Source organism: Herbaspirillum sp. SJZ106 (assembly GCF_006715495.1).
Classification (GTDB): Bacteria; Pseudomonadota; Gammaproteobacteria; order Burkholderiales; family Burkholderiaceae_D; genus Herbaspirillum.
The window spans coordinates 280,596-511,281 of record NZ_VFNI01000003.1; the positions used below are offsets into that span (position 1 = coordinate 280,596).

208 protein-coding genes, 1 tRNA gene, 1 pseudogene and 1 riboswitch (2 of these 211 only partly in view) are annotated in these 230,686 nt (G+C 62.5%); of the genes and pseudogenes, 97 read left to right on the forward strand and 113 right to left on the reverse strand.

Annotation, left to right across the window (positions count from 1 at the left end):
* The 6 genes from FB598_RS11105 to FB598_RS11130 form a co-directional block, all read left to right on the forward strand.
* Positions 1–1,057: the 3' portion of a ribonuclease catalytic domain-containing protein gene (locus tag FB598_RS11105; protein WP_141914616.1), read on the forward strand. 1,010 nt of this gene lie to the left of the window's left edge; 1,057 of the gene's 2,067 nt are visible here — the last part of the coding sequence; its start codon lies off the left edge, out of view; the stop codon is at positions 1,055–1,057.
* A gap of 55 nt (positions 1,058–1,112) precedes the next feature.
* Entirely contained in the window at positions 1,113–1,994 is an 882-nt protein-coding gene (locus tag FB598_RS11110) for a TonB C-terminal domain-containing protein (RefSeq protein ID WP_141914615.1), read from the forward strand.
* Between the two features lie 40 nt (positions 1,995–2,034).
* Positions 2,035–2,850: a shikimate dehydrogenase gene (gene aroE / locus FB598_RS11115; RefSeq protein ID WP_141914614.1), complete on the forward strand. Its 816-nt coding sequence runs from the start codon at positions 2,035–2,037 to the stop codon at positions 2,848–2,850.
* A gap of 45 nt (positions 2,851–2,895) precedes the next feature.
* Positions 2,896–3,606, forward strand: a complete 711-nt coding sequence (gene mtgA, locus FB598_RS11120) for a monofunctional biosynthetic peptidoglycan transglycosylase (protein WP_141914613.1) — start codon at positions 2,896–2,898, stop codon at positions 3,604–3,606.
* Between the two features lie 191 nt (positions 3,607–3,797).
* Positions 3,798–4,763: a magnesium/cobalt transporter CorA gene (gene corA, locus FB598_RS11125; protein WP_141914612.1), complete on the forward strand. Its 966-nt coding sequence runs from the start codon at positions 3,798–3,800 to the stop codon at positions 4,761–4,763.
* A 130-nt stretch (positions 4,764–4,893) separates the two neighbouring features.
* Positions 4,894–5,253 (forward strand): hypothetical protein, encoded by a 360-nt coding sequence (locus FB598_RS11130; RefSeq protein WP_255515764.1) that lies wholly within the window; start codon positions 4,894–4,896, stop codon positions 5,251–5,253.
* 205 nt (positions 5,254–5,458) lie between these two features.
* On the opposite strand, the gene FB598_RS11135 is transcribed toward FB598_RS11130, so the two are convergent.
* The 3 genes from FB598_RS11135 to FB598_RS11145 form a co-directional block, all read right to left on the reverse strand.
* A complete protein-coding gene (locus tag FB598_RS11135; RefSeq protein ID WP_141914611.1) occupies positions 5,459–6,613 on the reverse strand; it encodes a branched-chain amino acid ABC transporter substrate-binding protein in 1,155 nt (384 codons plus the stop codon).
* A 117-nt stretch (positions 6,614–6,730) separates the two neighbouring features.
* The gene (locus FB598_RS11140; protein ID WP_141914610.1) at positions 6,731–7,864 is read right to left on the reverse strand and encodes an anhydro-N-acetylmuramic acid kinase; all 1,134 of its coding nucleotides are present in this window, start codon (positions 7,862–7,864) and stop codon (positions 6,731–6,733) included.
* 86 nt (positions 7,865–7,950) lie between these two features.
* Positions 7,951–9,342 (reverse strand): M23 family metallopeptidase, encoded by a 1,392-nt coding sequence (locus tag FB598_RS11145; RefSeq protein WP_141914609.1) that lies wholly within the window; start codon positions 9,340–9,342, stop codon positions 7,951–7,953.
* A 245-nt stretch (positions 9,343–9,587) separates the two neighbouring features.
* Between FB598_RS11145 and tyrS the strand changes: the two genes are divergently transcribed.
* The 10 genes from tyrS (at position 9,588) to ruvC (ending at position 19,256) form a co-directional block, all read left to right on the forward strand.
* Positions 9,588–10,847 (forward strand): tyrosine--tRNA ligase, encoded by a 1,260-nt coding sequence (gene tyrS / locus FB598_RS11150; RefSeq protein ID WP_141914608.1) that lies wholly within the window; start codon positions 9,588–9,590, stop codon positions 10,845–10,847.
* A gap of 1 nt (position 10,848) precedes the next feature.
* The gene (dtd, locus tag FB598_RS11155) at positions 10,849–11,310 is read left to right on the forward strand and encodes a D-aminoacyl-tRNA deacylase (protein ID WP_141914607.1); all 462 of its coding nucleotides are present in this window, start codon (positions 10,849–10,851) and stop codon (positions 11,308–11,310) included.
* 70 nt (positions 11,311–11,380) lie between these two features.
* A complete protein-coding gene (locus FB598_RS11160; RefSeq protein WP_141914606.1) occupies positions 11,381–12,022 on the forward strand; it encodes a YbhB/YbcL family Raf kinase inhibitor-like protein in 642 nt (213 codons plus the stop codon).
* Positions 12,023–12,059: 37 nt separating this feature from the next.
* On the forward strand, positions 12,060–12,704 hold the full coding sequence (locus tag FB598_RS11165) for a histidine phosphatase family protein (RefSeq protein WP_141914605.1): 645 nt from the start codon (positions 12,060–12,062) through the stop codon (positions 12,702–12,704).
* 664 nt (positions 12,705–13,368) lie between these two features.
* Positions 13,369–14,385 (forward strand): tRNA dihydrouridine synthase DusB, encoded by a 1,017-nt coding sequence (gene dusB / locus FB598_RS11170; RefSeq protein ID WP_141914604.1) that lies wholly within the window; start codon positions 13,369–13,371, stop codon positions 14,383–14,385.
* A gap of 181 nt (positions 14,386–14,566) precedes the next feature.
* Positions 14,567–14,800 (forward strand): Fis family transcriptional regulator, encoded by a 234-nt coding sequence (locus FB598_RS11175; protein WP_008117471.1) that lies wholly within the window; start codon positions 14,567–14,569, stop codon positions 14,798–14,800.
* A gap of 100 nt (positions 14,801–14,900) precedes the next feature.
* Complete coding sequence (purH, locus tag FB598_RS11180; protein WP_141914603.1) at positions 14,901–16,472, forward strand: bifunctional phosphoribosylaminoimidazolecarboxamide formyltransferase/IMP cyclohydrolase; 1,572 nt, start codon at positions 14,901–14,903, stop codon at positions 16,470–16,472.
* Between the two features lie 133 nt (positions 16,473–16,605).
* Positions 16,606–17,256, forward strand: coding sequence for a glutathione transferase (gene yfcF / locus FB598_RS11185; protein WP_141914602.1), 651 nt, complete (start codon positions 16,606–16,608; stop codon positions 17,254–17,256).
* Positions 17,257–17,398: 142 nt separating this feature from the next.
* A complete protein-coding gene (locus tag FB598_RS11190) occupies positions 17,399–18,613 on the forward strand; it encodes a branched-chain amino acid ABC transporter substrate-binding protein (RefSeq protein ID WP_183405838.1) in 1,215 nt (404 codons plus the stop codon).
* A 100-nt stretch (positions 18,614–18,713) separates the two neighbouring features.
* Positions 18,714–19,256: a crossover junction endodeoxyribonuclease RuvC gene (ruvC, locus tag FB598_RS11195; protein ID WP_141914600.1), complete on the forward strand. Its 543-nt coding sequence runs from the start codon at positions 18,714–18,716 to the stop codon at positions 19,254–19,256.
* Positions 19,257–19,372: 116 nt separating this feature from the next.
* Here ruvC and FB598_RS11200 read toward each other — a convergent pair whose 3' ends face one another.
* Positions 19,373–20,320 carry a DUF808 domain-containing protein gene (locus FB598_RS11200; protein WP_141914599.1) on the reverse strand — a complete coding sequence of 316 codons (948 nt, stop codon included), beginning with the start codon at positions 20,318–20,320 and terminating at the stop codon, positions 19,373–19,375.
* A gap of 130 nt (positions 20,321–20,450) precedes the next feature.
* Between FB598_RS11200 and ruvA the strand changes: the two genes are divergently transcribed.
* The 4 genes from ruvA to FB598_RS11220 all read left to right on the forward strand — a co-directional run bounded on the left by ruvA (position 20,451) and on the right by FB598_RS11220 (position 23,659).
* On the forward strand, positions 20,451–21,029 hold the full coding sequence (gene ruvA / locus FB598_RS11205) for a Holliday junction branch migration protein RuvA (RefSeq protein ID WP_141914598.1): 579 nt from the start codon (positions 20,451–20,453) through the stop codon (positions 21,027–21,029).
* 22 nt (positions 21,030–21,051) lie between these two features.
* Positions 21,052–22,107, forward strand: coding sequence for a Holliday junction branch migration DNA helicase RuvB (gene ruvB, locus FB598_RS11210; protein ID WP_141914597.1), 1,056 nt, complete (start codon positions 21,052–21,054; stop codon positions 22,105–22,107).
* Between the two features lie 205 nt (positions 22,108–22,312).
* On the forward strand, positions 22,313–23,155 hold the full coding sequence (locus FB598_RS11215; protein ID WP_183405837.1) for a 2-keto-4-pentenoate hydratase: 843 nt from the start codon (positions 22,313–22,315) through the stop codon (positions 23,153–23,155).
* 48 nt (positions 23,156–23,203) lie between these two features.
* Positions 23,204–23,659, forward strand: a complete 456-nt coding sequence (locus FB598_RS11220; RefSeq protein WP_141914595.1) for a YaiI/YqxD family protein — start codon at positions 23,204–23,206, stop codon at positions 23,657–23,659.
* Between the two features lie 97 nt (positions 23,660–23,756).
* Here the strand turns inward: FB598_RS11220 and FB598_RS11225 are convergent, their stop codons facing one another.
* The gene (locus FB598_RS11225) at positions 23,757–24,230 is read right to left on the reverse strand and encodes a DUF2147 domain-containing protein (protein ID WP_141914594.1); all 474 of its coding nucleotides are present in this window, start codon (positions 24,228–24,230) and stop codon (positions 23,757–23,759) included.
* Between the two features lie 280 nt (positions 24,231–24,510).
* Between FB598_RS11225 and FB598_RS11230 the strand changes: the two genes are divergently transcribed.
* Complete coding sequence (locus FB598_RS11230; protein WP_141914593.1) at positions 24,511–31,119, forward strand: DUF3320 domain-containing protein; 6,609 nt, start codon at positions 24,511–24,513, stop codon at positions 31,117–31,119.
* A gap of 206 nt (positions 31,120–31,325) precedes the next feature.
* Here the strand turns inward: FB598_RS11230 and FB598_RS11235 are convergent, their stop codons facing one another.
* Positions 31,326–34,136, reverse strand: a complete 2,811-nt coding sequence (locus tag FB598_RS11235; protein WP_141914592.1) for a valine--tRNA ligase — start codon at positions 34,134–34,136, stop codon at positions 31,326–31,328.
* A 179-nt stretch (positions 34,137–34,315) separates the two neighbouring features.
* Here FB598_RS11235 and FB598_RS11240 point away from each other — a divergent pair, with 179 nt between their 5' ends.
* From FB598_RS11240 to thiE, 6 genes are all read left to right on the forward strand, one after another.
* Positions 34,316–35,110, forward strand: a complete 795-nt coding sequence (locus tag FB598_RS11240) for a lytic transglycosylase domain-containing protein (RefSeq protein WP_221292407.1) — start codon at positions 34,316–34,318, stop codon at positions 35,108–35,110.
* A 120-nt stretch (positions 35,111–35,230) separates the two neighbouring features.
* A riboswitch (TPP riboswitch) is annotated at positions 35,231–35,324 on the forward strand.
* Between the two features lie 86 nt (positions 35,325–35,410).
* Positions 35,411–37,324 (forward strand): phosphomethylpyrimidine synthase ThiC, encoded by a 1,914-nt coding sequence (gene thiC / locus FB598_RS11245; RefSeq protein WP_141914590.1) that lies wholly within the window; start codon positions 35,411–35,413, stop codon positions 37,322–37,324.
* An 8-nt stretch (positions 37,325–37,332) separates the two neighbouring features.
* On the forward strand, positions 37,333–37,533 hold the full coding sequence (gene thiS, locus FB598_RS11250; protein ID WP_141914977.1) for a sulfur carrier protein ThiS: 201 nt from the start codon (positions 37,333–37,335) through the stop codon (positions 37,531–37,533).
* A 511-nt stretch (positions 37,534–38,044) separates the two neighbouring features.
* Complete coding sequence (locus FB598_RS11255) at positions 38,045–38,854, forward strand: thiazole synthase (RefSeq protein WP_141914589.1); 810 nt, start codon at positions 38,045–38,047, stop codon at positions 38,852–38,854.
* The gene (locus FB598_RS11260; protein WP_141914588.1) at positions 38,851–39,696 is read left to right on the forward strand and encodes a hydroxymethylpyrimidine/phosphomethylpyrimidine kinase; all 846 of its coding nucleotides are present in this window, start codon (positions 38,851–38,853) and stop codon (positions 39,694–39,696) included. Before FB598_RS11255 ends, FB598_RS11260 begins: the two co-directional genes overlap by 4 nt.
* 24 nt (positions 39,697–39,720) lie before the next feature.
* A complete protein-coding gene (thiE, locus tag FB598_RS11265; RefSeq protein ID WP_141914587.1) occupies positions 39,721–40,356 on the forward strand; it encodes a thiamine phosphate synthase in 636 nt (211 codons plus the stop codon).
* Positions 40,357–40,399: 43 nt separating this feature from the next.
* On the opposite strand, the gene FB598_RS11270 is transcribed toward thiE, so the two are convergent.
* The 4 genes from FB598_RS11270 to aroQ all read right to left on the reverse strand — a co-directional run bounded on the left by FB598_RS11270 (position 40,400) and on the right by aroQ (position 43,694).
* Positions 40,400–40,912 (reverse strand): DUF4822 domain-containing protein, encoded by a 513-nt coding sequence (locus tag FB598_RS11270; RefSeq protein ID WP_221292406.1) that lies wholly within the window; start codon positions 40,910–40,912, stop codon positions 40,400–40,402.
* A 94-nt stretch (positions 40,913–41,006) separates the two neighbouring features.
* Positions 41,007–41,501, reverse strand: a complete 495-nt coding sequence (locus tag FB598_RS11275) for a Dps family protein (RefSeq protein ID WP_141914586.1) — start codon at positions 41,499–41,501, stop codon at positions 41,007–41,009.
* Positions 41,502–41,743: 242 nt separating this feature from the next.
* Positions 41,744–42,964, reverse strand: a complete 1,221-nt coding sequence (locus FB598_RS11280) for an MFS transporter (RefSeq protein ID WP_141914585.1) — start codon at positions 42,962–42,964, stop codon at positions 41,744–41,746.
* A gap of 166 nt (positions 42,965–43,130) precedes the next feature.
* Entirely contained in the window at positions 43,131–43,694 is a 564-nt protein-coding gene (gene aroQ, locus FB598_RS11285) for a gamma subclass chorismate mutase AroQ (RefSeq protein WP_141914584.1), read from the reverse strand.
* Positions 43,695–43,822: 128 nt separating this feature from the next.
* Between aroQ and FB598_RS11290 the strand changes: the two genes are divergently transcribed.
* Positions 43,823–46,099: a UvrD-helicase domain-containing protein gene (locus tag FB598_RS11290; protein WP_141914583.1), complete on the forward strand. Its 2,277-nt coding sequence runs from the start codon at positions 43,823–43,825 to the stop codon at positions 46,097–46,099.
* 320 nt (positions 46,100–46,419) lie between these two features.
* Here the strand turns inward: FB598_RS11290 and FB598_RS11295 are convergent, their stop codons facing one another.
* From FB598_RS11295 to FB598_RS11305, 3 genes are all read right to left on the reverse strand, one after another.
* Positions 46,420–46,866, reverse strand: a complete 447-nt coding sequence (locus FB598_RS11295; RefSeq protein ID WP_141914582.1) for an acetyltransferase — start codon at positions 46,864–46,866, stop codon at positions 46,420–46,422.
* Positions 46,867–47,070: 204 nt separating this feature from the next.
* Positions 47,071–47,976, reverse strand: a complete 906-nt coding sequence (locus tag FB598_RS11300) for a carbohydrate kinase (protein ID WP_141914581.1) — start codon at positions 47,974–47,976, stop codon at positions 47,071–47,073.
* Positions 47,977–48,012: 36 nt separating this feature from the next.
* On the reverse strand, positions 48,013–48,978 hold the full coding sequence (locus FB598_RS11305) for a sugar-binding transcriptional regulator (protein ID WP_141914580.1): 966 nt from the start codon (positions 48,976–48,978) through the stop codon (positions 48,013–48,015).
* A 473-nt stretch (positions 48,979–49,451) separates the two neighbouring features.
* Here FB598_RS11305 and FB598_RS11310 point away from each other — a divergent pair, with 473 nt between their 5' ends.
* The 7 genes and pseudogenes from FB598_RS11310 (at position 49,452) to xylB (ending at position 57,558) form a co-directional block, all read left to right on the forward strand.
* Positions 49,452–50,660, forward strand: coding sequence for a sugar ABC transporter substrate-binding protein (locus tag FB598_RS11310; RefSeq protein WP_255464018.1), 1,209 nt, complete (start codon positions 49,452–49,454; stop codon positions 50,658–50,660).
* Positions 50,661–50,831: 171 nt separating this feature from the next.
* A complete protein-coding gene (locus FB598_RS11315) occupies positions 50,832–51,812 on the forward strand; it encodes a carbohydrate ABC transporter permease (RefSeq protein WP_141914578.1) in 981 nt (326 codons plus the stop codon).
* 29 nt (positions 51,813–51,841) lie between these two features.
* A pseudogene (locus FB598_RS11320) lies at positions 51,842–52,624 on the forward strand (carbohydrate ABC transporter permease); the annotation flags it as partial.
* A complete protein-coding gene (locus FB598_RS11325) occupies positions 52,624–53,340 on the forward strand; it encodes an HAD family phosphatase (protein WP_141914576.1) in 717 nt (238 codons plus the stop codon). The pseudogene FB598_RS11320 and the gene FB598_RS11325, both read left to right, overlap by 1 nt.
* Positions 53,341–53,440: 100 nt before the next feature.
* Positions 53,441–54,556, forward strand: coding sequence for an ABC transporter ATP-binding protein (locus tag FB598_RS11330; RefSeq protein WP_141914575.1), 1,116 nt, complete (start codon positions 53,441–53,443; stop codon positions 54,554–54,556).
* A gap of 29 nt (positions 54,557–54,585) precedes the next feature.
* Complete coding sequence (gene dalD, locus FB598_RS11335) at positions 54,586–56,025, forward strand: D-arabinitol 4-dehydrogenase (protein ID WP_141914574.1); 1,440 nt, start codon at positions 54,586–54,588, stop codon at positions 56,023–56,025.
* Between the two features lie 57 nt (positions 56,026–56,082).
* Entirely contained in the window at positions 56,083–57,558 is a 1,476-nt protein-coding gene (gene xylB, locus FB598_RS11340; protein WP_141914573.1) for a xylulokinase, read from the forward strand.
* A gap of 91 nt (positions 57,559–57,649) precedes the next feature.
* On the opposite strand, the gene FB598_RS11345 is transcribed toward xylB, so the two are convergent.
* The 5 genes from FB598_RS11345 to FB598_RS11365 all read right to left on the reverse strand — a co-directional run bounded on the left by FB598_RS11345 (position 57,650) and on the right by FB598_RS11365 (position 62,624).
* Positions 57,650–59,212 carry a PAS domain-containing methyl-accepting chemotaxis protein gene (locus tag FB598_RS11345; RefSeq protein WP_141914572.1) on the reverse strand — a complete coding sequence of 521 codons (1,563 nt, stop codon included), beginning with the start codon at positions 59,210–59,212 and terminating at the stop codon, positions 57,650–57,652.
* A gap of 103 nt (positions 59,213–59,315) precedes the next feature.
* Complete coding sequence (locus FB598_RS11350; RefSeq protein ID WP_141914571.1) at positions 59,316–60,119, reverse strand: BPSS1780 family membrane protein; 804 nt, start codon at positions 60,117–60,119, stop codon at positions 59,316–59,318.
* A 24-nt stretch (positions 60,120–60,143) separates the two neighbouring features.
* A complete protein-coding gene (locus tag FB598_RS11355; protein WP_141914570.1) occupies positions 60,144–61,106 on the reverse strand; it encodes a homoserine kinase in 963 nt (320 codons plus the stop codon).
* A 161-nt stretch (positions 61,107–61,267) separates the two neighbouring features.
* Positions 61,268–61,711 (reverse strand): hypothetical protein, encoded by a 444-nt coding sequence (locus FB598_RS11360; RefSeq protein ID WP_141914569.1) that lies wholly within the window; start codon positions 61,709–61,711, stop codon positions 61,268–61,270.
* 166 nt (positions 61,712–61,877) lie between these two features.
* The gene (locus tag FB598_RS11365; protein ID WP_141914568.1) at positions 61,878–62,624 is read right to left on the reverse strand and encodes a TIGR00730 family Rossman fold protein; all 747 of its coding nucleotides are present in this window, start codon (positions 62,622–62,624) and stop codon (positions 61,878–61,880) included.
* Here FB598_RS11365 and polA point away from each other — a divergent pair, their 5' ends adjacent.
* From polA to FB598_RS11445, 16 genes are all read left to right on the forward strand, one after another.
* Positions 62,625–65,393, forward strand: coding sequence for a DNA polymerase I (gene polA / locus FB598_RS11370; RefSeq protein ID WP_141914567.1), 2,769 nt, complete (start codon positions 62,625–62,627; stop codon positions 65,391–65,393). It begins immediately after the preceding gene.
* A 376-nt stretch (positions 65,394–65,769) separates the two neighbouring features.
* The gene (locus tag FB598_RS11375; protein WP_141914566.1) at positions 65,770–67,446 is read left to right on the forward strand and encodes a methyl-accepting chemotaxis protein; all 1,677 of its coding nucleotides are present in this window, start codon (positions 65,770–65,772) and stop codon (positions 67,444–67,446) included.
* A 254-nt stretch (positions 67,447–67,700) separates the two neighbouring features.
* The gene (locus tag FB598_RS11380; RefSeq protein ID WP_141914565.1) at positions 67,701–68,585 is read left to right on the forward strand and encodes a dienelactone hydrolase family protein; all 885 of its coding nucleotides are present in this window, start codon (positions 67,701–67,703) and stop codon (positions 68,583–68,585) included.
* Positions 68,586–69,001: 416 nt separating this feature from the next.
* Complete coding sequence (locus tag FB598_RS11385) at positions 69,002–70,027, forward strand: PDR/VanB family oxidoreductase (RefSeq protein WP_141914564.1); 1,026 nt, start codon at positions 69,002–69,004, stop codon at positions 70,025–70,027.
* 36 nt (positions 70,028–70,063) lie between these two features.
* Complete coding sequence (locus FB598_RS11390; protein ID WP_370455016.1) at positions 70,064–71,098, forward strand: ABC transporter substrate-binding protein; 1,035 nt, start codon at positions 70,064–70,066, stop codon at positions 71,096–71,098.
* A 56-nt stretch (positions 71,099–71,154) separates the two neighbouring features.
* Entirely contained in the window at positions 71,155–72,144 is a 990-nt protein-coding gene (locus FB598_RS11395; protein ID WP_141914563.1) for an isopenicillin N synthase family oxygenase, read from the forward strand.
* 97 nt (positions 72,145–72,241) lie between these two features.
* On the forward strand, positions 72,242–73,267 hold the full coding sequence (locus tag FB598_RS11400) for an aromatic ring-hydroxylating dioxygenase subunit alpha (RefSeq protein ID WP_141914562.1): 1,026 nt from the start codon (positions 72,242–72,244) through the stop codon (positions 73,265–73,267).
* A 17-nt stretch (positions 73,268–73,284) separates the two neighbouring features.
* Positions 73,285–74,142, forward strand: a complete 858-nt coding sequence (locus tag FB598_RS11405) for an ABC transporter ATP-binding protein (protein ID WP_141914969.1) — start codon at positions 73,285–73,287, stop codon at positions 74,140–74,142.
* Complete coding sequence (locus FB598_RS11410; RefSeq protein ID WP_183405836.1) at positions 74,126–74,929, forward strand: ABC transporter permease; 804 nt, start codon at positions 74,126–74,128, stop codon at positions 74,927–74,929. Before FB598_RS11405 ends, FB598_RS11410 begins: the two co-directional genes overlap by 17 nt.
* A gap of 164 nt (positions 74,930–75,093) precedes the next feature.
* Positions 75,094–76,512: an amidohydrolase family protein gene (locus tag FB598_RS11415; protein ID WP_141914561.1), complete on the forward strand. Its 1,419-nt coding sequence runs from the start codon at positions 75,094–75,096 to the stop codon at positions 76,510–76,512.
* A 78-nt stretch (positions 76,513–76,590) separates the two neighbouring features.
* Entirely contained in the window at positions 76,591–77,376 is a 786-nt protein-coding gene (locus tag FB598_RS11420; RefSeq protein ID WP_141914560.1) for a YqgE/AlgH family protein, read from the forward strand.
* A 16-nt stretch (positions 77,377–77,392) separates the two neighbouring features.
* Positions 77,393–77,779: a Holliday junction resolvase RuvX gene (ruvX, locus tag FB598_RS11425; RefSeq protein ID WP_050467300.1), complete on the forward strand. Its 387-nt coding sequence runs from the start codon at positions 77,393–77,395 to the stop codon at positions 77,777–77,779.
* Positions 77,776–78,297: a bifunctional pyr operon transcriptional regulator/uracil phosphoribosyltransferase PyrR gene (pyrR, locus tag FB598_RS11430; RefSeq protein WP_141914559.1), complete on the forward strand. Its 522-nt coding sequence runs from the start codon at positions 77,776–77,778 to the stop codon at positions 78,295–78,297. Before ruvX ends, pyrR begins: the two co-directional genes overlap by 4 nt.
* Complete coding sequence (locus FB598_RS11435; RefSeq protein ID WP_141914558.1) at positions 78,290–79,249, forward strand: aspartate carbamoyltransferase catalytic subunit; 960 nt, start codon at positions 78,290–78,292, stop codon at positions 79,247–79,249. Before pyrR ends, FB598_RS11435 begins: the two co-directional genes overlap by 8 nt.
* A 73-nt stretch (positions 79,250–79,322) precedes the next feature.
* Positions 79,323–80,609: a dihydroorotase gene (locus FB598_RS11440; protein ID WP_141914557.1), complete on the forward strand. Its 1,287-nt coding sequence runs from the start codon at positions 79,323–79,325 to the stop codon at positions 80,607–80,609.
* 41 nt (positions 80,610–80,650) lie between these two features.
* Positions 80,651–81,451, forward strand: coding sequence for a 1-acyl-sn-glycerol-3-phosphate acyltransferase (locus tag FB598_RS11445; RefSeq protein ID WP_141914556.1), 801 nt, complete (start codon positions 80,651–80,653; stop codon positions 81,449–81,451).
* On the opposite strand, the gene FB598_RS11450 is transcribed toward FB598_RS11445, so the two are convergent.
* A complete protein-coding gene (locus FB598_RS11450; protein WP_141914555.1) occupies positions 81,381–82,196 on the reverse strand; it encodes a symmetrical bis(5'-nucleosyl)-tetraphosphatase in 816 nt (271 codons plus the stop codon). The two genes, FB598_RS11445 and FB598_RS11450, sit on opposite strands and share 71 nt — an antisense overlap.
* 419 nt (positions 82,197–82,615) lie before the next feature.
* Between FB598_RS11450 and FB598_RS11455 the strand changes: the two genes are divergently transcribed.
* The 5 genes from FB598_RS11455 to waaA all read left to right on the forward strand — a co-directional run bounded on the left by FB598_RS11455 (position 82,616) and on the right by waaA (position 88,472).
* Positions 82,616–83,710 carry a glycosyltransferase family 4 protein gene (locus FB598_RS11455; protein ID WP_141914554.1) on the forward strand — a complete coding sequence of 365 codons (1,095 nt, stop codon included), beginning with the start codon at positions 82,616–82,618 and terminating at the stop codon, positions 83,708–83,710.
* A gap of 37 nt (positions 83,711–83,747) precedes the next feature.
* Complete coding sequence (locus FB598_RS11460) at positions 83,748–85,124, forward strand: phosphomannomutase/phosphoglucomutase (RefSeq protein WP_141914553.1); 1,377 nt, start codon at positions 83,748–83,750, stop codon at positions 85,122–85,124.
* A 46-nt stretch (positions 85,125–85,170) separates the two neighbouring features.
* Complete coding sequence (gene waaC / locus FB598_RS11465; RefSeq protein ID WP_141914552.1) at positions 85,171–86,151, forward strand: lipopolysaccharide heptosyltransferase I; 981 nt, start codon at positions 85,171–85,173, stop codon at positions 86,149–86,151.
* Positions 86,152–86,306: 155 nt separating this feature from the next.
* Positions 86,307–87,176, forward strand: coding sequence for a Kdo hydroxylase family protein (locus tag FB598_RS11470; RefSeq protein WP_141914551.1), 870 nt, complete (start codon positions 86,307–86,309; stop codon positions 87,174–87,176).
* A 3-nt stretch (positions 87,177–87,179) separates the two neighbouring features.
* Positions 87,180–88,472 (forward strand): lipid IV(A) 3-deoxy-D-manno-octulosonic acid transferase, encoded by a 1,293-nt coding sequence (waaA, locus tag FB598_RS11475; protein WP_141914550.1) that lies wholly within the window; start codon positions 87,180–87,182, stop codon positions 88,470–88,472.
* A gap of 78 nt (positions 88,473–88,550) precedes the next feature.
* Here waaA and FB598_RS11480 read toward each other — a convergent pair whose 3' ends face one another.
* From FB598_RS11480 to FB598_RS20730, 29 genes are all read right to left on the reverse strand, one after another.
* Positions 88,551–90,494: a nucleoside-diphosphate sugar epimerase/dehydratase gene (locus FB598_RS11480; RefSeq protein WP_141914549.1), complete on the reverse strand. Its 1,944-nt coding sequence runs from the start codon at positions 90,492–90,494 to the stop codon at positions 88,551–88,553.
* Positions 90,495–90,544: 50 nt separating this feature from the next.
* Complete coding sequence (locus FB598_RS11485) at positions 90,545–91,105, reverse strand: sugar transferase (protein ID WP_141914548.1); 561 nt, start codon at positions 91,103–91,105, stop codon at positions 90,545–90,547.
* A 270-nt stretch (positions 91,106–91,375) separates the two neighbouring features.
* The gene (locus FB598_RS11490; RefSeq protein WP_141914547.1) at positions 91,376–92,626 is read right to left on the reverse strand and encodes a glycosyltransferase family 4 protein; all 1,251 of its coding nucleotides are present in this window, start codon (positions 92,624–92,626) and stop codon (positions 91,376–91,378) included.
* A gap of 7 nt (positions 92,627–92,633) precedes the next feature.
* Positions 92,634–93,752, reverse strand: coding sequence for a non-hydrolyzing UDP-N-acetylglucosamine 2-epimerase (wecB, locus tag FB598_RS11495; protein ID WP_183405835.1), 1,119 nt, complete (start codon positions 93,750–93,752; stop codon positions 92,634–92,636).
* 44 nt (positions 93,753–93,796) lie between these two features.
* Entirely contained in the window at positions 93,797–94,924 is a 1,128-nt protein-coding gene (locus FB598_RS11500) for a capsular polysaccharide biosynthesis protein CapF (RefSeq protein ID WP_141914545.1), read from the reverse strand.
* Positions 94,925–94,927: 3 nt separating this feature from the next.
* Positions 94,928–95,977, reverse strand: coding sequence for a polysaccharide biosynthesis protein (locus FB598_RS11505; protein WP_141914544.1), 1,050 nt, complete (start codon positions 95,975–95,977; stop codon positions 94,928–94,930).
* A 1-nt stretch (position 95,978) separates the two neighbouring features.
* Entirely contained in the window at positions 95,979–96,974 is a 996-nt protein-coding gene (locus FB598_RS11510) for a glycosyltransferase (RefSeq protein WP_221292405.1), read from the reverse strand.
* Positions 96,953–97,756, reverse strand: coding sequence for a class I SAM-dependent methyltransferase (locus tag FB598_RS11515; RefSeq protein WP_141914543.1), 804 nt, complete (start codon positions 97,754–97,756; stop codon positions 96,953–96,955). Before FB598_RS11515 ends, FB598_RS11510 begins: the two co-directional genes overlap by 22 nt.
* Positions 97,753–98,889, reverse strand: coding sequence for a glycosyltransferase (locus FB598_RS11520; RefSeq protein ID WP_141914542.1), 1,137 nt, complete (start codon positions 98,887–98,889; stop codon positions 97,753–97,755). The genes FB598_RS11515 and FB598_RS11520 overlap by 4 nt, the downstream gene beginning before the upstream one ends.
* Before the next feature lie 3 nt (positions 98,890–98,892).
* Entirely contained in the window at positions 98,893–100,662 is a 1,770-nt protein-coding gene (locus FB598_RS11525; protein ID WP_141914541.1) for an ABC transporter ATP-binding protein, read from the reverse strand.
* Positions 100,617–101,558, reverse strand: coding sequence for an FkbM family methyltransferase (locus FB598_RS11530; protein ID WP_141914540.1), 942 nt, complete (start codon positions 101,556–101,558; stop codon positions 100,617–100,619). The genes FB598_RS11525 and FB598_RS11530 overlap by 46 nt, the downstream gene beginning before the upstream one ends.
* Positions 101,558–102,769, reverse strand: a complete 1,212-nt coding sequence (locus tag FB598_RS11535; RefSeq protein WP_141914539.1) for a hypothetical protein — start codon at positions 102,767–102,769, stop codon at positions 101,558–101,560. The genes FB598_RS11530 and FB598_RS11535 overlap by 1 nt, the downstream gene beginning before the upstream one ends.
* Positions 102,770–102,772: 3 nt before the next feature.
* Positions 102,773–104,203 carry a hypothetical protein gene (locus FB598_RS11540; protein WP_141914538.1) on the reverse strand — a complete coding sequence of 477 codons (1,431 nt, stop codon included), beginning with the start codon at positions 104,201–104,203 and terminating at the stop codon, positions 102,773–102,775.
* Entirely contained in the window at positions 104,204–105,838 is a 1,635-nt protein-coding gene (locus FB598_RS11545) for a hypothetical protein (RefSeq protein ID WP_141914537.1), read from the reverse strand.
* Positions 105,828–106,535 (reverse strand): FkbM family methyltransferase, encoded by a 708-nt coding sequence (locus FB598_RS11550; RefSeq protein WP_141914536.1) that lies wholly within the window; start codon positions 106,533–106,535, stop codon positions 105,828–105,830. The genes FB598_RS11545 and FB598_RS11550 overlap by 11 nt, the downstream gene beginning before the upstream one ends.
* Positions 106,536–106,537: 2 nt before the next feature.
* Positions 106,538–107,209: a PIG-L deacetylase family protein gene (locus FB598_RS11555; RefSeq protein ID WP_141914535.1), complete on the reverse strand. Its 672-nt coding sequence runs from the start codon at positions 107,207–107,209 to the stop codon at positions 106,538–106,540.
* Complete coding sequence (gene pseI, locus FB598_RS11560) at positions 107,202–108,248, reverse strand: pseudaminic acid synthase (protein WP_141914534.1); 1,047 nt, start codon at positions 108,246–108,248, stop codon at positions 107,202–107,204. The genes FB598_RS11555 and pseI overlap by 8 nt, the downstream gene beginning before the upstream one ends.
* Positions 108,249–108,259: 11 nt before the next feature.
* Positions 108,260–108,946 (reverse strand): methionyl-tRNA formyltransferase, encoded by a 687-nt coding sequence (locus FB598_RS11565; protein WP_141914533.1) that lies wholly within the window; start codon positions 108,944–108,946, stop codon positions 108,260–108,262.
* Positions 108,946–109,605, reverse strand: a complete 660-nt coding sequence (locus tag FB598_RS11570; RefSeq protein WP_221292404.1) for a formyltransferase family protein — start codon at positions 109,603–109,605, stop codon at positions 108,946–108,948. The genes FB598_RS11565 and FB598_RS11570 overlap by 1 nt, the downstream gene beginning before the upstream one ends.
* A 79-nt stretch (positions 109,606–109,684) precedes the next feature.
* A complete protein-coding gene (gene pseG, locus FB598_RS11575) occupies positions 109,685–110,782 on the reverse strand; it encodes a UDP-2,4-diacetamido-2,4,6-trideoxy-beta-L-altropyranose hydrolase (RefSeq protein WP_183405833.1) in 1,098 nt (365 codons plus the stop codon).
* Positions 110,779–111,477, reverse strand: coding sequence for a pseudaminic acid cytidylyltransferase (gene pseF / locus FB598_RS11580; RefSeq protein WP_141914531.1), 699 nt, complete (start codon positions 111,475–111,477; stop codon positions 110,779–110,781). The genes pseG and pseF overlap by 4 nt, the downstream gene beginning before the upstream one ends.
* On the reverse strand, positions 111,474–112,592 hold the full coding sequence (locus tag FB598_RS11585) for a DegT/DnrJ/EryC1/StrS aminotransferase family protein (RefSeq protein ID WP_221292402.1): 1,119 nt from the start codon (positions 112,590–112,592) through the stop codon (positions 111,474–111,476). The genes pseF and FB598_RS11585 overlap by 4 nt, the downstream gene beginning before the upstream one ends.
* Positions 112,585–112,953 (reverse strand): FdtA/QdtA family cupin domain-containing protein, encoded by a 369-nt coding sequence (locus tag FB598_RS11590; RefSeq protein WP_141914530.1) that lies wholly within the window; start codon positions 112,951–112,953, stop codon positions 112,585–112,587. The genes FB598_RS11585 and FB598_RS11590 overlap by 8 nt, the downstream gene beginning before the upstream one ends.
* A 139-nt stretch (positions 112,954–113,092) precedes the next feature.
* A complete protein-coding gene (gene pseC, locus FB598_RS11595; RefSeq protein ID WP_141914529.1) occupies positions 113,093–114,265 on the reverse strand; it encodes a UDP-4-amino-4,6-dideoxy-N-acetyl-beta-L-altrosamine transaminase in 1,173 nt (390 codons plus the stop codon).
* Positions 114,266–114,743: 478 nt separating this feature from the next.
* The gene (rfaH, locus tag FB598_RS11600) at positions 114,744–115,241 is read right to left on the reverse strand and encodes a transcription/translation regulatory transformer protein RfaH (RefSeq protein ID WP_141914528.1); all 498 of its coding nucleotides are present in this window, start codon (positions 115,239–115,241) and stop codon (positions 114,744–114,746) included.
* 177 nt (positions 115,242–115,418) lie between these two features.
* Entirely contained in the window at positions 115,419–116,870 is a 1,452-nt protein-coding gene (locus FB598_RS11605) for an efflux transporter outer membrane subunit (protein WP_141914527.1), read from the reverse strand.
* Positions 116,863–120,018, reverse strand: a complete 3,156-nt coding sequence (locus FB598_RS11610) for an efflux RND transporter permease subunit (protein WP_141914526.1) — start codon at positions 120,016–120,018, stop codon at positions 116,863–116,865. Before FB598_RS11610 ends, FB598_RS11605 begins: the two co-directional genes overlap by 8 nt.
* Positions 120,019–120,029: 11 nt before the next feature.
* Positions 120,030–121,202 (reverse strand): efflux RND transporter periplasmic adaptor subunit, encoded by a 1,173-nt coding sequence (locus FB598_RS11615; protein WP_141914525.1) that lies wholly within the window; start codon positions 121,200–121,202, stop codon positions 120,030–120,032.
* A 432-nt stretch (positions 121,203–121,634) separates the two neighbouring features.
* Complete coding sequence (locus FB598_RS20730; RefSeq protein WP_183405832.1) at positions 121,635–121,805, reverse strand: hypothetical protein; 171 nt, start codon at positions 121,803–121,805, stop codon at positions 121,635–121,637.
* Positions 121,806–121,878: 73 nt separating this feature from the next.
* Between FB598_RS20730 and FB598_RS11620 the strand changes: the two genes are divergently transcribed.
* Positions 121,879–122,520 (forward strand): TetR family transcriptional regulator, encoded by a 642-nt coding sequence (locus FB598_RS11620; protein ID WP_141914524.1) that lies wholly within the window; start codon positions 121,879–121,881, stop codon positions 122,518–122,520.
* 12 nt (positions 122,521–122,532) lie between these two features.
* Here FB598_RS11620 and FB598_RS11625 read toward each other — a convergent pair whose 3' ends face one another.
* The 7 genes from FB598_RS11625 to FB598_RS11650 form a co-directional block, all read right to left on the reverse strand.
* A complete protein-coding gene (locus tag FB598_RS11625; RefSeq protein ID WP_141914523.1) occupies positions 122,533–123,837 on the reverse strand; it encodes a TolC family outer membrane protein in 1,305 nt (434 codons plus the stop codon).
* 198 nt (positions 123,838–124,035) lie between these two features.
* Positions 124,036–124,359 (reverse strand): rhodanese-like domain-containing protein, encoded by a 324-nt coding sequence (locus FB598_RS11630; protein WP_141914522.1) that lies wholly within the window; start codon positions 124,357–124,359, stop codon positions 124,036–124,038.
* 8 nt (positions 124,360–124,367) lie between these two features.
* Entirely contained in the window at positions 124,368–125,033 is a 666-nt protein-coding gene (locus tag FB598_RS11635; RefSeq protein ID WP_141914521.1) for a protein-L-isoaspartate O-methyltransferase, read from the reverse strand.
* A 10-nt stretch (positions 125,034–125,043) separates the two neighbouring features.
* Complete coding sequence (locus FB598_RS20735) at positions 125,044–125,190, reverse strand: hypothetical protein (RefSeq protein ID WP_183405831.1); 147 nt, start codon at positions 125,188–125,190, stop codon at positions 125,044–125,046.
* Positions 125,180–128,377, reverse strand: coding sequence for an efflux RND transporter permease subunit (locus tag FB598_RS11640; protein WP_141914520.1), 3,198 nt, complete (start codon positions 128,375–128,377; stop codon positions 125,180–125,182). Before FB598_RS11640 ends, FB598_RS20735 begins: the two co-directional genes overlap by 11 nt.
* Before the next feature lie 3 nt (positions 128,378–128,380).
* Positions 128,381–129,577 carry an efflux RND transporter periplasmic adaptor subunit gene (locus FB598_RS11645; protein ID WP_141914519.1) on the reverse strand — a complete coding sequence of 399 codons (1,197 nt, stop codon included), beginning with the start codon at positions 129,575–129,577 and terminating at the stop codon, positions 128,381–128,383.
* Between the two features lie 64 nt (positions 129,578–129,641).
* Positions 129,642–130,271, reverse strand: coding sequence for a TetR/AcrR family transcriptional regulator (locus FB598_RS11650; protein WP_141914518.1), 630 nt, complete (start codon positions 130,269–130,271; stop codon positions 129,642–129,644).
* Between the two features lie 416 nt (positions 130,272–130,687).
* Here FB598_RS11650 and FB598_RS11655 point away from each other — a divergent pair, with 416 nt between their 5' ends.
* Positions 130,688–130,948 carry a YkgJ family cysteine cluster protein gene (locus tag FB598_RS11655; protein ID WP_141914517.1) on the forward strand — a complete coding sequence of 87 codons (261 nt, stop codon included), beginning with the start codon at positions 130,688–130,690 and terminating at the stop codon, positions 130,946–130,948.
* A gap of 13 nt (positions 130,949–130,961) precedes the next feature.
* Here FB598_RS11655 and arsC read toward each other — a convergent pair whose 3' ends face one another.
* Complete coding sequence (gene arsC / locus FB598_RS11660; protein ID WP_183405830.1) at positions 130,962–131,318, reverse strand: arsenate reductase (glutaredoxin); 357 nt, start codon at positions 131,316–131,318, stop codon at positions 130,962–130,964.
* A gap of 245 nt (positions 131,319–131,563) precedes the next feature.
* Between arsC and FB598_RS11665 the strand changes: the two genes are divergently transcribed.
* The 3 genes from FB598_RS11665 to recQ all read left to right on the forward strand — a co-directional run bounded on the left by FB598_RS11665 (position 131,564) and on the right by recQ (position 135,324).
* Positions 131,564–132,418, forward strand: coding sequence for an undecaprenyl-diphosphate phosphatase (locus FB598_RS11665; RefSeq protein ID WP_141914516.1), 855 nt, complete (start codon positions 131,564–131,566; stop codon positions 132,416–132,418).
* 119 nt (positions 132,419–132,537) lie between these two features.
* Positions 132,538–133,410, forward strand: coding sequence for an undecaprenyl-diphosphate phosphatase (locus FB598_RS11670; RefSeq protein ID WP_141914515.1), 873 nt, complete (start codon positions 132,538–132,540; stop codon positions 133,408–133,410).
* A 60-nt stretch (positions 133,411–133,470) separates the two neighbouring features.
* Positions 133,471–135,324 (forward strand): DNA helicase RecQ, encoded by a 1,854-nt coding sequence (gene recQ / locus FB598_RS11675; protein WP_141914514.1) that lies wholly within the window; start codon positions 133,471–133,473, stop codon positions 135,322–135,324.
* A gap of 148 nt (positions 135,325–135,472) precedes the next feature.
* Here the strand turns inward: recQ and trmB are convergent, their stop codons facing one another.
* The 5 genes from trmB to FB598_RS11705 form a co-directional block, all read right to left on the reverse strand.
* Positions 135,473–136,192: a tRNA (guanosine(46)-N7)-methyltransferase TrmB gene (gene trmB / locus FB598_RS11680; RefSeq protein ID WP_141914513.1), complete on the reverse strand. Its 720-nt coding sequence runs from the start codon at positions 136,190–136,192 to the stop codon at positions 135,473–135,475.
* Positions 136,193–136,265: 73 nt separating this feature from the next.
* Positions 136,266–136,339, reverse strand: a tRNA-Gly gene (locus FB598_RS11685).
* 221 nt (positions 136,340–136,560) lie between these two features.
* The gene (locus FB598_RS11690; protein ID WP_141914512.1) at positions 136,561–136,947 is read right to left on the reverse strand and encodes a hypothetical protein; all 387 of its coding nucleotides are present in this window, start codon (positions 136,945–136,947) and stop codon (positions 136,561–136,563) included.
* A 393-nt stretch (positions 136,948–137,340) separates the two neighbouring features.
* On the reverse strand, positions 137,341–137,745 hold the full coding sequence (gene arfB, locus FB598_RS11700) for an alternative ribosome rescue aminoacyl-tRNA hydrolase ArfB (protein ID WP_141914511.1): 405 nt from the start codon (positions 137,743–137,745) through the stop codon (positions 137,341–137,343).
* A gap of 151 nt (positions 137,746–137,896) precedes the next feature.
* Entirely contained in the window at positions 137,897–138,316 is a 420-nt protein-coding gene (locus FB598_RS11705; protein ID WP_141914510.1) for a YidB family protein, read from the reverse strand.
* A gap of 495 nt (positions 138,317–138,811) precedes the next feature.
* Here FB598_RS11705 and FB598_RS11710 point away from each other — a divergent pair, with 495 nt between their 5' ends.
* Positions 138,812–139,024: a cold-shock protein gene (locus FB598_RS11710; protein WP_141914509.1), complete on the forward strand. Its 213-nt coding sequence runs from the start codon at positions 138,812–138,814 to the stop codon at positions 139,022–139,024.
* A gap of 538 nt (positions 139,025–139,562) precedes the next feature.
* On the opposite strand, the gene FB598_RS11715 is transcribed toward FB598_RS11710, so the two are convergent.
* From FB598_RS11715 to FB598_RS11735, 6 genes are all read right to left on the reverse strand, one after another.
* On the reverse strand, positions 139,563–140,162 hold the full coding sequence (locus tag FB598_RS11715) for a uracil-DNA glycosylase family protein (RefSeq protein WP_141914508.1): 600 nt from the start codon (positions 140,160–140,162) through the stop codon (positions 139,563–139,565).
* A gap of 45 nt (positions 140,163–140,207) precedes the next feature.
* Positions 140,208–140,363 (reverse strand): hypothetical protein, encoded by a 156-nt coding sequence (locus tag FB598_RS20740; protein ID WP_183405829.1) that lies wholly within the window; start codon positions 140,361–140,363, stop codon positions 140,208–140,210.
* A 106-nt stretch (positions 140,364–140,469) separates the two neighbouring features.
* Complete coding sequence (locus FB598_RS11720) at positions 140,470–141,096, reverse strand: trimeric intracellular cation channel family protein (RefSeq protein WP_141914507.1); 627 nt, start codon at positions 141,094–141,096, stop codon at positions 140,470–140,472.
* A 130-nt stretch (positions 141,097–141,226) separates the two neighbouring features.
* Complete coding sequence (locus tag FB598_RS11725) at positions 141,227–144,202, reverse strand: autotransporter domain-containing protein (RefSeq protein ID WP_141914506.1); 2,976 nt, start codon at positions 144,200–144,202, stop codon at positions 141,227–141,229.
* 503 nt (positions 144,203–144,705) lie between these two features.
* On the reverse strand, positions 144,706–144,915 hold the full coding sequence (locus FB598_RS11730; protein ID WP_141914505.1) for a protamine P1 domain containing protein: 210 nt from the start codon (positions 144,913–144,915) through the stop codon (positions 144,706–144,708).
* Positions 144,916–145,095: 180 nt separating this feature from the next.
* Entirely contained in the window at positions 145,096–146,748 is a 1,653-nt protein-coding gene (locus FB598_RS11735; RefSeq protein WP_141914504.1) for a PAS domain-containing methyl-accepting chemotaxis protein, read from the reverse strand.
* A gap of 592 nt (positions 146,749–147,340) precedes the next feature.
* Between FB598_RS11735 and FB598_RS11740 the strand changes: the two genes are divergently transcribed.
* Together FB598_RS11740 and FB598_RS11745 are read left to right on the forward strand one after the other, a co-directional pair.
* Positions 147,341–147,766, forward strand: a complete 426-nt coding sequence (locus FB598_RS11740) for a nucleotide pyrophosphohydrolase (protein WP_141914503.1) — start codon at positions 147,341–147,343, stop codon at positions 147,764–147,766.
* Positions 147,767–147,827: 61 nt separating this feature from the next.
* Entirely contained in the window at positions 147,828–149,405 is a 1,578-nt protein-coding gene (locus tag FB598_RS11745; protein WP_141914502.1) for a methyltransferase regulatory domain-containing protein, read from the forward strand.
* A gap of 149 nt (positions 149,406–149,554) precedes the next feature.
* Here the strand turns inward: FB598_RS11745 and FB598_RS11750 are convergent, their stop codons facing one another.
* The 5 genes from FB598_RS11750 to FB598_RS11770 all read right to left on the reverse strand — a co-directional run bounded on the left by FB598_RS11750 (position 149,555) and on the right by FB598_RS11770 (position 153,158).
* Positions 149,555–150,058, reverse strand: a complete 504-nt coding sequence (locus FB598_RS11750) for a hypothetical protein (protein ID WP_141914501.1) — start codon at positions 150,056–150,058, stop codon at positions 149,555–149,557.
* A gap of 174 nt (positions 150,059–150,232) precedes the next feature.
* The gene (locus FB598_RS11755) at positions 150,233–150,679 is read right to left on the reverse strand and encodes a DUF2325 domain-containing protein (protein ID WP_255464004.1); all 447 of its coding nucleotides are present in this window, start codon (positions 150,677–150,679) and stop codon (positions 150,233–150,235) included.
* Between the two features lie 112 nt (positions 150,680–150,791).
* Positions 150,792–151,496, reverse strand: coding sequence for a YafY family protein (locus tag FB598_RS11760; RefSeq protein ID WP_141914500.1), 705 nt, complete (start codon positions 151,494–151,496; stop codon positions 150,792–150,794).
* A 133-nt stretch (positions 151,497–151,629) separates the two neighbouring features.
* On the reverse strand, positions 151,630–152,001 hold the full coding sequence (locus FB598_RS11765) for a VOC family protein (protein ID WP_141914499.1): 372 nt from the start codon (positions 151,999–152,001) through the stop codon (positions 151,630–151,632).
* 146 nt (positions 152,002–152,147) lie between these two features.
* Positions 152,148–153,158, reverse strand: coding sequence for a bile acid:sodium symporter family protein (locus FB598_RS11770; RefSeq protein WP_141914498.1), 1,011 nt, complete (start codon positions 153,156–153,158; stop codon positions 152,148–152,150).
* 139 nt (positions 153,159–153,297) lie between these two features.
* Here FB598_RS11770 and FB598_RS11775 point away from each other — a divergent pair, with 139 nt between their 5' ends.
* The gene (locus FB598_RS11775; protein ID WP_141914497.1) at positions 153,298–154,146 is read left to right on the forward strand and encodes a LysR family transcriptional regulator; all 849 of its coding nucleotides are present in this window, start codon (positions 153,298–153,300) and stop codon (positions 154,144–154,146) included.
* A 63-nt stretch (positions 154,147–154,209) separates the two neighbouring features.
* Here the strand turns inward: FB598_RS11775 and FB598_RS11780 are convergent, their stop codons facing one another.
* Both FB598_RS11780 and FB598_RS11785 read right to left on the reverse strand, forming a co-directional pair.
* Positions 154,210–154,605, reverse strand: a complete 396-nt coding sequence (locus FB598_RS11780) for a hypothetical protein (protein ID WP_141914496.1) — start codon at positions 154,603–154,605, stop codon at positions 154,210–154,212.
* A 13-nt stretch (positions 154,606–154,618) separates the two neighbouring features.
* Entirely contained in the window at positions 154,619–156,256 is a 1,638-nt protein-coding gene (locus tag FB598_RS11785; protein ID WP_141914495.1) for a DUF342 domain-containing protein, read from the reverse strand.
* Between the two features lie 312 nt (positions 156,257–156,568).
* Between FB598_RS11785 and FB598_RS11790 the strand changes: the two genes are divergently transcribed.
* Both FB598_RS11790 and mntP read left to right on the forward strand, forming a co-directional pair.
* Positions 156,569–157,498 (forward strand): cation diffusion facilitator family transporter, encoded by a 930-nt coding sequence (locus tag FB598_RS11790; protein ID WP_141914494.1) that lies wholly within the window; start codon positions 156,569–156,571, stop codon positions 157,496–157,498.
* On the forward strand, positions 157,495–158,061 hold the full coding sequence (gene mntP / locus FB598_RS11795) for a manganese efflux pump MntP (RefSeq protein WP_141914493.1): 567 nt from the start codon (positions 157,495–157,497) through the stop codon (positions 158,059–158,061). Before FB598_RS11790 ends, mntP begins: the two co-directional genes overlap by 4 nt.
* Positions 158,062–158,112: 51 nt before the next feature.
* Here mntP and FB598_RS11800 read toward each other — a convergent pair whose 3' ends face one another.
* A complete protein-coding gene (locus FB598_RS11800) occupies positions 158,113–158,625 on the reverse strand; it encodes a hypothetical protein (RefSeq protein ID WP_141914492.1) in 513 nt (170 codons plus the stop codon).
* A gap of 162 nt (positions 158,626–158,787) precedes the next feature.
* Between FB598_RS11800 and FB598_RS11805 the strand changes: the two genes are divergently transcribed.
* Positions 158,788–159,231: a hypothetical protein gene (locus tag FB598_RS11805; RefSeq protein ID WP_255464003.1), complete on the forward strand. Its 444-nt coding sequence runs from the start codon at positions 158,788–158,790 to the stop codon at positions 159,229–159,231.
* A gap of 188 nt (positions 159,232–159,419) precedes the next feature.
* Here FB598_RS11805 and infA read toward each other — a convergent pair whose 3' ends face one another.
* The 4 genes from infA to FB598_RS11825 all read right to left on the reverse strand — a co-directional run bounded on the left by infA (position 159,420) and on the right by FB598_RS11825 (position 162,124).
* Positions 159,420–159,680: a translation initiation factor IF-1 gene (gene infA / locus FB598_RS11810; protein ID WP_050470224.1), complete on the reverse strand. Its 261-nt coding sequence runs from the start codon at positions 159,678–159,680 to the stop codon at positions 159,420–159,422.
* 498 nt (positions 159,681–160,178) lie between these two features.
* Positions 160,179–160,388 carry a general stress protein gene (locus FB598_RS11815; RefSeq protein WP_141914491.1) on the reverse strand — a complete coding sequence of 70 codons (210 nt, stop codon included), beginning with the start codon at positions 160,386–160,388 and terminating at the stop codon, positions 160,179–160,181.
* A gap of 216 nt (positions 160,389–160,604) precedes the next feature.
* Positions 160,605–161,816 carry an L-dopachrome tautomerase-related protein gene (locus FB598_RS11820; protein WP_141914490.1) on the reverse strand — a complete coding sequence of 404 codons (1,212 nt, stop codon included), beginning with the start codon at positions 161,814–161,816 and terminating at the stop codon, positions 160,605–160,607.
* A gap of 14 nt (positions 161,817–161,830) precedes the next feature.
* Positions 161,831–162,124 (reverse strand): putative quinol monooxygenase, encoded by a 294-nt coding sequence (locus FB598_RS11825; RefSeq protein ID WP_141914489.1) that lies wholly within the window; start codon positions 162,122–162,124, stop codon positions 161,831–161,833.
* A 203-nt stretch (positions 162,125–162,327) separates the two neighbouring features.
* Here FB598_RS11825 and FB598_RS11830 point away from each other — a divergent pair, with 203 nt between their 5' ends.
* The gene (locus FB598_RS11830) at positions 162,328–163,275 is read left to right on the forward strand and encodes a LysR family transcriptional regulator (RefSeq protein WP_141914488.1); all 948 of its coding nucleotides are present in this window, start codon (positions 162,328–162,330) and stop codon (positions 163,273–163,275) included.
* A 77-nt stretch (positions 163,276–163,352) separates the two neighbouring features.
* Here the strand turns inward: FB598_RS11830 and FB598_RS11835 are convergent, their stop codons facing one another.
* The 5 genes from FB598_RS11835 to xylF form a co-directional block, all read right to left on the reverse strand.
* Entirely contained in the window at positions 163,353–164,234 is an 882-nt protein-coding gene (locus FB598_RS11835) for an amidohydrolase (protein WP_141914487.1), read from the reverse strand.
* 66 nt (positions 164,235–164,300) lie between these two features.
* Complete coding sequence (locus tag FB598_RS11840) at positions 164,301–165,110, reverse strand: SDR family NAD(P)-dependent oxidoreductase (RefSeq protein ID WP_304599180.1); 810 nt, start codon at positions 165,108–165,110, stop codon at positions 164,301–164,303.
* 82 nt (positions 165,111–165,192) lie between these two features.
* The gene (locus FB598_RS11845) at positions 165,193–166,332 is read right to left on the reverse strand and encodes a sugar ABC transporter permease (protein ID WP_141914486.1); all 1,140 of its coding nucleotides are present in this window, start codon (positions 166,330–166,332) and stop codon (positions 165,193–165,195) included.
* A gap of 22 nt (positions 166,333–166,354) precedes the next feature.
* The gene (gene xylG / locus FB598_RS11850) at positions 166,355–167,911 is read right to left on the reverse strand and encodes a D-xylose ABC transporter ATP-binding protein (protein WP_141914485.1); all 1,557 of its coding nucleotides are present in this window, start codon (positions 167,909–167,911) and stop codon (positions 166,355–166,357) included.
* Positions 167,912–168,142: 231 nt separating this feature from the next.
* Entirely contained in the window at positions 168,143–169,123 is a 981-nt protein-coding gene (gene xylF / locus FB598_RS11855) for a D-xylose ABC transporter substrate-binding protein (protein ID WP_370455017.1), read from the reverse strand.
* 436 nt (positions 169,124–169,559) lie between these two features.
* On the opposite strand from xylF, the gene FB598_RS11860 reads away from it, so the two are divergent.
* Both FB598_RS11860 and FB598_RS11865 read left to right on the forward strand, forming a co-directional pair.
* On the forward strand, positions 169,560–170,882 hold the full coding sequence (locus tag FB598_RS11860) for a DNA-binding transcriptional regulator (RefSeq protein ID WP_183405828.1): 1,323 nt from the start codon (positions 169,560–169,562) through the stop codon (positions 170,880–170,882).
* 75 nt (positions 170,883–170,957) lie between these two features.
* Complete coding sequence (locus tag FB598_RS11865) at positions 170,958–172,022, forward strand: aldose epimerase family protein (protein ID WP_141914482.1); 1,065 nt, start codon at positions 170,958–170,960, stop codon at positions 172,020–172,022.
* 89 nt (positions 172,023–172,111) lie between these two features.
* Here FB598_RS11865 and FB598_RS11870 read toward each other — a convergent pair whose 3' ends face one another.
* Positions 172,112–173,461: a serine hydrolase gene (locus FB598_RS11870; RefSeq protein WP_370455015.1), complete on the reverse strand. Its 1,350-nt coding sequence runs from the start codon at positions 173,459–173,461 to the stop codon at positions 172,112–172,114.
* Between the two features lie 291 nt (positions 173,462–173,752).
* Complete coding sequence (locus FB598_RS11875; protein WP_141914481.1) at positions 173,753–174,325, reverse strand: TetR/AcrR family transcriptional regulator; 573 nt, start codon at positions 174,323–174,325, stop codon at positions 173,753–173,755.
* A gap of 78 nt (positions 174,326–174,403) precedes the next feature.
* Between FB598_RS11875 and FB598_RS11880 the strand changes: the two genes are divergently transcribed.
* Positions 174,404–175,153 carry an SDR family NAD(P)-dependent oxidoreductase gene (locus FB598_RS11880; RefSeq protein ID WP_141914480.1) on the forward strand — a complete coding sequence of 250 codons (750 nt, stop codon included), beginning with the start codon at positions 174,404–174,406 and terminating at the stop codon, positions 175,151–175,153.
* Positions 175,154–175,568: 415 nt separating this feature from the next.
* Here FB598_RS11880 and FB598_RS11885 read toward each other — a convergent pair whose 3' ends face one another.
* Positions 175,569–176,771: an ammonium transporter gene (locus FB598_RS11885; protein ID WP_141914479.1), complete on the reverse strand. Its 1,203-nt coding sequence runs from the start codon at positions 176,769–176,771 to the stop codon at positions 175,569–175,571.
* A 328-nt stretch (positions 176,772–177,099) separates the two neighbouring features.
* On the opposite strand from FB598_RS11885, the gene FB598_RS11890 reads away from it, so the two are divergent.
* Positions 177,100–178,722, forward strand: a complete 1,623-nt coding sequence (locus FB598_RS11890; RefSeq protein WP_141914478.1) for an alkaline phosphatase — start codon at positions 177,100–177,102, stop codon at positions 178,720–178,722.
* Between the two features lie 41 nt (positions 178,723–178,763).
* Here the strand turns inward: FB598_RS11890 and FB598_RS11895 are convergent, their stop codons facing one another.
* The 16 genes from FB598_RS11895 to FB598_RS11970 all read right to left on the reverse strand — a co-directional run bounded on the left by FB598_RS11895 (position 178,764) and on the right by FB598_RS11970 (position 195,664).
* Positions 178,764–179,561: an IclR family transcriptional regulator gene (locus FB598_RS11895; protein ID WP_141914477.1), complete on the reverse strand. Its 798-nt coding sequence runs from the start codon at positions 179,559–179,561 to the stop codon at positions 178,764–178,766.
* Positions 179,562–179,729: 168 nt separating this feature from the next.
* Complete coding sequence (locus FB598_RS11900; protein ID WP_141914476.1) at positions 179,730–180,455, reverse strand: SDR family NAD(P)-dependent oxidoreductase; 726 nt, start codon at positions 180,453–180,455, stop codon at positions 179,730–179,732.
* 161 nt (positions 180,456–180,616) lie between these two features.
* On the reverse strand, positions 180,617–181,903 hold the full coding sequence (locus tag FB598_RS11905; protein ID WP_141914475.1) for an MFS transporter: 1,287 nt from the start codon (positions 181,901–181,903) through the stop codon (positions 180,617–180,619).
* 262 nt (positions 181,904–182,165) lie between these two features.
* The gene (locus tag FB598_RS11910) at positions 182,166–182,906 is read right to left on the reverse strand and encodes an SDR family NAD(P)-dependent oxidoreductase (RefSeq protein ID WP_141914474.1); all 741 of its coding nucleotides are present in this window, start codon (positions 182,904–182,906) and stop codon (positions 182,166–182,168) included.
* A 2-nt stretch (positions 182,907–182,908) separates the two neighbouring features.
* Entirely contained in the window at positions 182,909–183,439 is a 531-nt protein-coding gene (locus FB598_RS11915) for a 2,4'-dihydroxyacetophenone dioxygenase family protein (protein WP_255464002.1), read from the reverse strand.
* Between the two features lie 438 nt (positions 183,440–183,877).
* The gene (locus tag FB598_RS11920) at positions 183,878–184,777 is read right to left on the reverse strand and encodes a LysR family transcriptional regulator (protein ID WP_141914473.1); all 900 of its coding nucleotides are present in this window, start codon (positions 184,775–184,777) and stop codon (positions 183,878–183,880) included.
* Between the two features lie 62 nt (positions 184,778–184,839).
* Complete coding sequence (locus FB598_RS11925; RefSeq protein ID WP_141914472.1) at positions 184,840–185,673, reverse strand: dioxygenase; 834 nt, start codon at positions 185,671–185,673, stop codon at positions 184,840–184,842.
* 152 nt (positions 185,674–185,825) lie between these two features.
* Positions 185,826–186,239, reverse strand: a complete 414-nt coding sequence (locus tag FB598_RS11930) for a DoxX family protein (protein WP_141914471.1) — start codon at positions 186,237–186,239, stop codon at positions 185,826–185,828.
* A gap of 197 nt (positions 186,240–186,436) precedes the next feature.
* Positions 186,437–187,693 (reverse strand): class I SAM-dependent RNA methyltransferase, encoded by a 1,257-nt coding sequence (locus FB598_RS11935; RefSeq protein ID WP_141914470.1) that lies wholly within the window; start codon positions 187,691–187,693, stop codon positions 186,437–186,439.
* An 89-nt stretch (positions 187,694–187,782) separates the two neighbouring features.
* A complete protein-coding gene (locus FB598_RS11940) occupies positions 187,783–188,388 on the reverse strand; it encodes a 2-hydroxychromene-2-carboxylate isomerase (RefSeq protein ID WP_141914469.1) in 606 nt (201 codons plus the stop codon).
* Between the two features lie 74 nt (positions 188,389–188,462).
* The gene (locus tag FB598_RS11945) at positions 188,463–188,888 is read right to left on the reverse strand and encodes a CopD family protein (protein ID WP_141914468.1); all 426 of its coding nucleotides are present in this window, start codon (positions 188,886–188,888) and stop codon (positions 188,463–188,465) included.
* Between the two features lie 161 nt (positions 188,889–189,049).
* Positions 189,050–190,318, reverse strand: coding sequence for a glutamate-5-semialdehyde dehydrogenase (locus tag FB598_RS11950; protein WP_141914467.1), 1,269 nt, complete (start codon positions 190,316–190,318; stop codon positions 189,050–189,052).
* Positions 190,319–190,504: 186 nt separating this feature from the next.
* Positions 190,505–191,524 (reverse strand): DNA polymerase III subunit delta, encoded by a 1,020-nt coding sequence (gene holA, locus FB598_RS11955; protein ID WP_141914466.1) that lies wholly within the window; start codon positions 191,522–191,524, stop codon positions 190,505–190,507.
* Between the two features lie 24 nt (positions 191,525–191,548).
* A complete protein-coding gene (lptE, locus tag FB598_RS11960) occupies positions 191,549–192,094 on the reverse strand; it encodes an LPS assembly lipoprotein LptE (protein WP_141914465.1) in 546 nt (181 codons plus the stop codon).
* 16 nt (positions 192,095–192,110) lie between these two features.
* On the reverse strand, positions 192,111–194,759 hold the full coding sequence (gene leuS, locus FB598_RS11965; RefSeq protein WP_141914464.1) for a leucine--tRNA ligase: 2,649 nt from the start codon (positions 194,757–194,759) through the stop codon (positions 192,111–192,113).
* A gap of 233 nt (positions 194,760–194,992) precedes the next feature.
* Positions 194,993–195,664, reverse strand: coding sequence for a DUF1120 domain-containing protein (locus FB598_RS11970; protein WP_141914463.1), 672 nt, complete (start codon positions 195,662–195,664; stop codon positions 194,993–194,995).
* Positions 195,665–195,949: 285 nt separating this feature from the next.
* On the opposite strand from FB598_RS11970, the gene FB598_RS11975 reads away from it, so the two are divergent.
* From FB598_RS11975 to FB598_RS12000, 6 genes are all read left to right on the forward strand, one after another.
* Positions 195,950–197,014, forward strand: coding sequence for a LacI family DNA-binding transcriptional regulator (locus tag FB598_RS11975; protein ID WP_141914462.1), 1,065 nt, complete (start codon positions 195,950–195,952; stop codon positions 197,012–197,014).
* 66 nt (positions 197,015–197,080) lie between these two features.
* On the forward strand, positions 197,081–198,088 hold the full coding sequence (locus tag FB598_RS11980; protein ID WP_141914461.1) for an ABC transporter substrate-binding protein: 1,008 nt from the start codon (positions 197,081–197,083) through the stop codon (positions 198,086–198,088).
* A gap of 20 nt (positions 198,089–198,108) precedes the next feature.
* Positions 198,109–198,948, forward strand: a complete 840-nt coding sequence (locus tag FB598_RS11985; protein ID WP_141914460.1) for an ABC transporter permease — start codon at positions 198,109–198,111, stop codon at positions 198,946–198,948.
* 10 nt (positions 198,949–198,958) lie between these two features.
* Entirely contained in the window at positions 198,959–199,762 is an 804-nt protein-coding gene (locus FB598_RS11990; protein ID WP_141914459.1) for an ABC transporter permease, read from the forward strand.
* Complete coding sequence (locus tag FB598_RS11995) at positions 199,759–200,829, forward strand: ABC transporter ATP-binding protein (RefSeq protein ID WP_141914458.1); 1,071 nt, start codon at positions 199,759–199,761, stop codon at positions 200,827–200,829. Before FB598_RS11990 ends, FB598_RS11995 begins: the two co-directional genes overlap by 4 nt.
* Complete coding sequence (locus tag FB598_RS12000) at positions 200,826–201,653, forward strand: phosphodiesterase (protein WP_141914457.1); 828 nt, start codon at positions 200,826–200,828, stop codon at positions 201,651–201,653. The genes FB598_RS11995 and FB598_RS12000 overlap by 4 nt, the downstream gene beginning before the upstream one ends.
* Before the next feature lie 407 nt (positions 201,654–202,060).
* On the opposite strand, the gene FB598_RS12005 is transcribed toward FB598_RS12000, so the two are convergent.
* From FB598_RS12005 to FB598_RS12025, 5 genes are all read right to left on the reverse strand, one after another.
* A complete protein-coding gene (locus FB598_RS12005; protein WP_141914456.1) occupies positions 202,061–202,387 on the reverse strand; it encodes a barstar family protein in 327 nt (108 codons plus the stop codon).
* Between the two features lie 2 nt (positions 202,388–202,389).
* Complete coding sequence (locus FB598_RS12010) at positions 202,390–202,809, reverse strand: biopolymer transporter ExbD (RefSeq protein WP_141914455.1); 420 nt, start codon at positions 202,807–202,809, stop codon at positions 202,390–202,392.
* A gap of 18 nt (positions 202,810–202,827) precedes the next feature.
* A complete protein-coding gene (locus tag FB598_RS12015) occupies positions 202,828–203,523 on the reverse strand; it encodes a MotA/TolQ/ExbB proton channel family protein (RefSeq protein ID WP_141914454.1) in 696 nt (231 codons plus the stop codon).
* Between the two features lie 112 nt (positions 203,524–203,635).
* Positions 203,636–204,442 (reverse strand): 4-hydroxy-tetrahydrodipicolinate reductase, encoded by an 807-nt coding sequence (dapB, locus tag FB598_RS12020; protein WP_141914453.1) that lies wholly within the window; start codon positions 204,440–204,442, stop codon positions 203,636–203,638.
* Positions 204,443–204,458: 16 nt separating this feature from the next.
* Entirely contained in the window at positions 204,459–204,992 is a 534-nt protein-coding gene (locus FB598_RS12025) for an outer membrane protein assembly factor BamE (RefSeq protein WP_255464001.1), read from the reverse strand.
* A 93-nt stretch (positions 204,993–205,085) separates the two neighbouring features.
* On the opposite strand from FB598_RS12025, the gene fur reads away from it, so the two are divergent.
* Positions 205,086–205,511, forward strand: coding sequence for a ferric iron uptake transcriptional regulator (gene fur / locus FB598_RS12030; protein WP_050470498.1), 426 nt, complete (start codon positions 205,086–205,088; stop codon positions 205,509–205,511).
* Between the two features lie 152 nt (positions 205,512–205,663).
* Here the strand turns inward: fur and hrcA are convergent, their stop codons facing one another.
* Together hrcA and FB598_RS12040 are read right to left on the reverse strand one after the other, a co-directional pair.
* Entirely contained in the window at positions 205,664–206,689 is a 1,026-nt protein-coding gene (gene hrcA, locus FB598_RS12035) for a heat-inducible transcriptional repressor HrcA (RefSeq protein WP_141914451.1), read from the reverse strand.
* Between the two features lie 74 nt (positions 206,690–206,763).
* Positions 206,764–207,492 (reverse strand): HAD family hydrolase, encoded by a 729-nt coding sequence (locus FB598_RS12040; RefSeq protein ID WP_141914450.1) that lies wholly within the window; start codon positions 207,490–207,492, stop codon positions 206,764–206,766.
* A gap of 36 nt (positions 207,493–207,528) precedes the next feature.
* Here FB598_RS12040 and FB598_RS12045 point away from each other — a divergent pair, with 36 nt between their 5' ends.
* The 7 genes from FB598_RS12045 (at position 207,529) to can (ending at position 216,971) form a co-directional block, all read left to right on the forward strand.
* Positions 207,529–208,446 (forward strand): NAD kinase, encoded by a 918-nt coding sequence (locus FB598_RS12045; protein WP_141914449.1) that lies wholly within the window; start codon positions 207,529–207,531, stop codon positions 208,444–208,446.
* Positions 208,447–208,524: 78 nt separating this feature from the next.
* Positions 208,525–210,171 (forward strand): DNA repair protein RecN, encoded by a 1,647-nt coding sequence (recN, locus tag FB598_RS12050; RefSeq protein ID WP_141914942.1) that lies wholly within the window; start codon positions 208,525–208,527, stop codon positions 210,169–210,171.
* 14 nt (positions 210,172–210,185) lie between these two features.
* Positions 210,186–211,238: a ferrochelatase gene (gene hemH, locus FB598_RS12055; RefSeq protein WP_141914448.1), complete on the forward strand. Its 1,053-nt coding sequence runs from the start codon at positions 210,186–210,188 to the stop codon at positions 211,236–211,238.
* Between the two features lie 616 nt (positions 211,239–211,854).
* Positions 211,855–212,412, forward strand: a complete 558-nt coding sequence (grpE, locus tag FB598_RS12060; RefSeq protein ID WP_141914447.1) for a nucleotide exchange factor GrpE — start codon at positions 211,855–211,857, stop codon at positions 212,410–212,412.
* Between the two features lie 146 nt (positions 212,413–212,558).
* Complete coding sequence (gene dnaK, locus FB598_RS12065; RefSeq protein ID WP_141914446.1) at positions 212,559–214,493, forward strand: molecular chaperone DnaK; 1,935 nt, start codon at positions 212,559–212,561, stop codon at positions 214,491–214,493.
* A 285-nt stretch (positions 214,494–214,778) separates the two neighbouring features.
* On the forward strand, positions 214,779–215,909 hold the full coding sequence (gene dnaJ, locus FB598_RS12070; protein WP_141914445.1) for a molecular chaperone DnaJ: 1,131 nt from the start codon (positions 214,779–214,781) through the stop codon (positions 215,907–215,909).
* Positions 215,910–216,293: 384 nt separating this feature from the next.
* Positions 216,294–216,971, forward strand: coding sequence for a carbonate dehydratase (gene can / locus FB598_RS12075; RefSeq protein ID WP_141914444.1), 678 nt, complete (start codon positions 216,294–216,296; stop codon positions 216,969–216,971).
* Positions 216,972–217,069: 98 nt separating this feature from the next.
* On the opposite strand, the gene panB is transcribed toward can, so the two are convergent.
* Both panB and FB598_RS12085 read right to left on the reverse strand, forming a co-directional pair.
* Entirely contained in the window at positions 217,070–217,900 is an 831-nt protein-coding gene (panB, locus tag FB598_RS12080) for a 3-methyl-2-oxobutanoate hydroxymethyltransferase (protein ID WP_141914443.1), read from the reverse strand.
* 5 nt (positions 217,901–217,905) lie between these two features.
* Positions 217,906–218,547: a deoxynucleoside kinase gene (locus FB598_RS12085; protein ID WP_141914939.1), complete on the reverse strand. Its 642-nt coding sequence runs from the start codon at positions 218,545–218,547 to the stop codon at positions 217,906–217,908.
* A gap of 518 nt (positions 218,548–219,065) precedes the next feature.
* Between FB598_RS12085 and FB598_RS12095 the strand changes: the two genes are divergently transcribed.
* The 10 genes from FB598_RS12095 to FB598_RS12140 are packed head-to-tail and all read left to right on the forward strand — an operon-like array spanning position 219,066 to position 230,440.
* On the forward strand, positions 219,066–220,112 hold the full coding sequence (locus tag FB598_RS12095; RefSeq protein ID WP_370511659.1) for a chemotaxis protein: 1,047 nt from the start codon (positions 219,066–219,068) through the stop codon (positions 220,110–220,112).
* A 10-nt stretch (positions 220,113–220,122) separates the two neighbouring features.
* On the forward strand, positions 220,123–220,491 hold the full coding sequence (locus FB598_RS12100; RefSeq protein ID WP_141914440.1) for a response regulator: 369 nt from the start codon (positions 220,123–220,125) through the stop codon (positions 220,489–220,491).
* A 31-nt stretch (positions 220,492–220,522) separates the two neighbouring features.
* Positions 220,523–220,852: an STAS domain-containing protein gene (locus FB598_RS12105; RefSeq protein WP_141914439.1), complete on the forward strand. Its 330-nt coding sequence runs from the start codon at positions 220,523–220,525 to the stop codon at positions 220,850–220,852.
* Positions 220,849–223,077 (forward strand): chemotaxis protein CheA, encoded by a 2,229-nt coding sequence (locus tag FB598_RS12110; protein WP_141914438.1) that lies wholly within the window; start codon positions 220,849–220,851, stop codon positions 223,075–223,077. Before FB598_RS12105 ends, FB598_RS12110 begins: the two co-directional genes overlap by 4 nt.
* A 49-nt stretch (positions 223,078–223,126) precedes the next feature.
* Positions 223,127–224,890, forward strand: a complete 1,764-nt coding sequence (locus tag FB598_RS12115; RefSeq protein ID WP_221292400.1) for a methyl-accepting chemotaxis protein — start codon at positions 223,127–223,129, stop codon at positions 224,888–224,890.
* 48 nt (positions 224,891–224,938) lie between these two features.
* A complete protein-coding gene (locus tag FB598_RS12120) occupies positions 224,939–226,516 on the forward strand; it encodes a methyl-accepting chemotaxis protein (RefSeq protein WP_141914436.1) in 1,578 nt (525 codons plus the stop codon).
* A 27-nt stretch (positions 226,517–226,543) separates the two neighbouring features.
* Positions 226,544–227,134, forward strand: coding sequence for a chemotaxis protein CheW (locus tag FB598_RS12125; protein ID WP_141914435.1), 591 nt, complete (start codon positions 226,544–226,546; stop codon positions 227,132–227,134).
* 4 nt (positions 227,135–227,138) lie between these two features.
* The gene (locus FB598_RS12130) at positions 227,139–227,966 is read left to right on the forward strand and encodes a protein-glutamate O-methyltransferase CheR (protein ID WP_141914434.1); all 828 of its coding nucleotides are present in this window, start codon (positions 227,139–227,141) and stop codon (positions 227,964–227,966) included.
* 58 nt (positions 227,967–228,024) lie between these two features.
* Positions 228,025–229,185, forward strand: coding sequence for a chemotaxis response regulator protein-glutamate methylesterase (locus tag FB598_RS12135; protein ID WP_141914433.1), 1,161 nt, complete (start codon positions 228,025–228,027; stop codon positions 229,183–229,185).
* On the forward strand, positions 229,163–230,440 hold the full coding sequence (locus FB598_RS12140) for an EAL domain-containing protein (RefSeq protein ID WP_141914432.1): 1,278 nt from the start codon (positions 229,163–229,165) through the stop codon (positions 230,438–230,440). The genes FB598_RS12135 and FB598_RS12140 overlap by 23 nt, the downstream gene beginning before the upstream one ends.
* A 21-nt stretch (positions 230,441–230,461) precedes the next feature.
* On the opposite strand, the gene folK is transcribed toward FB598_RS12140, so the two are convergent.
* Positions 230,462–230,686, reverse strand: partial view of a 2-amino-4-hydroxy-6-hydroxymethyldihydropteridine diphosphokinase gene (gene folK, locus FB598_RS12145; RefSeq protein WP_255464000.1) — the end only. It continues 261 nt past the right edge of the window; 225 of the gene's 486 nt are visible here — the last part of the coding sequence; the start codon falls outside the window, past its right edge; its stop codon occupies positions 230,462–230,464.

A 230,686-nucleotide genomic window follows, 5' to 3' on the forward strand; every position in this document is an offset into this window, starting at 1 on the left:
CTGGGAAGTGCTGGCCACCGAGACCCGCGCCGAGCTGGTGCCGATCGCCGCCAACCTGCGCCACAACGATCTCGACGAACTGGTGACCGAAGAGGCGCTGGCCGAGGGCAGCGGCGACTATCCGCACAAGGACGAGATCGCGCTCTTGTGGCAATGGGTGCAGTTGCTGGAGCAGGGCCGCATGGCCAAGCGCGAAAGCTTCGGCCTGCGGCCCGAGCAGAACAACCGCGTCGACTTCAATTTCTACGTCGAGGACGGCGTGGTATCGATCGTGCGCCGCAAGCGCGGCGCGCCGCTGGACAAGATCGTGGCCGAGCTGATGATCTTCGCCAACAGCACCTGGGGCAAGCTGATGTCCGACCATGGCGTGCCGGGCATCTACCGCGCCCAGGGCGGCGGCGCCGGCGGCTGGGCGGCCAAGATGCAGGTGCGCATGGTGACCCACGCCGCGCCGCACCAGGGCCTGGGCGTGGACCAATACGCCTGGAGCACCTCGCCGCTGCGCCGCTATACCGACCTGGTCAACCAGTGGCAGATCCTGGCCTGTATCGAACACGGCGTGACTGCGCCGCTGGTGGCGCCCTTCAAGCCGCGCGACGCCGACCTGTTCGCCATCGTCTCGGGCTTTGACGCCGCTTATTCCGGCTACGCCGATTTCCAGTCGACCATGGAGCGTTACTGGTGCCTGCGCTGGCTGGCGCAGGAAAACGCGCGCACCGTCGACGCCGTGGTGCTCAAGGACGAGATCCTGCGCCTGACCGAGATCCCGCTGGTGCTGCGCATGCCGGGCCTGCCCGCGCTGGCGCGCGGGTTGCAGGTCAAGCTCGACCTACTGCGCTGGGACGAGGTCGACCTCACGGTCGAGGCGCGCCTGCTGGAGGTGCCGGCAGCAGCCGGCCAGGCGCTGGCCGACCTGGGCGATGAAGAGGACGACATACTCGACGGCTTGGACGGCGAGAGCGACGGGGAAGACGGAGCAGAAGGTGACGCCGGCGAGCAGGCCGCGGCGGATGCGGCGGACGACGCCGAAAACAAGCCCGCCGATGCCGCGCAATGAGCCGGTGCTGGCGTAGAATTGCTGCTTTGACCATTTCCGGCCATCCGTTCCTGCTGTGAACCTGTTTTTCCAACACCGTCTGCTGAGCCTGGCGCTCGGCATCTCGCTGCTGGTGCATGGCGCGCTGCTCGCCGTGCATTTCGTCGCGCCCGATGCCTTTCGCCTGAAGCCGTCCGACCCGGAACTGGAAGTGATCCTGGTCAACGCCAGGCATGACAAGAAGCCGCTCAACGCCGATGCGCTGGCGCAGGCCAACCTGGACGGCGGCGGCAACGTGGACCACGGGCGCGCCAAGTCGCCGCTGCCGGACATGAAGCGGCAGGAAAGCGGCGACAGCGTGAAGGCTGCCCAGCGCCGCGTCGCCGAACTGGAAGAGCAGCAGCGCAAGATGCTGGCGCAGATGAAGCCCGCGACGCCGCATGTGGCCAGCGCGGAAGAGCCCAAGCCCAGGGCAGAGCCGAAGCTCGACGCGCGCGACATGCTGGAGACGGTGCGCGCGATGGCGCGCATGGAAGCCGAGGTGGCCAGGAACATCGAGGAATACAACAAGCGCCCCAAGAAGACCCAGATCACGCCCAGCACGCGCGAGGTCGGCTATGCCCAGTACTACAAGACGCTGCAGGACAAGATCGAAAAGGTAGGCACGCTGAATTTCCCGACCAAGGATGGCAACAAGCTGTATGGCGAGCTGCTGGTGATCATCCCGGTATATCAGGACGGCACCATCTACGAGCGCGATGGCGGGGTAGTGGTCAAGACCAGTTCCGGCAATGCGGCGCTGGACCAGGCGGCGGTGGCCATCGTGCGGCGTTCGGCGCCGTTCGGCCGCTTCCCGGAAAACATGCGCACCACCGGCCGGGACGACGTCTGGGAAATCGTGACGCGTTTCCGTTTCACGCGCGACCAGGGATTGCAGGCGCAATTCGGCGCCGGCTGACCGGCAACAAGACAGGCAAACACGGAACAGGTGGATCAACATGGATGCATACGTCGTCATCGGCAACCCGATTGCCCATAGCAAGTCGCCCGAGATCCACGCGCAGTTCGCCGCCCAGACCGGACAGGCGCTGCAGTATGAGCGCTTGCTGGCGCCGTTGCATGGCTTCAAGGCCAGCGTGCAGGTGTTCCAGCGCAACGGCGGGCGCGGCGCCAACGTCACGGTGCCGTTCAAGCTGGAGGCGCACGCGCTGGCCGACAGCCTGTCGGAACGCGCGCGGTTGGCCGGCGCCGTCAACACGCTCAGGTTCGACGGCGATGCCATTTATGGCGACAACACCGACGGCGCCGGCCTGGTGACCGACATCACGGTCAATGCCGGCCAGTCGCTGGCGGGCCGTCGCATCCTCTTGCTGGGCGCCGGCGGCGCCGCGCGCGGCGCGCTGTTGCCGCTGCTGGAGCAGCGGCCGGCCGAGCTGGTGGTGGCCAACCGGACCCCGGCCAAGGCCGATGAGCTGGCCGCGCAGTTTGCCCAATACGGACCGGTCAGGAGCGCCGCCTATGCCGGCCTCGATGGCCCGTTCGACCTGATCGTCAACGCCACCTCGGCCAGCCTGGACGCCGACCTGCCGCCGCTGCCGGCGAGCGTGTACGGATCCGAGACGCTGGCCTACGACATGATGTACGGGCGCCAGCCCACGGTGTTCATGCACAGCGCACAGGAGCATGGCGCCGTCGCCCGCGACGGCCTGGGCATGCTGGTCGAGCAGGCTGCCGAAGCCTTCCTGCTGTGGCGCGGGGTGCGTCCCGACACGTCGGAGGTCTTCGCCAGCTTGCGCCGCCAGTTGGCCGAATAAATTCGAGGCAGCGACGCCAGCAGGCATTCCAACAAGAACAGGCACATGAAATCCGTACGCAAGCTGCTACTGTGGATCATCCTTTTACCCATCGCCTGCGTGCTGTTGCTGCAGGCGTATTTCTTCGTGCAGATATGGTGGTGGAGCACCGGCCATAACCCCGGCTCCACCAGTTTCATGCGCCAGCAGTTATCGATTTTGCGCGAGAAGAACCCCAATGCCCAGCTGCAATTCAAATGGGTGCCGTACAACCGCATATCCAACAACCTCAAGCGCGCCATCATCGCTTCCGAAGACTCCAATTTCTCGGAGCACGACGGCATCGACTGGGATGCCCTGCAAAAGGCCTACGAGAAAAACGAGAAGAAGGGCAAGGTGGTGGCCGGCGGCTCTACCATCACCCAGCAACTGGCCAAGAACCTGTTCCTCTCGGGCCAACGCAGTTACCTGCGCAAGGGCCAGGAATTCATCATCACCTACATGCTCGAATTCCTGATGGACAAGCAGCGAATTTTCGAGATTTACCTGAATGTGGTCGAGTGGGGCAATGGCGTATTCGGCGCCGAAGCCGCGGCCCAGCACTATTACCGCACCTCGGCCGCCGGGCTCGGCCCCGAGCAGGCCGCGCGCCTGGCGGTGATGCTGCCGCGCCCGCGCTTCTACGACAAGAACCGCGGCTCGGGCTACCTGGCCGCCCGCACCGCATTGATCCTGCGGCGCATGAACGCGGCTACCTTGCCCGCGGCCCATCCTTAGGCCTCATTGATGGCCTGCGCCGGGCCGGCCGGATGACAGGCGCATGACATCGTCACGCTGCCGTGTGCCGCGCTTGCCTGGCGCAATCGTTGAACGTACACTTGCGCACGTTCCGGGCGTCGCCGCTGGCGCGCCTTGCGGGGGCGGCGCATCTCGTAAATTTAATGTTAACTAGGCTCTGGTGAGACCCCATGATTAATGTATTCGTGTTGCAAAACGGACGACTCAACCAGGTCAACATCGACAGCCGTGCCGACCTGGAGCAGGTCGCGCCGGTCTGGGTCGACCTGACGGAGCCGAGCGACGAGGAGCGCGCCTGGATCAAAAGCATCTACGGGGTGACCTTGCCGGACGAAGACGAGTTCAGCGACATCGAAGCCTCGGCCCGCTATTTCGAGGCCGAAAATGGCGACCTGCACCTGCGCACCGACTTCCTGTTCGAAGGCGACGACGACGCTTCCTCCGCCATGACGGTGGCATTCATCCTGGCGCGCAACATCCTGTTTTCGGTGCATTCGGAAGACTTGCCGGTGTTTCGCCTGGTGCGCATGCGCGCGCGCTCCCGCCCCGGTTCCATCGGCGACTATCGGGATGTGCTGCTGGAACTGTACGAGACCGATGCCGAATACTCCGCCGATGCGCTCGAGGGCATCTACCAGAAGCTGGAAGCGGTCAGCGCCAGCGTGCTCAAGAAGAGCCTGTCCGACCAGGCCGCGGCCGATGTGCTCAACACCATCGCGCACGAAGAAGACTTGAACGGCCGCATCCGCCGCAACATGATGGATACCCGGCGCGCGGTCAGCTTCCTGATGCGCGGCCGGCTGCTCAGTTCCGAACAGTTCGAAGACGCGCGCCAGATCCTGCGCGACATCGAATCGCTGGACGGCCACACCGCCTTCCTGTTCGACAAGATCAACTTCCTGATGGACGCCACCGTCGGCTTCATCAACATCAACCAGAACAAGATCATCAAGATCTTCTCGGTGGCCTCGGTGGCGTTCCTGCCGCCCACGCTCATTGCCAGCATCTACGGCATGAACTTCAAGCTGATGCCGGAGCTGGACTGGGACGTGGGCTATCCGCTGGCGATCCTGATGATGATCGGCTCGGCCATCGCGCCGTTCTGGTACTTCCGCCGGCGCGGCTGGCTCAATTGAGCGCAGGCGCGCCGTCTGCCGATGGCGGCATTGCTGTTTTTCTGACGGCCATTTGCGCCGTTTTCCGATGCGATGCGCCATCCGGATGGTGCACACTCCTTCCATCGATTGGGACTGGCAGGAGGACTTCATGCGACACATGCGCCATCATTATTGCTCGCTGGCCATCGTCGGCTTGAGCTTTGCCGGCGTATTACCAGGCTGCTCGGGCCTGAACTCCAATAGCCCTCTGGCGCAGCCACGGCAGAACGATGAGCGTGTGGCTTCCTATTCCGGCGCCGGGGTGGTGGAATCCGTCGAAGTGATCCATCGGGAAGGTCGTGGCGTGGCCAGTGGCCTGCCGGGCAGCGATGCCGCCGCCCGGGACGTCTACAACATCCGCGTGCGCATGGAGGACGGCTCCCTGCAGACCTTCACGCAAAAAGATAATACAGAGTTTCGCGTAGGCGACCGCGCGCGCTTGGACAACGGCAGGATCTTGCGCTATTGATGGTCGGCGCAGCCTTGCCGCAATGTAATAAATCCCCGCTACGGGCAATGCCGTTCAGTTAAGCGCTGAACGGCATTTTTGTTTGTGGGATCCAGACTCCGTTCGCCCTGAGTAGCTGCGCAGCAGCGTATCGAAGGGCAGGCAAGAGCGCTAACCGGTGACACGCTGGCTTCGATACGGCCCTGGCGGGAGACATGGATTCCGATCACGGAAAGGTTTGCACGGCAGTCCAATGATCTTGTTCCACCCGGTACAGGCTGTAATTGGGCTCCCTCAGGCTGCCTTCAGCGTCGAACGATACCGGGCCGGACACGCCGGCGTAGTGCAGGCGGTGCAAGGCGGTGATGAGCTTTGCCGGATCCAGCGAATTGCTCTGGCGCACCGCCTCGGCCAGTACGCCCACGCAGTCATAGGTGAACAACGACTGCGGGATCAGGTTGGTCTTGAACTTGGCGGAATATGCCGCTTTCAGGGCTTTGAACCCGCGCAGTTTTTCCTCGGGCAGCCCATGTACGACGATCCACGTGTTGCTGCCATACTCGTCCGAGCTGCCAGGGAAGTTGTAATTGACCGCGCCGCCGGCCAGTAACAGCGTGAGGGCCGGATCCCGTTGTTGCAGCCGCTGCGCGAACGCCATGGCCTGCGGCACGATGGCGGCCAGGAAAATCATGTCGGCGCCGGCCTGCTGCGCCTGCGACAGCACGCCGTTGAAATCGGAGGTCTTCTGGTTGACCGAAGCGCGGGCGACCACCTGTAGCCCCTTCTCGCGCAGTTTCCTGGTGAAGCTGTTGGCCAGGGAATAGCCCAGTTCCGTGTCGTTGTCCACGACCATGATGCGTTTGGCGCCGATGGTCTGCGTGGCGACGCGGACCAGGTGGTCGGTCGTGATCTCGGTATGCCCCAGAAGCTGGAAGACGTTGGCGTATCCCTGCTGGGTAAATGCGCGGGCGGTAGCGGTTGGCGAGACCAGGGGTATCCCCGCCTTGTTGTAGATCCTGGCCCCGATCAGGCTGGCGTCGGTGGACAAGTGGCCTACCACGCCGATCACCTGTGCGTTGACCATGGTTTGGGCGCCCAGCGCGGCATGGTTGTTGTCGTTCTTGTCATCGACCTCGAACAGCTTGAAGACAATTTTCTTGCCGTCAACAACGATGTTGCGTTTGTTGGCGTCCTCTATGCCTTGCAGCGCGGCGTCGCGCAGGGCTTGTCCGCGCGGCGTGGACAAGGGCATTGCCAATCCGATCAGCGCGACCTGAGTATCGGCCTGGGCATGCGTCGCCGGCGCGATGGCTGCCGACATGCATGCGAACAACAGGATGGCTTTCCTCCAACGCAACTTGATGCTTACGTCCCATCTCATCTTTTCCCCCTCCCCCGAAAGAGCAGTGATGCCGGTTGATGTCGTCGTCGATTCTAGAACACACTCCGCCGATTGAGGAAATGGGTTCCGGTGGCAAACGTGGCGAGGCGTCGCGGGTCAGTGTGCCGGATACAGCGCGCCCAGTACGCGCAGCCCGCGCGCGCCGGTGACGGCCGGCAGGTTGCCCGGCAGGCGCAGGTCGAAGCGGCAGGCCAGCCAGGCGAAGGCCAGCGCCTCCACCTGATTGGGGGCGATGCCCAGCGCCGCCGTGGATTGCACGCTGGCGCGCTCTTGCAGCGCCTGCTGCAGCAGGCGCATCAGGAAGCCGTTCTCGGCGCCGCCGCCGCAGACGTACACCTTGCGCGCATCCGGCGCATAGGTGGCGATGGCGTCGGCGATGGTGCCGGCAGTGAGCATCGCCAGCGTGGCTTGCACGTCGGCCGGTGCCACCGCTGCGCCGGTTTTCAGCAGGGCAGCCTGCAGCCAGTCCAGGTGGAACAGGTCGCGGCCCGAACTCTTGGGCGGGGGCAGGAGGAAGAAATGCTCATCGCGCAAATGGCGCAGCAATCCGTCATGCACTTGTCCCGTTGCGCCCCAGTCGCCGTTGGCGTCGTAGCTTTGTCCCTTGTGCAGCTTGATCCAGGCATCCATCAGGGCGTTGCCGGGGCCGGTGTCGAAGCCGGAGGTGGCCTGGCCGGCGCCCGCCGGCAGGATGCTGATGTTGGCGATGCCGCCGATGTTGACCACCACGCGCGACTCCTGATCGTGACCGAACACGGCGCGGTGGAAGGCCGGCACCAGCGGCGCGCCCTGGCCGCCGGCGGCGACGTCGCGGCTGCGGAAGTCGGCCGCCACATCGATGCCGGACAGCTCGGCCAGCAGCGCCGGATTGTTGGTCTGGCGCGTGAAGCCCAGTTCCGGCCGGTGGCGTATGGTCTGGCCGTGCACGCCGACCATGCGGATATCGGCGGCGCCGTTGCCGGTTTGCCGCAGCAGTTGCGCCACGCAATCGGCGTAGTGCACGGCCAGCGCGTTGGCGGCCAGCGCCTCGCGCTCGATCTCGTTGGGCCCGGCCGCTTGCAGCGCCATGAGGTCGGCGCGCAGGTGCTCGGGGAAGGGTACGTAGGCCGCGGCCAGCGTGGCGGAGATGGTATCGCTGCCGGGAGCGAAGGCGGCCAGCACGCCGTCGACGCCGTCGAGGCTGGTGCCGGACATCAGGCCGATGTAGAGCGCAGGGGCGGAGGCTGGCATGGGCGGTAAGAACCTATTGGGTTCCAAGAAAAAGGGCGGTCGCTGATTCTACAGCGACCGCCCTTGCCGAGGGTAGACCGGCAGGCTTACTTCGCGGCCAGCTTCACGTCCGGCGCGCCGGGCACGCGCAGCATCGCCATGCGGTGCTGCATATCGGCGGCGACGGCGCGGAAGTTCTTCAACTGCTGGCCGGTCAGTGCCTGGTTGTTGGGCACGTCCACCGACAGCGGATTGCGCGGCTGGTTGTTGACGCGGAACTCGTAGTGCAGGTGCGGACCGGTGGCCCAGCCGGTCATGCCGACGTAACCGATCACATCGCTCTGGCTGACCTTCATGCCCTTCCTGAGGCCGGAGGCGAAGCGGCTCATGTGGCCATAGGCGGTGGAGTAGCCGCTCCAGTGCTTGATCACCACGATGTTGCCGTAGCCGTTCTGCTGGCCGACGAAATCGACCACGCCATCGGCCGCCGCATGGATGGGAGTGCCGGTGGGGGCGGCGAAATCGACGCCGGTGTGCTGCTTCCATTTGCCCAGGATCGGGTGCATGCGCATCGAGAAGCCCGAGGAGATGCGGGTGAAGGCCAGCGGCGACTTCAGGAAGGCTTTCTTGAGCGATTTGCCGTCGAAGGCGTAGTAACCGCCGCCGCCCTTGTTGCCGGGGTCGTTGAACCAGACCGCCTGGTAGCGGTTGCCGGCATTGTCGAACTCGCCGGCCAGCACGCGGCCGGTGCGCACCGGTTCGCCGTTCTGCCAGAAGGTTTCATAAATCACGTTGAAACGGTCGCCGCGGCGCAGGTCGGCGGCGAAGTTGATGTTGGTGGCGAACATGTCCACCAACTGCAGGGCCACGGCGTCGGGGATCTGGGCCGCATCGGTGGCGGCGAACAGGGACGAGAAGATGACCCCGGAACGCATTTCGACGCGGCGCTCCAGCGTGGCCGGCACGGCATCGGCCTTGAAGTATTCGCCTTCGCGCGAAATCACCAGGTTGCGCAAGGTATCGCTGCCGTCGTCGAGCATGGCGGAGAGCTTGACCAGGTCGCCGTTCTGGTCGGTCTGGGCTACCACGCGCTTGCCGGCGCGCAACTGCATGACCGAGCGCGCCAGGGTGTCGGACTTGATGAAGTTGGCGGCGTCCTGGTCGTCCACGCCCAGCCGGTTCAGCAGGGTGGCCAGCGTGTCGCCGGTGCGCACCTTCTCTTCATTGACGTAATACTGCGCGTTTTCTTCCAGCGCGCTGATCTGCTGTTGCAAATCAGGCAAGGCCAGTTCCTTGGTGATCGGGTTGACCGGCGCGTCCTTCAGGTCCGGCTCGGCCGGGGCGAAACCGGCGGCGCCGATGGTGAAGGCGGCCAGGAACAACGCGCTGGCGCCGATGATGCGGGCCTTGGGCGAGGAGCCGGAAATCTTATGGTGGCAGGACTGGAGGGCGGAGGTGCATCGGGACGTGACGCGCTTGAATTTATCTTGTGGGAACATGCAATACGTTAAAATCTGATGTTCTGTTCCGGATAACCGCGTCCAGCGGCTTGCGCGGCGTTACTGTCCCCCCGCCGCCTGAGCTGCCGTATTGTGCCGCGAAACATCCCGAACAGATGTGAATGCACTTTCTGCTGACTGAGCTCTGGGGCCGCGTCGAGGCGCTCAGCAGAAAAACGAAAACCGGATTATAGCAATACGATTTCGCAGCACTGTCCTACAAAGCCTATTTTTTAGTTATATCGATGAACGCAGACCAGTCTATCCCCGCCGCCCAAGCCGCTTCCAGCTCATCCTTGCCGCTCTCCGATCAAGTCCGCGAGGCGATGGCGATCGCCAGGCGCGGCGTGGACGAGTTGCTGATCGAAAGCGAATTCGCGCAGAAGCTGGCGCGTTCCGAGCAAACCGGCCAGCCGTTGCGCATCAAGCTGGGCCTTGATCCGACCGCGCCCGACCTGCACCTGGGCCACACGGTGGTGCTCAACAAGATGCGCCAGCTGCAGAACCTGGGCCACCAGGTGATCTTCCTGATCGGCGACTTCACCTCCATGATCGGCGACCCGTCCGGCCGCAATGCGACCCGCCCGCCGCTCACGCGCGAGCAGATCGAAGTCAACGCCAAGACCTATTTCGCCCAGGCCAGCCTGGTGCTGGACCCGGCTAAAACCGAGATCCGCTACAACTCCGAATGGTGCGACCCGCTGGGCAGCCGCGGCATGATCCAGCTGGCCTCGCGCTACACCGTGGCGCGCATGATGGAGCGCGACGACTTCACCAAGCGCTTCAAGGACGGCACGCCGATCTCGGTGCACGAGTTCCTCTACCCGCTGATGCAGGGCTACGACTCGGTGGCGCTCAAGTCCGACCTGGAGCTGGGCGGCACCGACCAGAAGTTCAACCTGCTGGTCGGCCGCGAGCTGCAGAAGGACTACGGCCAGGAGCCCCAGTGCATCCTGACCATGCCGCTGCTGGAAGGCCTGGATGGCGTGGAAAAGATGTCCAAGTCCAAGGGCAACTACATCGGCATCACCGAACCGGCCAACACCATGTTCGCCAAGGTGATGAGCATTTCCGACGTGATGATGTGGCGCTACTACGACCTGCTGTCGTTCCGCTCGATTGCGGAAATCGCGGCCTTCAAGGCCGAGGTCGAGGCCGGCAAGAACCCGCGCGACATCAAGGTTGCGCTGGCGCAAGAAATCGTGGCCCGTTTCCATTCGCAGCAGGCCGCCGTCGACGCGCTGGCCGACTTCGTCAACCGCTCCAAGGGCGGCATCCCGGACGACATCCCGGAAGTGTCCCTGACGGGCGCGCCGCTGGGCATCGGCCAGTTGCTCAAGCAAGCCAACCTGTGCGCCTCCACCTCGGAAGCCTTGCGCATGGTGGAGCAGGGCGGCGTGCGCATCGACGGCGCGGCGGTCAGCGACAAGGGCCTCAAGGTCGATGCCGGACAGTTCGTGGTGCAGGTCGGCAAGCGCAAGTTCGCGCGCGTCACGCTCGCTTGACATGATCGCCTTGCTGCAACGAGTCAGCCAGGCCGCTGTCGTAGTGGACGGGGAAACCATCGGCGCGATTGACGCCGGCCTGATGGTGCTGGTGTGCGCCGAGCGCAACGACACGGTGGCCGAAGCCGATGCGCTGTTGAGCAAGCTGCTGGCTTACCGGGTATTCGCCGATGAGGCCGGCAAGATGAACCGCAGTGTTGCCGACGTGCAAGGCGGCCTCTTGCTGGTGCCGCAGTTCACGCTGGCGGCCGACACCAACTCCGGCACGCGGCCGTCCTTCACGCCGGCCGCGGCGCCCGATGCCGGGCGACAATTGTTCTCGCATTTCGTCGGGCAGGCGCGCAGCCGGCATGGCGCCGACCGGGTCGGCACAGGCCGCTTCGGCGCCGACATGAAGGTGTCGCTGACCAATGACGGCCCGGTCACGTTCTGGTTGCAGATCAAGCCCAAGGTCAGGGATTGAAGCCGTCGTATCCATCCCCATCTCATCAAGGTATGGCGTTTGAACCCGGCTATTTTTTTCAGGAGGTCACATGAAATTCTGGAGCGATTCTTTCAAGGACGGCGCAACCATCCCCGGTGAATTCGCATTCGCCGTGGCCGATCCCAAGACCCATGTCGCGTTGTCTTCCAACCGCAATCCGCATTTGGCCTGGAGCGATCTGCCGGCCGGCACCAAGTCGCTGGCGCTGGTCATGCACGACCCCGACGTGCCGTCGCGCGGCGACGATGTCAACCAGGAAGGCAAGACCGTGCCGCTGGATCTGCCGCGGGTCGATTTCTACCATTGGATCCTGGTCGATATCCCTCCCGCCGTCACGCAGATCGCCGCCGGGCAGTTCAGCAACGGCGTGACCGCGCGCGGCAAGCCGGGGCCGGCGGTGCTGGGCGACACCATGCCCGGCGCCCGCCAGGGCATCAACGACTACACCGGCTGGTTCGCTGGCGATGGCGACATGCGCGGCGACTATTTCGGCTATGACGGCCCGTGCCCGCCGTGGAACGACGCGCTGGTGCACCGCTACATCTTCACGCTGTATGCGCTGGATGTGGCGCAACTGCCGCTGACCGGCAACCTGGAAGGGGCGGTGGTGCTCACCGCGCTGCGCGACCATGTGCTGGAACAGGCATCGATCCACGGCCTGTATTGGCTCAACCCATCCGCGGCCAGGTGAGCGCCGTTGCCCCAACAGACAAGGATGGCATTGCCGCATGACTGAGATATTGCTGATTCGCCACGGCGAAACCGACTGGAACGTCGACAAGCGCCTGCAAGGCCATATCGATATCCCCCTGAACGAAGCCGGCCGGCGCCAGGTATTGGCGTTGGGCGAAGTGTTGGCCGATGAGGGCATCGATGCCGTTTTCGCCAGCGACCTCCAGCGCGCGCGCGCCACGGCCCAGGCCGTGGCCGATGTGGCGGGGTTGCCGGTGGCCATCGACGCCGGCTTGCGCGAGCGCTGCTATGGCGCTTTCGAGGGGCTGCGCCATGCGGACATCGAAGAAAAATATCCGGAGGCCTACCGCGTCTGGAAGGCGCGCGAACCTGATGCCCGCTATCCGGCCGGCGAACGCGAGGCCGAGACCATGCGCGAGTTCTACCAGCGTTCGGTCAATGCCGTGCGGCGCATCGTTGCCGATGGCAAGTACCGCAAGGTCGCCATCGTCACCCATGGCGGCGTGCTCGAATGCCTTCACCACTGGGCCAGCGGCACCGGCTTCGCGCAGCCGCGCACCTTCGACATCTTCAACGCCAGCGTGAACCGCCTGCATTGGGACGGCGAACGCGCGCGCATCCGTTCCTGGGGCGAGATCGGCCACCTCAACCGCGAAACGCTGGACGAAGTCGACCGCTGAGTCCGGCGCCATCAAAAATACGGCGGCTTTGTCGCCATGCCGCTCACTGAAAGCTTTCCTCCGAAACGCGTCATCCCGGCGAAGGCCGGGATCCAGTGTCTTTTGTTGTGCTTCAAGGGCCGCTGAACGACGCTGGGTCCCGACTTTCGTCAGGGCGACGGATTTTGCTCGCTGTTTGCTTTCATTTGCCTGTTGAAAACTGCCGTTGCAGGAAATACGGGAATATCCGCAAACGATTTCCCTGGATGTAAATTGCCGTTTCGTCAATAGGTTGATGTTGCTTAATTATTGAACAGCTGCAAATCGCGCGCAGAGATGTAACGGTGCCCAAATCTAGTTGGGCATGGCCCGCAATCGCGCTAAAATAGCGCCCTTCCCCGTTTTTCCATAGAGCGGGTTCTGACCTATTTCCGCCCCCGCGCAGCCCCGGCAACGGGCCGAATGCAAGGCGCGACGACGCGTCGTGGTGGTGCCACGGCAAGGAGGCGCAACGCGGCAGGCGGCCCGTTGCCGGGACTGCCCGGAGGGTTCGAATGAGAAGGGCGAATTGCGGCGTTGCGGCGCTTGCACAGGGCACCACCCTGTGCGGTGCACCGCGCCTTGCACTCCGCCCTTCTCATTCGAACGCGGGGTGGAAATAGGTCAGAACCCGCTCTTCCAATTCGTGAACATTGGACCGTATTCCTTGCGAAACAACGTGTTCGTCGCTCCCATGGCGGGTGTGACCGACCGTCCTTTCCGCCAGCTGTGCAAGCAGCTGGGCGCGGGATATGCCGTGTCCGAGATGGCCGCCTCCGATCCGCGGCTGTGGCAAAGCGAGAAAACCTCGCGCCGCATCAACCACGATGGCGAGATGGAGCCCAAGGCGGTGCAGATCGCCGGCGCCGATCCCGCCATGCTGGCCGATTGCGCGAAGTACAACGTCGAGCGCGGCGCCCAGATCATCGATATCAACATGGGCTGCCCGGTCAAGAAGGTCTGCAACAGCTGGTGCGGTTCGGCCCTGTTGCAGGACGAAGAACTGGTGGCCCGTATCCTCGATGCGGTGGTGGGCGCGGTCGACGTGCCGGTGACGCTGAAGTTCCGCACCGGCTGGGATCGCGCCAACAAGAACGCGCTGAAGATCGCCGCGCGGGCCGAGCAAAGCGGCATCGCCATGCTGACGCTGCACGGCCGCACCCGCGCCGACGGCTACAGCGGCGCGGCGGAGTACGACACCATCGCGGCAGTCAAGGCGGCGGTGACGATTCCGGTGGTGGCCAACGGCGACATCACTTCGCCGGAAAAGGCGCGCGAAGTCCTGCGCGTCACCGGCGCCGACGCCGTCATGGTCGGCCGCGCCGCCCAGGGACGGCCGTGGATCTTCCGCGAGATCGCGCATTTCCTGGACACCGGCGACTACCTGCCGGCGCCGCTGGTGACCGAAGTCGAGCAATTGATGGACGAGCATTTGCAGGCGCATTACGCGTTCTACGGCGATTACCTCGGCGTGCGCACGGCGCGCAAGCATATCGGATGGTATGTGCGCGATTTGCCCGGCGGCGAGGATTTCCGGCGCGGCATGAACCGCATCGAGAATTGCGCCGAACAGCTCGAGGCGGTGCGCAATTTCTTCGCGGGGCAGGCGGCCTATGGCGAGCGGTTACAATACGGCTTGGCCGAAGAGCCGCTTGCCGCCTGATTTTCCGGGTGTCGAGGGAAGCGTTTTTCCTCGCGAAACAGTAAGAGAAACGAATCGGATGCGCAGGACGCGCAAATTGATCAACAGCACGGCATTGCTGCAAACAAACCAGTCCACGGGGAACGCAACGTCAGGTTGCGCGCGGCCGCGGCGGTGCCGATAAAAACAGAAGCACAAAACAATGAGCAAAGAAAGTATTGAGGATGTCGTCAAGAAGAGCCTGGAAAAATATTTCCGGGACCTGGGCGAACAACTGCCCACCAACGTCTACGACATGGTTCTGTCGACGGTCGAGAAGCCGGTCTTCGAGACCGTGATGGCGCGCGCCGAAGGTAACCAGTCGCAGGCCGCCGAAATCCTCGGCATCAACCGCAACACGCTGCGCAAGAAGTTGCAGCAGCACGGCCTGCTCTGAGCGCCGGCCGGTGTCGCGTGCGCCGGCCTGAGCCAACTGCTTCAACTTATTTCATCAACGGTTTTCAGGTTTCCATCTTCCTTTTCCAGTCTTGCCTACCATGATCAAACAAGCACTCATTTCCGTATCCGACAAGGCAGGCGTGCTCGAATTCGCGCGCGCGCTGTCCGCCATGGGCGTCAACCTCCTGTCCACCGGCGGCACCGCCAAGCTGCTGGCCGACAACGGCCTGAAGGTCACCGAAGTGGCCGACTACACCGGCTTCCCGGAAATGCTGGATGGCCGCGTCAAGACGCTGCATCCCAAGGTGCATGGCGGCATCCTGGCGCGCCGCGATTTCCCCGAGCATATGGCCGCGCTGGAACAGCACGCCATCTCGACCATCGACATGGTGGTGGTGAACCTGTATCCGTTCCAGCAGACCGTGGCCAAGGAAGAATGCTCGCTGGAAGACGCGATCGAGAACATCGACATCGGCGGCCCGGCCATGCTGCGTTCCTCGGCCAAGAACCACAAGGATGTGGTGGTGATCTGCGACCCGAGCGATTACGAAGGCGTGTTGGCCGACCTGAAGGCCGGCGGCGACCTCCCATACGAGAAACGTTTCGCGCTGGCCAAGAAGGTGTTCGCCCACACCGCGCAATACGACGGCGCCATCACCAACTACTTCACCTCGCTGGGCCAGGACAAGCAGCACGCCACCCGCAGCGCCTATCCGGACACCCTGAACCTGCACTTCGAAAAGGTGCAGGACATGCGCTACGGCGAGAACCCGCACCAGAGCGCGGCGTTCTACCGTGACATCAAGAAGGTCGACGGCGCGCTGGCCAACTACACCCAGCTGCAAGGCAAGGAACTGTCGTTCAACAACATCGCCGACGCCGACGCCGCCTGGGAATGTGTGAAGACCTTCGACGCCGCCGAAACGGCCGCCTGCGTCATCATCAAGCACGCCAACCCCTGCGGCGTGGCGGTCGGCGCCAACCCGCTGGAAGCCTACAGCAAGGCCCTGCAGACCGACCCGACTTCGGCCTTCGGCGGCATCATTGCCTTCAACCGCCCGCTGGACGGCGCGGCGGCCGAAGCGGTGGCCAAGCAGTTCGTCGAAGTGCTGATCGCGCCGGCGTTCTCGGACGAAGCCAAAAAGATCTTCGCCGCCAAGCAGAACGTGCGTCTGCTGGAAATCCCGCTGGGCAACGGCTTGAATGCCTACGACTTCAAGCGCGTCGGCGGCGGCCTGCTGGTGCAGTCGCCTGACGCCAAGAACGTGCTGCTGCCGGAAGTGAAGGTAGTCAGCAAGCTGCAGCCGACGCCGCAGCAACTGCAAGACCTGATGTTCGCCTGGCGCGTGGCCAAGTTCGTCAAGTCCAACGCCATCGTGTTCTGCGGCAACGGCATGACGCTCGGCGTGGGCGCCGGCCAGATGAGCCGCATCGATTCCGCGCGCATCGCCTCGATCAAGGCGGCCAACGCCGGCCTGACCCTGGCCGGTTCGGCCGTGGCCTCGGACGCCTTCTTCCCGTTCCGCGACGGCCTGGACGTGGTGGTCGATGCCGGCGCGACCTGCGTGATCCACCCGGGCGGCTCCATGCGCGACCAGGAAGTGATCGACGCCGCCAACGAGCGCGGCGTGGTGATGCTGCTGACCGGCACGCGCCACTTCCGCCACTGATCCGCTGGCAGTCATGTGATCGAAAACGCCCGGCATTGCCGGGCGTTTTGCTTTGTTTTGCCTTATTTTGCTTTAATGTGTCGATGGATCGAAAGCGCATGTGCGCAAGACCAGACCATCAAGGAGAAACCGCTTGAAGACGCCGCCATTGCAGTTGTACGTCGATGCCCAGTTCATCAGCCCTTACGCCATGTCGGCCTTCGTGACGCTGACCGAGAAGGGGTTGCCGTTCGAGTTGCTGACCATCGACCTGGCCGCGCGCCAGAACCAGGGCGCCGGTTACGCCAGCGTGTCGCTGACGCGGCGCGTGCCGACCTTGTCGGACGGCCAATTCCACCTGGCCGAATCGACCGCGATTGCCGAATACCTGGAAGAACGCTTTCCCGCGCCGGCACATCGGGCGGTGTATCCGGCCGATGTCCGCCAGCGGGCCAAGGCGCGCGAGGTGCAGGCCTGGCTGCGCAGCGACCTGATGCCGATACGCCAGGAGCGGCCGACCGAAGTGGTGTTCTATGGCGAGGGTTTCGCACCCTTGTCGGCGGCGGCCAAGGCGGCGGCCGACAAGCTTGCGGCCGCCGCGCAAACGCTGCTGGCCGGCAAGGACAACCTGTTCGGCGAATGGTGCATCGCCGACACCGACCTGGCGGTGATGCTCAACCGCCTGGCACTGCATGGCGACCCGTTGCCGCCGGCGTTGCAGCAGTACGCCAAGCGCCAATGGCAGCGTCCTTCGGTGCAGCAATGGGTGCGCCAGGCGCAGGCGCTGAAGGCGGCCACGCCGTGAAAATTCGTGAGAATGTGTGAGGATGCCCGAGCGTGCAATGCCGCAAATTGTCGGAAGGATGTTTGAGCGGCCTGAGGGGGGCGGACGCTGTTGTTTTGCGTATCGGCGATTGTGCCGTCATCGTGTCATATCGTTTTTTTCGATGGATAATGGCCTGCGATTTTTTATCCTTGGGAGGGGGGGGATGATGACTTGCTTATTTCGCTGCATGCGCGCCGGATTCCGGCGGGCGTTCCTGTTGTTGCTTGCCATTGGAGCCGGCATGTCTTGCGCTGCGGGACAGGCGCAGGAAGTCGCGGTTTCGATCGGCTTCCTGGCGCCGCAGAGCGGTTCCAATCAGGAACGCGGCATCAGCATGGTCAATGGCGCCCAGTTGGCAATCGACGAACTGAATCAGAAAAACATCAAGGTCAACAACGTCAAGGTCAATTTCCAGCTGCTTGTCCAGGATGACCGTTTCAACGCCAATACCGGCAGATTGGCTGCGCAATATTTGCTGAAGCGCAAAGTGCAGGCTGTGATCTGCCACAGTTCGACGGTATGCATCGCCACCGCCGATATTTTCCAGGCGGAGCATATTCCCCAGCTGTCGGTGGGCGCGACCAACCGCCAATTCACGCAGCTCGGATATGACAATGTGTTTCGCATGTTCGGTCACAGCGAGCAGGGCGGCATCCTGTTCGGGAAATACGCCTACCGCGATCTGAAGCTGCGCCGCATTGCCGTCATCGATGACAAAACGCCGTCCGGCGCCGCCATGGCAAGTCAGTTCAGCGATGGCTTCAAAACCGCCGGCGGCACGATTGCCGGCCATTATTCGGTGAGCGACAAGACGTCCGACTTCAACCAGGCGCTGATGGATATCAAGGAACGCAAAGCCGACGCGATTTTCTGGGGCGGCACGCATTTGCAGGCCGCCAACATGATCGTCAGCGCCAAGCGCCTGGGGTTGACCACCCGATTCCTGAATGCGATGAATGGGATGAACAACCAATATGTGCTGAGCCGGGTCAATGATGTCGGCAATATCCTGTCGCTGGAATCGGACCAGCCCAGGGACAGGATGGCCAGGTGGAAGTCTTTCGAAAAAGCCTACATCGAGAATTTCCAGGGATCCTATATCGATGTCAGCGCGTTGCGCGCTTACGATGCCGTCCAGGTACTGGGCGAGGCCATCAAGTCCGCTAATTCGCTCGATCCGCAGAAGCTGGCGGAGACCTTGCACAAGGAAAGGTTCAAGGGGCTGACGGGGCCCATTGAATTCGATCGCGAGGGGAATTTGAAGAACCCGGTATTTACCGTGTATGAGTCGCAGGGCGCCGAGTGGAAGGTAGTCGAGGTAGTGAAGGCCGATTAGGGCCGGCCAGGATCGATTATCATCAAGCCTGATCAAGGCTGCGCGCACGCGCGGTCATCAGGCGTTGTCTGCCCCGGCAGTCATCTCAAAGTTCGGGCTCATGAAAATTCTCGGTATCGACCCTGGTTTGCGCACCACCGGTTTCGGCGTGATCCGCAAGCAGGGCAACAAGCTGTCCTATATCGCCTCGGGCACCATCAAGACGCCCGACGGCGACCTGCCGCAACGGCTCAAGGTGATCCTGAACAGCGTTTCCGAAGTGGTGCGCGCTTATGCGCCCGACTGCGCGGCGATCGAAAAGGTGTTCGTCAACGTCAACCCGCAATCCACCTTGCTGCTGGGGCAGGCGCGCGGGGCGGCGATCTGCGCGCTGGTCGGCGCCGACCTGGCGGTGGCCGAATACACCGCGTTGCAGGTCAAGCAAGCCGTGGCCGGCCATGGCCGGGCGCAAAAGGCGCAGGTGCAGGAAATGGTGGCGCGGCTGCTGCAGTTGCCGGGCCTGCCCGGCACCGATGCCGCCGATGCGCTGGGCGTGGCGATCTGCCATGCGCACGGCGGCGATGTGCTGGCCAGCCTGGGGACGCTGGCGCCGGGATTGGCGAAGAAGGGCTTGCGCATGCGCGGCGGACGGCTGGTCGGATGAAGCCGTATTCCTGTCGCCGTCATCCCGGCGCAGGTCGGGATCCAGTGGCTTTCGTTGTGTATCGATGGTCGTTGAACGACGCTGGATCCTGACTTTCGTCAGGACGACGGCAATGGTTACTGTGCCGGTCTTTTCACCAGCGCAAGAACGCGCTTGACCGCTTCTACCGCAAGCAACACCACACCTCCCGCCACCACGCCGAACACGGCATCGAGTACCGACGGCGTCAGCGCCGCCAGTACGCTGCCGACGGCCGGCACGCCTGCGATGGCCGCGGCTGCCGCCGCGATGCCATGGTGCGCGAATGGCAAGCCGTGCGTGAGGATGCCGCCGCCCACCATGAACATGGCCACGGTGCCGATCACCGACAGGCTGCGCATCATGGCCGGCGCCGCCGCCAGGATGGCGCGCCCCAGTTTTTGCTTGATGCGGCCTATTGTGCCGGCGCCGGCCGTGCGCAGCAGGTAGAGTCCGCCATCGTCGAGTTTCACGATGGCCGCGACGATGCCGTACACCCCTACCGTCATGAGCAGCGCAATGCCGGCCAGCACCGTCACCTGTTGCTGCAGCGGCGCGCCGGCCACGGTGCCCAGGGTGATGGCGATGATTTCGGCCGAGAGGATGAAGTCGGTGCGCACGGCGCCCTTGATCTTGTCCTGTTCATAGGCCACGGGATCGATATCGGCGGGTATGCCGGCACCCTCGCGGTGTTGCTCGCCAGCTTCGTGCGGCAGGTATTTGTGCGCCAGCTTTTCGAAGCCCTCGAAGCACAGGAAGGCCCCGCCCAGCATCAGCAGCGGCGTCACCGCCCACGGGATGAAGGCGCTGATGGCCAGCGCCGCCGGCACCAGGATCGCCTTGTTCTTGAGCGAGCCCCGGGCCACCGCCCATACGACCGGCAGTTCGCGGTCGGCCTTTACCCCTGTCACCTGCTGGGCGTTCAGGGCGAGGTCGTCGCCCAGCACGCCGGCGGTTTTCTTGGCCGCGACCTTGGTCATCACGGAAACGTCGTCCAATACCGAGGCGATATCGTCGATCAGTGCGAAGAAGCTGCTGCCTGCCATGCTTGTCCTTTTTGTATGCGGTTCGGCGGGTGTCGGTGGATGCCGCCGGGTGAAGCAGGATACTGTTTATCCAAACAGTACTGTATCATTCTGGCTTATCGTTGATACCAACGCACAACACATCCATGCCATGATCGGTCGCCTTTCCGGAACCCTGTTCGAAAAAAATCCCCCGAATCTGCTGGTCGACTGCAATGGCGTCGGCTATGAGGTCGCGGTGCCGATGAGCACCTTCTACAACCTGCCCGGACTGGGCGACAAGGTGGTGTTGCTGACCCACCTCGCCATCCGCGAGGATGCGCACATCCTGTTCGGCTTCGGGACCGCCGAGGAACGCAACACCTTCAAGGAGCTGATCAAGATTTCCGGCGTCGGCGCGCGCACCGCGCTGGCGATCCTGTCGGGCATGTCGGTGGCCGACCTGGCGCAGGCGGTGACGCTGCAGGAAGCGGGGCGCCTGACCCGGGTGCCCGGCATCGGCAAGAAGACCGCCGAGCGCCTGCTGCTTGAGTTGAAGGGCAAGCTCGGCGCCGACCTCGGCGCGGCCGGCGGCGCCGCGCATGCCGATGCCTCGGCCGATATCCTCAACGCGCTCCTGGCGCTGGGCTATTCCGACAAGGAAGCGACGCTGGCGCTGAAGCAGGTACCCAAGGACGCCAGCGTGTCCGACGGCATCAAGCACGCGCTCAAGGCCTTGTCCAAGGCCTGATGGAGAGGGATAGGATTACCGCATGAGCATCCAGACCGACGATTTTTCCGAACAGCGCATCATCGCCGCCACCCCGGCCTCGGCCAACGAGGAGGCCATCGAGCGCGCCCTGCGCCCCAAGCAGCTCGACGAATACGTCGGCCAGGAAAAGGTGCGCAGCCAGCTGGAGATTTTCATCGCGGCCGCGCGCGGGCGCGGGGAGGCGCTCGACCACACCTTGCTGTTCGGCCCGCCGGGTTTGGGCAAGACCACCATGGCGCACATCATCGCGCGCGAGATGGGCGTGAACCTGCGCCAGACTTCCGGCCCGGTGCTGGAGCGCGCCGGCGACCTGGCGGCGCTCCTGACCAACCTCGAAGCCAACGATGTCCTGTTCATCGATGAGATCCACCGCCTGTCGCCGGTGGTGGAGGAAATCCTCTACCCGGCGCTGGAGGATTACCAGATCGACATCATGATCGGCGAAGGCCCGGCGGCGCGCTCGGTGCGCCTCGACCTGCAGCCGTTCACATTGGTCGGCGCCACCACCCGCGCCGGCATGCTGACCAACCCGCTGCGCGACCGCTTCGGCATCGTCGCCCGGCTGGAGTTCTATACCCCGCCCGAACTGGCGCGCATCGTCACGCGCAGCGCCGGACTGCTCAACGCGCCCATCGTCGAGGATGGCGCGCTGGAAATCGCCAAGCGCAGCCGCGGCACCCCGCGTATCGCCAACCGTCTGTTGCGCCGCGTGCGCGACTACGCCGAGGTCAAGGGCCGCGGCGAGATCACCCGCGCGATGGCCGACGCGGCGCTGGTGATGCTGGACGTCGATCCGGTCGGCTTCGACCTGATGGACCGCAAGCTGCTCGAAGCGGTGCTGTTCAAGTTCAGCGGCGGCCCGGTCGGGCTGGACAACCTGGCGGCCGCCATCGGCGAAGAGCGCGACACCATCGAGGATGTGCTGGAACCCTACCTGATCCAGCAAGGCTACCTGCAGCGCACCCCGCGCGGCCGCATCGCCACCCCGGCGGCCTACCAGCACTTCGGCGTCGCCGCGCCGCGCACCAGCCCCAACGGCGACCTGTGGGGCGGCTGAGCCGGCGGCAGGATGTTGCCGGCGCGCATCCAAAGCCGGCCATGGCGACGCATTGTTGCGCTGGCGCAAACAGCGTTTTACGTGCAATAGTGCAATCGTATGCAATTTTTGCCTGAATGCCTGCAAAGGCGAGTTTTTACTTGTGCAAAAACTAATCGTCATCGACAATGGATAGCTATTCACTATCTTTCGATGTGAGCCTGTCATGCTAATGTCGAGCCAAGCAAGCCGCTATGCGCATCAATTGCTCGATGCGCGGGCCAACTCGAAGCAAATTCCCCTGATCTCCAAGAACGAGCCGCTCTCGCTCGAGGACGCCTACGACATCGCCTACAGCATCCGCAACATCCGCGTGGCGCAAGGCGAGCAGCCGGTCGGGCGCAAGATCGGTTTTTCGGTGCGCAAGTCCTGGTCGCGCTATGGCGTCACCGACGACACCCGCACGCCGATCTGGGCCCCGGTGTTCGACACCACCGTGCGCTTCGCCGAAGACAACCACGGCACGCAATCGCTGGCCGGCGCGGTGCAGCCGCGCATCGAACCCGAGATCGTCTTCAAGCTGGGTAAGGCGCCGGCGCCCAACGCCACGCTGGACGAACTGGCCGACTGCCTGGAATGGATGGCGCACGGTTTCGAGATCGTCGTGTGCCCCTACGCCAACTGGGAATTCACGGTAGCCGATTCGATCGCCGCCTTCGGCCTGCACGGCACGCTGATCATCGGCGAGCCGCACGTGCTGTCCTCCGGCACGCGCCACCACCTGTCGCAGATCCTGGCTGGCGCCACCGTCTCGCTGTCGTGCAACACCGAGTCCTCCAGCGTGCTGCGCGCCGCCGGTTTCTGCAACGACGAGATGGACAGCCCGCTGCACGCCCTGTGGCACCTGCACCAGCTGCTGCAGAAGCAGTCGCAGTTCCGACAGCTGCAGGCCGGCGAGATCATCACCACCGGCACCTGGACCGATGCCCTGCCGATCGAACCGGGCCAGACCTGGGTCACCGCGTTTTCCGGCGTTACCCTGCCGGGGTTGACCGTCTCCTTCGTTTGAATACAGCGCCAAGGCCTCACACCGCCGCTTGCGCGGCAAGGTTTCTCCATGCAGATCTGGGTTGATGCCGACGCCTGTCCGGGCGTCATCAAGGACATGCTGTTCCGCGTGGCGGAGCGCACCGGCATCGTGGTGACCCTGGTCGCCAACCGGGGGCTGCGCACGTCGCCCTCGCGCTTCATCAAATCGGTGGTGGTGCCGGCCGGCTTCGACGTGGCCGACCGCGAGATCGTCAGGCTGGCGCAGGCCGGCGACCTGGTCGTCACCGCCGATATCCCGCTGGCGGCCGACGTCGTCGCCAAGGGCGGCGTCGCGCTCAATCCGCGCGGCGAGCTCTATACCGCCGACAACATCTGCCACCACCTGAGCATGCGCAATTTCATGGAAGAACTGCGCAGCAGCGGCATGGAAACCGGCGGCCCGGCCGCTTTCAGCCAAAGCGACGGCCGCGCGTTTGCACGCGAGCTTGACCGCTACGTGCAAAAATCCCAGGCGGGGCGTTAAGCAACGAACGCTCCCCCCTCCACACACACAAAGCAAAACGGCAACGAATCTTTCGTTGCCGTTTGCATTGGTATTGCCGTGGCAGACAGCGCGGCGCTTATTCCTCGCGCACCCAGGTCTGCGTGCGTCCCAGCATCGGCATGCCGATGTAGCCGCGCACGTTGAGCTTCTTGCCGTCTTCGACCACCGTCAGCTTGCTCTTGTAGAGCTTGCCGTTGGCCGGGTCGAGGATCTGGCCGCCGTTGTACTCGTCGCCATCTTTCTTCAGGCCGGAGAGGATGGTCATGCCGACGATGGGCTTGCCCTTCAGTTCGCCTTCGCACTTTTCGCAGACCGGGTTCTGGTCTTCTTCCGGCGCGCGGAACAGCTTCTCGATCTTGCCCGACAGTTCGCCATTGCTTTCGGTGATGCGGATCAGCGCCTTGGGCTTGCCGGTGGCGTCATCGATGTTCTTCCACAAGCCGACCGGGGAGCCGTCGGCAAAGGCGCAGGCCGATGCCAGCAGGCCGGCCAGCAGCACGCCGGCTGCGGCAAGACGGGGCAGGGCGGAAGGGGATGCCTTGGTATTCATGTTATCTCCAATTTTGATTAAAAGCACGGTTGTTCTAATTTTATCGACTCAGTGTAGTCAAGCCGGGCGCGCAGGGCAAGCGATAAAAACAAAGGATATTGTGTAGATGACTAAAGTCCAGATGCAGCTGAACGTAGTGGTCACTGCGAGAAATGTTGTAGCCTAGAGACTATGAGGGAAATAGAGCGTTTCGCTTAAGCTGGGGAGAAACGACGTTGTTTCCGAGGGGAGTCACTAGTGTGTGGCGAGTCAAAAATCATCTAAAAATCGGGGATCCACCATGCAGTTTGGGGAAATCGGGCCGGCGCAGCCGCCGGAAGAGGTAATGCGCGAAGTAAAAATCCAAGCAAGCGTATCTGGGCGGGTCAATCTTGCGGACTTTCAGAACGCTGTCCCAGTAATTCATGAGTTGGCGGTAATCAACGAAACTGAGAATTCGTATCGCGATTTGAAGCTTGTTGTCGCGTCAGAACCATCTTTCCTGAAGCCTAAGACTTGGCACCTTGACCACTTGGCTGCTGGCCAGACAATTCGTATCAACGACCTCGATATTGGCCTTGAGGGGGCGCTATTGGGGCGGCTGACCGAGTCTGAAAAGGCAATCCTGAAGTTAGATTTGGTCACAGCAGGAAGCGAGCCCCTGAGCATCGCTGCTTCTGAGCAAACAGTGGAGCTTTTGCCGCGGAATCAGTGGGGTGGGCTGTCGTCGCTACCGGACATGGTTGCCGCTTTCGTGCAACCTAACGAGCCGGCGGTTGAGCGCGTGCTCAAGCGGGCAGCAGAAGTCCTACGCAAAGCTGGGAAATCGGGTTCCCTCAATGGATATCAAGAAGGGGCCAAACGTGCATGGGAGCTTGTGTCCGCAATCTGGACGGCTATTGGCTCCATGGGTTTGGACTATGCACTGCCGCCAGCGAGCTTTGAGCGGGAAGGGCAGAAGGTACGTGGGCCTGGTCAGATTGAGGAATCTGGTCTCGGCACTTGCATGGATCTGACCCTCCTTCTATGCGCTGCGTTGGAACAGGCTGGCTTAAATCCACTCATCGTATTTCAGCGGGGACACGCGTTCCCTGGCGTCTGGCTGAAAAACGAGGAGTTCTCTTCCACCGTTATTGATGACATCACGGCGTTGCGTAAGAGAGTCAAACTGCGAGAGATGGTTCTGTTCGAGTCGACCCTCATCGTTCAGAGACCGCTGCCTGCCTTCAGCTTCACGGTAGTGAAAGGTGAAGAGCATATATCTGAAGCTGAAGAGGGCATTTTCGAACTGGCCATCGACATCCGGCGTGCCCGGTTGCAGCGAATCAAACCTCTTGCGAGCGAGAAGGCGATTGAGCGCGATACCTCAGACCAGAGGCATCCGCAAACGCAGGATGCACGCTGGGAAGAACCTCCAGAGCAGTTGGATAGCGTTGGTGCCGAGCCCGTCGTGGAAGACGAGCGTCCAGAGGACCGACTCTCTCGCTGGCAACGAAAGCTGCTCGACCTCTCTCTTCGTAACAATCTCCTGAGTTTCAAGGCTGGTAAAAAGTCTGTGAAGCTTGATGCTCCTGAGCCGGGATGGCTTGAGGATGTGCTGGCAGAAGGCCATGCCATCAAGCTCCTAAGCCGACCGGACTTGATGGATGGAGAAGATCCGCGCAATCGTGCAATTCATGAGGCTCGTGAGCGTGAACACGTACGGCGTCAGCATGCTCTGGACGCACTTCAGCGCAAAGAGGTCTTTGTCGGTCTGGCTCAAGATGAACTTGAGGGACGTCTGCTTGAGTTGTTCCGAAGCTCAAGGACGACAATGCAAGAAGGGGGCTCCAACACCTTGTTCTTGGCGCTCGGTTTCTTGTCTTGGACGAAAGACGCCAAGGACGACAAGAAATACCGTGCCCCGCTGATATTGCTACCTGTATCCCTGGAACGACGCAGCGCTCGTTCTGGTTTCAGTATTAAACTGCATGATGATGAGGCGCGCTTCAATCCAACGCTTATTCAGATGCTTCGACAGGACTATGAATTGGAGCTCGGCGTTCGCGATACAGGGCTCCCTCAGGATGATTCTGGACTTGATGTGGCTGGCATCTGGAAAACCGTCTCGTATGCCGTGAAGGACATTCCAGGGTGGGAAGTTGTTGACGACGTTGTCCTGGCATCGTTCTCCTTCGCAAAATATCTCATGTGGAGGGACTTGACCGAGCGCATTGAGCACCTGAAGAAGAACCCGGTGGTGCAGCATCTGTTGGATACACCGCGGGATTCCTATAAAAGTACGGTCGAATTCCCTGACGTTCGTCGGCTGGATAGTGAGTTACCAGTCAAAGAGACCTTCTGTCCGCTGCCAGCCGACTCATCGCAGTTGTCAGCAGTTGTCGCAGGAAGCAGGGGGAAAGATTTTGTTCTTATCGGTCCCCCTGGTACGGGGAAGAGCCAGACTATCTCGAATCTCATTGCGCAGTTCCTTGCCGAGCGCAAGCGTGTTCTATTTGTATCCGAGAAGATGGCTGCACTGGACGTCGTGTACCGGCGTTTAGCCGAGGTTGGCTTGGGTAATTTTTGCCTAGAGCTGCACTCCAATAAGGCGCGCAAGACTGACGTTCTGGAGCAGCTACGGACGTCTTGGGATGCTTCAGCGGCATTGAATCCGGAGGATTGGCATGCAGAAGCGGAGCGTCTGGAGGGCTTACGTGCCCAGCTCAATGGATATGTAGAACGTCTTCACACCAGGCACCCGAATGGTCTGAGCGTTTATGAAGCTATAGGCCGGGTTGTTGGTGGTCGAGACTTTCCGGTCCTCCGCTTGTCCTGGACTACGGCTGCTGCGCACGATGCCAGCGGTATTAGGGAACTGCGTCAAACTGCGGATCTGCTGGATGTGAATGCCAGGGCATTTGGTGGAGGTAATCTCCTGAGCAGCCCGCTGTCGTACGTCGTTCAAACGGAATGGTCGCCCCTTTGGGCCGAAGCGCTCGTCAATACAGCCAGGGACGTCCCTGATGTGGTAGCTCGCTTCGAAGCTGCCGCATCAACCCTTCGGAGCGCTATAGGCTTGCTGGAGTTGCCGTTGGATTCGCGCGTTCGTTCAGGGCTACATGCCCTGGCATCCGTACTTCCGCAAGCATCTGGGTACGACTGGCGCTTTGTCTTGCGCCCCGACGCCAAGGCTATTGCAGATAATCTGAGAAAGGCGGTTCCACTCGTTGAACGTTATCGCAAACTGCTCGGAGAGCTATCGGTGCCGACCAGTGCCCAGGTACTTGACGACCTGCGGGACGGCATCAGGCATCTTCAGCGTGACGTGGAGCTGCGCGCCAACTTGTCCCCGCCTTGGAGTGGGGCGTTAGTTGAGCGCCTCTACAGCGCCATCGAACTGCTGCGAACTAGGCAAGACGTAGTTAGCCAGCTGTCGCTGGCCTACAAGGATGGTATCTCCGGCAAGGTCGTTACCGAACTTCAGGACGCTTTGAAGGAGCTCAAGGCGTCTTCATGGCCAGTGAGCCTCCTTCGCAAGCGAAATTTGGTCAAGCAACTGAAGGGATTAGCGACCAGCGCCGGTGAGCCAGATATCGACGGAGACATTGAGCGTCTAGAGAGAATCGACCAGCTTACGCTAAAAATCAAGGAGTTCGATGACCTGTCGTTGCCGACGGCTGGCGCATGGGCAGGGCTGAAGACTGAGATTGATGTGGCACGTTCGATGCACGCATTCCAGCTTGCATTGGAGAGTTCGCGTGGGCGTAAGCCATGGGAAGATGTCGCCTTGGATCCGGTTGGGCGGGGGTTTTGCGGCGAAGGTGCGCGAGAAGACCTTCAACGCATGCGTGAGCTTCGTCAAATCGACCAGTCCGTAAGCTCTCTTGATAAGTTGGGGCAGGAAACAGCGCCGGTGTGGAAAGGCTTCGACACTGACGTGGTCATTGCAAAGGCTTATCTCGTTTTTCAGGCGGCGCTGGCTTCGGCACGTAGTGAGAATCGCTGGGCGGACGAAGGTTACTCTGTGATTGAGGCTGGGCGTGCTGGTACGTTGGCACGCAATGACCTAAACAGGATGCGTGAGCTGGTGACGCTGGCCGATGAAATCCAGGATTACAGTGATTTGGCAGGAAAAACAGATGGTTTGTGGAATGGCTTGCAAACGAAGATTCCCAACATTGAGCCGGCTCTGAAGTTCTTTGAGGCACTCACGACAGCTTTGGCAAGCCTTGCGAATACTCCTGAAATTCTTGCCCAAGTGAAGGGCCCAATTTCTCTTCTGCTCGGCGATAGTAACGTCCTCCTTGCGCCGGCGGGCGCTATTGCAGGTGCGAGTCGGAGCTATGACGGGGCCCTGAATGAGTTCGAGCGTGCAGTGAAGTTGTTTGCGGCTGCCAGTGGTATTCCTGCTAGCGATAACGGAAGCTTGCTGGCGCTACTCCCCAGCGAGGTAGGTGAGCGAGCTCATCAGGTTGCCAAAGAGGCTAACCGTCTCAAGAACTGGTGTGCGTGGCGTAAGGCCCGGACGCATGCACTGTCTCTCGGCCTCGGCCCACTGGTTGCCGGGATTGAGCAAGGAACAGTGGCTTTGGGGACGGTGCAGCAGGCCTTCGAGACGGATTATTGCCGTTGGTGGCTCAATGCCGTTGTCGATGGCGATGATGTCCTGCGCACTTTTGTCTCGGCCGAACATGAGAAGCGGATTCGAGATTTCCGAGAACTGGATCGTAAATTCATCGCGCTAACCCAGCAATGGGTGCGCGCACAGCTGTCTGCCGGCTTGCCTTCTCCGGCAAAGGTTTCGCAAGGTTCGGAGTGGGGTCTCTTGCGCTACGAGATGCAGAAGAAGACCAAGCACCTTCCGCTGCGTGACTTGATGTTCCGGGCATCGGAGGCGGTTCTACGTTTGACTCCTTGTCTTCTGATGAGCCCACTTTCGATTGCACAGTATCTCCCAGCTGAAACGGCAGATTTTGACGTGGTTGTCTTCGATGAGGCATCGCAGATTCCAGTATGGGATGCAATTGGCGCCATGGCACGTGGCCGCCAAGTCATTATGGTCGGCGACCCCAAGCAGCTTCCACCGACAAGCTTCTTTGATCGTGCTGAGTCTGATGTTGACGATTCTGACGTTGAAGTGGAACTCGAGAGCATTTTGGAAGAGTGCATCGGCGCAAACCTGCCAACCATGAAGCTCTCCTGGCACTATCGTAGCCGTCACGAAAGCTTGATTGCCTTCTCTAACTATCGCTACTACGACGGAGAGCTGGTCACGTTCCCGAGTCCCGTGACCAATGATAGGGCAGTGAGTTTCAATCTTGTCTCCAGCGGCCAGTACGAACGTGGAGCATCGCGGACCAATAAGCCAGAGGCCAAGGCGTTAGTGGCGGATCTGGTTGCACGTCTGAAGGAGCCTGATTTCAACGATGCAGGCTTGACTGTTGGTGTTGTAACCTTCAATTCGGAGCAGCAGCGACTCATCGAGGATTTGCTAGACGATGCGCGTCGCAAAGACTCCTCTATCGAACGGCACTTCGCTGATACAGCACTTGAGCCTGTGTTCGTGAAGAATCTGGAAAGCGTTCAGGGGGATGAGCGTGATGTTATGTATTTCTCTGTGACCTATGGGCCAGGTTTGGATGGTGTGATGCCCATGAACTTTGGACCTATGAACCAACAGGGCGGGGAGCGTCGTTTGAACGTGGCTATTACTCGGGCGAGGCAGGAGTTGCGTGTGTTTGGCAGCTTCCGCCCGGAGAAGATGGACCTCACTCGTACTCAAGCGCTGGGCGTTCGAGATTTGAAGCATTTCCTCGAGTTTGCTGAGAAGGGGGCGCGTGCTTTGGGCGAATTTGTTGCTGGCAGTATCGGTGACTTCGATAGTCCATTTGAGAAGGCCGTATGCAGTGCTCTTGCAGAACGAGGATGGGTTGTGCATCCACAGGTCGGCGTCTCTGCATTCCGTGTTGACCTGGGTGTGGTTGACCCAGATTCGCCAGGACGTTACTTGGCCGGAGTGGAGTGTGATGGTGCTACCTATCACCGTTCTGCAACCGCCCGCGACCGTGACAAGCTCCGCGAGCAAGTCCTTCGTGGGCTTGGTTGGGATATCGTCCGCATTTGGTCCACGGACTGGTGGGTCGATATGCCTGGGACTTTGGAAAAAATAGACGCTCAGCTTCGTCAGATTTTGGATGTCAAGCGTGAGACGGAAATGGTCGCTGCTGAGCAAGCTGCGGAAATGAAGGAGCAGGTCGTCGCTATGGCCAACGCCGCTGACGACGAGGAGATTTCATCTGGAGAAGCACCATCGCACGTGGCATCTGCGGTACCGGTTCCCGTGACTGCGCATTCAGTTGAAACCTCCGAGATGTACGCGCGTTCTGCGGCAGGTGAATTGATGCCTGAGCAAAACTACTTCGTCGAGGTGGATCTGGCGACGACCGACCATGTTGCTGATCCCGACCTTTTCTTTTCTGACAGCTACGATGAGCGGTTGCTCGGGATGATTGCCGAGGTTGTTGAGGCGGAGGGGCCCGTCCGAGATGAGGTTCTTGCACGTCGCATTGCTCGTGCCCACGGTTGGGTGCGCACGGGGGCTCGTATCGTTAGTCGTGTCGTAGACTTGACTTCGCAGCATTTCGAAACTGAGGCTGAGTCAGTCGGTTTGTTCATTTGGCCAAAACGGCTGAAGGACCGTTCGATGATTTCGTTCAGAAAACCGGTTGCGGGCAGTGCTCGGCAGGTTGACGAGGTATCTCTTGCAGAGCTGAACGTGTTGGCAGGCCGCTACTGCGCCGAAGGAGATGATGAGGAGACTGCTCTCATTGGCATGAGTCGCGATTTGGGGTTGCAGCGGCCTAGGGCTATGAGCCGGGAGCGATTGATGGAAGCTTGGCGTATGGCAGAAAGATCCCAAGTCAACTGAGGATTGGTGGTAGGGGGAAGAGGTTGTCTGGTACAGGCCTTTTCGATCGTTATGCCGCTGTTAGCCACAGTGAGTGTATGGGGTATTTTGTAAATAACCAAAGTCCAGATACTGTTTAAACACTTTAGTTATCTACGTAATATCCAAAACAAAAGCCGCCGTCCCTTGCGGAACGGCGGCTTGGCGATAGCCGGATGCGGCGAAACTTACTTCAGTTTCGCCAACTGCTCCTGCAGCTTCCCGACCGTGGCGGTGAAGGTGGCCAGGCGTTCCTTCTCCTGCGCCACCACCGCTTCCGGCGCGCGCGCCACGAAGCTTTCGTTGGACAGCTTGCCGTTGGCCTTGGCGATCTCGCCAGTCAGGCGGGCGATTTCCTTGCCCAGGCGCTCGCGCTCGGCGGCCACGTCGATTTCCACCTTCAGCATCAGCTTGACGTCGCCGACGATGGCCACCGGCGCCGGCGACTCCGGCAGCTGCGCTACCACCTGCGTTTCCGACAGGCGCACCAGGCCCTGCAGGTAAGGCAGGAAGGACTGCACCGCCGAAGCGTCGGCCGCTTCCACGATCAGCGGCACGCGCAGCGACGGCGCCAGCTGCATCTCGCCGCGCAGGTTGCGGCAGGCGTCGGTGAGCGACTTGAACTGCGCCATCCAGGCCTCGGCTTCGGCATCGACCTTGTCCAGGTCGGCTTGCGGATACGGCTGGCGCATGATCGAGTCGCCGGCCGGGTCGAGCTTCTTGTCGGTCATCGGCGCCACGGTCTGCCACAACTGCTCGGTGATGAACGGCAGCACCGGGTGCGCCAGGCGCAGGATCACTTCCAGCACGCGCAGCAGGGTGCGGCGGGTGGCGCGCTGCTGCGCCTCGTTGCCGGTCTGGATCTGGGCCTTGGCCATTTCCAGATACCAGTCGCAGTACTCGTCCCACACGAACTTGTAGATGGCGGTGGCGATGTTGTCGAAGCGGTAGTCGGCGAAACCCTTCGCCACCTCGGCTTCGGTACGCTGCAGCAGCGACACGATCCAGCGGTCGGCCTGCGAGAACTGCAGGTAGCTCTTGTCGCACACGCCCTTCTCATGGCCGTCGAAACCGCAGTCCTGGCCTTCGGTGTTCATCAGCACGAAGCGGGTGGCGTTCCACAGCTTGTTGCAGAAGTTGCGGTAGCCCTCGCAGCGGTTCAGGTCGAAGTTGATGTTGCGGCCCAGGGTCGCCAGCGAGGCGAAGGTGAAGCGCAGCGCATCGGTGCCGAAGGCCGGGATGCCATCGGCGAATTCGCGGCGGGTGGCCTTCTCGATGCTGGCCGCCTGCTTCGGGTTCATCAGGCCGGCCGTGCGCTTGGCCACCAGTGCATCCACGCCGATGCCGTCGATCAGGTCGATCGGGTCCAGCGTGTTGCCCTTGGACTTGGACATCTTCTGGCCGCTGCCGTCGCGCACCAGGCCGTGCACGTAGACGGTGTCGAACGGGACCTTACCGGTGAAATGCGTGGTCATCATGACCATGCGCGCCACCCAGAAGAAGATAATGTCGAAGCCGGTCACCAGCACCGACGACGGCAGGAACAGCTTGTAGTCCGGCGTTTCTTCCGGCCAGCCCAGCGTGGAGAACGGCACCAGCGCCGAGGAGAACCAGGTGTCCAGCACGTCCTCGTCGCGCTTGACGGCGCGGCCTCCGGCTTGCGCGCGGGCTTCTTCCTCGCTGCGCGCGACGTAGATGTTGCCTTCGTCGTCGTACCAGGCCGGGATCTGGTGGCCCCACCACAGCTGGCGCGAGATGCACCAGTCCTGGATGTTGTTGAGCCACTGGTTGTAGGTATTGGTCCAGTTTTCCGGCACGAACTTGATCTCGCCGGAAGCGACCTTCTCCAGCGCGGTCTCGGCGATCGACTTGCCGGGGAAGTAGGTGCCTTCCGGCGCCGGCTTGCTCATCGCCACGAACCACTGGTCGGTCAGCATCGGCTCGATCACCACGCCGGTACGGTCGCCGCGCGGCACCATCAGCTTGTGCGGCTTGACCAGTTCCAGCAGGCCCAGCGCGTCGAGATCGGCCACGATCTGCTTGCGCGCCTCGAAGCGGTCCAGGCCCTGGTACTTGGCGGGCGCGTTTTCGTTGATCCTGGCGTCCAGCGTGAACACGCTGATCTTGTCCAGGTTGTGGCGTGCGCCGACCTGGTAGTCGTTGAAGTCGTGCGCCGGGGTGATCTTCACGCAGCCGGTGCCGAATTCCTTGTCGACGTATTCATCCTTGATGATGGGGATCTCGCGGCCCACCAGCGGCAGCTTGAGCATCTTGCCCACCAGCGCGGCATAGCGCTCATCGGTCGGATCGACCGCCACGGCGACGTCGCCCAGCATGGTTTCAGGACGGGTGGTGGCGACCGTGATGGTGCCGCTGCCGTCGGCCAGCGGGTACTTGATGTGCCACATCGAGCCGTCTTCTTCCTCCGACACCACTTCCAGGTCGGACACCGCGGTGCCCAGCACCGGGTCCCAGTTGACCAGGCGCTTGCCGCGGTAGATCAGGCCCTGCTCGTACAGGCGCACGAACACTTCGGTGACGGCCTTGGACATCTTCGGGTCCATCGTGAAGTATTCGCGCTCCCAGTCGGTCGAGGCGCCCATGCGGCGCATCTGGCCGGTGATGGTGGAGCCGGATTTTTCCTTCCACTCCCACACCTTCTCGACGAACTTTTCGCGGCCGAGGTCGTGGCGCGACACCTTTTGCGCATCGAGTTGGCGCTCCACCACGATCTGGGTGGCGATGCCGGCGTGGTCGGTGCCGGGGATCCACGCGGTGTTGTAGCCGCGCATGCGGTGGTAGCGCGTCAGGCCGTCCATGATGGTCTGGTTGAACGCGTGGCCCATGTGCAGGGTGCCGGTCACGTTCGGCGGCGGCAGCTGGATGGAAAACGACGGTTTTTCGGCGTCGGTGGTGGCGGCGAAATAACCGCGCTTTTCCCATTCCTCGCGCCAGAATTTTTCAATCTCGGCAGGCTCGAACGACTTGGCTAATTCCATGATTTGACGTGTGTTTTTGCGAAACCGTCCATTATAAGGGAGGCGGGGCCGGCAGTGGCGGCCGGTGGAACTGGCGGGGGCCGGGAAGCGACTTATCCATTACCGCAGCCAAGTTTGTTGTTTGGCAGGCAAGGTTTCGCGGCATGCCTGGCCGCCGCGATGTGATTCCAGGCAATTTCATGATGAGTGGAGAACCGCAGATGTCGAAGGTGTCGGATCAAGGCGTAACCTGGCAGGATCTGGCGGACAGGTGGTTCCGCGATCCTGCTTTCCAGAAGGAATATGCGGTCATCAAGCCAACCCTGGACCGGCTCGGCATTACGCCGGGCGGTGGCGGCCACGGTTCGCCGCCGGTGGAGTCGGTCGATATCACGGTGGACATCACCACCACTTACCGACCGCCGGTGGTCTCCCGCAAGAGCGTCACGCCCGACGCCATCGGGGCCGACGCCGATGAGCCGTACCAGGGCAATGGTGACGGCTCCAGTCATCTGGGGCCGGGCCTGCCGCCGCAGGCCGAGCCCTACCGCGACATGATCGAGGAAGCGTCGCGTCGCAGCGGCGTCCCGGCCAGCCTGCTGGCCGGCCTGATCCATGACGAATCGCGCTGGGACCCGGGCGCCGCCACCAACAATCCGAACGGCAGGGGCGACACCGGACTGGTGCAGATGAACGACAACACCTTCGCCGCATTGCAGGCGCGCCATCCCGAGCTGCAAGGGCGCGACAAGAACGACCCGGCCACCAACATCCTGGCCGGTGCCTTCTACCTGGCCGACATGAAAGAGGAGATGAAACAGAAATACGGCAAGGACAGCTGGGAGATCGCGCTGCGCGCCTACAACTCCGGCGAGAACGGCGTCGATCCCAATAACCTGAGCAACTTGCCCGCCGGCACCGGCATCGCCAACTATGTCGAGAAGGTGATGCGCTACTGGAAGATCATCGACGAAGGCGGCACGCTGCCGGCTTGAACCTGTCGCCGACCACAGCCGGCGCTGCCCGGCGCGGATGAGTTCATGGCGGGCAGCGTTTCTGCTCGCCTGCTGCCACAAAGCGCCTTATAATGGCCGCTCGCCGGTGTTTGCACCGGCGTAAAACGCTAGGGGTCCTGCCGCAAGGTGGGTGAGAAATACCCTTGAACCTGATCTGGATAATGCCAGCGAAGGGAAGCAACCGGCAGCAAGACGCAGCACCTAACCGCCCAGGGCGGGCTGGCGTTCTTCTTCCGTCACCTCCTTTGCTGGCTCCGAGCCAACCGCAAAGGAGCCAAAATGAATGCCAATCCCAAGTTCCTGTCCGCCACCGCCACGGTGGATGAGGCAGCGATCCAGCCTCTCCCGAATTCCCGCAAGATCTACGTGACCGGTTCGCGTCCGGATATCCGCGTGCCCATGCGCGAAATCAGCCAGGCCGATACCCCGGCCATGTTCGGTTCCGAAAAGAACCCGCCGATCTATGTCTACGACACCTCCGGCCCCTATACCGATCCGGACGTGAAGATCGACATCCGCGCCGGCCTTCCCACGCCGCGCCTGCCCTGGATCCTGGAGCGCGACGACACCGAGGAGCTGGACGGCCCGACCTCCGAATACGGCCAACAGCGCCTGAACGATCCGGCGCTGGCCGAGCTGCGCTTCAACCTGCACCGCAAGCCGCGCCGCGCCAAGGCCGGCGGTAACGTCTCCCAAATGCACTACGCCCGGCGCGGCATCATCACGCCCGAGATGGAATTCATCGCCATCCGCGAAAACCTGCGCCGCCAGGAATACCTGGAACAGTTGAAAGCCTCCGGCCCGATGGGCGCCAAGCTGTCCGACCTGATGGGCCGCCAGCATCCCGGCCAGTCCTTCGGCGCCTCGATCCCGGCCGAGATCACGCCCGAGTTCGTGCGCGACGAAGTGGCGCGCGGGCGCGCCATCATCCCCGCCAACATCAACCACCCGGAAGTCGAGCCGATGATCATCGGCCGCAATTTCCTGGTCAAGATCAACGCCAACATCGGCAACTCGGCCGTGACCTCGTCCATTGGCGAGGAAGTCGAGAAAATGACCTGGGCCATCCGCTGGGGCGGCGACAACGTGATGGACCTGTCCACCGGCAAGAACATCCACGAGACGCGCGAGTGGATCATCCGCAACTCGCCGGTGCCGATCGGCACCGTGCCGATCTACCAGGCGCTGGAAAAGGTCAACGGCAAGGCCGAAGACCTGACCTGGGAAATCTTCCGCGACACCCTGATCGAGCAGGCCGAGCAGGGCGTGGACTATTTCACCATCCACGCCGGCGTGCGCCTGCAATACGTGCCGCTGACCGCCAAGCGCATGACCGGCATCGTCTCGCGCGGCGGCTCGATCATGGCCAAGTGGTGCCTGGCGCACCACCGCGAATCCTTCCTCTACGAGCACTTCGAAGACATCTGCGAGATCATGAAGGCCTACGACGTCAGCTTCAGCCTGGGCGATGGCCTGCGTCCCGGTTCGATCTATGATGCCAACGACGAGGCGCAACTGGGCGAACTGAAGACCCTGGGCGAGCTGACCCAGATCGCCTGGAAGCACGACGTGCAGGTGATGATCGAAGGCCCCGGCCACGTGCCGATGCACCTGATCAAGGAAAACATGGACCTGCAGCTGGAGCAGTGCCACGAGGCGCCGTTCTATACGCTGGGCCCGTTGACCACCGACATCGCCCCCGGCTACGACCACATCACCTCCGGCATCGGCGCCGCCCAGATCGGCTGGTACGGCACCGCCATGCTGTGCTACGTCACGCCGAAGGAACACCTGGGCCTGCCCAACAAGGTGGATGTGAAGGATGGCATCATCACCTACAAGATCGCCGCGCATGCGGCCGACCTGGCCAAGGGCCATCCGGGCGCGCAGATCCGCGACAACGCCTTGTCCAAGGCGCGCTTCGAGTTCCGCTGGGAAGACCAGTTCAACATCGGCCTGGACCCCGACAAGGCGCGCGAATTCCACGACGAAACCCTGCCCAAGGACTCGGCCAAGGTGGCGCACTTCTGCTCCATGTGCGGCCCGCACTTCTGCTCGATGAAGATCACCCAGGAAGTGCGCGACTACGCGGCCAAGGAAGGCATCTCGGAAATCGAGGCGCTCAAGCAGGGCATGGAAGTGAAGTCGGTCGAGTTCGTGAAGATGGGCGCCGAGATCTATTCGAAGCAATGAGCCTCGCCATGCAGATCGAACTGAACGGCAAGCCGCATTCCTTGCCGGATGGCTTTACGCTGGAGCAGTTGGTCGCTTCGCTGGAACTGTCCGGGAAGGCGGTGGCGGTGGCGGTCAACCGGCAGGTGGTGCCTGCGCAGCAGTGGGCGCAACGTTTGCTGGCGGAGACTGACAAGGTCGATGTGGTGCGGGCGATTGGTGGCGGGTGAGTTTTTTTATTAGGTAGTCTGGCCTTACTGCTGGTCGATGTACTGGCTCTATGCTTTTCTTTCTCCGGTCGGAGGTGAGCGCCGGGAGGCTGAAGCACTGCTTCAGCCGGCAGCCGCTCACTTTCTTTGCTCCGCCAAAGAAAGTAAGCAAAGAAAGGCGGCCCCTAAGTGCCAGCCCCTGCGGGGTTCCCGCCGAAGCGCGAGGAAAAATGGGAAAGGCAGAGTCGCTGCGCTCCGACTGCCTTTCTGATCCATTTTTCCCCGCGCTCCGGCGGCTGGCCCACAAGGGGAAAGCATGGCCGGCTCGCCTGCGGCATCGCGGTGCTTGTTACTCGCCTGCGGCTTCGGGGTGCAGGTTCGCTATCACCTAGTGCTGTCATTCCGATGATGTTTGTCGCGCTTCAAGTGATTCCGTTCGGACTGAGTAGCCGCAAAGCGGCGTATCGAAGTCTGCACACCAGCCGTATGCATTCCTTTTCGCACAATTGCAAGAGACATGAAAGGATTTGAAATGAACATGAACGACACACCCGCGCTGGTACAGGACACAGGCCTGACCATCGCTGGAAAAACCTACCGCTCGCGCCTCCTGGTGGGCAGCGGCAAGTACAAGGACCTGAACGAGACGCGCGCGGCGACTGTTGCCAGCGGCGCCGAGATCATCACCGTGGCGATCCGCCGCGTGAACATCGGCCAGGACCCCAATGCGCCCAGCCTGCTGGATGTGGTGCCGCCCTCGGAATTCACCATCCTGCCCAATACCGCCGGCTGCTACAACGCGGCCGATGCGGTCTACACGCTGCAACTGGCGCGCGAGCTGCTGGGCGGGCACAAGCTGGTGAAGCTGGAGGTGCTGGGCGACGAGAAGACGCTGTTCCCCAACATGCCGGAGACGCTCAAGGCCGCCGAGACCCTGGTCAAGGATGGTTTCGACGTGATGGTGTATTGCAGCGACGATCCGATCCAGGCGCGAATGCTGGAAGACCTGGGCGTGGCGGCGGTGATGCCGCTGGCTTCGCTGATCGGTTCCGGCATGGGCATCTTGAATCCGTGGAACCTGTCGCTGATCATCGAGCAGGCCAAGGTGCCGGTGCTGGTCGATGCCGGCGTGGGCACGGCGTCGGACGCGGCCATCGCGATGGAGCTGGGCTGCGACGGCGTGCTGATGAACAGCGCCATCGCCGGCGCGCGCGATCCCATCCGCATGGCGGGCGCGATGAAGCTGGCGGTGGAGGCGGGGCGCGAGGCTTTCCTCGCGGGCCGCATCCCGCGCAAGTTCCACGCATCGCCATCCTCGCCGATGGCCGGGCGCGTAGTGTGAACGCCAGCTATCGTCCCACGCCGCCTTGCGTGCTGGTGTTTTCCGGCTCCGACCCCAGCGGCGGCGCCGGCATGCAGGCCGATATCCCCGCCATCAGCGCGCTCGGCTGCCATCCGCTGTCGGTGCCGACCGCGCTGACGGTACAGGACAACGTCAGCGTGTTCGCGGTGCATGCGCTCGATCCGGAACTGGTGCGCCACCAGGCCCAGGTGCTGATCGACCGTTTCGACATCGCCGCAGTCAAGCTGGGCATCGCCGGCAGCCGCGACAACGCCGAGGCGATCGCGGCGCTGATCGGCCAGCTGCGCGCACGCAATCCGGCGCTGCCGGTGGTGCTGGACCCGGTGCTGGCCAATGGCAAAGGGGACAACCTCTCGAAGGACGACGCCGCGCGCGTGATCGAGCCCTTGTATGCGCTGGCCACCGTCATCACGCCCAACCTCAACGAGGCGCGGCGCCTGTGCGGCGACGTGCCGCCGGGGCGGCAGGCTGCGGCGCTGATGCGGCGCGGCTGCGGGCATGTGCTGCTCAAGGGCGGGCATGGCCCGCAGGAGTCCGACGTGGTCAACCGCTGGTACGGCCAGCCGCCGGACGCCGGGCAGGGCGAGGATGCCGACGCTGCCGAGGGAAGTGCGCGCTGGCGCTGGGCGCGCCTGCCCGATGAATTCCACGGCAGCGGCTGCACGCTGGCGGCGGCCTTGTCGGCCTTGTTGGCGCGAGGATTTGAGATGCACGATGCCATCGCAGGCGCGCAAGACTATTGCCAGCATGCGCTGGCGACGTCATATGCGATTGCGGCCGGGCAGCGCATTCCCAACCGCGTGCCGCCGTATCGGAAATAGAAACGCATTGAAGGGAGAACAGGAATGGACCACACAGACAAGCAATGGCATGTGCGCGGTTTGTATATCGTCACGCCCGACTGGGATGACACGGAACAACTGGTGAGCGCAACGGAGCAGGCGATCCGGGGCGGCGCGGCCTTGGTGCAATACCGCCACAAGAACGCGGACGAGGTTTTGCGCCGGGAGCAGGCGAGCGCGCTGCTGCATGTGTGCCGCCGCCACAACACGCCGTTCATCGTCAACGACCATGTCGAGCTGTGCCTCGCGCTGGATGCGGATGGCATCCATGTCGGCGGCACCGATGCCTCGGTCGCCGAGGTGCGCGCCAGGGTCGGTCGGGACAAGATCGTCGGCGCTTCGTGCTACGGCACGCTGCAACTGGCGCGCGACGCCCATGCGGCCGGAGCGAGCTATGTGGCTTTCGGCGGCTTCTATCCGTCGCGCGTGAAGAAATATGCATTCAAGACCGCGCCGGAAATCGTGGCCGAGTCGAAGCGGGAAATCCCGCTGCCGGTGGTGGTCATCGGCGGCATGACGCAAGAGAATTGCCTGCCGCTGATTGCGCAGGGCGCCGACATGGTGGCAGCGATCAGCAGCGTCTATATGGCGCCGCAGGATGCGCAGGCCGCCGCGCGCGGCTTTGCCGGCCTGTTCTGAGCGCACATGATGGCGGGGCCGGCGCGCTTGCCGGCGCCATCGTTCAAGGCTGGGACAGTGGCGGGTTGAATGGCCCGGTGTAAGGCGTGTGCACCACATAGATCCGCACTGGGGGATTGCCCTGCACCATGTTGCGAGGCACCTCGCGCGAATAAGTGAACTCGGCCGTGGTCAGCTTCTCCAGCCGCCGGGGGAGCACCCTGACAGCGCCCGCGTCAGGCACCAGAACGTGATGCTTGCCGTCGCCGGTGATGAAGAAGTAACCGCCACCGCCCGCTTTCAGGCGCGATGCGCCGGTGGCCGGATCGAAAAATTCATAACGGTTGCGCGCGCTATCCCACCTCGACAGGCCGACGACGCCCATGTAGTCGGCTTGCACGTCCTGCTCCGGCGCGCCTTCAAGGTAGACCTTGGTGGTCAGCCAGAGCGTGGAGGAGAGGGCCTTGGCGGCGGAAACCGAGTCAGGCGTTTGCGCCCGGGAGGGGCTGGCGGCGAGCAAGCCGATGGCAAGGCACAGGCCGCCAACAAGTTTTGCCGTGGATCGCATGGTAGGCATGGCCTTTCGCTTTCATGATCAACAGATGTCAACAGATGTCATTGGCCATCGCACGGGCGCGGCGGCCGCGCCCGTGCCGGTCGGTCACCGGCCATCAGCCTTCCAGCAGGCTGCGCAGCATCCATGCGTTCTTTTCGTGCAACTGCATGCGCTGGGTCAGCAGGTCGGCGGTCGGCTCGTCGGCGGCGGCATCGACCGCCGGGAAGATCGAGCGCGCGGTGCGGGTCACGGCTTCCTGGCCGGCCACCAACTGGGCGATCATCTCTTGCGCCGACGGCACGCCTTCGGCTTCCGGGATGGACGACAGCTTGGCGAAGTCCTTGTACGAACCCGGGGCCGGATAACCCAGCGCGCGGATGCGTTCGGCAATCAGGTCGACCGCGGTGGCCAGTTCGGTGTACTGGCCTTCGAACATCAGGTGCAGGGTGTTGAACATCGGGCCGGTGACGTTCCAGTGGAAGTTGTGGGTCTTCAGGTAGAGCGTGTAGCTGTCGGCCAGCAGCCTGGACAGGCCGTCGGCGATCTTCTTGCGATCCTTGTCGCTGATGCCGATGTTGATCGATGTTGCCGCAACATTCTTCTTTGCCATTTTTCGCTCCTTCAGGTGTTTGGTTTTTCGTCAGCGGGTGAAAACAACATGGCGATTCTATTGCAAATCACGCACGCAGACAGTGTTCGATGCGACTGTATTGATGGAAGAGATGGGGCAAGCGTTCCATATTTCAATAAAAATAGTGGATGAAAATGGCGATGGGGCCGATAGCGATCTTGCTATCGGCCCCATCGTGTTGCCGTATCCCTGCGTGCGGCTTGCGGCGGATCAGGTCGGGATCATTGCCCGTTGCGCTGCTGCGCGCTGCGGTACAGCGACAGCGACAAGGCTACCGCGCCGATGGCGGCAATGGCGGCGAACAGGAACACTTGCGGATAGCCGAGCTGGCCCACGATCAGGCCGGCCAGCGGTCCGGTGAAGCCCAACGCCAGGTCGAGGAATACCGAATAGGCCGCCAGCGCCGCGCCGCGGTTGGCCGCCGGCACCAGCTTGACCGCCTCCACGCCCAACGAAGGGAACACCAGCGCGAAGCCGAAGCCGGTCAGCGCCGCGCCCAGCATCGCCACCTCCGGCGCGCCGGCGACCCACAGCAGCAACAGGCCGACCGCTTCGGTGAGGAAGCTGACGATGGCTACGCGGTAGCCGCCGAAACGGTTGATGGCATTGGCGAACAGCAGGCGCGCGCCGACGAAGGCGGCGGAGAAGGCGGTCAACGCGAAGGCCGCGTTGCCCCATCGGTGGTCGGCGTAGTACAGCGTGATGAAGGTGGCAATCGAGCCGAAGCCGATGGTGCCGAACGCCAGGCCGAGGCCGTAGGCGAACACGCGGCGCAGCACCAGCTTGAACGACAGCTTTTCGCCGAGAACCACCGGCACGTTCGGGCCGCCGCGCGCCAGCAGGTAGCCGGTCGCGGTCAGCGCCGCGCCCGCCAGGCCGATCACGGCGAAGCCCAGCGAGCGGTCCAGCATCACGCCCAGCGGCGCGCCGATGGCCAGCGCGGCGTAGGTGGCGATGCCGTTCCAGGAAATCATCTTGGCGGTATTGTCGGCGCCGACGCGGCCGATGCCCCACATGATGGCGCCGGTGCCGACCAGGCTCTCGCCCAGGCCCAGCAAGGCACGGCTGGCGAACAGCAGCATCAGGCTGAGAAAGGGCAGCGATTGCGCCAGCGCCGCCAGCAACAGCAGGCCGCCGCTGGCGGTACACAGCAGCATGCCGCGCATCACGGTCTGCTTGGCGCCGACGGTGTCGATCATGCGGCCGGCGTTGGCGCGGCTGATGAAGGTGGCGAAATACTGGACGCTGATGCCCAGCCCGGCGATCACCGAGCTGTAACCGAGGTCGAGGTGGATGTAGCCCGGCAGCACCGCCATCGGGATGCCGATGGCCAGATAGACCAGGAACGTGAAGAAGGCGGTGGAAAGGATCTGCGTGGTGACCTTGGCCGGCGTCAGCGGACGCGCCGGCACAGGACTGGGACTACATGAATCGTCGGACATGATGGGGGAGTTCGGGATGTGGACGCTGCAGGCGCGGATGTGCGCGTGAACAGCTGTTCCGGATTTTACTCCTCCGGGGAAAATGCTGCAGGACAGCAAGCGTTTTCCTGTTTTTTAGTCGCTTTTGCGCGACGATAGCAATCTGGCAAGGTGCGATGCAGGCGGTTTACTGTCTGCAGCGCAGCGCTTGCGTGGCTTTTTCCTGCGCCGCCGGCGCATAGTCGGCGCCCAGGATTTGCGGCGCCAGCTCATCCAGCGCGCCCGCCACATCCGGCTCGCACCAGCGGTCGTTGAGGCGCGCCAGTGCCGCCAGCAGCTCCGGCGTGAGCCGGTCCAGCACCGGCCTTACCTCACGGGCGAGGTCGGGCGGGTTGGCGAAGGGCGGGCGCTGCTCCAGCTTCCATTGCCGATGCAGGTCGCGTTGCACGATCTTGCCGGCGTCGAACTGGTCCTGGAAGAAGCCGCGCGCCCATTGCGCATCGAGCCCGAGTTGTTGCGCCCGTGCGCCGACATCGTCGAGAATCGCCTGCTCGCGCGCCGGATCGTCGATCGGCGCGTGCGAATTCCACTTGCTGCGCGCCACCGGTGCGGCGACATCGAGGCGGGTCTTTTGCAGCGACAGCAGCTGGCTGACCTCGGTACGGGGCGAGAACGCCGGGGCGGTGGGGGCGAAGCCGCAGGCCATCAGCAAGGCGGCAGTCAGGGCGGAAATCAGTCGCGAACGGAGCATGGGGCACCATGATGCAGGGCTGGTTGGGAGGGATTCGCAGGCCTGGCCGGCGAACGCGCCCGGAAGTATAGCGCGCCGCCGGGCGGCTTTGCGCCGCGCCGGGGAGCGCGCCGCCTTATAATCTCGGGATGCAAAATCTTCTCCACAACCTCAACGAAGAACAACTGGCCGCCGTGACCCTGCCGGCCCAGTCCGCGCTGATCCTGGCCGGCGCCGGTTCCGGCAAGACCCGCGTGCTCACTACCCGCATCGCCTGGCTGATCCAGACCGGGCAGGTGTCGCCGGCCGGCATCCTGGCGGTGACCTTCACCAACAAGGCCGCCAAGGAAATGACCGCGCGCCTGTCGGCCATGCTGCCGATCAATACCCGCGGCATGTGGATCGGCACCTTCCACGGCCTGTGCAACCGCTTGCTGCGCGCGCACCACAAGGACGCCGGGCTGCCGCAGACGTTCCAGATCCTCGATTCGCAGGACCAGCTTTCGGCCATCAAGCGCCTTCTCAAGGCGATGAACGTGGACGATGAAAAATATCCGCCGCGCAACCTGATGTACTTCATCAACAGCGCCAAGGACCAGGGCCTGCGCGCGCAGGATGTGGAAGCGCATGACGACTACAACCGCAAGTTCGTCGAACTCTACGAGCTGTACGACCAGCAGTGCCAGCGCGAAGGCGTGGTCGATTTCGCCGAGCTGCTGCTGCGCACCTATGAGCTGCTGGTGCGCAACCAGCCGCTGCGCGAGCATTACCAGGCGCGTTTCCGCCACATCCTGGTGGACGAGTTCCAGGACACCAACGATCTGCAATACAAGTGGTTGAAGCTGATGGCCGGCCCGCACGGCGCGGTGTTCGCGGTGGGCGACGACGACCAGAGCATCTATGCCTTCCGCGGCGCCAACGTGGGCAACATGTCGGCCTTCGAGCGCGAGTTCCGGGTGGAGAATCTGATCAAGCTGGAGCAGAACTACCGCTCGCACGGCCACATCCTGGATACCGCCAATGAGCTGATCTCCAACAACAGCCGCCGCCTGGGCAAGAACCTGCGCACCGATGCCGGTCACGGCGAGCAGGTGCGCGTCTACGAGGCCAGCAGCGACCTGCAGGAAGCGCAATGGATCATCGAGCAGGTCAAGGACCTGATCGCCGAAGGCTGGGGCCGCAGCGAGATTGCGATCCTCTACCGCTCCAACGCGCAGTCGCGCGTGCTGGAGCATGCGCTGTTTTCCTCGGCGATTCCCTATCGCGTCTACGGCGGCCAGCGCTTCTTCGAGCGCGCCGAAATCAAGCACGCCATCGCCTACCTGCAACTGATGGACAACCTGCACAACGACTCGGCTTTCCTGCGCGTGGTGAATTTTCCCACGCGCGGCATCGGCGCCCGCGCGATGGAGTCGCTGCAGGATGCGGCGCGCCAGTACAACTGCTCGCTGTACGCGGCCGTGCCGTACGTGGCCGGCAAGGCCGGCTCGTCGCTCAACGCCTTCGTCAAGCTGATCGAAGGCGCGCGCTTCGAAACCCAGCACCTGCCCCTGCCGGAAACGGTCAAGGTGGTGCTGGAACTGTCGGGCCTGATCGCGCATTACCGTAACGAGAAGGAAGGCGCCGACCGCATCGAGAACCTGGAGCAGCTGGTCAGCGCCGCCACCTTGTTCGTCTCGGAAGAAGGGTATGGCCTGGACGCCCCGGCCTTCCTCGGCCCGCAGGCGCAGGCCACCGCCGGCACTGCGATCACTACCGCAGACGGCGTCGAAGTGATCGATGCCGACGCGCCGCTGGTGACCATCATGTCGCCGCTGTCGGCTTTCCTGTCGCACGCCTCGCTGGAAGCCGGCGACAACCAGGCGCAGGCCGGCCAGGATGCGCTGCAACTGATGACGGTGCACTCGGCCAAGGGTTTGGAATTCGACGCGGTGTTCATCACCGGTCTGGAAGAGGGCCTGTTCCCGCACGAGAACAGCGCCAAGGAAGAGGGCGGGGTGGAAGAGGAACGCCGCCTGATGTACGTGGCCATCACGCGCGCGCGCAAGCGCCTGTTCATGACTTTCTCGCAGACCCGCATGCTGCACGGCCAGACGCGCTACAACATGCGCTCGCGCTTCTTCGACGAGTTGCCCGAGGATGCCATCAAATGGCTCTCGCCCAAGGTGCAGAAGAACAGCTGGTTCGCGCATCCGAAGTCGGCCTGGGACGATGCGCCCGAGTCCGGCAACAACAAGATCGCGCAGAATTTCTCGCGTTCCGATTCGGGCTGGCGCATCGGCCAGAACGTGGCGCACGCCAAGTTCGGCGAGGGCGTGATCGTCAACATCGAAGGCGGCGGCGGGGCCACCCGCGCGCACATCAACTTCGGCAAGTTCGGCATGAAGCTGCTGGACCTGTCGGTGGCGAAGCTGGAGAAGATCTGAGGCCCGTTTGGGGTTAGGCAGCCTCGGCTGCGCACTGGCGGCCCGGCAAGTAGGGCGCCGTGCTGCTAATGCCGTTCAGTTAAGCGCTGAACGGCATTTGTATTTGTGGCGGTTTGTGGAGTCCAGACTCCGTTCGCCCTGAGTAGCTGCGCAGCAGCGTATCGAAGGGCAGGCGAGGCCGCTGATGCTGGCGCGCTGGCTTCGATACGGCCCTGGCGGGCCTGTTCAGCCCGAACGGGCTCGGGTGATGCGTGCTTCAGCATTAGTCTTAACTGAACGGCATTGGCGCCGTGCAGCCGGCTTTTATTGGCTGGCGCCGGCTATTGCGGCTCGAAGATGCAGCGCAGGTGAATCAACGGATAGGCGCGCCCCTGCCCGTCCAGCAAGGAGCGTCCGGTTTCGGTGAAGCCCATGCGTTCATAGAAGCGCACGGCTTGCGTGTTCTGTTCGTTGACATCCGTTTCCAGCATCGGGTGCAGCGCCAGCGCATGGGCTACCAGCGCGCGGCCGATGCCGCGGCCGTGATGCGAAGGATCGATGAACAGCGCTTCCATCTTCGCGCCATCGAGCAGCATGAAGCCTAGTGCGAAATCATTGTCATCGACGGCAAGCCAGAGCGGTGCTGCGGGGAGGAAACCGCGCACGTCGTCTTCGATCGCGGCGCGGTCGGCCGGCGAGAGGAAGTCGTGGGTGGCGTCTACCGCCAGGCGCCAGATCTCGACGACGCGCGGGCCGTCTTCAGCGCGGGAAGGGCGTATGTTTGGCATGGGCGCAAGGATACGTGCCGTTTTCAGGTTTGGCAATCGCGAGCCTCAATGATCGGGCATGGCGCCGGCCGTGAGCAGGAGGAGAAGCATGGTGAGCCCGCTTCAATAGCCGGTCATGCGGTCATGATCGACATCCGGTGTCGGGGCGGATACAAGAAAATCGTAAAAATGCGCCAGCGCCGATGCGTTCGCGGCAGGGTTGCCTCAACCGCGTTCTATCATCGCCTGCACCTCATCCCAGGTCGCGGCATAGGCGCCTGGCTTGGAGGCTGCGATCGCCGCACCGGCCGCCGCGCATTGCAGGTGGACTTGCGCCGGCGCGTCCGGCTGGCGCAACTGGCTGGCGATCCAGCCGCCCATGGAGGCGTCGCCGCAACCCACCGTATCGACCACCTCGACCTTGTAGGCCGGCTGTTGCACCACCTGTTCCCCCTTGATCCAGCGCATGCCCTGTGCGCCCAGCGTGAGCAGGATCTCGGCCTTCGGCGCCATGTCCTGCAGCGTGGCCAGCGCGTTGCCGTCGCCGGGAAACAGCCTTTCCAGGTCCTCGTCCGAGACCTTGACGTAATCCGACAGCGCCAGCAATTCGCGCAGCAGGATGCGGTAGGACGGGCTGTCCATCAGCTTGCGCCAGTTGGGGTCGAAGGCGATCTTCTTGCCGCGCATGGCGCCGGCCTTGGCCACTTGAAGCAGGCGCGAGGCCAGCGGTTCGCGGGCCAGGCTGATGCAGCCGAAGTGCAGCACGCGCACCTGATCCATCCAGCCGCTCGGCAGGCGTTCAGGATTGAAGTGGAGGTCGGCGCTGTCGTCGCCGATGAAGAAGTAATCGGGCGGGGTGGTGGAGGTGACCATCGCCAGCAGCGGCGCCTTGGCGTACTGCTGGGTGAAGCGCATGTCGAGCCCGGCTTCGCGCGTGAGCGCGTGCAGTTCCTGGCCGAACACATCGGTGCTGACGCTGCCGGCATAGCCGGTCGGCACGCCCAGGCGCGCAGCCGCGCGCGCCACGTTCCAGCAGGCGCCGCCGGGCATGGCGCGCCATTGGCCGTCGCTCTGGCGGATGAAGTCGGTCAGGGCTTCGCCGAATACGACGAATTGTGCGGGCTGGGTCATGCGGTGTCTCCGGAATGTAATGTGCGCGGGCGGGGTTCAGCCATCCTGCAAGGCATGGCGCGCGCACACCTCATCGGTCACCAGCCCGGTCAGCCAGCCGCCGCGCAGCGCCGCGCGCACCGCTTCGATTTTCTTGCTGCCGCCGGCGAAGGCGATCACCGGACGCTGCGGGCGCGCCGCCAGCGGCGGCGTGGTGATGCGGGCGGCCAGCGCCGAGGCCAGCATGCGGCCTTCGGCATCGAAGGCGTGGCAGATCATTTCGCCCACCGCGCCTTGCTGCTGCAACTGCGCGACCTCGGCGTCGTCGATGAAGCCGTCTTCGTGCATCGCACCCTGCAGGGCGATGGTGCCGATGCCGAGGAAGGTGACGTCGGCGCGTTCGGCCAGGCCGGTGACGATCTTGTAGGCGCGGTGGTTGCACCATTGCTTGCGGTCGCTTTCGCTCTCGGCCACGCGCGGCGCCGGCAGCAGGTAGAAGCGCGCCTGCAATTTCTCGGCCGCCTGCAGCGCCACGTCATAGCGGTTGGCCGAGCCGTCCGCGGCGAAGGCGCCGATCATGGACACGATCTGGTGCTGCGGGCGGTCGATCTCGGCGATCTTCTCGATGGCGGCCTTGAGCGTGCGGCCGGAACCGACGTTGACCACCAGCGGCGTGGCCGAGCTGAGGTATTGGTCCATCAGTTCGGCCCCGGCCACGGCCAGCATCTGCTGCACTTCCTGCGATTCGTTGGGATTGTCGCTGCCGCCGGCGCCCGGCACCACGCGGCATACCTGCAAGCCGTAACGCTCCTGCAGGCCTTGCGCCAGTTCCAGGCAGGACGAGACCGGATGGGTGATCTGCACCTTCACCAGGTTGGCGGCGCCGGCGTAGGCCACCATGCGCTGCGCCATCTGGCGCGAGATGCCCAGCCGTTCCGCGATTTCATTCTGGGTGTTGCCCGCCACGTAATACATCCAGGCGGCGCGTGCGGCCAGGTCGAGTTTGGATGCGCCAGATGACATATTCTCCTCGTGTACCGCGGCATGGGCGGCAGCTATGTTGGTGATGCGGTGGTGGTCTTGGATCCCGGGCAGGTTCCTGGAACAGTTTGTCCGGTGTCGCGGGCGCCATTTTACGGCGAGTCCCGGGATTCCATTATTCACAAGTTTGGGCATTTGCTCAATTAAATTGCAAATGCTTGACAAGTTTTGCCCGATGTCTGATTATTTGCTCACAAAAATAAAAAAAGCTCAAAACCAGCCGTTCGGAATACGCACGACAGCCAGGCGCGCAAGCTTGCCCGGCGCCCGGGGGAAGTGAGCCGGCGGCCCATAAAACTATGGAGACAAGCATGCATAGCATTGCCCGCTGTATCACTGCCCGTTGCGGCGTTCGCCTGAGCGCGGTCGCCGTCGTCGTTTCCGCGCTGTTCCTGTCCGTCGCGGCCCAGGCCGAACCGGTCACCCTGAACATCGCGTCGATCAACAATCCCGACATGATCGAGCTGCAGAAGCTGGCGCCGCAGTTCGAAAAAGCCAACCCCGACATCAAGCTGCGCTGGGTCACGATGGAAGAAAGCGTGCTGCGCCAGCGCCTGACCACCGACATCGCCACCAACAGCGGCCAGTTCGACCTGATGACCATCGGCGCATATGAAGCGCCGATCTGGGCCAAGAAGGGCTGGCTGGCGCCGATGACCGGCTTGCCGGCCGACTACGACGAGGCCGACCTGATCAAGCCGGTGCGCGAGGGCCTGACGGTGGACGGCAAGCTGTACGCGCTGCCGTTCTATGCCGAAAGCTCGATGACTTATTACCGCAAGGACCTGTTCGAGCAAAAGAAGCTGACCATGCCGAAGCAGCCGACCTGGGATGAAGTCGCCAAGCTGGCCGCGCAACTGCACGACCCGGCCAAGGGCGTCTATGGCATCTGCCTGCGCGGTCGAGCCGGCTGGGGCGAGAACATGGCGATCCTCACCACCATGGCCAACGCCTGGGGCGGCCGCTGGTTCGACGAGAAATGGCAGCCGCAGCTGTCGTCGCCGGAATGGAAGCAGGCGGTCGCCTTCTATGTCGACCTGATGCGCAAGTACGGTCCGCCGGGCGCCAGCTCCAACGGCTTCAATGAAAACCTGGTACTGTTCTCCAGCGGCAAGTGCGGCATGTGGGTGGACGCCACGGTGGCGGCCGGCATGCTCTACCACGGCAAGGATTCCAAGGTGTCCGACAAGACCGCTTTCGCGCCGGCGCCGATCGCCGCGACCGAGAAGGGTTCGCACTGGTTGTGGATCTGGTCGCTGGCGGTGCCGAAGTCCTCCAAGTCGCAGGATGCCGCCAGGAAGTTCGCCGCTTGGGCCACTTCCAGGGAATACATCAACCTGGTCGCCAAGGACAGCGGTTGGGCACTGGTGCCGCCGGGCACCCGCAGCTCGACCTACGCGTCGGCCGAGTACAAGAAAGTGTCGCCGTTCTCCGATTTCGTGCTCGATGCGATCCAGACCGCCGACGCCAACAACCCGACCGTCAAGCCGGTGCCCTATACCGGCGTGCAGTTCGCGACCATTCCCGAGTTCCAGTCGATCGGCACCGTGACCGGGCAGGCCATCGCCGGCGCGCTGGCCGGCAAGACCACCCCGGATGCCGCGCTGGACGCCGCGCAGGCCCAGGCCGTGCGCATGATGCGCCAGGGCCGCTACATCAAGTAATTCAGGTAACGCAAGCAATTCAACATCGTCATCAACGCAGTCCCTCGCAACGCGGCCCGTTCCTTCCGTACGCCTGAATGTCGAAGGAGCGGCCGCGCCGCCTTCCCGGCCGGCCTGGCGCACATGCGCCGCGCCAGACGGTCCCGATTGCTCCGATTCGCCGAGGCCGCCATGCCATCGATCCATCCCATCCATCCTCCCGCCATGCAGAGCCAACCGACCTCCGCACCCCGCACGCCGCCGCGCGCCACCAGGGCCGGCGGCCGCGCAAGCGCGCCGCAGCGCTTCAATCCCGTCCGCCTGCTGCAAACGCCGTCGGTGCTGATCCTGCTGGCCTGGATGATCGTGCCGCTGGCCATGACCATCTGGTTCTCGGTCAACCGCTACAACCTGATGGCGCCCGACCAGACCGGTTTCGTCGGCCTGGAGAACTACCAGTTCCTGCTGGAAGACCCGGCGTTCTGGCCCTCGATCGGCAATACCGCGCTGCTGATCGGTTCGGTGCTGGCCATCAGCGTGATCGGCGGCACCCTGCTGGCGGTGCTGTTCGACCAGCCATTCCGCGGCCGCGGCATCGCGCGCCTGCTGGTGATCGGGCCGTTCTTCGTGATGCCCACCGTGGCCGCGCTGATCTGGAAGAACATGATCATGCACCCGGTCTACGGCATGCTGGCGTTCGTCATGCGCCACCTCGGGCTGGAGCCGGTCGACTGGCTGGCCCAATACCCGATGCTGTCGGTGATCGTCATCGTCGCCTGGCAGTGGATACCGTTCGCCTTCCTGATTTTGCTGACCGCGCTGCAGTCGCTCGACAACGACCAGAAGGAAGCCGCCCAGCTCGACGGCGCCGGGCCGGTGCGCATCTTCTTCTACATCGTGCTGCCGCACTTGAAGCGCGCCATCACGGTGGTGATCATGATCGAGACCATCTTCCTGCTGTCGGTCTTCGCCGAGATCTTCACCACCACCGCCGGCGGTCCCGGCACCGCCACCACCAACCTGACCTACCTGGTTTATTCCATCGGCCTGCAGCAGTTCGACATCGGCATCGCTTCGGCCGGCGGCATCATCGCCGTGGTGCTGGCCAACATCGTGTCTTTCTTCCTGGTGCGCATGCTGGCCAGGAACCTCAAAGGAGCGAACGAGAAATGAGCGCGCAAAAGAAAAGCCCCTGGTGGGTCGGCATCCTGGCGTGGAGCTGCGCCATCGTCCTGTTCTTCCCGATCTTCTGGGTGGCGATCACCGCCTTCAAGACCGAGCACCAGGCCTATAGCCCGACATTGCTCTTCCTGCCCACGCTGGACACATTCCGCGAGGTCTTCAGCCGCAGCCATTACCTCGGCTTCGTGCAGAACTCGCTGATCGTGTCGCTGGGCTCGACCGTGCTGAGTTTGCTGCTGGCGGTGCCGGCCGCATACTCGATGGCTTTCTTCCCGACCGGGCGCACGCAGAAACTCTTGCTGTGGATGCTGTCGACCAAGATGATGCCGGCGGTGGGCGTGCTGATCCCGATCTACCTGCTGGCCAAGAACAGCGGCATGCTCGACACCGTCACCGGCCTGACCCTGATCTACACGCTGATCAACTTGCCCATCGCGGTGTGGATGGCCTTCACCTACTTCAACGACGTGCCCAAGGAGATCCTGGAAGCGGCGCGCATCGACGGCGCCAACGCCTGGCAGGAGATGGTCTACCTGCTGCTGCCGACCGCCATGCCGGGCCTGGCCTCGACGGCGCTGCTGCTGGTCATCCTGTCCTGGAACGAGGCCTTCTGGAGCCTCAACCTGACCAGTGTCAATGCCGCGCCGCTGACGGTGTTCATCGCCTCCTATTCCAATCCGGAAGGGCTGTTCTGGGCCAAGTTGTCGGCCGCTTCGCTGCTGGCGATCGCGCCCATCATGGCGCTCGGCTGGCTGGCGCAGAAACAGCTGGTGCGCGGCCTGACCTTCGGCGCGGTGAAGTGATGATGACGCGGCAAGCCATCACCCACCTGGTGTGCGATTGCGACGGCGTGCTGCTCGACAGCGAAAGCATCGCGCTGGGCGTACTGCACCGCGAACTGTTGCCGTTGCTGCCGGCTGCCGGCGCCCAGGCCGATGAGGAAAGCCGCAGCGCCGCCTTGCATGCGGCCATCGCCAACCGCCTCGGCATGTATACCGACCTGCTGCTGGCCGAGGTCGATGCCGAATTCGCATTGGGCTTGAGCGCGCAGCAGGTCGAGCGCCTGCATGAAAGCGTCGGCCGCGCCTGCGGCGAGGAAGCGCAACCGGTGCCGGGCATCGCCGAAGCCCTGCAGGCGATCCGCCTGCCGCGCGCGGTGGCCAGCAACAGCGACGCCCCGCGCATCGAGAGCGGGCTGCGCCGCTGCGGCCTGTACGCGCAGTTCGAGGGACGCATCTACAGCGCGCACGACGTTGGCCAGCCCAAGCCGGCGCCTGACGTCTACCTGGCGGCCGCGGCCGGCTTCGGCATCGAGCCGGCTCGCTGCGTGGCGGTCGACGACAGCGTCACCGGGGTGCGCGCGGCGGCGGCGGCCGGCATGCATGTGCTGGGGTTTACCGGCGTGGCGCACGACCGCAAGGCGATGGCGCGCCGGTTGCTGGAGGCTGGCGCCAGCAAGGTGTTCGACGACATGAAGCAGTTTCCGCAGTTGATCTGCGAACTGGTCTGGCTGCGCTGAGAGCCGCTAAAAACGCCGCTGGCGGCGTTGCGCCTCCTTGCCGGCGGCGTTTTGTTAGCGACTCTCATATGAAGCAAATATAGAAACAAAGGAGAACGACATGGCAGCAGTAAGCATCAGAAACCTGGCCAAGCGCTACGAAGACAACGAAGTCATGCGCGACATCAACCTGGAGATCGAGGACGGCGAGTTCGTGGTCTTTGTCGGCCCTTCGGGCTGCGGCAAGTCGACCCTGCTGCGCATGATCGCCGGCCTGGAAGACATCAGCGACGGCGACCTCGATATCGGCGCGCGCCGCATGAACGATGTGCCTGCCGCCAAGCGCGGGGTGGCGATGGTGTTCCAGTCGTATGCGCTGTACCCGCACATGAGCCTGTACGACAACATGGCCTTCGGCCTGAAGATCGCGGGCAAGTCCAGGGCAGAGATCGACGCCGCCGTGCAGCATGCCGCCAAGATCCTGCACATCGACCACCTGCTCGACCGCAAGCCGCGCGCGCTGTCCGGAGGCCAGCGCCAGCGCGTGGCGATCGGCCGCGCCATCACGCGCCAACCCAGCGTGTTCCTGTTCGACGAGCCGCTGTCGAACCTCGATGCCGCGCTGCGCGTGAAGATGCGCCTGGAGTTCGCCAGGCTGCACGACGACCTCAAGACCACCATGATCTACGTCACCCATGACCAGATCGAGGCGATGACGCTGGCCGACAAGATCGTGGTGCTGTCCGAGGGGCGCATCGAGCAGGTCGGCTCGCCCCAGCAGCTGTACCATCATCCGGCCAACCGTTTCGTGGCCGGCTTCATCGGCTCGCCCAAGATGAACTTCATCGACGGCACGGTCGTGTCGGTGCAGGCCGGCGGCGTGCTGCTGCAGTTGTCCGGCGGCGGCCAGCAACTGGCGATGGTCGACGGCGCCGGCTTGCAGCCCGGCGAGCAGGTGACGCTGGGCGTGCGCCCCGAACACCTCAGTATCGCCCAGGGGCAGGCGGCGCTGCAGGCGCGCTGCACGGCGCTGGAACTGCTGGGCGACTTCTCCTACTTGTACGCGGCCTATGACGGCGCCGACGAAGCGCTGATCCTGCGCGTGCCCGACAGCCTCAACCCGGCGCATGGCAGCATGCTCGGGCTGGCCGCCGACCCGGCGCGCTGCCACCTGTTCCGCCAGGATGGCAGCGCGCTGCCGCGCCTGGCCGCAGCGGCATCCGCAAGGCCGCACTGAACCATCGCAGCAACGAACAAGGACACGGCATGACAAGCACCGCCACCCCCATCCAGGACGAGCAAGCCGAAGACAGCCTGACCTGGCTGCACATCGGTGCCGGCTCCTTCCACCGCGCCCACCAGGCGGTCTACCTCAACGCCCTGCGCGAGAGCGGCGCCGACCGCCGCTGGCAACTGGCGCTGGCCAACATCCGGGCCGACATGGCGCCGCTGCTGGAGGCGCTGGCGCGCCAGCACGGGCGCTACACGCTGGAAACCGTCACCCCGCAGGGCGAGCGCAGCTACCAGACCATCGACGTCATCGGCCGCATCATCCCCTGGGATGAACAGCTCACGCAGCTGATCGCGGCCGGCGCCGAGGAGCGCACCCGCATCATCTCCTTTACCGTGACCGAGGGCGGCTACTATCTCGACCACCAGCACCGGCTCGATACCGCCAACATCGACTTGGCCGACGACCTGCGCTGCGCGCTCGACGGCAGCGGCCGTCCGCGCACCATCTATGGCGCCATCGCCGCGATCCTGCAGGCGCGCCGCGCCGCGCATGCGCAGGCCGGGCTGACGCTGCTCAACTGCGACAACCTGCGCCACAACGGCGAGCGCTTCCGCGACGGCCTGCTGCAGTTCCTAGCGCTGCGCGGCGAGGCGCAACTGGCCGCCTGGGTGGAGCGCTGCACCACCAGCCCCAACGCCATGGTCGACCGCATCACGCCGCGCCCGACCCCGGCCGTGGCCGAGCGCGTCAAGGCCGTCATCGGCATGGACGACCCCTGCGCACTGATGGGCGAATCCTTCATCCAGTGGGTGATCGAGGACGACTTCAAGGCCGGCCGCCCGCGCCTGGAGCGGGCCGGCGTCGAGATGGTGGCATCGGTGCTGCCCTATGAAGAGGCCAAGATCCGCATCCTCAACGCCAGCCATAGCTGCATCGCCTGGGCCGGCACGCTGGCCGGGTTACAGTACATCCACGAGGGCACGCTGCGCGACGACATCCGCCAGATGGCCTACGATTACGTCACGCAGGACGTGATCCCGTGCCTGACGCCCAGCCCGCTCGACCTGGCCGCCTATCGCGACACCACGCTGGCGCGCTTCGGCAATCCGGCCATCCAGGACACCAACCAGCGCGTCGCCGCCGACGGCTATTCCAAGATCCCGGGCTTCATCCGGCCGACGCTGCAGGAGAGCCTGGCGGCTGGCCGCGCGCCGCGCGCCACGGCCATGCTGCCGGCGCTGTTCTTCGTGTTCCTGCAGCGCTGGAACGCAGGGAAGTTGCCCTACGCATACCAGGACGGCATCTTCGATCCGGCGGCCGTGCGCGCCATGCTGTCGGCGGCCGATCCGGTCAGGGCCTTCTGCAACGATGCGGTACTGTGGGGCGAGCTGGCCGGCGACGAGCGCCTGCTGGCCCTGGTGCGCGAGGGCGTGGAGCGTGTCGGGCAGTGGCTGGCGCGAGGAAAAAAATAGGCCGTAATATGGCCCACGATAGAATCCCCCATCGCACAACGAAAAAAGAGGAGCGCCATGTATCTCGGTATCGACCTGGGTACGTCGGAAGTCAAGGCGGTAGTGATCGGCGCCGACGGTGCATTGCTGGCGCTGGCCGGCAGCGCGCTGAACGTGTCGCGCCCGCATCCGCGCTGGTCGGAACAGGCGCCGGCCGACTGGTGGCAGGCTGCCTGCGATACCGTGGCCAAGCTGCGTGCGCAGCTGGGGGAGGAGCGTTTTGCCGGCGTGCGCGCCATCGGCCTGTCGGGCCAGATGCACGGCGCCGTGCTGCTGGATGAAGACAACCATGTGCTGCGCCCGGCCATCCTGTGGAGCGATTCTCGCAGCGCGCCGGAATGCGCCGAGCTGAGCCGGCGCGCGCCGCGCCTGCACGGCATCGCCGGCAACCTGGCCATGCCCGGTTTTACCGCGCCCAAGCTGATGTGGGTGGCGCGCCATGAGCCGGCGCTGTTTGCCCGCATCGCCACCGTGCTGCTGCCCAAGGACTGGCTGCGGCTGCAGATGACCGGGCGCAAGGTGTCCGACCCGTCGGATGCGGCTGGCACCTTGTGGCTGGATGTGGAAGGGCGCAACTGGTCCGATGAACTGCTGGCCGCCAGCGGCATGCGGCGCGACCAGATGCCGGCGCTGGTGGATGGCAGCGCCGCATCCGGCACGTTGCTGCCGGCAGTAGCGCGGGCCTGGGGGCTGAAGGAGGGCGTGATCGTGGCTGGCGGCGCCGGCGACGGCGCCGCCAGCGCGGTGGGCATCGGCGCGGTCAATCCGGGCGATGGCTTCCTCTCGCTGGGCACGTCGGGGGTGCTGTTCGTGGTCAACGACCGCTTCCGTCCCAATCCCGCGCGCGCCATCCATGCCTTTTGCCACACGCTGCCGCAACGCTGGCACCAGATGAGCGTGATGCTGTCGGCCGCCAGTTGCCTGCGCTGGTTCTGCCGCTTGTGTTCGGTCGACGAGAAAAACCTGCTGGCCGAAATCGAGCAGCTCGATGCGGAGCAACTGGCCAACGCGCCCTTGTTCCTGCCGTACTTGTCGGGCGAGCGCACGCCGCACAATGATCCTTATGCGCTGGGCGTGTTCCACGGCCTGTCGCCGGACCACCAGCGCGCCGCGCTGGGCTACGCGGTACTGGAAGGCGTGGCCTTCGGCATGGTCGACGGCCTGGATGCGCTGCGCGCGGCCGGCACCGATGTCAGCCAGCTCTCGCTGGTGGGCGGCGGCGCGCGCAGCGCCTACTGGGCGCAACTGATTGCCGACGCGCTCAACGTGCGCATCGTCACCCATGTCGGCAGCGAAGCCGGCGGGGCATTGGGCGCGGCGCGCCTGGCCTGGCTGGCCGATGGCGGCGAAGAGGCGCAGGTCTGCCGCAAGCCGGAACAGTTGGCGTCGTTCGCGCCGGATGCGCGCCGGCATGTCGCGTTGCTGGTGAGGCTGCGGCGCTATCGCGACATCTACGCGCCGTATCCGCCCTTGCAGGGGGAAGCGGGCGGCTGAAATCCGTCGATACTTTGAATAGGTTCTAAAAACGCCACCGGTCCTGGCCGAAGTCAGGAGCCGGTGGCGTTGGTCTTGATGCCGTACCGGTTTACTTCTTGCTGAACTTGAATACCGATACCGCCTGCAGCAGCCGCATGGTCTGCTCTTCCAGGCTGGCCGCCGCTGCCGCCGCCTGTTCCACCAGCGCCGCGTTTTGCTGGGTGCCGGCATCCATCTGCGTCACCGCTTCGTGCACCTGGCCGATGCCAGCGCTTTGCTGCAGCGTGGCTTCGCTGATTTCGCCCATGATGCCGCACACGCGCTGCACCGAGTTGACGATCTCGCGCATGGTGTTGCCCGCGTCCTCGACCTGGCGGTTGCCCACCGCGACCTTTTCCACCGAATCGTCGATCAGCTTCTTGATCTCCTTGGCGGCGCCCGCCGAACGTTGCGCCAGGCTGCGCACCTCAGAGGCCACCACCGCGAAGCCGCGTCCTTGTTCCCCGGCGCGGGCCGCTTCCACCGCGGCGTTCAGGGCCAGGATGTTGGTCTGGAAGGCGATGCTGTCGATCAGGCCGATGATGTCGACGATCTTGTTGGAAGAGTCGCTGATCTCGTTCATCGTGGCGCCGGTGCTGGCCACCACGTCGCCGCCCTTGGTCGCGATCGACGAGGCCGAGCCGGCCAGCTGGTTGGCCTGCAGCGCGTGTTCGGCGTTTTGCTTCACGGTCGAGGCCAGTTGCTGCATGCTCGAGGCGGTTTCCTCGATGTTGGCCGCCTGCGCTTCGGTGCGGCGCGACAGATCCTGGTTGCCGGTTGCGATTTCATGCGTGGCGACATTGATGCTTTCCACGTTGGCGCGCACGTCGCCGATGATGGCCGTGAGGTTGACGTTCATCTGGCGCAGCGCGCCCAGCAGTTGGCCCAGTTCGTCATGCCGGCCGGTGTCGATGCGCGAGGACAGGTCGCCGCCGGTAATCGCATGGGTGACATCGAGCGCCTGGCGCAGCGGCTTGATCAGCGCGCCGCGCAGGGCCAGCCACAGCGCTATGCTGATCAAGCCGGACGCCGCGGCCAGGCCGCCGATCCACCATTGGCGCAGGGTTGCGAAGCTGGCGAACATCACCGCCAGCTGGATGGCCAGCATGGAAGCCATGCACAGGTTGATGCGAGTGCCGAGCCGGATGCGCGCCAGTTTGCCGATCCAGCCGGCCAGGCCGGTGCGCACCACTTCCCCGCGATGCAAGGCAATGCCTTTGGCCTTGCCGCGTCGGATCGACGCATAGAGTTGTTCGGCGGCAGCCACCGCGGCGCGCTCGGGCTTGGTGCGGACCGACATGTAGCCGACCGCCTGCCCGTTTTCACGGATGGGGGTGACGTTGGCGCATACCCAATAGTGGTCGCCGTTCTTGCTGCGGTTCTTCACCAGGCCGGTCCAGGGCGTGCCGCCCTTGATGGTGGCCCACATGTCGGCAAAGGCTGCGCCGGGCATATCGGGGTGGCGGATGAGGTTTTGCGGCGCGCCCAGCAATTCTTCTTCCTCGAAACCGCTGATCTCGATGAAGTAGGGGTTGACGTAGGTGATATTGCCCTTGAGGTCGGTCTTTGAAACGATCGCCTTGCCATCGACCAGCAGGCGTTCCACGCCGCTGACCGGCATGTTCATGCGCATCTGTTGCTCCCGTGCAGAGAAGTTCTGTTTTCTGGATGAAAACCGCCAAGCGCGGGTGGCGCATGCCGCTGGCGTTCACCTTCCCGGTGTGAACGCCAGAGGCTTAGTAGGGCTGGTCTGCTGCCTGTGCCGGGTCGTTGGACCCGTTCTGGGGTTTTCCGAAGACGGCAGTGTATGTCGGGTAGAAAGAGCAGTACATGACTACCGTCAATATTATCGAGATTGGCAGCAGGATAAAGATGACGGCGTTGATGCTGCCGGTCAGCAGGCTGATGACCAGGCTGATGAGCGTGGGCACCATGATCGCGATCACGATCCAGGCCAGCGCATACAGCAGGAAGGCGGCGCCGGCGCGGCGCACGGTGAAGAAGCTGTAGAACAGCGCCTTGCCCAGCGGCATCTTTTGCCACATGATCAGCGGCGCCGCGTACCAGAAGGCCATGGCGGCCGGCACGTACAGCGCGGCGGCAACCAGCATGGCCATGCGCATGCTGCCGGCGGCGCTCTCCAGGTCCTTGGCTTCCAGGCCGCCGCCCATCATGGCTTTCCAGAAGATGCCGCCGTCGGCCAGCGCGGATGCGGCGACCGCCAGCGTGGCGGCCAGCAGGTACAGCAGGCCCAGCTTGAGCAGGGTGTTGCGCGCCGGATCGCGGAAAGCGACCAGCAGCAGGTTGGGATAGACGCGCTGGCCCTTTTCGATCTGCACGCAGGCTTGCATGAACGGCATCGCAAACAGCGGGATCAGGATCAGCGGCAGGATCTGGCCGAACACCGGGATGAGGCCCAGCGCCAGCATCAGGAACATGTAGGTCAGGAACAGCGTGGACATCTCGGCCGGCTGCTTGCGAAACAGCGCGAAGCCTTGCTTGACCCAGAGCCAGCCGTCTTTTGCGGGAATTTTTTCCATATCGCTTGCTGAATCGCTCACTTGTCAGGGGAGCTGCAGGGGAGGCGGCGCCTCCCCGATGCGCAGCCGCAGGATGCGTTCGAAATGCGTCGGGTCATGCGGCGTGAGCATTTCGGCTTCACGCGGCATGTAGTAGTCGAACAGGCGCGACAGCCAGAAGCGCAGCGCGGCCGCGCGCAGCATCGGTTGCCAGGCCTGGCGCTCGGCCTCGGAGAACGGCCGCACCGCGCGGTAGGCCGCCAGCATGGCCTCGGTGCGTTCGAGATCGAGCGCGCCGCTGTCCAGGTCCACGCACCAGTCGTTGACCGTCACTGCCAGGTCGAACAGCCAGGTGTCGCAGCCGGCGAAGTAAAAGTCGAAGATGCCGGAGAGCCGGTCGCCGGTGAACATCGCATTGTTGCGGAACAGGTCGGCGTGCACCGGTCCGCGCGGCAGGGCGCGGTAGGCGGCGGTGGCGGCGAAGTCCTTCTGGTATTGCACCTCGTCGGCCAGCAGGCGTCCCAGTTCGGCCGGCAGGAAAGGCAGCACCGCCGGCGTGGTTTCCAGCCACCACGCCAGGCCGCGCAGGTTGGGTTGCATGATCTTGAAGTCCTGGGCCGCCATGTGCATGCGCGCCAGCATGTCGCCCAGCGAGGCGCAGTGCACCGGTTGCGGATCGAGTTGCGATTCGCCTTCCAGCTTGCTGACGATGGCCGCCGGTTTGCCGTTGAGCAGGTTGGCGATGGCGCCGCGGTCGTTGGGAACCGGCGCCGGCACCGGGATGCCGCGCTGCGCCAGGTGGCGCATCAGTTCCAGGTAGAACGGCAATTGCTCGATATGCAGTTTTTCAAACAGGGTCAGCACGTACTCGCCGCGCTCGGTGCCGATGAAGAAGTTGCTGTTCTCGATGCCGGAAGAGATGCCCTTGATCGAGGTGGCTTTGCCGAGCGGGAATTGCTTGATCCAGTCGGAGAGCTGTTCAAGACTGACCGGTGTAAAGACTGCCATGACGAAAGAGAAAGAAGTGGTGCTTTAAAGTCGTCGGCGCGCCTGCGATACGCGGCGTTGCCGTTGCTCAGTCCGAACGGTCGTCCATCAAAGCCGTTCGGGCTGGGCAGCCGCGTTGGCGGCGTAATCGAAGGCGCACCGGCTATCGATGCAGGAGGTGCTTACTTTGCGTTGGCGTCGCCGCTGTCGTTGCCGCTGCCGTCGGGCTTCTTCTTGACGCCCCAGTCGAACTCGCCGACCTTCCATTGGGCATTGGTCGGCGGGCCGCTCTGGGCATCGCCCGGCGTGGAGCTGCCGAGGTTCTGGTTGGGGCGCAGGTAATAGGTGCTGGGGCCGGACTTGACCTCGATTTCCTTGGTCTGGCCGTGGTCGCGGTGTTCCTTGATGCTGTTGCCGCTGCCCTTGCCATCATCGCCGGGCTTGCGGATGGTCACGGCCGGCGGCTCGCCTTCTTCCAGCTTTTCCAGTTCGGGCGGCGGCGCCGGCTGGGCGGAAGGCGCCTGCTGGGGCTGCTGCGCCACGGCCAGCGGGGCAGCCAGGCCGGCGGCGGCGCACAGCAAGGCGGCAGCCAGGGACTCTTTGGACCAGACGTTGGTTGGTTTCATGATCTTTTAGGAAAGGAGTGGTGTCGTTTCCGGCCATTGTAGCAAACCATCGTTGCAGGCTTGCCGCGTTTCAATGCGGAAATGGCCTTTGTTGCAGGATCTGGCATGAAAAAGCCCGCGGCTGGCCGTCGCGGGCTTTGGAGGGCAGCCTCCGAGGGGGCGCCGATTACAGGAACATGCCGCTTTGCCGTTCGATCTCCACATGGCTGTCGGCGGGTTTTTCCTTCTCTGCGTGGAATTTCTGGATGGCCCTGACGACCTCGGCCGGTTCGTCGATGACCTGCAGCAGGTTCAGGTCCTTGGGCGAGATCATGCCATCGTCGACCAGGCGGGTCTTGATCCAGTCGACCAGGCCGGCCCAGAACTGGCTGCCCACCAGGATCACCGGCATCAGGCGCGACTTGCCGGTCTGCATCAGGGTCAGCGCCTCGGTCAGCTCATCCAGCGTGCCGAAGCCGCCGGGCAGCACCACATAGGCGTCGGCATACTTGACGAAGGCCACCTTGCGCGCGAAGAAGTGGCGGAACGACAGCGAGATGTCCTGCCAGCCGTTGCCATGCTGCTCATGCGGCAGTTCGATGTTCAGGCCCACCGACGGCGAGGCGCCGTCGAAGGCGCCCTTGTTGGCCGCTTCCATGATGCCGGGGCCGCCGCCGGAGATCACGGCAAAGCCGGCGTCGGACAGGCGGCGCGCGATGTCGATGCACAGCGCGTAATGAGGATCGTCGGGTTTGGTGCGGGCGGAACCGAAGATGGAAACGGCGGGACGCAGCTCGGACAGGCGTTCGGTCGATTCGATGAATTCTGCCATAATCGTGAGTACATGCCACGACTCGCGCGCCTTCTTGGCCGTGGCGCGCTCAATGTCGTTCACTTCCCGCAGTCGCGGTACTTTTTTTCCTCTTTGTTCCATATGCAAAAAACCTTGTTGTTAGTTGATGGTTCCAGTTACCTGTATCGCGCGTTCCATGCCCTGCCCGATATGCGTAACGCGGAAGGCGCGCCCACCGGTGCGCTGTACGGCATCATCAATATGCTGCGCCGACTGCGCAACGATTATCCCGCAAGTTACGTCGCCTGTGTGTTCGATGCCAAGGGGAAGACCTTCCGCGACGATCTCTATGCCGACTACAAGGCCACCCGCAAGTCGATGCCGGAAGACCTGGCGCTGCAGATCGAACCCATCCATGCCGCGGTGCGCGCGCTGGGCTGGCCGATCCTGATGGTCGAAGGCATCGAGGCCGACGACGTCATCGGCACGCTGTCGGTGCAGGCCACCGCCGCCGGGCTCGACACCATCGTCTCCACCGGCGACAAGGACATGGCGCAACTGGTCAACGAGCATGTCACGCTGGTCAACACCATGAGCAACGAGATACTGGACGTCAAGGGCGTGACCGAGAAATTCGGCGTGCCGCCGGATCGTATCGTGGATTATCTCAGCCTCATCGGCGACACCGTCGATAACGTTCCCGGCGTCGAAAAATGTGGGCCCAAGACCGCGGTGAAATGGCTGACCGCCTACGGCTCGCTGGACGGCGTGATGGCCAACGCCGACAAGATCGGCGGCGTGGTCGGCGACAACCTGCGCCGTGCCCTGGACTGGCTGCCGCAGGGCAGGGTCCTGGTGACTGTCAAGACCGACTGCGACCTGTCGGCGCACATGTCGACCATCCTGGAGTCGCTGACCATGGCGCCGCAGGACAAGGCCGCGCTCAAGGAACTGTTCACCCGCTATAACTTCCGCACCTGGCTGCGCGAGATCAGCGAAGACGCCGCTCCGTCAGGCGCTGGTTCGGCGGCCGCGTCGCCTGCGGCCGGTTCCCCCGCTGCGGCCGGCGATCCGGCCCAAGGCGGCCTGTTCGCGCCGGTCGCGCCCGTCGAGTACGAGACCGTGCTGACCGACGCGCAACTGGATCAATGGATTGCCATCATCGATGCCGCCGCGTTGACCGCGGTCGATACCGAAACCACCTCGCTGGAAGCGATGCAGGCCACGCTGGTCGGCATCTCGCTGTGCTGCGAGCTGGGCCGCGCCGCCTATATCCCGGTCGGCCACAACTACCAGGACGCGCCGCCGCAGCTGGCGCGCGAGCATGTGCTGGCAAAGCTCAAGCCCTGGCTGGAAGACGCCGCCAAGCCCAAGCTCGGCCAGAACCTGAAATACGACAGCCACATCTTTGCCAACTACGGCATCCAGGTCGCCGGCATCCGGCACGACACGCTGCTGGAGTCCTACGTATTCGAGTCGCATCGCACGCACGACATGGACAGCCTGGCCGCGCGCCACCTCGACCGCAAGACCATCACCTACGCCGAGGTATGCGGCAAGGGCGTTTCGCAGATCGGCTTCAACGAAGTGGCGCTTGAGCGCGCCACCGCCTACGCGGCCGAAGACGCCGATGTCACGCTGGCGCTGCATCGCGCCATGTGGCCGCAGATCGAGCACGACGACAAGTTGCGCTTCATCTACGAACAGATCGAAGTGCCGACCTCGGTGGTGCTGCAGAAGATCGAACGCAACGGCGTGCTGATCGACAGCGAACGCCTGGCGCAGCAGTCGCACGACCTCGGCCGCCGCATGCTGGAAATCGAGCAGCAGGCCTACGACCTGGCCGGCCAGCCGTTCAACCTGAATTCGCCCAAGCAGCTGGGCGAGATCCTGTTCGGCAAGCTGGAGCTGCCGGTGGTGAAGAAGACCGCCTCCGGCGCGCCGTCCACCGACGAGGAAGTGCTGCAGAAGCTGGCCGAGGATTACCCGCTGCCCAAGGTGCTGCTGGACTACCGCGGCCTGGCCAAGCTGAAGTCGACCTACACCGACAAGCTGCCCAAGATGGTCAACCCGGACACCGGCCGCGTGCACACCAACTACGCGCAGGCGGTGGCGGTGACCGGCCGCCTGGCCTCCAACGATCCCAACCTGCAGAACATCCCGATCCGCACCGCCGAAGGCCGCCGCATCCGCGAAGCCTTCGTGGCGCCGGAGGGCAGCGTGATCGTCTCGGCCGACTATTCGCAGATCGAGTTGCGCATCATGGCGCACATCTCGGAAGACGAAAACATGTTGAAGGCCTTCGCCGACGGCGAAGACATCCACCGCGCCACCGCCGCCGAGATCTTCGGCATCGCGCCCGACAAGGTCGAGTCCGAGCAGCGCCGCTACGCCAAGGTGATCAACTTCGGCCTGATCTACGGCATGAGCGCCTTCGGCCTGGCCGGCAACCTCGGCATCGAGCGCTCCGCCGCGCAGATGTACATCGATAAATACTTCCAGCGTTTCTCGGGCGTGAAGCGCTACATGGACGAGACGCGCATGCAGGCCAAGGCGCGCGGTTATGTCGAAACCGTGTTCGGCCGCCGCCTGTGGCTGCCCGAGATCAACTCGCCCAACGGCCCGCGCCGCCAGGGCGCCGAACGGGCGGCGATCAACGCGCCGATGCAGGGTACCGCCGCCGATCTGATCAAACTGGCAATGATCGCCGTGCAAGGCTGGCTGGAGTCGGAGCGGCTGGCCACCCGCATGATCATGCAGGTGCATGACGAACTGGTGTTGGAAGTCCCGCAACAAGAACTCGATTTGGTGCGCGAAAAGCTGCCCGAACTGATGAAAAATGTTGCGGAGCTGAAAGTTCCCTTGCTTGCGGAGGTCGGAATCGGTAAGAATTGGGACGAGGCGCATTAATTTCCGCCTGGCACAAGCTGCGCAACAAAAAAGCATGTCATTCGGACAAGCCGGTTCCGTCAGTACCCGTGGCGCGCCGACAAGGACAAACGACAAGGCAGCGCAAGGCCGTAGCACCGCAACATCAATAACAATAAGTCAGACAATAAGTCAGGAAGCATCCGCCGCGACCGCCCCAATAACCACAAGACGGCGCGCACGGATGGAGGGAAGGCCGGATCGGATCCGGCACAGGAAGGAGGCTGCGGCGAAGGCGCCGGCAGGGGATAGGGACGCATCAAGGCAGGCAGGCGCGCAGGGATAGCGCGCGGCGCGTGCCGCATCTCCCCGGCTTTTCGTTCAATGCCCCCCGGTGATGACACTAGGAGGAGACGTAATGAAGTCAGGGATCAAAGTGGGTACGCGCCTGGGGCTCGGGTTTGCGTGGGTGGTGCTGCTGCTGGTGCTGGTGACCGCTTTCGGCATCTACAACATGCACCAGCTGCAGGCGCGCTTCAATAACGTGGTGGAGGTCAAGAACCCTGAAAGCGCGCTGGTCAAGGACATGATGGACACCGTGGCCGAGCGCTCCATCTCGCTGCGCAACCTGATGCTGCCGGCCGCGCCCGAGGATGTCGACATCGAGGCGCAATACATCGACGCCCAGACCCTCAAGTACAAGATGTCGGTGCAGAAGCTGCAGCAACTATTCGAGCAATCGCACGGCACCACCGACGAGGAAATGGCCGCCCTGCCCAAAATCAAGGCCCAGGCCGACAACGCTGAAAAACTGATCGTCCAGGCGGTGGAGTTCGGCCAGCGCCGCGAAGCCTATGAGCTGGCGCAGTTCCTGAAGGACCAATACCTGCCGGTGCAAAAGTCGTGGCAAGTCGAGCTGAAGTCGCTGGCCGTGCTGGAAGACCGGCTCAACAAGGAGGCCGCCGCCGCCAGCGCCGCCGCCTACGCCCAGGCGCGCCTGCTGATGCTCATCACCAGCGCCATCGGCGTGGTGACCGCCATCCTGGCCGCCATTTGGCTGACCCGCCACCTGCTGCGCAAGCTGGGCGGCGAACCCGACTATGCGGTGAAGATCGCCGGCCAGATCGCCGAGGGCGACCTGGCGGTGCGCATCAATACCCGTCCGGGCGATACCGACAGCCTCATGGTGGCCATGCGCGCCATGCGCGACAAGCTGGCGGCCATCGTGGCCGAGGTACGCAACGGTTCCGAAACCATCACCACTGCCTCCTCGGAAATCGCGCGCGGCAACCTCGACCTGTCCTCCCGCACCGAGCAGCAGGCGGGCGCCCTGGAAGAGACCGCCTCTTCGATGGAACAGCTCAATTCCACCGTCAAGCAGAATGCCGAGAACGCGCACCAGGCCAACGGCCTGGCCCTGGCGGCGTCCGACGTGGCGGTGCAGGGCGGCTCGATCGTCTCGCAGGTGGTGGAAACCATGCAGTCGATCAATGCCTCTTCGCAAAAGGTGGCCGACATTGTCAGCGTGATCGACGGCATCGCCTTCCAGACCAACATCCTGGCCTTGAACGCGGCGGTGGAAGCCGCGCGCGCCGGCGAGCAGGGGCGCGGCTTCGCGGTGGTGGCATCGGAAGTGCGTTCGCTGGCGCAGCGTTCGGCGGCGGCGGCCAAGGAGATCAAGGTATTGATCGGCGACTCGGTGGGCAAGGTGGAGAACGGCAGCAAGCTGGTCGAGCAGGCCGGCAGCACCATGAACGATATTGTCGCCAGCATCAAGCGCGTGACCGAAGTGATGACCGAGATCACCCACGCCAACAGCGAACAGAGCAGCGGCATCGAGCAGGTCAATGAAGCCATCATCCAGATCGACGACATGACCCAGCAGAATGCGGCGCTGGTGGAGCAGGCAGCGGCCGCCGCGCGCTCGCTGCAGGAGCAGGCTTCCGGCCTGCAGCAACTGGTCAGCGTGTTCCGCCTGGATGCCAGCCAGAGCTTGGCCGCGCAAACCTATGCCGGTGACGAGCGCACCATCGATGTCACGCCGGCGGCGCCGGAGCTGCCGGCCGGCGGCAAGGTGCTGGCGGTGCAGGCCTGAGGTTGACATCGTGCGTCCGTTTGCGGGTAGTATCCGGCTTGGGATGCAAGCCGGTCTGCCAGGAATGTGAGACGCCGTAGCAACTGAAGTCTCTCTTCCGCCAAAGCGGCCCGCATGCGGGCCGCTTTTTCATTGGCGCGGCCGCGATGCGCCGCCAGCCAGCATTTCCGCCATTGCCGGTTTTCAGCAGGCTGTTGGAACCGCCATCACAACCGATCCACCCCAGGACACTCGTCCGAACCATGGAGAACCCGATGAACGACTTTCGCAAAGACCTCGACAGTTTGCTGGGCCAGAGCAGCCTGTCCGGCGCCCCCGATCGCCGTACTTTCCTCAAGACCGCGCTGGGCACAGGGTTTGCCGCCGCGGTGCTGCCGGTGTGCGCGCAGACCATGATCAAGACCGACACCGCCGGCCTGACCGCGGGCGAGGTGGCGATCACCTTCAACGGCCAGCGCGTGCCGGCCTACCGCGCCCAGCCGGAAGGCAAGACCAACCTGCCGGTGGTGATCGTGGTATCGGAGATCTTCGGCGTGCACGAGCACATCGCCGACATCGCCCGCCGTTTCGCCAAGCTCGGCTACCTGGCCATCGCGCCGGACTTCTTCATCCGCCAGGGCAACCCGCTGGCCTACACCTCGATCGCCGAGCTGCAGAAGGACATCATCTCCAAGGTGCCTGACGAGCAAGTCATGGGCGACATCGACGCCTTTGTCGCGTGGGCCGGCGAAAACGGCGGCGACACCAGGCGCCTGGGCATCACCGGCTTTTGCTGGGGCGGACGCATCGTCTGGCTGTACAGCGCCCACAATCCCAAGGTCAAGGCCGGCGCGGCCTGGTACGGCCGCCTCGTCGGCGACAAGAGCGCGCTGTTCCCGCAGCAGCCGATCGATATCGCCCCTTCGCTGAAGGTGCCGGTGATCGGACTGTACGGCGCCAAGGACCAGGGTATCCCGGTGTCTACCGTCGAGCAGATGAAGGAGGCGCTGCAGAAGGCCGGCAACAAGTCGGAATTCCACGTCTACCCGAATTCCGGCCACGCCTTCAACGCCGACTACCGGCCGAGCTATGTCGAGGCCGATGCCAAGGATGCCTGGGCCCATGTGGTGGCCTGGTTCAAGAGCCATGGCGTGATTTGATGACGCACCGGCGCGCCGACGCCGGCATCGCATTGGTGCGGGTCTGATTCGCATCAATGCGGCGCGCACCAATTTGTGCCGGCAGCATGCGCAGGGGACGGAAATTTCCGTCCCCTTTTTTATTTTCCTGGGCAGTAAACACATGTGTTTGCCCCGCAAAGCAGCGTCGCCGAAGCTGGCACGCGGTTTGCATCATCGTTACCTGAGTAGAAGCGGCTAGCAGTCGGTTTCACCAGACTTGCGGGGCATTGCTCGTGATGCCATCGGATCCTTCCGATGGTCCTGTGCAATTCGATAGGACACGAGACCATGATCAGCGCCCATGCCCATCATCCCTTGTTTTTTTCCATGCAGCGGCAGCGTCCATCTGCCATGCACTCCCTTCTTTTAGTGCTGCGTTCCCGGCGAGGCGCGCGATGAATGCCGTCGCCGATGCTTCCGCCGATGTTTTCGTTTCCGCCGGGGCGGCGCCGGCACTGTTGCCTTTGCGCGTGGCTGCCGTGCGCGAGATCGCAGCCGATGTCCGGCTGTTCGAGCTGCATGCCGCCGATGGCGCGCCGCTGCCGCCGTGGACGCCGGGTGCGCATCTCCGGCTGCACCTGGCCGATGGCCTGGCGCGCAGCTATTCGCTGTGCAATACGCCGCATGAGCGCGGCTGCTATCGCATCGCCGTCAAGCGCGAAGAGGCTTCGCGCGGCGGTTCTTCCTATTTGCATGAGCGGGTCGGCGCAGGCGACGTCATCGTCGCGGCGCCGCCGGCCAATGCCTTCGCGCTGGCCGATGACGGACGCGCGCCGGTGCTGCTGGCCGCAGGCATCGGCATCACGCCGATCTATGCGATGGCCGCCGCGCTGGCCCATGCCGGGCGCAGCCATCGCCTGCACTATTTCGCGCGCAGCTTGCGGCACGCGGCCTTTTTCGATGAGCTGGCCGTGGCGCAGGCGGGCCTGAGCCTGCACCTGAGGCTGGATGCGGCCGAGACGCAGCTTGCCATCCGCGCCGCGCTGGCGGCTTTGCCGGCACCCGCGCCGCTGTATGTGTGCGGGCCGCCGCCCTTCATCGATGCCGCGCGCGACGCCGCCCGGCAGGGCGGCTGGCGCGATGCCGATGTGCATGCCGAATTGTTCGCCGCGCCGGTCGGCGTTGCTCCCACGGTTGCGGGGCATGCCGGGCAGGACAGCTTCGAGCTGGTGCTGCAGCGCTCCGGCGTGCGCTGCACCGTGCAGCCCGGACAGAGCATCGTGGACGCGGCGGCCGGGGCCGGCGTGCACATCGCCACCTCCTGCGGCGAAGGATTTTGCGGCAGTTGCGAGAGCATCGTCATCGAGGGCCAGCCGGTACACCGCGACAGCGTGCTGTCGGCCGCCGAGCGCGCGGCCGGGCGCAGCATCATGCCCTGCGTGTCGCGTTGCGGCGGGCCGCGGCTGGTGCTGGACCTCTGATTCCATCTTCGATCAACCCACCAAAAGAGGAAGGCTATGAAAAAGCAAGCGCAAGGCAGGCAAGCGATGGACCAGCGGACATTCATGATGCGCACCCTGCGCGCAGCCGGCGCCCTGTTGGGCGCGGCGGCGCTGCAGTTTGCGATGGCGGCCGGCGCGCATGCCGAGGACAAGGTCACGCTGCTGTCCAACTGGTACGCGCAGGCCGAGCACGGCGGCTTTTACCAGGCCGTGGCCAAGGGCATCTACAAGAAGTACGGCATGGATGTCACCATCAAGATGGGCGGCCCGCAGGTCAATAACATGCAGATCCTGGTGGCCGGGCAGGCCGACTTCAGCATGGGCTACGACTTCACCGTGATGAAGGGCGTCGAGCAGGGCTTGCCGCTGGTGACGGTCGGCACTTCGTTCCAGTCCGACCTGCAGGGCATGATGACGCATGACGATGTCGGCAGCCTGGGCGGGCTGAAGAACAAGACGATCCTGGTCGCCGGTTCCGGCCAGGCCAGCTGGTGGCCATGGCTGAAATCCAAGTACGGCTACACCGACGCGCAGTCCAAGGCCTATACCTTCAACCTGCAGCCGTTCTTCGCCGACCCCAATATCGCGCAGCAGGCTTATCCTTCATCGGAACTGTTCCAGGCCGACAAGGCCGGCGCCAAGAGCAAGTTCTTCCTGTTCGCCAATGACGGCTATCCGCCCTACGGCACCACCATCATCACGCTGCAGAAGACGGTCGCCGCCAGGCCCGACCTGGTGCAGCGCTTCGTCAAGGCCACCGCCGAGGGCTGGAAGAGCTACCTGGAAGATCCGGCGCCGGCCAATGCGCTGATCAAGCAAGACAACAAGAACATGAGCGACGAACAGCTGGCCTATGCGGTGGCCAAGCTCAAGGAATTGAAGGTGGTGACCGGCGGCGACGCCGCCAGGTACGGCATCGGCATCATGACCGACGAGCGCTGGAAGCAGACCTATGAAGTCATGGTCGCCACCGGTCTGCTCAAGCCCGGCACCGACTACCGCAAGGCCTACACCACCCAGTTCGTCAAGGACATGAAGGTCATGCCTTGATGTGAGAAGGGAGGCGGCGATGCCGCTCCCCGTTTCCCTGCCAGCGTGAGGACGCCATGATCCCCTATACCCCGCCCGGCACCGCGCGCACGATTCCGGTGATCGACTTTGCCGACGCCTTCTCTTCCGAGAAAGCCAAGCGCGAAGCGGTCGCCTGGGAAATCCACAAGATCTCGCGCGATGTCGGCTTCTTCTACATCGTCAACCATGGCGTGCCGCAAGCGCTCATCGACGGCCAGTTCGACTGGGCGTGCCGCTTCTTCGCATTGCCTCAGGCCAGCAAGTCGGCCATCGACATGCGGCATTCGCCCTCGGGCTACGGCTACGAGCGCATGGGCGCGCAGGCGCTGGACGACGGCGCGCCGGCCGACCTGAAGGAGGGCTTCCAGTTCGGCTTCGACATCGATCCGGCGCATCCCTATGTGCGGCGCGGCCTGCTGCGCTATGGCCACAATCTGTGGCCGGCCGGGCTGCCGGGATTCGAGCAGCATTCGCGCCGCTATTACGACGCCATGCGCGCGCTGTCGCACCGCCTGCTGTCGGTGATCGCGCTGTCGCTGCAGATGCCGGAGGACTTTTTCGAGCCGGTGCTGCAAACGCCGATCGCCACCCAGCGCATGCTGCATTACCCGCCGCAACCGGTGGACGCGCAAGCCAACCAGATCGGCGCCGGTGCGCATACCGACTGGGGCCTGGTCACCATCCTGGCGCAGGACGAGACCGGCGGCCTGGAAATCTGCAATGCCGATGGCCAATGGGTGCGCGCCACGCCGATTCGCGGCAGCTTCGTGGTCAACATCGGCGATTTGCTGCAGCGCTGGAGCAACGACCTCTACCACAGCAATCCGCACCGCGTGCTCAACGGCGGCTCGGCGCCGCGCTATTCGCTGCCGTTCTTCCAGGACGGCGACCAGGCAGCCACCGTGGCCTGCCTGCCGAGCTGTTGCTCGGCGCAACGGCCGGCGCGTTATGCGCCATGCACCATCGGCGACTATCTGGACATGAAGGTGCGCGAGACCCTCGGCGCCGCCGCGGTACAGGACTAGATTTTTTGCATCACCCGGCGAAGGCGACCGTATTGGCGCGCCGGCCGGAGCGCCGCGGCACCATGACATCCGCGGCCGACAAGGAAGGAGCAACACCATGCTGGTTACCCAACAAAAAGTCTTGCGCAGGTTCTGGTACGCACTGATGCCCATCTCGATGCTCAAGGACGGCCCGCAGCCGTTCACGCTGTTGGGCGAGAAGCTGGTCGTCTGGCTGAAGGAAGACGGCACGCCGGCCGCGCTGCAGGACCGCTGCTGCCACCGCACCGCCAGGCTGTCCAAAGGCTTCGTCGAGAACGGCAACATCGTCTGCGGCTACCACGGCTGGACTTTCAACGGCGCCGGCGCCTGCGTGCGCGTGCCGCAAAGCGTGGACGGCAGCGTGCCCTCGGGCGCCTGCGTCAAGTCCTACCATTGCAAGGAACGCTACGGCTACGTGTGGGTGGCGCTGGAAGACCCGCTGCGCGACATTCCCGACTTTCCCGAGGACGGCGCCCCCGGCTACCGCCGCATCTTCCAGTTCTACGAGCGCTGGGAGACCAGCCCGCTGCGCATGATGGAAAACTCTTTCGACAACTCGCACTTCAGCTATGTGCATCGCGCCACCTTCGGCCTGTACGACCAGCCCAAGCCGGAGAAGTACGAGATCAACGAGACCGATTACGGCTTCGAGGCCGAGACGCGGGTGCCGATCAAGAACGTGCCGGCCAGCTACCGCGTCACCGGCAGCCAGGCCGACACCACCGTGCGCCACATGTTCAACCGCTGGTACCTGCCGTTCGTGCGGCGCTTCGGCTGCGAGTATCCGGAAAGCGGCCGCCACCACATCATCTACAACTGCGCCACGCCGATCGACGATGGTTCCATCATGCTGGCGCAATGGCTGTACCGCAACGACACCGAGGAGGATTGCCCGGAAGCCGAGCTGGTGGCCTGGGATGCGCCCATCCTGGTGGAGGACCGCGAGATCCTGGAAGCCACCGATCCGGATGCCTGCGTCGACGTGCGGCGGCGCCAGGAATTCCACATGGCCTCCGACCGCCCCGGCCTGATCATGCGCCGCATGCTGCTGCAGCTGCTGGAGGAGCATGGCGAGCAGGAAGTCTTCCGCAGCAACGTCTGACACGGCAGGGAGCAATGATGCACAGAGACGATTACGCGATGTCGCAGGCCGCGGCATTGGACGACACGGGGAGCGGCGGCGAAGATGCGCCGGTGCTGTCGGCGCAGCGGGTGGAGAAAACCTACCGCAACGGCACGCGCGCGCTGGACGAGGTGAGGCTGGATATCCGGCGCGGCGAGTTCGTCTCGCTGCTCGGGCCTTCCGGCTGCGGCAAGAGCACCTTGCTGAAGATGTTCGCCGGGCTGGAAGAGCCTTCGCACGGGCATATCCGTTGGTGGGGCAAGAACCTGGCCACGGTCGGCACGCCCGGGCATACGCTGGCCATGGTGTTCCAGGAGGCCACGCTGATGCCCTGGGCCACGGTGGAACAGAATGCGCGCCTGCCGCTGGACTTGCGCCATATGCCGCGCGCGCAGAGCGAGCCGCGCGTGCGTGAGGCATTGCAGCTGGTTGGGCTGGAGAAATTCCACCAGGTGCTGCCGCGCGAACTCTCGGGCGGCATGCAGATGCGCGCCTCGATCGCCCGGGCGCTGGCTACGCAACCCAACCTGCTGCTGATGGACGAGCCCTTCGGCGCGCTCGACGAATTTACCCGCAACAAGCTCGACGCCGACCTGCGCGACATCTGGAGCAGGCAGGACCTGACGGTGGTGTTCGTCACCCACAGCATCTACGAGGCGGTGTTCCTGTCCTCGCGCGTGATCGTGATGGCGGCGCGCCCGGGACGGGTGATCGCGGACGTGGCGATCGACGCGCCCGGCCCGCGCGACGAGGCCTTCCGCATCTCGGCGCCGTTCATGCAGTACTGCAAGACCCTTTCCGATTACCTGACGCTGGCCAACCAGCAAGGAGGCGGCCATGCCGGCGAACATTAACCCCCTGGTCAACCGGCCCGGTTTCTGGCGCGTGGCCGCGCCGCTGGGCATCGGCGCGTGCCTGCTGCTGGCCTGGCAACTGGTGTGCATGTTGCTGGAGGTGCCGGATTACCTGGTGCCGACGCCGGCGGTGATCGCCAGGACGCTGGCGGCGGACTGGGGCATGCTGCTGGAGTCGCTGCTGGTGACGCTGAAGATCACTTTCCTGGCCTTCGCGTTCGCGGTGCTGCTGGGCGTGGCGATCGCTTTCCTGTTCGTGCAGAGTCGCTTCATCGAGATCAGCTTTTTTCCCTACGCGATCATCCTGCAGGTCACGCCCATCGTCGCCATCGCGCCGCTGATCATCATCTGGGTCAAGGACACCACGGCGGCGCTGACCGTGTGCGCCACCATCATGGCGCTGTTCCCGATCATCTCCAACACCACGCTGGGACTGCGCAGCGTCAACGCCGGCCTGCTCAACCTGTTCAGGCTGAACAAGGCCACGCGCTGGCAGACCCTGAGGCGCCTGCGCATCCCCAGCGCCTTGCCGTACTTCTTCGGCGGTTTGCGCATCTCCAGCGGCTTGGCGCTGATCGGCGCGGTGGTGGCCGAGTTCGTGGCCGGCACCGGCGGCACCGGTTCGGGGCTGGCCTACCAGATCCTGCAGGCGGGCTTCCAGCTCAATATTCCGCGGTTGTTTGCGGCCTTGTTCCTGATCACGCTGACCGGCATCCTGCTGTTCTGGATGATGAGCGCCTTGTCGCGCGCCGTGCTGGCGGGATGGCATGAGAGCGAAATGGGGTAGTGCGTGTTGCGCGACAACTTTAGCGCGACAACTTTACGCCGTCGTCCCGGCGAAGGCCGGGACCCAGCGTCGTGCGCGGCGTCCGATGTAAAAGCGAACCGCATCAACGCCGCTGGATCCTGACTTTCGTCAGGACGACGAAGCATCCATCTGGAGTGTCTTGAATGAGTGAATCCATCCTTATCCGCAACCTGCAAGCCATCATGACCGGCTTGCCCGGCGCCGCCTCGCGCCACGCCGGCCCGGATATCCGCATCGATGGCGGCACGGTGGCCGCCATCGGCAAGCTGGCGCCGCAGCCCGGCGAGCGCATCATCGATGCGACCGACTGCGTGGCCTACCCGGCCTGGGTCAACACCCACCACCATCTGTTCCAGTCGCTGTTGAAGGGCGACCCGATGGGCATCAACGCCAGCCTGACGCCGTGGCTGGCGGCCACGCCTTACCGCTACCGCGCGAAATTCGACGCCGAACTGTTCCGCCTGGCGGCGCGCATCGGCATGGTCGAACTGATGCGCTCGGGTTGCGGCACCATCGCCGACCACAATTACCTGTACTACCCCGGCATGCCTTTCGACACCTCGGAGATCCTGTTCGACGAAGCCGAAAAACTCGGCCTGCGCTTCGTCCTGTGCCGCGGCACCGCCACCCGCACGCGCCAGCTGGAGGCCGAGCTGCCGAGCGCGCTGCGGCCGGAGACGCTGGACGGTTTCCTGCAGGACATGGCGCGGCTGGCCAAGCGTTTCCACGATCCTTCGCCGGCGGCGCTGCGGCGTGTGGTGATGGCACCCACCACGCCGCTGTATTCGGCATCTCCCGAGGAATTGCGCGAGATGGCGCAAGCCGGGCGCGCACTCGGCCTGCGCCTGCACAGCCATTTGTCAGAAACCGTCGGCTACCAGGACAGCGCGTACAGCATGCATGGCTGCTCGCCGGTGGCGTTCTGCGAGCGCATCGGCTGGCTGGGCCAAGACGTGTGGTTCGCCCACCTGGTGCAGCTGGACGAGGAGGAGATCCGCCTGCTGGGCGTGACCGGCACCGGCATCGCCCATTGCCCGCAGAGCAACGGCCGGCTGGGCAGCGGCATTGCGCCGATCCGGGCGCTGGAGGCGGCCGGGGTGCCGGTGTCGATCGGGGTCGATGGCGCAGCTTCCAACGAAGCGGCCGACATGATCTCGGAAACCCATGCGGCCTGGCTGATGCAGCGCGCGCGGCGCGGCCAGCAGGCCATCCCGGCCTTTCGCGGCGGCGCCTACGAAGGCGGGGCGGACGAGGCCACGGTGGAAGACGTGGTGCGCTGGGGCAGCAGCGGCGGCGCCAGGGTGCTGGGATTGGGCGCACTGGACGGTTTGCGCATCGGGCAGCAGGCCGATATCGCGCTCTATCGGCTGGACGATCCGCGCTACTTCGGCTTGCACGACCCGGCCATCGGGCCGGTGGTTGCGGGCGGCCGGCCCGGGCTCAAGTCCCTGCTGGTCGCCGGCAGGGAAGTGGTGCGCGACGACGCCATTCCCGGCGTCGAACTGGCGGCGCTGGGACGCCAGGCGCGCGATGCCGTGCGGAAACTGTTGGGTAGTTGCTGAGCAGTCATTGACGTTTTGCTATTGCCGCTGCCCGGCCCGGTTGCATGGGGCGGCAGCCAAAACTGCTAAAATGCGGGGATGATCAAGAGACGTAACGTTCCCTTCAGTTTCTCTGCCGAGGATTTCGACGAATCCGCGGATTCCTTTGGCGGTTTCGATCCTTTCGGCCGCATCCAGGCCCGCCGCGCGGCCACAGCTGCAGCCGCGGCAAGCGAGGACGAGGCAGCCGGGGCCGGCGACGATGCCGCCGCCGAAGAGGCCAAGGCTCCGCTGGACCTGGACCTGACCAACCATTTCCTGATCGCCATGCCATCCATGCTGGACCCGATCTTCGGCGGCACCGTGGTCTACCTGTGCGAACACAACCACAACGGCGCGCTCGGCGTGGTCATCAACAAGCCGACCGACATGACCATGGACGTGCTGTTGGATCGCATCAACCTCAAGCTCGAAATCAAGCCCGACACGCCCGACGCCATGCCCGAGGTGTACCGCCGCCCGGTGATGTTCGGCGGCCCGGTGCAGGTCGAGCGCGGCTTCGTACTGCACTCGGTGCCGCATTCGGCGCCGGATTCCTTTTCTTCCACGCTGCAGGTGACCGACGGCATCGCCCTGACCACTTCCAAGGACGTGCTGGAAGCGGTGGCGCTGGGCAACGGCCCGGCGCAGGTGCTGGTCAGCCTGGGTTGCTCGGGCTGGAGCGCCGGCCAGCTGGAAGACGAACTCGGCCGCAACGGCTGGCTGACGGTGAAGGCCGACCCGGCCATCATCTTCGAGCTGCCGGTGGAAGAACGTTTCACCGCCGCGCTGGCCTTGCTGGGCATCGACCCGGTGATGCTGTCCGGCGACGCCGGACGCGCCTAGGTTCGGAGCGCGCCGCTTGGAGACTTTGCTTGCCTTCGACTTCGGCCTGAAACGCATCGGCGTGGCCGTGGGCAACACCGGCCTGAAGCAGGCGCAGCCGCTGGCGGTGATCAGCGAGCCGACCAACGACGGCAAGTTCGCCGCCGTCGGCCGGTTGATCGCAGAATGGCAGCCCAGCCGCTGCGTGGTCGGCCTGCCGCTGCATCCGGACGGCGCCGAGCACGAGATGAGCGTGCGCTGCCGGCGTTTCGCCAACCAATTGCATGGCCGCTTCGGCGTCGAGGTGGCGCTGGTCGATGAGCGCTACTCGTCGGCCGTGATCGCGCAGCAGCGCGGCGAGCAGATCGACGACCAGGCGGCCGCCATCATTTTGCAGCAATACTTTGACGAGTCCGACTCATGAGCACAACAACCTCTACGCCTTCCGCGCTCGATGCGGAAGCGCTGTACCTGAAGCTGGCGCAGCAGGTCAAGGCCGGCTTGCAGGGCGCGTCCGATGTCGCGCTGGTGGGCATCCATTCCGGCGGCGCCTGGCTGGCCGAGCGCCTGGCCGATGAGCTCAAGCTGGGCCAGCGCCTGGGTTTCATCGACGTTTCCTTTTACCGCGACGACTTCGCCGAGAAGGGCCTGCGCCCCGACGTCAAGCCCAGCCAGATCCCGTTCGATGTCGAAGGCGCCACCATCGTGCTGATCGACGACGTGCTCTATACCGGGCGCACCACGCGCGCGGCGATCAACGAGCTGTTCGACTATGGTCGCCCGGCGCGCGTGCTGCTGGCGGCGCTGGTCGACCGCGGCGGGCGCGAGCTGCCGATCGCCGCCGATTTCCTGGCCGGGACGGTCACGCTGTCCAAACAAGAAAACCTGCAATTGCAACGCGCCGACGATGGCCGATTCTCCCTGACGGTGGTCCATGCTTAATCCACAACTGAACAAAAACGGCGAACTGCAACACCTGCTGACCATCGAAGGTCTGCCCAAAGCGATCCTGAACCATATCCTCGACACCGCCTCGTCCTTCGTCAGCATCGGCGACCGTGAGGTGAAGAAGGTGCCGCTGATGCGGGGAAAAAGCGTGTTCAACCTGTTCTTCGAGAACTCCACGCGCACCCGCACCACCTTCGAGATCGCCTCCAAGCGCCTGTCGGCCGACGTGATCAACCTCAACATCCAGGCATCGAGCACCAGCAAGGGCGAGTCGCTGCTGGACACCATCGACAACCTGGCGGCGATGCACGCCGACATGTTCGTGGTGCGCCACGCGCAATCCGGCGCGCCGTTCCTGATCGCCAAGCACCTGATCGACACCAAGCAGTCGCATGTCCACGTGGTCAACGCCGGCGACGGTCGCCACGCGCACCCGACCCAGGGCTTGCTGGACATGTACACCATCCGCCACTACAAGAAGGATTTCACCAACTTGCGCGTGGCGATCGTGGGCGACATCCTGCACAGCCGCGTGGCGCGCTCCGACATCCACGCGCTGACCACGCTGGGCGTGCCCGAAGTGCGCGCCATCGGCCCGCGCACCTTGCTGCCCGGCGGCCTGGAGCAGATGGGCGTGCGCGTGTTCCACAACATGGAAGAAGGCCTGAAGGACGTCGACGTCATCATCATGCTGCGCCTGCAGAACGAGCGCATGAGCGGCGCCCTGCTGCCCTCGGCGCAGGAGTTCTTCAAGAGCTACGGCCTCACGCCCGAGCGCCTGGCGCTGGCCAAGCCGGACGCGATCGTGATGCACCCGGGCCCGATGAACCGCGGCGTGGAAATCGATTCGGCCGTGGCCGACGGCGCCCAGGCGGTGATTCTGCCGCAGGTGACCTTCGGCATCGCGGTGCGCATGGCGGTGATGAGCATCGTGGCGGGTAATTGAATTGCCGGAAACAGCAACACAAGCGAAATAACAGCGACGTTTTGGACGACCTCGTTAAGAAAATACTGAACTGATGAAACTGCATATCAAGAACGGCCGGCTGATCGACCCGGCCAACGGCATCGATGCGCAACAGGATGTGTATGTGGCGGCCGGCAAGATCGTCGGCATCGGCCAGGCGCCTGCCGACTTCACCGCCAACAAGACGCTCGACGCCACCGGCCTGGTGGTCGCGCCCGGCTTGGTCGACCTCTCGGCGCGCCTGCGCGAGCCGGGCTACGAATACAAGGCCACGCTGGAATCCGAAATGCAAGCCGCGATGCAGGGCGGCGTGACCAGCCTGGTGTGCCCGCCGGATACCGATCCGGTGCTGGACGAGCCGGGCCTGGTGGAGATGCTGAAACATCGCGCCAAGTCGCTCAACCAGGCGCACGTCTACCCGCTGGGCGCGCTGACCGCCGGCCTCAAGGGCCAGGCATTGACCGAAATGGCCGAGCTGACCGAAGCCGGCTGCATCGGCTTCTCGCAAGCCGAAGAGCCGATCACCGACACCACCGTGCTGATGAGCGCGCTGCAATACGCCAAGACCTTCAACTACACCGTCTGGCTGCGTCCGCAAGACCCGCACCTGGGGCGCTCCGGCATCGCCCACAGCGGCCCGGCGGCGTCGCGCCTGGGCCTGTCCGGCGTGCCGGTGATGTCGGAAACCATCGCGCTGTACACGTTGTTCGAGCTCATGCGCGCCACCGGCGCGCGCGTGCACCTGTGCCGCATGTCGTCCGCCGCCGGCCTGGAGCTGGTGCGCCAGGCCAAGAGCGAAGGCCTGCCGGTTACCTGCGACGTCGGCGTGCATCACATCCACCTGTGCGACCTGGACATCGGTTTCTTCGATTCCAACGCCCGCCTGACCCCGCCGCTGCGCTCGCAGCGCGACCGCGAGGCGATCCGCACGGCGCTGCTGGACGGCACCATCGACGCGGTCTGCTCCGACCATACCCCGGTCGACGACGACGAGAAGCTATTGCCTTTCGGCGAAGCCTCGCCCGGCGCCACCGGTTTGGAACTGCTGTTGTCGCTGTCGCTGAAATGGGCGCTGGAGTCAGACGGGCAGGGCAAGGATGTGCTGTCCAAGGCGATCGCCAAGGTCACCCACCGCGCCGCCAAGGTGGCTGGCCTGAAAGCCGGCAACCTGGCGCTGGGCAGCCCGGCCGACCTGTGCCTGTTCGACCCCAATGCGATGTGGAAGGTGGAAGGCGCGGCGCTGGCCAGCCAGGGCAAGCACACGCCTTTCCTCGGCTATGAACTGCCCGGCGTGGTCAAGGCCACCATCGTGTCCGGCCATATCGCGTTCGAGCGCTGATCCCAACCACAGCCGCCGAAGCCACGCCAGCCAGGATCTTCATGTTCGTCTTCCGTCTGCTGCGCCTGATTGCGCATTTGTTCCTCGGCATGGCGATCTGCGCCATCCTGTTCCCGTTCACCTCGGCCAAGGGGCAGGAGGCGCACATCCGCCGCTGGTCGCGCAAGCTGCTGCGCATCTGCGGCATCGCCGTGAAGATCGACAGCCCGCAGCCGATCCCGCGTGCGCTGCTGGTGTCCAACCACGTCAGCTGGCTGGACATCTTCGTGGTCAATTCGCTGCAGCCTTGCCGTTTCGTGGCCAAGTCGGATATCCGCGGCTGGCCGCTGATCGGCTGGCTGTGCGCCAAGACCGGCACCATCTTCATCTCGCGCGGCAAGGCCAGCGACGTGCGCCGCATCTTCAAGGGACTGGTGGAAAGCATCGAAAAGGGCGAGCGCGTGGCCTTCTTCCCGGAAGGCACGACGGCGCCGCAAGGCACGCTGCTGCCGTTCCACGCCAACCTGTTCGAGGCGGCGATCGACGCCAGGGCGCCGGTGCAGCCGTATGCGCTGCGTTACGTGGATCGCAAAGGCAAGCTGCACCCGGCCGCCGACTTCATCGGCGACATGAGCATCGTGGAGAGTATCCTGGCCATCCTGAAATCGCGCGGCATGACGGCCGAGCTGAAGCAGCTCCCCATCATCCCGACCGAAGGCGCGCACCGGCGCGACCTGGCGCGCGTTTCGCACGCCGCCATCGCCGCGGGCCTGGGCTATGCGGTGGAAGATCTCAGCCCGGCTTCTGCGCCTGCGGACATTGGACCTGGAACAGCGCCCGATCCTCAAGCCGTACCGCGGTAAGCTTGCCGCCCCAGACGCAGCCGGTATCCAGCGCGATCAGGTTGGGACGCAGCATCAGCCCCAGCGTCGACCAGTGACCGAACACCACGGTCACATCCTCGGTGCGCCGGCCCGGTACCTCGAACCACGGCACCAGCCCCTCCGGCGCCGAATCGGCCCCTTCCTTCACTGAAAAATCCATCGTGCCATCGGCCTGGCAGAAACGCACCCGCGTGAAGGCATTGATGATGCAGCGCAGGCGGTCGTAGCCGGCCAGGTCGTCGCTCCAGCGCGCCGGCTGGTTGCCGTACATGTGCGTGAGGAAGTCCACCCATTGGTCGCTCTGCAGCATGGCCTCCACTTCGCCGGCCAAGGCCAGGGCCTGTTCGAGATTCCATTGCGGCAACACGCCGGCATGCACGATCAGGTGACCCTGCTCATGGATCGCCAGCGGCCGGTGACGTAGCCAGTCGATCAATTCCTCGCGGTCAGGCGCGTCGAGGATGTCGTGCAGGGTGTCGTCCTTGTGCAGCGGGCGGATGCCTTGGGACACCGCCAGCAGGTGCAGGTCGTGGTTGCCCAGCACGGCCTGGGCACGATCGCCCATGGCCATGACGGTGCGCAGGGTTTGCAGGGATTGGGGGCCGCGGTTGATTAGGTCGCCGGCGAAGACAACTTGCTGATGCATATCTTGCTCGATGGTCGCCAGTAGTTTGCTGAACTGGCTGGCACATCCTTGGAGGTCGCCGATGGCATAGGTTGGCATAGTGTCGCTATGGCAATGGAGGGTATGTATCTGTTGACCTGTTATCGATGACAGAGAAAGACGGCTACGGGTAAGCGACATCTTGTCATCTTGTTAAATGGTGGGGGAATAAATGCAATATCGCTTATTGTAGCCGGGTAACCCTAGGGATTTTTCGCTCTTTGTCTGACACTTTGCTTGAATTTCCTGAGGTTATTTTTCGAATGGGAAAAGTAAAGTAATTTTACTGATCGGAAAATTTCAAGAAAAAACAGGTAAGAGGCCAAGAGCGTCGTTCGCAAGAATAGTAGCTCTGACGGATCAAAATAGCCCGGATTCCTGCATGTTGGCTGATAGTCTAAGGATATAATCGCTCTTTTTTGCAGACGATAGCGATATCTTCTAGGGGAAAGCGCTCGCCAAGGGCATTAACGATAACCATGTCATCTTTCATCATCAGTTTTGTTATTTCCGCTTTGCTCACATTGCTGGTTATCAGGCATTCCCATTTTCACGGAGCGGGTCTGGATGTCGACCTGCATGGAGTGCAAAAGGTGCATTCGCATGCCGTTCCGCGCATTGGAGGCTTGTGCATCTTTGCTACGGTAATTGTCAGTGCTGCCGTTTCGGTCATCCGTACCAATCAACTAAGTATCGGCACGGCTTATCTGCTGTTGTGCGCATCGGTGGCGTTTTTCGGGGGCTTGCTGGAAGATTTCACACGCAAGGTCAGTCCCACACGTCGCCTGGGGTTGACCCTAATCGCAGCGTTGATGGGATATTTCTTGCTCGATGCACGTATTAACCACATCCACCTGGGCTATATGGATTTGGTGATTACATCAATTTGGATTTCTTTGCCGATCACAATCGTTGCAGTCGCGGGTGTGGCCCATGCTGTCAATATCATTGATGGATTCAATGGACTTGCCGGAGCCGTGACGATCTGTATGCTGATGTCGCTCGGCTATGTTGCCTTGCAAGTCAATGACACATTCGTGCTGGTGATGGCTTTGATTGTGGCGGGCGCAACGGCCGGGTTTTTTATTTGGAACTTCCCGGCAGGGATGATCTTCTTAGGTGATGGTGGCGCTTATTTTCTTGGGTTTGTCTTGGCGGAATTGTCTATTCTTCTCGTCATGCGCAATCCCGAAGTGTCTTCTTGGTATGCCTTGTTATTGCTGATTTATCCGGTGTTCGAGACGCTGTTCTCTGCTTATCGGAGGTTGTTTCTTCGCGGAAAATCTCCCGGGATGCCGGATGGGATCCATTTGCACAGTCTGATTTTTCGGCGGATGGTGCTATGGGCTGTCGGAAGGGAAGATGCAAGGGCGCTAACCCGGCGCAATTCGATGACATCGCCTTATCTTTGGTTGCTGTCACTATTGGCCGTGGTTCCTGCTACGTTGTTCTGGAGGCAGACATGGATATTGATGTTCTGCTCTTTTGTCTTTATCTCAGTTTATTTGTGGCTGTATGCTCGTATCGTCCGCTTCAAGGCGCCGCGCTGGATGATCGTGAAAAAGAAAAAATAGGTGCTTAACGTTTGCGTTGCTACGATCACATCATTTCATGAGCGAGCTTTCTTTTTCCATCTTCAAAGCCTATGACATTCGTGGCATCGTCGGTAAGACCCTGAATGGCCATGTTGCCTTCCAGATCGGTCAGGCATTCGGTACGGCAGCACTGGCAAAAGGGCAAAAAAAGGTCGTAATCGGTCGTGATGGTCGCCTTTCCGGCCCCGAGTTGGCGGGTGAACTGGCCAAGGGCTTGCAGTCGGTTGGAGCAAGTGTGATCGACCTCGGCATGGTCGCCACACCGATGGTCTACTTCGGCACCAATGTGCTTGACACTCAATCCGGCATCATGGTCACCGGCAGCCACAACCCGCCAGATTACAACGGTTTCAAGATGGTGCTGGCCGGCGAGGCGATCCATGGCGAGACCATCCAGGCGCTGTACCACGCCATCGTCAAGGGCGAGTTTCCGCAGGGCGCCGGCACCTATTCGACGCATGACATCAAGGATGCCTACATCAAGCGCATGATCAGCGACGTCAAGCTGGCGCGTCCGCTGAAGATCGCGGTGGATTGCGGCAACGGCGTGGCAGGGGCCTTCGCCGGCGAGATTTACCGCGCGTTGGGCTGCGAAGTGACCGAGCTGTTCTGCGAAGTCGACGGCACCTTCCCCAACCACCATCCCGATCCGGCTCATCCGGAAAACCTGCAGGACCTGATCCGTTGCCTGCGGGAGACCGACAACGAGCTGGGCCTGGCTTTCGACGGCGATGGCGACCGCCTGGGCCTGGTGACCAAGGATGGCCAGATCATTTACCCCGACCGCCAACTGATGCTGTTCGCCGCCGATGTGCTGACCCGCAACCCGGGCAAGGAGATCCTGTACGACGTGAAGTGCACCCGCCATCTGGCGCCGTGGATTTCGGCGCGCGGCGGCAAGCCGTTGATGTGGAAGACCGGCCATTCGCTGGTCAAGGCCAAGCTGCGCGAGACCGGCGCCCCGCTGGGCGGCGAGATGAGCGGCCATATCTTCTTCAAGGATCGCTGGTTCGGTTTCGACGACGGCCTGTACGCCGGCGTGCGCATGCTGGAGTTGTTGGCGCGCGAGGCCGATCCGTCGGCGTTGCTCAATTCGCTGCCGCAATCGGTCAGCACGCCCGAGTTGCAGCTGAAGTTGCAGGAAGGCGAGAACTTCGCGCTGATCGGCAAGCTGCAAAGCGAGGCCAAGTTCGACGGTGCGCAGGACATCATCACTATCGACGGCCTGCGCGTGGAATATGCCGATGGTTTCGGCCTGGCGCGCTCGTCCAACACCACGCCGGTGGTGGTGCTGCGCTTCGAGGCCGAGACGCCGGAGGCGCTGGAACGCATCCAGGGCGAGTTCCGCAAGGTGATCCTGGCCGCGCGTCCGGACGTGGCATTGCCGTTTTGATGAGGTAAGATGCTGGCCCACAGAACAACGTAACCGTGGGCCAGCCTTGAAGATCCTGATCGTACGCGTTTCCTCGCTGGGAGACGTCGTCCATAACATGCCGATGGTGGCCGACATCCGCCGCCATTTTCCCGGCGCCCAGATCGACTGGGTGGTGGAAGAGGGCTATACCAGCCTGGTTCGCCTCAATCCCCACGTCCGCCATATCATTCCCATCGCGCTGCGGCGCTGGCGCAAGACGCTGTTCTCGGCGGCCACGCGCGTCGAGATTTCCGCCTTCTGGCACGCCTTGCGCGCAGACCAATACGACGTTGTGTTCGATACCCAGGGCCTGCTCAAGACCAGTGTCGTGATGCGCATGGCGCGCCTGGCGCCGGGCGGCAGGCGCGTCGGGCTGGCCAATGCCACCGAGGGTTCCGGTTATGAGCCTATCTCGCGCATCTTTCATGATCAAAGCATCAAGGTTGGACTGCATACGCATGCGGTAATGCGGGCGCGCCTGGTGGCGGCGGATGCGCTCGGCTATACGCTGGACGATGCCGCCGACTTCGCGCTGCAAGCCCCCATTCAGCAGCGTTTCCCCTGGATGCCGGAGCAGCCGTACGCGGTGTTCTTCCACGGCACCGCGCGCGCGGCCAAGCAGTGGCCGCAGGCCGAGTGGGTCAAGCTGGGGCAGGCCTTGGCCGCGCGCGGCTTGCCGGTGCTGCTGCCCTGGGGCAGCAAGAAAGAGCAGCAAGCCGCCCAGGTGCTTGCCGCGCAGATTCCCGGCGCCCAGGTACTGCCGGCGCTGCCGCTGATGGAAGCGGCCAGCCTGGTGCAGCAGGCGCGCCTGGTGGTCGGCCTGGACACCGGCCTGACCCATATCGCTGCCGCCTATTGCAAGCCGACCGTCGAGCTTTATTGCGACTCGCCGCGCTGGAAGACCGAGGGCAACTGGTCGTCCAATATCATCAACCTGGGCGAGACCGGTACCCCGCCAAGGGGTGAAGCGGTGCTCGACGCCGTGGAAAAATTGCTTTCCCGGTAACTGGAAAGTGCATCGCGCGCATGCGTTGAGGCACGTCAAAGTCCCGCTTCAAACCGCCGTCTTGGCCAGCCTGTCCGCCTGTGGCGGGCGTTTTCACTGCTTTTTACACGGCCGGACGGATACACGGCGGAGATGCTTGCGGGCATAATGTCGGGATGGAATCGCAAATCATCGAGATCGACTTGGCCAAGTGGCAAGTCGACACCCCCAACGACCAATGGATCGCCGCGCTCGAAGCCGGCAAGATACTGTATTTCCCGCACCTGGCCTTCGAATTGCTGGCGTCCGAACTCGATCTGCTCACTCCTGCCGTGCGCGATCCCAAGGCCCGCAACATCAGCCTGGATGCGCGCGGGCACCTCAAGGGCGCGGCTGGCGACGCCGAGCAGCAACTGGCGCTGGCGGCGATGGTCGGGCGCTTCCGTGAACAGGCCCTGTCGCTGGTGCATACGCTCTTGCCCAAGTACCGCGAGGCCTTGCGCGTGGCGCCCACCAGCTACCGCCCGATGCAGGTGGAGACGCGCAGCCAGTCCTGGCGCGCCGACGACCGCCGCATGCACGTCGACGCCTTTCCGTCGCGCCCCAATTACGGCGAGCGCATCTTGCGTGTATTTACCAACGTCAACCCGGATGGCGCGCCGCGCGTGTGGCGTGTAGGCGAGCCTTTCGAAACCGTGGCGCGGCGCTTCCTGCCGCGCGCCAAGCCTTATGTGCGCTGGCAGGCCAGCCTGCTCAAGGCGCTGCACATCACCAAGTCCTTTCGCAGCGAATACGATCACCTGATGCTGCAACTGCATGACGGCATGAAGGGCGACATGCAATACCAGCAAGATGCCGAGCAGGTCACCATGCCCTTTGCCGCCGGTTCGGTGTGGGTGTGTTTCTCCGACCAGGCCTCGCACGCGGTCATGTCCGGCCAGTACATGCTGGAGCAGACACTGCACTTGCCGCCGGAAAAACAATACGATCCGCAATCCAGTCCGCTGGCGATCCTGACGCGCCTGGTCGGCCACCCGCTGGTCTGACGCATGCGCCTGCTTTACTCCGCATTATGGTGGTTCGCCATGCCGCTGGTGCTGCTACGCCTGTGGCGGCGCGGGCGCAAGGAACCCGGTTACCGGCAGCATGTCGGCGAGCGCCTGGGTTTCTATCCGCGCCTGAGCGAGCCGGCGCCTCGCTTCATCTGGGTTCACGCCGTGTCGGTGGGCGAGACGCGCGCGGCCGAGCCGCTGATCGACGCCCTGCTGCGCGACTATCCGCAGCACGCCATTCTCCTCACCTGCATGACCGCCACCGGCCGCGCGACCGGCGCGCAGCTGTTCGGCAAGCATGGCGCGCACGTGGTGCAAAGCTTCCTGCCTTACGACACCGGCTGGATGTGCGCGCGTTTCCTGCGCCACTTTAAGCCTGATGTATGCGTGTTGATGGAAACCGAGGTTTGGCCCAACCTGGTGGCGCAGTGCAAGCGATACGGCGTTCCGGTCTTGCTAGCCAATGCGCGCCTGTCGGAACGGTCCCTGCGCCGTGGCAAGCGTTTTGCTTCTTTGCTGCGGCCGGCTGCCGAGGCCATTGATATGGTCGGCGCGCAGTCGGAGGCTGACGCAGCGCGCCTGCGTGAGTTTGGTGCGCGTCATGTGGAGGTAACCGGGAGCCTGAAGTTTGACGTGAAGCCGCCGGACGATATGGTAGAGCGTGGTTTGGCCTGGAAGCGCGAGATTGGTGCGCGCAAGGTGCTCTTGTGCGTCAGCACGCGCGAGGGGGAGGAAAAATTGATCCTTGACGCGCTAGCCAAGCAGGGCCAGGTGGAGTGGCTGACGGTGATCGTACCGCGCCATCCGCAGCGCTTCGACGAAGTGGCGGAGATGATATGCGCACATGGCTTATCGTTTGGACGCAGGTCGGAGTTGCGGGAGGATTTTCGCGTCGAGGGGGTTGACGTGATGCTGGGCGATTCGATGGGAGAGATGTTCGCCTACTACGCGGCCTGCGACGCAGCCTTTATCGGCGGTAGTTTGTTGCCCTTAGGCGGGCAGAATCTGATTGAGGCGTTTGCGCTCGGGAAACCGGTACTGATCGGGCCGCATACCTTTAATTTCCAGACAATCACCAATAGCGCCATCGAGAAGGGTGTTGCCATACGTGTGGCTGATGCACAAGAGCTGATTCAGGTTTGGGAGCGTCTGCAGGCCGATGGTGCGGCCAGGATAGGACTGGGTATTGCCGCTCAGGATTTTGCGCATGAGCAGCAGGGCGCTACCTCGCGCACGATAGATCTGCTGACCTCATTATCCGAACGACGCGCTGGAATCCACGGCACATGACCGAATCGTGGGCTCTGATTGTTCACTGGTTTGAGGCGTAGAGATGATCAAATAAGTATGTTTGTTAGTGAGCTTTCCTCACATTCCCAACTCCAGTGTCTGGGCCTCTGCTTCCTGCTCCAAGTACACCCAATCAACGATCTCGTCGCTGGATGTATAACCAATCACCAGCTCTTTCATCATCAGCCGGATTACGCCGACGTCATTGACATTGAGAGCAATTTCCAGCGCTTTCAACTTGTCCTCCAGTTCTACCCAAGGGATGAACGCCTCGTTGGCTTTCATGAGCTGCGGATGGGAGGTCGGCTTGGGGTCGTCGCCGATTAGCAATTCTTTGTAAAGCTTTTCGCCGGGTCGCAGTCCTGTCAGTTTGATTTCGATGTCTCCATCGGGATTTTGCCCATCTTTCAGTGTCAGGCCCGAGAGTTCGATCATCCGCCGGGCTAAATCCATGATTTTGACCGACTGGCCCATATCGAGGATGAATACATCGCCACCCTTGGCCATAGCGCCGGCTTGGATCACCAATTGAGAGGCTTCAGGGATTGTCATGAAGTAGCGCGTGATCTCCGGATGGGGCAGCGTGATCGGGCCTCCATCACGGATTTGCTGTCGAAACTTTGGCACTACCGAACCCGATGGGCCGAGCACATTGCCGAATCTCACCATGCTGAATTTAGTGCCTGGGGCAGTCGCGGCAAGCGCCTGCAGCACCATTTCCGCTAGCCGCTTGCTGGCTCCCATAATATTGGTCGGACGGACCGCCTTGTCAGTGCTGATCAGAACGAAGTTGGACACGCCGTTCTCGGCGGCCGCTTGGGCTGCGCGCAGTGTGCCCAGCACGTTGTTTTTGATGCCTTCGGCGGGGTTGTGTTCAACTAGTGGCACATGCTTGTAAGCGGCGGCGTGGTAGACGGTGTCCGGATGCCATGTCGACATGATCTCGCGCATGCGCTCTTCGTCTTGCACGGAGGCTAGTAAGGGCACCAGAACGACATTGCCGACAAGCCTTGTCTCAAGCTCCCGATGGATGCCGTAAAGAGCGAACTCACTCTGTTCGATTAACAGCAGTTTGCTCGGAGTAAGGGAAAGAATTTGGCGACAGAGTTCGCCGCCGACTGAGCCTCCAGCACCCGTTACCATTACAACCTTGTTGTGCACATTCATCGCCAGCAAGATGTGATTGGGCATGACAGGTTCACGGCCCAGCAGGTCATCAATGTCCAGTTCACGCAGGTCGGAAATACTAACCTTGCCTTGAGCTAAATCAGCCACGCTGGGGAGTGTGCGCACTGCCACGCGAGCGGTTCGGATCATGGCTAAAATTTCATTGCGGCGCTTGCGGTTCAGGTTCGGCATAGCCAGCAACACGTCGCTGACAGCCAGTGTTGCAGCAAGATTGGCCAGATCGGCGGGGTTATAAATGGGGTGGCCATTCAGTATATGGCCGTGCAGTCGATCATCGTCGTCCAGAAAGCCGATGACTTGCATCTCGTGGCTGTTGGCCGTAGCGGCGACTAATTGACGTCCGGTGCTTCCTGCGCCATAAATAAGCACCTTGGGACGGCTGGCGCGTTTCAAAATGTTCAGGTACTGGTCACTCAGCCAGACACGGGCCAACGCCCGCGACGCGCCAACGAACAATAGCAACAGGATAGGTTGGATGAGGCCGATGGTCCGAGGCACACCGGCCATGCCAATGGCGGTGAAGATGGAGGCAAACAGCAAGCCGTAAATGCTCACGGCACGAGCTACCGCTAGTAATGCTGGCCAGCCGCTGTAGCGGAAAATGGCGCGGTACAGGCCTGAGGCCATGAAGATGGGCAGAGCGAGTCCTATGGATACCGCTGCAGTCCACAACGTATTTCCTGAAAGGGGGGAGAATTCCCCTAGCCGCAAGTAGTGAGCAAGCCAGACGGTGAGGATGCAAAGCCCAAAATCGACTGACAATACAATCAAACGCTTCGCTGTTCTCGGCAAGGCCAGGATCGGAATTGCCAGTTTAAACAGTGGTTTATTCATGGAGTGCAGCTCCTTGAATTCGGAGTCTTCAAGATGCTCCGTGTTTCTCTTCAATGTAACACTCCGTCTCTAGCTAGAACCCTCAATGTCGTTATCCACATTATTTTCAGGTCAAACAACAAAGAGCACCGCTTCAGATACTCCACATCCAATTCCACCTTTTGAGGAATGGGTAATTCATCGCGCCCATTTATTTGCGCCCAACCAGTTAGACCAGGCACCAGTTCATGAACCCCTTGTTGTGTTCGCAAAGAGATCAGATCGTATTGATTGAACAATGCGGGACGGGGTCCCACAAAGCTCATGTCTCCCTTGAGGATGCTCCACAACTGCGGCAGTTCATCTATGCTGGATTTGCGCAGAAACGAGCCAATGGGAGTCAGGTGTTGGTTGGGGTTTTCCAGCAAATGAGTAGCCACTGTAGGCGTGTCGATCAGCATGCTACGGAACTTTGGCATTTTGAAAATAACGTTGTTGCGTCCCACCCGTTCGCTCCAATAGAATATTGCTCCTTGCGAAGTGAGCCAGACAGCTAGAGCCGCGATTAGAATGGGAAGCGCCAGAAGCGCTGTGGCTGCCAAGGCCAAAGTCAGGTCAAATAAGCGCTTCATTGACGAAACCTCTCTGCCGTACGATGCAAGCTTTCTTCAACTGAATCTGATGGGTTCCAGTTGAGCGGTTGCTGTGTTTTAGAATGCCCAGTTGCTGCGATCCGTGCAAGTGCCGATGTGGACAATAGATCACCCGCCTATATGGGCCTGGCGCCAACTGGCGAATTCGGGCCAAGTACTTTGCTGTTGCGCCAAGACCAATAGATTTATCAGCAGTAAGGCGTTTGGCTAAAGTATTGCCTGCAAAACCGGTGACTCTCGTCACCAAAATCATATTTGAGCTTTTTTCGCGTTTTCAGCTTTGCTGATCGTCATCGCCTCGTCTAACAATGCTTCTAGCCGGTCCATCAGTTGGTCACGCCCAAACTCTTTTTGGGCATACAGACGTCCATTAACGCCCAACTGCCGCCGCTCTTCTGGTGACATGGCGGCCAGCGCCAAAACCGCTTTGGCCAAACTGGCGCTATCGCCCGCATCGCAAGCCAGGCCGGCGTTGGCGTCGCGTATGACAGCGGCTCCCTCGCCGTCCAGCATACCTAGTAATGGAATCCCGGCCATGAGATACGATTGCACTTTGCCAGGTATGGTCATGCTGAATACGGGATCGCGTTTCAGTGACACCAGCAATGCGTCAGCATGAGCGTAAAAAGAAGGCATTCGCTCTACCGGGAAACGACCGGGCAGCAACACCCTATCGTGCAAGCCTCGCTTATCAACTTCTGCCTGCAGCCATTTCGACTTTCGTCCATCGCCTACGATGACCCAGCGGATAGCGGAATCGTCAATCAATTGCACGGCATCAAGCACCGCTGGCATATCCTGCGCTTCGCCGATGTTCCCGGCAAATAGCACGGTAAACCCTTCGTCTAGCCTGGTGAGCTCTGGTGCGGGCATCGCATTTTCATCCATGAACACATTTTCCGCCCAGCTGGGAAAGTAGCGAATCTTGCGCTTGTCGTTACAGTAGTTGGCAATGCTGCCCAAAAAACTTCGCGATTGGCCCAGTACCAAGGTACAGCGGTTGTATATGAAGCTCACCATGCGGCCCACCCAGTTCAACACGTGGGGCGACCGAACTACACCGACGGCTGCTAAAGTTTCCGGCCAAAGGTCAAGCACCCAGAACACAACGGGAGTCTTCTTAATCTTGCCTAGCCAAACTGCGGGTAAACCGACGGTGACAGGCGACGGCTCGAACACAAAAATGACGTCAGCCTCAATACCGCGCAGATACCACGGCCCCCAAATTATTCCGCCCACCAAGAAACTCAGGTAATTCAGGGCCAGGCGGATGGTACCGGAACCGCGTGGCAGCATGGGAACCCGTACCACCCGAGCTCCTTCGTAACGAGCAAAAGCCTCTGGCTGCTGACGATACGCCGCGAATACAGTGCCCGCAGGGTAATTAGGTATGCCGGTCAGTACAGTGACCTCGTGCCCGCGCTGTGCCCATTCTTTGACAAGGTCGTTGATTCGGAAATTTTCTGGCCAAAAGTATTGGCTGACAACGAGAATACGCAAGTCTTCCTCAGTACTTCTTCCACACTACGCGATTGATGTAATCGACGTAGCTGTGGATGATCCGGACAACTTTATGGCTGACGTTGGGCATACTGTAGTCAGCTACCAAGCGCAAGCTGCGGTCTGCACCGCGAGACTGGGTCTGCAAAATAGCTAACGTTTGGCGAACCCGCTCTATTTCCAATCCCACCATCATCACGGCAGCTTCTTCCATGCCTTCGGGGCGCTCATGTGCTTCACGCAGATTGAGCGCCGGGAAATTGAGGATGGACGATTCTTCATTGATGGTGCCGCTGTCGGACAATACAGCCTTTGCCTGCATCTGCAAGTTCACATAATCATGAAACCCCAAGGGTTTCATCATGCGTACTTGAGGATGAAACTTGGCGCCCGTGGCATCTATTCGCTTTTGCGTGCGAGGGTGGGTGCTCACAACTACCGGCAAGTCATGGTCTTCGGCGACGGCATTGAGCACTCCTATCAATTTGGTGAAGGATTTATCCGATTCGATATTTTCTTCGCGATGGGCGCTGACGACAAAGTATTGTCCTTGCTGCAAGCCAAGACGGTCCAATGCATCAGACGCTTTGATCTGGGGGAGGTAATGATGCAATACTTCGTACATTGGACTCCCCGTTTTGATGACTTGGTCAGGTGGTAACCCTTCGCGCAAAAGATAGTCGCGTGCAATAGTGCTATATGTCAGGTTGATGTCGGCCGTGTGGTCGACGATGCGGCGGTTGGTTTCTTCGGGGACGCGTTGGTCAAAACAGCGGTTCCCGGCTTCCATGTGGAAGATTGGCACCTTTCTGCGTTTGGCGGGAATTACCGACAGGCAGCTGTTCGTGTCGCCCAGCACCAGCATGGCATCCGGTTTGACCTCTGCTAAAACCTGATCAACAGACGAGATCAGATTGCCTATGGTATTTGCAGCACTTGCCGAGTTGGTGGCACTATCGAGAAAGTAATCCGGCTTGCGGATGCCTAGGTCGTCGAAAAAGACTTGATTTAGTTCGTAGTCGTAGTTCTGTCCGGTGTGCACTAGAATGTGCTCGCAATGTTCCTCAAGGCGAGCCAGTACGCGCGACAGGCGGATGATCTCTGGACGCGTTCCTACTACCGACATTACCCTGAGTTTTTTTAGCGACATATCTGATATTTTCAATAGAGTTAAACTGGGCAGTCGTAAGTATCCGGCCGAGCGCGGTCAAAGATTTCGTTGGCCCATAGCATGACGATTAACTCCTCCGCCCCGTTGTTTGTGATGTCGTGTGTCCAGCCTGGCACAGTCTCGACAATCTTTGGCGTTTCGCCGGAAGTTTGCAAATCGTGAGTCTCTCCCGTTTGCATATGGCGAAAACGGAATATCGCCTGGCCTTTAATTACCAAGAATTTTTCTGTCTTGCTGTGGTGGTAATGTCCGCCACGCGTCACTCCTGGGCGGGCAGTAAAAAAGGAGAACTGGCCGCAATCCGGCGTCTTTAGCATTTCCACAAACACGCCGCGCTGGTCTGCATACTGGGGGACGTTGTATGAGAATTCTTCTACTGGCAAGTAACTGACATAGGTCGCATAAAGTGCGCGTATCAAGCCGTTGCCCACAGGTTCAGTCACAAGGGAGTTCCTGCTGTAGCGAAAGGCTTGAAGTTGCCGGGCCAGTTCGCCAACCGTCGTCATGTACTGAGGCTGCACAATCTCAAAGCCATCGGTATCAGTCAGTCTTGCCGCCCCGTCCATGATCTGAACAAATCGCTGGACCACATCGTCAATGTAGACCAGTGTCAGGGGAGCATGCGGATCATTGATCTGGATCGGTAGATTATGGGCGATATTGTGGCAGAAAGTGGCCACAACAGAATTGTAGTTAGGCCGGCACCATTTGCCAAATACATTTGGCAGGCGAAATACATGCACTGGTACCAAAGGATCCTGCCCGGTTGCGGAGAGTGCTTCTTCAGCTGCGCGTTTGCTCTTTCCGTAGGCATTTTCCAACGCCGCTTGCGACGAGGATGCGTACAAAATCGGAATTCGTTTGGCAGCGAAGCGGGCTACGCTGGCAACGGTCTGGCATAAATCGCGCGTGAAATCGAAGTTCCCGGTTGTGAATTCGTTCGGATCCTGCGGCCGGTTGACTCCTGCGAGATGAAAGACGAAGTCCACGTTCTCCAGCAGTTCGGTCAGTTGATTTCCTTGCTGGTTGCGGATGTAGCATACTACTTGCACATCCTTGCGCTCCCGCAGATGCAACTGCAGGTTACGGCCAATGAAGCCATTGGCGCCGGTAATAAGCACCTTCATTGGTTAGTCCTCCGCTACAGCAACTTCTCCGCGAACAATGCGTTGCATGAAGTCCAGTTTGAGCAGGAGTGCCTTCATGCCCTCCACATCAAGACGGGTGGTGTTGTGCGAGTTGTAGTCTTCTCCATGCGTGTGTTGCGTCAAATTGCGTTCGCCCTGCTCGACAAACTTTGCATAGTTCAAGTCACGCCCATCAGGCGGCACTCGGTAGTAGGCGCCCAAGTCTTCGGCGCATGCCATTTCTTCTCGTCCGAGTAAGGCTTCATAAAGTTTTTCGCCGTGACGGGTGCCAATTTCATTCACCGGATGGTTTTGCTTGCCCATCAATTCCAGGATCGCTCGTGTCAAAATCTGAACCGTCGCAGCAGGCGCTTTCTGTACGAATATGTCCCCGTTTTTTCCATTGTCGAACGCATAGAGAACCAGATCCACAGCATCATCCAGCGTCATCATGAAACGCGTCATGTTGGGGTCGGTGATGGTAATTGCCTTGCCAGCGCGTACCTGATCTACAAAGAGAGGGATAACAGAACCACGCGATGCCATGACGTTGCCATAGCGTGTACCACAGATAACGGTGCCTGTGCCCTCCAGATTGCGGCTGGTGGCTACCATTACCTTTTCCATCATGGCCTTCGATATGCCCATGGCGTTGATCGGGTATACGGCCTTATCTGTACTTAAGCAAACTACACGCTGAACTCTGGCTTCGATAGCCGCTGTCAGCACGTTTTCTGTTCCAAGTACATTTGTTCGCACTGCTTCCATAGGATGGAATTCACAGGAAGGAACCTGCTTGAGAGCCGCGGCATGGAACACGTAGTTCACTCCTCGCATTGCTGCAGCCATGCTTCGAGGGTCGCGCACATCGCCAATGTAGAATTTGAGCTTGGAATTTGCATAGCGCTTGCGCAAATCATCCTGCTTTTTTTCATCTCGGCTAAAAATGCGAATTTCACCAATCTCGGTATTTAGAAATCTGCGCAGAACAGCTCCTCCAAAGGAGCCGGTTCCACCAGTAATCAGTAAGGTTTTTTTCTCGAATTTATTCATTTCACACCGCATTCACAAATTTTTTCAGCCATTCTTTGACTATTCTGGGTAACAACGCCTGAGCAACACGCTGGGCGCCAATTCTGGTGACTGGCTTCAGGCCATTTCGGAAGTCGGGCACCAATTCGCGAATCTCGTGCAGGGCTGCGGAGATTGCAATTTCGTAATGCTTATAAACAGCTTCCGGTTCTTTCCCCAGCACCTTGTATGCGGCGGAGATCCGATCGAATCGGCCGTTGGATAACAATTGGAACTGATGGAAGTGATAAAAAACCAGGGGGTGGCCATCTACGGTCTGTACGCTGTCTTCCCGTTGTTCAAAACGATACTGACCGAAATTCCATGGCGCCACTCCTGCGCCGAGATGCTGGATGATATGCACCGAATTGAAGTCGCGGGGCCATGCGTCCAAGTATTTCTGATCGCCCATCCGGTTCTCTTCAAGGCGATAGAAGCACCATTCAATGCACTGGTCGCGCCAGTGCTTGAGGCAAGCCATGCCTTCTTCATCACGACGGAAGCCCACCCATTCCACACAGAATCGGCCTCGCACTTCCATGTGCTTGAATTGTTGAGGAAAGCGATGTTCAATGATGGCTACCGAGGCGTCGCCAATTTCATCGAACACCGGTTGCAACGATGAGTAGAAATAAAGGTCGGCGTCCAGATAGGTGATGGTGTCCACCTCAGGATAGTGCTGAAGAACATACCAAGGCAAGCAAGGTGACAATGTCCAGCAGTATTCGGCGACGCTGCGGTCAGGTTTGACTTCCAGCAGGTCCGGCGTTTCTATTTCGGTGAGGGAGATGCAGCGGATATGGGGCAACTGCAACTTTTCAAGTAACTCTCGTGTTTGAGTGTCCATACACAAAACATACACGACAGCATCATCGCAATGCGCTCGGAGCGAGCGCAGCATAGCCAACCCTTTGATCAGGTAGTTGGAGTCGAACAGGGTACAAAAATAACGCATGCTCAGGCGGCCTTTCTGCGACACACATAAGTTCTGGTAGCGTTGCCCACTCCCTGACTTACGGTTTCATCCAGCGTATGGGTGGACAGCAGTTCCAGCCCGCTATCGGCCAGCAGTTGAAGGAAGTGCGGCTCGTTAAAGTGGATTTCGATCGCCTCCACACCGTAGGCTTGCTTCCGGTAGTACTTGTTCTGTTGTCCGAGCACCACGGGTGTGCGGTGAAAGATTGCGTACTGGCTGGCAATCCGGGCCGTCTCGGCGACGGCGGCCTGGTACTCGGGGATATGCAGCAGGCAGCAGCCGGAGATGACGACATCATAGGCGTTGTCAGCATATTTGAGTGCCGTGGCATCCTGCACATCGAATTGCAACCCGGGATGGCGCTGCATGGCCATGGCAATGAAGGCGTCTGAATAGTCGCACCCGGTATAGATCACATCCAGCCCTGCAATTCTGAAGACCTCAGAATAGTAGCCGCTAGAGCATCCTATTTCCAGTACGCGCATTGCTCCCGTGCCGCCCTGCAACTCTCGCAGGCTTTTCACCAGAACGTCAAACACATCCACCGCCTCGCCTCGGCGATAGGCGGCCAACTGCTTGTCCACCAGTTCGCGCTGCCGTACGGGCAACTCGTCATCTTTCCAGGCCGCACGCAGCCGGACCGATTCGCTGCCCGCTTCTGCTTGTGTCACCTCCATGTAATGGGTCGAGACACCTTGTCCGGGCAGCAGGAATTGCATAGCTTGCTTAAGCAATTTTTTTAGTCTGGGAAAGCGGTTGATCAACTGACGTATCTGCCTTTTCATTGGCGTCCCTTTGCCAGATACTGCTCCAGCACTGGAACCAGCTCTTCCATGCGCCGTTGGTAAGTGTGCTCGCGCAGAGTACGGGCCTGACCGGCGCGGGCGATTTCCCTTGCCTCATCGGGATGGTCGATGTAGTAGCGAATCAGTTCTGCAGCCTCCGCCGGCGTGGAATACGCGACTACTTCCTTGCCGACCTCAAATAGTTCGCCCAGGTTGTCCTTGCGATCGGTGATCAGCAGAGTTCCTACGCCTGTCGCTTCGTACAGGCGCATGTTGTTTGCATTGTTTTCGGCAACGTTGATGTGCCGGTTCAAGGTGACGCGGCTACGCGCCAAGGCCCGGTACATTCCCATGCCCCATACTTCTCCGCGATGGCGGGCTGCGACTGGCGACGAACGGGCCAAGCTGTCGGCACCATAGCCGAAAAACTCGATCGGAGTGTTCTGGGCGAGGTATTCCAGCATGGGCAAGGCTTTTCCATGGTGGCGACTGATCCCCCCCACGAAACTCGCCGGTATATCTTGCTCCGTCTCGCCCAGCAGTTCCAGCACGCGTGTGTCAAAGCCGATTCGGAAATACTCGGACGCTATTCTCATGGCCCGCAGCCGAGGCACCAAATGGGGAAATGATGTCAGGATCAGGTCATATCCATCCAGATACGCCTTGGGCGGCAAGGGACTGGCAATTTGACCGACGATCAATTTTACAAAGGGGCGTAGCTCGGCCAACTGCTGTGGAGGAAGGAACCAGAGATCCTGGCAGTACAGGATCTCGGGGCGTATGGCCTTGATCTGTGCCATCGCAATCTCGACCAGGCCGGGCAGCGCGGAGAGCCAGGGGCCGATCAGTGGAAGCCGCAACAGCCGCTGGGGCAACTTCAATGCCAGTGCGCTGTACCTGATGTCATGAGCCTTTGCCCACGTTTTTTGGAGGGAAAGGCAGTTGACGACCAGGTCTTGGGCATCGTGGCCCATGGCCTGCAGGTGGCGCGAGTAGAAATCAGAAGTGCCGAACACCTGATCGAGAACGCTCTGCCGCTGGTCTGAAAAGGGCTGGTCAGCCAGTTCCGGGTGGGCCGCATAGTGGGCCGCCAGAAACCGGGGATAGTAGGTATCAAGCAGGGTGATGCGCATAGGTCAGTTCGTACGGCTTGTTGATGTGGCCATCGCAGCCAGTGGCTCACCGATCGGCAGCACTTCATCGGCGAGTGCGGCAATCTCTGGATCATGGGTGATGAAAATGATGATACCGTCGCGCATGCGTGCGCGCAGCTTGGCCACCACGTCGACGCGCGTAGAGGGGTCGAGCGCGCTGGTCGCCTCGTCAAGAATCAGGACGTCAGGCTGGCGGACAAGGGCGCGAGCAATGCCCAAGCGCTGGCGTTGACCGCCGGAGAAGTTTTCACCCAAATAAGTTAGCCTTGTTTCAAGACCTTGTGCGAGTTCTCTTACCATGCCGTCGAGGTTCACGGTTTCCAGAGCAAGGTATAGCGTAGCCTCGTCGGCGCGCATGCCCAGCAGCAAGTTTTCCTTGATGCTGGTTGAGAAGATTTTGGGTTGCTGCTCTACCAACATGAAGCGCGCACGAGCCGACGACAGGGTGGAATGGCCTTCGTTGATAGTCACCGTTCCTCTGTCCGGCAGGCTCAGGCCCAACAAAATGTCGGCGAGTGTGGATTTGCCTGCTCCCGACGGGCCAACGACTGCATAGGTGCGTCCAGATTCGAAGCGGAAGCTCAAGTTGTCCAGTACGTGCTTGCGATCACCGTAGCCGAACGAGACTCCTTGCAGATCGATGGTATGAACCGGCGTGGAAGCCGGGATTTGCGTGGCCGCATCGGCTTCTTGAATGACGGCGACAAGCGCGTCAATATCTTTGATGGAGCGCATGTCGGTCAGCAATTGGGAGCCCGCCGTTACCATTTGTCCCAGCGATGCGAACACTCGGATAATGATGATCGTGCCGGCGAACAGTGTGGCGTCTGACATTGCCACGGCAGCACCTGGGCGCAGTAGGATGGCCGCGAGGATCAGCAGCACAATTGCGGGAAATGCCTTGACGCCGCTTTTGATGGCATCCATTTCGACCAGCATGCGAATGTATCGGTGAATCTGCTCGGCGTAGGTCGCCATCACGAACCGTTCACTATGCAGCGATCGGATCGAGCGCAAGCTATTGAGCGCTTCCACGAAGGTGGTGCCGAGTTCTCGTGACAGATTGACACTACGATTGTTTACGCGTATTACCCGGCGCAGCAAGATTCCAATGAAGGCCAGACTGGCGAACAGGAACAGCACCACGCCAACAAAAACCTGGGAAGAAAACTGGTACAGCACCATCATCCCGACCAACGCAGTGAGGAGTCCAACGGCCGTCTGAAGCAGACTGCTTACGATGGTGCCGCTTCTGAAGGTATCGTCGCCTGCCATGGTGATGTAGTGCCCTACCGAGCGCGTATATACCCGCCCCATGGGTTCGGCCAGGAGGATGTGCCTAAAGACCTGACCGCTCAGCATCTGATGCACGCGTTTGCCTAGCCAGGTGGTCAATACTGCAAGCACATAACCCAGCAACAACCGGGCCATCATCACGATGAAAAACAGCCATAGCCATGTCCTTGACGTCGCCTCCAAGGCCAGATCAGTTGCAACCCGGCTCCATATCTGAATCACCTGCGAATTGGTCGCGGTTTGTCCAGGCGCCATGGGAATCATCAAGCTTGTTGCGAGGTACTCCAGCACCAACACTATGGCGGTCAATGCCACCACCGCATAGAACGCGCGGAAGCTACGCGCGACAAAGCCGGTATAACGGACGATCTGTCCTACGAGCGACGAGATCGAAGCCAATGCGTTTGTCATCAGATTGCTGTTCTCAGGATGGCGAGCAACGCGTTCACATTGCATCCTTGTGTCCCCAGGAAAGCAGCAACGTTATTATCGTGCTCCAGGAATGACATGGCTTCCTCGTAGAACAGATTGGTCAGGTAGAACGCCAGCAGGCTGGTGCGAAACTCCACCGGGAGTCCGGCGGCCACGTCCCGGCGCAGGGCAAAGACGGCATCACACTCGTTCACAAAGGTATTGCGGTGAGGTCGGCCTTTCGGGGAGCGCGCTACCGCTGCGATCGGCTTGATATGCAGCAGCTCGAAACCTTGCTCCTCAAGGTATTCGCTGGCTTGCCAGAATTTTCCTGAATTCTTCATCAGCGGTTGCGCCAACATGGTCGACTCCATCTCAATGCCGACAATGCGGTGGTTGTCGAACAAATGCTGCGCTCCCTGCAGGATGGACAACTCAGTACCCTGAGTATCAAGTTTGACAAAAACTGGCGCGTTTGCCGACAGCCCGTCTATTGCTTGGGCCAGGGTGAGTGTTTCGATCCTGCGTTCCGTTACCGGGAAAAAGTAATTCAGATCGATAATGCGATGCTGCATGGATGGTGTGATTTCTGGTGGCAGCAGGCTGGAGCCAGTGTCCACATTTGTCACATATAAGGTCTGGATGCCGCCGTCGCGGCTGAGGCCGGTGGTACATGCCGATACTTGGCTGGGCCAGATCCATGACTTAACGTAGCCGATGTTGGCCTCGTTCGGCTCTACCGCCAACCATTGCGTATTCGGGGCATTCAAGAACTGGAGCCACTTCGCATGTGGATAGTACGAAGCGCCGACATCCACGCAGACTACCGTCGGCAGGTGGGGGCTGAGCTGCCTTGAAATGCGTCGGGGCAGGGTGTTCTGGCGAAGGAAATGCTTCAGTGATTGCGGGGCCAAACGGCGCAAGGCTAAACCCAAACTCATTACAACATCCTTTTTAGCTTGTTCACGGCACGTTCCGTGAATGTCGAATTGGAAAAAATCACTTGCAGCGCCACGCGTTCACCTTCCTGCATCAAACCTCCGCGGTGCAGCAGGCGGGCGCCATCGAAGGTGATGAAAGTGCCTGCAGGACCGGTCATCTTGATCTCATCGGCCATCAGCGTACTTTCCAGCTCGCTGTCCGGCATTACATCCCAGCCCATGTGCGAATTGAAACGTAGGCAGGCGGGCAGACGCATGAAGTGCCGGCGGAAGTTCTCCGAGTTGACCGACTGGTGGTATTGCTTGGCGTAGTACTCTTTTAACGGGGAGTCACTCTGGGAGCCGACCGTACCTACTATCCGGCCAATTATCTCCTGCAAGGGATTGAGCTGCATAGCCTCATAGGCTCCGGGATAACAACTGGTTGGCCCGTTCTGTTCCGTCACGTCGGACAGGTAGACGATGGCTTTGGGGCAAGAGATCGTTTCGTCCAAGTGGGCATAGAGCGTTCGGGGAGGGCGTTCGAGATTCGCGATGGTGTTCTTCCACCAAGTGGCCTGCGGCACGCTCAATTCAAGCGCCAGGCCAGTCACGCGAATCTTGCATCCGGTATAGGCGCTGACCGCATCCAGTACGCCCAATGCCTTGAATTCCCGGTTGAGTACGTTCCTGATTGCGCGAACGGTGGGGCCGGCATTGATCGACAGGTCCTCGCGTCGCAGCCGGCCGGCTGCCGCGTTGGCGCGACACTGCGCCAGAGCACTTTCTGCCAGCTTCCTCATTTCGGCCACGGCAGGTGCGGGCAGGCAGCCAAAGTAGTGCCGGTTCTGTTGCAAGCGGATTGCATCCTGTCTTATTTGCTTATCGCTCAGGCTCACGAAGCGCGTGCGTGGCTGTCTTGCATACCATACCAGTTCTTCGCCGATCAGACGCAGGCACGCATTCTTTAGCTCGAGCAGAAAACGGGTCTCATATGCGTCGTCAGTTTGGGCTTCAAATGTTCTAAAGATGTCGCTGAGCAACTGCTCCAGGTCTTGCCGTATGTCCTGCCTGCTGCTGGTGTCGAGAGTTACACCCAGTTCCTGGGCGGCAGCATAGATGTCATTGAAAGCAGCCAGCTTTTCTGTCGGGGCGTTCCAACTTGGGAGGGCAAGATTGAATGCGGGATGGCATCGGTAATTGCCTTCAAGCAGTGTATTGATTTGTTTCATAGGTCATTGAGTGTTGGCTGGACGGGCGGATTGCAATAATCCGTAGTACATGCCCAGGAGCGCCATGAAGTAGCGCCATAAACCTTCGCTGAAAACATCCACCAAACCTCTTCCTGCACAGACGACGATTAACATGCAGAGTGTCATCAGGGGCACCGATGCGTAGCCTGCTTGTAGTGCACGACGCATTGAGTGAAGAACGCCCCATATCAGCAAAGCATAGAACAGGAGGCTGAACACGCCAAATGACACCACATGCTCGACCAGAAAACTATCGCCGCGCTGGAACTTGTCAGGCTCTCCCGCAACGCCCCACAAATGCCCAAGGTAGGCGTCGGAATATCCAATTCCAAACGGATGTGCAACGAGGCTTTTCATCCCGGTGAGTACCCAAGCCAAGCGAAGGTAAGCAGACTGATCAACTTTGCAACGGAAATGGCCTTCGAGATAACATTTGTCGACATCTTCTATTGGCGCGGTCCAGAAAGCTTCGTTCACGAAGGGGCGCTGGGACAGCTCTACATCGGAGTCAAATACGTCGTGAGCTGCGGCTTCAAGACTGTAGCTCATGGCTACCCAGCGCGACTTGCCGGCGCTATATCCCAATCCTGCGACTGCGATTAAAAAGCACACCAGCAGTAACCGACCCCGGCCCCTCGGCAGGTAAGGTTTAAGTTTCTGCCATGATCTGTTCGGACCGATTGCCACTATCAGGATCAGTGCACCGATTCCAATCGATGCGTATGCAGCGCGTGCGTCCAGCAGCGCCAGTGAAAGTATGCTGAGGCCTGCCAGTACCCAGCCTAGATACTTGAACGCCGTATTCCTGAAGTGCCATGCCGTCAACCAACCCGCACACAGCAAGTGCAAGAGTGCCCAGGAAAGATATCGGCGGCCTACACGAGGGGCATTCTTGATGTATTCAAGCAAACCTTGTCTGGACGATGACAGGAACGGTATATCGCCTTTCTGGATCGCTATAAAGATGTCCAGATACATGAAGGCCAGGTGGACTATCCCGGGGGTCAGAAACACGGCCAGCGTCAGTGTCGCAATATTCACTTGCGGCTGATTACGAAATATCACGTACAGCAATAAAAATGGGATGAATCCGAGCGCTAGTTCCTTTATGTACGATTGTGCTGCCTGTTCCGTCCCGTTTGAGAACGCGAGAATCGCCACATAGATCAACATGGCCAGTAATGGCGCAAGCGGCTTGCAACCATTCCCTAGGCCGGAGCGGAGAAAGCCGAGCATGCCAAGAACAACGATCAGGAGCAATGCCGCCAACAGGTCGGCAGTGAAATATTTTGACGGTGCTAGATAGAGCGTAAGAATCACGGCCAAGGCCGCACCGCTGATCACAGGAAATGCCCATGCCAGTCGTAGCCGTTTTTTGCCATCGTCAAAACCTGAGGAGTTTCTTTGCAGCATTTAATTCTCGTTTGTGGGTGGGGCATTATCTTCTTGCCCGTTCTCCATCGCCATGACAAAGCGGGAAAACGCCGGGAGGCTGACCAGGTTGATGAAAGCGGCTTTTATTCCGTCCTCTGTTATCTCGCCGATATTGCAGGCGCGCCAAAACGACACGAAGGCTTTTTGCAACTCCCGTTCACCGTCTTTGTCGTAGAGGTTATGCATGTAGTAAAAGGCCAGCGCCTGGCGCTGCATTTCTTCTTTCGGCACAGGCAGCACGTCATATGTCTTGAGCATGTGCCCGTACTCTTCGCTGGTACGCGCCGTGCGGCAAAAATCAAAGGTGTAGTGCGGATGGCGTGCGCTCCCGATACTGGGAACCCCCAGGTAAGCAAGTTCATGCGCCACGGTACCATAGACCGTGATACCGCAGGCAATGCCCGCCTGAGCCAGTTGTACATTGCTTGTGCTTGCCGGCAGCCATTGCAAGGCGGGGTACTTTGCACGCAGACCGACCATTGCTTCGTCGCTCAAGGCAATCTGGTTTGGGTGCGGCTTCAGGAAAAAGTTGACGGCCGCCGATTGCAGGGCTTCAATCGTGAAACAGATCCAGTGCCAGAAGTCATGGAAAACTAGTTCCGGGTAAATGTGAGGACTGTCGTAGAAGTCGTGCAGGAATACCACAACCGCACCATTCAGTCCGGTGGGAAGCTTTGTACTTGCTTGCCCATACGCCGATTGACGCATGTAGCTCGTTGCAGCATCTACGGTGCCCGACAGGCGGCTTTCCAATTGCTCCCGTGCCTGCTGCAGTCTTTCAGCCTGACGGTCCAGCGCCTCAAAGCCGCTTCGATAGCCTGAAAAGTCCTGTGTGTGATAACTGTCCTTTTGCGTCAGTCGTTTCCCGAACCCGTTGAGGTTGCCAAAGGACCAAACCGCAACGCCCTTTTGCAAGGCAACGCGAACCGGGATGCCATGTTCCAGATAAGTGGTGTACGAAGTCAGGTACCAGCGAGGGCGTGTTCGTCCAAAATAGGCCTGAGCCTGCCGGACATCGCGTAGGGCTTGCCATACTAGACGTCGAACAAACCTGTCAGACACGTCAAACTCAGGTGATGGTTTGAAGCGCAGGTAGGAGTCAATGATCAGATCCGCCACCTGGATCCCGTCAATTTGCAGGAAGTAGTTGTGCTCCTGCTGTTGCAGTTGGCGCCAAAGACGGCCAGCATTGATCCAATCGGCCAGATTGCTGTATGGATGGGACCAGGTTGAGCAACGATAAGCAACACTGTCGATGAATGCGCCATAGGCGCGTATCCAAGGCCCGCTCCACAGCCAGGTCACCGGTGCTGCTCGTTTTAGCTCCGCCCGCCAGCCGGTGCCGACTGCGCCGCTGACGGCCCTTACTATCACTAGCTCGGCACGTCCGTGCGAGCCAGCGCTCAATCGGGTTCGAATCGCACCGAACAGCAGAAAGTAAAACTTGTCAGGGACGGATTGAAACGCCAGTGTAGGAGCACTTGCTTGCGCCGGTGGGACAAAAGGCGCAGGAGGCATGTTGGCCAGAATGGCAGGGTGTACCCCGGGCTCTTTCGGATAATTGGTGACCAGACTGCCGATCTTCCCGAGTATCTTCTTAAACCTATCGAGCACTACTATCACCTGACTGGGAAAGCTCGTTTGCCGTGAAGAGATAGTCCTGACCGGAGAGCTGTTCGACGAATTGATATCCCTGCAATGTCAGATATGAATTCAAGCGCGCAAAGTCTCTGCATTCAATGAGAAGGTATTTAAAGCGGAATGCCTTGTGATCCACGCCTTTGAGCACTTCCAACTCCGCACCCTCTACATCCAGTGAGAGGAAGTCGATCATCTTGGGCGCCCTTGCATCGAGCAACAGAGAGTTTAGTGTGCGTGCCACCGCGCCAAATTCAAAGATGGTCTCGCCACGAGCCAGGAAACGATCCCCTTGTTGAGCATGCGCGAGCGGATCCGAGATGTCCGATTCCAAGCTGACCGGCGTTGACATCAGGTTGGAGTAGGCGATGCGGACGAACTCGCTGTCATATTCAAACGACACGCAGGCCGCGCAATAGATGCTGTCCTCTGGCGAGCGATTTTTCCGGCACTTGAGATAGTTCTGGGGGGCGGGTTCGACCAGCAAACCGCGCCAATTTCGGTATTTCTCAAAATACAGGCTGTTGGATTGGGTTACGCCATCATTGGCACCAAGCTCAACAAAATAGCCGTTGTTGTAATCTACATATTTTTCAAGCTTGCGATCCAGTTGATTCAGGCTGGAATACTTTCCTCGCAGCAGGCGTTTGGCAAGCAACTTAACTGTTTGCATATTTATCTAAGAACTCTCATCACCATGAATGCTTCGGCCGCAGCCGATCCTACGCAGAACCCACGATGTTCTGCAAGGCAGCGCATGTGTTCCAGGCTGCGTGAATGCGGCGAGGTGCGCATTTCTAGCATGTAGGCTTCTAGCGCCTGCATTTTGGATTCCAGCTGGGCGCTGATATCGACAAAGAAATTGGGTAGAAACGGAGCCAGGCCCGGGCTGGCCCACTCGGTACTGGACATTACTTCGAAGGCGAAAATTTCCCGAATCGTGCTGCCCGGCATGGGCCGACAAGCCGTCATGGCCGCCTGGTGAACTATCCGGTGATCGACATTCAAGTCTCCGTAGTGATGGGTGTACACGATGTCAGGCGCGAGCTTGCCGATGAGCGCTTCGAGCGGTTGAACGACGTCCAGCAGGGGGAGACCGTCAAGTCGATTATCCGGAAGGTTCAAGAAAGTAACGCTACTGATGCCGAGAATGCATCGCGCATTCTCGGTCGCGTGTTGCCGCTGAAGCAGATCCGCCGGTTCAGTACCATTCCTTGACGTGACCCCGTCAGCCACAAAGATGACGTGAACTTGGTCGCCTTCGGCAGCGTGTTTGGCAATGGTGCCCCCGCAACCAAGGGCTTCATCATCTGCATGTGCCGCTACTACCAGAACGGTTTTATTCATCAAACTGATCCCAGCTAGTGGCAGTGCCGCGAGCGACGCTTACCTTTAAACGCTTCCCGATCAGCGTGTCGAAATGTTTTGGCGCAAGCCCCATGCCGGGGCGGATGCGCCGAATGTCTTTTGCGTCTACAACAGCGCCTGCCGGAAGATCACGAACGAAATACACCGAACGGCGAAATACCTTGCTTCCTGCTTCGGCAGACTGTCGCTCGTACCCGACATTGCCAAGTGCCAGCCACGCATTGTGCGTCTCCGAGCACAAGCGCTCAAGCTCTGCAGGCTCGATCGAGAATTCGCTGTCTGGTCCCTTGTCGGTACGGCTCAGGGTGAAATGTTTTTCAATGACGCAGGCCCCCAGTGCCACGGCCGCGACGGATGCCGTAGTACCGATGGTATGGTCCGAAAGGCCGGGAATCGTGCCAAATCGTCTGGCCAGTTCCTGCATTTGCCTGATGTTTGCCTGATCCATCGGGGCCGGATAGCTACTGATGCAATGCAAGAGGACAAGATCTTTACAACCGGCACTACGCGCAGCATCCACCGCTTCGGCAATTTCAGCCTCGGTCGCCATGCCGGTCGACATGATCATGGGCTTGCCTGTTTTTGCAACGTACCGAATCAACGGAAGATCCGTGTTTTCGAAGGAGGCGATTTTATAGACCGGCGTGTCCAACTGTTCCAGCAGATCGACTGCGCTCTCGTCGAACGGTGTCGAGAAGACATCGATGCCGATTTTTCTGGCATGGGCGAACATGGCGTCATGCCATTCGAATGGCGTTTGCGCCCACTTGTACAGATCGTAGAGCTTGAACCCGTCCCATAATCCGCCTTTCACCATGAAGTCGGGACGATCGCAATCGATTGTCATGGTCTCCGCGGTATAGGTCTGCAGTTTGATTGCACTGGCGCCGCAGCGCTTTGCGGCATCGATCGTCTCGAGCGCACGCTCCAGAGAGCCGTTGTGGTTGGCTGAAAGTTCGGCAATGATGTACGGAGGATGATCTGCCCCGATCTTTCTGCCATTGATTTCAAATGTCATGGTTCAACCCTTCATTCAATGGGTTTTTTGCGGATTACGACCCTGGCGATGATTTCATCTTCCAGGTACTGAGCATCTGAAAACTCCAACCGGAAATTCCCGTGTTGAATAAATGCGTGGGGATAGGTCGGTGCATCCAGCATGCGAATATGATCATAGACCTGCTCCAGCCCCCCCTCCAGGGGCAACAGACTTTGCTCAGGCTTGCGGCGCCGGAAAATAACGGCTTCTCCTTGTTGGGGAACTGCTTCCGGTTCGGCCGCAATCATCCATCGGATGATGTCGAAACTGGCCACGCCCGCCCGCAGGTAGATGTCTTCGGCTCGCCCATCCAGTGACAGTTCCCGCTTGGCATAGACAGGCCCTGAATCCATTTCGCTGACCATCCGCAATGCAGAAAGCTTAGTGCTTTTGTGTCCTGCGACGATCAGGTTTTGCAGCGGACTTCCGCCCCGGCCATATGGGACATCGGTCATATGAAAACAAACGCACTCGAAGCGGGACCATATTTCAGTCGGGACGTGCCAATTCCAATGCAGGAAGAAGATGTAGCGTAATCCGGCGGTCTCTTTGACGCTTTGCAAAAGTTCATCAGGAGATTCGACCCAGGCCCACTGACCTTTTTCCTGCGTGCTCAACTTTGCAAATCCTGGCCGGTGCCAGGATTTGCAACTCGCAACGATGTAGCTGGTAGCCATTATTTATCTGTCCTGTCTTCGGCCGTGATGCTTATTTGATAGCGTCTGCCGCGTATCTCAAAAAAGGCCGGGTAGTTCTGATTGTCGACAACCCTGAGCAAGTCGAATTGTTCGGCCAAAGTCCTGGATGGGTCGAGTTTGCTGTCCTCTGCGCGGCGACGGGGATAGCTGCTCCCTGGTCCGGTCTGCTGACGCGCTTTTTTGACGATCGACGGGTAGGCTTGCAACCACTGCATACACAACTTCTGTGTGGCCCTGGCTTGCAACAATCGCCATTCGGGATTGAGTTCGGTACCATCGAGTTCAATCCATTCCTGAAGATAGATCTGTCCCGCGTCAACGGCATCGACTGCCTCGATCAGAGTGACAGGGATAAGATTCTTCCCTTCCAGGATTTGCCATGTCATGGGAGCCCAGCCACGTCCATCGGGAAGGTCACTCTCGTGAACCACCAGCGTATGTTTGTATTGCTGACGAACTGCTGCCGGCAGGATGCGACTAAAGCTCAGGCAAAAGCAGAAATCAGCCGGAAGGGCTTGATCCGGCAGGTGCGCAATCTGAACTGAGTGTCCGGCCGACTCCCATTCCTGCGTCAGCTCACCAACGTAGGGGGAGATCCAGGAGCCAGCATCCATGAGTACCTGAATCACATATTGCACGTTTTTGTCCTTTGATGGTTACGATGAACGATGCCGGGTTCAAATATTCCTCCGGCTGTGAAAATATCTTAATTTTTGTCTAGCTCAACAACAGCTCGCATACCTGTTTGGTGCCGGTTCCCGGCACCAAGTCCTGGCATAATCGGCTCATTTGCTTCAGTCTTTCGGGGGTCTGCAGGCATCGAGCAACAGCATCGGTAATCAACTTCGCGCTGACCTGGCGGCTTTCCCCCAAAAAGTCGATGTAGCCTGCTGCCCGCATTGCTGTATTGGTCACGGTCTGATTGGTGGCAATACTGATGACGATGGCTGGTAGGCCAAGACACATTCTCTCCCAGCTGGTGCTCCCCCCCGCACTGATCATTAGATCCGTTTGCGTCATCCGTTCCGCCAAGGAAGGGAGGTCGCTATATACCAGAGTTCCTGGTCGCGCTGCTGCTTGACGATGTATGCCTTCTGGGTCCGGGTGATTGATTCCAAGTACCACATCCACATCTAAATTTGCCAGTGCAGGATCGGTAAGGGCATCAATCACTTTTTGTGTTTCATTGGTCGGATCGCTGCCGCCCATGAATACAAGTACCCGTTTCACCCTCCCCGTGCGCGGGAGCATTTGCGCACGCAGCGAAGCATATTCCGGTCGCAGCAACGCATATCGGGGACCCAGCATGGTGATGCAGTGATCAGGAACCACTCCTTGATAACGATGAGCCATATCGACGCCAAACCAGTTCTGGTCCAGCAGGAAATCGCATTCGTGCTTGCGGTCAGCCAGATCGTCAATGACCATGATCCGTTTAGCGTACGGGCGAAGTGTCGTTTCCCAGCGGATGTCGAGGGCATAGTGGTCAATTACGCACAGATCTGGCTTGATGGCCTGCATTGCATGCCGTGTTTCGTCGGCATCTTGGGGCCACGTAGTCCCCAGCCAACTGGCGTGTGCCAGAGTGGGAAGGGAAACATCGTTCTCCTGTTGCAAGTGCTGCGACTGCGCAGGCAGTTCGATGACGTCATAGCCACGTTGTCGTATCGCAGCGATCATATTGCCGGGATGCATGCGGCAAATAAAGGAGGACGTCACCCCTTTGCCCTGCAATTCGTCAGCGAGGGAAAGGCAGCGCACTATATGCCCGGTTCCAATTTGCAAGGATGCATCTGCGCGGAAGACGGCTCTCACGGCAGCTCCGCTTCGTGTTGCATTGATTTGAACAGCCACTCAGCGCGCATCCAATCTTCGGCAGTGTCGATATCCTGAACACGATGGCGTGGCAATCGCACCGGCATTGATGCTGGTGTGAAGAAGGCTGGATCCTCCTTCCAGGCGCTTGTTCTTCCCCAATAGAATTGACCCGCATCGTGCCAGGCCTCCTCCAGATCCTGCGAACGGGTATTGAAGTGTTCGGGATAAAACATCTCAACGCGCTCAGTATTCAGGATGCGGATGGCTCGTTGAATGGGGAATGGATAGCTGGTTACCGAAAATGCATAGTTGCAGTCATTGGCCATCAGTACGTTCAGGCCACGGCGCAAATCGTCGGCCTGGACGAATGGTGCAGTAGCGTAGATACAACAAACCTGCGAAGGCTGCCTGTCTTGTCCAAACCACTCTATGGCATGACGGATTACGGGAATAGTCCCGGTATGATCGTCAGCAAGTGCTGCCGGCCGCATGAATGGCACGCTGGCCCCCCACTGCCTTGCGACATCAGCAATCTCGGCGTCATCGGTGGATACGATCACCTCGTCAAAGCAACCGCTCTGCAAAGCTGCCGAGATTGACCATGCAATCATGGGCTTGCCGCAGAATGACTTGATATTCTTGCGCGGAATACGTTTGCTGCCGCCTCGCGCGGGAATGACAGCCAGCCTCATGATGCTTTGGCCGTGTGAAAAAATTCACCAATGAGGGCGGCTACACGGGAGATATCGTCAGCAGTGTGTCCGACGGATATGGGCAGGCTGAGCTCGGTGGCATGCAGTTCCTCAGCAATTGAGTAGTCACCCGCCAGTATCCCTTGCATGGCTTCTTGACGATGTGGAGCGATGGGGTAGTGGATCTCGGTCTTGACCCCATGTTCCAGCAAATACTGGCGCAGAGCGTCGCGACGCGGATGACGGATGCCGTAGATGTGGAATACGTCATATTCATCAGAACGGCGCACGGGCTTGATCAGCTCTTCCGGCAGATTGGCGAAATAGACCTCGGCCAGTGAACGTTTGTGATCCGTCATGGCGTTCAGGTGGTGCAACTTGACGCGCAGCAGCGCTGCCTGAAGCTCATCCAGTCGGGAGTTTATGCCGACATAGCGGTTGACGTACTTTTGCTTGGAGCCATAGTTACGCGTATGGCGCAGCCGGTCGGCAATGGCATCGTCGTTGGTGGTGATGGCGCCGGCATCACCCATGGCGCCCAGATTCTTGGTCGGATAGAAGCTGAAGCAGCCGGCATCGCCAAACGTGCCGGTCATTTGTGCTCCCAGGCGGGAGCCGTGCGACTGCGCGCAGTCTTCGATCACCCTCAGACCATGTGCGCTCGCAAAGGCACCGATGGCATCCATGCGACAGGTCTTGCCGAACAAGTGGGTGACGCAAATGGCGCGCGTATTGCTGGTCATGGCTTGCTCCAGACGAGCCGGATCTATGTTGAAAGTGGCCGGATCGGGCTCTACCAGCACAGGCTTATGTCCAGCACGCACGATGGCGAGAATGGTGGCAATGTAGGTATTAGATGCAACCAGAATATCGCTGTGAGCCGGCAATTCCAGCGCTTCGATGGACAGGATGAGCGCATCCAGGCCATTGGCCACGCCGATGCAATGCTTGGCTCCTACATAGCTGGCGAATTCAGCCTCGAAGGCGCTGACCTCCTTGCCCAGTACGTACCAGCCGCTGCGGATGACGCGGGTTGCTGCCGCTTCCAGATCGGCCATAAAGCGCTGATTTGAAAACGCCAAGCTTTCGTATTCAATGATCGACGGTTCACTCATAGGGCGTATCAATATATTCGCTGCGGTCATATGGATGCGACGACATTACGAGCAGCACGGCTCCCGCCTCAAATGTCATGGTGTGCCAATCTTTCGGTTCAACCAGTAAGCATTTGCTTGGATGATCCAGTTCGATGGCTTCGTTGGTCACGCCGTCGTTCATGGAAACGACTATCTTGCCACTCACTGCCACCAGTGCCTGGCGTGTATGGACATGACGATGTCCGCCACGCGTTTTGCCATCCGCGCCATAGATCCAGTAAGTGCGGACCACCTCAAATGGTAGTGAGTTCTGCAGCACTGTGAGGGAGCCTCGGGAGTCAGCGAATGTGGGTAGATTCAGAACGGTGAAATGCGTCATGTAATGTCTTTCTTCGTGAGCAGGCTTCCCATCGTAGCAGACCCGGCAATCCTCAATTTCGTCGTTTTTCCGTCAATGCTGCGGTTGGATTCCGCCCGAATGGTGGCGTCACCGGTTCATTGCGACGTCTACACACACTTCAGAAGAGCGTCTGATAACCGGAAGGCGCGAGCAGTCGTCCAACTACTGTTTTTTGCTGCTCGGCCGTGAGCCCCGGGTAGATGGGGAGAGTGATGGCTTCTGCGTAATATTGTTCTGCCTGAGGGAAGTCTTCTGGTTTGAAGCCCATCTGCTCGTAATAGGGCTGGCGATACACCGGTATGTAGTGGAGATTGACGCCGATGCCGTCGGCACGCATGCGTTCGAACACTTCCCGGTGACTGGTTTTCATGGCGCCGGGACGCAGGCGCACTATATATAAATGTAGCCCGGAATAGGAGTCCGGATGTTGCCAGGGGCGCACCACTGGGGTGTCCTTGAGCAATTCTTCGTAGCGCTGGGCAAGCAGATGTCGTTCGGTGACGAATTCATCGAGTCGCCGCATCTGGCTCACACCTAGTGCAGCCTGAATGTCCGTCATGCGGTAATTGTACCCAAGCTCGATCTGTTGGTAATACCAGGGGCCATCAGGTGCACGTGTCATTTCGGATGGGTAACGCGTAATGCCATGACTCCGGGAGCGCGCCATGCGTTTGACCAGTTCGGGGTCGTTGGTGACCGCCATGCCTCCTTCGCCGGTAGTAATAATTTTGACTGGATGGAAGCTGAAGACGGTAATGTCGCTATAGCGGCAATTACCGATTTTCTCTCCCTTGTAGTGGCCCCCGATAGCGTGCGATGCGTCCTCAATGATGCGGAACCCATATTGGAGCGAAAGGGCATGAATGCTTTCCATTTCGCAAGATTGTCCTGAGAGGTGCACCGGGATCACCACCTTGGGTAACTTACCGTTGCGCTTGGCGTGTTCAAGCTTGTCTGCCAGGCAAGCAACGTTCATGTTGTAAGTCTTCGAGTCAATGTCGACAAAATCGACCTCGGCGCCGCAGTAAAGGGCGCAATTTGCGCTGGCCACGAAGGTGACTGGAGTGGTCCAGACCAAGTCGCCTGGCCCTACCTCCAAGGCCATACAGGCGATATGCAGGGCACTTGTAGCACTATTTGCTGCGACAGCGTGTTTGGCTCCGCAGTAGGTTGCAACAGCTTTTTCGAACTCAGGTACAACCGGGCCTTGCGTGATGAAATCTGAACGTAACACTTCCACCACGGCATCGATGTCTTCCTGGGAAATATTTTGGCGTCCGTATGGGATCATGGCTTTTGACTGTCTAGTGTAAAAACATGAGTGCGCTTTAAGCGCGGCTTACTTCAATCGACAACATCTCGCCTTGAGCGCTTCCTTGCGACCAAATCGCAATCAGCAATACTCGGGGGGCAACGAGGCCCATCTCGAACTAGACTTCGGGTAGAAGTCGACAAATTCCGGGAAGGTATAAGCGGATCAAAGTGATCGAGAATGATTTTGCAAGGCTACCGCTGCGCTGTCACACGATCAGCAAGCGCGGTTTGCAGAAATCATAGAAAGTCCGGAAGAGTAACATGCAAAAAATGCAATTATTGCACGTTCATCGGACAATGAAGATTGTGCCACATCACCAAGATTTGAGAAAGACTCATGATTATGGTGAAGCAGCGACAAATTGTCCGGGCAGCAATGGATCGCAGGTGGGGGGCGTGATAAGTGGATGGTGCCTGGAAGTGAGAATCGTTTCTCTGTCGCGGGTGTGCCATGATCAACTGAGCTTGCGCACGCTACCGGGGCGCATTGCAATGGAAACAGGCTTGCTCAACAGTTCAATGAGAATGATGACGCGGCGTTCGCCATCGGACATTTGATAAATGCCCTCAAGTCCGGCAAAAGGTCCATCTTCAAGCTGCACCTTTTCCCCAGGAAAGAACAGTTGCTGCGGTTTGGTCGTAGTGTGTGGGCGCTGTTGCTGCAACAGCTCGATCAGATGGTGATCGACTCTTGCCGGCTCCGTACCAAAGCAGACTAACCGGCTTACCCCTTTAGTTGAGCGGACTGGCGCCCAGCTTTTCGGCGAGTTGCCATGTCCAAGGCGAATGAATAGGTAGCGAGGGAACAGCGGTTCATCACTGACGATGACGGCACCCTGGCGAAGCTTCTCGACGAAGAGGGTTGGGAGATAGCACTGGTAGCCTTGCCTTACAAGGTTCTCTTCTGCGCACTTTTCCTGTCTGGGTTTGGTATGGACGAGATACCAGTGCATCGCAGCTCCCAAAGGTTATTTTTTGATTCAGGAGGCATTCTATCTTCAGGCATGGTGACGGGCAAATAAATCCTCCGTCGCTAGTTGCGATCAGGAAAGATATTGCCATTTTGAAGAAAACAAAGATATTGACGGCCGCCTTGAAAGCGGCCGTCAGCTTGGGACGTAAAGGGGGGGTTACTGCTTTACCGCCAAACTCACCGAATTCTCATTAAGCCCACCCCCCAACGCCTTGTACAAATCAATGGCATTGTTCAACCGCAACTGCCGCGCCTGAATCAACGCCTGCTGTGCCGAGAACAAATCGCGCTGCGCGTCGAGCTGGTCGAGCGAGGAGGCGATGCCGTTCTTGAAACGCAGGTCGGTCAGCTTCAGGCGTTCCTGCTGGGCGTTCAGGAAGGCTTCCTGGGCCTTGACCTGGTCGTCCAGGCTGCCGCGGGCGACCAGGGCGTCGGCCACTTCGCGGAAGGCGGTCTGGATGGTCTTTTCGTAGGTCACCACCGCCTTGTTCTTGCGCACTTCGGCCAGGTCCAGGTTGGCGCTGTTGCGGCCGAAGTCGAAGATCGGCAGCGACAGCGACGGGCCGAAACTCCAGGCGCCGGAGCCGGATTCGAACAGGCCGCCCAGCGTGCTGCTGGCGGTGCCGAAGTTGCCGGTCAGGCTGATGCTCGGGAAGAAGGCTGCGCGCGCGGCGCCGATGTTGGCGTTGGCGGCCAACAGGCTTTGCTCGGCCGAGCGGATGTCGGGACGATTGGTCAGCAGGTCCGAGGGCAGGCCGGCCGGGATGTCGGTGACGATCTTTTCATCCGACAGCAATTGCGCCGGCGGCAGGTCGGAGACTTTCTTGCCGACCAGCAGCGTCAACGCGTTCTCGGCCTGGGCGCGCTGGCGTTCCAGTTGGGCCTTGGCGATCCGCGCCGATTCCACCAGCGTTTGCGTCAGGCGGAAGTCCAGTGCCGAGGACGCGCCCACGTCGAAGCGCTTTTGCGCCAGCTGGATATCGTCCTCGCGCGACTTCAGCGTCTGTTCGGCCAGCAGCAGTTGCTCGGCGTAGGAACGCTCGGAGAGGTAGGCCTGCGCCACCTGGGCGACCAGGCTGATCTGGGCCGACTTCTTGGCTTCCTCGGTGGAGAGGTAAGTCGCCAGCGCGGCATCCTTCAGGTTGCGCACGCGGCCGAAGAAGTCCAGCTCGTACGCAGGTACCGCCAGGCCGACCTGGTAGCTGTTGCTGATGAAAGGCTGGCCGGTCAGCGACTGGCTGGCCGCGGTGCGGGTGCGCGCAGCCGAGCCCGATACGTTCAGGTTGGGCAGCAGGTCGGCGCGGGCGATCTGGTATTGCGCGCGCGCTTCTTCGATATTGAGTACCGCAGTGCGCAGGTCGCGGTTGTTCTCCAGCGCGGCCACGATCAGCGATTGCAGGCGCTGGTCCGGGAAGAACTGGCGCCAGCCCAGGTTGACTGCGTCCAGTTCCTTGTTGCCGGCGGCGTCGGCCGGGTAGGCCGTCTCGACCGGCGCGGCTGGACGCTCGTAGGTGGGAGCCAGCGAGCAGCCCCCCAGTACACCGGCGACCGCCAGCGCTGCGCAGAGTTGCAGCAAGCGAGGCGCGCGCGGCATCGACAGATTAGCCATTGTGATTCTCCACATTAATCTTGGGGGAGTGTTCGGCGTCGAACTTGTGTTGACGCTCGCTACCCTTGAACAGTTTGCGCACGACCACGAAGAAGATCGGCACCAGGAACACGGCCAGCACGGTGGCGGTGATCATGCCGCCCATCACGCCGGTACCGATGGCGCGCTGGCTGGCCGAACCGGCGCCGGAGGCGATCGCCAGGGGCAGCACGCCCAGGATGAACGCCAGCGAGGTCATGATGATCGGGCGGAAGCGCAGGTGCACCGCTTCCAGCGTCGCTTCGATCAGGCCCATGCCTTGTGCCTGCAGGTCCTTGGCGAACTCGATGATCAGGATCGCGTTCTTGGCTGACAAGCCCACCACCGCGATCATGCCCACCTTGAAGTACACGTCGTTGGGCATGGCGCGCAGCGTCACGCCCAAGAGTGCGCCGAGGATACCCAGCGGCACCACCAGCATCACCGCCAGCGGGATCGAGGTGCTTTCATACAAGGCTGCCAGCACCAGGAACACGGCGATCAGCGACAGCGCATACAGCGCCGGCGCCTGGTTGCCGGAAGTCTTTTCTTCCAGCGACTGGCCGGTCCACTCAAAGCCGAAACCTTCCGGCAGCTTGGCCACGAACGATTCCATCTCGGCCATGGCTTCGCCGGTGCTGCGGCCCGGGGCTGCGCCGCCGGCGATCTTCATGGCCGGATAGCCGTTGTAGCGGATCAGCTGCACCGGGCCATTGATCCACTTCGCCGTCACGAAGGACGAGAACGGGACCATGGTGCCGGAGGAGTTCTTGGCATACAGGTTGACCAGGTCTTCCGGTTGCAGGCGGCGGTTGGCGTCGGCTTGCACGATCACGCGTTGCTGGCGGCCCTGGTTGGGGAAGTCGTTCACATACGACGAGCCCAGTGCGGTCGACAGCACGCTGTTGATCGTGGAGAACGGCACGCCCAGGGCATTGGCCTTGTCGCGGTCGATGTCCAGTTGCAGCTGCGGCGCATCTTCCAGACCTTCCGGACGCACGCCGGCCAGCACCTTGCTTTGCGACGCCATGCCCAGGATCTGGTTGCGGGCCTGTACCAGCGCCGCGTGGCCCAGGCCGGCGCGATCCTGCAGGCGGAAGGTGAAGCCGGTCGCGTTGCCCAGTTCGGGAATCGGCGGCGGGTTCAGCGGGAACACGATCGCATCCTTGATCTGCGAGAAGGCACCGAAGGCCTTGCCGGCGATGGCGTCGGCCGACTGCGCCTTGGTGCGTTCGCTCCAGTCCTTGAGCGGCGTGAACACCAGCGCGGCGTTCTGGCCATTACCCGAGAACGAGAAGCCCAGCACCGCGATGGCGTGCTCGACCGCCGGATCCTTCAGGTAATACTCTTCCACCTTCTTCACCACCTCGGTCGTACGCCCCGTGCTGGCGCCCGGCGGCAGCTGGATGTTGGTGATGATGTAGCCCTGGTCTTCGTTGGGCAGGAAGGAGGCCGGCAGGCGCACATACAGCAGCCCCACGCAGGCCACGATGAGCACGTACAGGATCATGTAGCGGCCGGTCTTGGTCAGCATCTTGCCGATGATGCCTTGGTAGCCGGAGGCAGTTGCGTTGAAGCGGCGGTTGAACCAGCCGAAGAAGCCCTTCTTCTCGTGATGATGGCCCTTCTCCACAGGCTTGAGGATGGTCGCGCACAGCGCCGGCGTCAGCGTGAATGCCATCAGCACCGAGAACACCATCGAGGCCACCATCGACAGCGAGAACTGGCGATAGATCGCGCCCACCGCGCCGCCGAAGAAGGCCATCGGGATGAACACCGCGATCAGCACCAGCGTGATGCCGATCAGCGCGCCGCTGATCTGGCCCATCGCCTTGCGCGTGGCTTCAGGCGGCGACAAGCCTTCCTCGCTCATGATGCGCTCGACGTTTTCCACCACCACGATCGCATCGTCGACCAGGATGCCGATGGCCAGCACCATGCCGAACATGGTCAGCACGTTGATCGAGAAGCCGAACAGCAGCAGTGTCGCGAAGGTGCCCAGCAGCGCCACCGGCACCACCACCGTCGGGATGATGGTGTAGCGGATGTTTTGCAGGAACAGGAACATCACCAGGAACACCAGCACGATTGCTTCGATCAGGGTCTTGACCACTTCCTCGATCGAGATCTTGACGAACTTGGAGGTGTCGTAAGGGATGGTGTATTTCACGCCGGCCGGGAAGTACTTGGACAGCTCTTCCATCTTCTTGTGCACGGCGGTGGCGGTGCCCAGCGCATTGGCGGTGGGCGAGAGCTGCACGCCGATGAACGAACTGGGCTTGCCGTCCAGGCGGCCCGAGGTGTCGTAGGTCTGGCCGCCGACTTCGATGCGGGCCACGTCGCGCATGCGCACTGACGAGCCGTTGGCATTGGCGCGCAGGACGATGTCGCCGAACTGTTCAGGCGTGGTCAGCTGGCCGTTGACCACCACGGTCGCGGCGATCTGCTGCGTGCCGGGGCTGGGCAGCGCGCCCAGCGTGCCGCCGGCCACCAGCGCGTTTTGCGCGGTGATGGCGGCCGTCACGTCGGCTGGCGTCAGGTTCAGGCCGATCAGCTTGTTCGGATCGATCCAGATGCGCATGGCGCGTTCGGTGCCGAACAGCTGTGCCTGGCCCACGCCTGGTACGCGCTTGACTTCGTTGAGGACGTTACGCGACAGGTAGTCGCCCAGCGCCACCGGATCCAGCTTGCCATCGCTCGACGACAGCGCGATGAACAGCAGGAAGTTGCTGCGCGACTTGGTCACCTGCACACCCTGTTGGGTGACGGCCGCCGGCAGGCGCGCTTCCACGCGCTTCAAGCGGTTTTGCACGTCCACCGCCGCCAGGTCGGGGTTGGTTTCCGGCGAGAAGGTGACGGTGATCTGCACCTGGCCGTTGGCCTGGCTTTGCGACTCCATGTACTGCAGGCCGTCGGCGCCGTTCATTTCCTGTTCGATCAGGCTGGTCACCGAATCGTCCAGGGTCTGGGCGGTCGCGCCCGGATAAGTCGCCGTCACCACGATGGTGGGCGGCGCGATGTTGGGGTACTGGGACACCGGCAAGCCGGTGATCGCCAATGCCCCGGCCAACATGATGAAGATGGCCAACACCCACGCAAAAACGGGGCGATCGATAAAGAACTTTCCCATCTGGCAGCCTCTTAGTTAGCTTTCTGTTGGGCGCCCGCTGCACCTTGTTGGGCCGCTTGGCCCGACTGGTTGGGAGCGGCGCCCGCGGGATTCCATTGCACCGGTTTGACGGCCGCACCCGGCCTGACCTTTTGCAGGCCTTCCACGATCACGCGGTCGCCTTCCTTGAGGCCATCGATGACCTGCCAGTTGTTGCCCTGGGCCGAGCCGGTCTTGACCACGCGCGGCGCGACCTTGTTGTCGGCATCCACCACGAACACGGACGAGCCGTTGAGGTCGCGCATGACGGCCTGTTGCGGCACCATCAGCGCCTGCTCGTCGATCGCCTGTTCAATCTTGGCGCGCACGTAGGTGCCCGGCAGCAGCACGCGCTTGGGATTGGGGAATTCGGCGCGCAGCGAGATCGAGCCGGTCGCTTCGTCGACCGTGATGTCGGAGAACAGCAGCTTGCCCGGCAGCGGGTAGGGCTGGCCGTTTTCCAGGAGCAGCGTCACGCTGGCCTTGCCGTCGCCCACGCTCTTCAACTGGCCGCTGGCCATGGCCTGCTGCAACTTCAACAGGTCGGCGCTGGACTGGGTCACGTTGACGTAGATCGGGTCGAGCTGTTGCACCAGCGCCATCTGGGTGGCGTCGCCGCCTTGGCCGACCAGCGCGCCCTCGGTCACCAGCGCGCGGCCGATGCGGCCGGAGATGGGCGAGGTCACCGAGGCGTAGCCCAGGTTCAGCTTGGCGATCCGGACTGCGGCTTCGGCTTGCTTCTGGGCCGAGACGGCATCGTCGTATTCCTGCTTGGAGACGGCGTTGACTTCCACCAGGGGCTTGTAGCGTTGCGCCTTGAGGGTGGTCTGGGTCAGATTGGCCTGGGCATTGTCATAGCTGGCCTGGTACTGGGCCGGATCGATCTGGAACAGCAGTTGGCCTTCCTTGACGTCGCTGCCCTCCTTGAAGACGCGCTTCTGGACGATGCCGGCCACGCGGGCGCGGACCTGGGCGACGCGGTAGGCCTCCAGGCGGCCCGGCAGTTCATTGGTGATGGCGATGCGTTGCGGGGCCACGGTGACCACCGATACTTCCGCCGGTGGCATGGCGCCGCCTTGAGCGGCTGGTTTTTGTCCGCAAGCGGCCAGGGCGGCAGCGATTGCGACGGTCATGGTGAGGCGCGTGAAACGACTGACTGAGCTCATAGATATCTCGCACGAAAGTAAAGTGGGGCCGCCGTGGCGGCAATGAAACGAATTCGGTAAAGCAGATGTTGCGATCTCGCCTGACTGCGAGATATAGGCTAAGACACGATTGTTGCGGAGCAAAAAAAGAAGCTGCCGACTTCCCGGGGGAAGCGGTTACTTTTTTGCGGTTGATTTACAGCAGGAACCTGGAACGGGTGCTATTATACATACATTCGTGTATGTATGTATTTGCATCATACTCCATATTAATTTATCAAACTTGTTGAAATAGGCGTAGAGAAATATGAGCGATTCCTTGCATTTTGTGAATAATGCTGCTCCTGCGCCATTTCTGCCAGTCAAAAACCGAGCCGGAATCCTCATGGCCGCGGCAATTTGCCGCGGCCAGTCCGGGCGGTCTCATGCCGTGCCATTGTGGCGGACATTGTCTTACGAAAACATGACTGCCGTGTTTCGGCCCACGCCGCGTTGCGTCGCGGCTTGCCGGGAACCGTTGTGCAAATGCAGCATGAGCCTCCGCTCGCGGGCGCTCGCCGGGAACGGCGGCGCCATGTCCTTGCGGTCTCCGGCATGGTTTTTTTCTTCATTCCCATCCAGCATGCAGGTCTTGTCATGATCCAGACTCCAACCCCGGTTTCCACTCGTGTTCCGGCTGCGGCCGGGGGGCGCTGATATGGCCCGCTCGACCAAGGAAGAGGCGCTCGAAACGCGCGCGCGCATCCTCGATGCCGCCGAGCATGTATTTCACGAACGCGGCGTTTCGCACACCTCGCTGGCCGACGTGGCCAAGGCGGCCGACGTCACGCGCGGCGCCATCTACTGGCATTTCAAGAACAAGAGCGACCTGTTCGACGCCATGTGCGAGCGGGTGCGCCTGCCCATGGAAGCGGTGCTGGAAGAAAGCGCCAGTCCGCAACTGGCCGACCCGCTCGGGCAGTTCCTGCGCAGCGGCGTGTACGTGCTGACCATGGCCGCCACCGATGAGCGATGCCGCAGGGTGTTCGATATCATCTTCAACAAGTGCGAATTTGCCGACCACGACGATCCTATCCTGGTGCGCCAGCGCGAGTGCCATGTCGATGGCATGCTGCGCCTGGAGCAGATCCTCACCAACGCCATTGCCCGCGGGCAGTTGCCCGGCACGCTGAACGTGCGGCTGGCTTGCCTGACGGCGCACGCCACGTTCAGCGGCCTGCTGACCGACTGGTTCTTCGCGCCGGACAGCTTCGACCTGGTCAAGGATGGCGAAAAGATGCTGGCAGCCTCGCTGCACGCCTTGAAGACCGCGCCCTCGCTGCAGAACGACGCCGCCTGAGGCGGCCCACCCTTACTGCGGCGGCGCCGTCAGCAGCACGTTGATCAGCGCCAGGTCTTGCTCGCGCAACGCGCCGGCCGCGGCCTTCAATTTCAAGCCGTTCATCAATGTATCGTAGCGCGCCTTGGACAGGTCGCGCCGGGTCGAATACAGCTGCTGTTGCGCGTTGAGCACGTCGATGTTGATGCGCACGCCGACCTGGTAGCCCAGCTTGTTGGAGTCCAGCGATGACTGGCTCGACACTTGCGCCGCCTCATACGCTTTCACCTGCGACAAGCCGTTGGCCACGCCCAGGTAGGCCTGGCGCGCATTGAGCACGGCCGTGCGGCGCGCATTGTCCAGGTCGGAACGCGCCTTGTCGGCCAGCGCCACCGCCTCGTCCACCTTGCTGCTGGTGGCAAAGCCCGAGAACAGCGGAATATTCCACTGCACCCCGATCGAATTGCTGTAGCCGCGTCCGTTCAGGTAGGGCGTGCGCACGCTCTTCTGGTCGCTGAAGTTGCGCGCCGCCACCAGATCCACCGTCGGCGCGTGGCCGGCGCGGTTGCGCTTGATTTCGCTTTGCGCGATCTCCAGCGCCACCTGCTGCGCCACCACGCCGTAGTTGTCCGATTGCGCGCTGGCGACCCAGGTATCGATCTGCGCCGGCTGCGGCGGCGCGAGCTTGACGTCGCTGCGCAAGACCGCCAGCGGCGTCGGCGGCTGGCCGATGATCTGCTGCAGCCTGGCCAGCGCCACCTCCAGGTCGTTTTGGGCGGCGATCTCCTGCGCGCTGGCCAGGTCGTAGCGGGCCTGGGCTTCGTTGGTGTCGGTGATGGTGGCGGTGCCGATCTCGAAATTGCGCCTGGCCGAGGCCAGTTGTTCAGAGATCGCGATCTTTTGCGCGCCCAGGAAGGACAGCGCATCCTGCGCCGACAGCACGTCGAAGTAGGCCTGGCCCACGCGCAGGATCAGGTCCTGCTGCGCCTGGGCGAACTGCGCCTCGCTGGCGGCGACCGAGAGCTTGCCCTGTTTGTAGTTTTCCCAGTTGGCCAGGCGAAACAGCGGCTGGGTCAGCTGCAGCGCATAGGTATTGGACGAACTGTCGAAGTTCTCGTCCGAGCGCGTATAGCTGCCGCCCACGCCGGCGCTCGGCAACAGGCCGGCGCGCCCCTGGGTTTCCTTCTCGCGGCCCGCCGTCAGCGCATAGCGCGCGCTGGTGTAGACCGGGTCATTGGCCAGCGCGAGCTGGTAGACCTGCAGCAGGTCGGCCGCGCCGGCGGCGGCGTGCAAGGAAAGGCCGGCGGCCATCAGGGAAGCGAGCAGGGTACGGCGCATGGACGGATTCTCCGGGCGGAACAAGGCTGGACAAACGATAGGAATGCAAGTGCATCGGCGCGGCCGGGACGGTATCGGGCGGAAGGCGTGCCTGCCGCGCTTGCGCGGGGCACAGGTAACAGGAAATGGGGAAATCCGCCGGAAGCTGTCTGCGGCTTGTTGCGCCCGCCTCCGGTGAGGGCGGCAGGCGCATCAGGCTCAGTAGGTCGGCATGGACGGGTCGACCTGGTTGGCCCAGGCGTGGACGCCGCCGGTCAGGTTGATGACCTTGGTGAAACCCTGGCGTTCGAGGAAGGCCGCGACTTGCATGCTGCGCCCGCCATGGTGGCAGATGCATACCACGGGCTGTTCCTCATCCAGCTCGGAAAAGCGCCCGGGAACGGTGTTCATCGGCACCAGCTGCGAGCCGGCGATGTTGCAGGTTTGGTGTTCCCAGGGTTCGCGCACATCCAGCAGCAGAGGGGTAGGGCGGTCGGGATCGGCGATCCAGGCGGCCAGGTCCGGGGCGGTGATGTGCTCCATAAGAAATCCTAGAAAGTGAAGGGTGAGGGCGTGGCGGCCGCGTGCAAGGGTTTGGCCAGCGTTTCCACCACGTTGACGGTATCGAAAGTGTGTTCGGAGGTGCGGGTGATGAGTTTCAACACCATCACCGGTTCGGCGCCGACGATGGCCAGCAGGCGGCCGCCGACCTTGAGTTGCTTGCCGAAGCCTTCCGGCAGGAACGGCAGCGAGCCGGAGATGACGATCACATCGTATTCGCCTGCGCGGCCATCGGCGCCGGTCCAGCCTTGCGCGCCGTTGCCCAGCTGGACGTCGACATTGGCCACGCCATAGTCGGACAGGTTCTGTTCGGCCAGCGATTTCAGTTCCGGCGAGATCTCGACGGTGGTCACATGGCGCGCCTTATGCGCCAGCAACGCCGCCATGTAGCCCGAACCGGCGCCGATTTCCAGGACGTATTCGTGTTTCTTGACGTTGGCTTCCTGCAGGATGCGCGCTTCGATCTTGGGCGCCAGCATGTTCTCGCCGCCCGGCAGCGGGATTTCGGTGTCGAAAAACGCCAGGCTGCGATGCGCGGCCGGGACGAAGTCTTCGCGCTTGACGACCGTCAGCAGGTCCAAAACATCCTGCGCCAGCACGTTCCAGGGGCGGATTTGCTGTTCGATCATGTTGAAGCGGGCTTGTTCGATATTCATGGCAGTAGGCTCAATAGCGACGGAAAGCCGCCATTTTATCAAACACCGCCCAGCTCAACAGCTCATGTATGCCCGGAAAATCCCCGCAGAATCCCGCCTGTTGCAGGATTTCCTCAGTGCAATCCGTCTCGGCGGCGGGCATGCGCTCAATCGTCATGGCGTTCTCCCGCGCCAGCTTGTTCCTGTGCCGGCCCGAACCACTTGCGCTTGACCCAGGCGCCCAGGTCGTCCAGGTAGGTATAGGCTACCGGCACCACCACCAGCGTCAGCAGCGACGAGGTGATGATGCCGCCGATTACCGCCTGCCCCATCGGCGCGCGCTGCTCGGAACCCTCGGCCACGCCGAAGGCCAGCGGCACCATGCCGAACACCATCGCCAGCGTGGTCATCAGGATCGGGCGCAGGCGTACATGCGCCGCTTCCAGCAGCGCCGCGCTGCGCTCCATGCCTTCGCGGCGCGCCTGGTTGGCGAAGTCCACCAGCAGGATGGCGTTCTTGGTCACCAGGCCCATCAACATGATGAAGCCGATGATGGAGAACATGTTGAGCGTGGAGCGGAACATCATCAGCGCCAGGAACACGCCGATGAGCGTGAGCGGCAGCGACGACATGATGGCCACCGGCTGCAGGAAGCTGGCGAACTGCGAGGCCAGGATCATGTAGATGAACACGATCGCCAGCGCCAGCGCGCCCACGGCGTAGCCGAAGGACTCGTTCATGCTCTTGGTCGAGCCGCCGATCTGGTAGCGGTAGCCCGGCGGCCAGTGCATGTCGTCCAGCATGGTCTTGATCTGGGCGTTGATCTGCCCGGCCGAGCGGCCCTGGGCATTGGCCGACAGCTCCACCTCGCGGTTCAGGTCGCGCCGGTTGATCTGGTTGGCGCCCAGCGTGTTCTTGATCTCGGCCACCTGGCGCAGCGGCACCATGCGCGGCGAGCCGTCCGCATTGGTCAGCGTGCTGGCCAGCATCAGGCGCGAGAGGTCGTCCACGGTGCTGCGGTCGCTCGGCGCCAGGCGCACGTTGACGTCGTAGTTCTCGTCGTCCGGCGCGCGCCAGCTGCTGGCGGCTTCGCCCGCCAGCAGCGGCGACAGCGCATTGCCCAGTCCGGCCACGCCGATGCCAAGATCGGAACCGATATCGCGCCGCGGTTCGACCGAGATGGTCGGTTTTTGCGCCTTCAGGCTGGAGTCGAGGTCGACCACGCCGGGAATCTGGCTGAGCTTTTGCTGCACCTGGTCCGACAGCCGCGCCAGTTGCTGCAAATCCGGCCCCAGCAGGCTGAAGCGGATCTGCTTGCTGTCGCCGCCCACGCCGTCCAGCGTGCCCACGTGGGTCACAGTGATGCCGGCCACCTGCGACAGTTTCTGGCGCAGCAGCGGCGCCATCTGGCCGGTAGTGAGCGTGCGTTCGGTGCGCGGCTTGAGGCGCACGAACACGGCCGCGTAGTTCTTGCCCTGCGAATTGCCGGTGTTGACGGTGCTGTAGATGTCGGTGATCTCGGGGAACTGCCGCAATATCGCCTCGACCTGGTGCACCTTGCTTTCGGTCAGCTCCAGCGAGGAACCCACCGGCGTGAAGAAGGTGACGCCGGTTTCGGAATAGTCCGCCTGCGGCACGAATTCGGAGCCGATCAGGCCCGCGGCCGGCAGCGCGAGGCCGCCGAAGAAGGCTGCCAAGGCAATAACCAGCGTAGCCACGCGGTGCTTCAACGACCAGCGCAGCATTTCCTGGTAGCGCGCCGACAGCCATTGCACCAGCCGGTCGAAGGCCTGCAGCACGCGGCCGATGGTCTTGTCATACCAGCCGGCTTTCTTGCCATGTTCGCCATGCGCATCCGGATCGGGCCAGATGGAAGACAGCATCGGGTCCAGCGTGAAGGAGACGAACATCGAGATCAGCACGGCGGCGGCCACGGTCACGCCGAACTGGTGGAAGAAGCGCCCGATGATGCCGCCCATGAAGCCCACCGGCAGGAACACCGCGACGATGGAGAAGGTGGTGGCCAGCACCGCCAGGCCGATTTCCTGCGTGCCTTCCAGCGCCGCCATGCGGTGCGACTTGAACTTGCCGTGCACCTTCATGCCGGCATGGCGCACGATGTTTTCCCGCACCACGATGGCGTCGTCGATCAGGAGGCCCACGCACAGCGACAGCGCCATGAGCGTGATCATGTTGATGGTGAAGCCGAACATGTACATGAACAGGAAGGTGCCGATCAGCGCCACCGGCAATGTCAGCCCGGTGATCACGGTGGAGCGCCAGGAGTTCAGGAACAGGAACACGATCACGATGGTCAGCACCGCGCCCTCGATCAACGTGCGGCGCACGTTCTCCACCCCGGTGCGGATCTGGCGCGAGCCGTCCTTGACCACCTGCAGCGTCACGCCCGGATACAACTGCTGCAGGCTGGGTTCCATTTCCTTGATGCTGCGCTTGAGGCCGTCGGCCACGTCGACGGTGTTCTGGCCCTGGGCTTTCAGGATGTCCAGCGCCAGCGTGCGTTGGCCGTTGTACAGGGCCAGCGTCTCTTGCTCTTCCTGGCCGTCGACCACGTTGGCGACCTGCGCCAGCGTCACCGGCTGGCCGCCGCGGCGCGCCACGATGATGCGCTTGAAGTCTTCCGGATTTTTCACGCGGCCCTGCACCTGCACGGTCTTTTCCGCGTCCAGCATGCGGATGGCGCCGGTCGGCAATTCCTGGTTTTCATTCCTGACCGCGTCGATCACCTGATTCACGCCGATGCCCAGCGCCTCCATCTCGGCCGGCTTGACGTAGATGTTGACCTGGCGCTTGACGCCGCCCACCAGCGTCACCGAACCCACGCCGCGCACATTCTCCAGTCGCTTCTTGATCACCTGGTCGGCGATGGTGGTCAGTTCGCGCAGCGTGCGCGGCTTGGCATCGGGCGCATTGGTGACCGAGATCGAGAAGATCGGCTGGTCGGCCGGATCGAAGCGGGTGATGCGCGGCTCGTCCACTTCCTTGCGGAAGGCCGACTTCACCAGCGCCACCTTTTCGCGCACGTCCTGCGCACCCTGGGCCGGATCGACGGTGAGGTCGAACTGCACGATCACTACCGACAGGCCTTCATACGAGTGCGACACCAGCGAATCGATGCCGTTGATGGTGTTGACCGACTCTTCGATCTTGCGCGTGACGTCGGATTCGACGTTCTCCGGCGAAGCGCCGGGATAGGTGGTCTGCACCACCACCACCGGAAAGGTGATGTCGGGGAACTGGTCGACCCGCATGCGCTGGTAGGAGAACAGGCCCAGCACCACGAAGGCCATCATCATCATGGTGGCCAGGACCGGGTTGCCGATCGAGATGCGCGTGAACCACATCGTTCAGCGCTCCTGCGGCCGGTAGGCGGGAGAACTGCCGGCCTGCGCCGATTGCGCGCCGGCGCCGCGCTGCAGGATGCGTACCGGCGTGCCGGCGCGCAGGATGCCCAGGTTGGCCTTGACCACCAGCGCGCCCTCGGCCAGGCCGCTGGCGATTTCCACCGCGCCGCCATCGGCATTGCGGCCTTGCAGGCCGGTCACCACCGGGCGCCGCGCCAGCACGTTGTTTTCGATGGCGTACACGTAGGCATTGCCATCCTCGACCTGGATCGCGGTGCCCGGCACGGCCAGCACGCGCTCCTTCTTCTCCAGCGTCAGGCCGGCATCGGCGAACATGCCTGCGCGCAACAGGCCCGCGGGATTGTCCACGCGCACGTAGACCATGATCGAGCGCGAACCCGACTGCGTGGCCGGATTGATGCGCACCACGCGGCCGACCACCTTCTGCGGCAGGCCCTCCACCGCGACCTGCACTTCCTGGCCGATCTGCACTTTCAGGATATCGTTGGTCGGCACCGGCGCTTCCAGTTCCATCTGCGACAGGTCGACCACGTCCAGCAGCTTGCCGTCGACCGCTACCTTCTCACCGGGCTGCACATTGCGGGCGCTGATCATGCCGGTAATCGGCGAGCGCACCACGGTATCGGCCAGCGCCTTCCTGGCCACGTCCAGCGCGCCGCGCGCAGTGTCGACATTGGCGCGGGCGATGTCGAACTGGCTGGATGCGGTATCGAAGGCGTTGCGCGAGATGAAGCCCTTGTCCAGCAGCACCAGGTTGTTGTTGCGGGTCTGGGTGGCGATCTCCAACTGGCCCTGGGCCGCCAGCAGCGAACCGCGCGCCTGGTCGACCTTGGCCTGGTAATCGGCGGTATCGATGCGGGCCAGCACCTGGCCTTCCTTGACCGCTTCGCCTTCGCGCACCAGCACCTGCTGTACCTCGCCGGCCACGCGCGCCTTCACCGACGCCTGGTTCAGCGCGCGCAACGCGCCCGACAACGGCAGCACGCGGCGCAGCTCGCCGGCCTGCACGGTGACCAGGTCGCCCGGGAGGAACTCCATCGCGCTGGGGAGCGCCGCCTGCGCGGCAGGCGGAACCGAGGCGGGCGCGCGTTTCTTCAGCAGCAGGCCGGCGGCTCCCAGCAGTACCAGGATCAGCAGGGTCCAGCGCAGCCAGCGGCGTTTGGGCAAGGGAAGCTTCATCGATATGTCTCTGTTTGGGCATGCAGACGTTTGCGCCCGCGATTTATTGTCGGCTATTGCGGCGTCAAGCCTTCAGGCCGTTGATGCACAGGTCGACCAGGCTGGCCAGGTAAGCGTGCGGATCGATCGGCGCGATCGCGCACAGGCCGAAGGACTGGTGCCACAGCATCAGCATCACCACCGGCGCGACGATCACCTTCTTCATCGATTCGGCGTCGATCTGGCGGAACTCGCCGCGCGCCATGCCGCGTTCCAGCATGCGCACGACCATGGCGTCGCTGCGCACGATGATTTCTTCATGGTAGAAACGCGCCAGCTCGGGGAAGTTGCCCGACTCCGCCATCATCAGCTTGGTGATGCCGTTCAGGCCGGAACGCGCGGCCGTCTCCCACCATCCCAGGATCAGCTCGCGCAACAGTTCGGCGCTGCTGCCGGGGTAGTTGTCCACCATCGTTTCGGCTTCATCCAGCAGCGGCAGCATGTGGGTGCGCACCACCGACTTGAACAGGCTTTCCTTGTTTTCGTAATAGAGATACAGCGTGCCCTTGGAGACGCCGGCGCGCGCGGCCACGTCTTCCAGTCGGGTGGCGGCGAAGCCGCGTTCCACGAATAATTGCATCGCCGCCGTCAGCAGTTCCTGCGGGCGGTCTTGTTTGCGGCGTTCCCAGCGAGGTTCTTTGGCGGCTTCTGACATAAACGAGCAAGACAAGGCGCACCGCATCGGCGGCCGGCAATATCCTGCGTGAAAATGGGGTTGCCGTCGGGCGGGAATACGAGTGCGCCAGTAAATTACCGGAGAGTCAGCAATGTAAGTGGCAAACGGCATGGCGTCAAGGATCAAGGTGGAAGCGGATGGCCAGACTACGGGCGCGCAGGTCAGGAGGCCAGCGTCATGCGACCGGAGGCGGCGCCTGCGCCGTGAAATGCGGCAAAGGCGAGGCGAATCGCTGTCGCAACGGCGTGCAGCATACCCAAGGCCGGATGAAGGAAGAATGAAGCGGCAGTCCTGGCCGGCGCAGGGCGTTAAGGGATTTACGTTAAGGGCTTTACAATAGCGCCTGCGCATTGCCGGCCGGCAGTGCGCGTCCTGCTTCCGATGATTTGCCATCCATGAACTGCCGTCCCCAATGCGGCGCCTGCTGTACGGCGCCTTCCATCACCAGCCCCTTGCCCGGCATGCCCAACGGCAAGCCGGCTGGCGTGCCGTGCGTGCAATTGGATGAGGCGATGCGCTGCAAAGTCTTCGGCCGGCCCGAGCGTCCGGCTTTCTGTGGCGGCCTGCAGCCGTCGGCCGAGATGTGCGGCGACAGCCGTGCCGCGGCCATGTTCTGGCTGGGGGCGTTGGAAGCCGCGACCGCGCCGGCCAGTTGATCCGCTGATCCCTTCATCCAGGGAAGATTTCTTCCAGCCGCTCCTTGGGGCGCACCAGCAACGCTCCCTTGGGCGTGACGACGATCGGGCGGTTGATCAGGATAGGGTGTTGGGCCATCGCATCGATCAGTTGGGTATCGGTCAGCGCCGGGTCGTCCAGGCCCAGCTCGGTGTAGATCGCTTCCTTGCTGCGGATGATGTCGCGCACCGGCACCCCCATGGCGGCGACCAATTTCTTTAGCGTGGCGCGGTCGGGCGGGGTCTTCAGGTATTCGATCACGGCCGGTTCGGCGCCGCCGTCGCGCAGCGCCTGCAGCACGTTGCGGGAGGTGCCGCATTTGGGGTTGTGATAAATGGTGATGTCGCTCATGGTGATCCTTTCGGGCGTGCGTGCCGCGGCTGTCGGTGGAAAAAACCGACATGGTAACGTTTCCGGCCGGCATGGTTGGGCGAGGCTTTCCGCTGCGGCACGCATAGAGCGCCAAGTCCCGTACTGTAGAATTTCGGTTTGTTGCGGCGCACCTTTATGCGCAAGCGTAGTCAAAAAGCCGTTTTGCCCGATCCACCCGCCGCTTTTCCTGTCAACCCCACCGAAAGAAGCCACCCTAGCCACGTATGGACACCATCCTCGCGCTCAAGGCGCTCATCATGGGCATCGTAGAAGGCCTGACCGAATTCCTGCCCATTTCTTCCACCGGACACCTGATCCTGGCTGGCAGCCTGCTGCAGTTCAGTAGCCCGGCCTTCCCCAAGGAAAAAGTCGATGTCTTTGAAATCGTCATCCAGGCCGGCGCCATCCTCGCCGTGTGCTGGGAATACCGGGCCCGCATCGCCTCGGTGCTGACCGGCCTGTTTACCGACCGCAAGGCGCAGCGGCTGGTGATCAACCTGATCGTCGCCTTCCTGCCGGCAGCCGTCCTCGGTTTCCTGTTCAGCAAGAAGATCAAGGAAGTGTTGTTCAACCCGCTGTCGGTGGCGATCGCCTTCATCGTCGGCGGCCTGGTCATCCTGTGGGTGGAACGCCGCAACAAGGACCGCATGAGCATGGCGTCGGCGCGTATCGAAACGGTGGACGACATGACCCCGATCGACGCCCTCAAGGTCGGCATCGCCCAGGCCTTCGCACTGATCCCCGGCACCAGCCGCTCCGGCGCCACCATCATCGGCGGCATGCTGTTCGGCCTGTCGCGCAAGGCGGCCACCGAGTTCTCGTTCTTCCTGGCCATTCCGACGCTGTTCGCCGCCACCATCTACTCGCTGTACAAGGACCGCGCGCTGCTCTCCGCGGCGGACGTGCCGCTGTTTACCGTGGGCACCGTGGCCGCCTTCGTCTCGGCTTTCCTGTGCGTGCGCTGGCTGTTGCGCTATATCAGCTCGCACGACTTCACCATCTTCGCCTGGTATCGGATCGTGTTCGGCATCATCGTGCTGGCCACGGCTTATAGCGGCGTGGTGGTCTGGGTGGAATGATTCCACGCGCCTCCCGCAGGTTTGACTAATGCAGTGCAGTATCGCCGTACCGGACCGGATGCCTCGATGCGTCCGGCCTCACAATTACCTTTCGCCAACCTCACTCTAAAGAGAACCTTATGGCCAATGTTTGCAGCGCCGGCCTCGATATCGGTTTCGCCTCGCTTAGCTATCTGCAGATCGGTTTGCTCGGCGTCGTCCAGGGCATCACCGAATTGTTGCCGATTTCTTCCACCGCCCATATGCGCGTCGTGCCGGCCTTCCTCGGCTGGCACGACCCCGGTTCGGCGTTTTCCGCGGCGATGCAGCTGGCGGCGCTGGCCGCGGTGGTCAGCTATTTTCGCCGCGACGTGGCGGCAGTGACCGGCGGCAGCGTGGCCGCCTGGCGCCGCCGCGATTTCAATGACCCCATGTTCAAGCTGGCGGTGGCCATCATCCTGGCCACCATTCCCATCGGCATCGCCGGGCTGGCGCTGTCGCATGTGCTCAATGCTTGCGGCTCGCCGCTGCGCAGCCTGAGCGTGATCGGCTATTCCTGCATCGCGATGGCGATCCTGCTGGCGATTGCCGAACTGGCGTGCCGCCATCGCCGCAGCGTCAGCCAGATGCGCCTGCGCGATGCGCTCATCGTCGGCATCGCCCAGGTCGGCGCGCTGATTCCGGGCGTATCGCGCGCCGGCTCCACGCTCACCGCCGCCCTGTTCCTCAATTTCCGCCGTGAAGAAGCGGCGCGCTTTTCCTTCCTGCTGGGGTTGCCGGCCATCGCCCTGGCCGGCTTGAAGGAACTGGCCGTGCTGCTGCACGCGCATATTCCACTGCAAGCCTGGGGCGTGCTGCTGTTCGGCCTGGTGGTGGCGAGTGTTTCGGCCTTTGCCGCGATCTGGGGCCTGATGAAGTTCCTGGAGAAATTCTCCACCTGGCCCTTCATCGTTTATCGCGCCGCGCTGGGGATATTCCTGCTGTTGGCGGTCGGCCAGGGCTGGCTGCAATAGAATAGCGTCTTTCCAGCGGCTTCCGTTTCCGCCAGTTCCGCCACACCCGCATAAAGATCCATGGTCGATTTCGATACCCTGCCTGCCGACACCCCTTTGCCGCAACGTGCCCTGCACGTGCTGGAGACCGTGTTCGGCTATTCGTCCTTCCGCGGGCACCAGGGCGAGATCGTCCAGCACGTCGCCGGCGGCGGCGATGCGCTGGTCCTGATGCCGACCGGCGGCGGCAAGTCGCTGTGCTACCAGGTGCCGGCCTTGCTGCGCGACGGCGTGGGGGTGGTGGTGTCGCCGCTGATCGCGCTGATGCAGGACCAGGTCGATGCGCTGGACGAAGTCGGCGTGCGCGCCGCCTTCCTCAACTCCACCCAGAGCTTCGACGAGGCGTTGCAGATCGAACGCCGCCTGCGCACCGGCGACCTCGACCTGCTCTACGTCGCGCCGGAACGGCTGATGACGCCGCGCTGCCTGGAACTGCTGCAATCGGCCAATATCTCGCTGTTCGCCATCGACGAGGCGCATTGCGTCTCGCAATGGGGACATGATTTCCGCCCCGAATACATCAAGCTTTCGGTGCTGCATGAGCGCTTTCCGCAGGTGCCGCGCATTGCGCTGACCGCCACCGCGGACGCCCAGACCCGTGAAGAGATCATCCGCCGCCTGCAGCTGGAACAGGCGCGCCAGTTCGTCTCCTCCTTCGACCGTCCCAACATCCGCTACCAGATCGTGGAAAAGGCCAACGGCCGCAAGCAGTTGCTGGACTTCATCAAGAGCGAGCATCCTGAGGACGCCGGGATCGTCTATTGCCTGTCGCGCAAGAAGGTGGAAGAAACCGCCGAATTCCTGCGTAGCGAAGGCCTGAATGCGCTGGCCTACCACGCCGGCATGGACTATGCGCAGCGCACCGCCAACCAGGCGCGCTTCCTGCGCGAGGACAAGATCGTGATGGTCGCCACCATCGCCTTCGGCATGGGCATCGATAAACCGGACGTGCGTTTCGTCTGCCACCTCGACCTGCCCAAGAGCGTCGAAGGCTATTACCAGGAAACCGGCCGCGCCGGCCGCGACGGTTTGCCGGCCGACGCCTGGATGGCCTACGGCCTGCAAGACGTGGTGCAGCAGCGCCGCATGATCGGCGAATCGGAAGCCGACGAAAGCTTCAAGCGGGTGCAGGGCGCCAAGCTCGACGCCATGCTCGGCCTGTGCGAAACCCTGAACTGCCGGCGCGTGCGCCTGCTCAATTACTTCGGCCAGGAAGCCAGTCCCTGCAACAACTGCGACATCTGCATGACGCCGCCGGTATCCTTCGACGCCACGGTCGAAGTGCAGAAGCTGCTCTCCACCGTCTACCGCGTCGAACAGCGCTTCGCGCCCGGCCACGTGATCGAGGTATTGCGCGGCATCGACGGCGAGCGCGTCAAGCAGTGGCGCCATGACCAGCTTTCGGTATTCGGCATCGGCAGCGACCGCGGCGAGGCCGAATGGCGCGCCATCCTGCGCCAGGTGATCGCGCTGGGGCTGCTGACCGTCGACCATGAGAACTACAGCGCGCTCAAGCTCACCGACGCCGCCCGCCCGGTGCTGCGCGGCGAGCAGAAGATACAGCTGCGCCAGTACCAGAAACCCGTCAAGCCCAAACGCGGTTCGCAGCGTTCCAGCTTCGTCGAGACCGACCTGTCGAGCGAGGAACAGGCGCTGTTCGAGAAGCTGCGCTGGTGGCGCGTGGAAACCGCGCGCGAACACAACGTGCCGGCCTACGTCATCTTCCACGACGCCACCATGCGCGAAATCGCCAAGGCGCGCCCGCAATCGCTGGACGACCTGCGCCACGTCAACGGCGTTGGCGAAAAGAAACTGGAAACCTACGGCGCGCAAATCATCTCGCTGATCGCCGGCGTGGAGGAAGAGGCAGGCTGATGCCTGGCCTCACGACGGAGCGAAGCTTGCGCTGAACTTGCTCTTGTCGCCCAGTCTGGTTTAACACGTAAAATTAACGCGCAAAAAAAAACGGCATGCTGCAAACAGCATGCCGTTTTTCATGGCAGCGCCGAGGCGCCAGGAAGCCTCAGGCTTTCTTCTCGAATACCAGATCCCACACCCCATGCCCCAGCCGCAAGCCACGGTTCTCGAACTTGGTGGTAGGACGATAATCGGGGCGCGGCGCATAGCCGGACGGATCGGTAGAAGTATTCTTCAGCGTCGGTTCGGCGCCCAGCACTTCCAGCATCTGGATCGCATACTCTTCCCAGTCGGTAGCGCAGTGGAGATAACCGCCAATCGCCAGCCGCGAGCTCAGGAGCTGCACCAGCGGCCCCTGGATCAGGCGGCGCTTGTTGTGGCGCGCCTTGTGCCACGGATCGGGAAAGAACACATGCACCCCGGCCAGCGAACCTGGTGCGATCATATGGTTCAGCACCTCTACCGCATCGTGCTGCATGATGCGCACGTTGGCCAGTTTGCCTTCGTCCACCAGTTTCAGATAACTGCCCACGCCCGGCGTATGCACTTCCACGCCGATGAAATTCTTTTCCGGCATCAGAGCGGCGATCTTGGCGCTGGTCTCGCCCATGCCGAAACCGATCTCAAGCACCGTCGGCGCACTGCGGCCGAACGCGGCATCCAGATCCAGCGTTTCCTTGGCATAAGGCAGCAGGAATTTCGGCCCCAGCTCCTCCAGCGCACGCCCTTGCGCATTGGAAACGCGCCCGGTGCGGGTAACGAAGCTGCGGATGCGGCGCTCGCTGGGATCATAGAAAAGCGGCTTGCCGGATTTGTTCTCAGACATGGAATACTCGTGAATCGGTGAGGCGCGGCCCGGATATCCTGTTCGGAAGATTCCGGCACGAGCCGCATGGAATTGGAGCGGGTGAAGGGGATCGAACCCTCGTCTTAAGCTTGGGAAGCTCCTGCTCTACCATTGAGCTACACCCGCGTTGGGTGGGGATTATACCGGGTTACGGAGGGTCTTTTCCAACGTTGGAAATTGCTGGGGGCGTTACTGGTGCAACTGAGATGTTTGGGCTATCTTTAAAATAACTGCATTTAACGCTTCCAATTTTTTATCGAAAATTACTCTGACACTGCATCAGATAATTCATATGAATTTTTTACCGTGGGATCAGTTTTCTGCATCTCTTCTACTTAATGCCACGTCTATTTACCTCTCTTGAACCATCGATTGAGAATGCCCGACGCGTCTTTATTTTTCTCAAATATTCGTTCGCGCACAAGTTTCCCCGTCTTGTCATGTAAATCAAGATTCAATTCTGTGGACTCGAATATAACTTTCAAATCGATATCGTTTGAGTGACATACTTCAGAGAATTCCTCAATCGCTTGATGATATTTCGGATCGGATACTGCTATAAACTTTACTTCTGCGGCTTCCTTTTGTCTTGCGTGATGCCAGCCAATAACAATTTCTTTGAATACGCGCATTTCCTGCACAAGTTCGTCGGGGTTTTGAAGCTCAATGGAAAGAACAAGGACGAAAAGATCTTTTCCACGGCTGTCTTTTTTACTGAATTCCTTTTGATTCACTTCAATTTTCCCTATCGAGTGGTTTGCTCAGAATATAACTCAAATTGCCACCGGTTAATTTGAAAATGACTTTATTTGAAATAATCTACGTGACAATAAAAGTTAAAGAGCATAAATCCAAACATCTCAGTTGCACCAGTAACGCCCCCAGCAATTTCCAACGTCGGAAATAACCACCCGTAACCCGGTATAATCCGTACCCAACGCGGGTGTAGCTCAATGGTAGAGCAGAAGCTTCCCAAGCTTAAGACGAGGGTTTTTATCACTGCACCCACAAAAGAAAATGAGATTGGTAGACAGGCGTTTCTGACACTCCCTCCGCTGGAAATACTAATAAAAAAACCAGCCACAGAAATCCCGAAACTTATCTTTTTCTAATCATTAGGTTCGGCATCAATCACGAACCTTGCCCCGCATCGACTTGATTTCACCGTGCTGTTTCTTTGTTTGCAGGCGTCTGCGCTGTGAGCCACGGGTCGGTCGGGTCGGTCTGCGCATGATCGATACCTGGGTCACGAGCGCCACCATTTCCTGCAAGCGCTGCATGGCGTCGGCCTTGTTCTTTTCCTGGCTGCGGTGTGCCTGGGCCTTGATGATGACCACCCCTTCCTTGCTGATGCGATGGTCCCGCAATGCCAGCAGGCGTTGCTTTACCTCGTCCGGCAAGGACGATGCCCGGATATCGAAACGCAGGTGGATGGCGCTCGATACCTTGTTGACGTTCTGCCCGCCTGCGCCTTGTGCGCGAATGGCAGTCAGTTCGATTTCTTCGTCGGGGATGAAAGAGGGGGAAATGATGGCGGCCTACGATGGCAAAGCATCATTCTAGCGGCTGCGGGAGCGCACGTTGACCTGAGGGCGCAAAAGATTCCATCGCAAGCCAGCCTTGCCTGGCGCTTGCGAAACCGCCATGCCGCCGGCGCGGGAGGCCAGCGGCATGGCGCGGAGATTATCCGAACAGCTTGCCCTTGAGCAAGGCGAGGCCTTGTTCCAGCAGTGCGTTGTTATCGGTTATCTGGCCGTTCGGACTGAGGTGGTCGATGACTTGCGGCAGCAGTTGCGCCAGCCCGGCCGCGGCATGCTCCGGCGCCACGCCGGCTTGTTGCGCGACTTGCGCCAGCGAATCGTCGCCGAGCGCGCTGGCGATCTGGTCGCCGGAAACCGGCTGGTTCTGGCCCGCGCTCAGCCAGGATGCCACCTGCTCGCCGAGGCCGCCTTGCTGCAACTGGGCCAGCAATCCTTGTACGCCGCCGGCCTGGTTGACCAGCGACATCAGGCCGGACAACAGCGCCGAAGATTGCGTCTGATCCTGGGATTGGGTGCCGAGATTGCCCAGCACCTGCCCTGCGAGTTGATCGAGTAAGCCCATTATTTTCTCCTTCGGATGCGTCGCAACGGGAGCCGTTGCGAGCGGGTTGATAGTGATGAGACATCACAGGCGGGGTGAAGCGAAGGCATGACAAGCCAGTTGGCCGGAAACAAAGACATGAGGCATGAAAACGGCTGGCTCTCGCGCTGATTGTAAGGTGCGGCAAGACATGCCGCCGATTTTACGATGGCGGTGTGGCGATGGCGCAACGTCGTGGAATTCCCGTCGCGGCAAGGCCTGTTCGCCAATGCCGGCGCTTGCCTTGAGGATGTGTTTATTGTTGAGCTAATCGCACAAAAGGCAGGCTTTTTGTGCGGCGGGCCAAAACCGTGTATAATGTGTCCTGTACTTGCATCAAGTCGTATTCCTTGTTGGTTCAAATTCCGCCTGACTGTTGTTTCCCCTCCGGTCGTTCTGTTTTCTTTCCTTCGGTTTCATTTCTTGGTCTCAAGTGCCTTTCGGGCATGTTAGCCCTATTCAACCAAAGGAAATATCATGAGCACACAAACAGGCGTAGTTAAATGGTTCAACGATGCCAAGGGCTTCGGCTTCATCACTCCCGATGCAGGCGGCGCGGACTTGTTCGCCCACTTCCAGGACATCCAGTCCACCGGCTTCAAGAGCTTGTCCGAGAACCAGCGCGTGTCGTTTGAACGCAGCGTTGGCGCCAAGGGCGAGAAGGCCAGCAACATCAAGGTTATCGCCTGAATTTTATTGCGCTCAAGCCTGAACGCTATCGGATGTCCATACGCAACAGATAGCCAGGCAGGGTAGCAGCCAAGCGTCTTTACTTCCCCCGGTTGACGGATATCCGCAGACCGGCACCTTGCAGATAGCATGGGTCGGTAGATTGAACCGGGGATGTGACGACGCAAGCGCCTGGGCAAGTCCGGCATCAGCCTGGATTTGCCCAGGACCCGGCCGGCCTTCGCGGCCGCATGCCAGCGTGCAGATAGCACGGGCATGCAGGATGCGAAAGCCGGCCAAGCAAATAGTTTATTAAAGGTCGTTGCCAGGCGCTCAGCCAAGAGCGGGCGCACGGAATCAACGACCGGCTGTATTTGAAATGGCACCGATCGGATGGATCGGGCTGTTTGATCAGGCGGCACCATGCAGATGGCATGGGCTGCGGAAAATCCAGAATTAATCGATGAACGGCCCACTTTTTGGTGGGCTTTTTGCGTTTACGGGCGTCGAGCGCCGCTGCCGGCCGGGGATGGCCAATATTGTCCCGATGACAGTGGCTTCAGGCGTTACCGGCGCCGCCGAGCAGCAGGGCGATCCTGCTTCGCAAGTCCGGCAGCAGCTCCGTTTCAAACCAGGGATTGCGGCGTACCCATAGCTGGTTGCGCGGGCTCGGATGCGGCAGCACGATGACATCGGGCGAACGATTGCGCCAGTCCAGGACCGCTTCAGTGAGGGAGGGGTAGGCCGAAGGGTAATGGTAGGCCAGCGCATATTGGCCGATCACCAGGGTCAGCGCGATGTTGGGCAATTGCGCCAGGAGGGCGGCGCGCCATTTCGGCGCGCACTCGGGGCGGGGAGGCAAGTCCCCGGATTTTCCTGTGCCCGGATAACAGAAACCCATCGGCAAGATGGCGACCGCATGCGGATCGTAGAAAGTCGCGCGGTCGATGCCCAGCCAGAGGCGCAGCCTGTCGCCGCTGGCGTCATCGAAAGGAACGCCGGACATGTGCACCTTTTTGCCCGGCGCTTGCCCGGCGATCAGCACGCGCGCCTGCGGATGCGCCTGTATCACGGGGCGCGGGCCGAGCGGAAGGAACGCCGCACAGGTAGTGCATTGCCTTATGTCTGCCAGCAGCGAATTGAATGTGCGAGATGCCATGGGAAAATCATACCAAGAGATCCGCCTGGCCGCCCATGTTCACGTTCAGTGCGGGCCGCCGCGCCCGCCGCCGTCGTTCCAGCCGCCACGCCCGCCATCGGGGCCGCCGCCTCCCGGTCCGCAGAACCACGGCGCGCATACGCAGCCGCCCAGGGTTGCCAGCAGCAGCGTCGCCGCGACCGCCGTCGCAAGTTTCTTCATGAAGCCTCCTTGAATCATTCCGGTAAGGCTGCATTGGACACTGCGGGCTTGCTAAGCGCGGTCAGGCATTTGCAACAAATGGTTTCGGGTGGCAGGGCGCCGGGCTTCAATCGAAGCCGCGGATGCGATCCTTGTTCAGCCGCGGCAATTCCCAATGGAAGCGGATCGCCAGCAGCCGTACCGCGCAGCCCAGCAGCAATGAGCTCAGGGTGGCGATGTGCGGGGCGATGCCGAGATGCAGGATGCCGACGTACATGGCGCCGGTCAGCAGTGAGACGCTGGCATAGATTTCACGGCGCAGGACCAGCGGGATCTCGTTGCACAGCACATCGCGCAACAGGCCGCCGAAGACGCCGGTGACCATGCCCAGGAGCACCACGATGGCCGGGTGGAAACTGGAAAAGCCGCGCGCGATATCGCAGCCGATGATGGTGAAGGCGACCAGCCCCAGCGCATCGACCACCAGGAAGGCCGACTTGAAATGATGCAGGGCACGCGCGGCGACGGCCGCCACGACAGCCGCGCAGATGGTGAAGGCCAGGTATTCCGGATGCGCCACCCAGCCCAGCGGATAGTGCCCGATCAGGACATCGCGCACCGTTCCGCCACCCAGCGCCGCCACCGTGCCGATCAGGCAGATGCCGAAGATGTCCATGTCCTTGCGGATGCCCATCAAGGCGCCGGAGACGGCTTCGGCGCAGATGGCGAGCAGGTAGATGTAGTGCAGCAGCATAAAAGGCTTCCCTCATTCTGTGGCCGGGCATGCATCTGGCCGCGGGCCGGTGCCGAATTATAGGGCCGGCGAGGGTGATGCGCCTGTTCCCGTCGCATTGGGAGCAGGCGCCTGGCGCTGATGCCTATGCTTACCAGCTGCTCCTGATGCCCACCAGGAAGCCGAGATTGCTCTGCCGCGAATTGTATTGCACCTGCGCATCTGCGAAGAGCGACAGATGGCTGTTGGCCTGGCCCGACAGCGTCAATCCGCCAATGAGGGCGTCGCGCGGTATTTCTGCGCCATAGGTGGAGAACGTGATGCCGCTGTCCTGGAACTGGCTGGTCATCGGCGCGTTGGCATTGCCGAAATCGTGCGACCAGATCAGGCGCGGCTGCAGCAGGATGTTGTCGCCGACGGCCAATACCGCTTTCGTGCCCAGCAGGGTTTTGACGGAATGCTCGCTGCGTGGATTGACTTGCAGGTTCAGCCCCGGTGCGCCGCTTTCGGTGAAGCCGTCGGTCTTGCCATGCGTCCAGGAAAGGCCGGCGAGGGGGCGCAGTATCCAGTTCGACATGGGAATGTCGTAAGTGGCTTCGCCATACAGCGACAGGCTGCGGCTATGGAAGTCGGCAATCGCGGTCTGCTGCAGGCTGCCGAAGGCCATGCGGCGTTCGGTATGGTTGCTGTTGCGGGCGATGTTGAACGAGCCGCTGAGGTTCCAGTTGCCGGTGGCGTATCCCGCATAGAGCGCCGCGGCATTGCCGCGCGAGCGCCCGGTCACGGCATCGTCCGTGCTGAGGTCGCTGTTGCCGTGATTGAAGGCGATGCCAACCACCAGATCCCTGGCGACCTGCGCATCGAAGCCGATGCTGGTGCCGCCATCGCGCAGGCGCGAGGCCGCATTCTCGGCATCGCCGCCGGTATTTTGCTGGCTGCCATAGCGGCGCAGCCAGAGGCCGGCCTGATTGCCTTGCCCGTCGGGAACGCCGCCGTTCAGCGAGAATTTCGACTGTTTCTGCAAGGACTGCATCAGGTCATCGACGTTATCGTTGGCGGCCAGCATGATGGGGGCATCCTGTGCAGCGGTGCGATTGGTCCAGGGATTGGACACGATGCTCAGGCGGCCCCGCAACTGGTTGCCGAAACTATTGGAAAACGCCGCACCCGCCTGTTGCGCCGATACCAGGCCGGCGCCGTGGACAGCGGCCAATGCGGCGCGTGCTTGTGGAGCGGACAGGCTGTCGAGTTGCATCACTGCCGGATGGTCGGCATTGGCGGCGGAAGATGCGATCCGTTCCAAGGCTTTAGCCGCAGCTTGTTGATTCCGCGTGGCAGCAAGATTGCTGTATTTCATATCATTGCGTGAGAGTGTCAGCCGCACCTGTTTGCTGGTGTAGTCGAGCGTGGGCGTGAGAAAGGCAAGATTCGAGGTAACGTTCGAGAAAGTGCCGGTACGCGTATCGGCCTCAAGGATGGCGTATTGGGTATGGCGGTTATAGATGCCGCGATCGGCCAGGACTTGTACCGTCCCGCCGTTGATGGTGGCGTTGCCGGCCTTGACCTGATCCACCTGGCCTGAAGCATTGGCTTCTACGCGAAAGCGCGCGCCGGGATCCAGAACGAGGTTGTCGGTCACCGTCAGCCGCCCGATCGAATTGCCGGGCGAGAGGATACCGCCTTGGGCGATGCGCAGATTCTTGAGCGTGCCGTTGCCGCCCAGCGTGCCCGTGTTATTGACCGTGACGTTGGAGGTGAGCGAGCCGTTGACGATCAGGGCGCCGCCATTGACCGTGGTGGCGCCGGCGTAGGTGCTGTTGCCGGTCAGTACCAGCGTGCCGTCGCCGCGCTTGATCAGGCCGCCGGGGCCGGCGATATCGTTCTTCCAGATATCGAAGTCGCCGAATCCCGCGATATCGTATCGGCTGCCGGCTTGCTGGTTGACGTCAAGGTCGCGATAGAGATAGCTTGGGCCACGATATGCTGCGGGCAGGTTGATCAAGCCCCATGTCGAATTGGCCTGACCGGGCTGAATCAACCATCCTGCCAGCGAATCCTCGGGATAGGCGCTTCCGGCCAGGATATCGCGCCAATCATTTGGATTCAGATAGGGAAAGCGCATCCGCAGCAGGTAAGCGGCTTCCGCGGGGAGCCTGTCCGGTGCAAGCCGTGCGTCGGACGATCCGGTGCGCATACCGTAATACCCGATGCGGTCTTGTTGCGACCGGTGGAGATCGGCGACCGGGGTGTCCATGGCCAGCAGGCATTGAGACAGAGGTACATCGCAGGCGCCTTCCATGGATTGGCGCGCGGCCCTTGCGGCGGTGGCGATTTCGGATGCGATCGTGTCGTTGGCCATTACCTGCGCCATGGTGTAAAACATGGCCATGCGCGACGCGATGGTGTCGGTGGCGAAATGGGCATCCCGCACGAGACGGCTTTCTGCGTACTGAAGCGCTCTGGCATAGACCTCTTCGCCTCTTTCTGGAAACATCGTTGCCATCAAGAACGCTTGCCGATACCCGTTAAATGAGTGTCCGCTGGGGAAAGAACTTCCAGGTTCCTCTCTGGCACCGGGTATGAAGTTGCCGTTTTCATCCAACGCATCCCTGGGGCGCGCGCGTTTGTGTTGATCTTTGAGAATGAAATCGATACCAACGGTTGTTCTTCCGTCGGCGTGAGGAGGGTAATTGTAGGTTGTTCTGGAAAGGAATGTCGCTCTATTGTGTAACCTTTGCAGGTCGAGGAAGCCTTGGTGCGTATTTAATTGCAATCCCTGTGTTGAACCTGCCATCGTTTCTCCGAGCGCGCTCCTGAGGAAAGTTTTATACGGGTGGTTGCGGCGTTCTATAGCATCTTGTCTTGCTAATTGAGCGCGTTCAGGATCCTCCCTTCTAATGCGGCGATAGTTTATGGCCGTCAGGCGATCGATATTTTCGATATCCGAACCAGGTTGAGGGTAATGCGTCAGTATGTTGTCGCGCAAATTCACGAACCAGCTGTCGCGGTTGGCCTCGATGAGACTTAGCGCGGTAGCAGAAGAAGTGCCGGCCCAGGCGGAATGGGCAGCAAGCAGCCCGAACATGACAAGGGAATATGTCGCTTTCAGTTTTAATTTCGGTTTCATTGGCGGATAGCTTCACGGACTGGTGGAAAGGCCGGCCTGTTTCCTTATCGATGTTCGAACGGATGCATGCGGACAGGAAGACATCCCGGGCTTGAGGCGTGAAGAATGCGGACGGCTTATGAACGGAATATGAAAAAAACGGCAACAAGAAAAAGGTTCATCGGAACCGAAATTTATTCGCTCAACGCGTGAACGTTGTTCGTCTTTTTGTTGAGTGCATTTCGACATGGCGCATCGGATGCGCCTGAAATTTTTCTGCGAGGGAGGCGTCGCCCGCGGTATTTATCGGTGCTTCAACCTGGTATTGAAGTCGCGCATGCGGGCGAGGAGATGGCGGCGTTTGCGCCGGAAGTCAGGAGGGGGCATGCGCACAGAAAACGAACGCAGAGGCCGCGCATGCCCCGGCATGGCGGCCCAATGAAAAAGGGAGGCCATTGGCCTCCCTTGCATAGCGATATGGCGTATCAAGCAGGGAGCGGCGGCATTGCCCGCCCCCTGTTTGTTCAGGCGCTGGTATCGATGATGTTGCCGATCTTCTTGAAGCCTGCGGAGATGTCGTCGCCAACAGTGTTGGCGGCGGACTTCACGGTATCCACCGTGGTGTCGTAGGCATCGCCGATGTCGTCGCCGACTTCCTTGATCACGTTCTTGATCGGTTGGACGACGGTGTTGTAGAAGCTGCTGTTGCCGGAAGAAACGGATGACACGCTCATGATGGACTCCTTGTCGTATGGATGATGCCTGCCGCCGCGGCCGCCATGGCCGCGGCAGGGCATGGCTGCATCATAGCCATGCAAGGTGTCAGCGTGAATGCCGCCACGCCCGCCTTTCGGGTAAAGATGTGCAAGTCAATGTAAAGACCGGCGGCAGCCGGGCCGCCGTCCTTGTGCGCGCTACGGCCGCGCCAGCCGCGGTACGGCCATCGGCAGCGCCGGTACGGAGGTCGTCGCGATCTGGCGTTGCGGCGGCGCGCCGTCGCCGATCTTGAACACGGAAACCGCCTGGCTCAAGCGGTACGCCTGGTCGCGCAGGTTCTCGGCAGCGGCGGCGGCTTGCTCCACCAGCGCGGCGTTTTGCTGCGTGGTTTCATCGATGGAGTTGATCGACTGGTTGAGCTGTTCGATGCCGCCGCTCTGTTCGCGGCTGGCCATGGTGATCTCGTTCATGGTGACCGCCATGCCCTGCACCGCGCTGCGTATTTCATCCATCGCATGCGCCGTTTCGCGCACCAGCAGGTTGCCGCTTTCCACTTTGCTGCCGGAGTCGTCGATCAGGGTCTTGATGTCCTTGGCGGCCGCCGCCGAACGCTGCGCCAGCGTGCGCACTTCTGCCGCCACCACCGCGAAGCCGCGTCCCTGCTCGCCGGCGCGGGCGGCTTCCACCGCCGCATTGAGCGCCAGGATATTGGTCTGGAACGAGATGCCGTCGATCAGGCCGATGATGTCGACGATCTTGTTGGAGGCGGTGCTGATCTCTTCCATCGTCATGCCCATGCGCCGTACCGATTCGCTGCCGCGGTTGGCGATGTCCGAAGCCGATTGCGCCTGGCGGTCGGCATTGGCTGCCGAGTCGGCGTTCTGGCGTACCGTGGCGGCGAACTGTTCGACGCTGGAGGCGGTTTCTTCCAGGCTGGATGCCTGGGATTCGGTACGGCCGGAGAGGTCGAGGTTGCCGCTGGCGATTTCCTGCGTCGAGACCGCGATCGATTCCACATTGCGCCGCACGTCGCCAATGATGGAGCGCAGGTTGACGTTGAGTTGTTGCAGCGCTTGCAGCAGCAGCCCCATGTCGCCGCGCCGGCTGGTGTCGACCTGCAGGTTGAGGTCGCCGCCGGCCAGGCCGTGCACGGTGCTGATGGCTTGTTTCAGCGGCGCCACGATGGCGGCGTGCAGCATGGCCCAGGAACCCAGCAGCAGCGCGATGCCGGCGACGGTGCCGGCCCATACCGGATAAGGGTTGGCGCCGGCCGTTTGCACGGCATGGCCGGCGATGAGGCCGCCGGTGCCAAACATCAGCGCGAGCACGGCCATGACCAGGCCCAACCTGCGTGCGATGGAGATGTTGCGCAGGTTCAGCAGCCAGCCGGCGAAACCGCCGCGCACGGCGGCGCCGCGCCGGATCCGCAGGCCGCCTGCCTGGCCGGCGCTGAAACGGCGGTAGACGGCGTCGGTCGCCTGCACCTGTTCGCGCGAAGGGCGTGTGCGCACCGACATGTAACCGACCGTCTGGCCGTTTTCGCGCACCGGCGTGACGTTGGCCTGGACCCAGTAGAAGTCGCCGTTCTTGCAGCGGTTCTTGACCAAACCATTCCACGGCAGCCCCGCTTTGATCGTGGCCCACAAGTCGGCGAAGGCCTCGCGCGGCATGTCGGGATGGCGCACGATATTTTGCGGCGCGCCGATCAGCTCCTCTTCGGTGAAGCCGCTGATTTCAATGAAGTAAGGATTGACGTAGGTGATGTTGCCCTGGAGATCGGTCTTGGAGACGATGGATTTGCTGTCTTCCAGCAGACGTTCGACCGTGGTGACCGGCAGGTTCTTGCGCATGCGATTTCCCCCTTGCGTTAGTGCGCCGGGCCCGCGCCGTTGGCTGGGCCGATGCATATAGTTATGGATACGGCGGCACTATCCCCTAATGCCGCTGCCTGGCAAACTCAAACTATCGCTACTGCGTGCGGAACTGGATACGTTGGTAAGGCTTGGAATGGATCACGCCGGCAAGCAACGCGAGGTCGCTTGCCGAGTTGGGCCAGAAGGCCTTTTTTTGATTTGGCGCGAGTCGTCATTGTTGGCAGATTTTCTTCGGTTTTTCAAGCGGTACCGGCCGCCGGCGCGGCGTATTGGCCTGAAAGTTGATCAAACTGCAATGTAATGTGTTGTAAAAATATAAGTGATTAATGGTTACGTATCGCCACGTGGGAAATATGCCGCGCCGCCAGGCGCCTTAAGGTGTTGGCAGTAGCTGGAACACCAAGCCTGGCGGCGCTGCTTCCACCGGCGGCAGTTGGTTGACGGCCACTTTCGTCATGCGTTGCCGGGATGGTTGAGGGCGCGGCAGGAGAAGGCGTGGAGAGGGTCGCTACATGGGCGATGGTGATAAAGTGAGCGCTTTTCCCATAGCCTTGCGCATTAGCATCCCATGAGCACCCGACAGGAACCCATCTCCGACCTTATCGAACTGCGCGACATCATCCGCCAGTTTTCCGGCGAACGCGACTGGCTGCGTTTCCATACCCCGAAGAACCTTGCCATGGCGTTGTCGGTGGAGGCGGCGGAGCTGATGGAGCATTTCCAGTGGCTGCCCACTGGTGCCGACCATGAGCTCGACGCCGCCGGCCGCGAAGGCATACGGCACGAGATGGCCGATGTGCTGGTCTACCTGATCCAGTTGGCCGATCATGTCGGCGTCGACCTGCACAGCGCGGTGCTGGAGAAGATTGAGCTGAACCGCCGCAAGTATCCGGTCGAGCTGGCGCGCGGCAGTTCACGGAAATATACGGCTTACAGTGCCGACAGCGGCAAGGACGACACGACTAATCACAATGGCGGCGGCAGCGGCGGCTGATGCCGCCATCGTTACCGCTGCCGTCTGATAACGCCAATGCCATCCCCGCAGGGAGCCCCCCTTGAATAATTGGAACGACGGATACGTCTTCGACATCGCCTACACCTACGGTTACTACCCCGGCATGAACCCGGCACGCCTGCCGCTGGCGTTCGCCTTCCACGGCCTGCGGGCGCCCGTCGTGCAGACGGCTTGCGAACTGGGGTTCGGCCAGGGCTTGTCGACCAACTTCCATGCCGCGGCATCGGGTACGCGCTGGTGGGGCAACGATTTCAATCCAATGCAAGCCGCTTTCGCCCAGGAGCTGGCCGCGGCCAGCGGCAGCGGCGCGCAGCTGGAAGACTCGAGCTTTTCGCACTTCTGCCGCCGCGAGGACCTGCCGGATTTCGATTTCATCGCGCTGCACGGCGTCTGGAGCTGGGTCTCGGAAGAAAACCGCGCCATCATCTTCGATTTCATCGACCGCAAGCTCAAGCCCGGCGGCGTGCTTTACATCAGCTACAACACCCAGCCCGGCTGGTCCGCCTTCATGCCGTTGCGCGACCTGATGGTGCAGCATACGCAGCAAGCCGGAAACGACGAACAGGCGCTGCCGACCGAAGCGCGCATCGATGCCGCGCTGGATTTCGCCGCCCGCATGTTCGATGCCGACCCGGTGTACGCCCAGGCCAACCCGTTCATGCGCGACCGCCTGAAGATCCTGCAGCAGCAAGGCCGCGATTACCTGGCGCACGAATACTTCAACCGCGACTGGCACGCCGAATCCTTCGCCCGGATGCACCAGCGCCTGTCGCAGGCCGGCCTGCAGTTCGCCTGCCCGGCCCACTACGCCGACCATCTCGACATGGCCAACCTGACGCCGGCGCAGCGGCAGTTCATGCAGGGCGTGGATGACGCGGTGATGCAGCAGAGCGTGCGCGACTTCATGGTCAACCAGCAGTTCCGGCGCGACTACTGGGTGCGCGACGGGCAGCGGCTGGACGAGCGCCAGCGGGTGCAGGCGCTGGCGCTGCAAAGCATCGTCTTGCTGACCGAGCCGGACAAGGTGCCGCTGACCATCCAGAACGTGGCCTCCGAGATCACCCTGAACCGGCTGATCTACGAACCCATCCTGCAGGCACTGAGCGACTACCAGCCGCATACGCTGGTCGACCTGGCGGCGTCGCTGGCGCATCGCAACCTGAATTTGTCGCAAGTGCTCGACTCGGCGCTGATGCTGATCGGCACCGGCCATGCCGCGCCGCTGCCGGCCGAACCGGTCGAGCTGGCTGACGATGCGCGCGCGGAGATCGCGCGCCGTACCCGCGCGCTCAATGTGCATTTGCTGAACAAGGCGGCCCAGTCCGCGCCGTCGGCCATCGAAGGCGGCGTCGGCCACCTGTGCAGCCCGGTGACCGGCGGCGGGGTGGCGGTCGACCGCATCGGCCAGCTGTTCCTGCTGGCCTATCTGGAGCATGGCGAGCAGGTGGATGCATGGCCGGCGCTGGCATGGAAGCACATCAGTGCGCAAGGCAAGAAACTGGTGCGAGAGGGAGTACGGCTTGAAGGCGAGCAGGAAAACCTGGGCGAGCTGGCGACCCAGGCGCAGCTGTTCGCGCGTACCCGCCTGCCGCTGTTGCGCGCGCTGCAGGTCGTGTGACCGGCGCGCGAGCGGCGTGGATAAAGCGTTACACCGGCCGACAGGGGGTTACGCAGGCCAGCCATCTGCCTGAAGCCTGAATGTTGAAAAAGCCGCGCATCGGATGATGCGCGGCTTTTTTTGTCGGCAGGCTCAGAACCTGTTCAGGCTCAGGGCTGTTGCGGCGCCGGCACCAGGTACTTGGACTTGGCGCAGTACATCTTGGCGTTGGTATCGTTGTAGACGATCTTGCTGCCCGCCTGCGAATGGCGTACCGGATAAGCGGAATTGTCTTCCGGCGTGAAGCGTATGCCCACAGTCGAACTGATGGCGTCGGTCAGCCTGACCGGGGTGGCGTTGAAGAAGGCGCCGATGAAGTCGGCCTGGCTGTTGCTGTCGTTGACCAGCAGGTCGGTGACCTGCACCCCCCACAGGTTGACATTGGTGGCCTTGAACCAGTAGGCGCCGCCTTCGGTCTTGTACGGAGGGCCGAAGGCTTCGTAGAGGTAGTCGTAGAAATATTTGCTGTTGAGCTGGTTCAGGCACAGCAGGGCATTGCCGACTTCGATGCCGAAGCTGGGTTGCGGCGCGGCTTGCGCAACCGGGCCCACGCCGGCCGAACAGGCCAGCGCCAGCGCCGGCAGGCTTGCGGCCAGGCGACGTACGATTTTCAAACAAGCTCCCGAGGATGATGCCGGATCGGCTGGTTGTCACTTTGGAACCTGTTTCCGCTCCCGGCAGGGCGCGCGAACAGGTTCCTGACCATCGTGTATGGTCGTGGGAGTCGATTGTAGGTGGCTTTGCCGATTTTTTCCAATCGGCATGATCGGCAACAGGTTCTTGGCGCCTCAGCGTGCGCTTCTGAGCATGCGTTCGCCGCGCGCCGAGGGGCCGGTCGCCGTAGGGTGTCGCTGCGCCAGGCTGCCCAGGCCGTCGAGGAAGGAGGCGATGCCGGTTCCCTTGACCAGCACGCAAGGCTTGCCCAGCTTCTTGCAGGTGCTTTTGACCAGGTGATAGGCGTTGTGGCTGATGTTGCCGGAGGCGCAGATCACGATGTCGGCCGCGGCCAGCATCGGCGCCAGGCGGTGCAGGTTGTCTTCGCGGCCGCCGTCGTGGTGGATGAAGCGGCCGTCGCGCGTTTCGATCTCGGCGCGGTAGTGGTTGCGCGCCCCGGTCAAGCCGCCCACGCACAGCACACAGCGGTCGTCCAGTGAAATGCGCACGGCAGGCTGGGGAGCGAGGGCGGATGGCGCAGGCGCACGGCCTGCCTTGGTGCGGCGGTTTTCTTTTCGCATGGGGTGGCCCGGAAACGATAACGGCTCAAGCCTAACCCTGCGGCTACCCCGGACGAACGAATGAATTTGCATCTGCATATGCGGTTTGCGCCGCCATGCGCCGCGCGCTGCGTTATTGCAGCGTCGAGCCCTGTTCCTTGCGGTCGCGCCGCATGGCGCGCACGAAGTCGGCCAGGCGGCGGCCGTCGCGATCGGGATAGTGGCCTTGTTCGTTGAGCTGCTGCACACGGTCCAGGCGGAACGAGCGGAAGTCGTTGCGCGCTTCGCACCATGCGGCCAGCAGCCAGCTGCCGCCGAAGAAAGCCAGCGCCAGCGGCCAGACCACCCGCTGGCTGGCGCGTTGCTGGGCGTCCGAATAATCCAGGAGCAGCTTGTGGCGGCTGCTGATGGCCTGGCGTATCCGTTCCAGGCATTCGCCTTGCTGCGGATCCATTTGCGTGTCGGGCGCGAACAGCGGCGTGGCCTCGACGAAGTCGCGCTTGTCGCGCGGCAGCGCCAGCACCACCTTGGCCAGCGCGGAGGCGGCCGAGGCCGACAATTGCGGGCCGCCCCAGGCTTGCACCATGCGCATGCCGATCACCAGCGCATCGATTTCATCGGCATTGAACATCAGCGGCGGCAAGTCGTAACCGGGTTTGATGCGATAGCCGACGCCGGCCTCGCCATCCACCGGCACGCCCGACAGCGAGAGATCGCGAATGTCGCGGTAGACCGTGCGTTCCGAAACCGACAACCATTCGGCCAACTGGCGCGCGGTGGTGAGCCTGCGCCCGCGCAGGTATTGGGTGATCTGGAACAGTCGGTCGGCTCGGCGCATGGGAGGCAGGGAAAATGCGGTGCGCGCCATTCTGGCACGCACCGGCCGGCTTCGCCACCAGCTTCGATGTTGCTGTGCAATGCGGCCGCGATGGGGCGCGCATATCGTTGTCGTCCGCTTGCGCCGGCGATGCTCAGTTCATCGCGTGCAGTGCGACCCGGTTGCCTTCGGTGTCGATGAACTGGCAGATATAGCCCAGCTCCTTGGGCAGTTGGGTTTTCTCCATGGCGATCTTGCCGCCGGCGGCTTCGATGCGGTCGATCACGGCCTGGATCGACGGGCCGGCATCCAGATACACCAGCGTGCCCTGGGACGAAGGCTCGATCCAGTCGCCGCCGGTCAGGCAGCCGATGGACTGGCCGTCATCGCGGATGAAGATCGCCATGGGCGATTCTTCCTCCAGGCTTTCCAGGCGCAGCTTGGTGGCGAACACGGTTTCGTAGAAACGGGCGGCGCGGGTCAGGTCCTTGGTGGCGATTTCGAACCAGTTGACGTTGGTTTGCATGGTGTCTTCCTTTCGTTGTGCATGTGGTTGAGGATGCCGCCGATGGCGGGCGGCATGCGACGCATCATGCAGGCAGGCTCCTGACAGCGTGGTGTCAGGAGCCTGAGAACCTGTTTGTCGAAGAAAGGAAAAACCGGAGACGAAATTCAGCGGCCGGCGCCGGCTACGGCCGGGGCGCTGTCGGTCTGGTTCTGCTCCTGGCGCTCGTGTTGTTCGGCATAACGGCGCGCCAGCACGGCGCACAGCATCAGCTGCATCTGGTGGAACAGCATGATGGGCAAGAGCACGATGGCCGCGCCGCTGCCGGCAAACAGCACCGAGGCGATCGGAATGCCCGAGGCCAGCGACTTCTTGGAGCCGCAGAACACCAGCACGATCTCATCGCCGCGCGGCATCTTCAGGGCCCGCGCGCCATAGGTGGTGATCAGCAGCACCGCGCCCAGCAGCACCGCGTTGACCAGCAGCAGCAGCGCCAGCTGGCCGGGCGGGAACAGGTGCCAGATGCCTTGCGCCACGGCGGCGCTGAAGGCGGCGTATACCGACAGCAGGATGCCGCCGCGGTCGACCACGTTGACAATCACCTTGTGACGGTTGATCCAGGCGCCGATCCACGGACGCAGCAGGTTGCCCAGCACGAACGGCAGCAGCAATTGCAGCAGGATGCTGAGCACCTGCGACAAGCCGCTGCCTTCATGGTGGCGATGCAGCAGCAGGGTCACCAGCAGCGGCGTGACCACGATGCCCAGCAGGTTGGACGCGGTGGCGCCGCAGATCGCCGCCGGCACGTTGCCGCGCGCGATCGAGGTGAAGCCGATCGACGATTGGACCGTGGACGACAGGGTGCAGACGAACAGCACCCCCATCCACAATTGCGGCGTCAGCAGGTCCGGCGCCGCGGCTTTCAGCGCCAGCCCCAGCAATGGAAACAGGATGAAGGTCGAGGCCAGCGTCAGCAGGTGCAGCCTGGGTTGCTTGAGGCCGGAGATCGCCGCCTCGCGCGACAGCTTGGCGCCGTGCAGGAAGAACAGCAGCGAGATCGCCACGTTGCTGGCCACATGCATGAAGCCCTCGAAACGGCCGGTGGCCGGCAGCAGCGTGGCCAGCAGCACGGTGCCGATGAGCAGTTGGGTGAAGCGGTCGGGGAGGAAGCGTTTCATGGCAATGGACGGGGTTCGGCGGTTTTCCGCCATGATAGGAAATCGTATGGCTATCGGGAACCCCTTTGATCGCGTTGACTGTGATCGGAAAATTCGATGACAATGGCATCTCTTCCAACGTTGCCGATGGCGCCCCATCATGCTCAATCCCGTCTGGCTGCAGACCTTTACCACCGCCGCCGCTTCCCGCAGCTTCACCGAGGCCGGGCGCCAGCTCGGGCTGACGCAATCGAGCGTGAGCGACCATATCCGGCGGCTGGAAGAAAGCGTGGGGCGGCGCCTGTTCGTGCGCGACACCCATTCCCTGGCCCTGACCGCCGATGGCGAGAGCTTGCTGGTGCATGCGCGCCTGATCCTGCAAGCGTATGCCCGCGCCGAGGCCCAGTTCAGCGGCGAGCGCTTGCGCGGCCGGGTGCGCTTCGGCACTTCCGACGACCTTGCCATGGGGCCGCTGCCGGACATGCTGGCGGCTTTCCGCAGCCAGCATCCGGAAGTCGAGCTGGAGATCACCATTGGCCTCACCAGCGAGCTGTATGCCTTGCTCGACCAGGGCAAGCTGGATTTGCTGGTGGGCAAGCGGCGCAGCGGCGAATCGCGCGGGCACAGCATGTTTTCCACGCCGATGCAGTGGCTCACCCGGCCGGAGACGCAGGTCGACCTGTCGCAGCCGCTGCCGCTGATCCTGTTGCCCGAGCCCAGCATCACCCGTGCCGCCACGCTGCAGGCGCTGGGCAAGTCGGGCCACCATTGGCGCATCGTCTGCACCAGCGGCAGCCATGCCGGTTGCATGGCGGCAGCGCGCGGCGGCCTGGGGCTGTCGGCCTTGCCGCAGCATCTGGCCTCGCGCGACCTCACGGTACCGCTCAACAATGCCAGCCTGCCGCTGCTGCCCGATGTGGAATATGTGGCGCTGACGGCGCGCCGCTTGTCGCGGCCGGCGGATACGCTGTACCAGATCCTGATGTCCAGCCGCCTGAGCCGGGGTTGAATGGTCTGAGCTTGCGCCTGGCGGCGTTGATCGGCGCTTAGTTGGGGCGCTTGGTCGTGGCGTTTAGTCGGCGTCGACCACCAGCGCGGGCCGGTCCAGTGCGCGGATGCGGCGGTCGACGAAGTAGCCGCCGGCTTCGGTATAGCGCAGGTAATGGCGGCCGCACAGCGTACAGCGCGCCACGTTGCAGCGGTTATAGGGAAAGTAGCGCGGCGCCACCGGCGCTTGCGGCCAGTCGTAGCGTGTGCCGTCGGGGTGGTATTCGGCGAAGGTGGGTTCGTCGTAGGGATCGGCGACCAGCGTGCCGATGTCGGCCAGTTGCTGTTCCGGCAGCGCCAGCGGCAGGCTGATCCAGCCGGCGGCGTCGACGCCGCGGCAATTGCATGCCTGGGTCACGGCGGCGGAGATCTGCGCCAATGTGCGCAGCTCGGCCGCGCCGAGCCTGGGGAGGTCTGCCATAGGTAAAAGGATCTTACTTTTTCGGGTTGTAGCGGATATCGCCCTCGAACAGCTGCGCGGTGCCGCCGCTGAGGTCGGACTGCACCGGCCATACCTGGTGCCCGATGCGCAGTTCCGTGCCTTCATAGACCGCCTTGGCGACGACAATCCGGGCATCTTCGGCGGAGACCATGCCTTCCTTCATCTGCGCCACGTCTTCCAGCAGCGTCTTGACTTCGTAAGCCAGCGCCTTGCGCTTCTCGCTGGTTTCGAAAAGGATTTCCGGCGTGGCCTTCTCGGGGTTGAGCTTGTAGTAGCCCTGCTGCTTGATGGTGCGGTCCAGTTCGGCCACCTTGCGCGCGTATTCCTGTTCCTTGATGGCGATCTTTTCTTCGAGATAGGGATCCAGGCCCACCTGCACGCGGGTCAGGTTGCCGGTGGGGGCGCCGATGACGTTGGCGCGGATCATGTTGGTGGCCTCGACGCGGCCGCCGATGATCTGGCCGGTGCGCGGGTTGCCCTTGCCCACCGTGATCTGGTCGCCGGCCAGCAGTTCGCACTGGCGCGCGTTGCCCAGCACCAGGATGTTTTCGCCGGCTTCGATGTGGGCGCTTTCGGCGAACATCACCTGCACCGAGCCCTTGGCGCTGATGCGCGAGGCGATGGACGTGGTGCCGGCCGAGGCGGCCACGCCTTCGCTGTGGCCGATCACGCCGCCCTTGACGGTGACGTTGCCGCCGGCCACGATCTCGGCCGCCTCCACGGTCCCGTTCACCACCACGTCGCCGCCCACATGCAGCTTCATGCCGGTCATGACGTCGCCGGAGACGCGCACCGTGCCTTCGAAGGTCAGGTTGCCGGTGGACAGGTCGACGTTCTCGATGTCGATCACCGGATTGACCTTCACGCCGTTCTTGATCACCGTGGGCTGGCCCGGCACGATCGCCACCAGCAGGTTGGGATCGTCCGCGCTCGGTTCGGCGCCGACCGATTCCTTGGCGAACGGGACATCGGCGACCGGACGCGCCGGCACCTTGCCGCCGCGGATGTCGATGCCGTCCTGGCCGGGAACCGGCGGGATGCGGCGCATCAGCGGGTCGCCGGCGGACACCAGCAGCAGGTAACCCATGTCGGCATAGGAGATGACGGCGTCTTCCTCGATTTCGGCCAGCTCTTCCTGTTTTTCTTCCAGCAGGCTTTCGAAGCGCGCCGGTTCGGCCGGCGTGGGCATCAGGCCTTGCGCGATGACCAGCTTGTTGCAGTGGCCGGCGGCGAGGGCGCCGCGCAATTGTTCGTGCAGGATGCCGTAGGTGATGCCGGCGGCGCGGATCGCATTGACCACCTCCACGCTCTTGGCGCGGCCCCCGAACGGAGCCACCAGCGTGAGCGAGGCGCTCATCAGGTCGTCGGCCACCTCAAGTGCGAATTCGCCGTCGCGGCGCTGCGCGATGACCTGGCTTACCGCTTCCGTGGCGCCTTCGGCCTGGCGCACGAAACCGTTGAGGACAGAATCCTGGAAGAACAGCTTGGTCAGCCCATTGTCCGCCATGGCCTGCTTCAGGAAGGCCAGGGTCAGCGGCGGGAAGCCCGCCATCGGGGTGAAGGTTGCGCTCAGTTCGCCGCTGTCCCTGTCGAATGCGAACGACAGCGGTTGCGGAGTTGCTTGTGCCATGCTGTTCCTCGGATGAGTTGCTGCTCTTGGTCTGCCGGAGCGTTTTCGTCGGTTGCCGTGGCCGCGGCGCGATGACTCGCAACCGTTCTCCTTCGATGCGGCAGGAGACTGCCCATCCGGGACGAACCTTGCTGAAATTGATCTTGTACATGCAAGATCGCGCGTTTGGCGGAGCAATCGGCCACGGGCATTCCCTTGCCCGGCGGCTGACATTGTATTGTGGCAAGATGATCCTGCAATTTGATCGATAGCACAAGTTTTGCCGGTATTTGCGGATATTTAAAGCTCGTCCCAGGGTATATAGTTGACGATATGTTAAGCGCCGAAAAAGAAAACGCGCCCGATGCCGAAGCCCGCTACCGCGCCGGCAGGGTCAGCACGATGGTCAGCATCGTAGTCAACGTCGGCCTGACCGCGCTGCAGATCGCCGCGGGGATCCTGTCCGGTTCGCAAGCCCTGGTCGCCGACGGCGTGCATTCGCTGTCGGACCTGGTCTCCGATTTCGTGGTGCTGTTCGCCGCGCACCACAGCCGCAAGGAGGCCGACGCCGACCACCAGTACGGCCACCAGCGTTACGAGAATGCCGCTTCGCTGGCGCTGGGCAGCCTGCTGCTGGCGGTGGGCATCGGCATGCTGGTGTCGGCCGCGCACAAGATCCAGGATTACGGCCATACGCCGCCGGTGCACAGCGCCGCGTTGTGGGTGGCGCTGGCGGCGCTGCTGGCCAAGGAATTGCTGTTTCGCTACATGCTCCGGGTGGCCGAGCGGGTACGCTCGGGCATGCTGGTGGCCAATGCCTGGCATGCGCGCTCGGACGCCGCTTCTTCGCTGGTGGTGGCGCTCGGCATCGGCGGCAGCCTGCTCGGCTTCACCTTGCTCGATCCGGTGGCGGCCGCGGTGGTCGGCTTGCTGGTGGTGCGCATGGGCTGGCGTTTTTTCTGGGCGGCGTTGAACGACCTGATGGATCGCGCCGTCTCCGAGGAACAATCGCAGGCCATCCGCCGTACCCTGGAAGGAACGCCTGGCGTGCAGGGTTTGCACGACCTGCGCACACGCAAGATGGGCGACCTGACCCTGGTTGACGTCCACCTGGAAATCGATGGCGCGCTGACCGTGGCGCAAGGCCACGCCATCGCCGCGCTGGCGCGCCAGCGCGTGCTGGATGCGCACCATGTGCTGGACGTGATGACCCACGTCGACCCGGTGGTGGTTGAGGCGCCTCCGGCGCGGGCCGCATCGTGAACTTCCCCGCTCTTGTCCTTCTCGCATTCGCCATGTCGACCGATGCCTTTGCCGCGGCCATCGGCAAGGGCGCAGCCATGCGCCAGCCGAAATTCCTGCAAGCGCTGCGCATCGGCTTGCTGTTTGGCGTCATCGAAGCCATTACCCCGCTGATCGGCTGGCTCGCCGGTTCGGTCGCCACCCAATGGGTGGCGCAATGGGATCACTGGATCGCCTTCGTCCTGCTGCTGGTGCTGGGCGCGAGCATGATCCGCGAAGGCTGCAGCGGCGGCGATGAAGCGGCCCGGCCCGAACCGAGGAACCAGTCGGTGCCGATGCTGGCGCTGACCGCCGTGGCGACCAGCATCGATGCGATGGCGGTGGGCGTGGGCCTGGCTTTCGTCGACGTCAGTATCGTCGAAGCCGCGTTGCTGATCGGATTGGCCACCACCATCATGGTGACCATCGGCGTGATGCTGGGGCGCCTGCTGGGCAGCGTGGTCGGCAAGCGCGCCGAGATCGTCGGCGGCGTGGTGCTGATCGGCGTGGGCGCGGCGATCCTGTACGAACATTTCGGCGCCTGAGGCCATTGCTGCCGCGGCGGCGCACCGCGCCATGACAATGCCGGCGCCGGGCTAGCCGGGTTTGCGATAGTGGCTGGCCACCCAGCGTCCGGCGCTGTCTGCGTTCAGTTTGTAGTTGGGGGCGACCTGCACCCTGGCCAGCATTTCGCCCATCTCATCCCAGGCCGTCAGGTCGGCGTAGGGAAAGTCGTCGTCGGGCACGATATCCAGGGTCACCTTGATCGAAGCGCCGTCATCGCCATCGACGGTGACGTGCTTGTGCAATTGCGCATGCAATTGCTGCTCGCTGCGGCGGCGGAATTCCGATGCGGTTTTCACCAGCGTATTGAACGCGGACTTGTCCAGCGGCTTGGGATTCTTCTTGTCGCGGCCCATGGTCCAGGGGCCGATCAGCGTCGGTTCGCGTTCCCCGTCGCGCGTCATCTCGACGGCCCAGCCGTCGTCATCGTCATTCTTGATGATGCGGGCGGTCCAGCCGTCTTCACGCCACAGGCGCGCTTCATTGATGACGTCCAGGTCGGGGGCGGAATCGTCGGCGGAGGCGGTGGCGTCGAAGTCGGACATGCGGGAAAGGAAAGAGGTTGAAAAGGCCCGCCATGATAATGGAATGGCGGCGGGGATGCTGACAGCAATGCAGGCAGCGCAGCGCACATGCGCATGGCGTTGCAATGAAGGCCGCAACGGCAGCCGGCACGCTATGCTACGATGCCCCGAACAATCATTTGAATGGCAACGCACATGGCGCAATACGGCGCAGCTTATCGCGGCAGGCACATCACGGTCGACTACCAGGAAGACGCGCGCAGCGGCGATGTGCGCTGCGTGGTCAAGGTCGGCGATGTGGCCTATCCGAATATCCGCGGCAATCCTTTCCGCTCGGCCGCTGCGGCGCAGGCGACCGGCGCCGCGTTCGCGCGCGCCGTGATCGACGCCGAGCTCGACGGCGACGCGGTAGAGCATCGCGGCTACTTCATCCGCGTCAGCAGCATCGAACAGCGCGACGGCAGTTGGGTCGGCAGCTACCAATTCCACCGCAACGACAACCCGGTGCCGTTTCGCCGCGTCAGCTGCGACGGCTTCCGCGGCAATTCCCCGGTGGAAGCCGAAGAGTACGCGATCGGGATGGCGCAGAAGGCGATGGATGCCGATATCGCCGCGGGAAAACTCTGAATCTTTGCCGATGCGCCGGCGTCCAGCCGGTCCGGCATGCCCCTGAAAAGGAAAAAGCCCCGATCTGTCGGATCAGGGCTTTTCGCCTGCGTTTTCTTGCATGCGGTTTTCTATCGATACCCGACTTGAACAGACCGTCGCGGCATCCGGTCCTTCCGGACAGTGATGCCCGCCCGGCCCCGGGCGCCTTAACGGCGGCGGGGAGGCCTCGGTCCGCTGGATGTGCGGTTCTCGATATGACGGAAGATGATTCTTCCCTTGCTCAAGTCGTAAGGCGACAATTCAAGCGTCACTTTGTCGCCCGCCAGGATCTTGATGAAATTCTTCTTCATGCGTCCCGCGCTATAGGCGATCAGGGAATGTCCATTTTCCAGATCAACACGGAACCGCGAGTCAGGCAACACTTCAGTTACCTGGCCCTGCATTTCGATCAACTCTTCCTTCGCCATTCAGTCTCCGAAACAGGTGAGCCTGGTGCAGGCCGGCAAACCGTTGCACGCAACTCGTTAAAGGGTATTTCCCAGGTGAGAACTTCTTCGCGCCGGTTGCGCAAGAAGTTGCCGGTATTCCTCGTACAGGCGAAGCCAGACGGCTTCGTCGCCTTTCAGGCAATGTCATATCCTCGGCTGCGTGATCAAAAGAGCATCGGCTCCGGAAGCACGCCAAACAAGAAGAAATAGAAACGAGGGATCAGACAGGACTTGCCAGGGAGGCAAGACAGGTGAGAGGCCAGACTTTTACGTCACTTGGTGAGGAGTTGCGCCACTATACACATGATCGGCCTTTTCTTCCAGCTTTATTTTGGCGCGGCAGGCTGCGGCCGGATAGGTGCCGGGCCGCGCTAGCCGTCGTTCCCGTGGAGAAAAGGCCCGGCAGGAGGATTGCTTGCCCCAAGCGGCAAGAACAGATGAAAAAGGGCCCCGCAGGGCCCCTTGCCGAGCGTCGGGTCAGCCGTTGTCGCTGCCCTTGCCGCCGTGGCTGTGCTGGCCGCCCTTACGGCCGGCTTCGCGCGCTTCCTCCGAAGTGAATTCGTGCGCGGTTCCCTTTTCGTGGGAAGCCTTGCCGCCTTGGCTGGCGATCTCGCGCTGCTTGTCTTCATCCATCGAAGCGAAACCGCGGTTGCTGGTAGAGCCTTGCTGGTTTTGCTGATTTGCCATGGTGTTTCTCCTTTCGTTGGCGTTGATCGGAAATATCGCAGGGCATGCGTTACGGCGCGCATCTCCGCCCCACGCCTGTCATCTTAGGGAGGCCCGCACGGCTCCGATATCGGAGGATGGCTTGAGGCGACGCCCGAAGCGGCTGTCAGTCATGCCAGCGGCGATGAAGATGAGCTCGTTGCCGCCGCCGGCTGCCGGCATCGGGGCATCAGTCCATCAGTCGCGCGCCTTTGCTGGGCCGGCCAGCGGCAAGCGCCAGAGCGTGTAGCGTTCTTCCCCCGGATTGACTGCGCCGACGAAGTGCCGGTTCAGGTTGCTGGCGGTAAAGATCAGGTCGCCATTGTTCGCCATGGTCGGCGTATCCGGCCAGTACACCCGTTCATCGCTGGCGAGCAGCCGCATGGTGCGGCGCTTGGGATCATAGGCCGCGATGCCGTTGTGGGTGACATCGGTGATGTACAGCATGCCGTTGCGATCGGTGGCGATGCCGTCGGTGTTGCCGCCTACTTCGCCCAGTTCCCGTACTGCCGCCGCCACCTCGGCTTGGCTGGCGTTGCGTTGGCGCAGGACAGCGGTAGAGATGGCGTATGCCTTGGTTCCTGTGGTCACCGTCCAGTACAGCGTGCCCGCATCGGGGGACAGCGCGATGCCGTTGATGCCCAGGAGCAGCGGCTTGCCGGGCCAGACTTCTTCACCATGCGACATCACGCGGGCGCCCGGTTCCACGGCAAGGGCGGGGTGCCGGTCGAGCAGGCGGCGCGTGGCGGAAGACGCGTAATCCACCACGATGATGCCGACCTGGTTGGCCGGCGCGCTGCGCAGGCCGCTGTCCGAGATATAGGCGATCTTGCGCCGTTCGTCGACGACGATGTCGTTGAGGAAGCTGCCCTTGCGGTCGGCGACGGCATCCAGCCCGATGCGCTTGAGCAGCTTGCCGCTGGAGAGCTGGTACACCATCAGTTTCTGCGCGCCGGGCGGGGCTTCGCTCTGGCCGGCGACGAAGCCCTGGTCGAGCGCCCACAGCCAGCCGTTGCGGCGATCGATATAAAAGCCCAGCACATTGCGCAGATGCTGCTCGGGCGAGGCGTCGACGGCATTGCCGGCCTCCGATGGGAAGGCCGTGAGCCGGGCCGGGCCGCCATCGGCGGCGGTATCCAGGATGCTCAGCGTCGCCGGCGCGCCGGGCGAGATCAGGCGCGGCGTGCTGACGAAGGCGCGGTTGCGGGCATCGAAGTGGATGCCGGCGATCGGCGCGTTGGCCGAGTCGGCATAGGGCTGCACGCTGCCGTCGGCGGCCGGCTTGTGCCAGGTGACGCCGGTGTAGCTGCGCCATGGTTCGAGCGGCGCGGAAGGCTGGGCCGTGGCCGGGCCGGCCATCAATGCGGTTGCCAGAAAAGGCGCCAGAGCGGGGATGAGGTAACGGTGCATGACGACTCCCCGGGTCAGGCGGCCTGGCGCATCTGCAGCAGGTCGAATTCGCCGATCAGATGGCCGGCGCTGTCGCGGAACGCCTGCATGTATGGGCTTTGCATGTGCTGCTGCCAAAGCGCGGGAGATTCCCATTGCTCGACGAAGGCCACGCGGCCGCTGCCGTCTTCCGACAGGTTCAGCTCGTAGCGGATGCATCCGGGCGCTTTCCTGGTTTCCTGGACCAGTCGGGTTTGCGCAGCGAGCAGTTCGGCTTGCGCGCCGGGGCGTGCGCGCACCAGTGCGATGATGACGAGGGGGGCATTCATGCGAATCCTTTATCGTTGGTTCGGGAAATGGACGGCAGGGCGCCGTTTTCAGTGTCTTCATTGCCTTCAGTCCCGCTAGCCGCGCCGTGGATGGCGGCGGCGAGCGGGACGATGGGGCGCATTATGGCCTTGGGCGATCAGATTGATAATTGCACCCAATGGAATATCATCTGTGAATTGGATTCTCAGATAAGGTGGCGTACATGGATGCCCGCAGCAGCGAGATGGCGGTGTTTGTGAAGGTGGCGGATATGGCGAGCTTCAGCGCGGCCGCCCGGGCCCTGAAGCTGACGCCGTCGGCGGTGGGCAAGCTGGTGACCCGGATGGAGGAGCGGCTGGGCGTGCTGCTGTTCCAGCGGTCGACCCGGCACATGGCGCTCACGCCGGAAGGCAAGCTGTTTTATGAAAGCTGCGTGCGCATCCTCGACGACATCGAACGCGCCGAATCCGACATCACCCAGAAGAGCGTGGCTGCGCACGGGCATCTGCGGATAAGCGTGACCTTGCCTTTCGGGACGCACCAGGTGCTGCCGCTCATCCCCGAATTCCATGAGCGCTATCCCGGGATCATCCTCGACATCTCGCTCACGGATGCCCTGGTCGACCTGCAGAAAGACCAGGCCGACATCGCCATCCGCATGGGCCCGCTGGCCGACTCCAGCATCCATGCGCGCAAGCTGGGCCAATCGCGCCGGGCGGTGGTGGCATCGCCGGCTTATCTGAAACGCTTCGGCATTCCGCAAACGCCCGACGACCTGGCCGGGCACAAATGCTTCAACTTCAATTTCCGGCGCGCGATGGATGAGTGGCCGTTCAAGGTCGGCCGGAGCACGGTGCGGCTGCCGGTCACCGGCGGCATGCTGACCAACAACGGCGAGACCATGCGCGAGCTGACCCTGGCCGGACTGGGGATCGGCCGCCTGGGCATGTTCCACGTCGGGCCGGACATCCAGGCCGGCCGGCTGGTCGAGATCCTGAAGGAATACAACCCCGGCGATATCGAGGATATCCATGCCATCTACAACAGCCAGCGTTACATGCCCGCGCGGGTGCGGTTGTTCATCGATTTCCTGATCGAGAAACTGGCTGACCGGTTGCGGGCGGATGCCTTTGACCGCGTCGCGGCCGGCCGGACCCGACGGCCCGGTTGAGGGAAAAGGAAGGAAACGGAAGCGGCTGGCCCGGCATCAGGCGGCGTGACGACCCTGCGGAGCGGCGCTTTGCTTCATCACATCGACAAGCCATAGACCTTGGCTGAGGTTTCTCCCCAAAGCGCGTCTTGCTCGGTTGCCGATAAGCGCGTGCTGGCCCATTCCCGGGTGACCGACACCACCCTGGAATAGGACGCGGCGAGCAGGCAAACCGGCCAGTCGGAACCGAACATCAGCCGCTGCGGCCCGAACAGTTCCAGCGCGGTATTGAGGCACAGCAGGATATGGTCGAAGTCGCGCAGGCACAATCCGCGCATCCAGTCGGCTTCGGTGAGCAAGCCGGACAGCTTGCAGGCGACGTGCGGCATGGCGGCCAGTTCCCGCGCCTGCTCGCGCCAGCGTTCGAAGGCCCCTTTGTTCTTGCGGAATTCCTTGAGCGCCGGTTTTCCCAGATGGTTGAGCACCAGCCAATGCTTGTCGTGGCGGGCGCAGAAGGCCCGGATGGATGACAGCTGGCTTTCATGCACCAGCACGTCGTAGACGTAGTTGCGCTCTTGCAGCCAGCGGATTCCCTCGTTGAACTGCGGTTGCGCCAGGAATGCCGGCGGATCGCTCTCGTCCTGGATCTGGTGGCGAAATCCCAGCAGCTTGTCGCGGCCCCATTGCCCGACATGTTCGGCCAGTTCGGGCGAGGAAATATCTTCCCAGCCGATGACGCCCGCGATGCGGCGATCCTGCCGCGCCAGTCCCAGCAGGAATGCAGTTTCATCGCGACCGGGGCGCGCCTGCACCGTGATCGATGCATGCAGCCCGTGCGCTTCAAGCAGCGGCTGGAACTGGTACGGCAACCGATCCTGCGCCAGCAGATCCATCTCGGCGCCGATCCACGGATAGTCCTCCGAGCGATAGTGCCAGAAATGCTGGTGCGCATCGATCCGTAGCGGCTTTTTGGGGTTCATGGGGCGGGTTGCGCGCGATGGCTGGTGGGAAAACCGGGCTCGGAGATCGTCATTGGGATATCCGCCTCAGGCGCCGAGCCAGCCGGCATCGACGTAGTAGTTGCGCCCGCTGCACATGGCCGCGCTGTCGGAGGCCAGGAACAGCGCCATCGCCGCCACGTCGTGCGGCTCGATGCGCTTGGGCAGGCATTGCGAGGACAGGATGTTGGCTTCCTCCTCCGGGTTGTGCCACAGGCGCGTCTGGCGCGGCGTGCGGACTGCGCCGGGCAGGATGCAGTTGACGCGGATGTTGTGCGGGCCAAGGTCGCGCGCCAGTCCGTGGGTGAGGCCTTCGATGGCGGCCTTGGCGGTCATGTAGAGCGTCAGGTTGGGCAGGCCCAGGTGCCACGAAATGGAACCGAAGTTGATGATCGCCCCGCGCCCTTGTTCGCGCATGCCGGGCGCGACCGCTTGCGCGCAGAAGAACTGGTGGCGCAGGTTGACCGCCATGCGTTCGTCCCAATAGGCGGGGCTGACATCGTCCAGCGCATGGCGGTCGTCGTTGGCGGCGTTGTTGACCAGGATATCCACCGCGCCGACGGTTTCCCCGATGCGCGCAAAGGTGGCCGCCAGCGCGTCCAGGTCGCGCAGGTTGCAGTGCAGGAAGGTGGGCGCGAAGGCCGCATCTTTCAGCGCCGCTTCCAGCGCGCGGGATTCCTGGTCGGCAATGTCGAGGAAGAAAACGTTCGCGCCCTGTTCGACGAAGGCGGTGACCAGCGCGGCGCCGATGCCGGTGCCGCCGCCGGTGATGACCACACGCTTGCCGGCCAGGCTGGGATAAATGGCGTGCTCCATGGCGCCGGCGGAGGTCGATGCGGGTTGAGTTGATGCGGTCATGCTGAGGGACTCCGGAAATAGGGTGAAATACCGGCCGGGCCAAGCCCGGCGAAAAATGGATAATAAGATGAATATCGGATGCTCAGCGTCCCGAACGGGTACTGACGTCGACCCAGACGGCCAGCACCAGGATGCTGCCCTTGACGATCATCTGCCAGTAGGTGCCGACATCGAGCATCGACATGCCGTTGTCCAGGCTGGCCATCACCAGCGCGCCGATCAGCGCGCCGTAGATGGTGCCCGAGCCGCCGCGCATGGAGGTGCCGCCGATGAAGCAGGCCGCGATCGCATCGAGCTCGCCCATGTTGCCGGCCGAGGGCGAACCGGCGGCCAGGCGCGCGGTGTTGACCAGGCCGGCCAGCGCGCACATCACGCCCATGATGCCGAACACCCAGAGCTTGACCGCCTGCACGTTCACGCCGGACAGGCGCGTGGCTTCCATGTTGCTGCCCACCGAATAGATGCGGCGGCCGAATACGGTTTGCGTGGTGATGTAGCTGAACAGGCCCAGCAGCGCCAGCAGCATCAGCACCGGCACCGGGATGCCGTCATAGCTGTTGAGCGTGCGCACGAAGGCCAGCAGTACGGCGCCGATGAGCAGCACCTTCACCGCATCGCGCCACAAGGCCGGCACCGGCAGCGCGTGGCGCGCGCGGTTGGCGCGCTGGCGCCAGGTCAGACCCAGCGTCAGGGCGAACAGGATCAGCATCAGCGCAATCCCCAGTTGCGGCGGCAGGTAGCCTTGCCCCAGATACACCAGGTGATCCGACACCGGCGCGATGGTCAGGCCGCCGGTCACGCCCAGCAGCACGCCGCGAAAGGCCAGCATGCCGCCCAGGCCGACGATGAACGAGGGAATCCGCTTGTAGGCGGTCAGGTAACCGCTGAACAGCCCGAACGCCAGGCCCAGCGCCAGCACCAGCGGCAGGCTGAGCGCCAGCGGCAGGTGGTAGGTCACATCCAGGATGGCGGCCACGCCGCCGAGCAGGCCGAGCAGCGAGCCGACCGACAAATCGATCTCGCCGGCAATGATGACCAGCACCATGCCGCAGGCCAGGATGCCGGTGACCGCCATCTGGCGCAGCAGGTTGGACAGGTTGCGGGGCGTGACGAAACCGCCCTCGGTCTGCCAGCTGAAGAAGGCCCAGATGATGGCGATGGCGATGAGCAATGCGATGATCTTGTAGCGGCCGAAAATCTGCTTGATGTTCGTTGTTCTCATACTCAATTCCAGGTTGTTTTATTTATGCGGCAGCGCTGTGCGTTGCCTGGTGTTGCGCCGATTGGTTGATGGCGGCCGCCAGCACCGTCTCCTGCGTCAGGTTTTCATTGACGAAGTCGCCGCGCAGCTTGCCTTCGCCGATGACCAGCACGCGGTCGGACACGCCCAGCACTTCGGCCAGTTCGGACGACACCATGATGATGGCCACCCCCTGTTTGGCCAGCGCCGCGATGAGCCGGTAGATTTCTGCCTTGGCGCCGACATCGACGCCGCGCGTAGGCTCGTCGAGGATGAGCACCTTGGGTTGCGCCAGCAGCATTTTCGCCAGCACGGCTTTTTGCTGGTTGCCGCCCGACAGGCCGGTGATCGGCAGGAAGGGGCTGGACGTCTTGAGCTGCATGCGTACGATTTCGTCCTGGATGGTCTTCAGTTCGGAACCGGCGTCGATGCGGGTGCGGTGCGAAAACCGGTCCAGCACCGTCAGCGTGATGTTCTGGCCGACCCCGAGATCGGGCACGATGCCGTGCTGCTTGCGGTCTTCCGGCACCATGCACAGGCCGAGGCGGATCGACTTGAGCGGCGTGCTGGTATCGACCTGCACGCCGTCCATGAAGACCTTGCCCTCGTGGCGGCCGGGATAAGCGCCGAACAGGGCCGACACCAGTTCGGTGCGGCCGGCGCCGACCAGCCCGGCAATACCGACGATCTCGCCGCGGCGCACCGCCAGCGACACGTCGTCGACGCGCTTGCGCCTGGGGTTGTCGACATCGAAGCAGGTGACGTTGCGGGCCTCGAACACCACTTCGCCGATCTCATGGTCGCGGGTCGGATACATCGCCGTGATTTCGCGCCCGACCATCTGCGTGATGATCTGATTGACATCCAGCGACTGCATCGGGGTGGTGGCGATATGCTTGCCGTCGCGGATCACCGAGATGGTGTCGCAGACTTCGGCCACCTCGTCGAGCTTGTGCGAGATGTATACGCAGGCCACGCCTTTGGCCTTGAGGTCCTTGATGATCTTGAGCAGGATCGCGATTTCCGACGAGGTCAGCGACGACGAGGGCTCGTCCAGGATCAGCAGGCGCGCCTTCTTGTTGAGCGCCTTGGCGATTTCCACCAGTTGCTGGTGGCCGCCGCCGTACTGCATCACCGGCAAGGCCACGTTGATGTCGGGCATGTTCAGTTCGCGCATCAGTTCTTCGGCGCGGCGATACATGGCCGGATAATTCATGCGGCCGCCGGGCAGGGTGATCTCGTGGCCCATGAAAATGTTTTCGGCCACCGACAGTTCCGGCACCAGCATCAGTTCCTGGTGGATGATGACGATGCCGGCCGCTTCGGTGTCGCGCACCGACTGGGCCGCGAGCGGCTTGCCATCCCAGCGGATCTCGCCGTCCCAGGTGCCGTGCGGATAGACGCCGGACAGGATCTTCATCAAGGTGGATTTGCCGGCGCCGTTTTCGCCGCACAGGCCGACGCATTCGCCGGCCTTGATCTTGAGGTCGATGCCATCCAGGGCGCGGACGCCGCCGAACTGCTTGACGATGCCCTTCATTTCTAACAAATACTCAGACATGCCTGCTCTCGTGGGATAAAAACGGCCGGAACTGGCCGGAACTTCATGGCGGTGCCATGGAAGTTCGGGGCGATAAAGCATGCGATGAGGCAGGCGACGGCCGGGCATCGCACCGGCATCGGCCATGTCCCGTCGCCCATCGCCCATCGCCATCAGGCGCATGGAACCAATAAAAAAATGAAGCGAACGCCGCGATCCGGAGCGGCGCTGTGCCGTTCCGGATCGTCGGGTTTATTTGCCGCCGATTTGCGCTTGCGTGTAGAAGCCGTCATCCACCAGGATGTTGACGTTGGCCTTGGTCAATGGGGTCGGCTTGAGCAGGACGGTGTCGACCTTCTTGAAACCGTTGTCATATTGCGAGTTGTAGGAAGGCTTCTCGTTGCGCGCCAGTTGCACCGACAGGTTGGCCGCTTCGGAGGCGATCAGCTTGAGCGGCTTGTACACCGTCATGGTCTGGGTGCCGGCGACGACGCGCTTGACCGCGGCCAGGTCGGCATCCTGGCCGGAAACCGGCACCTTGCCGGCCAGCTTTTGCGCCGCCAGCGCCTGGATGGCGCCGCCGGCGGTGCCGTCGTTGGACGCGACGATGGCATCGATCTTGTTGTTATTGGCGGTCAGCGCGTTTTCGACGATGGACAAGGCCTCGGTCGGGTTCCAGTCCTTCACCCACTGCTGGCCGACAATCTTGATGTCGCCCTTGTCGATGTATGGCTTGAGCACCTTCATCTGGCCTTCGCGCAGCATCTTGGCGTTGTTGTCGGTGGGCGAGCCGCCCAGCAGGTAGAAGTTGCCCTTGGGCTGGGCCTTGACCACGCCTTCGGCCTGCATTTCACCGACTTTTTCGTTGTCGAAGGAAATATAGGCATCGACATCGGCATTCAGGATCAGGCGGTCGTACGACAGGACCTTGATGCCGGCCTTCTTGGCTTCCTTGATGGTGTTGGTCAGCACGGTCGCGTTGAACGGCACGATGACGATGACATCGACGCCGCGCGAAATCAGGTTCTCGATCTGGGAGATCTGGCGCGCTTCGCTGGCGTCCGCCGACTGGACAAAGACTTTCGCGCCCAGTTTTTCCGCGGCCGCGGTAAAGAAATCGCGGTCGCGCGCCCAGCGTTCGACGCGCAGGTCGTCGATCGAAAAGCCGATCTTGGGGTTTTTGGCATCCGCCATGGCGCTGGTGCTGACCAGCGAGATGGTCGTCATCGCCATCAAGGCCAATACACTTTTTTTCAGAATTGCGTTCATTGCCTGATCTCCAATGTCATTATGATTTTTAAAGGGGCATCTTCAGGGGCATGGCTAGTGCCAGTCCCATGTGCAAGCTGGCGACCGGCCCCTTGTCATGAGGTCGATCCGCTTGCCGTTACCGTGTTGCCGGTTTGCCGCCTCGCTCCGTAAATTCACGGAGGAGAAGTCTCTTGCTATGCATCAAGGCCTTTTGAATAATTGCTATCGGTTTTGATGTGAGGCCGATACTAGCAACCGCCGATTCATGTCTACAATTACGAAATTCACCAACCGGGATAGCGATTCTTTCTGTTGCGGTTGCACAAAGCGGTGGTCCGACCAATGGGCCGCTACAATCCCTCTGCTGTAAGAAAAATGTCAGCCAGCAGAGCTGGGAGCGAAAAGACCGCGCGCACCGATGGCCGGAGACAGCGCTGGGAGGCCGGCGCCAAGAGGAGAGTGCAGAGTGGCAAGAGTGCCAACAGTGCATCGTATTGCATTGCTGTTCAATGCGAACAAGATATTCGACCGCGAGATCATTGCCGGCATCGGCGAATACCTCAGCAGTACGCGCGCCTCATGGGACCTGTACCTGGAGGAGGATTTCCGCACCCGCCTGCAAGGCATCGAGCGCTGGCAAGGGCACGGCATCATCGCCGAATACGACGACCCCGCCACCGCCGAGGCCTTGTCGCGGGTGCGCCTGCCGGTGGTCGCCATCGGCGGCTCGTATGCCGATGAGAGCTTCTATCCGGAAGGCCGGCCCTATGTCGCCACCGACAACTTCAAGCTGGTCAAGCTGGCCTACGACCACCTGATCGAGGCCGGCCTGCAGAACTTCGCCTTCTTCAGTCTGCCCGCGGCCGGCGGCAATCGCTGGGCGCAGGAGCGCGAGCGGATTTTCGACTCGCTCACGCAGCGCGACGGCATCCAGGGCTACATCTATCGCGGCGTCGGCACCAGCGCGCAGTCCTGGGACAGCGCCGTGGAGCAGCTGATCGCCTGGGTGCGCAGCCTGCCCAAGCCGATCGGCATCATCGCCGTCACCGATGCGCGCGCGCGCCAGCTGTTGCAGGCCTGCCTGTTCGCCGGCATTGCCGTGCCCGAGCAAGTAGCCCTGATCGGCATCGACAACGACCCGCTGGCGCGGGTGCTCACGCGCGTGCCGCTCAGTTCCGTGATCCAGGGGACGACCGAGATGGGCCGCACGGCGGCGCACTTGCTGCACCAGATGCTGCACGGCGCCCAGTTCCCCAACACCCGCATCCTGGTGCCGCCGGCCGGCATCAATGTACTGGCATCGAGCCGCCATGAAGTGCGCAATCATCCGCACGTGATGCAGGCGCTGCACTTCATCCGCCAATATGCCTGCCAGGGGATCAAGACCGAACAGGTGGCCGATTACGTCGGCATCTCGCGCTCCTCGCTGGAATGGTATTTCCGGCGCGAGCTGGGGCGCAGCGTGCACGATGAAATCCTGCGTTTCAAGCTCGATGCCGCCAAGAGCCTGTTGCAACAGGACGGCAGCAATGCCGCCGACATCGCCGTCACTTGCGGCTTCACGTCGGTGCAATACATGCACGCCGTCTTCAAGCGCGAACTGGGCTGCACGCCCAGGGAATACCAGGAACGCTTGGCCGGTGGCGGCGAGACGCCCAGGCAAGCGCCCCAGCGGCCGGGGAAAAAGCTTTCGGCGGCCGCATCGATACTGGCGCCGCCATCGGACGGCAGCGGCAACTGACAGGCATCAAGGACAAACGGGCGAATGAACATACCGATGGATCCGCAATTCAATCCATTGCCAAATTTTTAGACGATGACGCATTTCACAATTTCCAGCACATCTGCTGAACACGGTATCAACCTGTACACCTTGCGCAATGCCTATGGCATGCGCGTCATCATCAGCGACCGCGGCGCGGCGCTGGTTTCCTGGTGGGCACCGGACCGTTACGGCCGCGAAGCCGACGTGTTGCTCGGCTACAAGGACGTCGACGGCTACATCGCCAATCCGGATTACTTCGGCAGCATCATCGGCCGCTGGGGCAACCGCATCGCCGACGGCCGCTTCACGATGGATGGCGTCGCCTACCAGGTCCATCGAAATAACGGCGACAACCACTTGCATGGCGGCGAGGGCGGGTTCCATCTTATGCCGTGGCAAGTGCAGCCCGATCCGGAAGGCTTGCGGATGACGCTGGTATCGCCGCACGGCGCGGCCGGTTTCCCGGGCAATGTCCTGGCCTCGGTGCTGTACCGGCTGGACGACGAGGGCCGGTTGCGCATCGACTACACCGCCACGACCGATGCGCCAACGCCGCTCAACCTGACCTCGCACGGCTACTTCAACCTGAACGGCGGCGCCGACAACATCTGCGACCACATCCTGTCCATCGACGCCGATACCTATCTGCAGGTTGACCGCAAGCTCATCCCCGAGAGGGAAGCGGAAGTGGCCGGCAGCGCCTTCGACTTTCGCCAGCCGGCGCCGATCGGCCCCCGCTTGTCATGGCCCGACGAGCAACTGGGGATTGCCGGCGGCTTCGACCATTGCTACTGCCTGCGCCGGGAAGAGCCGGAAGCCGGCGATCCGGGAGGACGCAGCCAGGCATTGCGCGAGGTGGCGACGGTCTACGATCCGGGATCCGGGCGGCAATTGACCGTATCGACGACGGAAATCGGCCTGCAGTTCTACAGCGGCAATTTCCTGGCAAACATCCCGGGGCGGGGCGCGCAGCCCTATGTCCCGCATGACGGCTTTTGCCTGGAGGCGCAGGCTTATCCCAACCAGATCAACGGCCCGCAGCGCGAAGCCGTGATCCTGCGTCCCGGGCAGGTGTACCGCCAAACGACGGTGTATCGCCTGAGCGTGCGGGAATGACTCGCGTTCTGGAGGCTTGCTTTGGTGTTAGTGCAGATCACTCGCGCTGGAAGCTGATATCCGCCATTCCTGGAGCATCAACTGGGGAGTTAATGCTTTCGGGCCAGTAAATACTCGGCCAGCGCCTCGAAGGCGGGAATGGTAACCGGGTCATTGGCGGCGTTGCTCGCAACAGGATGCGAGGCATAGCGGACGATCACCATTTCGGCTTTCGGATCGATGTAAATCCGTTGGCCATGAACGCCGCGCGCGCTGTATGCGCCATGCGCATTGTGCGATACCCACCACATGTCGCGGTAACTCCATCCGGGGAGCTGCGCATAACCTGCCTTGGCAAAATCGGCCTTGTCGCCGCCGCGTCGAATGTCGGCCACCGCTGCTTCCGGCAGGATCTGCTGCCCATTGAAGCGGCCGTTATGGCGGAGCATTTCGGCAAAACGCGCGAGATCGCGTAGTCCGGTATTCAGGCCGCCGCCGGCGAAAGGCGTTCCGATGGAGTCGACCGTCATATAGGCATCCTGCTCCGCTCCGATGCGCCTCCAGATCCGTTCGGACAGCAGGTCTGCGACATTCTTCCCGGTCACGCGCGCGATGATCCAACCCAAGACATCGGTATTGACAGTCTTGTAGGCAAATTTTTCCCCGTGGCTTCCTTCGGGCTGAACCGTCTGGAGAAATTCGTAGTAACTGCGAGGCCCGGTGTAGCCGGCTGGCTTGGGCAGCGGATTGCCGGCTTGGGCGTGCGCCCACACCTGTGCATTCGGATCGGCGTAGTCTTCGCTGTATTGGAGGCCGGTGGTCATGTCCAGGATCTGGCGTATGGTTGCATTGCCGAATGCGGATGCGGCCAGCTCAGGCACGTAGTCGGCCACCCGTTTGCCGGCATCGAGTTTCCCTTCCGCCACCAGGGTTGCACCCAAGGTGCCGACCAGCGATTTGGTCACGGACATGGCGGCGTGCTGTCCATCTTCGGCAAGCGCGCCAAAATAACGCTCATAGACAATGCGGCCACGGTGCAGGACCACGATCCCGTCGGTGTAGGTGGCGCTTAGCGATTCTTTCCAGGTCATCGATGTGGCCGAACCGACTGGCGTAAAGCGCAACCGATCAATGTCCGCGCGTATTGCGCGCGGCAGCATCGCCGGGGCGCCCAGGCCGCGCGAGACATTCACGGTTGGCATCAGTTGCCGGAAGTGCGCCACGCTCCAGCGCAATGCAGGAAACTGGAAATAGCTCCCGTCTTCGAAGCGCAATATCTTTTGATCGGGCGGCGGCGCGCCAACCATCCATTCCAACTGGATAGGGTCGCTGTCTGCGGCATCAGGAAATATATGGATGGCCGGTGCTTGAGCATGCGCGCTGTGCAGTGAGAATGCCAACGCCAGCGAGATGATCGCGGCGCATCGAGCCTGCGACATGGAACCAAGACAGGTCGTCATTGGGGGATTCCTTTCCTTGAAGGCCGGGTGGCATGAGCGCAGTCAATGTTATCCGGATGAACGATAGGGATAAAGGGAATCGGATAAAAACCGTTCAACCGGCCTTTTTATCCCGCAAGTGTCCTATTGCATGTCGCATGTCGATACCGAAGACGTATCCCCGGCAGAGGCGTTGCCGTCATTTTCAGCGGTCCGAAAAATTCAGATCAGGTCACTTCCTCTCGTCAGAAAAGTGTCAACCTAGTTCAGGACGGGACACCTGATGCCGCCCCAACTTTCTCGCCGCGATCTTTACCGCACGCTGACTCCATCCAGGAACAGGTCGGTCAAATGCGCGACACGCGAATTCGTCGTACTACCTTGTTCGATGCTGAGGGAAATCGCGGTCACTATGCAGACGAGATCCTCAACGGAGACGTCCGGGCGAATGGCTCCCGCCTTTTGTGCGCGCAGGAGAAGGCGTCGCATCTCCTCGCCGCTAGCGTGGCAACCCGGCGTGCCGCTATTGAGGACGGTACCCAGCGCCGCAGCCAGCCCCCGATAGTGGGTTGCGTGCGCCACCAGATCCCTGACAAAAGCGCGTACGGAAGCATCCGGATCCAGCTTGTCGTCGCGCCCTCGGCTGGCCTCGGCCAGCGCCATGAGCCGCTCATCGTTCGTCGCGGCAAGCAGCGCCTCCCTTGTGGGAAAGCGGCGATACAGGGTGCCGATCCCGACTTTGGCTCGCTTGGCGATGTCGTCTAGCGAGGCGTCGGCCCCGCGTTCCAGAAACACTTCTTCGGCTGCCGCGAGGATGCGCTCGCGGTTGCGGGCTGCATCGGCCCTTAGCGATGGTTCTTCTGTCAGGGGGAATTTGTGCGCCATATTCAAATATGCTTGCAAAAGTGGATGATATCTCCACATAATAAGTGGAGCAATTCTCCACTTATGAAAGGGGTACATATGACAAAGCGATTCGAAGACAAGGTTGTGGCGGTCACCGGTGGCAGCGAAGGCATCGGGCTGGCCACGGCCAAGCTATTTGCTGCAGAGGGTGCGCGGGTCTATGTGACCGGCCGCAGGCCCGACAAACTTGACCAGGCAGTCCGGGAGATCGGAAATGGCGCCGTCGGCGTATCGGGTGACGCTGCCAATCTGGGCGATCTGGACCGCCTTTACGCACGCATCCATGACGACCACGGAAGACTCGATGTGCTATTCGCCAACGCCGGGATCGCCTCAACCGAGGCAAAGCCATTGGGGTTGATCGAAGAGGAAGACTTCGATTGGATCTTTAACCTGAATGTGCGCGGATTGCTGTTCACCGTGCAAAAAGCGCTGCCCTTGATGTCGCCAGGAGGTGCAATCGTCCTGAATGGCTCTGTGGCTGGCGTCAAGGGTTTTCCGGGACAGTCGCTCTATAACGCGAGCAAGGCGGCCGTGCGCTCGTTTGCGCGCAGCTGGACTGCAGATCTGAAGGACCGGCGCATCCGCGTGAATGTGGTAGCGCCTGGAGGAACCGAGACCCGCCTGATGCGTGATTACCTTGAAGCGCGTCCTGGGATGGAAGACGCGCTGAAGCAAATGCTACCTTTGGGGCGCCTGGGGGAACCGGATGAGGTTGGGCGCGCCGTGCTGTTCCTGGCATCGGCCGAGAGCAATTACATCGCGGGTGTCGAGTTGTTCGTGGATGGCGGCTCTGTCGCAGTCTGAGACACTGCACGGCAAGTATTTCATATCAGCCGTTACTTGGGATGGTTACTGACCGGGAATGCGCGGCAGTCTGCTTCTGGCCGATGGCCGGCATTCGCGACAATTGCACCCGAATATCGCAAAGGCCACCTTAAGAGGGTGTAATGCCGCTCGGTTAAGGCTAACTCTCGCTCAATCATCAGAATCCGTTCGGGCTGAGTAGGCCCGCCAGGGCCGTATCGAAGCCAGTGTGCCAGCGTTAGCAGTCTTGCCTGCCCTTCGATACGCTGCTGCGCAGCTACTCAGGGCGAACGGAATCTGGACTCCACAAGCAAAAATGCCGTTCAGCGCTTAACTGAGCGGCATTACACCTTAAGAGGTGGTCTTTGCATTGGCAGTCATCTTGTTGCGACCGTATTTTTTTTATTGATCAACGTCACCAACTGGTCTCGCGCTCCGCCGTCGACGAGATCTTGTGGATGGCCAGGTCGGCGCCTTCGAATTCCTGTTCGGGGTCGAGGCGGATGCCGATGGCGGCCTTGAGCAGGCCGTAGACGATCCAGCCGCCGATGACCGCGATGGCAATGCCCAGCATGCTGCCCAGCAGTTGCGACATGAAGGCCACGCCGCCGCGTCCGCCCAGCGCCTGCTGGCCGAAGATGCCGGCGGCCAGTCCGCCCCACAGGCCGCACAGGCCGTGCAGCGGCCATACGCCCAGCACGTCGTCGATCTTCCATTTGTTCTGGGTGCGGGTAAACATCCACACGAAGATGGCGCCGGCGATGCCGCCGGTGGCCAGGGCGCCGATCGGATGCATCAGGTCCGAGCCGGCGCATACGGCGACCAGCCCGGCCAGCGGGCCGTTGTAGGCGAAGCCGGGGTCGTTCTTGCCCATCAGCAGCGCCACCAGGGTGCCGCCGGCCATGGCCATGAGCGAATTCATGGCCACCAGGCCGTTCATCTTGTCCAGCGTCTGCGCGCTCATCACGTTGAAGCCGAACCAGCCCACCGTCAGGATCCAGGCGCCCAGCGCCAGGAACGGGATGTTCGACGGCGGGTGCGCGGCGACCGCGCCTTCCTTGCTGTAGCGTCCGCGCCGCGCGCCCAGCAGCAGCACCGCCGGCAGCGCGATCCAGCCGCCTACGGCATGCACGACGATGGAGCCGGCGAAATCATGGAAGCCGGCGCCGAAGGTCGCGGCCAGCCAGTCTTGCAGGCCCAGGTGTCCGTTCCAGGCGATGCCTTCGAAGAACGGGTAGACCAGCCCGACCAGCACGGCGGTGGCGATCAGTTGCGGATTGAATTTGGAGCGTTCGGCGATGCCGCCCGAGATGATGGCCGGGATGGCGGCGGCGAAGGTCAGCAGGAAGAAGAACTTGACCAGTTCGAAGCCGCTTCGTTGCGCCAGCGTTTCGGCGCCGGCGAAAAAGGAGACGCCATAGGCGACGTAGTAGCCGATGAAGAAGTAGACGATGGTCGAGACCGCGAAGTCGGCCAGGATCTTGACCAGCGCATTGACCTGGTTTTTCTTGCGCACGGTGCCCAGTTCGAGGAAAGCGAAGCCGGCATGCATGGCCAGGATCATGATGGCGCCGAGCAGGATGAACAGCGCGTCTGCGCCGTTTTTGTGATCTTCCACCTGAAAACTCCCAAAGATTGTGCAATAAACGAATTGAAGCCTCGTTTTAAAGCAAATTTCATTCCATTTTGGTGATTTTTCTTTAAGTGGCTGATCTGGAAGGGATTTTTTATTCTGTTTCTTTTGGATGGTTCTCTTTTTGCACGATGTTTGTGCGAAACCGGCCTGCTGGCGATGTGGGGAGCCATGTTTTGGTGCGAATCGGAAAAACAGGGAACCGGGAAAAGAAAAACCATGAAAAATCGGGCATGGCGGCATGGTTTCATCGGACGGTCATACGCGATTGCTAGATTGCAACGCTTCAAGCCACCTGCCACGAGGAGTTGCCATGCCAGACCATCAAGATCCAGCCGACCAGCAACGTCGCCGCTTCCTGCTCGATAGCGCCAGCCTGGGCGCCGGCGCGGTGCTGGGAACCGCCGCCATGCCGGCGCGCGCCCAGGGGCCCGCCATCGTCACCGCCGAGCGCCTGCGTCCGCAGATGCCGGGCGGCGTGATGAGCGGCGACGTCACGCGCGATTCGGCCATCGTCTGGAGCCGTACCGACCGTCCCGCGCGCATGCTGGTGGAGTATTCCGCCAATGCGGATTTCACCGGGGCCACGCGCATCGCCGGCCCGCTGGCGACGGTGCATAACGACTACACCGCGCGCCTGGACTTGCGCGGCCTGCCGGCGGGCCAGCGCCTGCACTACCGTGTGCGCTTCCAGGACCTGGCGCATGAATCGGCGCTGAGCGAGCCGGTCACCGGCAGCCTGATGGTGCCGGGCGGCGTGCACGGTGGCCGGGCCGACGACATCACGTTCGCCTTCTCCGGCGACGAGGCCGGGCAGGGCTGGGGCATCAACGAGGCCTGGGGGGGTTACCGCGTGTATGAGAGCATGCGCCGCTTCCGTCCGGATTTCTTCATCCACTCGGGCGACCAGATCTATGCCGACGGCCCGATCCAGGCCGAGGTGAAGCTGGACGACGGCAGCCTGTGGCGCAATGTCGTCACCGAAGCCAAGTCGAAGGTGGCGCAGACGCTGGACGACTACCGCGGCAACTTCGCCTACAACATGCTGGACGCCAGCAAGCGCCGCTTCTGCGCCGAGGTGCCGTTCCTGGTCCAGTGGGACGACCACGAGGTGCGCAACAACTGGTATCCGGGCCAGGTGATGGGCGAGGCGGAGAAGCGTTACAGCGAGCGCAACCTGGATGTGCTGGCGGCGCGGGCGCGCCAGGCGATGTTCGAGCACAATCCGTTCCGCATCGACGCTGCAGATCCCTTCCGCATCTATCGTTCCTTCCATTACGGCCCGCTGCTGGAGGTGTTCATGCTGGATGAACGCAGCTACCGCGGCGTCAATTCGCCCAACCGCCAGAAGGGCGGGCGCGATGCCGATTTCCTCGGGCCGCAGCAGATGCGCTGGATCAAGCAGGCGTTGTTGCGTTCGCGCTCGACCTGGAAGGTGATCGCCAGCGACATGCCGCTTTCCATCGTGGTGCCAGACCTCAATCCCGACGTGCCGCAAGGCACCTATGAAGCCTGGGCCAATGCCGACAACGGCAAGCCTTCCGGGCGCGAGCTGGAGGTGGCCGAGCTGCTGCGCTTCATCAAGCGGTACGACATCAAGAACGTGGTGTGGGTCACCGCCGACGTGCACTACGCGTCGGCCACTTACTATTCGCCGGAGCGCGCGCAGTTCACCGAGTTCAAGCCTTTCTGGGAATTCGTCGGCGGGCCGATCAATGCCGGCACTTTCGGCCCCGGCGAGATCGACCGCACCTTCGGGCCGGATGTGCGCTACGTCAGCATTCCGGCAGACATGAAGCAGAACCGCTCGCCGGCGGAATTGCTGCAGTTCTTCGGCATCGGCAAGATCGATGCGAAGACGAAGGCGATGACGGTGTCGCTGCACAACGCCGACGGCAACGAGCTCTACAAGGTCGAATTGCCGCCGGAGGCCTGATCCGCCGGAGCCCGTCGCGCCGAGGAGTGACGGCGCGCGCTTCAGCCCGGGCCGGCCAGCTTGCGCGAGATGGCGGCGCAGGTTTCCAGCAGGGGTTTGACATAGGCCTGCAGCGGCTCGTCGAGGCGCCGGAACAGCGGGATGCTGATGCTGATGCAGGCCGCCGGCAGCCCGTCCGGGCCCATGATGGCGGCGCCATAGCAGAAGATCTGCGCCTCGTTCTCTTCGCGGTCTTCGGCATAGCCGCGTGCGCGGGTTTCTTCGATCTCGGCGCGCAGGGTAGCGAGGTCGGTGATGGTGTGTTCGGTGAAGCGCTGCATGCGGATGCCTTGCATCAGCCGTTCGCGGCGGCCTTCGTCCAGCGCGGCCAGGTAGGACTTGCCGACAGAACTGGAGTAGAGCGTCACGCGGGTGCCGATGCGCGAGGTCATGCGCACCGCCTGCGGGCTTTCCAGTTTCTCGATGTAGACCATGCCGGCGTCGGAGGGCAGCGCCAGGTGCACGGTTTCGCGGGTGGCGTCGCGCAGCGCGCGCAGGTGCTCGATGGCGGTGGCGCGGATGTCGCTGCGGTCCCAGGCGCGGCTGGCCAGGTTGATCAGGCGCGGGCCGACCTCGAACTGCTTGGTGCGCGGATTTTCCAGCACCATGCCTTCGGCCATGAGCGCGCCCAGGATGCGGTAGACGGTCGGGCGCGGATAGCCGGAAAGGGCGGCCAGTTGCGCGATGGTCAATGGCGCATCCTGGTCGGCGATCAGTTGCAGCACGGCCATGAACTTGGAGAAGGCGGCGGTGCCGGCGATCTTGGTCTGGTCTTCCGTGGCTTTATCTTGGGCGGGCATGGACGATGGACGCTGGTTGGTGTGTGGTGGGACGGCGCCAGATTATAGCGAAGCGGTCGAGAACGCATCTCACGCCTATTGATGAAATGAGTTCTAGATAAAAAAGCCCGCGCCGGCATGGAGACGCTGACGCGGGCAAATGGCATGCAATCGAGATGGGTTGGCCGCTCAGGCAACCAGGTAGCCGCCGTCGACCGGCACGATGGTCCCGGTCATGAAAGAGGCGGCCGGCGTGCACAGGAAAGCCACGACATTGCCGATGTCTTGCGGCGTGCCCCAGCGGCCCAGCGGCGTGCGCGCCAGGATCGGGCCGGCGCGCGCCGGGTCGTCCTGCAGCGCTTGCGTCAGGGGCGTGGCGATCCAGCCCGGCGCCACCGCGTTGACGCGGATGCCGTCAGCCGCGTAGGCGATCGCCAGCGACTTGGTCAGTTGCGCCACGCCGCCCTTGCTGGCGCTGTAGCCCGGCACCAGGCCGCCGCCGAAAAAGCTCAGCATGGAAGCGGTGTTGACGATGCAGCCCTGGGACTGCTTGAGCAGTTCGCGCGCGGCGGCGCATACGCGCATGGTGCCGGTGAGGTTGACCGCGATCACCTGTTCGAAGACCTCGGTTTCCAGTTCGGCGCCGCGCTTGATGATGCCGGCGCAATTGACCACGATATCGAGCCGGTCGATCCTGGACAGCGCGCCGCGCACGCTGTCTTCGGAGGCCACGTTCATCTCGATGAGCGACACGCCGCTGTCCTTGAATTCGTCGGTGGCGAACGGCGGCAGGCCGGCGGCGATCACCTGGGCGCCCATCGATGCCAGCTGGCGCGCGATGGCGCCGCCGATGCCTTGGGTGCCGCCGGTGACCAGCGCGGTCTTGCCTTTGAAAAGATCGGCGGAGAAAGTCATGTGGTTTCCTTTGCTGTTTTCTATGGTGCGGGGGACTGGCTGGATGCCGCCGGCGGTATGTGCCGGCGGCATCGGGTCAGGCTCCTGCGTTGCGATGTTGCGGTTGACTCCGTTCGCCCTGCGGGCTACTCAGTCCGAACGGAGTCGGGATGCATAGACGATCAGGCGTGCGCATCAATCGGCTTGTTGACCACGAACATGTAGACCAGTGCGGCGGCAAAGGCCACGGCGGCGCTGATCAGCAGTGCGTTGACGAAGGAGTGGGTCTGGTCCACCACCACGCCGGTGATCACCGGGGCCAGCGAGCCGCCCAGGTAGCCGCCGAAGTTCTGCATGCTGCCCAGCGATGCCACCAGGCGGCGCGGAATCGCTACCGAGACCAGCGCCCATGCGCCGCCCGAGGCCATGTTCACGAATGCCATGGCCAGCGAGATGTAGACGATCGCCATGGTGGTGCTGGGGGTGTAGGCGGCGGGGATGGTGAAGGCGCCCGCGCCGATCAGGCCGGCGCAGATCGGCCACTTGCGGCTGCGGATGGCCGGCATGCCGCGCTTCATCAGGCCGTCGGCTATGTAGCCCGAAGACAGCATGCCCAGCGTGCCGAAGATGTAGGGAATCACCACCACCCAGCCGGTGCGCGCGATCGACAGGTGGCGCTCATGCTCCAGGTAGGCCGGCAGCCAGGTCAGGTACAGCCACACCATGTAGATCACGCCCATGAAGCCGAACAGCATGCCCCAGGTGGTGCGGTACTTGAACAGGCTCTTCCATTCGTTCCAGGTCAGCTTGGCGTTGGCGTTCGGGTCGTTGTCGCTGTCGTCGGCCAGGTACAGCACTTCGGACGGGGCCAGTTCGACTTCGTTGCGGTTGCGGTAGAACAGGTACCAGCCGACCGACACCGCGATGCCCAGCACGCCCATGATGATGAACATCATGCGCCAGCCGAAGGACAGCATCAGCACGGTGAGGATCGGCGGCGCCAGGGCCGGGCCGATGGTCGAGGAGGCGACGAAGATGCCGGTGGGGCCGCCGCGCTCGCGCGTGGCGAACCATTCCGACACCACCTTGGCGCCGGCCGGGAACTGCGGCGCTTCACCCAGGCCCAGGAATACGCGCGCCACCAGGAACTGCTGCAGGTTGGTGACGAAACCGCCGGCCAGCTGCGCCACCGACCAGATGAACATGCCCGCGCCCAGCATCACGCGCGCGCCGAACTTGTCGAGCATGGCGCCGATGGGCAGTTGCGAGAAGGCATAGGCCAGCGAGAAGGCCGACAGCAACAGGCCCATCTGCGAGGCCGACAGGCCCAGCTCCTGGCTCACGGAATGGTTGGCGATGGACAGGGTGCTGCGGTCAAGGTAGTTGACGATCCCGGCCAGCATCAGGAACGTCAGCGCGACGACCTGGATGCGTTTGAGCTTGGGGCTCTTTTGTTTCTGAACTTCCATGAAGTATGTCTCCAAAGTGAATGAGTAAGCCATTTGGTCGCTCCCTGCCAACATCGTCTTTGCGCGATGCTTGATGCGGAAAGCATTGGTTGGTTGGGCGGCACTGTCGTCGCCGGCGTTGTGGATGCCGCCGGCGCGTGTTTGGTCGGCCGTTGCCGGCCGGTCCGGCGCGGGATGCTGCTTGGCTGCATCTTCCCGCGACCGCCTCTTGTCCGGATCATTCTTTGCTGTGGCCCATTCCGGTCATGGGTCTCAAAATCCCTTAGTACGTCGCGCGGCCGCCGGAGAGGTCGAACACGGCGCCGGTATTGAAGGTGCACGATCCCGAGCACAGCCAGGCCACCATCTCGGCGACTTCGTCGACCGTGCCCAGGCGCGCCATCGGGCTCTTGTCGATCATGTTCTGCACGTGCGCGGGCGACATCTGTGCCAGGAGCTGGGTCTTCACCGCGGCCGGCGCCAGTGCGTTGACCAGCACGCCGGCATTGGCCAGTTCCTTGCCCAGCGACTTGGTCAGGGCCAGCACGCCGGCCTTGGAAGCGCTGTAGGCCGAGGCGTTGGGCGTGCCTTCCTTGCCCGCCAGCGAGGCGATGTTGACGATGCGCCCCCTGCCGGCGGCGCGCATGGCCGGCACCACGCTGCGGCAGGTGTGGAATACGCCCAGCAGGTTGACGTTGACGATGCGGTGCCATTCGGCCACGTCATATTCGTCCAGCGGCACGGTGGAGCCGGCATAGCCGGCGTTGTTGACCAGGAAATCGATGCGGCCGGCGTCGGCCAGCAGGCGTTGCGCGGCGGCATCGGTGGAAGCCGGGTCGGTGATGTCGACTTCCTCCTGCCGGAACGGCGAGGCCGGATCGGCCTTCAGGTCCCAGCACACCACTTGTGCGCCGGCGCGGGCCAGGCGCTGGCCGATGGCCGCGCCGATGCCGCCGTTGCCGCCGGTGACCACTGCCACGCAATCCTTGAAATCGTAGTTGGCGTTGTTGTAGGTCGTGCTCATGCTTATCTCACGAACTGGTTGACGTAATCGCCGCCCAGGCCGACCGCTTCGTAATGCTTGCGGCACATCTCGAGCTTGGTATAGACGTCTTCATAGCCCTCGAACTTGCCCCAGGGGTCGCAGTAGAACATCACGCCGGTGATGTGGAAGTAAGTGATCATTTCTTCCACGTCTTCGGGGACGAACAGGGTGTGCGTTTCACCCGGCGGTTCGAATACATAGCTGCCTTGCTCGGCGATCCAGTTGTGTTCCAGGTAGCGCCATTTGCCCTTGAGCACCATGCCGTGCACCGGCGCCGGATGGCGGTGGCGCGACAGCACGCCGGACTTGCGCACGCGCAGCAGGTTGGTCCAGTAGCCTTGCGAAACGTTCAGGCACAGCGGGCGGAACCAGACGTTCTCGGCCTGCGGCACCCAGATGCGCTCGTCTTCGGGAATGGCCGGGTTGACCACGATCTCCAGCGGGGCTTCCTTGGGATTGGGAAATTGGTAGGGCATCATCTTCGAGTCGGCTGGCATGGGGGCGCTGCTCATTGGGTTCTCCTCATTGGTGTGTTTTCCGGCACCATATGTTCACTATGTGGACATATGGTCTGCAATGTGGTCACTTTGCGCGATCGGCGAGAAGATGTCAAGCCAGGCGTCGGCGCGAATAGAGCCGTGAAAGCGAGTCATGGACATCCATGCAGATCGCTGCCTGTCCCGGGTTTGGAGAGTGATGGCGCATATGCCGGGGGAGGGCGCGTGCCGCAACGCGAGCCATATATGAAGGGCCATGCCCGTGAAGTCGCTTATCCGCGACAGAATCGCCGACCAATACAGTGGTCATACCAATTTCAGCGGGGCGCAGTGTAGTCCAGTCGCGCGGGGAAGTGCGCCGGATGAAGGATGAAAATTTTGCACTGCCGCATTCATCCCAAGCGACGGGAAGAATCCAGGCGAAGACGGACGGGAAGGTGAGGGAAGGGGCGCTCAGTCGTCCCAGTGCACTTGCTTGAAGGCTTCGGACAGGAAGTCCAGCATCGCTCGCACCTTGGGCGGCAGATGGGCGCGGCTGGGATAGACGGCATAGATGCCCAGTTCCGGCGCGCTGTATTCGGTGAGCAGCGGCACCAGCCGGCCGCTGCGCAGATGCTGGTCGATCATGAAGGTGGGTTGGCGCGTGATGCCGGCTCCGCCCAGCGCCGCCGCCACGCAGCTGTCGCCGTTGTTGACGTGCATGCGGGAGCGCACCTTGACGCTGACCGGGCCTTCGGGACCGTTGAACTGCCAGTCGTCCTTGCCGGTGTTATAGCTGTAGCTGATGGCCTGGTGCTGCGCCAGTTCGTGCGGGTGGGTCGGCGTGCCGTGCTTGTCGAGATAGTCCGGCGAAGCGCACACCAGCAGGCCGGTGCTGGCCAGCTTGCGGTGCACCAGCGTGGAGTCGGACAGACGGGCGATGCGGATGGCCATGTCGAAGCCTTCGTCGATGATGTCGACGATGCGGTCCGACAGCGTGATGTCCAGCGCCACGCCGGGATAGCGTTCCAGGAACATCGGCCACAGCGGCGCCAGGTGCAGCACGCCGAAGGTGTGCGGCGCGTTGATGCGCAGCAGTCCGCCGGGGTTGGCGGCGCCGGCCAGCAGCAGGTCGTCGGCCTCTTCCAGGGCGGCCACGATCTGCTTGCAGCGTTCCAGGTACAGCGTACCGGCTTCTGTGAGCGACAGGCGGCGCGTGGTTCGCTGCATCAGGCGCGAGCCCAGCCGCGCCTCCAGTTCAAGGACGGTGCGCGAGACCGCCGCCTTGGAGATGCCAAGCGCATCGGCGGCCTTCACGAAGCTGCCCAGCTCGGCCACGGCGATGAAGCATTCGATTTCGCGCAGTTTGTTCAAATCCCGTATCCCCGCAACGGCGCCGCGGGAGCACCGTTCCGCGGCTTGCGGAGACGGATGGCTCAGGCGGCTGCCGGTAGTTGTGCCAACAGCTTGGAGGCCGAGCCGAAGGCGAAGGCATCCATGCGCAGGCTATGATACGTCGAACCGCTGTCCAGGTGCACGAACTGCGTCCAGTCGTCGGCCGCGCCCATGGCGAAGAACAGCGTGAGCAAGTGTTCGTCGCTGGGATGGTTGCGCACCGCGTGCGGCGCGGTGGTACGGTAGCCGAACAGGCCTTGCAGGTCGCCGGCATGCATGCGCTCGAGGAACCAGCGCAGGAACTCCGTCGTGTGCGCAGCATCGTCGGTCGCGGCCGGATCGTTGCGGCGCAGTTCGCGCAGGTTATGCGTGAAGCTGCCGGAACCGACCAGCAGGATGCCTTCCCTGGCCAGCGGCGCCAGCAACTGGCCGACCCGATAATGATAGTCCGGCGGCATGTGCGACTGCAGCGACAGTTGGACCACCGGCACATCGGCTTGCGGATACAGGTAGCGCATCGGCACCCAGGCGCCATGGTCCAGGCCCCAACTGCCATCGGCGTCGGCCGGCACGCCGCCGTCGCGCAGCAGGCGCGCCACATGCCCGGCCAGCGCCGGCTGGCCGGGGGCCGGGTAATCCAGTTGGTAGAGCGCTTGCGGGAAGCCGCCGAAGTCGTGGATCACCGGCGGCTTGGGCTGGTTGCCCACGCGCGCGGTCGCGGTTTCCCAATGCGGCGAGACGATCACGATCGCCTTGGGCCGGGGCAGCGCCGCGCCGATGCTGGCGAGCAGCGGGCCGGTACGGCCGGGTTCCACGGCCAGCATGGGCGAGCCGTGCGAGACGAACAGCGAGGGCAGGGGTAGGGAATCGGACATGGCGCTCTCCGGTGGAATGGTTGGTAATGCTACTCCCCGTTCGTCCTGAGTAGCGGCTGCGCCGCGTATCGAAGGCGCGCCGTCTGCGTGTCTTCGATGCGGCCCTTGACGGGCCTGCCCAGTCCGAACGGTATTTGGGTACTTGGGATTTCTTAGTTGCGATGTTCGCGCTTGAGGGCGAAAGCGCCGTCACCCAGCAGGAAGACGGCAACCAGGCCGACGATCCACAGCGCCAGGTATTCCCAGCCGCCCTTCGGATTGGTGAAGAAGAAGCCGGCCGGGCCATGCACCAGCACGATCGCGCCCAGCAGGTCCAGCGCCAGCGGGATGGCCAGCCAGCGGCCGTAGTAGCCCAGCACCAGCGCCAGGCCGCCGACCACTTCCAGCAGCATCACCGGATAGGCCAGGAAACCGGGCACGCCCAGCGAGGCGAAGAAGCCCGCGGTGCCGGCCGGCGTGAAGACGAAAATCTTCAATCCGGCATGGACCAGGAAGAAGATGCCCATGGTGACGCGCAGCAGGAAGGCGGCGTAGTCGGCTTTGGTATTGGCGGTGACGGTAGTCATGATATTCCCCGGATAAGTGTGTGGATGAGGCAGCCGGATGATGCGCATTGCGTTGTGGAGCGGCTGCCCATGACGACACTTTAGGGAAAGATCGGGTGCAGATAAATCCGTTTGGGCGGGAAGGATTGTCTCGCCGAGGTTGACAATCGACTGGCAATCTCTTGGCTGGCAATCGCTTCCTGCCGGCGGGGCTGCGTTCAGTCTTCGCTGTTCTTGGCGTGCGGCTTGGCTTCCTCGCGGCGGTTGTAGCCGGCCACCATGTCGAAACGGAACAGGCGGCATTCCAGCGCACCGTTGAAGAACGGCGTCTTGCGCGACTCCTTCAGGCGCATCAGTTTGGGCAGGCCGAGGTCGGCCGAGAACAGGAACACGCTCCAGCCGGCGAAGCGTTGCTTGAGCGTCGTGCTGAAGGCGCTGAAGAACTGCGCGAACAATTCCTCGGTCGGCAAGGCGCGGTCGCCGCGCACGCCGATACGCTCGCCGTAGGGCGGATTGGTGAGGATGATGCCGACCAGCGGCTTGCCGTCGGCGCCGACCGGCGGCTTCACTTCCTGCGCCTCGATCTGTTTCAGGGGAATCTCGAACTGGATGCCGGCGCGCGCCAGGTTATGGCGCGTCAGTTCGACCATGTCGCCCGAGATGTCGCTGCCGAACAGCGTCGGGGTAGTCGGCAGCGGATTGGGCTTGAAGTCGCCCTTGATGGCCAGCCAGGCTTCGGCATTGAAGTTGCTGAATTTCTCGAAGGCGAAGCGGCGGCGCGCGCCCGGCGGCACGCCGGCCACCATTTGCGCGGCTTCGGCCAGGATGGTGCCGGAACCGCACATGGGGTCGAACAGCGGCACGCCCGGCTTCCAGCCGGAAGTGCGCAGCAGGCCCGCGGCCAGGTTCTCGCGCAGCGGCGCGTCGCCGGTTTCCTCGCGCCAGCCGCGCTTGAACAGCGCTTCGCCGGAGGTGTCGAGGTAGACCGTGTAATTGTGCGCGTCGACGAAGCCGGCGATGCGCATGTCGGGCGTCTTGGTGTTGACCGAAGGGCGCAGCTTCATCAGGTCGAGGAAGCGATCGCAGATGGCGTCCTTGATCTTGAGCGTGGTGAACTCCAGGCTGCGCAGCGGCGACTTCACGGCCGTCATGTCCACGCGGATGGTGTGCGAGACCTTGAACCAGTCTTCCCACGGCTGCGCCAGGGTCAGGTCGTAGATGTCGTTTTCGTTCTTGTAGGAACCGTGCGCCATGCGCAGCAGCACGCGGCTGGCGATGCGCGAATGCAGGTTCAACTGGTAGGCCGCCAGCAGCGTGCCCGAGCAGTGCACGCCACCCGGCACCTGGTTGTGCACCTTCAACGCGGCGGCCGGGCCGGCATGCTGGGCGATTTCATCGAGTTCTTCGGCCAGGGCGGTTTCCAGCCCGCGCGGGCAGGGGCAGAAGTAGGAATAGGTGGTCTGGAAGGATTGCATGGGGGTACCTTTTGTCCGTTGTATGTCATGTCCAAATGAGGACGCCGGGCCGCGAATGCGCGCCCGGCGTCATTTTACCGCTGAAGTCCTCAGGACTTGGCGAATGCGCGCTCGACGAAGTCGAGGCGATCCTGGCCCCAGTAGCCTTCGCCCTCATAGATGAACCAGGGCGCGCCGAACACGTTGGCGGCATTGGCTTCATCGGTGAAACGGTCGAATTCGGCCTGGACGCTGGCGGTTTCCGACGACTTCAGCAGCGCCGCGCCATCGTGGCCCAGCGCGTTGGCGATGGCCGCCAGCGTGTCGTTGTCGGCGATGTTCTTCTGCTCTTCCCACACGCCGCGCATGACGGCGCCGGCCAGCTTGAGCGAGGCGGCGGTGCCGTGCGCCAGCTGGGCGGCGATGATCATGCGCGCGGCGGTGTCGCTGTTGACCGGGAAGTAGGTGGGTTGCAGGATCATCGGCTTGCCGAGGAATTCGCTCCAGCGCGCCAGTTCCTTCAAGCGGTAGGCCTGGCGCTGCGGGGCGCGCTTGGCCAGCGGCAGGCCGCCGGAGACGCCGAAGATCTTCGACAGGTCGAACGGCTTGGGCAGGATCTGCACATCGTATTTTTCGGCGAGGGCGACGAAGCGCTCGTGGCCCAGGTAGGCGAACGGGGAATGCGGCGCGAAGAAGTATTCACAGGTTTTGCTCATGACCGGCTCCGGTTGGCTGATGAGAGTGGATGATCTACGGCTTGAAAACGGAAGCGCTTGGAACGGCGGCGCGCTTAAAACGGCTTGACTACGACCAGGATCACGATGGCCAGCAGCAGCAGTACCGGCACTTCGTTGAACCAGCGGAACCAGACATGGCTGCGCGTGTTTTTCCCCAGTTCGAATTTCTTGAGCAGCGAACCGCAGGCATGGTGGTAACCGATCACCAGCAGCACCAGGAAGATCTTGGCGTGCAGCCAGCCGTTGCCCGGCCCGCGCCAGAATTGCCAGGTCAGCGCCAGCAGCCAGAGGCCGGAGCCCAGCGCCGCCAGCGCCGTGATGCCGGTGAAGCGGTACAAGCGGCGCGCCATGCCCAGCAGGCGCTCGCGCGCCACCAGTTCGGTCTCCTGCGCCAGGTTGACGAAGATGCGCGGCAAATAAAACAGGCCGGCGAACCAGGAGGCGATGAAGACGATGTGCAGCGCTTTGATCCAGAGCATGGTGTTCCTTGGCTGGTCGATGGGATGGACGGCCGCCGCCTGCCCCTGCCTGTCCTCGCATGGCGGGCTGTTCCAGCGACATGATGGCGGCGGCTTGTGTCCGCCTGATTACCTGATTGCTGCGGTGTTGCCGATAATGCTGATGTTGCCGCCGGGGCGGCTTACTGGCGCACCTGGCCCTGGCCCAGCACCACGTACTTGAGCGAGGTCAGGCCTTCCAGTCCGACCGGGCCGCGCGCGTGCAGCTTGTCGTTGGAAATGCCGATCTCGGCGCCCAGGCCGTATTCGAAGCCATCGGCGAAGCGGGTCGAGGCGTTGACCATGACCGAGGCCGAATCCACTTCGCGCAGGAAGCGCATGGCGCGCGTGTAGTCCTCGGTGATGATGCTCTCGGTGTGCTGCGACGAATGGCGGTTGATGTGCTCGATCGCCTCATCCAGGCCGGCCACCACCTTGATGGACAGGATCGGCGCCAGGTATTCGGTGTCCCAGTCCTCGGGCACGGCATCCTTGAGCAGCGGATAGCCGGCCAGGATGGCAGCGGCCTCGGGATCGCAGCGCAGCTCCACTTCCTTGGCGTGGTACAGTTCGGCCAGCGGCGGCAGGACGGCGGCGGCAATGTCGCGCGCCACCAGCAGGGTTTCCATGGTGTTGCAGGTGCCGTAGCGGTGGCACTTGGCGTTGAAGGCCACGTCCAGCGCCTTTTGGGCGTCGGCGCGGTCATCGATGTAGACGTGGCAGATGCCGTCCAGGTGCTTGATCATCGGCACTTTCGATTCCTTGATCAGGCGCTCGATCAGGCCCTTGCCGCCGCGCGGCACGATGACGTCGACGTATTCCTGCATGGTGATGAGCGCGCCCACCGCGGCGCGGTCGGTGGTTTCGACCACCTGCACCGCGTCTTCCGGCAGGCCGGCGCCGGCCAGGCCTTCCTTGACCAGCCTGGCCAGCGCCTGGTTGCAGTGGATCGCTTCCGAGCCGCCGCGCAGGATGGTGGCGTTGCCGCTCTTGATGCACAGGCCGGCGGCATCCACCGTCACGTTCGGGCGGGCTTCGTAGATGATGCCGATCACGCCCAGCGGCACGCGCATCTGGCCGACCTGGATGCCGGTGGGGCGGTATTTCATGTTGCTGATCTCGCCGATCGGGTCGGGCAATTGCGCGATCTGCTCCAGGCCTTCGGCCATGGTGGCGATGGCCTTGTCGGACAGCGTCAGGCGATCCAGCATGGCCTCGGCCAGGCCATTGGCGCGCGCCGCGTCCAAGTCCTTGGCATTGGCGGCGCGCAGCGCATCGGCGTCGCGCCGGATGGCGGCGGCGATCAGGACCAGCGCCCGGTTCTTGGCGGCGGTGTCGGCACGGGCCATGGCGCGCGAAGCTGCGCGCGCACGTTGGCCGATCTGGTTCATGTAGAGCTCGATGTTTTCCATGAGTGTGTTTCTTTCCGTGCCTGTGCGCTAATTAGAACATGTTCAAAATCTTGTTGCTGTGCCTTCGATACGCCGCTAAAGCGGCTACTCAGTCCGAACGGATACGTGATGAACTTTAAACCGTTCGGCCTGAGTAGCGGCGCCGCCGCGTATCGAAGGTTCTCCTGAGTTTGTCGATGGGGAGATCTAGCGTCCGCGCGCCAGTTTCAGCCCCAGCTGCGACAACGCATCCCACGGGTCGCCGGCGAAAGCCTTGGCGCGCAACCCTTTGACCATGCGGTCGATCTGCGCGGCTTCCTGCAGCGCGGTTTGCAGCGCCGGCAGGCTGATGCGGCGCAAGGCCGGTTCCATCAGCTTCTCGCGCGGGCCCCAGATGCGGTATTCCTTGAGCAGGGCGCCGACGGCCTTGCCTTGCGCCATGCCGGACTTCAGTTTGAGCAAGGTGCGGATCTCTTCGGTCACCGCCCACAGCACCAGCGGCAGCGCTTCGCCTTCGCCCTTGAGGCCGTCCATCATGCGCGTCAGGCGCGCCACGTCGCCCGACAGCATCGCTTCATTGAGCTTGAATACGTCGTAGCGCGCCACGTTGAGCACGGCATCCTGCACCTGTTCGAACGAGAGCTGGCCGGGCGGATGCAGCAAGGCCAGCTTCTGGATTTCCTGGTGCGCCGCCAGCAGGTTGCCTTCCACGCGGTCGGCGATGAAATCCAGGCAGGGGCGGTCGGCGCTTTGCTGCTGGGCCGCCAGGCGGTTGCCGATCCAGCCGGGCAACTGGGCGCGTTCGACCAGCGGGATGTCGATGTAGACCGCGGCCTGCTGCAAGGCGCCGACCCAGGCCGCTTTTTGCGTGGCCCAGTCGAGCTTGGGCAGGCTGATGATGGTCAGGTTGTCGGGGCTCAGGTTGGCCGCATATTCCTGCAGCGCGGCGCCGCCGTCCTTGCCGGGTTTGCCGGTGGGGATGCGCAGTTCGATCAGTTTCTTGTCGCCGAACAGCGATTGCGACTGGTTGGCCGCCAGCAGTTCGCCCCACTTGAAGCTGCGCTCGACCACCAGCACGTCGCGCTCGGTATACCCGTTGGCGCGCGCGCTGCGGCGGATCTTGTCGGCCGCCTCCAGCGCCAGCAGATGCTCGTCGCTGGCGATCACATACAGCGGCGCCAGCGTCTTGCCGAGATGGGTGTCGAGGGCATCGTGCCGTAGTTGCATGGAGCGGGTTCCGTCAGGCGCGGCTCAGGAGTCGCCGCCGGCCGCGGCCTTTTCGGTCGAAAGCGCCGATTTCGAGGCCGACAGGCGGCGCAGGATCTGCTGCACCAGGTCGGACTGCATGTCGCGGTACAGCAGCGCTTCTTCAGCCTGCTTGGCCAGTTCCTGGTTGGCGTCGTAGGTAATCACGCGGCGCAAGGTGATGGCCGTGGGCGGGATGGTCACGGCGCCCTTGGCGTCGGTCACCGAGAAGGTGAAGCGCTGGAACAGCGCGTATTCACGCACCCGGCCATCGGTGTTGAGGGTCAGGACCTGTTTGTCGCGGGTATCGGAAAGCACCTTCAGGATGGCTTCGGCCTCCTTCTGGTTGTCGACCACCGTGGTGCCGCTGGCCTGGATGTTGCGCTTGAGCTCCACGCCGACCGCCGAATTGGGCGCGAAGCCCAGGTAGATGGTCTTGAACGGCAGGTCGGCCGCGCCGCGCAGGTGGAAGCCGCAGGCCGTCAGCAGCAGGGCGGCGGCCAGCATGAGCAGCCATTGCCCGATGCGTGTTTGTTGTGCTTGAGCGTGCATGGATATCCGTTCGAAATCAGACCACGATGTTGACCAGCTTGCCCGGCACCACGATGACTTTCTTCGGGGTGCCGGCGACGAACTTCTGTACGTCTTCATTGCCCAGCGCGGCGGCTTCGATGGCGGCGCGGTCGGCATCCTTGGCGACCGTCACTTCGCCGCGCAGCTTGCCGTTGACCTGCACCACCAGCTTGATTTCGCTTTGCTCCAGCGCGCCGGCATCCACCTGCGGCCATGCCGCGTCGAGGATGTCGCCGAAGGCCTTGGCGTAACCCAGTTCCTGCCACAGCGCGTGGGTGATGTGCGGCGCCACCGGGTTGAGCACGCGCAGGAAGATCGAGAAGCCTTCGGCGACCACCGCGTTGGCGGCGGCGCTGTCTTCCAGCCTGGCGCCTTCGAGCGTGTTGAGCATCTTCATGCAGGCCGAGACCACGGTGTTGTACTGGATGCGCTTGAAGTCGTTGTCGGCTTGTTGCAGCACCTTGTGCACCTCGCGGCGCAGTTCCTTCTGCTTGTCGTCCAGGGCCGCGGCATCCAGCTTGCCGGCAGCCGCGATGCGCGCGGCATTGTTGTAGCCGAAGGCCCATACGCGACGCAGGAAGCGGTTGGCGCCTTCCACGCCGGCGCCCGACCATTCCAGCGTCTGCTCCGGCGGCGAGGCGAACATGGTGAACAGGCGCGCGGTGTCGGCGCCGTACTGGTCGATCTGCGCCTGCGGATCGATGCCGTTGTTCTTGGACTTGGACATCTTCTCGGTGCCGCCGATTTCCACCGGCTGGCCGTCGGCCTTGAGGATGGCCGACACCGGGCGTCCCTTGTCGTCGAAGGTCAGTTCCACGTCGGCCGGGTTGATCCAGGTCTTCTTGCCGGCGGCGTCTTCGCGGTAGTAGGTTTCGTTCAACACCATGCCCTGCGTGAGCAGGTTGGTGAACGGCTCGTCGAACTTGACCAGGCCGAAGTCGCGCATGACCTTGGTCCAGAAGCGCGCGTACAGCAGGTGCAGCACCGCGTGCTCGATGCCGCCGATGTACTGGTCCATCGGCATCCAGTAGTCGTTGCGGCTGTCGACCATGGCCTTGTCGCTGTGCGGCGAGGTATAGCGCATGTAATACCAGGACGAATCCACGAAGGTGTCCATGGTGTCGGTTTCGCGGCGCGCCGGCTTGCCGCAGCTGGGGCAGTCGACGTGCAGGAATTGCTCGTGCTTGTTGAGCGGGTTGCCGCTGCCGTCCGGCACGCAGTCTTCCGGCAGCACCACCGGCAGGTCTTTTTCGGGCACCGGCACGTCGCCGCAGTGCGGGCAGTGGATGATGGGGATCGGGGTGCCCCAGTAGCGCTGGCGCGAGATGCCCCAGTCGCGCAGGCGGAAGGTGACTTTCTTCTCGCCCAGGCCCTTGGCGGCCAGGTCGGCGGCGACTGCCTCGACCGCGGCCTGGTAACCCAGGCCGTCGTACTTGCCGGAGGCGATCGTTTTGCCGCTTTCCTTGTCGCCGTACCATTCTTGCCAGGCGTCGGTGGAGTAGGTCTTGCCTTCCACGCTGATCACCTGCCTGATCGGCAGGCTGTATTTTTTGGCGAAGGCGAAATCGCGCTCGTCGTGCGCCGGCACGCCCATCACGGCGCCATCGCCGTAGGTGATCAGCACATAGTTGCCGACCCACATTTCGACTTTCTCGCCGGTCAGCGGATGGGTGACGAACAGGCCGGTCGGCATGCCCTTCTTTTCCATCGTCGCCATGTCGGCTTCGATGACGCTGCCCTTCTTGCATTCGGCGATGAAGGCCTGCAGTTCCGGCTTGTTCTTGGCGGCGAAGGTGGCCAATGCGTGTTCCGGCGCCACGGCGCAGAAGGTCACGCCCATGATGGTGTCGGCGCGGGTAGTGAACACGTACAGCTTGCCGTCGTTGATCGGCGCGCCGTCGTCATCCTTGATGTCGTGCGGGAAGGCGAAGCGCACGCCGGTCGACTTGCCGATCCAGTTGGCTTGCATCAGGCGCACGCGTTCCGGCCAGCCGGGCAGCTTGGTTTCGACGTGTTCCAGCAGTTCGTCGGCGTAGTCGGTGATCTTGGCGTAGTACATCGGGATCTCGCGCTTTTCGATCAGCGCGCCCGAGCGCCAGCCGCGGCCGTCGATCACCTGCTCGTTGGCCAGCACGGTCTGGTCGATCGGGTCCCAGTTCACGGTGCCGGTCTTCTTGTAGATGATGCCCTTCTCCAGCATCTTCAGGAACATCCACTGGTTCCACTTGTAGTACTCGGGCGAGCAGGCGGTCATCTCGCGCGACCAGTCGATGGCCAGGCCCATCGAGGCCATCTGCTTCTTCATGTACTCGATGTTGGAATAGGTCCACTGCGCCGGCGGCACGCCGTTGGCCATCGCGGCGTTTTCGGCCGGCATGCCGAAGGCGTCCCAGCCCATGGGCATGAGCACGTTGTAACCGTTCATGCGCAGGTAGCGGTACATCACGTCATTGATGGTGTAGTTGCGCACGTGCCCCATGTGCAGCTTGCCGGACGGGTAGGGCAGCATCGAGCAGGCGTAGAACTTCTTCTTGTCGCGGCCTTGGGCGTCCTTGGCGTGTTCGACGGTCTTGTAGGCGTCGATGGCGTTCCAATGCTGCTGCGCGGACTGCTCGACTTCGGCGGGGCTGTATTTATCTTGCATGACGGGATGAAACGAATGGAAACGGTTGGAATTCGAAACCCTGCATTATACCGGCTCGTTCCAGGGGGAGGCAGTCTGGCGCGATGGCCGCACGCGGATGTAAAGACCGGCAGGTATTTCCTTTCCGGAAACAAAAAAGCCCGCTTCGCAGGCGAAGCGGGCAAAGTGGCCCCCAGGAGGGGCCAGGGAAGACTATCGCAGGATGGCGCAGGAAAACTGCTGGTGTCGCAGGCTTACAGGTACTTCACTTCGATCGTGGCCGAACCGTCCAGGTTGATGTCCTGGGTCAGGTCCAGGTTTTCAGGCTTGTTCAGGATGGCGACCACGGACAAGGTGCCGCTGACGACCCGGTAGGAACCCGGGGTGGTGCTGCCGGCCGGCGCCCAGGACAGCATGCGGCCCGTGGTCATGCCGCCGGCGCTGACTGTGCTCCAGCTCGGGGTGGCCGACACCGCCGAACCGATGGTGTTCACGGCAACGCCGTCGCCGGTGAAGGAACCTTGCTTCATCGAGAAGTGGAAGGCGCCGATGTTCTTGCCGGCGGCAGCGCCCAGGCCGAACATGCTGCTTTCGGTGGCATTGCGCGAGACCATCGCGGCCAGGCCGGTCACCTTGCTGGCGGCCTTGTTGTCGACCGCCGTCACGGCCATCTTGACCGGGGCTTCGCAAGTGATCGTGAACGGCACTTCCTTGGTGTCGAGAACCTTGTTGGCGCCCGGGGTCAGGGAACCGGCGGGGATGTTGCCATAGTCGATCACGGCCGAGCCGGTGCCGATGGTCGGGGTGCAGGCGACCGGCTTGATCACGCCGGTGACCTTCAGTTCTGCGCTGGGGCCGGCAAAGACGGCGGCCGAGGCCAAGGCGGCGATAGCGGTGAAAGCGGAGCGGGCGATAACGTTGTGCATGATGTTTCCTCGGTTGGGGATGGCGTTGGATTCATATGCATCGCGCTGTTTGCAGACTTCGTTTGCTTGATGCAGTGATGTCAGTTTGCCGATTCGTTCCTCGTGTTTATATGAGAAAAATCTCAAAAAACAGGTTGCATTAATATCAACATATTTCGTTTTTCTCTCCGTGGATATTGCGACATTGGCAATATGCTTCGACCTTCCTCCCGGGGCGGCATGGTCATGAGCCCGTCATAATCGGCTGGCACGATGTAATCGTTTTCATGCCATTGAGCGATTCCCGTGCGACCTTCCATCAAGCAAGTAGCCAATCTGGCCGGCGTTTCCATCGCCACCGTTTCGCGCCTGTTGAACAAGCCCGGTTCGGTGAGCGCCGAGACTGCCGAGAAGATCCAGCGCAGCATCGAGCAGCTGGGTTTTCGCCCCAACTTCAACGGACGCAACCTGCGCGCCGGCAATTCGCGCACCGTGGGCGTGGTGGTGCCGACGCTGTCGAACACGGTGTTCGCCCAATGCCTGCAAGGCATCGAGCTGGCCGCGCGCGAACTCGATTACTCGGTGATGTTCACCACCACCGAATACCAGCCCCATGACGAGTCGGCCGCGGTCGAGCTGCTGCTGAGCCATCGCGTCGACGGCGTCATCCTGACGGTGGCCGACGCCGGCGCCAATGCCACGCTCGACTTGCTGGAGCGCGAACAGATCCCCTTTGTGCTGACCTACAACCAACTGGCGCAACCGGCGCCGGGCGAGCTGCCGGGCGCGCGGGTATCGGTGTCGGTCGACAACCGGGTCGCCGCCTGCGACGCCGTGACGCACCTGATCCGGCTGGGGCACCGCCGCATCCGGATGCTGTCGGGCCGCTTCAATGCCTCGGACCGGGCGATCCAGCGCTATTACGGCTACCTGGATGCAATGCGCATGGCCGGGCTGGAGCCCATGTCGGCCATCGAAGTGGAGCGCCATACGCTGACCGCGGCGACCGACTACCAGCAGATGATGGCCGACCCGGCCCGGCGTCCCACGGCCTTGTTCTGCTCCAACGACCTGCTGGCCATGAGCGCCATGCGCGACCTGCGCGCGCTCGGCTTGCGCGTGCCGCAGGACATTTCGGTGATGGGCTTCGACGGCATTCCCGTGGGCGCCCTGATGGAGCCGGTGCTGGCCAGCGTGGTACAGCCGTCGGAGCAGATCGGCGACGTCGCCTTGCGCACGCTGGTGGCGTTGCTTGAGCGCGGCCCTGGCGCCGCCGGGGCCGCCAATGCAGCGCCTGCCGGCGGCATGCGGCATGTGTTGCTGCATGCGGTCAGGGCGGGCGGATCGGCCGCGCCGCCGAGCCAGTCCTGAGCTGTTGCCGTTTGTTTTTCGTAGCGTTTTTGCTTTTGTCGTTCAACCTATTGGAAAGGACCTGACATGTTCCTGAAACGTGTTGTTCAAACCGTCGCCGGCGCCCTGCTGCTGTCGGCTTCCGTCGCGGCCTCCGCCCAGACCGCGATCTGCTACAACTGTCCGCCGGAATGGGCCGACTGGGCCGCCCAGATCAAGGCCATCAAGGACAAGACCGGCATCACCGTGCCGCCGGACAACAAGAACAGCGGCCAGGCCCTGGCGCAACTGATGGCCGAGAAGGCCAGCCCGGTGGCCGACTTCACCTACCTCGGCGTTTCCTTCGGCATCGAAGCCAAGGCCAAGGATCTGGTGGCGCCCTACAAGCCGGCCAACTGGAATGACATTCCCAACGGCCTGAAGGACCCGGACGGCTACTGGTTCACCATCCACTCCGGCACCATGGGCATCATGGTCAACGTCGACGCCCTCAAGGGCAAGCCGGTGCCCAAGTCCTGGGCCGACCTGCAAAAGCCGGAATACAAGGGCCTGATCGGCTACCTCGATCCGGCCTCGGCCTTCGTCGGTTATGTCGGCGCGGTGGCGATCAACCAGGCGCTGGGCGGTTCGCTGGACGACTTCTCGCCGGCCATCGCCTATTTCAAGAAGCTGCAGCAGAACCAGCCCATCGTTCCCAAGCAGACTTCGTACGCGCGCCTGATCTCGGGCGAGATCCCGATCCTGCTGGGCTATGACTTCGACGCCTACCGCGCCAAGTACAAGGACCGCGCCAACGTGGCCTTCGTGATCCCGTCCGAAGGCACGGTGAGCGTGCCCTACGTGGTGTCGCTGGTGAAGAACGCGCCGCACCAGGCCGAAGCGAAGAAGGTGCTGGACTTCCTGCTGTCCGACCAGGGCCAGGCGATCTGGGCCAATGCCTACCTGCGTCCGGTGCGCGCCTCGGCCATGTCCAAGGAAGCCGAATCGCGCTTCCTGCCGGCGGAGCAATACGCCCGCGCCAAGTCGGTGGACTACGGCAAGATGGCTGAAGCGCAGCGCAAGTTCGGCGAGCGCTACATGGCGGAAGTGCGCTGATGCAAGCGGCAGGACAGGCAATGGCAGTGCCCGGCCGGACACGGCGCAACGGCAACGGCGTCTGGCTCTGGTTCGCGGCGCCGGGGATGGCCTTGTTCTGCGCCTTCTGGCTGCTGCCCATGGTGCGCCTGCTCGGCGTGGGCGCTTCCGGGCCGGATGGCGCGATGGCCTATCTCGCGGTGCTGACCAACCGCCATTACTTCGCCAGCCTGGTGTCGACGCTGGCGTTGTCGGCGGCGGTCACGGCCGCCACGTTGGCCATCTCGGTGTTGGTCGGCCTGTTCCTGCAGCGCAACCGTTTTCCCGGGCAATCCCTGCTGCTGGCCATGCTGACTTTCCCGCTGGCGTTTCCCGGCGTGGTGGTCGGCTTCATGGTGATCATGCTGGCCGGCCGCCAGGGCCTGATCGGCGCCTTCACCAACTGGCTGTTCGGCCAGTCGCTGGTGTTCGCGTATTCGCTGTCGGGGCTGTTCCTCGGTTACCTGTATTTCTCGATCCCGCGCGTGATCCTGACCGTGGTGGCCGGCGCCGAGAAGCTCGATCCCTCGCTGGAAGAGGCGGCCCGATCCCTGGGCGCCAAGCCCTGGCAAGTGCTGCTGCACGTGGTGCTGCCGGCGCTGTCGCCGGCCCTGATCTCGTCGGGCGCGATCTGTTTCGCCACCAGCGTCGGCGCCTTCGGCACCGCGTTTACGCTGGCGGCCAACATCGATGTGCTGCCGATGACCATCTATAACGAATTCACCGGCTATGCCAATTTCGCCGCCGCCGCGTCGCTGTCCATCGTGCTGGGGGCGATCACCTGGCTGGCGCTGGCATTGGCGCGCTCGCTGACCGGCAACGGCGTGGCCGCGGCGGCATGAGGCAATGACGATGAAACGTAATCTGCGTTTTTACCTGCAACTGGCCTTCACGCTGCTGGTGTGCGCCTTCCTGATCGTGCCGGTGCTGCTGTCGATGCTGGCCGGGGTGACCGAGAATTTCTTTGTCGGCCTCTCCAGCGGTCTCACGCTGCGCTGGGTGGCGCAGGTGTGGGAGATGTACCAGCCCACCATCTGGCGCTCCATCTTCATCGCGCTGGCCTGCCTGGCGGTGACGGTGCTGGCCGGCGTGCCGCTGGCCTACATGCTGGCGCGCTACAAGGGCGGCAACAGCCGCATCGCGCGCGCCATCGAAGAATTGCTGATGATGCCGGTGGCGGTGCCGGGGCTGGCCACCGCGCTGGCGCTGATCATGGCCTACGGCCAGTTCCGCGCCTTTCGCGGCAGCCTGGCCTTTATCCTGGCCGGGCATGTGCTGTTTACCCTGCCGTTCATGGTGCGACCGGTGCTGGCGGTGATGCAGTCCTCGCAACTGGCCCTGCTGGAAGAGGCGGCGGCCAGCCTCGGCGCCGGCATGATGCGGCGCTTCTTCGGTATCGTCATTCCCAATGTGATGTCCGGCATCCTGGCCGGCGCACTGATGGTGGTGACGCTGTCCATCGGCGAATTCAACATCACCTGGATGCTGCATACGCCGCTGACCCAGACCCTGCCGGTGGGCTTGGCCGATGCCTACGCCTCGATGCGGCTGGAAGTCGGTTCGGCCTATACCCTGATTTTCTTTTTCATGATCATCCCGCTGCTCATCGGCATGCAGTGGGTGACCCAGGCGACACGCAAGAGAGCAAGTCTATGAAGCAAGCTGTTTCGATCCGGCTGGCGCAATGCGCCAAGTCTTTTGAAAATGGTACGCGCGCGCTGCAGCCGCTCGACCTTGAAATCCGCGCCGGCGAGACGCTGGTGCTGCTGGGGCCTTCGGGCTGCGGCAAGACCACCACGCTGCGCATGATCGCCGGCCTGGAATTCCCCGACCAGGGCGGGCGCGTGATGTTCGGCGACGAGGACGTGACTGCCTTGCCCATCGAGAAGCGCGGCGTCGGCATGGTGTTCCAGAATTACGCACTGTTTCCCAATATGACGGTGGGCGAGAACATCGCCTACGGCATGAAGATCCGCAAGGTCGCCGCCCCGGAGCGTGCCGGGCGCGTGGAAAAGCTGCTGGAGATGGTGCACCTGCAGGGCTTGTCGCAGCGCCGCGTCGACCAGCTTTCCGGCGGCCAGAAGCAGCGCGTGGCGCTGGCGCGCGCCCTGGCGGTGGAACCCAGGGTGCTGCTGCTGGACGAACCGCTGACCGCGCTGGATGCCAAGTTGCGTGAAGCGGTGCGCAGCGACCTCAACCAGTTGCTGCGCAAACTCGGCATCACCGCCGTCTACGTCACCCACGACCAGGGCGAGGCGATGGCGCTGGGCGACCGCATCGTCGTGATGGAGCGCGGCAAGATCTCGCAGATCGGCAGCCCGCAGGATATCTATTACCGCCCGGCCAATGCCTTCGTGGCCGAGTTCATCGGCGCCATGAACCGGGTCGACGGCGTGGCCGGCGCTGGTCGCCTGCGACTGCCTGCGGGCAGCCTGCCGTTGCCGGATAATGTGGCAGACGGCCAGCCGGCGACGGCCATGTTCCGCCCGGAAGACGTGCAGTTGCTGGAGGCCGGGGAGGCCGCCGGCGATACCTTGCGCGGGGCTATTCTCAACAGTTTCTTCATGGGCGACCGCAGCCGTGTCGAGATCGATATCGGCGCCGGCCGGCCGGTGATCGTGGAAACCAGCAAGCGCGGGCTGTGGCAGCCGGGGCAGATGGTCGCGCTGAACGTGCCGGCCGAGGCTTTGGTGAAGGTGCCGGCCGGCAAGGAGGCAGCATGATTTTGGGGCAAATTTCCGACCTGCACATCAAGACCGATGGCAAGAAGTCTTATCGCGTGGTCGATACCGCCGAGAGTTTGCGCCGTTGCGTGGCGCAGGTGAACGGATTGCGGCAGAAGCCGGATGCGGTGGTGATCACCGGCGATCTGGTCGATTTCGGCAAGCCGTCCGAATACGATTTCCTGCGCAAGCTGCTGGCGCCGTTGAGCATGCCGTATTACCTGCTGCCGGGGAACCATGACGAACGCCAGGCCTTGCGCGCGGCGTTTCCCGATCATGCTTACCTGCAGCAGGGCGGGGAGCGCATCGAGTATGTGATCGACGAGCATCCTTTGCGCATCGTGGCGCTGGATACGGTGATTCCGCGTTCCAGCAGCGGGGCGCTGGCGCCGGCCAGCCTACTCTGGCTGGACGATGTGCTGGCGGCGCAGCCGGACAAGCCGACCGTGATCGTGATGCACCATCCGCCGTTTCGTACCGGCATCGGGCATATGGACGATATCGGGTTGGCTCAGCCTGATATCCAGGCGCTGGAGGCGGTGGTGCGCAAGCATGCGCAGGTTGAGCGGGTGCTGTGCGGGCATTTGCATCGCGCTATCCAGCGGCGCTTTGGCGGGACGGTGGCTTCTACTTGCCCCGGGGTGTCGCACCAGGTTTTGCTTGATCTGGATCCGCGGGCGGATTCATGTTTTGTAATGGAGCCGGCGGGGTTTCAGTTGCATTGGTGGGATGAGATGGCGTGCGGCCTGGTTAGCCATACTGCTTTTGTGGGGGAGTTTGAGGGGCCTTATCCGTTTTATGATGGGGATGGGTTGATTGATTGATTTGTGTTGTTGCGTTATTGGGGTAGTCTGGTCTTGCCGCGTGTTGATGTACTGGCTCTATGCTTTTCTTTCTCCGGTCGGAAGGGAGCGCCGGGGGCGGCCCGGCAGCCGCTCACTTTTCTTGTCTCGCCAAGAAAAGTAAGCAAAAGAAGGCGACGCAACTGCCCAGCCCCTTCGGGGTTCCCGCTGGAGTTGCCGAAAAAATGGGCAAGGCAGAGTCGCTTCGCTCCGACTGCCTTGCTGATCCATTTTTTCGGCAACTCCAGCGGCTGGTCAGAAGCGGACTTCGTGTCCGGCTCGCCTTCGGCATCGCGGTGCTTGCTTCTCGCCTGCGGCTTCGATGTGGCGGCTCGCTATCACCGTCATCCTGACGAAAGTCAGGACCCAGCGTCGTTCAGCGCCTCACATCACTTCCAGACCAACTCCAGCACCGGCTCTTCCCCATAATCCTCGCAACGGTCATTGATCGCCGTACAGCAAAACTCCACATCCTCTACCAGTTCCGGCAAGCGCTTGTGCAAATCGGCACTGCCGCTGATCTCAATGCGCAGCAGTTCCTTCGGTTTGAGCCTGAACTTGCACATGCCGTCGTCATCGCGCAGGTAAGAGAGGCAGTCGACCCAGGCGTCCATGTTGCGGCCGTAGAAGTCCGGGAAGCCGAAGGCTTGCGCGCTTTCGGTGTGGAAGCTGTCCCAGTCGGTGATGCGGTCGCCTGCGAGTTGTACGGTAGCCATGCTTATTTGGGTTTGGGATCGGTGACGAAGCCGAGCTTGGTCAGGCCGGCGCCTTGGGCGGCGGACATGACTTCGGCGATGGTTTCGTAGCGGGTGGATTTGTCGGCGCGCAGTTGCAGTTCGGGTTGCGGCTGGCGGGCCGAGGCGGTGGCGAGGCGGGTGTCGAGTTCTTGCGCGCTGACCGGCTGGTCGTTCCAGTACAGTTTGCCGGCGGCGTCGATGCCAACGGTGACGGTTTCCGGTTTTTCCGGCGCCGGGGCCGATTGCGCGGTGGGCAGGTCGAGCTTGAGCGCGTGCGTGAACAAGGGCGCCGAGATGATGAAGATCACCAGCAGGACCAGCATCACGTCGACCATGGGCGTGACGTTGATGTCGGCCATCGGGCCTGAATGCTGGTTGTCGTTGAAGCCGCCGAAACTCATCGGGTTCTCCTTCGCTGTTTATTTGCGTACGCCGCCGACGCGTTCGCCGGTGGTGAGGTAGGCGTGCAGGTCGTGGGCGAAGCCGTCCAGTTCGGCCAGCACCACGCGGTTGATGCGGGTGAAGGCGTTGTAGGCCAGCACTGCGGGGATCGCCACCACCAGGCCCAGCGCGGTCATGATCAGCGCTTCGCCGACCGGGCCTGCGACCTTGTCGATCTGCACCGTGCCGCTGGCCGAGACTGCCGCCAGCGCGTGGTAGATGCCCCAGACGGTGCCGAACAGGCCGACGAAGGGGGCGGTCGAGCCGACCGAAGCCAGCAGAGTCAGGCCGCGTTCCAGGCGCGCCGAGACGCGGTTGATCTCGCGCCGCAAGGTGCGGGTGATCAGTTCGTCGCGGCCCGTGGTGGCATTGAGCGACGGCGCCGACTGCTGGCGGGTGCCGATGTCGGCGGCGTCGGCGGCGCGTTCGGCCATCGGGGTGTAGATCAGTTCGCTGTCCGCGCCTTGCATCGCAGCGATGGCGTCGGGCAGCGTCGGCGCCTGCCAGAATTGCTCCAGCGCGTTGCTGCCGCGGCGGATGCGCCAGGCCGCCCAGGCCTTGGAGAGAATGTAGAACCAGCTGGCCACCGACATGATCAGCAGCAGGTAGGCCACGGTGTGCGAAACGGCATCGCCTTGCGCCCAGTAATGGGCAAATCCGACATTCGATTCCATAGGAGCAGTCTCTTGATCGTTAACAGGTTCTTGGATCGGTGTTCCAGAAAAAAATTCGCTGCCGGACCAGGCAGGCGCGGCAGCGAATTTCTGTCATGGCATCCTGGCGGGCTTACTTAAAGCCCAGCACATCTTGCATGTCGTACAAGCCGGTCTGCTTGCCGGCCAGGAAACGTGCGGCGCGCAGGCTGCCCATGGCGTACGAGACGCGGCTGGAGGACTTGTGCGAAATCTCGATGCGTTCGCCGATGCCGGCGAACAATACGGTGTGGTCGCCGATGATGTCGCCGCCGCGTACGGTGGCAAAGCCGATCGAGGACGGGTCGCGCTCGCCGGTCACGCCTTCGCGGGCGTAGACGGCGACGTCGTCGAGTTTCTTGCCCAGCGCGTCGGCGATCACTTCGCCCATCTTCAGCGCGGTGCCGGAGGGAGCGTCGACCTTGAAGCGGTGGTGCGCCTCGATGATCTCGATGTCGTAACCCTGCGAGAAATTCTTGGCGGCCATTTCCAGCAGCTTGAGCGTCACATTCACGCCCACGCTCATGTTGGGCGCGGCCATGATGGCGGTCTTTTGCGCGAAGGCGGCGATGGCGTCCTTGCCGGCCGCTTCGAAGCCGGTGGTGCCGACCACCACTTTCACGCCGTGCGCGGCGCAGTATTCGAGGTGTTTGAGCGTGCCTTCAGGGCGGGTGAAGTCGATCAGCACGTCGGCGTTGGCCAGGCCGCGGGCCAGGTCGGATTCGATTGTCACGCCGGTGGCCTTGCCCAGGAAGGCGCCGGGGTCGGTGCCCACGGCGGGCGAGGCCGGGGTGTCCAGCGCGCCGGCCAGGGCCAGGTCGTCGGCGTTGAGGACGGCTTCGATCAGCATGCGGCCCATGCGCCCGGAGGCGCCGGCTACCGCGATTTTCAGTGCAGTCATGAATCAGCTTCGGAGGTTATTCTTTGGAGGACGACGGGGCTTCAGGCGCGGCCGGTTTGACGTCGCTGCTGCTGGTGAATGCCGCCTTGGCGCCCGCTTTGGAATTGGTGATGAGGGTCAGGTATTCGCTTTCGGTGGGCAGGTCCTCGCCGCCGTCGACGTGCTCCACCAGGCCATCCTTGAAGAACACCGAGACGCGGCTGGACATGATTTCGCCATTGCCCTTGGCCAGGCGGAAGTCATAGTCCCAGCGGTTGGAGTGGAACATGTCGTTCAACAGCGGCGTGCCCAGCACGAAGCGCACCTGGTCGCGCGTCAGGCCGGGGCGCACCTGGGCGACCATTTCCCTGGAAACGAAGTTGCCTTGCTGGATGTCGATGCGATAGGGCTTGAGGAAGCCGAACAGGCTGTTGCTCTTGCCGGTCACCTTTACGCCCGATGCGTCGGTTGCGGCCGACTGTTCCGGCGCCTTGGTCGAGGAACAGCCGGACAGCGCCACGCTCAGCGCTGCAAACATGCCGATCACGGCAATCAGGGAATGGGACTTCATTCGGGAAAGCATTCGCATAAAGATGTCAACCGGGTTGAGCCATAGGCCTAAAACACTATATGATAAAGCAGATAACCGGGAAATTAACTAACCATGCCTAATAATCCATCCGAACTCAAAGCAAGCGGCCTGAAGGCGACCCTGCCCCGGCTGAAGATCCTGGAGATCTTCCAGAACACGTCCGTGCGCCACCTGAGCGCTGAAGACGTCTACAAACAGTTGCTGTCCGACAATCTGGATGTCGGCCTGGCCACCGTCTATCGCGTGCTGACCCAGTTCGAACAGGCGGGCCTGCTGCAGCGCAACCACTTCGAGACCGGCAAGGCCGTGTTCGAGCTCAACGAGGGCTCGCACCACGACCACCTGGTCTGCCTGGACTGCGGCAAGGTCGAAGAATTCTTCGATGCCGAAATCGAAAAGCGCCAGGTGAAGATCGCCCAGGAACACGGTTTCGAGATTGCCGACCATGCCTTGGCGCTGTACGGCCATTGCAAGAACTGCAAGAAGATCAAGAAGTAATCGAGGTATTCAGGGCAAAAGGCAGCAAGCTTTTTCCTGTTTTTACAGCGGCAATAAAATGCAAAAGCCACGTGGATCCACGTGGCTTTCTTGTTTTTGGCAGCCGAATGCCGGCGAATGGGCGAATGGGCGGATACGGTCAGCGTCAGTGTTCAGTGCTGGCTCAGCGCGCTGGAGAGCAGCTTGGCCGTGATGTCGACGATCGGGATCACGCGCTCGTAGGCCATGCGGGTGGGGCCGATCACGCCCAGCGTGCCGACGATGCGGCCGTTGACCTCGTAAGGCGCGGTGACGATGCTCATGTCGTCCATCGGCACCAGTTGCGATTCGCCGCCGATGAAGATCTGCACGCCGGTGGCCTTGCTGGAGACATCCAGCAACTGCAACAGGCCGGTTTTCTGTTCGAACATGTCGAACAGCTGGCGCAGCGAGTTCATGTTGGAAGACAGGTCGGTCACCGACAGCAGGTTGCGTTCGCCGGAGATCACCACGTTGCTGTCGGCATCCTCGCTCATGGCGTCGCTGCCGGCTTCGACGGCGGCCTGCATCAGCGCCGTCATGTCGTCGCGCAGCTGGCGCAGTTCGCTTTGCAGCAGCAGCCGCACCTGGTCGAAGGACTGGCCGGCGTAATGCTGGTTGATATAGTTGGCCGCCTGGACCAATTGGCTGGGCGTGTAGTCGACCTCGGTGAGCAGCATGCGGTTCTGCACGTCGCCGCCCTGGTCGACGATCACCAGCAGGATGCGTTTTTCCGACAGGCGCAGGAACTCGATCTGCTGGAATACCGATTCGCGCTTGGGCGTCATGACCACGCCGGCGAACTGCGACAGCGAGGACAGCACCTGGGCGGCGTTGGTGATGATCTTTTGCTGAGAGGAATTCTGCAGGCGATGCTGCAGGCGTCCCTCCAGCGCGCTTTCATTGATCGTTTCCACCGTCAGCAGGGTATCGACGAACATGCGGTAGCCGCGCGGCGTCGGCACGCGGCCGGCCGAGGTGTGCGGGCTGGCGACGAACCCCATCTCTTCGAGGTCTGCCATGATGTTGCGGATGGTGGCCGGCGACAGTTCCAGGCCGGACAATTTCGAGAGGGCGCGCGAGCCCACCGGCTGGCCGTCGGCGATGTACCGTTCGACCAGCGCCTTGAGCAGGGTACGGGCGCGGTTATCGAGTTGCATACGCCGTATTCTAACGATTTATCGGCATAAAAGTCCGTTCCGATATCGGCAATGGCGCAAATAGCTGCGCCGGATCATGCCTGCGATGCGGCCTGGGCGTCCAGCCACGCATGCAGTTCATGCAGGTCGCGGCAGATGGCGTCGGGCGCGATGCCGGCCGGCAGGTCGCGGCCGAAGCGGTTCATCCACACCGCCCGCAAGCCGGCCTGCTGGGCGCCTTGCACATCCAGCTGCAGGTCGTCGCCGACGTACACGGTCTCGGCCGGCGCCACGCCCAGTGCGTCGCAGGCGGCGTGGAAGATGGCGGCGTCCGGCTTGGCGCGGCCGAAGCGGTGCGCCGCGATGGAAACGCCGAAATGGCTCGCCAGCCCGATGCGCTCCAGGTCGGCGAAGCCGTTGGAGACCGTGCCCAGCGTCAGCCTGGCTTTCAAGCGCTGCAAGGCCGGCTCGACGTCGTCGAACAGCGCGACCGTGCTGCGCGCCTCGGAAAACAGCGCCATGGCCTCGTCCGCCAGCGCCGGGTCTTCGCCGTGCTCGCGCAGCACTTCCGTGAGCGCGGCATGGCGCAGCTTCCACAAGTCGATGCGGTACAGCGGATCGGTCTGCATCAGGGCCATGCGGCGTTCGCGCAGCGACGCCACGCTATGGCGGGCGGTCACCTTGGGCGCATGCCGGCGCAGCCATTCGTAGAGCAGGCCTTCGGCGCGCACCAGCACCGGCTCGATCGCCCACAAGGTGTCGTCGAGGTCGAACAGCACGGCCTTGACGGCGGCGCGGGAGGCGGAAGAGGGTGGTGTATTCATTACAAAGTCATCTCAAATTATGGTCTAATCCGCAGCATGTGGCCCATCAAATTACCCGTCCAGGCAGCCGTACCCAAAACCGTCGCGATCATCGGCAAGTACCAGGCCGTCGGCATCGCGCAGATACTGTCCGATATCGCCGTGTTCCTCGAATCGCACGGGCATACCGTGGTGTTCGAAGCGGAAACCGCGCAAAACGTCGCACTGGATGGGTACGGGGCCCTGACGCCGGAGCAGATCGGCCAGCAGGCCGATGTCGCCATCGTGATCGGCGGCGACGGCACCATGCTGGGCATCGCGCGCCAACTGGCGCCGTACAGCGTGCCGCTGATCGGCATCAACCAGGGGCGCCTGGGTTTCATCACGGATATTCCCCAGGACCGAATGATACCGGCTCTGGGCGATATGCTGGATGGCAAGGTCGAAGCCGAGTCGCGTTCGCTGCTGGAGGCCCGGGTCTACCGCGAAGGCCGGGAGATTTTCCATGCGCTGGCGCTGAATGACGTGGTGGTGGCGCGCGGCGCCACCTCCGGCATGGTCGAGCTGCATGTCGAGGTCGACGGCCATTTCATGTACAACCAGCGTTCCGACGGCCTGATCGTGGCCACGCCGACCGGCTCCACTGCCTATGCGCTGTCGGCCGGCGGTCCCATCCTGCATCCCAGCCTGCATGGCATCGTCCTGGTGCCGATCTCGCCGCATTCGCTGTCGAACCGCCCGATCACCATCTCGGACTCCTGCGAGATCGTGATCCAGGTGATTTCCGGGCGCGAGGTCAGCGCCAATTTCGACATGCAGTCGTTGACCAGCGTGCTGCACGGCGACCGCATCGTGATCCGCCGCTCGGCGCACAAGATCACTTTCCTGCATCCCGAGGGCTGGAGCTATTTCGACACCTTGCGGCAGAAGTTGCACTGGAATGAATATCCTTCGATAGAAGGCCGATTACAATAATCCGATGCCGGCGGCTGTCATCCTCGCGTCATGATGGCGGCCGACACTGCCTTCCTGCCCAATCTTCCACTGACCACCATGCTGCGTACCCTCACGATCCGCGACTTTGTGATTGTCGATGCCATCGAGCTCGAATTCGCGCGCGGATTTTCCGTCTTCACCGGCGAAACCGGCGCCGGCAAATCCATCCTGATCGACGCCCTGGCGCTGGCGCTGGGCGGGCGCGGTGACGCCAGCGTGGTGCGCGAAGGCGCGGCCAAGGCCGATATCACGGCGGATTTTGCCGCCCCGCCCGAGGTGCAGGCCTGGCTGGCCGAGCATGAATTTGCCGATGAAGACGGCGGCGTGCTGCTGCGCCGGGTGATCGACAACGCCGGGCGCTCCAAGGCCTACGTCAACGGCATTGCCGCCACTGCCGCGCAATTGCGCGAGCTGGGCGAGATGCTGGTCGATATCCATGGCCAGCATGCGCACCAGTCGCTGATGAAGGCCGATGCCCAGCGCCAGCTGCTCGACAGCCAGGCCGGTTTGCTGGACCAGGCACGCCAGGTGGCGGCGGCCTACAAGAGTTGGCGCGCGCTGGCGCGCCAGCGCGAGGAATTCGAACAGAATGCGCGCAACGTGCTGCTGGAGCGCGAGCGGCTGCAGTGGCAGGTGTCCGAGCTGGAGCAACTGGCGGTCAAGCCCGGCGAGTGGGCCGAGATCAGCGCCGAGCACAGCCGCCTGTCCCATGCCGCCTCCCTGATCGGCGGCGCCCAGGAGGCGCTGGAGGCGATCTCGGAATCGGAGTCGCCGATCCTGTCGCAACTGTCGTCGATCACGCAAAAGCTCAACAAGCTGGTCGATGTAGACACCGCCCTGAAGCCGGTGCTCGACGCCCTGGAGCCGGCCCAGATCCAGCTGCAGGAAGCGGTGTACGCGTTGAACGATTACCTGGGCCGCGTCGAACTCGACCCCGCGCGCCTGAAGACGGTCGAAGAACGGCTCGAAGCGGTGCATTCCACCGCGCGCAAATTCCATGTGCAGCCGGACGACCTGCCGCAGGAATACGCTGCCCTGTCCGAGCAGCTCAAGCAACTGGCAGACGCCAGCGACCTCGATGCGCTGCGCGCGCAGGAAGATAAGCTGAAGGCGGCCTATCTCGTCCTCGCGCAGCAGCTTTCCGGCGCGCGTGCCAAGGCCGCCGCGGCATTGGGCGAGGCGGTCACCGCCGCCATGCAGGATTTGTCGATGGCGGGCGGGCGTTTCTCGATCGCGCTCAATGCCTGCGAAGCGGCGGCCTACGGCCTGGAACAGGTGGAGTTCCTGGTCGCCGGGCATGCCGGCGTGGCGCCGCGGCCGTTGGCCAAGGTCGCCTCCGGCGGCGAGCTCGCCCGCATCTCGCTGGCGATCTCGGTGATCGCCTCGCATGCCACCGGCACGCCCACGCTGATCTTCGACGAGGTCGACAGCGGCATCGGCGGCGGCGTGGCCGAAGTGGTGGGGCGCCTGTTGAAGCGCCTGGGCCAGGAGCGCCAGGTATTGTGCGTGACCCACCTGCCGCAAGTGGCCAGCCAGGCCAACCAGCATTTCCAGGTCAGCAAGCGCAACGAGGGCGGCAAAACCCTGTCGCAGATCGATGGCCTGGACGCCAAGTCGCGCGTGGAAGAAATCGCGCGCATGCTGGGCGGCCTGGAAATCACCGCCACCACCCGCAAGCACGCGCGCGAGCTGCTGGCATCATAAGAAGAGCGTCACCGATGGCATTTCGCAAAGAACCGTCCCTGCCTCAGCGCCAGTCGCACGACCGCCTGCCGTCCGCCGCGCTGGTGCTGGTCAACCTCGGCACGCCGGACGCGCCCGATGCGCGCGCCGTGCGCCGCTACCTGAAACAATTCCTGTCCGACCCGCGCGTGGTGGAAATTCCGCGCGCCATCTGGTGGTGCATCCTCAACGGCATCATCCTGCCGTTCCGTTCGTCCCAGTCGGCCAAAAAATACGCCAGCATCTGGAGCGGGCAAGGTTCGCCGCTGAAAGTCCATACCGAACGCCAGGCCGCGGCGCTGGGCGCGGAGCTCGCCGCGCGCGGCCATCGCCAATTGCAGGCGGTCTATGCGATGCGCTACGGCAGCCCGGCGCTGCCGGATGTGCTGGACCGGCTCAAGGCCGAGGGCTGCGAGCGCATCCTGGTGTTGCCGGCGTATCCGCAATATTCCGGCACCACGACCGCCTCGATTTTCGATGCGGTCTTCGGCCATTACCGCAAGGTGCGCAACATCCCCGAGCTGCGCATGGTCCGCGACTATCATGACAACGACGGCTACATCCAGGCGCTGCGCCAGTCGGTGCTCGGCCATTGGGCGCGGCATGGCCGCCCGGACAAGCTGGTCATGAGCTTTCACGGCGTTCCCCGGCGCACGCTGCTGCTGGGCGATCCCTACCATGACGAATGCCAGCGTAGCGCGCACCTGCTGGGCCAGGCGCTGGGATTGGCGGCTGGCGAATATCTGGTCACCTTCCAGTCGCGCTTCGGCAGGGCCGAATGGTTGCAGCCCTATACCGCGCCGACGCTGCAGGAACTGGCGCGGCAAGGCGTGCGGCGCGTGGACGTGATGTGCCCCGGTTTCACCAGCGATTGCCTGGAAACCCTGGAAGAGATCGCCATGGAAGGCCGGGCCGAATTCCTGCATGCCGGCGGCAAGGAATTCCATTTCATCGATTGCCTCAACGAGTCGCCGGCCTGGATAGCCGGCATGGCCGACATCGCCGAACAGCACCTGGCCGGCTGGCCGACAATGGGCGCGCCGCGCTGAGGCGGGCGCCCGAAACCTGCGGAAAAGCCGTCTGCGGCCTGCTAGAATAGCGGGTTATCCCCTTCTTGCCGGCAGGCAAAGTCGGATGCGATGGCGCGACGATTGGTTGCGATGCGGAAAATCCGGCTTGAACGAAATTCCCTTCGGCCCGGGGAAGAAGGGCTGGCGAGAAGGCTGGCGGGGGCTGCGTGCTTTTTTACAATGCGTACAGGCCGACCAGATGCGAGTAGCTGATCCAGGCGGTGGCCAGGAGGCTATAGGCGGCAACGAGAAGGGCTGCCGCGATCAGTGGCAATTTCATGATGTCACCTCATGTGAGGATGGGATCCGGGGCCCGGAGGTTCCAATCCGGGCGACGCCGCGTCCAGCCTGCCTGAGCGGGCAAAAGGGAAAGCAGCTCAGGCTTGAATTCATATTAGGTCAAGGCCGTATTAACTTGAAGATGAGCCCGGTAATTTCTGTAACCACTGGTAACAATTTTCTTGTTGAAATGACAGGAAAAAGCAAAAACCCTTGAAATCCGAAGGGAATGCCTCATCTGGCGGACATCTTGTGTCGTCGCAGGCAATGCCGGCAAACGGCAATCACAGTTTGATTTGTTGGAGGTAATTCAGGAATGCAAGATATGGAAAAGCAAGAAGCGCAACACGAGCAGCAACCGGCGCCGGCCGACCAGGCAGCGGCAGCCGATACCGCGCAGGCGGCGCCCGCCGAACCGACGCTGGAAGACAAGCTGGCCGCAGCAGAAGCCCGCGCCACCGAAATGCAGGACGCATTCCTGCGCGCCCGTGCCGAAGGCGAAAACATCCGTCGCCGCGCCCAGGAAGACATCGCCAAGGCGCACAAATTCGCGATCGAAGGTTTCGCCGAATCGTTGCTGGCCGTCAAGGACAGCCTGGAAATGGCCCTGAAAATCGAAAACCCCTCGCTGGAGTCGTTGAAAGAAGGCGTCGACATGACCTTGAAGCAACTGTCCTCGGCCTTTGAAAAGAACAAGCTGCAGGAAGTGAACCCGCAAGCCGGCGAGAAGCTCGACCCGATGAAGCACCAGGCAATCTCGGCCGTGCCCGCCGAGCAGGACGCCAATACGGTCGTGGCCGTATTGCAGAAGGGCTATGTGATTTCCGACCGTTTGCTGCGCCCGGCGCTGGTGACGGTGGCGCAGGGAAAGTAAGCGGGCAGGCGCCGCAGGGGAAAAGGCATAAATATTGCTTTTGGGCCTGGTTCAGGCGCTTGAAAGTCCGCCTTCCCTCCATATATTAAAACCATTAAAAACTACTGTAGCCCGGCATCCAGGGCTGAAAGATCGAAGGAAAAATCATGGGAAAAATCATTGGCATCGACCTGGGCACGACCAACTCTTGCGTTTCCGTCATGGAAGGCAACCAGCCCAAGGTCATCGAGAACTCCGAAGGCGCGCGCACCACGCCGTCCATCATCGCTTACCAGGATGACGGCGAGATCCTCGTCGGCGCACCCGCCAAGCGCCAGGCCGTCACCAACCCGAAGAACACCATCTATGCCGCCAAGCGCCTGATCGGCCGCAAGTTCGACGAGAAGGAAGTGCAAAAGGACATCAACCTGATGCCTTACGAGATCGTCAAGGCCGACAACGGCGACGCCTGGATCGGCGTGCGCGACAAGAAGCTGGCGCCGCCGCAGATTTCGGCCGAAGTCCTGCGCAAGATGAAGAAGACCGCCGAAGACTACCTCGGCGAAGAAGTCACCGAAGCCGTCATCACGGTGCCGGCCTACTTCAACGACGCGCAGCGCCAGGCCACCAAGGACGCCGGCCGCATCGCCGGCCTGGACGTCAAGCGCATCATCAACGAGCCGACCGCGGCCGCGCTGGCTTTCGGCCTGGACAAGGCGGAAAAGGGCGACCGCAAGATCGCCGTCTATGACCTGGGCGGCGGCACCTTCGACGTGTCGATCATCGAGATCGCCGATGTCGACGGCGAAAAGCAGTTCGAAGTGCTGTCGACCAACGGCGACACCTTCCTGGGCGGCGAAGACTTCGACCAGCGCATGATCGATTACATCATCGAAGAGTTCAAGAAGATCAACGGTCTGGACCTGTCCAAGGACGCCATCGCCCTGCAGCGCATCAAGGCCTCGGCCGAGCGCGCCAAGATCGAGCTGTCGTCGTCGCAGCAGACCGAGATCAACGAGCCGTACATCGCCATGGCCAATGGCGCGCCGGTCCACCTGAACCTGAAGATCACCCGCGCCAAGCTGGAATCCCTGGTTGAGGAACTGATCAGCAAGACCATCGAACCGTGCCGCACCGCCATCAAGGATGCCGGCGTGAAAGTGTCCGACATCGACGACGTGATCCTGGTCGGCGGCATGACCCGCATGCCCAAGGTGATCGAGAAGGTCAAGGAATTCTTCGGCAAGGATCCGCGCCGCGACGTCAACCCGGACGAAGCCGTGGCCGTGGGCGCCGCGATCCAGGGCTCGGTGCTGTCGGGCGACCGCAAGGACGTGCTGCTGCTGGACGTGACCCCGCTGTCGCTGGGCATCGAAACCATGGGCGGCGTGATGACCAAGATGATCAAGAAGAACACCACCATCCCGACCAAGTTCAGCCAGGTGTTCTCCACTGCCGACGACAACCAGCCGGCCGTGACCATCAAGGTGTTCCAGGGCGAACGCGAAATGGCCGCCGGCAACAAGGGCCTGGGCGAATTCAACCTGGAAGGCATCCCGCCGGCGCCGCGCGGCACGCCGCAGATCGAAGTGACCTTCGACATCGACGCCAACGGCATCCTGCACGTGGGCGCCAAGGACAAGGCCACCGGCAAGGAAAACAAGATCACCATCAAGGCCAACTCGGGCTTGAATGAGGAAGAGATCGAAAAGATGGTGCGCGACGCCGAGGCCAACGCCGAGGAAGACAAGCGCCTGAAGGAACTGGCGGAAAGCCGCAACCAGGGCGATGCCCTGGTGCATTCGACCAAGAAGGCGCTGGGCGAATACGGCGACAAGCTGGCCGCCGGCGAGAAGGAAGTCATCGAAGCCGCCATCAAGGAGCTGGAAGACGTCCTCAAGGGCGACGACAAGGCCGCCATTGACGCCAAGACCGCCGCGCTGGGCACCGCCGCGCAAAAGCTGGGCGAGAAGATGTATGCCGACCAGCAGGCGCAAGCTGCTGCAGCAGGCGGCGCCGCGGGCGCAGCCGGTGCCGAAGGCGCAGCCGGCCAGGGCAAGGACGACAATGTCGTGGACGCCGACTTCAAGGAAGTGAAGTAATCCGAGCCCGGTCCCGGAGCCTGCCCGACCCGTGTCGGGAGATTGAAGGGCTCCAGAGATCGGACTTCGCGCCCGGGGGCGCAATGCACATGTTCAGGCATGCGCATTGCGCGGCCCGGGCGGATTTTTGAGATGCATCTCCCGGCTTGCACGGCAGTTTCGCAAGACAGGGCACGCCGAGTCCCGCAGCCAAAAGCTGCACTCGGCTTTTTCACATTGTTGGCTTCCGATCGGATGGGGCATTGCCGCATGCGGCGGACACAATAACAAAGTGGGTTAGAGAACATGGCAAAACGCGATTTTTACGAAATTCTCGGACTGGCGAAGAACGCCACCGACGACGAGATCAAGAAGGCTTATCGCAAGCTGGCGATGAAGTACCATCCTGACCGCAACCCTGACAGCAAGGGCGCGGAAGAGAAGTTCAAGGAGGTCAAGGAAGCCTACGAGATGCTGTCCGACCCGCAGAAGCGCGACGCCTACGACCGCTACGGCCATGCCGGCGTCGATCCCAACATGGGCGCTGGCGGCGGCGCCGGCGCGGGCGGCTTCGCCGATGCCTTCGGCGACATCTTCGGCGACATCTTCGGCGGGGGCGGCGGTGGCCGCGGCCGCGGCGCCGGCCCGCAGGTCTACCGCGGCGCCGACCTGCGCTACAACCTGGAAATCACGCTGGAACAGGCCGCGCACGGTTTCGACACCACCATCCGCGTGCCGTCCTGGGACGAGTGCGATACCTGCCACGGCAGCGGCGCCAAGCCCGGCACCTCGCCTGTGACCTGCTCGACTTGCGGCGGCCACGGCCAGGTGCGCATGCAGCAGGGCTTCTTCAGCATCCAGCAAACCTGCCCCAAGTGCCACGGCAGCGGCAAGGTGATCCCCGAGCCGTGCGCCACTTGCGCCGGCGCCGGTCGCATCAAGCGCAACAAGACGCTGGAAGTGAAGATTCCCGAAGGCATCGACGACGGCATGCGCATTCGCTCCTCGGGCAACGGCGAGCCGGGGGTCAACGGCGGGCCGCCGGGCGACCTGTATGTGGAAATCCATATCAAGGCGCACGACGTGTTCCAGCGCGACGGCGACGACCTGCATTGCGAAATGCCGATCTCGTTCGCCAAGGCGGCGCTGGGCGGCGAGATCGAAGCCCCGACCTTGAACGGCAAGGCCTCGTTCTCGATTCCCGAAGGCACGCAAAGCGGCAAGACTTTCCGCCTGCGCGGCAAGGGCATCAAGGGCGTGCGCTCCGGTTTCCCCGGCGACCTGTTCTGCCACGTGGTGGTCGAGACCCCGGTCAAGCTGACCGAGCGCCAGAAGGAACTGCTGCGCGAATTCGAGCAACTGACCACCGAAGGCGGCGCCAAGCACAGCCCGCAGACCAAGACCTGGAAGGACAAGGTCAAGGAATTCTTCGAGTAAGCGACATGGACCGGCATGCCAGTTGGCGTGCCGGTTTTTTTGTGCATTTTTCTATACAATGCACACGCGGCGATGTGCGCCGCCCGCAGCGTCGGGCGCGCACGGCATCAAAGGATTCGTCTTCGAATCCGCCTGATGATGCGCCGTGGCAATGCCGAAAGACAGGAGCCTGGACGGCTCCCGATAGCAGCGTCGCGCAGGGACCGCATCTTGCGAGCGCGACACCGGCAGCAGTACCGCGATCGTCGCCAGGGCATGTCAGGCCCTGGCCCGCGGAGGCCGCAAGCAGCACGTCTTTCGCCCATCCAACCTCATGCCCGCGGCTTCTTGCGCGCTTTTGCGCGCAGTGGACGCGTGTGCGTGAACAACCAGATCTTGCCGACCATGACAACACCAAACCCACAAGACATGATCCAGGAACAACTGCTCAAGGGGAACCGCCGCTGGGCCTCGGAAATCACCGCGCGCGACCCCGAATTCTTCAAGAAGCTGGGCGCGCAGCGCTCGCCCGAATACTTGTGGATCGGCTGTTCCGACAACCGCGTGCCGGCCAACGATTTGCTGGGCCTGTTGCCCGGCGAGTTGTTCGTCCACCGCAACATCGCCAACGTGGTGGTGCATACCGACCTGAATTGCCTGTCGGTGCTGCAGTTCGCCATCGATGTGCTCAAGGTCAAGCACGTCATCATCTGCGGCCACTACGGCTGCGCGGGCGTGGCGGCGGCGCTGACCAAGCGCCGCGTCGGCCTGGCCGACAACTGGCTGCAGCACGTGCAGGACGTGCACGAGAAGCACGCGCACTGCTTCCATGAGGGCATGACCCACACCGAGCAGCATGACCGCCTGTGCGAACTCAACGTGCTGGAGCAGATGGCCAACCTCTGCCGCACCACCATCGTCAGCGATGCCTGGGAGCGCGGCCAGGAGCTGAGCTTCTACGGCCTGGTGTACGGCGTGCACGACGGCTTGCTGCGCAACCTCACCAAGGCCATCAGCAATGGCGAGGAATGCCAGGCGCATTTGTCGGAAAGCCTGGCGCGGTATGCCGACGTCCAGGCCTGATGACGATATCGGCGCAACAATGAGAACAGCCCGGCATTGCCGGGCTGTTCTTTTATCCGCGCCAGATCCGGCCGCGGGATGGGCGCGCTGTCAGAAAGTCAGAAACAGTGTTCCGGCGCCGGGAACGCGCCATCCTTGACCGCGGCGACATAGGCTTTCAACGCGGCCTCGATGCTGGGCGCGCCTTCCATGAAATTGCGCACGAAGCGGCTCTTGTGGCCGGGGAACACGCCCAGCATGTCATGCATCACCAGCACCTGCCCCGAGCAATCGGGGCCGGCGCCGATGCCGATGGTGGGAATGGCAAGGCGCTCGGTGACTTCTTTGCCCAAGGCCGCCGGCACCGCCTCGATCACGATCAGCGAGGCGCCCGCCTGCTGCACCGCCAGCGCATCGGCATGCAATTGGGCGGCGCCATCGTGGGTCTTGCCTTGCACCTTGAAACCGCCCAACTGGTGCACCGATTGCGGCGTCAGGCCGATGTGGGCGCATACCGGGATGCCGCGTTCGGTCAGGAATCTGACCGTGTCGGCCAGCCAGACGCCGCCTTCCAGCTTGACCATGTGGGCGCCGGCCCGCATCAGTTGCGCGGCATTCCTGAAGGCCTCTTCGGGCGTGGGGTAGGTGCCGAAAGGCAGGTCGGCGATCACCAGCATGGTGCCGGCGCCGCGCGCCACGCTGGCGGTGTGGTAGGCGATGTCGGCCAGCGCCACCGGGAGGGTGGAATTGTGGCCCTGGCAGACCATGCCCAGCGAATCGCCGACCAGTACGGTTTCCACGCCGGCGCGCTCCATCAGCGTGGCGAAGCTGGCGTCGTAGCAGGTCAGCATGCTGATCTTGTCGCCCTTGCCGCGCATGGCTTGCAGCAGGTGGGTGGTGACGGGTTTGCTGCGCGCGGCCGCGCCGGTTTCCTGCAGATAGCCTGCCATGAGTTTCAACCTCCCTGATTAAGAAAGGCGCGCTTGCCGCGCATCGCTTCGATGTGCTGCAGCAGTACCTTGAGATCGGCATCGTTGTGGGCCGGATCCAGGTGTTCGGTGTTGACGGTCAACACCGGCGCCTCTTCGTAGTGATGGAAAAAATTGCCGTAGCTGTCGGACAGCTGCTGCAGATAGTCGGAAGAAATCGCCTCTTCCATGCCGATGCCGCGCCGGGCGATGCGCTCCAGCAGCACCTGCGGCGGCGCCTGCAGGCAGATCACCAGATCCGGCGGCCGCACTTGCGGGCGCAGTTGCGCATGCAGTTGCCGGTAAAGCTGCAGTTCCGCCTCGGACAAGGTCAGTTGCGAGAACAGCATGTTCTTTTCCAGCATGAAGTCGGCGACGAAGCGCCGCTCGCCCAGTGACGGATCCAGCGGCGCCTGCAGTTGCGTGATGCGCTGCAACAGGAAGAAGGTCTGGGTCTGGAAGGCATACCGTCCGGCATCGCGATAGAAGGCGGCCAGGAAAGGATTGTCGGCGGGTTGTTCGAGCACCGGCAAGGCATCGAACAGCATTGCCAGCCGCCGCGCCAGCGACGTCTTGCCGACCCCGATCGGGCCTTCGATTGCGATATAGCGGTAGCTGTCCAGTTCCATGGGCATTCTTCATCCAGATGATGCGCACCGGGTGCGGCATTGTAGATGATTTCGGCAGGCCTGCCATCGGCATCCGAAGGGAGCGGCGAAATCGGGAGCGGCGCCTGTTATTCGCCAAATTAATTGTCGATTCGATAATTTTTTACCCAAATTTGCGTGCTTGATTGATAACTCAGCAGGAATTAGGCCTTTATTCCTTGAAAAGCAGACATGCTTGAAGCGGCACAATAAACTCGTCTCTTCTTGTGCGCCGTCATGGTTGCATGGCCAACTCATGACAGGTCGCAGACCGGAAGCGCAGCCGGCAAAGGTTGTGCCGTTGCCGGGAGATGAGGCTTATCATCTGAAAAAAAGAAAAAACAATCAAAGAGTCGGGATGTTGCCAACAAGGCAGCGTCGGATTGCCGATAAATACTGGAGGGGCGCCGGAAGTGCAGCGGCGGGACAACAGAACAACAACATTTTTTGGGGTCGTATCCGTGAAATTGCTTCGCAATATCTTGCCGGTGCTGTGTATTGTGAACTTGCTCCTGTTCATGATGCTGGCGCAGCATTGGTGGCTCGGCGGCCTGGTCGGCGTGCTGATCGGCGGCGCTTTTTATCTGACCTGCCTGCCGGCGCCGGAAATGCCGCAGCGGGCTGCATCGAGCGAGGCGGCAGAACCTGCGCCGGCATCGCCCGCCGCTGTTGCCGCCGAGGCCGGCGATACCCCAGGACAGTTTCCGGATTTGCTCGTGCGGGTGCTGCCGGTATGGCAAGCCAACGTGCAACTGGCGCGCACCCAGACCCAGGGCGCCATCGACAACCTGACCGCGCGTTTCGTCGGCATCCATGAGCGCCTGGGCGATGCGCTGAACTTGTCCCAGGGCGGCAAGAATGCCGATGTGCTCAAGGTGATCCAGAACGCCGCCCAACAGTTGGGCGGCATCGCCACCGCGCTGGAAAGCGTGCTGGCCTCGCGCCAGGCGCTCATCGGCAAGCTCGATATCCTGGCCGCGGCCAACGACGAGATCCGCCACCTGGCGCAGGAAAACGAGCAACTGGCCGGCCGTACCGGCGTGACCGACTTGCTCAGCAGCGAGCAGAGCTGGCAGGAGCTGGCGCAGCGTTCAGCCGAAAACAGCCGCCAGATCGCCGCCCGCGCCAGGAGCGTGCGCCAGCAGATCCAGGGCGCGGTCGGCGTGGCCGGCGAGCTGTCGGCCGGCGCCGGCGGCCTGGTCGAGAATTCGCGTGCCGTGATCGACCAGGTGGTCTCGGATTTCCGCCAGTCGGCCATGAAGCTTTCGGCTACCGTCGAGCAACTGGAGGGCGATAACCGCGAGGTCGACCAGGAGGTTTGCGACATCCTGGTCAACCTGCAATTCCAGGACCGCATCGGCCAGATCCTCGACCATGTCCAGCGCGATATCGCGCGCCTGAAGGATGCGACCGGGAGCGGCCGCCTGCCTTCGCCCGAGCAGTGGCTCGCCGACCTTGAAAAGACGTACACCACACCCGAACAACGCCTGGTGCATGCGGGCCAGCAAGTGCCCGGCACGCTGCAGCCGCAAGTGGATTTCTTCTGACGGAACCGCCATGGAAAAAAGTATTTTGATTGTCGATGATTCTTTCAGCTTGCGGCAAACCATCTCGATCGCGCTCAAGGCGGCCGGCTATAACGTGGTCGAGGCGGCCGATGGTCAGGAGGCGCTCAAGAAGCTCGATGGCCGCAAGTTCAACCTGGTGATTTCCGATCTCAACATGCCCAATCTCGACGGCCTGAGTTTCGTGCGCGAGATGAAGCAGCTTCCCGCCTACAGGTTCACGCCCGTCATCATGCTCACCACGGAGAGCGGCGAGGCGCGCAAGCAGGAAGGCAAGGCGGCGGGCATCCGCGCCTGGGTGCACAAGCCTTTTCAGCCGCCGGTATTGCTCGATGCGGTGGCCAAGCTGGTGCTGCCGTAACCGAACGGCCGGGAGCCAAGGGGGGGAGACCATGGAGCTCAAACATACCGAACACAACGGAAACCTGCTGTTGAGCCTGAACGGCGGGTTGACGATCTTTCAGGCGGCTGAACGCAAGCCGGAATTGCTGCATGCCCTGGCGCAGGCAAGCCGGACGCTGTCGCTGGACCTGTCGAGAGTGGACGAGATCGATACCGCCGGTATCCAGTTGCTGCTGTTGCTCAAGCGCGAAGCCGCGCGCAATGGCCTGCAACTGGAGGTGGCGGCCTACAGCCCGGCGGTGCTGGCGGCATTCGACCTGCTGCAGTTGCATTCCCTGTTCGACGCGGAAACGGTGAGCCTGGCGGAGGGCGCATCATGAGAAAGGATTCGGCGCGCGACGCCGTGGTGCAAGAGGCCCGCGAACTGCTGGTGGCGATGGAAGCCGCGCTGTTGCAGATCGAAATGGAGGGGCCGGGCAAGGACACGGTCAATGCCATTTTTCGCGCCGCCCACACGATCAAGGGTTCGGCCGGACTGTTCGCTTTCGACAGCATCGTGCAGTTCACGCACCTGGTCGAACACGTGCTCGACAAGGTGCGCAATGACGAACTGCCATTGAACGACCAGCTGATGTCGTTGCTGCTGGAATGCGGCGACTACATCGGCGAACTGGTTGACGCCATCGAACGCCGCGAGGAAGACCAGGAGCCCGATCTTGCCAGGCGCCAGGCGCTGGAGGCCAAGCTGGATGCATTGTCCCGCGATGCCGGGCCGGCGCCCAGCCAGGCGCCGGAAGCGGCCGCGGCGCCGCAGCCGCAGCCGCAGCCTCAACCAGTTGCGGAAACCGCGCAGGCCTCTGGACCGGCGTTTGCCACCGATGATGCGCTCGCCTCGAACCCGTACTGGCACTTGTCGCTGCAGTTCAGCGACGATGTGATGCGCGACGGCCTGGACCCGATTTCCTTCCTGCACTATTTGCGCACCCTCGGGCGCATCGTCGCCATCATGCCGGTGCTGGAGCATATGCCCGACGCCGCGGCCATGGATCCGGAGAGCTGCTACATCGGCTTCGAAATCTGCCTGGCATCGGACTCGAGCAAGGAGACCCTGGAAGGCGTATTCGAATTCGTGCGCGAAGACAGCCGCATCGACATTTTGCCGCCGCACAGCCCGTTGTCCGACTACGCGGCGCTGCTGGCCCGCCTGGGCGAGGCGGAGGCGGGGCGGCTGGGCCGGATGTGGCACCAGCATGGCGCGTTGAATCAAGACGATTGGCGCGGGATGGCCGCCGATGCGGCCCATGATGCCGTGGCCATGCCATCCCTGGAGGAGGTGCCGTTGCCGGCGGCGGGCCCGGTCGATGCCTCTTTGGGCGGGGCGCGTTCCCGCGGCCTGGAGGATCGCCGCGCCCAGGAACAGAAATTCATCAAGATCGAAGTCTCCAAGCTGGACCAGCTGATCGACCTGGTGGGCGAGCTGGTCATCGCCGGCGCCAGTGCGCGCCTGGTCGCGCGCCGACGCAAGGACAGCCAGTTCGAAGAGGCTACCCAGGCCATCGACGCGCTGATGGAGCAGATCCGCGATGCCGCGCTGACGCTGCGCATGGTGCAGATCAACGAAGTGTTCCAGCGTTTCCCGCGCGTGGTGCGCGATTTCGCGCGCGACATGAACAAGGAAATCGAACTGGTCATGACCGGCTCGGAAACCGAGCTCGACAAATCGATGATCGAACGCATCGCCGACCCGCTGATGCATATCGTGCGCAACGCCATCGACCACGGCATCGAGCCGGCCGACGAGCGCATCGCCGCCGGCAAGGAGCCCAAGGCGACCTTGCGCCTCAATGCCACGCATGAATCCGGCAGCGTGGTGGTCGAGGTGATGGACGACGGTCGCGGCATGGATCGCGACCGCATCCTCGCCACGGCGATCAGCCGCGGCCTGACCACCGCCGATGCCGACCTGACCGATGCCGAGATCTACCGTTTCGTGTTCGAGCCGGGATTCTCGACGGCCCGGCAGATCACCGAGCTGTCCGGGCGGGGCGTGGGGATGGACGTGGTCAAGCGCAATGTCGATGCCCTGCACGGCGAGATCGCCATCGATACCGTGCGCGGGCGCGGCACCATCGTGCGCGTGCGCTTGCCGCTGACGCTGGCCATCATTTCAGGTTTCCAGGTGGTGGTGGGCAACGCGGTGTTCGTGATTCCGCTGGACATGGTGGTGGAGTGCATCGATATGCCCACACAGCAGCACGAACACAACATCATTTCGGTGCGCGACGAGCCGCTGCCCTTCGTGTACCTGCGCGAACTGTTCGAATTGCCGGCCAGGGAGCGCGGGCGCAAGAGCCTGGTGATCGTGCAATATGGGCACCAGCGCGCGGGGCTGCTGGTCGATGGCTTGCTGGGCGAGTGCCAGGCCGTGATCAAGCCGCTGGGCCGGCTGTTCGGCAAGGTCAAGGGGTTGTCGGGGTCGACCATCCTGGGAGACGGCCGGGTGGCGCTGATCCTGGATATTCCGCACCTGGTGCAGTACACGCAGTACCAGGAGCAATGCAACCCGATGGCGCAGGCAGAACGCGGCGTGGCGTCCACGCAATGAGACGTCGGCAGAGAGGGGATGAACCGTGCGAAACAAGATGACCCACCGAATGAGCATCAAACAGCTTTTTATCTGGCTGGCGGCGGTGCTGTCCATCCTGATGGCGGCCGTGATCGGCCTGATCGGCGCGCTCAGGGAAGCCAACATGGAGCTCGAGCGTGCGCATGAGGCGCGCTATTACTCGTCGGCGCTGGCCAACGAGCTGCGGCGAACCACCGAGGACATGACCAAGTTTGCGCGCGCCTACGTGACCACCGGCGATCCCAACGATGAGGAACGCTACTACATGATCATGGACATCCGCAACGGCAAGCGCGCGCGGCCCGACAATTACGACCGCTTCAACTGGGACCTGGTCAGTGCGCGCAAGCTGCAGGCCGATCCCGGCGCCAGGCCGATGCCATTGACCGAGTTGATGAAGCAATCCGGCTTCAGCGCGCAGGAGCTGGCCAAGATGCAGGAAGCCATCCAGCAGGCGGATCAGTTGTCCAGGATCGATGTCACCGCCTTCCATGCCGTCAAGGGAGAGTTCGACGACGGCGGCGGCAAGTTCACTGTGGTGGGCGCGCCCAACCAGGCGATGGCGCAGGAACTGGTGTTCGACCAGGCCTACCGTACCCTGTTCGGCAAAGTGATGGGGCCGATCAACGATTTCCTGCGGCTGGTCGACGAGCGCACCCGGGCCAATGTATCCAAGGCGCAGCAGGAGTACGCCAACCTTGGGCAGAAGATATTCTGGCTGTTGACGGCATCGGTGCTGTTGTCGTTCGGTTGCCTGTGGTTCGCCTACTACACGATCCGCTCGCAGATCGGCGGCGAGCCGCGCGACGCCATGGCCGTGTTGCGCCAGGTGGCGGAGGGCGATCTGACGGTGGCCGTTCCCCTGGGCAAGAAGGACAAGGTCAGCGTGCTGTACAGCACGCAGCAGATGATCCACAAATGGACCGGTGTGATCGGCGATGTCGGCGGCACCGCCAGCTCGCTGGCATCGGCGTCGGAGCAGATTTCCTCATCTTCCCAGGCGCTCTCCCACAGCGCTTCCCAACAGGCGTCCAATGTCGAGGAAACCAGCGCCTCGGTCGAGCAGATCACTTCCACCATCGCCCAGAACGCCCACAATGCGCGCACCACCGACGGCATTGCCAGCATGTCGGCCAGCGCCGCGACCGAAGGCGGCGAAGCGGTGCGCGAGACGGTGCTGGCCATGAAGCAGATCGCCAGCAAGATCGGCATCATCGACGACATCGCCTACCAGACCAACTTGCTGGCGCTCAATGCCGCCATCGAAGCGGCGCGCGCGGGAGAACACGGCAAGGGGTTCGCCGTGGTGGCGGCCGAAGTGCGCAAGCTGGCCGAACGGTCGCAGGCCGCGGCGCAGGAAATCATTGCCGTGGCCGAGCACAGCGTGGGCCTGGCGGAGAAGGCCGGCGGCCTGCTCAACCAGATGGTGCCGTCGATCCGCAAGACCGCCGACCTGGTCCAGGAGATCGCCGCCGCCTCGCAGGAACAATCGGCCGGGCTGGAGCAGATCAACAACGCCGTGCACCAGATGGCGCAGACCACGCAGATGACGGCATCGGCATCCGAGCAGCTGTCGGCGACGTCGGAAGAGATGAGCGCCCAGGCGATCCATCTGCAGGACCTGATGCGCTTTTTCCACGTGGGCGAACAGAAACGGGCGGCGCCGCATGCGGAAATCGCGGTCAACCAGAAGCCGGCCATCGGCGGGGACCTGCGCGCGCGCCGGGTATCGATGCTGGACGGCGCCGACCAGCAGCCGCCGATCGACGAATCATCATTCAAACGTTTTTGACATTGCGTGCAACGTCGCACCGTCGTTGCACCCGATAAGGGCTACATCATGAAACTTGCCAACAAACTTGCTCTGTTTTTCACCGCGGCGGCTTTGGTTACGCTGGCAGCCGGCATCCAGGGGGCCTACAACTTGTACAAGGTGAACAGCCTGCTGCAGGAGATCTATGTCTCCAACCTCAAGACGATCGTGAATCTAGACGGAGTCCGGAAAGGGACGCAGGACATTTACCTCAGCATGCTCATGGCGCAGAAGGCCGACAGCCCGGCCGAGGGGACGCGCATCGCCAATGAGCTGGAGTCGGCCGTGGCCGAAATGAACAAGTATTTCGACGATTACAAGGGAACCACGGTGCTTTCGTCGCTGGAGGGCGAGTTGCAACGGAAAATCGAGCCGGTGCTGCAAGAGTATGTGCGGACGGCCAGGGAGGCCAGCAAACAGATGCAGGAGGAACAGGCCGCCGCGGGAGCCGCCAATGCGTATGTGCAACTGCAGCGTGCGCGTTACGAGTTGGGATTGCTGATCCAGGAAAACGTGCGGCAGGCGGAAGGCAATAAGGCGCGCGCCGAAGAACTGGAGCGCAGCAACATGACCAGCGCGATCGGGAGTACCGTGCTGGCGGCGCTCATCGCGCTGCTCCTGGGCCTGTATACGCGCTACCTGTTTGCGCGCCAGATCGGCGGCGACCCGCGCGAGGCGATGGAGTCGCTCAGGCGCGCGGCTGCCGGCGACCTGACTACCCGTTTCAATGTTTCCCGCCTGGGTGGCGGCAGCATGCTCGACAGCGCGCAACAGATGGTGGACCGGCTCAACGGCGTGCTGCATGACGTCAGCCAGGCCATTTCCATGTTGGCCAGCGCCTCCGGCCAGCTGGCCGCCGCGGCCCAGCAGTTGAGCGACAACTCCTTGCGGCAGGCGAGCAACGCCGAAGAGACGGGATCCGTGGTGGAGGAAATCACCGCCACCGTCGGCCACAATACCGACAACGCCAACAAGACCAACGAGATCGCCGGGGAATCCGCGCGCACGGCAAAGGAAAGCGCGCAAGTGGTGCGCGACACCATCGATGCCATGCGGGCCATTGCGGGACAGATCGGCGTCATTGACGACATTGCCTACCAGACCAACCTGCTGGCGCTCAACGCCTCCATCGAAGCCGCGCGCGCCGGCGAGCATGGCCGGGGGTTCGGCGTGGTGGCGGGCGAGGTGCGCAAGCTGGCCGAACGCTCGCAAGCGGCGGCGCAGGAGATCGTCGGGGTCGCCAGGCGCAGCATGGAACTGGCCGAACGCGCCGGCGGCCTGCTCGACAACATGTTGCCGGCGATCCAGCGCACGGCCGATCTGGTCGACGACATTTCGTTCTCGGCGCGCGAACAGAATTCGGGCCTGGTGCAGATCAACGTGGCCATCGGGCAGATTTCCCAGGCTGCCCAGCTCAATGCGGCCGCCTCGGAAGAGCTGTCGGCGACATCGGAAGAGATGAGCGCCCAGGCGCAGAACCTGCGCGAACTGATGCGCTATTTTTCGCTGGGCGCGCGCCACGGCGCCGGCCATGCCGATGGCGCCCAGGCGTCCGGCAAGCCGCGTCTCGATTCCTCCCGCGCGCCGGCGCTGGAGGCCACATGAGTACCCGACTGGCAAGAGGAGATGAGCATGCCTAGCGTGTCGTTGAATGGCGCACCGGTCAAGAAAAGACATCCGGAAGAGGTGGTGGAGAGCCGCCAGTACCTGACGTTCCTGGTCGGCGCCGAAAGCTTCGCGATGCCCATCGGCAGCATTCGCGAAATCATCGAGTTCGGCGGCCTGACCGAAGTGCCGCTGATGCCGAGCTTCCTGCGCGGGGTGATCAATCTGCGCGGCTCGGTAGTGCCGGTGGTCGACCTGTCGGTGCGTTTCGGCCGCGCCCCGACCGAGATTGCCAAGCGCACCTGCATCATCATCATGGAGCTGGTGCAGGATGAGCAACAGCTGCTGCTGGGCGTGATGGTCGACGCGGTCAGCGCGGTGCTGAGCGTGCAGGAAGACCGCATCGAGATGCGGCCGTCTTTCGGCGCCGGCGTGCGGGCCGACTTCATCGAAGGCATGATCAACATCAACGAGCGTTTCCTGGTGGTGCTGGACGTGCAGAAGGTGCTTTCCGTGGATGAATTGTCCAGCCTGCTGGGCATGAGTTCAGACGACGTACTTGCAGGGGAAGAGCGTGACGAACGGGCCGGGCGGCAGCCAGAAATCCGGGAAGGCTGACGCCATGGACAGCGCCTTGGCGATGGCTCCGGAGGTCAGCGATTGCGACATGCTGCTGTTCCAGCAACTGTTCAAGCAGCATATCGGCCTGAACCTGCCCATCACGAAGAAGGCGTTGCTGCAAAGCCGCTTGAGCGGACGCATGCATGAACTGGGGCTAGCGCAGTTGAGCGATTACCATGCGCTCATTTCCGGCGCGCAGGGGAGCGAAGAGCGCCAGCGGGCGATCGACCTGATCACCACCAATGAAACCTATTTCTTCCGCGAACAGAGCCATTTCGATTTCCTCAGCGCCGAACTGCTCCCGGCCTGGTCCGGCATGAAAATGCTGCGCGCCTGGAGCGCGGCCAGCTCGACCGGCGAGGAAGCCTATACGCTGGCCATGCTGCTGGACCACCATCGTCCCGGCGGGTCGTGGTCGGTATTCGCTTCCGACATCAGCATGCGCGTGCTCGGTTTCGCGCGTCGGGCGCTGTACCCGATGGCGCGCGGCCAGAACATTCCGAAGGCTTATCTCAAACGTTATTGCCTGCGCGGGACCGGCGAATACGAGGGGCATTTCCTGGTGGATGGAGAGCTGCGCCGCAAGGTGGAGTTCGCCCAGCGCAACCTGATGGACCTGGATGCCTTCGACGACGGCAGCTTCGACCTGATTTTCCTGCGCAACGTGATCATTTATTTCGACTTCCCCACCAAGACCAAGGTGCTCAATGACGTGATCAGGCGCTTGCGGCCCGGCGGTTACCTGGTGGTCGGGCACTCCGAATCGCTGCATGGGATGCTGCTGGGGCTGGAGATGCATTCGCCGTCCATTTACAGGAAGCCGCAATGACCCCCCGCAGCACCGCCATTGCTGCGGCGCACGGCGGCGGGCGGCAAGGGAGACGGCTATGATCAGGGTCATGGTGGTGGATGACTCGTCGGTGGTGCGCCAGCTGATGCAGGAATTGCTCAGCGCCACCAGCGACATCCAGGTCGTGGCCACGGCATCCGACCCCATCTTTGCCATGCGCAAGATGCGGCAGGATTGGCCGGATGTGATCGTGCTCGATATCGAGATGCCGCGCATGGACGGTATCACCTTCCTGAAGCAGATCATGGCGCTGCGCCCGACGCCGGTGATCATCTGTTCGGCGCGCACCGACAGCAGCGCCGAGATCACCATGGAGGCGCTGGCCGCCGGCGCGGTCAGCATCATTTCCAAGCCGGCGCTGGGCGTGCGCAATTTTTTGCACGACGCTTTCGACGACCTGGCCAATGCCATCCGCGCCGCGGCCCAGGCGCATCTGGGGCATCCCGCCGCGCAACCTGCCCAGCCTGCGCCGGCAACGGCGGCGGCCGTGGAAATCCGCAGGCCCAAGACGCCGCCTCGGGAAATGTTGCATGGCAAGGACTGGGACGGCGATCTGCAGAAATACAGCGCCGACGTGGTGCTCGATGCCCCGAGAGGGGGCGATGCGGCGTGTCCGGAGACGGCCAGGATCGTCGCCATCGGCGCCTCGACCGGCGGACCGCAAGCGCTGGAGCTGGTGCTGGGCGGGCTGTCGCAACACTGTCCGGGAGTGGTGGTGGTGCAGCACATGCCGGAGCGGTTCACGCATAGTTTTGCCGAGCGTCTGCACAAGATTTCGCAAGTCGATGTCAAGGAGGCCGTGCACCTGGATATGGTGATGCCGGGCCGCGTCCTGATCGCGCCGGGCGGCATGCATCTGGTAGTAAAGCGGGATGGCGTGCAGTACTATGTAGAAGTCATCAACGGCCCTCTCGTGAGCCGGCACAAGCCCTCGGTGGATGTGCTGTTCCGCTCGATGGCGAAGGCTGCCGGCAGCAACGGGGTCGGCATCATCATGACCGGCATGGGCGACGACGGCGCCCGCGGCATGAAGGAAATGGCCGATCGCGGCGCGAATACCTACGCCCAGGACGAACGCAGCAGCGTCGTCTTCGGCATGCCAAAAGAAGCAATACAGCTGGGTGGCGTCCACGATGTCATCTCCCTCGAAAACATCTCTGCCGTGATTGAACAATATGGCCTCCGAGAACTTAAGTGACCTGATCGAGTCGGCGCTGGTGGTCGACGACAGCGCGCTGCAGCGCCAGCATACCGTCGGCCTGCTGCAGGAACTGGGAATAGACATGATCTACGAGGCCGGCAACGGCAACGAGGCGCTGGACTTGCTGGCCTTGTTGAAGCTGCCGCCGGGGGTGGCCGTGATCGACCTTGAGATGCCGGGCATGGATGGCATCGAACTGATCCAGCAACTGCAGCAGAAGGGCGTGAACATGCCGCTCATCGTCGCCTCCAGCCGCGAGGCTGCGTTGCTGCAGTCGGTGGAGACCATGATCCAGGCGCTTGGCATGCATGTCCTCGGCGCGCTGCAAAAGCCGCTGAGCAACGAGAAGCTGGCGGCCGCGCTGCACACCTTCACGCCGTTGCACAGCAATGCGCGGCAGCATGCCGACCCCGGCCCGTCGATGTGCGAGGCCGACCTGGCGGCGGCCATCGCCAATGGCCAGATCGTTCCCTACTACCAGCCCAAGGTCGACGTGCAGACCGGGATCCTGAAAGGCGTCGAAGCGCTGGCGCGCTGGATCCATCCCGAGCGCGGCATGATCCCGCCGGACCGTTTCATCCCGCTGGCTGAAAACTGCGGCCTGATCCATGACCTCACCATCAGCATGATGGACCAGGCCACCGCGCAGGCGGCGGTCTGGCACAGCCGCGGGCTGGCGATCAAGGTGGCGGTGAACCTGTCGCCGCTGTCGCTGGAGCAGCCCGATTTCATGCAGCGGATCATGGGGCTGGTGGAGCGCCATGCGCTGCCGGCCGACCGCGTGGTGCTGGAAATTACCGAAGGTTCGGTGGTGGCGCACAAGGGCAATTCGCTGGGCATGCTGGCGCGCTTGCGGCTCAAAGGTTTTGGCCTGTCGATCGACGATTACGGCACCGGCTTTTCTTCGATGCAGCAGTTGGCGCGCATCCCGTTTACCGAGTTGAAGATCGACCGTTCCTTCGTGCATGGCGCGCATGAACGCAAGAACCTGCGCGTGATCTTGCAGTCCGCATTGGACATGGCGCGGCGCCTGGAGCTGGTGACGGTGGCCGAAGGCATCGAGAACATGGAGGACTGGCGCCTGCTGCAGGACTTCGGCTGCAATATCGGGCAAGGCTATCTGATCGCCAAGCCCATACAGGCCAATGAGCTGCCCTTGTGGCTCAAGGGGCACCATCGCCGCCTGCCGGAATTGCGACCCTTGCCGCGCGAGGGCGAAGCGCCCGGCAACGCGCAGGACGGCGCTGCCTGACGGGCGCGCTTTTGCGCAGCCTCAGAGCTTGCTGACGGGTTGGTTGGCGATGCCGGCAAGGCAGGCCTGGGCCGCGCCCACGCCGGGGATCGCGATGGCGGGATCGATTTCCAGCAGCGGCGCCAGAACGAAGGCGCGTTGCGCCATGCGCGGATGCGGCACGGTCAATTCGTCGCCGCCGATGATGCGGTCGCCATACAACAACACATCCAGATCGAGCGTGCGCGGCGCGTTGCGGTAGGGGCG

Bases quoted from the DNA above. Each gene is read 5' to 3' on its own strand.
- aroE (WP_141914614.1), top strand. From the start codon at position 2,035: ATGGATGCATACGTCGTCATCGGCAACCCGATTGCCCATAGCAAGTCG.
- mtgA (WP_141914613.1), top strand. From the start codon at position 2,896: ATGAAATCCGTACGCAAGCTGCTACTGTGGATCATCCTTTTACCCATC.
- corA (WP_141914612.1), top strand. From the start codon at position 3,798: ATGATTAATGTATTCGTGTTGCAAAACGGACGACTCAACCAGGTCAAC.
- FB598_RS11130 (WP_255515764.1), top strand. From the start codon at position 4,894: ATGCGACACATGCGCCATCATTATTGCTCGCTGGCCATCGTCGGCTTG.
- FB598_RS11135 (WP_141914611.1), bottom strand. From the start codon at position 6,613: ATGAGATGGGACGTAAGCATCAAGTTGCGTTGGAGGAAAGCCATCCTG.
- FB598_RS11140 (WP_141914610.1), bottom strand. From the start codon at position 7,864: ATGCCAGCCTCCGCCCCTGCGCTCTACATCGGCCTGATGTCCGGCACC.
- FB598_RS11145 (WP_141914609.1), bottom strand. From the start codon at position 9,342: ATGTTCCCACAAGATAAATTCAAGCGCGTCACGTCCCGATGCACCTCC.
- tyrS (WP_141914608.1), top strand. From the start codon at position 9,588: ATGAACGCAGACCAGTCTATCCCCGCCGCCCAAGCCGCTTCCAGCTCA.
- dtd (WP_141914607.1), top strand. From the start codon at position 10,849: ATGATCGCCTTGCTGCAACGAGTCAGCCAGGCCGCTGTCGTAGTGGAC.
- FB598_RS11160 (WP_141914606.1), top strand. From the start codon at position 11,381: ATGAAATTCTGGAGCGATTCTTTCAAGGACGGCGCAACCATCCCCGGT.
- FB598_RS11165 (WP_141914605.1), top strand. From the start codon at position 12,060: ATGACTGAGATATTGCTGATTCGCCACGGCGAAACCGACTGGAACGTC.
- FB598_RS11175 (WP_008117471.1), top strand. From the start codon at position 14,567: ATGAGCAAAGAAAGTATTGAGGATGTCGTCAAGAAGAGCCTGGAAAAA.
- purH (WP_141914603.1), top strand. From the start codon at position 14,901: ATGATCAAACAAGCACTCATTTCCGTATCCGACAAGGCAGGCGTGCTC.
- FB598_RS11190 (WP_183405838.1), top strand. From the start codon at position 17,399: ATGGATAATGGCCTGCGATTTTTTATCCTTGGGAGGGGGGGGATGATG.
- ruvC (WP_141914600.1), top strand. From the start codon at position 18,714: ATGAAAATTCTCGGTATCGACCCTGGTTTGCGCACCACCGGTTTCGGC.
- FB598_RS11200 (WP_141914599.1), bottom strand. From the start codon at position 20,320: ATGGCAGGCAGCAGCTTCTTCGCACTGATCGACGATATCGCCTCGGTA.
- ruvA (WP_141914598.1), top strand. From the start codon at position 20,451: ATGATCGGTCGCCTTTCCGGAACCCTGTTCGAAAAAAATCCCCCGAAT.
- ruvB (WP_141914597.1), top strand. From the start codon at position 21,052: ATGAGCATCCAGACCGACGATTTTTCCGAACAGCGCATCATCGCCGCC.
- FB598_RS11215 (WP_183405837.1), top strand. From the start codon at position 22,313: ATGCTAATGTCGAGCCAAGCAAGCCGCTATGCGCATCAATTGCTCGAT.
- FB598_RS11220 (WP_141914595.1), top strand. From the start codon at position 23,204: ATGCAGATCTGGGTTGATGCCGACGCCTGTCCGGGCGTCATCAAGGAC.
- FB598_RS11225 (WP_141914594.1), bottom strand. From the start codon at position 24,230: ATGAATACCAAGGCATCCCCTTCCGCCCTGCCCCGTCTTGCCGCAGCC.
- FB598_RS11230 (WP_141914593.1), top strand. From the start codon at position 24,511: ATGCAGTTTGGGGAAATCGGGCCGGCGCAGCCGCCGGAAGAGGTAATG.
- FB598_RS11235 (WP_141914592.1), bottom strand. From the start codon at position 34,136: ATGGAATTAGCCAAGTCGTTCGAGCCTGCCGAGATTGAAAAATTCTGG.
- FB598_RS11240 (WP_221292407.1), top strand. From the start codon at position 34,316: ATGATGAGTGGAGAACCGCAGATGTCGAAGGTGTCGGATCAAGGCGTA.
- thiC (WP_141914590.1), top strand. From the start codon at position 35,411: ATGAATGCCAATCCCAAGTTCCTGTCCGCCACCGCCACGGTGGATGAG.
- thiS (WP_141914977.1), top strand. From the start codon at position 37,333: ATGCAGATCGAACTGAACGGCAAGCCGCATTCCTTGCCGGATGGCTTT.
- FB598_RS11255 (WP_141914589.1), top strand. From the start codon at position 38,045: ATGAACATGAACGACACACCCGCGCTGGTACAGGACACAGGCCTGACC.
- thiE (WP_141914587.1), top strand. From the start codon at position 39,721: ATGGACCACACAGACAAGCAATGGCATGTGCGCGGTTTGTATATCGTC.
- FB598_RS11270 (WP_221292406.1), bottom strand. From the start codon at position 40,912: ATGCCTACCATGCGATCCACGGCAAAACTTGTTGGCGGCCTGTGCCTT.
- FB598_RS11275 (WP_141914586.1), bottom strand. From the start codon at position 41,501: ATGGCAAAGAAGAATGTTGCGGCAACATCGATCAACATCGGCATCAGC.
- FB598_RS11280 (WP_141914585.1), bottom strand. From the start codon at position 42,964: ATGTCCGACGATTCATGTAGTCCCAGTCCTGTGCCGGCGCGTCCGCTG.
- aroQ (WP_141914584.1), bottom strand. From the start codon at position 43,694: ATGCTCCGTTCGCGACTGATTTCCGCCCTGACTGCCGCCTTGCTGATG.
- FB598_RS11290 (WP_141914583.1), top strand. From the start codon at position 43,823: ATGCAAAATCTTCTCCACAACCTCAACGAAGAACAACTGGCCGCCGTG.
- FB598_RS11295 (WP_141914582.1), bottom strand. From the start codon at position 46,866: ATGCCAAACATACGCCCTTCCCGCGCTGAAGACGGCCCGCGCGTCGTC.
- FB598_RS11300 (WP_141914581.1), bottom strand. From the start codon at position 47,976: ATGACCCAGCCCGCACAATTCGTCGTATTCGGCGAAGCCCTGACCGAC.
- FB598_RS11305 (WP_141914580.1), bottom strand. From the start codon at position 48,978: ATGTCATCTGGCGCATCCAAACTCGACCTGGCCGCACGCGCCGCCTGG.
- FB598_RS11310 (WP_255464018.1), top strand. From the start codon at position 49,452: ATGATCGAGCTGCAGAAGCTGGCGCCGCAGTTCGAAAAAGCCAACCCC.
- FB598_RS11315 (WP_141914578.1), top strand. From the start codon at position 50,832: ATGCCATCGATCCATCCCATCCATCCTCCCGCCATGCAGAGCCAACCG.
- FB598_RS11325 (WP_141914576.1), top strand. From the start codon at position 52,624: ATGATGACGCGGCAAGCCATCACCCACCTGGTGTGCGATTGCGACGGC.
- FB598_RS11330 (WP_141914575.1), top strand. From the start codon at position 53,441: ATGGCAGCAGTAAGCATCAGAAACCTGGCCAAGCGCTACGAAGACAAC.
- dalD (WP_141914574.1), top strand. From the start codon at position 54,586: ATGACAAGCACCGCCACCCCCATCCAGGACGAGCAAGCCGAAGACAGC.
- xylB (WP_141914573.1), top strand. From the start codon at position 56,083: ATGTATCTCGGTATCGACCTGGGTACGTCGGAAGTCAAGGCGGTAGTG.
- FB598_RS11345 (WP_141914572.1), bottom strand. From the start codon at position 59,212: ATGCGCATGAACATGCCGGTCAGCGGCGTGGAACGCCTGCTGGTCGAT.
- FB598_RS11350 (WP_141914571.1), bottom strand. From the start codon at position 60,119: ATGGAAAAAATTCCCGCAAAAGACGGCTGGCTCTGGGTCAAGCAAGGC.
- FB598_RS11355 (WP_141914570.1), bottom strand. From the start codon at position 61,106: ATGGCAGTCTTTACACCGGTCAGTCTTGAACAGCTCTCCGACTGGATC.
- FB598_RS11360 (WP_141914569.1), bottom strand. From the start codon at position 61,711: ATGAAACCAACCAACGTCTGGTCCAAAGAGTCCCTGGCTGCCGCCTTG.
- FB598_RS11365 (WP_141914568.1), bottom strand. From the start codon at position 62,624: ATGGAACAAAGAGGAAAAAAAGTACCGCGACTGCGGGAAGTGAACGAC.
- polA (WP_141914567.1), top strand. From the start codon at position 62,625: ATGCAAAAAACCTTGTTGTTAGTTGATGGTTCCAGTTACCTGTATCGC.
- FB598_RS11375 (WP_141914566.1), top strand. From the start codon at position 65,770: ATGAAGTCAGGGATCAAAGTGGGTACGCGCCTGGGGCTCGGGTTTGCG.
- FB598_RS11380 (WP_141914565.1), top strand. From the start codon at position 67,701: ATGAACGACTTTCGCAAAGACCTCGACAGTTTGCTGGGCCAGAGCAGC.
- FB598_RS11385 (WP_141914564.1), top strand. From the start codon at position 69,002: ATGAATGCCGTCGCCGATGCTTCCGCCGATGTTTTCGTTTCCGCCGGG.
- FB598_RS11390 (WP_370455016.1), top strand. From the start codon at position 70,064: ATGAAAAAGCAAGCGCAAGGCAGGCAAGCGATGGACCAGCGGACATTC.
- FB598_RS11395 (WP_141914563.1), top strand. From the start codon at position 71,155: ATGATCCCCTATACCCCGCCCGGCACCGCGCGCACGATTCCGGTGATC.
- FB598_RS11400 (WP_141914562.1), top strand. From the start codon at position 72,242: ATGCTGGTTACCCAACAAAAAGTCTTGCGCAGGTTCTGGTACGCACTG.
- FB598_RS11405 (WP_141914969.1), top strand. From the start codon at position 73,285: ATGCACAGAGACGATTACGCGATGTCGCAGGCCGCGGCATTGGACGAC.
- FB598_RS11410 (WP_183405836.1), top strand. From the start codon at position 74,126: ATGCCGGCGAACATTAACCCCCTGGTCAACCGGCCCGGTTTCTGGCGC.
- FB598_RS11415 (WP_141914561.1), top strand. From the start codon at position 75,094: ATGAGTGAATCCATCCTTATCCGCAACCTGCAAGCCATCATGACCGGC.
- FB598_RS11420 (WP_141914560.1), top strand. From the start codon at position 76,591: ATGATCAAGAGACGTAACGTTCCCTTCAGTTTCTCTGCCGAGGATTTC.
- pyrR (WP_141914559.1), top strand. From the start codon at position 77,776: ATGAGCACAACAACCTCTACGCCTTCCGCGCTCGATGCGGAAGCGCTG.
- FB598_RS11435 (WP_141914558.1), top strand. From the start codon at position 78,290: ATGCTTAATCCACAACTGAACAAAAACGGCGAACTGCAACACCTGCTG.
- FB598_RS11440 (WP_141914557.1), top strand. From the start codon at position 79,323: ATGAAACTGCATATCAAGAACGGCCGGCTGATCGACCCGGCCAACGGC.
- FB598_RS11445 (WP_141914556.1), top strand. From the start codon at position 80,651: ATGTTCGTCTTCCGTCTGCTGCGCCTGATTGCGCATTTGTTCCTCGGC.
- FB598_RS11450 (WP_141914555.1), bottom strand. From the start codon at position 82,196: ATGCCAACCTATGCCATCGGCGACCTCCAAGGATGTGCCAGCCAGTTC.
- FB598_RS11455 (WP_141914554.1), top strand. From the start codon at position 82,616: ATGTCATCTTTCATCATCAGTTTTGTTATTTCCGCTTTGCTCACATTG.
- FB598_RS11460 (WP_141914553.1), top strand. From the start codon at position 83,748: ATGAGCGAGCTTTCTTTTTCCATCTTCAAAGCCTATGACATTCGTGGC.
- FB598_RS11470 (WP_141914551.1), top strand. From the start codon at position 86,307: ATGGAATCGCAAATCATCGAGATCGACTTGGCCAAGTGGCAAGTCGAC.
- waaA (WP_141914550.1), top strand. From the start codon at position 87,180: ATGCGCCTGCTTTACTCCGCATTATGGTGGTTCGCCATGCCGCTGGTG.
- FB598_RS11480 (WP_141914549.1), bottom strand. From the start codon at position 90,494: ATGAATAAACCACTGTTTAAACTGGCAATTCCGATCCTGGCCTTGCCG.
- FB598_RS11485 (WP_141914548.1), bottom strand. From the start codon at position 91,105: ATGAAGCGCTTATTTGACCTGACTTTGGCCTTGGCAGCCACAGCGCTT.
- wecB (WP_183405835.1), bottom strand. From the start codon at position 93,752: ATGTCGGTAGTAGGAACGCGTCCAGAGATCATCCGCCTGTCGCGCGTA.
- FB598_RS11500 (WP_141914545.1), bottom strand. From the start codon at position 94,924: ATGAAGGTGCTTATTACCGGCGCCAATGGCTTCATTGGCCGTAACCTG.
- FB598_RS11505 (WP_141914544.1), bottom strand. From the start codon at position 95,977: ATGAATAAATTCGAGAAAAAAACCTTACTGATTACTGGTGGAACCGGC.
- FB598_RS11515 (WP_141914543.1), bottom strand. From the start codon at position 97,756: ATGAAAAGGCAGATACGTCAGTTGATCAACCGCTTTCCCAGACTAAAA.
- FB598_RS11520 (WP_141914542.1), bottom strand. From the start codon at position 98,889: ATGCGCATCACCCTGCTTGATACCTACTATCCCCGGTTTCTGGCGGCC.
- FB598_RS11525 (WP_141914541.1), bottom strand. From the start codon at position 100,662: ATGCAATGTGAACGCGTTGCTCGCCATCCTGAGAACAGCAATCTGATG.
- FB598_RS11530 (WP_141914540.1), bottom strand. From the start codon at position 101,558: ATGAGTTTGGGTTTAGCCTTGCGCCGTTTGGCCCCGCAATCACTGAAG.
- FB598_RS11535 (WP_141914539.1), bottom strand. From the start codon at position 102,769: ATGAAACAAATCAATACACTGCTTGAAGGCAATTACCGATGCCATCCC.
- FB598_RS11540 (WP_141914538.1), bottom strand. From the start codon at position 104,203: ATGCTGCAAAGAAACTCCTCAGGTTTTGACGATGGCAAAAAACGGCTA.
- FB598_RS11550 (WP_141914536.1), bottom strand. From the start codon at position 106,535: ATGCAAACAGTTAAGTTGCTTGCCAAACGCCTGCTGCGAGGAAAGTAT.
- FB598_RS11555 (WP_141914535.1), bottom strand. From the start codon at position 107,209: ATGAATAAAACCGTTCTGGTAGTAGCGGCACATGCAGATGATGAAGCC.
- pseI (WP_141914534.1), bottom strand. From the start codon at position 108,248: ATGACATTTGAAATCAATGGCAGAAAGATCGGGGCAGATCATCCTCCG.
- FB598_RS11565 (WP_141914533.1), bottom strand. From the start codon at position 108,946: ATGGCTACCAGCTACATCGTTGCGAGTTGCAAATCCTGGCACCGGCCA.
- pseF (WP_141914531.1), bottom strand. From the start codon at position 111,477: ATGAGGCTGGCTGTCATTCCCGCGCGAGGCGGCAGCAAACGTATTCCG.
- FB598_RS11585 (WP_221292402.1), bottom strand. From the start codon at position 112,592: ATGAGTGAACCGTCGATCATTGAATACGAAAGCTTGGCGTTTTCAAAT.
- FB598_RS11590 (WP_141914530.1), bottom strand. From the start codon at position 112,953: ATGACGCATTTCACCGTTCTGAATCTACCCACATTCGCTGACTCCCGA.
- pseC (WP_141914529.1), bottom strand. From the start codon at position 114,265: ATGATCCCATACGGACGCCAAAATATTTCCCAGGAAGACATCGATGCC.
- rfaH (WP_141914528.1), bottom strand. From the start codon at position 115,241: ATGCACTGGTATCTCGTCCATACCAAACCCAGACAGGAAAAGTGCGCA.
- FB598_RS11605 (WP_141914527.1), bottom strand. From the start codon at position 116,870: ATGGCTAATCTGTCGATGCCGCGCGCGCCTCGCTTGCTGCAACTCTGC.
- FB598_RS11610 (WP_141914526.1), bottom strand. From the start codon at position 120,018: ATGGGAAAGTTCTTTATCGATCGCCCCGTTTTTGCGTGGGTGTTGGCC.
- FB598_RS11615 (WP_141914525.1), bottom strand. From the start codon at position 121,202: ATGAGCTCAGTCAGTCGTTTCACGCGCCTCACCATGACCGTCGCAATC.
- FB598_RS20730 (WP_183405832.1), bottom strand. From the start codon at position 121,805: ATGCTGGATGGGAATGAAGAAAAAAACCATGCCGGAGACCGCAAGGAC.
- FB598_RS11620 (WP_141914524.1), top strand. From the start codon at position 121,879: ATGGCCCGCTCGACCAAGGAAGAGGCGCTCGAAACGCGCGCGCGCATC.
- FB598_RS11625 (WP_141914523.1), bottom strand. From the start codon at position 123,837: ATGCGCCGTACCCTGCTCGCTTCCCTGATGGCCGCCGGCCTTTCCTTG.
- FB598_RS11630 (WP_141914522.1), bottom strand. From the start codon at position 124,359: ATGGAGCACATCACCGCCCCGGACCTGGCCGCCTGGATCGCCGATCCC.
- FB598_RS11635 (WP_141914521.1), bottom strand. From the start codon at position 125,033: ATGAATATCGAACAAGCCCGCTTCAACATGATCGAACAGCAAATCCGC.
- FB598_RS20735 (WP_183405831.1), bottom strand. From the start codon at position 125,190: ATGACGATTGAGCGCATGCCCGCCGCCGAGACGGATTGCACTGAGGAA.
- FB598_RS11640 (WP_141914520.1), bottom strand. From the start codon at position 128,377: ATGTGGTTCACGCGCATCTCGATCGGCAACCCGGTCCTGGCCACCATG.
- FB598_RS11645 (WP_141914519.1), bottom strand. From the start codon at position 129,577: ATGAAGCTTCCCTTGCCCAAACGCCGCTGGCTGCGCTGGACCCTGCTG.
- FB598_RS11650 (WP_141914518.1), bottom strand. From the start codon at position 130,271: ATGTCAGAAGCCGCCAAAGAACCTCGCTGGGAACGCCGCAAACAAGAC.
- FB598_RS11655 (WP_141914517.1), top strand. From the start codon at position 130,688: ATGAACTGCCGTCCCCAATGCGGCGCCTGCTGTACGGCGCCTTCCATC.
- arsC (WP_183405830.1), bottom strand. From the start codon at position 131,318: ATGAGCGACATCACCATTTATCACAACCCCAAATGCGGCACCTCCCGC.
- FB598_RS11665 (WP_141914516.1), top strand. From the start codon at position 131,564: ATGGACACCATCCTCGCGCTCAAGGCGCTCATCATGGGCATCGTAGAA.
- FB598_RS11670 (WP_141914515.1), top strand. From the start codon at position 132,538: ATGGCCAATGTTTGCAGCGCCGGCCTCGATATCGGTTTCGCCTCGCTT.
- recQ (WP_141914514.1), top strand. From the start codon at position 133,471: ATGGTCGATTTCGATACCCTGCCTGCCGACACCCCTTTGCCGCAACGT.
- trmB (WP_141914513.1), bottom strand. From the start codon at position 136,192: ATGTCTGAGAACAAATCCGGCAAGCCGCTTTTCTATGATCCCAGCGAG.
- FB598_RS11705 (WP_141914510.1), bottom strand. From the start codon at position 138,316: ATGGGCTTACTCGATCAACTCGCAGGGCAGGTGCTGGGCAATCTCGGC.
- FB598_RS11710 (WP_141914509.1), top strand. From the start codon at position 138,812: ATGAGCACACAAACAGGCGTAGTTAAATGGTTCAACGATGCCAAGGGC.
- FB598_RS11715 (WP_141914508.1), bottom strand. From the start codon at position 140,162: ATGGCATCTCGCACATTCAATTCGCTGCTGGCAGACATAAGGCAATGC.
- FB598_RS20740 (WP_183405829.1), bottom strand. From the start codon at position 140,363: ATGAAGAAACTTGCGACGGCGGTCGCGGCGACGCTGCTGCTGGCAACC.
- FB598_RS11720 (WP_141914507.1), bottom strand. From the start codon at position 141,096: ATGCTGCTGCACTACATCTACCTGCTCGCCATCTGCGCCGAAGCCGTC.
- FB598_RS11725 (WP_141914506.1), bottom strand. From the start codon at position 144,202: ATGAAACCGAAATTAAAACTGAAAGCGACATATTCCCTTGTCATGTTC.
- FB598_RS11730 (WP_141914505.1), bottom strand. From the start codon at position 144,915: ATGAGCGTGTCATCCGTTTCTTCCGGCAACAGCAGCTTCTACAACACC.
- FB598_RS11735 (WP_141914504.1), bottom strand. From the start codon at position 146,748: ATGCGCAAGAACCTGCCGGTCACCACGGTCGAACGTCTGCTGGAAGAC.
- FB598_RS11740 (WP_141914503.1), top strand. From the start codon at position 147,341: ATGAGCACCCGACAGGAACCCATCTCCGACCTTATCGAACTGCGCGAC.
- FB598_RS11755 (WP_255464004.1), bottom strand. From the start codon at position 150,679: ATGCGAAAAGAAAACCGCCGCACCAAGGCAGGCCGTGCGCCTGCGCCA.
- FB598_RS11760 (WP_141914500.1), bottom strand. From the start codon at position 151,496: ATGCGCCGAGCCGACCGACTGTTCCAGATCACCCAATACCTGCGCGGG.
- FB598_RS11765 (WP_141914499.1), bottom strand. From the start codon at position 152,001: ATGCAAACCAACGTCAACTGGTTCGAAATCGCCACCAAGGACCTGACC.
- FB598_RS11770 (WP_141914498.1), bottom strand. From the start codon at position 153,158: ATGAAACGCTTCCTCCCCGACCGCTTCACCCAACTGCTCATCGGCACC.
- FB598_RS11775 (WP_141914497.1), top strand. From the start codon at position 153,298: ATGCTCAATCCCGTCTGGCTGCAGACCTTTACCACCGCCGCCGCTTCC.
- FB598_RS11780 (WP_141914496.1), bottom strand. From the start codon at position 154,605: ATGGCAGACCTCCCCAGGCTCGGCGCGGCCGAGCTGCGCACATTGGCG.
- FB598_RS11785 (WP_141914495.1), bottom strand. From the start codon at position 156,256: ATGGCACAAGCAACTCCGCAACCGCTGTCGTTCGCATTCGACAGGGAC.
- FB598_RS11790 (WP_141914494.1), top strand. From the start codon at position 156,569: ATGTTAAGCGCCGAAAAAGAAAACGCGCCCGATGCCGAAGCCCGCTAC.
- FB598_RS11800 (WP_141914492.1), bottom strand. From the start codon at position 158,625: ATGTCCGACTTCGACGCCACCGCCTCCGCCGACGATTCCGCCCCCGAC.
- FB598_RS11805 (WP_255464003.1), top strand. From the start codon at position 158,788: ATGGCAACGCACATGGCGCAATACGGCGCAGCTTATCGCGGCAGGCAC.
- infA (WP_050470224.1), bottom strand. From the start codon at position 159,680: ATGGCGAAGGAAGAGTTGATCGAAATGCAGGGCCAGGTAACTGAAGTG.
- FB598_RS11815 (WP_141914491.1), bottom strand. From the start codon at position 160,388: ATGGCAAATCAGCAAAACCAGCAAGGCTCTACCAGCAACCGCGGTTTC.
- FB598_RS11820 (WP_141914490.1), bottom strand. From the start codon at position 161,816: ATGCACCGTTACCTCATCCCCGCTCTGGCGCCTTTTCTGGCAACCGCA.
- FB598_RS11825 (WP_141914489.1), bottom strand. From the start codon at position 162,124: ATGAATGCCCCCCTCGTCATCATCGCACTGGTGCGCGCACGCCCCGGC.
- FB598_RS11830 (WP_141914488.1), top strand. From the start codon at position 162,328: ATGGATGCCCGCAGCAGCGAGATGGCGGTGTTTGTGAAGGTGGCGGAT.
- FB598_RS11835 (WP_141914487.1), bottom strand. From the start codon at position 164,234: ATGAACCCCAAAAAGCCGCTACGGATCGATGCGCACCAGCATTTCTGG.
- FB598_RS11840 (WP_304599180.1), bottom strand. From the start codon at position 165,110: ATGACCGCATCAACTCAACCCGCATCGACCTCCGCCGGCGCCATGGAG.
- FB598_RS11845 (WP_141914486.1), bottom strand. From the start codon at position 166,332: ATGAGAACAACGAACATCAAGCAGATTTTCGGCCGCTACAAGATCATC.
- xylG (WP_141914485.1), bottom strand. From the start codon at position 167,911: ATGTCTGAGTATTTGTTAGAAATGAAGGGCATCGTCAAGCAGTTCGGC.
- xylF (WP_370455017.1), bottom strand. From the start codon at position 169,123: ATGGCGATGACGACCATCTCGCTGGTCAGCACCAGCGCCATGGCGGAT.
- FB598_RS11860 (WP_183405828.1), top strand. From the start codon at position 169,560: ATGGCCGGAGACAGCGCTGGGAGGCCGGCGCCAAGAGGAGAGTGCAGA.
- FB598_RS11865 (WP_141914482.1), top strand. From the start codon at position 170,958: ATGACGCATTTCACAATTTCCAGCACATCTGCTGAACACGGTATCAAC.
- FB598_RS11870 (WP_370455015.1), bottom strand. From the start codon at position 173,461: ATGACGACCTGTCTTGGTTCCATGTCGCAGGCTCGATGCGCCGCGATC.
- FB598_RS11875 (WP_141914481.1), bottom strand. From the start codon at position 174,325: ATGGCGCACAAATTCCCCCTGACAGAAGAACCATCGCTAAGGGCCGAT.
- FB598_RS11880 (WP_141914480.1), top strand. From the start codon at position 174,404: ATGACAAAGCGATTCGAAGACAAGGTTGTGGCGGTCACCGGTGGCAGC.
- FB598_RS11890 (WP_141914478.1), top strand. From the start codon at position 177,100: ATGCCAGACCATCAAGATCCAGCCGACCAGCAACGTCGCCGCTTCCTG.
- FB598_RS11895 (WP_141914477.1), bottom strand. From the start codon at position 179,561: ATGCCCGCCCAAGATAAAGCCACGGAAGACCAGACCAAGATCGCCGGC.
- FB598_RS11900 (WP_141914476.1), bottom strand. From the start codon at position 180,455: ATGACTTTCTCCGCCGATCTTTTCAAAGGCAAGACCGCGCTGGTCACC.
- FB598_RS11905 (WP_141914475.1), bottom strand. From the start codon at position 181,903: ATGGAAGTTCAGAAACAAAAGAGCCCCAAGCTCAAACGCATCCAGGTC.
- FB598_RS11910 (WP_141914474.1), bottom strand. From the start codon at position 182,906: ATGAGCACGACCTACAACAACGCCAACTACGATTTCAAGGATTGCGTG.
- FB598_RS11915 (WP_255464002.1), bottom strand. From the start codon at position 183,439: ATGAGCAGCGCCCCCATGCCAGCCGACTCGAAGATGATGCCCTACCAA.
- FB598_RS11925 (WP_141914472.1), bottom strand. From the start codon at position 185,673: ATGTCCGATTCCCTACCCCTGCCCTCGCTGTTCGTCTCGCACGGCTCG.
- FB598_RS11930 (WP_141914471.1), bottom strand. From the start codon at position 186,239: ATGACTACCGTCACCGCCAATACCAAAGCCGACTACGCCGCCTTCCTG.
- FB598_RS11935 (WP_141914470.1), bottom strand. From the start codon at position 187,693: ATGCAATCCTTCCAGACCACCTATTCCTACTTCTGCCCCTGCCCGCGC.
- FB598_RS11940 (WP_141914469.1), bottom strand. From the start codon at position 188,388: ATGAGCAAAACCTGTGAATACTTCTTCGCGCCGCATTCCCCGTTCGCC.
- FB598_RS11945 (WP_141914468.1), bottom strand. From the start codon at position 188,888: ATGCTCTGGATCAAAGCGCTGCACATCGTCTTCATCGCCTCCTGGTTC.
- FB598_RS11950 (WP_141914467.1), bottom strand. From the start codon at position 190,318: ATGGAAAACATCGAGCTCTACATGAACCAGATCGGCCAACGTGCGCGC.
- holA (WP_141914466.1), bottom strand. From the start codon at position 191,524: ATGCAACTACGGCACGATGCCCTCGACACCCATCTCGGCAAGACGCTG.
- lptE (WP_141914465.1), bottom strand. From the start codon at position 192,094: ATGCACGCTCAAGCACAACAAACACGCATCGGGCAATGGCTGCTCATG.
- leuS (WP_141914464.1), bottom strand. From the start codon at position 194,759: ATGCAAGATAAATACAGCCCCGCCGAAGTCGAGCAGTCCGCGCAGCAG.
- FB598_RS11970 (WP_141914463.1), bottom strand. From the start codon at position 195,664: ATGCACAACGTTATCGCCCGCTCCGCTTTCACCGCTATCGCCGCCTTG.
- FB598_RS11980 (WP_141914461.1), top strand. From the start codon at position 197,081: ATGTTCCTGAAACGTGTTGTTCAAACCGTCGCCGGCGCCCTGCTGCTG.
- FB598_RS11985 (WP_141914460.1), top strand. From the start codon at position 198,109: ATGGCAGTGCCCGGCCGGACACGGCGCAACGGCAACGGCGTCTGGCTC.
- FB598_RS11990 (WP_141914459.1), top strand. From the start codon at position 198,959: ATGAAACGTAATCTGCGTTTTTACCTGCAACTGGCCTTCACGCTGCTG.
- FB598_RS11995 (WP_141914458.1), top strand. From the start codon at position 199,759: ATGAAGCAAGCTGTTTCGATCCGGCTGGCGCAATGCGCCAAGTCTTTT.
- FB598_RS12000 (WP_141914457.1), top strand. From the start codon at position 200,826: ATGATTTTGGGGCAAATTTCCGACCTGCACATCAAGACCGATGGCAAG.
- FB598_RS12005 (WP_141914456.1), bottom strand. From the start codon at position 202,387: ATGGCTACCGTACAACTCGCAGGCGACCGCATCACCGACTGGGACAGC.
- FB598_RS12010 (WP_141914455.1), bottom strand. From the start codon at position 202,809: ATGAGTTTCGGCGGCTTCAACGACAACCAGCATTCAGGCCCGATGGCC.
- FB598_RS12015 (WP_141914454.1), bottom strand. From the start codon at position 203,523: ATGGAATCGAATGTCGGATTTGCCCATTACTGGGCGCAAGGCGATGCC.
- dapB (WP_141914453.1), bottom strand. From the start codon at position 204,442: ATGACTGCACTGAAAATCGCGGTAGCCGGCGCCTCCGGGCGCATGGGC.
- FB598_RS12025 (WP_255464001.1), bottom strand. From the start codon at position 204,992: ATGAAGTCCCATTCCCTGATTGCCGTGATCGGCATGTTTGCAGCGCTG.
- fur (WP_050470498.1), top strand. From the start codon at position 205,086: ATGCCTAATAATCCATCCGAACTCAAAGCAAGCGGCCTGAAGGCGACC.
- hrcA (WP_141914451.1), bottom strand. From the start codon at position 206,689: ATGCAACTCGATAACCGCGCCCGTACCCTGCTCAAGGCGCTGGTCGAA.
- FB598_RS12040 (WP_141914450.1), bottom strand. From the start codon at position 207,492: ATGAATACACCACCCTCTTCCGCCTCCCGCGCCGCCGTCAAGGCCGTG.
- FB598_RS12045 (WP_141914449.1), top strand. From the start codon at position 207,529: ATGTGGCCCATCAAATTACCCGTCCAGGCAGCCGTACCCAAAACCGTC.
- recN (WP_141914942.1), top strand. From the start codon at position 208,525: ATGCTGCGTACCCTCACGATCCGCGACTTTGTGATTGTCGATGCCATC.
- hemH (WP_141914448.1), top strand. From the start codon at position 210,186: ATGGCATTTCGCAAAGAACCGTCCCTGCCTCAGCGCCAGTCGCACGAC.
- grpE (WP_141914447.1), top strand. From the start codon at position 211,855: ATGCAAGATATGGAAAAGCAAGAAGCGCAACACGAGCAGCAACCGGCG.
- dnaK (WP_141914446.1), top strand. From the start codon at position 212,559: ATGGGAAAAATCATTGGCATCGACCTGGGCACGACCAACTCTTGCGTT.
- dnaJ (WP_141914445.1), top strand. From the start codon at position 214,779: ATGGCAAAACGCGATTTTTACGAAATTCTCGGACTGGCGAAGAACGCC.
- can (WP_141914444.1), top strand. From the start codon at position 216,294: ATGACAACACCAAACCCACAAGACATGATCCAGGAACAACTGCTCAAG.
- panB (WP_141914443.1), bottom strand. From the start codon at position 217,900: ATGGCAGGCTATCTGCAGGAAACCGGCGCGGCCGCGCGCAGCAAACCC.
- FB598_RS12085 (WP_141914939.1), bottom strand. From the start codon at position 218,547: ATGGAACTGGACAGCTACCGCTATATCGCAATCGAAGGCCCGATCGGG.
- FB598_RS12100 (WP_141914440.1), top strand. From the start codon at position 220,123: ATGGAAAAAAGTATTTTGATTGTCGATGATTCTTTCAGCTTGCGGCAA.
- FB598_RS12105 (WP_141914439.1), top strand. From the start codon at position 220,523: ATGGAGCTCAAACATACCGAACACAACGGAAACCTGCTGTTGAGCCTG.
- FB598_RS12110 (WP_141914438.1), top strand. From the start codon at position 220,849: ATGAGAAAGGATTCGGCGCGCGACGCCGTGGTGCAAGAGGCCCGCGAA.
- FB598_RS12115 (WP_221292400.1), top strand. From the start codon at position 223,127: ATGAGCATCAAACAGCTTTTTATCTGGCTGGCGGCGGTGCTGTCCATC.
- FB598_RS12120 (WP_141914436.1), top strand. From the start codon at position 224,939: ATGAAACTTGCCAACAAACTTGCTCTGTTTTTCACCGCGGCGGCTTTG.
- FB598_RS12125 (WP_141914435.1), top strand. From the start codon at position 226,544: ATGCCTAGCGTGTCGTTGAATGGCGCACCGGTCAAGAAAAGACATCCG.
- FB598_RS12130 (WP_141914434.1), top strand. From the start codon at position 227,139: ATGGACAGCGCCTTGGCGATGGCTCCGGAGGTCAGCGATTGCGACATG.
- FB598_RS12135 (WP_141914433.1), top strand. From the start codon at position 228,025: ATGATCAGGGTCATGGTGGTGGATGACTCGTCGGTGGTGCGCCAGCTG.
- FB598_RS12140 (WP_141914432.1), top strand. From the start codon at position 229,163: ATGGCCTCCGAGAACTTAAGTGACCTGATCGAGTCGGCGCTGGTGGTC.